The sequence below is a fragment of the Enterobacter sp. CP102 genome, assembly GCF_025152625.1.
Taxonomy (GTDB): domain Bacteria; phylum Pseudomonadota; class Gammaproteobacteria; order Enterobacterales; family Enterobacteriaceae; genus Enterobacter; species Enterobacter soli.
Window position 1 is genome coordinate 1723240 of the sequence record NZ_CP104014.1, and the last position, 230180, is coordinate 1953419.

At 53.0% G+C, this 230180-nt stretch carries 229 protein-coding genes, 2 tRNA genes, 3 other RNA genes, 1 pseudogene and 1 other annotated feature (2 of these 236 only partly in view); of the genes and pseudogenes, 135 read left to right on the forward strand and 100 right to left on the reverse strand.

The annotated features are described in order from the left end of the window. Nucleotides 1-234: the 3' end of a hypothetical protein gene (locus N1249_RS08000; protein WP_259836542.1), read on the forward strand. 912 nt of this gene lie to the left of the window's left edge; only the last 234 of its 1146 coding nucleotides appear in the window; its start codon lies off the left edge, out of view; its stop codon occupies nt 232-234. Between the two features lie 94 nt (nt 235-328). Beyond that, nucleotides 329-604 carry a hypothetical protein gene (locus N1249_RS08005; RefSeq protein ID WP_259836543.1) on the forward strand — a complete coding sequence of 92 codons (276 nt, stop codon included), beginning with the start codon at nt 329-331 and terminating at the stop codon, nt 602-604. A 523-nt stretch (nt 605-1127) separates the two neighbouring features. Here the strand turns inward: N1249_RS08005 and N1249_RS08010 are convergent. Beyond that, nucleotides 1128-4196 (reverse strand): DEAD/DEAH box helicase, encoded by a 3069-nt coding sequence (locus N1249_RS08010; protein ID WP_259836545.1) that lies wholly within the window; start codon nt 4194-4196, stop codon nt 1128-1130. Between the two features lie 496 nt (nt 4197-4692). Here N1249_RS08010 and rutR point away from each other — a divergent pair, with 496 nt between their 5' ends. Beyond that, nucleotides 4693-5331 (forward strand): HTH-type transcriptional regulator RutR, encoded by a 639-nt coding sequence (gene rutR, locus N1249_RS08015; protein ID WP_259836546.1) that lies wholly within the window; start codon nt 4693-4695, stop codon nt 5329-5331. Nucleotides 5332-5406: 75 nt separating this feature from the next. Here rutR and N1249_RS08020 read toward each other — a convergent pair whose 3' ends face one another. Together N1249_RS08020 and putA are read right to left on the reverse strand one after the other, a co-directional pair. After that, entirely contained in the window at nt 5407-5808 is a 402-nt protein-coding gene (locus N1249_RS08020; RefSeq protein WP_259838042.1) for a lysozyme inhibitor LprI family protein, read from the reverse strand. A 101-nt stretch (nt 5809-5909) separates the two neighbouring features. Next, nucleotides 5910-9872, reverse strand: coding sequence for a trifunctional transcriptional regulator/proline dehydrogenase/L-glutamate gamma-semialdehyde dehydrogenase (gene putA, locus N1249_RS08025; RefSeq protein WP_259836549.1), 3963 nt, complete (start codon nt 9870-9872; stop codon nt 5910-5912). Between the two features lie 421 nt (nt 9873-10293). Here putA and putP point away from each other — a divergent pair, with 421 nt between their 5' ends. Both putP and N1249_RS08035 read left to right on the forward strand, forming a co-directional pair. Next, nucleotides 10294-11802 (forward strand): sodium/proline symporter PutP, encoded by a 1509-nt coding sequence (gene putP / locus N1249_RS08030; protein ID WP_014069721.1) that lies wholly within the window; start codon nt 10294-10296, stop codon nt 11800-11802. A 115-nt stretch (nt 11803-11917) separates the two neighbouring features. Beyond that, on the forward strand, nt 11918-12337 hold the full coding sequence (locus N1249_RS08035; protein WP_014069722.1) for a DUF3574 domain-containing protein: 420 nt from the start codon (nt 11918-11920) through the stop codon (nt 12335-12337). 82 nt (nt 12338-12419) lie between these two features. On the opposite strand, the gene N1249_RS08040 is transcribed toward N1249_RS08035, so the two are convergent. After that, nucleotides 12420-13604, reverse strand: a complete 1185-nt coding sequence (locus tag N1249_RS08040) for a NupC/NupG family nucleoside CNT transporter (protein ID WP_166716983.1) — start codon at nt 13602-13604, stop codon at nt 12420-12422. A 251-nt stretch (nt 13605-13855) separates the two neighbouring features. Here N1249_RS08040 and efeU point away from each other — a divergent pair, with 251 nt between their 5' ends. From efeU to phoH, 4 genes are all read left to right on the forward strand, one after another. Then, the gene (gene efeU / locus N1249_RS08045) at nt 13856-14689 is read left to right on the forward strand and encodes an iron uptake transporter permease EfeU (RefSeq protein ID WP_259836553.1); all 834 of its coding nucleotides are present in this window, start codon (nt 13856-13858) and stop codon (nt 14687-14689) included. A gap of 43 nt (nt 14690-14732) precedes the next feature. Continuing rightward, on the forward strand, nt 14733-15860 hold the full coding sequence (gene efeO / locus N1249_RS08050) for an iron uptake system protein EfeO (protein WP_259836555.1): 1128 nt from the start codon (nt 14733-14735) through the stop codon (nt 15858-15860). 5 nt (nt 15861-15865) lie between these two features. Next, complete coding sequence (gene efeB / locus N1249_RS08055) at nt 15866-17149, forward strand: iron uptake transporter deferrochelatase/peroxidase subunit (protein ID WP_259836556.1); 1284 nt, start codon at nt 15866-15868, stop codon at nt 17147-17149. Nucleotides 17150-17648: 499 nt separating this feature from the next. Next, complete coding sequence (gene phoH / locus N1249_RS08060) at nt 17649-18437, forward strand: phosphate starvation-inducible protein PhoH (RefSeq protein ID WP_259836558.1); 789 nt, start codon at nt 17649-17651, stop codon at nt 18435-18437. Between the two features lie 221 nt (nt 18438-18658). Here the strand turns inward: phoH and N1249_RS08065 are convergent. The 4 genes from N1249_RS08065 to N1249_RS08080 all read right to left on the reverse strand — a co-directional run bounded on the left by N1249_RS08065 (nt 18659) and on the right by N1249_RS08080 (nt 20633). Further along, nucleotides 18659-18795: non-coding RNA, RtT sRNA (locus N1249_RS08065), on the reverse strand. A gap of 44 nt (nt 18796-18839) precedes the next feature. Further along, nucleotides 18840-18927: transfer RNA gene (locus tag N1249_RS08070), tRNA-Ser, on the reverse strand. A 147-nt stretch (nt 18928-19074) separates the two neighbouring features. Continuing rightward, on the reverse strand, nt 19075-19752 hold the full coding sequence (locus N1249_RS08075; RefSeq protein ID WP_014069728.1) for an isochorismatase family protein: 678 nt from the start codon (nt 19750-19752) through the stop codon (nt 19075-19077). Nucleotides 19753-19772: 20 nt separating this feature from the next. Continuing rightward, a complete protein-coding gene (locus N1249_RS08080) occupies nt 19773-20633 on the reverse strand; it encodes a pirin family protein (RefSeq protein WP_259836561.1) in 861 nt (286 codons plus the stop codon). A 110-nt stretch (nt 20634-20743) separates the two neighbouring features. Here N1249_RS08080 and N1249_RS08085 point away from each other — a divergent pair, with 110 nt between their 5' ends. Beyond that, nucleotides 20744-21649 carry a LysR family transcriptional regulator gene (locus N1249_RS08085; RefSeq protein WP_259836563.1) on the forward strand — a complete coding sequence of 302 codons (906 nt, stop codon included), beginning with the start codon at nt 20744-20746 and terminating at the stop codon, nt 21647-21649. Nucleotides 21650-21763: 114 nt separating this feature from the next. Here N1249_RS08085 and N1249_RS08090 read toward each other — a convergent pair. From N1249_RS08090 to N1249_RS08100, 3 genes are all read right to left on the reverse strand, one after another. Continuing rightward, nucleotides 21764-21898, reverse strand: a non-coding RNA gene (locus tag N1249_RS08090) — RtT sRNA. A 45-nt stretch (nt 21899-21943) separates the two neighbouring features. After that, a non-coding RNA gene (locus N1249_RS08095) (RtT sRNA) lies at nt 21944-22079 on the reverse strand. Between the two features lie 44 nt (nt 22080-22123). Further along, nucleotides 22124-22211 (reverse strand) — tRNA-Ser (locus N1249_RS08100). 231 nt (nt 22212-22442) lie between these two features. On the opposite strand from N1249_RS08100, the gene ghrA reads away from it, so the two are divergent. From ghrA to N1249_RS08120, 4 genes are all read left to right on the forward strand, one after another. Further along, entirely contained in the window at nt 22443-23381 is a 939-nt protein-coding gene (ghrA, locus tag N1249_RS08105) for a glyoxylate/hydroxypyruvate reductase GhrA (protein ID WP_259836569.1), read from the forward strand. A gap of 84 nt (nt 23382-23465) precedes the next feature. Next, nucleotides 23466-24203, forward strand: coding sequence for a phosphatase (locus N1249_RS08110; protein WP_259836571.1), 738 nt, complete (start codon nt 23466-23468; stop codon nt 24201-24203). Between the two features lie 20 nt (nt 24204-24223). Beyond that, complete coding sequence (locus N1249_RS08115; RefSeq protein ID WP_259836573.1) at nt 24224-24778, forward strand: molecular chaperone; 555 nt, start codon at nt 24224-24226, stop codon at nt 24776-24778. A gap of 96 nt (nt 24779-24874) precedes the next feature. Continuing rightward, nucleotides 24875-25357: a DUF1097 domain-containing protein gene (locus N1249_RS08120; RefSeq protein ID WP_259836578.1), complete on the forward strand. Its 483-nt coding sequence runs from the start codon at nt 24875-24877 to the stop codon at nt 25355-25357. Between the two features lie 43 nt (nt 25358-25400). On the opposite strand, the gene csgG is transcribed toward N1249_RS08120, so the two are convergent. The 4 genes from csgG to csgD are packed head-to-tail and all read right to left on the reverse strand — an operon-like array spanning nt 25401 to nt 27742. Further along, nucleotides 25401-26234 carry a curli production assembly/transport protein CsgG gene (csgG, locus tag N1249_RS08125; RefSeq protein ID WP_014069735.1) on the reverse strand — a complete coding sequence of 278 codons (834 nt, stop codon included), beginning with the start codon at nt 26232-26234 and terminating at the stop codon, nt 25401-25403. Between the two features lie 26 nt (nt 26235-26260). Next, the gene (csgF, locus tag N1249_RS08130; protein WP_259836580.1) at nt 26261-26674 is read right to left on the reverse strand and encodes a curli production assembly/transport protein CsgF; all 414 of its coding nucleotides are present in this window, start codon (nt 26672-26674) and stop codon (nt 26261-26263) included. Between the two features lie 23 nt (nt 26675-26697). Then, nucleotides 26698-27087, reverse strand: coding sequence for a curli production assembly/transport protein CsgE (gene csgE, locus N1249_RS08135; RefSeq protein ID WP_217187108.1), 390 nt, complete (start codon nt 27085-27087; stop codon nt 26698-26700). 4 nt (nt 27088-27091) lie between these two features. Then, nucleotides 27092-27742, reverse strand: a complete 651-nt coding sequence (gene csgD, locus N1249_RS08140) for a biofilm master transcriptional regulator CsgD (RefSeq protein ID WP_166716974.1) — start codon at nt 27740-27742, stop codon at nt 27092-27094. 756 nt (nt 27743-28498) lie between these two features. Here csgD and csgB point away from each other — a divergent pair. The 5 genes from csgB to ymdB all read left to right on the forward strand — a co-directional run bounded on the left by csgB (nt 28499) and on the right by ymdB (nt 30977). Beyond that, nucleotides 28499-28954 carry a curli minor subunit CsgB gene (gene csgB / locus N1249_RS08145; RefSeq protein ID WP_014069739.1) on the forward strand — a complete coding sequence of 152 codons (456 nt, stop codon included), beginning with the start codon at nt 28499-28501 and terminating at the stop codon, nt 28952-28954. A 42-nt stretch (nt 28955-28996) separates the two neighbouring features. Beyond that, nucleotides 28997-29449: a curli major subunit CsgA gene (csgA, locus tag N1249_RS08150; RefSeq protein WP_259836606.1), complete on the forward strand. Its 453-nt coding sequence runs from the start codon at nt 28997-28999 to the stop codon at nt 29447-29449. A gap of 61 nt (nt 29450-29510) precedes the next feature. Continuing rightward, complete coding sequence (csgC, locus tag N1249_RS08155; protein ID WP_014069741.1) at nt 29511-29843, forward strand: curli assembly chaperone CsgC; 333 nt, start codon at nt 29511-29513, stop codon at nt 29841-29843. A 164-nt stretch (nt 29844-30007) separates the two neighbouring features. Continuing rightward, on the forward strand, nt 30008-30328 hold the full coding sequence (locus N1249_RS08160) for a type 1 fimbrial protein (protein WP_259836609.1): 321 nt from the start codon (nt 30008-30010) through the stop codon (nt 30326-30328). 106 nt (nt 30329-30434) lie between these two features. Beyond that, nucleotides 30435-30977, forward strand: coding sequence for an O-acetyl-ADP-ribose deacetylase (gene ymdB, locus N1249_RS08165; RefSeq protein ID WP_259836610.1), 543 nt, complete (start codon nt 30435-30437; stop codon nt 30975-30977). 36 nt (nt 30978-31013) lie between these two features. On the opposite strand, the gene mdoC is transcribed toward ymdB, so the two are convergent. Beyond that, the gene (mdoC, locus tag N1249_RS08170) at nt 31014-32153 is read right to left on the reverse strand and encodes a glucans biosynthesis protein MdoC (RefSeq protein ID WP_259836612.1); all 1140 of its coding nucleotides are present in this window, start codon (nt 32151-32153) and stop codon (nt 31014-31016) included. A gap of 255 nt (nt 32154-32408) precedes the next feature. Between mdoC and mdoG the strand changes: the two genes are divergently transcribed. From mdoG to N1249_RS08185, 3 genes are all read left to right on the forward strand, one after another. After that, entirely contained in the window at nt 32409-33962 is a 1554-nt protein-coding gene (gene mdoG / locus N1249_RS08175) for a glucans biosynthesis protein MdoG (protein WP_041162035.1), read from the forward strand. Next, the gene (mdoH, locus tag N1249_RS08180; protein ID WP_259836615.1) at nt 33955-36483 is read left to right on the forward strand and encodes a glucans biosynthesis glucosyltransferase MdoH; all 2529 of its coding nucleotides are present in this window, start codon (nt 33955-33957) and stop codon (nt 36481-36483) included. Before mdoG ends, mdoH begins: the two co-directional genes overlap by 8 nt. Before the next feature lie 84 nt (nt 36484-36567). After that, nucleotides 36568-36795, forward strand: coding sequence for a YceK/YidQ family lipoprotein (locus N1249_RS08185; RefSeq protein ID WP_182060430.1), 228 nt, complete (start codon nt 36568-36570; stop codon nt 36793-36795). Between the two features lie 8 nt (nt 36796-36803). Here the strand turns inward: N1249_RS08185 and N1249_RS08190 are convergent, their stop codons facing one another. From N1249_RS08190 to N1249_RS08200, 3 genes are all read right to left on the reverse strand, one after another. Next, entirely contained in the window at nt 36804-37178 is a 375-nt protein-coding gene (locus tag N1249_RS08190; RefSeq protein ID WP_014069748.1) for a MysB family protein, read from the reverse strand. Nucleotides 37179-37276: 98 nt separating this feature from the next. Then, nucleotides 37277-38527: a multidrug efflux MFS transporter MdtG gene (gene mdtG / locus N1249_RS08195; RefSeq protein WP_259836629.1), complete on the reverse strand. Its 1251-nt coding sequence runs from the start codon at nt 38525-38527 to the stop codon at nt 37277-37279. A gap of 139 nt (nt 38528-38666) precedes the next feature. Then, a complete protein-coding gene (locus N1249_RS08200; RefSeq protein ID WP_259836631.1) occupies nt 38667-39593 on the reverse strand; it encodes a Kdo(2)-lipid IV(A) acyltransferase in 927 nt (308 codons plus the stop codon). Between the two features lie 222 nt (nt 39594-39815). Here N1249_RS08200 and N1249_RS08205 point away from each other — a divergent pair, with 222 nt between their 5' ends. Beyond that, nucleotides 39816-40865: a rhodanese-related sulfurtransferase gene (locus N1249_RS08205; RefSeq protein ID WP_259836633.1), complete on the forward strand. Its 1050-nt coding sequence runs from the start codon at nt 39816-39818 to the stop codon at nt 40863-40865. 42 nt (nt 40866-40907) lie between these two features. On the opposite strand, the gene N1249_RS08210 is transcribed toward N1249_RS08205, so the two are convergent. The 9 genes and pseudogenes from N1249_RS08210 to mdtH form a co-directional block, all read right to left on the reverse strand. After that, a complete protein-coding gene (locus N1249_RS08210; RefSeq protein WP_259836635.1) occupies nt 40908-41486 on the reverse strand; it encodes a YceI family protein in 579 nt (192 codons plus the stop codon). A 1-nt stretch (nt 41487) separates the two neighbouring features. Beyond that, entirely contained in the window at nt 41488-42054 is a 567-nt protein-coding gene (locus N1249_RS08215; protein WP_259836637.1) for a cytochrome b, read from the reverse strand. A 250-nt stretch (nt 42055-42304) separates the two neighbouring features. Beyond that, complete coding sequence (locus N1249_RS08220; protein ID WP_041162036.1) at nt 42305-42418, reverse strand: DUF2770 family protein; 114 nt, start codon at nt 42416-42418, stop codon at nt 42305-42307. Between the two features lie 61 nt (nt 42419-42479). After that, nucleotides 42480-43598: an N-methyl-L-tryptophan oxidase gene (gene solA, locus N1249_RS08225; RefSeq protein WP_259836640.1), complete on the reverse strand. Its 1119-nt coding sequence runs from the start codon at nt 43596-43598 to the stop codon at nt 42480-42482. A gap of 116 nt (nt 43599-43714) precedes the next feature. After that, nucleotides 43715-43969, reverse strand: coding sequence for a biofilm formation regulator BssS (bssS, locus tag N1249_RS08230; RefSeq protein WP_014069756.1), 255 nt, complete (start codon nt 43967-43969; stop codon nt 43715-43717). Between the two features lie 275 nt (nt 43970-44244). Beyond that, the gene (gene dinI / locus N1249_RS08235; RefSeq protein WP_166716959.1) at nt 44245-44490 is read right to left on the reverse strand and encodes a DNA damage-inducible protein I; all 246 of its coding nucleotides are present in this window, start codon (nt 44488-44490) and stop codon (nt 44245-44247) included. Between the two features lie 75 nt (nt 44491-44565). After that, nucleotides 44566-45612: a dihydroorotase gene (pyrC, locus tag N1249_RS08240; RefSeq protein ID WP_259836648.1), complete on the reverse strand. Its 1047-nt coding sequence runs from the start codon at nt 45610-45612 to the stop codon at nt 44566-44568. A gap of 128 nt (nt 45613-45740) precedes the next feature. Beyond that, nucleotides 45741-46301: a lipoprotein gene (locus tag N1249_RS08245; RefSeq protein WP_014069759.1), complete on the reverse strand. Its 561-nt coding sequence runs from the start codon at nt 46299-46301 to the stop codon at nt 45741-45743. A 125-nt stretch (nt 46302-46426) separates the two neighbouring features. After that, nucleotides 46427-47635 (reverse strand): annotated as a pseudogene (gene mdtH, locus N1249_RS08250) (multidrug efflux MFS transporter MdtH). Nucleotides 47636-47871: 236 nt separating this feature from the next. On the opposite strand from mdtH, the gene rimJ reads away from it, so the two are divergent. The 4 genes from rimJ to murJ all read left to right on the forward strand — a co-directional run bounded on the left by rimJ (nt 47872) and on the right by murJ (nt 51707). Further along, nucleotides 47872-48456 (forward strand): ribosomal protein S5-alanine N-acetyltransferase, encoded by a 585-nt coding sequence (gene rimJ / locus N1249_RS08255; protein ID WP_182060443.1) that lies wholly within the window; start codon nt 47872-47874, stop codon nt 48454-48456. Nucleotides 48457-48465: 9 nt separating this feature from the next. After that, on the forward strand, nt 48466-49116 hold the full coding sequence (locus N1249_RS08260) for a YceH family protein (RefSeq protein WP_259836651.1): 651 nt from the start codon (nt 48466-48468) through the stop codon (nt 49114-49116). 2 nt (nt 49117-49118) lie between these two features. Then, nucleotides 49119-50042, forward strand: a complete 924-nt coding sequence (locus N1249_RS08265; RefSeq protein ID WP_259836653.1) for a Gfo/Idh/MocA family protein — start codon at nt 49119-49121, stop codon at nt 50040-50042. 129 nt (nt 50043-50171) lie between these two features. Continuing rightward, nucleotides 50172-51707, forward strand: coding sequence for a murein biosynthesis integral membrane protein MurJ (murJ, locus tag N1249_RS08270; RefSeq protein WP_259836655.1), 1536 nt, complete (start codon nt 50172-50174; stop codon nt 51705-51707). 59 nt (nt 51708-51766) lie between these two features. Here murJ and flgN read toward each other — a convergent pair whose 3' ends face one another. The 3 genes from flgN to flgA form a co-directional block, all read right to left on the reverse strand. Continuing rightward, nucleotides 51767-52192, reverse strand: coding sequence for a flagella biosynthesis chaperone FlgN (gene flgN / locus N1249_RS08275; RefSeq protein WP_259836657.1), 426 nt, complete (start codon nt 52190-52192; stop codon nt 51767-51769). A 4-nt stretch (nt 52193-52196) separates the two neighbouring features. Beyond that, nucleotides 52197-52490 carry a flagellar biosynthesis anti-sigma factor FlgM gene (gene flgM / locus N1249_RS08280; RefSeq protein WP_259836659.1) on the reverse strand — a complete coding sequence of 98 codons (294 nt, stop codon included), beginning with the start codon at nt 52488-52490 and terminating at the stop codon, nt 52197-52199. A 93-nt stretch (nt 52491-52583) separates the two neighbouring features. Further along, nucleotides 52584-53258 (reverse strand): flagellar basal body P-ring formation chaperone FlgA, encoded by a 675-nt coding sequence (gene flgA / locus N1249_RS08285; protein ID WP_259836661.1) that lies wholly within the window; start codon nt 53256-53258, stop codon nt 52584-52586. Nucleotides 53259-53415: 157 nt separating this feature from the next. Between flgA and flgB the strand changes: the two genes are divergently transcribed. From flgB to flgL, 11 genes are all read left to right on the forward strand, one after another. Beyond that, the gene (gene flgB / locus N1249_RS08290) at nt 53416-53832 is read left to right on the forward strand and encodes a flagellar basal body rod protein FlgB (protein ID WP_014069768.1); all 417 of its coding nucleotides are present in this window, start codon (nt 53416-53418) and stop codon (nt 53830-53832) included. Nucleotides 53833-53835: 3 nt separating this feature from the next. Then, nucleotides 53836-54240 (forward strand): flagellar basal body rod protein FlgC, encoded by a 405-nt coding sequence (gene flgC / locus N1249_RS08295; RefSeq protein WP_014069769.1) that lies wholly within the window; start codon nt 53836-53838, stop codon nt 54238-54240. Nucleotides 54241-54251: 11 nt separating this feature from the next. After that, the gene (gene flgD / locus N1249_RS08300; RefSeq protein ID WP_014069770.1) at nt 54252-54959 is read left to right on the forward strand and encodes a flagellar hook assembly protein FlgD; all 708 of its coding nucleotides are present in this window, start codon (nt 54252-54254) and stop codon (nt 54957-54959) included. A gap of 26 nt (nt 54960-54985) precedes the next feature. Then, entirely contained in the window at nt 54986-56254 is a 1269-nt protein-coding gene (gene flgE, locus N1249_RS08305) for a flagellar hook protein FlgE (RefSeq protein WP_259836664.1), read from the forward strand. Between the two features lie 20 nt (nt 56255-56274). After that, entirely contained in the window at nt 56275-57030 is a 756-nt protein-coding gene (locus tag N1249_RS08310) for a flagellar basal body rod protein FlgF (RefSeq protein WP_014069772.1), read from the forward strand. 11 nt (nt 57031-57041) lie between these two features. Beyond that, nucleotides 57042-57824 (forward strand): flagellar basal-body rod protein FlgG, encoded by a 783-nt coding sequence (gene flgG, locus N1249_RS08315; RefSeq protein ID WP_014069773.1) that lies wholly within the window; start codon nt 57042-57044, stop codon nt 57822-57824. 57 nt (nt 57825-57881) lie between these two features. Then, nucleotides 57882-58580 carry a flagellar basal body L-ring protein FlgH gene (gene flgH / locus N1249_RS08320; protein ID WP_014069774.1) on the forward strand — a complete coding sequence of 233 codons (699 nt, stop codon included), beginning with the start codon at nt 57882-57884 and terminating at the stop codon, nt 58578-58580. A gap of 12 nt (nt 58581-58592) precedes the next feature. After that, entirely contained in the window at nt 58593-59690 is a 1098-nt protein-coding gene (locus tag N1249_RS08325; protein ID WP_014069775.1) for a flagellar basal body P-ring protein FlgI, read from the forward strand. Next, nucleotides 59690-60646, forward strand: a complete 957-nt coding sequence (flgJ, locus tag N1249_RS08330) for a flagellar assembly peptidoglycan hydrolase FlgJ (protein WP_259836669.1) — start codon at nt 59690-59692, stop codon at nt 60644-60646. The genes N1249_RS08325 and flgJ overlap by 1 nt, the downstream gene beginning before the upstream one ends. Before the next feature lie 75 nt (nt 60647-60721). Continuing rightward, entirely contained in the window at nt 60722-62362 is a 1641-nt protein-coding gene (gene flgK, locus N1249_RS08335; RefSeq protein ID WP_259836671.1) for a flagellar hook-associated protein FlgK, read from the forward strand. Nucleotides 62363-62376: 14 nt separating this feature from the next. Further along, nucleotides 62377-63330, forward strand: a complete 954-nt coding sequence (gene flgL, locus N1249_RS08340) for a flagellar hook-associated protein FlgL (RefSeq protein WP_259836673.1) — start codon at nt 62377-62379, stop codon at nt 63328-63330. Between the two features lie 78 nt (nt 63331-63408). Here flgL and N1249_RS08345 read toward each other — a convergent pair whose 3' ends face one another. Next, entirely contained in the window at nt 63409-64623 is a 1215-nt protein-coding gene (locus N1249_RS08345; protein WP_182060457.1) for an MFS transporter, read from the reverse strand. 109 nt (nt 64624-64732) lie between these two features. Here N1249_RS08345 and N1249_RS08350 point away from each other — a divergent pair, with 109 nt between their 5' ends. Further along, nucleotides 64733-65665: a LysR family transcriptional regulator gene (locus N1249_RS08350; RefSeq protein WP_259836676.1), complete on the forward strand. Its 933-nt coding sequence runs from the start codon at nt 64733-64735 to the stop codon at nt 65663-65665. A 48-nt stretch (nt 65666-65713) separates the two neighbouring features. Here N1249_RS08350 and rne read toward each other — a convergent pair whose 3' ends face one another. Then, nucleotides 65714-68830, reverse strand: coding sequence for a ribonuclease E (gene rne, locus N1249_RS08355; protein ID WP_259836677.1), 3117 nt, complete (start codon nt 68828-68830; stop codon nt 65714-65716). A gap of 571 nt (nt 68831-69401) precedes the next feature. Here rne and rluC point away from each other — a divergent pair. Beyond that, nucleotides 69402-70349: a 23S rRNA pseudouridine(955/2504/2580) synthase RluC gene (gene rluC / locus N1249_RS08360; protein ID WP_259836679.1), complete on the forward strand. Its 948-nt coding sequence runs from the start codon at nt 69402-69404 to the stop codon at nt 70347-70349. Nucleotides 70350-70436: 87 nt separating this feature from the next. Here the strand turns inward: rluC and N1249_RS08365 are convergent, their stop codons facing one another. Beyond that, the gene (locus tag N1249_RS08365) at nt 70437-71021 is read right to left on the reverse strand and encodes a nucleoside triphosphate pyrophosphatase (protein WP_259836681.1); all 585 of its coding nucleotides are present in this window, start codon (nt 71019-71021) and stop codon (nt 70437-70439) included. A 140-nt stretch (nt 71022-71161) separates the two neighbouring features. On the opposite strand from N1249_RS08365, the gene yceD reads away from it, so the two are divergent. The 15 genes from yceD to ptsG all read left to right on the forward strand — a co-directional run bounded on the left by yceD (nt 71162) and on the right by ptsG (nt 86539). Then, nucleotides 71162-71683, forward strand: coding sequence for a 23S rRNA accumulation protein YceD (yceD, locus tag N1249_RS08370; protein ID WP_126543712.1), 522 nt, complete (start codon nt 71162-71164; stop codon nt 71681-71683). 16 nt (nt 71684-71699) lie between these two features. Beyond that, nucleotides 71700-71873: a 50S ribosomal protein L32 gene (gene rpmF / locus N1249_RS08375; protein ID WP_003857964.1), complete on the forward strand. Its 174-nt coding sequence runs from the start codon at nt 71700-71702 to the stop codon at nt 71871-71873. A 79-nt stretch (nt 71874-71952) separates the two neighbouring features. Next, nucleotides 71953-72987: a phosphate acyltransferase PlsX gene (gene plsX, locus N1249_RS08380; protein WP_176408551.1), complete on the forward strand. Its 1035-nt coding sequence runs from the start codon at nt 71953-71955 to the stop codon at nt 72985-72987. A 6-nt stretch (nt 72988-72993) separates the two neighbouring features. After that, nucleotides 72994-73947, forward strand: coding sequence for a beta-ketoacyl-ACP synthase III (locus N1249_RS08385; protein ID WP_014069785.1), 954 nt, complete (start codon nt 72994-72996; stop codon nt 73945-73947). Nucleotides 73948-73963: 16 nt separating this feature from the next. Next, nucleotides 73964-74893: an ACP S-malonyltransferase gene (fabD, locus tag N1249_RS08390; RefSeq protein WP_259836683.1), complete on the forward strand. Its 930-nt coding sequence runs from the start codon at nt 73964-73966 to the stop codon at nt 74891-74893. Between the two features lie 12 nt (nt 74894-74905). Continuing rightward, nucleotides 74906-75640: a 3-oxoacyl-ACP reductase FabG gene (gene fabG, locus N1249_RS08395; protein WP_014069787.1), complete on the forward strand. Its 735-nt coding sequence runs from the start codon at nt 74906-74908 to the stop codon at nt 75638-75640. A gap of 154 nt (nt 75641-75794) precedes the next feature. Continuing rightward, entirely contained in the window at nt 75795-76031 is a 237-nt protein-coding gene (acpP, locus tag N1249_RS08400; protein ID WP_003857954.1) for an acyl carrier protein, read from the forward strand. Nucleotides 76032-76120: 89 nt separating this feature from the next. After that, nucleotides 76121-77362 (forward strand): beta-ketoacyl-ACP synthase II, encoded by a 1242-nt coding sequence (gene fabF, locus N1249_RS08405; RefSeq protein WP_259836686.1) that lies wholly within the window; start codon nt 76121-76123, stop codon nt 77360-77362. A 172-nt stretch (nt 77363-77534) separates the two neighbouring features. Next, entirely contained in the window at nt 77535-80399 is a 2865-nt protein-coding gene (locus N1249_RS08410) for an RHS repeat-associated core domain-containing protein (RefSeq protein WP_259836695.1), read from the forward strand. 137 nt (nt 80400-80536) lie between these two features. Then, the gene (gene pabC / locus N1249_RS08415) at nt 80537-81352 is read left to right on the forward strand and encodes an aminodeoxychorismate lyase (protein WP_259836697.1); all 816 of its coding nucleotides are present in this window, start codon (nt 80537-80539) and stop codon (nt 81350-81352) included. Further along, on the forward strand, nt 81349-82371 hold the full coding sequence (gene yceG / locus N1249_RS08420) for a cell division protein YceG (protein WP_259836699.1): 1023 nt from the start codon (nt 81349-81351) through the stop codon (nt 82369-82371). The genes pabC and yceG overlap by 4 nt, the downstream gene beginning before the upstream one ends. Beyond that, complete coding sequence (gene tmk / locus N1249_RS08425) at nt 82361-83002, forward strand: dTMP kinase (protein ID WP_014069791.1); 642 nt, start codon at nt 82361-82363, stop codon at nt 83000-83002. Before yceG ends, tmk begins: the two co-directional genes overlap by 11 nt. Then, nucleotides 82999-84003, forward strand: a complete 1005-nt coding sequence (gene holB, locus N1249_RS08430) for a DNA polymerase III subunit delta' (RefSeq protein ID WP_259836702.1) — start codon at nt 82999-83001, stop codon at nt 84001-84003. The genes tmk and holB overlap by 4 nt, the downstream gene beginning before the upstream one ends. Before the next feature lie 10 nt (nt 84004-84013). Then, on the forward strand, nt 84014-84808 hold the full coding sequence (locus N1249_RS08435; protein WP_259836703.1) for a metal-dependent hydrolase: 795 nt from the start codon (nt 84014-84016) through the stop codon (nt 84806-84808). 297 nt (nt 84809-85105) lie between these two features. Further along, the gene (gene ptsG / locus N1249_RS08440; protein ID WP_259836711.1) at nt 85106-86539 is read left to right on the forward strand and encodes a PTS glucose transporter subunit IIBC; all 1434 of its coding nucleotides are present in this window, start codon (nt 85106-85108) and stop codon (nt 86537-86539) included. Between the two features lie 127 nt (nt 86540-86666). On the opposite strand, the gene fhuE is transcribed toward ptsG, so the two are convergent. Then, complete coding sequence (fhuE, locus tag N1249_RS08445; RefSeq protein ID WP_259838044.1) at nt 86667-88859, reverse strand: ferric-rhodotorulic acid/ferric-coprogen receptor FhuE; 2193 nt, start codon at nt 88857-88859, stop codon at nt 86667-86669. Between the two features lie 354 nt (nt 88860-89213). Between fhuE and hinT the strand changes: the two genes are divergently transcribed. The 8 genes from hinT (at nt 89214) to N1249_RS08485 (ending at nt 95298) form a co-directional block, all read left to right on the forward strand. Then, nucleotides 89214-89573, forward strand: a complete 360-nt coding sequence (hinT, locus tag N1249_RS08450) for a purine nucleoside phosphoramidase (RefSeq protein WP_014069796.1) — start codon at nt 89214-89216, stop codon at nt 89571-89573. Between the two features lies 1 nt (nt 89574). Beyond that, a complete protein-coding gene (locus N1249_RS08455; protein ID WP_014069797.1) occupies nt 89575-89949 on the forward strand; it encodes a YcfL family protein in 375 nt (124 codons plus the stop codon). 13 nt (nt 89950-89962) lie between these two features. After that, the gene (gene lpoB, locus N1249_RS08460; protein WP_088201843.1) at nt 89963-90607 is read left to right on the forward strand and encodes a penicillin-binding protein activator LpoB; all 645 of its coding nucleotides are present in this window, start codon (nt 89963-89965) and stop codon (nt 90605-90607) included. Further along, on the forward strand, nt 90588-91412 hold the full coding sequence (thiK, locus tag N1249_RS08465; protein ID WP_259836715.1) for a thiamine kinase: 825 nt from the start codon (nt 90588-90590) through the stop codon (nt 91410-91412). The genes lpoB and thiK overlap by 20 nt, the downstream gene beginning before the upstream one ends. Before the next feature lie 11 nt (nt 91413-91423). Then, entirely contained in the window at nt 91424-92449 is a 1026-nt protein-coding gene (gene nagZ / locus N1249_RS08470) for a beta-N-acetylhexosaminidase (RefSeq protein ID WP_259836717.1), read from the forward strand. Nucleotides 92450-92483: 34 nt separating this feature from the next. Continuing rightward, nucleotides 92484-93026, forward strand: coding sequence for an alpha/beta hydrolase YcfP (ycfP, locus tag N1249_RS08475; protein WP_014069801.1), 543 nt, complete (start codon nt 92484-92486; stop codon nt 93024-93026). Between the two features lie 236 nt (nt 93027-93262). Further along, the gene (locus N1249_RS08480) at nt 93263-94567 is read left to right on the forward strand and encodes an NAD(P)/FAD-dependent oxidoreductase (RefSeq protein WP_014069802.1); all 1305 of its coding nucleotides are present in this window, start codon (nt 93263-93265) and stop codon (nt 94565-94567) included. A gap of 191 nt (nt 94568-94758) precedes the next feature. Beyond that, nucleotides 94759-95298, forward strand: coding sequence for a glycine zipper 2TM domain-containing protein (locus N1249_RS08485; RefSeq protein WP_014069803.1), 540 nt, complete (start codon nt 94759-94761; stop codon nt 95296-95298). A gap of 61 nt (nt 95299-95359) precedes the next feature. On the opposite strand, the gene N1249_RS08490 is transcribed toward N1249_RS08485, so the two are convergent. Next, nucleotides 95360-97558, reverse strand: a complete 2199-nt coding sequence (locus N1249_RS08490) for a TonB-dependent siderophore receptor (protein ID WP_259836719.1) — start codon at nt 97556-97558, stop codon at nt 95360-95362. Between the two features lie 199 nt (nt 97559-97757). Next, on the reverse strand, nt 97758-98393 hold the full coding sequence (locus N1249_RS08495) for a TetR/AcrR family transcriptional regulator (RefSeq protein WP_259836721.1): 636 nt from the start codon (nt 98391-98393) through the stop codon (nt 97758-97760). A gap of 245 nt (nt 98394-98638) precedes the next feature. Between N1249_RS08495 and bhsA the strand changes: the two genes are divergently transcribed. After that, on the forward strand, nt 98639-98896 hold the full coding sequence (gene bhsA, locus N1249_RS08500; RefSeq protein WP_014069806.1) for a multiple stress resistance protein BhsA: 258 nt from the start codon (nt 98639-98641) through the stop codon (nt 98894-98896). Nucleotides 98897-98971: 75 nt separating this feature from the next. Here the strand turns inward: bhsA and N1249_RS08505 are convergent, their stop codons facing one another. From N1249_RS08505 to N1249_RS08515, 3 genes are all read right to left on the reverse strand, one after another. Next, nucleotides 98972-99937, reverse strand: a complete 966-nt coding sequence (locus N1249_RS08505; protein WP_259836724.1) for a L,D-transpeptidase family protein — start codon at nt 99935-99937, stop codon at nt 98972-98974. A gap of 151 nt (nt 99938-100088) precedes the next feature. Next, nucleotides 100089-103535, reverse strand: coding sequence for a transcription-repair coupling factor (gene mfd, locus N1249_RS08510; protein ID WP_259836726.1), 3447 nt, complete (start codon nt 103533-103535; stop codon nt 100089-100091). A gap of 145 nt (nt 103536-103680) precedes the next feature. Further along, nucleotides 103681-104754, reverse strand: coding sequence for an acyltransferase family protein (locus N1249_RS08515; RefSeq protein WP_259838047.1), 1074 nt, complete (start codon nt 104752-104754; stop codon nt 103681-103683). Nucleotides 104755-105010: 256 nt separating this feature from the next. Here N1249_RS08515 and lolC point away from each other — a divergent pair, with 256 nt between their 5' ends. Genes lolC through cobB form a run of 5 tightly spaced genes read left to right on the forward strand, consistent with a single transcriptional unit; the run spans nt 105011 to nt 109950 of the window. Then, on the forward strand, nt 105011-106210 hold the full coding sequence (gene lolC, locus N1249_RS08520) for a lipoprotein-releasing ABC transporter permease subunit LolC (RefSeq protein ID WP_014069810.1): 1200 nt from the start codon (nt 105011-105013) through the stop codon (nt 106208-106210). Further along, nucleotides 106203-106904 (forward strand): lipoprotein-releasing ABC transporter ATP-binding protein LolD, encoded by a 702-nt coding sequence (lolD, locus tag N1249_RS08525; RefSeq protein WP_214597753.1) that lies wholly within the window; start codon nt 106203-106205, stop codon nt 106902-106904. Before lolC ends, lolD begins: the two co-directional genes overlap by 8 nt. Then, nucleotides 106904-108148: a lipoprotein-releasing ABC transporter permease subunit LolE gene (gene lolE, locus N1249_RS08530; RefSeq protein ID WP_166716935.1), complete on the forward strand. Its 1245-nt coding sequence runs from the start codon at nt 106904-106906 to the stop codon at nt 108146-108148. The genes lolD and lolE overlap by 1 nt, the downstream gene beginning before the upstream one ends. 54 nt (nt 108149-108202) lie before the next feature. Continuing rightward, nucleotides 108203-109114: an N-acetylglucosamine kinase gene (gene nagK / locus N1249_RS08535; RefSeq protein ID WP_259836730.1), complete on the forward strand. Its 912-nt coding sequence runs from the start codon at nt 108203-108205 to the stop codon at nt 109112-109114. Nucleotides 109115-109128: 14 nt separating this feature from the next. Further along, nucleotides 109129-109950 carry a Sir2 family NAD+-dependent deacetylase gene (gene cobB, locus N1249_RS08540; RefSeq protein ID WP_259836733.1) on the forward strand — a complete coding sequence of 274 codons (822 nt, stop codon included), beginning with the start codon at nt 109129-109131 and terminating at the stop codon, nt 109948-109950. A 58-nt stretch (nt 109951-110008) separates the two neighbouring features. Here cobB and N1249_RS08545 read toward each other — a convergent pair whose 3' ends face one another. After that, entirely contained in the window at nt 110009-111940 is a 1932-nt protein-coding gene (locus N1249_RS08545; RefSeq protein WP_259836735.1) for a methyl-accepting chemotaxis protein, read from the reverse strand. 237 nt (nt 111941-112177) lie between these two features. On the opposite strand from N1249_RS08545, the gene N1249_RS08550 reads away from it, so the two are divergent. Beyond that, nucleotides 112178-113407 carry an EAL and HDOD domain-containing protein gene (locus N1249_RS08550; protein ID WP_259836736.1) on the forward strand — a complete coding sequence of 410 codons (1230 nt, stop codon included), beginning with the start codon at nt 112178-112180 and terminating at the stop codon, nt 113405-113407. Between the two features lie 47 nt (nt 113408-113454). On the opposite strand, the gene potD is transcribed toward N1249_RS08550, so the two are convergent. The 4 genes from potD to potA are packed head-to-tail and all read right to left on the reverse strand — an operon-like array spanning nt 113455 to nt 117233. Further along, nucleotides 113455-114489 carry a spermidine/putrescine ABC transporter substrate-binding protein PotD gene (gene potD, locus N1249_RS08555; protein ID WP_259836738.1) on the reverse strand — a complete coding sequence of 345 codons (1035 nt, stop codon included), beginning with the start codon at nt 114487-114489 and terminating at the stop codon, nt 113455-113457. Next, nucleotides 114486-115277 (reverse strand): spermidine/putrescine ABC transporter permease PotC, encoded by a 792-nt coding sequence (potC, locus tag N1249_RS08560; RefSeq protein ID WP_259836747.1) that lies wholly within the window; start codon nt 115275-115277, stop codon nt 114486-114488. The genes potD and potC overlap by 4 nt, the downstream gene beginning before the upstream one ends. Then, on the reverse strand, nt 115274-116131 hold the full coding sequence (gene potB, locus N1249_RS08565) for a spermidine/putrescine ABC transporter permease PotB (protein ID WP_259836755.1): 858 nt from the start codon (nt 116129-116131) through the stop codon (nt 115274-115276). Before potB ends, potC begins: the two co-directional genes overlap by 4 nt. After that, nucleotides 116115-117233, reverse strand: coding sequence for a spermidine/putrescine ABC transporter ATP-binding protein PotA (potA, locus tag N1249_RS08570; protein WP_217187179.1), 1119 nt, complete (start codon nt 117231-117233; stop codon nt 116115-116117). Before potA ends, potB begins: the two co-directional genes overlap by 17 nt. 267 nt (nt 117234-117500) lie before the next feature. Here potA and pepT point away from each other — a divergent pair, with 267 nt between their 5' ends. Beyond that, nucleotides 117501-118724 (forward strand): peptidase T, encoded by a 1224-nt coding sequence (pepT, locus tag N1249_RS08575; protein WP_259836758.1) that lies wholly within the window; start codon nt 117501-117503, stop codon nt 118722-118724. A 66-nt stretch (nt 118725-118790) separates the two neighbouring features. Here the strand turns inward: pepT and N1249_RS08580 are convergent, their stop codons facing one another. The 8 genes from N1249_RS08580 to rluE form a co-directional block, all read right to left on the reverse strand. Continuing rightward, nucleotides 118791-119912: a cupin domain-containing protein gene (locus N1249_RS08580; RefSeq protein ID WP_259836759.1), complete on the reverse strand. Its 1122-nt coding sequence runs from the start codon at nt 119910-119912 to the stop codon at nt 118791-118793. 91 nt (nt 119913-120003) lie between these two features. Beyond that, the gene (gene phoQ, locus N1249_RS08585; protein ID WP_259836761.1) at nt 120004-121467 is read right to left on the reverse strand and encodes a two-component system sensor histidine kinase PhoQ; all 1464 of its coding nucleotides are present in this window, start codon (nt 121465-121467) and stop codon (nt 120004-120006) included. Then, on the reverse strand, nt 121468-122139 hold the full coding sequence (phoP, locus tag N1249_RS08590) for a two-component system response regulator PhoP (protein ID WP_041162042.1): 672 nt from the start codon (nt 122137-122139) through the stop codon (nt 121468-121470). A gap of 125 nt (nt 122140-122264) precedes the next feature. Beyond that, nucleotides 122265-123635 (reverse strand): adenylosuccinate lyase, encoded by a 1371-nt coding sequence (purB, locus tag N1249_RS08595; RefSeq protein WP_259836763.1) that lies wholly within the window; start codon nt 123633-123635, stop codon nt 122265-122267. Between the two features lie 19 nt (nt 123636-123654). Further along, entirely contained in the window at nt 123655-124284 is a 630-nt protein-coding gene (gene hflD / locus N1249_RS08600) for a high frequency lysogenization protein HflD (RefSeq protein ID WP_259836765.1), read from the reverse strand. Nucleotides 124285-124312: 28 nt separating this feature from the next. Beyond that, entirely contained in the window at nt 124313-125425 is a 1113-nt protein-coding gene (mnmA, locus tag N1249_RS08605) for a tRNA 2-thiouridine(34) synthase MnmA (RefSeq protein WP_041162214.1), read from the reverse strand. Between the two features lie 40 nt (nt 125426-125465). Beyond that, nucleotides 125466-125939: an NUDIX hydrolase gene (locus N1249_RS08610; protein ID WP_259836767.1), complete on the reverse strand. Its 474-nt coding sequence runs from the start codon at nt 125937-125939 to the stop codon at nt 125466-125468. Between the two features lie 10 nt (nt 125940-125949). Then, nucleotides 125950-126588, reverse strand: coding sequence for a 23S rRNA pseudouridine(2457) synthase RluE (rluE, locus tag N1249_RS08615; RefSeq protein ID WP_259836769.1), 639 nt, complete (start codon nt 126586-126588; stop codon nt 125950-125952). Between the two features lie 369 nt (nt 126589-126957). Between rluE and N1249_RS08620 the strand changes: the two genes are divergently transcribed. From N1249_RS08620 to N1249_RS08635, 4 genes are read left to right on the forward strand one after another with little or no spacing between them, the layout of a single operon-like run. After that, a complete protein-coding gene (locus N1249_RS08620; protein WP_259836771.1) occupies nt 126958-128253 on the forward strand; it encodes an MFS transporter in 1296 nt (431 codons plus the stop codon). Nucleotides 128254-128272: 19 nt separating this feature from the next. Then, a complete protein-coding gene (gene ttdA, locus N1249_RS08625) occupies nt 128273-129172 on the forward strand; it encodes a L(+)-tartrate dehydratase subunit alpha (RefSeq protein WP_259836774.1) in 900 nt (299 codons plus the stop codon). Next, nucleotides 129169-129777 carry a L(+)-tartrate dehydratase subunit beta gene (gene ttdB, locus N1249_RS08630; protein ID WP_259836775.1) on the forward strand — a complete coding sequence of 203 codons (609 nt, stop codon included), beginning with the start codon at nt 129169-129171 and terminating at the stop codon, nt 129775-129777. Before ttdA ends, ttdB begins: the two co-directional genes overlap by 4 nt. Before the next feature lie 27 nt (nt 129778-129804). Continuing rightward, nucleotides 129805-130665 carry a fumarylacetoacetate hydrolase family protein gene (locus tag N1249_RS08635; protein ID WP_259836776.1) on the forward strand — a complete coding sequence of 287 codons (861 nt, stop codon included), beginning with the start codon at nt 129805-129807 and terminating at the stop codon, nt 130663-130665. 29 nt (nt 130666-130694) lie between these two features. Here the strand turns inward: N1249_RS08635 and N1249_RS08640 are convergent, their stop codons facing one another. Beyond that, the gene (locus N1249_RS08640; RefSeq protein WP_259836778.1) at nt 130695-131609 is read right to left on the reverse strand and encodes a LysR family transcriptional regulator; all 915 of its coding nucleotides are present in this window, start codon (nt 131607-131609) and stop codon (nt 130695-130697) included. 544 nt (nt 131610-132153) lie between these two features. Here N1249_RS08640 and icd point away from each other — a divergent pair. Then, nucleotides 132154-133404: an NADP-dependent isocitrate dehydrogenase gene (gene icd / locus N1249_RS08645; protein ID WP_014069829.1), complete on the forward strand. Its 1251-nt coding sequence runs from the start codon at nt 132154-132156 to the stop codon at nt 133402-133404. A gap of 13 nt (nt 133405-133417) precedes the next feature. Here the strand turns inward: icd and N1249_RS08650 are convergent, their stop codons facing one another. Next, the gene (locus N1249_RS08650; RefSeq protein ID WP_259836779.1) at nt 133418-133789 is read right to left on the reverse strand and encodes a hypothetical protein; all 372 of its coding nucleotides are present in this window, start codon (nt 133787-133789) and stop codon (nt 133418-133420) included. 333 nt (nt 133790-134122) lie between these two features. On the opposite strand from N1249_RS08650, the gene N1249_RS08655 reads away from it, so the two are divergent. From N1249_RS08655 to N1249_RS08685, 7 genes are all read left to right on the forward strand, one after another. Continuing rightward, nucleotides 134123-134386 carry a hypothetical protein gene (locus N1249_RS08655; RefSeq protein WP_259836781.1) on the forward strand — a complete coding sequence of 88 codons (264 nt, stop codon included), beginning with the start codon at nt 134123-134125 and terminating at the stop codon, nt 134384-134386. A gap of 371 nt (nt 134387-134757) precedes the next feature. Then, nucleotides 134758-135252, forward strand: coding sequence for a hypothetical protein (locus tag N1249_RS08660; RefSeq protein ID WP_259836783.1), 495 nt, complete (start codon nt 134758-134760; stop codon nt 135250-135252). Between the two features lie 238 nt (nt 135253-135490). Next, entirely contained in the window at nt 135491-135919 is a 429-nt protein-coding gene (locus N1249_RS08665; RefSeq protein WP_259836785.1) for a hypothetical protein, read from the forward strand. A 92-nt stretch (nt 135920-136011) separates the two neighbouring features. Next, a complete protein-coding gene (locus tag N1249_RS08670; RefSeq protein ID WP_259836795.1) occupies nt 136012-136461 on the forward strand; it encodes a hypothetical protein in 450 nt (149 codons plus the stop codon). Between the two features lie 110 nt (nt 136462-136571). Then, nucleotides 136572-136709: a DUF2514 domain-containing protein gene (locus tag N1249_RS08675; RefSeq protein WP_259836796.1), complete on the forward strand. Its 138-nt coding sequence runs from the start codon at nt 136572-136574 to the stop codon at nt 136707-136709. Between the two features lie 399 nt (nt 136710-137108). Then, on the forward strand, nt 137109-137354 hold the full coding sequence (locus tag N1249_RS08680; RefSeq protein ID WP_259836798.1) for a YmjA family protein: 246 nt from the start codon (nt 137109-137111) through the stop codon (nt 137352-137354). A 259-nt stretch (nt 137355-137613) separates the two neighbouring features. Next, nucleotides 137614-138312, forward strand: a complete 699-nt coding sequence (locus N1249_RS08685; RefSeq protein WP_259836800.1) for a hypothetical protein — start codon at nt 137614-137616, stop codon at nt 138310-138312. Here the strand turns inward: N1249_RS08685 and N1249_RS08690 are convergent. Continuing rightward, complete coding sequence (locus N1249_RS08690; protein WP_259836801.1) at nt 138289-139800, reverse strand: cyclic diguanylate phosphodiesterase; 1512 nt, start codon at nt 139798-139800, stop codon at nt 138289-138291. The two genes, N1249_RS08685 and N1249_RS08690, sit on opposite strands and share 24 nt — an antisense overlap. 261 nt (nt 139801-140061) lie before the next feature. Between N1249_RS08690 and N1249_RS08695 the strand changes: the two genes are divergently transcribed. Continuing rightward, nucleotides 140062-141594 carry an EAL domain-containing protein gene (locus N1249_RS08695; RefSeq protein ID WP_259836803.1) on the forward strand — a complete coding sequence of 511 codons (1533 nt, stop codon included), beginning with the start codon at nt 140062-140064 and terminating at the stop codon, nt 141592-141594. Between the two features lie 35 nt (nt 141595-141629). Here N1249_RS08695 and yncL (N1249_RS08700) read toward each other — a convergent pair whose 3' ends face one another. Beyond that, nucleotides 141630-141722 carry a stress response membrane protein YncL gene (gene yncL, locus N1249_RS08700; RefSeq protein ID WP_071881227.1) on the reverse strand — a complete coding sequence of 31 codons (93 nt, stop codon included), beginning with the start codon at nt 141720-141722 and terminating at the stop codon, nt 141630-141632. Nucleotides 141723-142153: 431 nt separating this feature from the next. Between yncL (N1249_RS08700) and N1249_RS08705 the strand changes: the two genes are divergently transcribed. Beyond that, nucleotides 142154-142402 carry a GlsB/YeaQ/YmgE family stress response membrane protein gene (locus N1249_RS08705; RefSeq protein ID WP_259836807.1) on the forward strand — a complete coding sequence of 83 codons (249 nt, stop codon included), beginning with the start codon at nt 142154-142156 and terminating at the stop codon, nt 142400-142402. Nucleotides 142403-142456: 54 nt separating this feature from the next. Here N1249_RS08705 and yoaJ read toward each other — a convergent pair whose 3' ends face one another. From yoaJ to N1249_RS08715, 3 genes are read right to left on the reverse strand one after another with little or no spacing between them, the layout of a single operon-like run. Beyond that, a complete protein-coding gene (gene yoaJ / locus N1249_RS23255; RefSeq protein WP_409193171.1) occupies nt 142457-142531 on the reverse strand; it encodes a protein YoaJ in 75 nt (24 codons plus the stop codon). Further along, entirely contained in the window at nt 142532-142630 is a 99-nt protein-coding gene (locus N1249_RS08710) for a YoaK family small membrane protein (protein ID WP_014883431.1), read from the reverse strand. A 45-nt stretch (nt 142631-142675) separates the two neighbouring features. Continuing rightward, nucleotides 142676-143704: a sensor domain-containing diguanylate cyclase gene (locus tag N1249_RS08715; RefSeq protein WP_259838050.1), complete on the reverse strand. Its 1029-nt coding sequence runs from the start codon at nt 143702-143704 to the stop codon at nt 142676-142678. Between the two features lie 317 nt (nt 143705-144021). Between N1249_RS08715 and N1249_RS08720 the strand changes: the two genes are divergently transcribed. Together N1249_RS08720 and N1249_RS08725 are read left to right on the forward strand one after the other, a co-directional pair. Beyond that, entirely contained in the window at nt 144022-144270 is a 249-nt protein-coding gene (locus N1249_RS08720) for a DUF333 domain-containing protein (protein ID WP_259836809.1), read from the forward strand. Between the two features lie 73 nt (nt 144271-144343). Further along, the gene (locus N1249_RS08725) at nt 144344-144649 is read left to right on the forward strand and encodes a hypothetical protein (protein ID WP_014069837.1); all 306 of its coding nucleotides are present in this window, start codon (nt 144344-144346) and stop codon (nt 144647-144649) included. Here the strand turns inward: N1249_RS08725 and N1249_RS08730 are convergent. After that, entirely contained in the window at nt 144642-144995 is a 354-nt protein-coding gene (locus N1249_RS08730; RefSeq protein ID WP_259836811.1) for a DUF488 domain-containing protein, read from the reverse strand. The genes N1249_RS08725 and N1249_RS08730 overlap by 8 nt on opposite strands. Before the next feature lie 145 nt (nt 144996-145140). On the opposite strand from N1249_RS08730, the gene N1249_RS08735 reads away from it, so the two are divergent. Beyond that, nucleotides 145141-145848 (forward strand): CTP synthase, encoded by a 708-nt coding sequence (locus N1249_RS08735; protein ID WP_014069839.1) that lies wholly within the window; start codon nt 145141-145143, stop codon nt 145846-145848. 31 nt (nt 145849-145879) lie between these two features. On the opposite strand, the gene N1249_RS08740 is transcribed toward N1249_RS08735, so the two are convergent. Further along, nucleotides 145880-147070, reverse strand: coding sequence for a CynX/NimT family MFS transporter (locus N1249_RS08740; RefSeq protein ID WP_259836814.1), 1191 nt, complete (start codon nt 147068-147070; stop codon nt 145880-145882). A gap of 99 nt (nt 147071-147169) precedes the next feature. On the opposite strand from N1249_RS08740, the gene N1249_RS08745 reads away from it, so the two are divergent. After that, the gene (locus N1249_RS08745; protein WP_259836816.1) at nt 147170-147961 is read left to right on the forward strand and encodes a helix-turn-helix transcriptional regulator; all 792 of its coding nucleotides are present in this window, start codon (nt 147170-147172) and stop codon (nt 147959-147961) included. On the opposite strand, the gene N1249_RS08750 is transcribed toward N1249_RS08745, so the two are convergent. After that, nucleotides 147945-148391, reverse strand: a complete 447-nt coding sequence (locus N1249_RS08750) for a DUF441 domain-containing protein (RefSeq protein WP_014069842.1) — start codon at nt 148389-148391, stop codon at nt 147945-147947. The genes N1249_RS08745 and N1249_RS08750 overlap by 17 nt on opposite strands. 148 nt (nt 148392-148539) lie before the next feature. Between N1249_RS08750 and yoaI the strand changes: the two genes are divergently transcribed. Next, nucleotides 148540-148644: a small membrane protein YoaI gene (gene yoaI, locus N1249_RS08755; RefSeq protein ID WP_088201837.1), complete on the forward strand. Its 105-nt coding sequence runs from the start codon at nt 148540-148542 to the stop codon at nt 148642-148644. A 21-nt stretch (nt 148645-148665) separates the two neighbouring features. Here yoaI and N1249_RS08760 read toward each other — a convergent pair whose 3' ends face one another. Next, nucleotides 148666-149166, reverse strand: a complete 501-nt coding sequence (locus N1249_RS08760) for a YbaK/prolyl-tRNA synthetase associated domain-containing protein (RefSeq protein ID WP_014069844.1) — start codon at nt 149164-149166, stop codon at nt 148666-148668. Between the two features lie 161 nt (nt 149167-149327). Between N1249_RS08760 and N1249_RS08765 the strand changes: the two genes are divergently transcribed. Beyond that, nucleotides 149328-150224 carry a diguanylate cyclase gene (locus N1249_RS08765; RefSeq protein ID WP_259836818.1) on the forward strand — a complete coding sequence of 299 codons (897 nt, stop codon included), beginning with the start codon at nt 149328-149330 and terminating at the stop codon, nt 150222-150224. Nucleotides 150225-150257: 33 nt separating this feature from the next. Here the strand turns inward: N1249_RS08765 and N1249_RS08770 are convergent, their stop codons facing one another. Both N1249_RS08770 and yeaG read right to left on the reverse strand, forming a co-directional pair. After that, nucleotides 150258-151541: a YeaH/YhbH family protein gene (locus tag N1249_RS08770; RefSeq protein ID WP_166716914.1), complete on the reverse strand. Its 1284-nt coding sequence runs from the start codon at nt 151539-151541 to the stop codon at nt 150258-150260. 95 nt (nt 151542-151636) lie between these two features. Further along, nucleotides 151637-153571, reverse strand: a complete 1935-nt coding sequence (yeaG, locus tag N1249_RS08775; protein ID WP_014069847.1) for a protein kinase YeaG — start codon at nt 153569-153571, stop codon at nt 151637-151639. Nucleotides 153572-154003: 432 nt separating this feature from the next. Between yeaG and N1249_RS08780 the strand changes: the two genes are divergently transcribed. Both N1249_RS08780 and N1249_RS08785 read left to right on the forward strand, forming a co-directional pair. Further along, nucleotides 154004-154750, forward strand: coding sequence for a MipA/OmpV family protein (locus N1249_RS08780; RefSeq protein WP_259836821.1), 747 nt, complete (start codon nt 154004-154006; stop codon nt 154748-154750). Nucleotides 154751-154839: 89 nt separating this feature from the next. Beyond that, entirely contained in the window at nt 154840-155694 is an 855-nt protein-coding gene (locus N1249_RS08785) for an aldo/keto reductase (RefSeq protein WP_259836823.1), read from the forward strand. Nucleotides 155695-155745: 51 nt separating this feature from the next. On the opposite strand, the gene N1249_RS08790 is transcribed toward N1249_RS08785, so the two are convergent. Further along, nucleotides 155746-156630 carry a D-hexose-6-phosphate mutarotase gene (locus N1249_RS08790; RefSeq protein ID WP_259836825.1) on the reverse strand — a complete coding sequence of 295 codons (885 nt, stop codon included), beginning with the start codon at nt 156628-156630 and terminating at the stop codon, nt 155746-155748. Between the two features lie 75 nt (nt 156631-156705). Then, nucleotides 156706-157701: a glyceraldehyde-3-phosphate dehydrogenase gene (gene gapA, locus N1249_RS08795; protein ID WP_010430074.1), complete on the reverse strand. Its 996-nt coding sequence runs from the start codon at nt 157699-157701 to the stop codon at nt 156706-156708. A 341-nt stretch (nt 157702-158042) separates the two neighbouring features. Between gapA and msrB the strand changes: the two genes are divergently transcribed. Beyond that, nucleotides 158043-158456 carry a peptide-methionine (R)-S-oxide reductase MsrB gene (gene msrB / locus N1249_RS08800; protein WP_014069851.1) on the forward strand — a complete coding sequence of 138 codons (414 nt, stop codon included), beginning with the start codon at nt 158043-158045 and terminating at the stop codon, nt 158454-158456. Between the two features lie 41 nt (nt 158457-158497). Beyond that, nucleotides 158498-158773, forward strand: coding sequence for a YeaC family protein (locus tag N1249_RS08805; RefSeq protein ID WP_259836827.1), 276 nt, complete (start codon nt 158498-158500; stop codon nt 158771-158773). A 49-nt stretch (nt 158774-158822) separates the two neighbouring features. Here the strand turns inward: N1249_RS08805 and N1249_RS08810 are convergent, their stop codons facing one another. The 4 genes from N1249_RS08810 to sppA all read right to left on the reverse strand — a co-directional run bounded on the left by N1249_RS08810 (nt 158823) and on the right by sppA (nt 163883). Then, nucleotides 158823-160076 carry a glycoside hydrolase family 18 protein gene (locus N1249_RS08810; RefSeq protein WP_259836828.1) on the reverse strand — a complete coding sequence of 418 codons (1254 nt, stop codon included), beginning with the start codon at nt 160074-160076 and terminating at the stop codon, nt 158823-158825. Between the two features lie 222 nt (nt 160077-160298). Then, nucleotides 160299-160940, reverse strand: coding sequence for a bifunctional nicotinamidase/pyrazinamidase (gene pncA / locus N1249_RS08815; RefSeq protein WP_259836830.1), 642 nt, complete (start codon nt 160938-160940; stop codon nt 160299-160301). A gap of 9 nt (nt 160941-160949) precedes the next feature. Next, on the reverse strand, nt 160950-161966 hold the full coding sequence (ansA, locus tag N1249_RS08820) for an asparaginase (protein WP_182060617.1): 1017 nt from the start codon (nt 161964-161966) through the stop codon (nt 160950-160952). Nucleotides 161967-162026: 60 nt separating this feature from the next. Continuing rightward, nucleotides 162027-163883 carry a signal peptide peptidase SppA gene (gene sppA / locus N1249_RS08825; protein WP_259836834.1) on the reverse strand — a complete coding sequence of 619 codons (1857 nt, stop codon included), beginning with the start codon at nt 163881-163883 and terminating at the stop codon, nt 162027-162029. A gap of 167 nt (nt 163884-164050) precedes the next feature. On the opposite strand from sppA, the gene N1249_RS08830 reads away from it, so the two are divergent. The 3 genes from N1249_RS08830 (at nt 164051) to N1249_RS08840 (ending at nt 167680) form a co-directional block, all read left to right on the forward strand. Further along, nucleotides 164051-164602 carry an NAD(P)H nitroreductase gene (locus N1249_RS08830; protein WP_259836836.1) on the forward strand — a complete coding sequence of 184 codons (552 nt, stop codon included), beginning with the start codon at nt 164051-164053 and terminating at the stop codon, nt 164600-164602. Nucleotides 164603-164718: 116 nt separating this feature from the next. Continuing rightward, on the forward strand, nt 164719-165762 hold the full coding sequence (gene selD, locus N1249_RS08835) for a selenide, water dikinase SelD (protein ID WP_259836838.1): 1044 nt from the start codon (nt 164719-164721) through the stop codon (nt 165760-165762). A gap of 4 nt (nt 165763-165766) precedes the next feature. Beyond that, entirely contained in the window at nt 165767-167680 is a 1914-nt protein-coding gene (locus tag N1249_RS08840) for a DNA topoisomerase III (protein ID WP_259836840.1), read from the forward strand. 116 nt (nt 167681-167796) lie between these two features. Here the strand turns inward: N1249_RS08840 and gdhA are convergent, their stop codons facing one another. After that, a complete protein-coding gene (gdhA, locus tag N1249_RS08845; RefSeq protein ID WP_166716905.1) occupies nt 167797-169140 on the reverse strand; it encodes an NADP-specific glutamate dehydrogenase in 1344 nt (447 codons plus the stop codon). Between the two features lie 227 nt (nt 169141-169367). Here gdhA and N1249_RS08850 point away from each other — a divergent pair, with 227 nt between their 5' ends. Then, a complete protein-coding gene (locus tag N1249_RS08850; RefSeq protein ID WP_259836842.1) occupies nt 169368-169640 on the forward strand; it encodes a YnjH family protein in 273 nt (90 codons plus the stop codon). Here N1249_RS08850 and N1249_RS08855 read toward each other — a convergent pair. Next, a complete protein-coding gene (locus N1249_RS08855) occupies nt 169600-170016 on the reverse strand; it encodes a pyrimidine (deoxy)nucleoside triphosphate diphosphatase (protein ID WP_311202549.1) in 417 nt (138 codons plus the stop codon). The genes N1249_RS08850 and N1249_RS08855 overlap by 41 nt on opposite strands. A gap of 75 nt (nt 170017-170091) precedes the next feature. On the opposite strand from N1249_RS08855, the gene N1249_RS08860 reads away from it, so the two are divergent. Then, on the forward strand, nt 170092-170661 hold the full coding sequence (locus N1249_RS08860) for a carboxymuconolactone decarboxylase family protein (protein ID WP_259836844.1): 570 nt from the start codon (nt 170092-170094) through the stop codon (nt 170659-170661). Beyond that, nucleotides 170654-171271, forward strand: coding sequence for a CDP-alcohol phosphatidyltransferase family protein (locus N1249_RS08865; RefSeq protein ID WP_259836846.1), 618 nt, complete (start codon nt 170654-170656; stop codon nt 171269-171271). The genes N1249_RS08860 and N1249_RS08865 overlap by 8 nt, the downstream gene beginning before the upstream one ends. Here N1249_RS08865 and N1249_RS08870 read toward each other — a convergent pair. The 6 genes from N1249_RS08870 to xthA form a co-directional block, all read right to left on the reverse strand. Further along, nucleotides 171268-172575 (reverse strand): sulfurtransferase, encoded by a 1308-nt coding sequence (locus tag N1249_RS08870; RefSeq protein ID WP_259836848.1) that lies wholly within the window; start codon nt 172573-172575, stop codon nt 171268-171270. The genes N1249_RS08865 and N1249_RS08870 overlap by 4 nt on opposite strands. An 85-nt stretch (nt 172576-172660) precedes the next feature. Beyond that, nucleotides 172661-173281 (reverse strand): ATP-binding cassette domain-containing protein, encoded by a 621-nt coding sequence (locus N1249_RS08875; RefSeq protein ID WP_259836851.1) that lies wholly within the window; start codon nt 173279-173281, stop codon nt 172661-172663. Further along, complete coding sequence (locus N1249_RS08880; protein ID WP_259836853.1) at nt 173281-174816, reverse strand: thiamine ABC transporter permease; 1536 nt, start codon at nt 174814-174816, stop codon at nt 173281-173283. Before N1249_RS08880 ends, N1249_RS08875 begins: the two co-directional genes overlap by 1 nt. Then, nucleotides 174789-175952, reverse strand: coding sequence for an ABC transporter substrate-binding protein (locus N1249_RS08885; RefSeq protein ID WP_259838055.1), 1164 nt, complete (start codon nt 175950-175952; stop codon nt 174789-174791). Before N1249_RS08885 ends, N1249_RS08880 begins: the two co-directional genes overlap by 28 nt. Before the next feature lie 22 nt (nt 175953-175974). Next, nucleotides 175975-176655, reverse strand: a complete 681-nt coding sequence (locus tag N1249_RS08890) for a TVP38/TMEM64 family protein (RefSeq protein ID WP_259836855.1) — start codon at nt 176653-176655, stop codon at nt 175975-175977. Nucleotides 176656-176661: 6 nt separating this feature from the next. Further along, entirely contained in the window at nt 176662-177468 is an 807-nt protein-coding gene (xthA, locus tag N1249_RS08895; protein ID WP_259836857.1) for an exodeoxyribonuclease III, read from the reverse strand. A 433-nt stretch (nt 177469-177901) separates the two neighbouring features. Between xthA and N1249_RS08900 the strand changes: the two genes are divergently transcribed. From N1249_RS08900 to ves, 7 genes are all read left to right on the forward strand, one after another. Continuing rightward, nucleotides 177902-179122, forward strand: a complete 1221-nt coding sequence (locus N1249_RS08900) for an aspartate aminotransferase family protein (protein ID WP_259836859.1) — start codon at nt 177902-177904, stop codon at nt 179120-179122. Further along, on the forward strand, nt 179119-180153 hold the full coding sequence (gene astA, locus N1249_RS08905) for an arginine N-succinyltransferase (RefSeq protein ID WP_014069872.1): 1035 nt from the start codon (nt 179119-179121) through the stop codon (nt 180151-180153). Before N1249_RS08900 ends, astA begins: the two co-directional genes overlap by 4 nt. After that, the gene (gene astD / locus N1249_RS08910) at nt 180150-181637 is read left to right on the forward strand and encodes a succinylglutamate-semialdehyde dehydrogenase (protein ID WP_259836862.1); all 1488 of its coding nucleotides are present in this window, start codon (nt 180150-180152) and stop codon (nt 181635-181637) included. Before astA ends, astD begins: the two co-directional genes overlap by 4 nt. Beyond that, the gene (gene astB / locus N1249_RS08915) at nt 181624-182949 is read left to right on the forward strand and encodes an N-succinylarginine dihydrolase (protein ID WP_259836864.1); all 1326 of its coding nucleotides are present in this window, start codon (nt 181624-181626) and stop codon (nt 182947-182949) included. Before astD ends, astB begins: the two co-directional genes overlap by 14 nt. 10 nt (nt 182950-182959) lie before the next feature. Continuing rightward, nucleotides 182960-183925, forward strand: coding sequence for a succinylglutamate desuccinylase (gene astE / locus N1249_RS08920; protein WP_259836866.1), 966 nt, complete (start codon nt 182960-182962; stop codon nt 183923-183925). A 371-nt stretch (nt 183926-184296) separates the two neighbouring features. Then, on the forward strand, nt 184297-184791 hold the full coding sequence (gene spy / locus N1249_RS08925; protein WP_259836868.1) for an ATP-independent periplasmic protein-refolding chaperone Spy: 495 nt from the start codon (nt 184297-184299) through the stop codon (nt 184789-184791). A 298-nt stretch (nt 184792-185089) separates the two neighbouring features. Next, nucleotides 185090-185647, forward strand: coding sequence for an environmental stress-induced protein Ves (ves, locus tag N1249_RS08930; protein WP_259836870.1), 558 nt, complete (start codon nt 185090-185092; stop codon nt 185645-185647). On the opposite strand, the gene cho is transcribed toward ves, so the two are convergent. Both cho and nadE read right to left on the reverse strand, forming a co-directional pair. After that, nucleotides 185625-186503: an excinuclease Cho gene (cho, locus tag N1249_RS08935; RefSeq protein ID WP_259836872.1), complete on the reverse strand. Its 879-nt coding sequence runs from the start codon at nt 186501-186503 to the stop codon at nt 185625-185627. The genes ves and cho overlap by 23 nt on opposite strands. Nucleotides 186504-186619: 116 nt before the next feature. Next, complete coding sequence (gene nadE / locus N1249_RS08940; RefSeq protein ID WP_259836883.1) at nt 186620-187447, reverse strand: ammonia-dependent NAD(+) synthetase; 828 nt, start codon at nt 187445-187447, stop codon at nt 186620-186622. Nucleotides 187448-187678: 231 nt separating this feature from the next. On the opposite strand from nadE, the gene osmE reads away from it, so the two are divergent. The 7 genes from osmE (at nt 187679) to chbG (ending at nt 193540) form a co-directional block, all read left to right on the forward strand. Continuing rightward, nucleotides 187679-188023: an osmotically-inducible lipoprotein OsmE gene (gene osmE, locus N1249_RS08945; RefSeq protein WP_259836884.1), complete on the forward strand. Its 345-nt coding sequence runs from the start codon at nt 187679-187681 to the stop codon at nt 188021-188023. A gap of 280 nt (nt 188024-188303) precedes the next feature. After that, a complete protein-coding gene (chbB, locus tag N1249_RS08950) occupies nt 188304-188621 on the forward strand; it encodes a PTS N,N'-diacetylchitobiose transporter subunit IIB (RefSeq protein ID WP_014069882.1) in 318 nt (105 codons plus the stop codon). Between the two features lie 80 nt (nt 188622-188701). After that, nucleotides 188702-190060, forward strand: a complete 1359-nt coding sequence (gene chbC, locus N1249_RS08955; RefSeq protein WP_014069883.1) for a PTS N,N'-diacetylchitobiose transporter subunit IIC — start codon at nt 188702-188704, stop codon at nt 190058-190060. 47 nt (nt 190061-190107) lie between these two features. Then, nucleotides 190108-190455, forward strand: a complete 348-nt coding sequence (gene chbA, locus N1249_RS08960; protein ID WP_014069884.1) for a PTS N,N'-diacetylchitobiose transporter subunit IIA — start codon at nt 190108-190110, stop codon at nt 190453-190455. A gap of 29 nt (nt 190456-190484) precedes the next feature. Next, nucleotides 190485-191303 carry a transcriptional regulator ChbR gene (chbR, locus tag N1249_RS08965; protein WP_014069885.1) on the forward strand — a complete coding sequence of 273 codons (819 nt, stop codon included), beginning with the start codon at nt 190485-190487 and terminating at the stop codon, nt 191301-191303. A 111-nt stretch (nt 191304-191414) separates the two neighbouring features. After that, complete coding sequence (locus N1249_RS08970) at nt 191415-192770, forward strand: 6-phospho-beta-glucosidase (RefSeq protein WP_259836888.1); 1356 nt, start codon at nt 191415-191417, stop codon at nt 192768-192770. Nucleotides 192771-192781: 11 nt separating this feature from the next. Continuing rightward, complete coding sequence (gene chbG, locus N1249_RS08975) at nt 192782-193540, forward strand: chitin disaccharide deacetylase (protein WP_259836890.1); 759 nt, start codon at nt 192782-192784, stop codon at nt 193538-193540. A gap of 91 nt (nt 193541-193631) precedes the next feature. On the opposite strand, the gene katE is transcribed toward chbG, so the two are convergent. Further along, complete coding sequence (gene katE, locus N1249_RS08980) at nt 193632-195881, reverse strand: catalase HPII (RefSeq protein ID WP_259836892.1); 2250 nt, start codon at nt 195879-195881, stop codon at nt 193632-193634. Between the two features lie 203 nt (nt 195882-196084). Between katE and cedA the strand changes: the two genes are divergently transcribed. Beyond that, nucleotides 196085-196324, forward strand: a complete 240-nt coding sequence (gene cedA, locus N1249_RS08985; RefSeq protein ID WP_041162217.1) for a cell division activator CedA — start codon at nt 196085-196087, stop codon at nt 196322-196324. Nucleotides 196325-196372: 48 nt separating this feature from the next. On the opposite strand, the gene N1249_RS08990 is transcribed toward cedA, so the two are convergent. From N1249_RS08990 to hxpB, 4 genes are all read right to left on the reverse strand, one after another. Beyond that, nucleotides 196373-197764, reverse strand: coding sequence for an L-cystine transporter (locus N1249_RS08990; RefSeq protein WP_259836896.1), 1392 nt, complete (start codon nt 197762-197764; stop codon nt 196373-196375). A 126-nt stretch (nt 197765-197890) separates the two neighbouring features. After that, nucleotides 197891-198481, reverse strand: coding sequence for a metal-dependent hydrolase (locus N1249_RS08995; protein ID WP_259836899.1), 591 nt, complete (start codon nt 198479-198481; stop codon nt 197891-197893). A 94-nt stretch (nt 198482-198575) separates the two neighbouring features. Continuing rightward, nucleotides 198576-199337 (reverse strand): 2-dehydro-3-deoxy-D-gluconate 5-dehydrogenase KduD, encoded by a 762-nt coding sequence (gene kduD, locus N1249_RS09000; protein ID WP_259836921.1) that lies wholly within the window; start codon nt 199335-199337, stop codon nt 198576-198578. A gap of 137 nt (nt 199338-199474) precedes the next feature. Next, nucleotides 199475-200146, reverse strand: coding sequence for a hexitol phosphatase HxpB (hxpB, locus tag N1249_RS09005; protein WP_259836929.1), 672 nt, complete (start codon nt 200144-200146; stop codon nt 199475-199477). Nucleotides 200147-200294: 148 nt separating this feature from the next. Between hxpB and N1249_RS09010 the strand changes: the two genes are divergently transcribed. Further along, entirely contained in the window at nt 200295-200831 is a 537-nt protein-coding gene (locus N1249_RS09010) for a YniB family protein (protein ID WP_259836931.1), read from the forward strand. A 36-nt stretch (nt 200832-200867) separates the two neighbouring features. On the opposite strand, the gene N1249_RS09015 is transcribed toward N1249_RS09010, so the two are convergent. The 3 genes from N1249_RS09015 to pfkB all read right to left on the reverse strand — a co-directional run bounded on the left by N1249_RS09015 (nt 200868) and on the right by pfkB (nt 203160). Next, nucleotides 200868-201728 carry a fructosamine kinase family protein gene (locus N1249_RS09015; protein WP_259836932.1) on the reverse strand — a complete coding sequence of 287 codons (861 nt, stop codon included), beginning with the start codon at nt 201726-201728 and terminating at the stop codon, nt 200868-200870. Nucleotides 201729-201833: 105 nt separating this feature from the next. Next, nucleotides 201834-202124, reverse strand: a complete 291-nt coding sequence (gene ghoS, locus N1249_RS09020) for a type V toxin-antitoxin system endoribonuclease antitoxin GhoS (RefSeq protein WP_259836934.1) — start codon at nt 202122-202124, stop codon at nt 201834-201836. Nucleotides 202125-202227: 103 nt separating this feature from the next. Next, entirely contained in the window at nt 202228-203160 is a 933-nt protein-coding gene (gene pfkB / locus N1249_RS09025; RefSeq protein WP_259838058.1) for a 6-phosphofructokinase II, read from the reverse strand. Between the two features lie 295 nt (nt 203161-203455). Between pfkB and N1249_RS09030 the strand changes: the two genes are divergently transcribed. Continuing rightward, nucleotides 203456-204214 carry a YdiY family protein gene (locus tag N1249_RS09030; protein WP_014069898.1) on the forward strand — a complete coding sequence of 253 codons (759 nt, stop codon included), beginning with the start codon at nt 203456-203458 and terminating at the stop codon, nt 204212-204214. Nucleotides 204215-204479: 265 nt separating this feature from the next. Then, the gene (locus tag N1249_RS09035) at nt 204480-204713 is read left to right on the forward strand and encodes a hypothetical protein (RefSeq protein ID WP_259836937.1); all 234 of its coding nucleotides are present in this window, start codon (nt 204480-204482) and stop codon (nt 204711-204713) included. Between the two features lie 206 nt (nt 204714-204919). On the opposite strand, the gene yniD is transcribed toward N1249_RS09035, so the two are convergent. Further along, complete coding sequence (gene yniD / locus N1249_RS09040) at nt 204920-205027, reverse strand: small membrane protein YniD (protein ID WP_008500658.1); 108 nt, start codon at nt 205025-205027, stop codon at nt 204920-204922. 98 nt (nt 205028-205125) lie between these two features. Next, nucleotides 205126-205398 (reverse strand): stress response membrane protein YncL, encoded by a 273-nt coding sequence (gene yncL, locus N1249_RS23215; RefSeq protein ID WP_311202550.1) that lies wholly within the window; start codon nt 205396-205398, stop codon nt 205126-205128. Between the two features lie 142 nt (nt 205399-205540). Between yncL (N1249_RS23215) and thrS the strand changes: the two genes are divergently transcribed. The 14 genes from thrS to selO all read left to right on the forward strand — a co-directional run bounded on the left by thrS (nt 205541) and on the right by selO (nt 218312). Continuing rightward, a complete protein-coding gene (gene thrS, locus N1249_RS09050; RefSeq protein WP_259836939.1) occupies nt 205541-207469 on the forward strand; it encodes a threonine--tRNA ligase in 1929 nt (642 codons plus the stop codon). Between the two features lie 3 nt (nt 207470-207472). Next, complete coding sequence (gene infC, locus N1249_RS09055; protein WP_014069901.1) at nt 207473-208015, forward strand: translation initiation factor IF-3; 543 nt, start codon at nt 207473-207475, stop codon at nt 208013-208015. Between the two features lie 97 nt (nt 208016-208112). Continuing rightward, nucleotides 208113-208310, forward strand: a complete 198-nt coding sequence (rpmI, locus tag N1249_RS09060; protein ID WP_003030583.1) for a 50S ribosomal protein L35 — start codon at nt 208113-208115, stop codon at nt 208308-208310. A gap of 51 nt (nt 208311-208361) precedes the next feature. Further along, complete coding sequence (gene rplT, locus N1249_RS09065) at nt 208362-208718, forward strand: 50S ribosomal protein L20 (RefSeq protein ID WP_000124850.1); 357 nt, start codon at nt 208362-208364, stop codon at nt 208716-208718. A gap of 240 nt (nt 208719-208958) precedes the next feature. Further along, nucleotides 208959-209083: a sequence feature (Phe leader region), on the forward strand. Then, nucleotides 208964-209008 (forward strand): pheST operon leader peptide PheM, encoded by a 45-nt coding sequence (pheM, locus tag N1249_RS09070; protein WP_001386830.1) that lies wholly within the window; start codon nt 208964-208966, stop codon nt 209006-209008. It overlaps the preceding feature by 45 nt. A gap of 62 nt (nt 209084-209145) precedes the next feature. After that, the gene (pheS, locus tag N1249_RS09075) at nt 209146-210129 is read left to right on the forward strand and encodes a phenylalanine--tRNA ligase subunit alpha (protein WP_259836942.1); all 984 of its coding nucleotides are present in this window, start codon (nt 209146-209148) and stop codon (nt 210127-210129) included. A gap of 15 nt (nt 210130-210144) precedes the next feature. Continuing rightward, nucleotides 210145-212532: a phenylalanine--tRNA ligase subunit beta gene (gene pheT, locus N1249_RS09080; protein ID WP_259836944.1), complete on the forward strand. Its 2388-nt coding sequence runs from the start codon at nt 210145-210147 to the stop codon at nt 212530-212532. A gap of 4 nt (nt 212533-212536) precedes the next feature. After that, a complete protein-coding gene (gene ihfA / locus N1249_RS09085; protein ID WP_003857805.1) occupies nt 212537-212836 on the forward strand; it encodes an integration host factor subunit alpha in 300 nt (99 codons plus the stop codon). Nucleotides 212837-212937: 101 nt separating this feature from the next. Next, complete coding sequence (gene btuC / locus N1249_RS09090) at nt 212938-213918, forward strand: vitamin B12 ABC transporter permease BtuC (RefSeq protein WP_259838062.1); 981 nt, start codon at nt 212938-212940, stop codon at nt 213916-213918. 35 nt (nt 213919-213953) lie between these two features. Further along, on the forward strand, nt 213954-214505 hold the full coding sequence (locus N1249_RS09095; protein WP_259836946.1) for a glutathione peroxidase: 552 nt from the start codon (nt 213954-213956) through the stop codon (nt 214503-214505). Continuing rightward, nucleotides 214505-215260 (forward strand): vitamin B12 ABC transporter ATP-binding protein BtuD, encoded by a 756-nt coding sequence (btuD, locus tag N1249_RS09100; protein ID WP_259836948.1) that lies wholly within the window; start codon nt 214505-214507, stop codon nt 215258-215260. The genes N1249_RS09095 and btuD overlap by 1 nt, the downstream gene beginning before the upstream one ends. A 74-nt stretch (nt 215261-215334) precedes the next feature. Then, entirely contained in the window at nt 215335-215799 is a 465-nt protein-coding gene (locus N1249_RS09105; RefSeq protein WP_014069907.1) for a C40 family peptidase, read from the forward strand. A gap of 295 nt (nt 215800-216094) precedes the next feature. Beyond that, nucleotides 216095-216805: an EAL domain-containing protein gene (locus N1249_RS09110; protein WP_259836951.1), complete on the forward strand. Its 711-nt coding sequence runs from the start codon at nt 216095-216097 to the stop codon at nt 216803-216805. A 64-nt stretch (nt 216806-216869) separates the two neighbouring features. Further along, complete coding sequence (gene selO / locus N1249_RS09115) at nt 216870-218312, forward strand: protein adenylyltransferase SelO (RefSeq protein ID WP_259836953.1); 1443 nt, start codon at nt 216870-216872, stop codon at nt 218310-218312. Here selO and N1249_RS09120 read toward each other — a convergent pair. The 8 genes from N1249_RS09120 to N1249_RS09155 form a co-directional block, all read right to left on the reverse strand. Further along, the gene (locus N1249_RS09120; protein ID WP_259836955.1) at nt 218309-219088 is read right to left on the reverse strand and encodes a heme ABC transporter ATP-binding protein; all 780 of its coding nucleotides are present in this window, start codon (nt 219086-219088) and stop codon (nt 218309-218311) included. The genes selO and N1249_RS09120 overlap by 4 nt on opposite strands. Then, complete coding sequence (locus tag N1249_RS09125) at nt 219081-220073, reverse strand: iron ABC transporter permease (RefSeq protein ID WP_259836957.1); 993 nt, start codon at nt 220071-220073, stop codon at nt 219081-219083. The genes N1249_RS09120 and N1249_RS09125 overlap by 8 nt, the downstream gene beginning before the upstream one ends. Beyond that, nucleotides 220073-220894 (reverse strand): hemin ABC transporter substrate-binding protein, encoded by an 822-nt coding sequence (locus N1249_RS09130; RefSeq protein ID WP_259836960.1) that lies wholly within the window; start codon nt 220892-220894, stop codon nt 220073-220075. Before N1249_RS09130 ends, N1249_RS09125 begins: the two co-directional genes overlap by 1 nt. Beyond that, the gene (gene chuS / locus N1249_RS09135; RefSeq protein ID WP_259836970.1) at nt 220891-221919 is read right to left on the reverse strand and encodes a hematinate-forming heme oxygenase ChuS; all 1029 of its coding nucleotides are present in this window, start codon (nt 221917-221919) and stop codon (nt 220891-220893) included. Before chuS ends, N1249_RS09130 begins: the two co-directional genes overlap by 4 nt. Before the next feature lie 48 nt (nt 221920-221967). Then, on the reverse strand, nt 221968-223953 hold the full coding sequence (locus N1249_RS09140) for a TonB-dependent hemoglobin/transferrin/lactoferrin family receptor (protein WP_259836975.1): 1986 nt from the start codon (nt 223951-223953) through the stop codon (nt 221968-221970). Nucleotides 223954-224030: 77 nt separating this feature from the next. Further along, a complete protein-coding gene (gene hemP, locus N1249_RS09145; protein WP_259836977.1) occupies nt 224031-224219 on the reverse strand; it encodes a hemin uptake protein HemP in 189 nt (62 codons plus the stop codon). 197 nt (nt 224220-224416) lie between these two features. Then, nucleotides 224417-225463 (reverse strand): 3-deoxy-7-phosphoheptulonate synthase AroH, encoded by a 1047-nt coding sequence (gene aroH / locus N1249_RS09150; protein WP_259836978.1) that lies wholly within the window; start codon nt 225461-225463, stop codon nt 224417-224419. 152 nt (nt 225464-225615) lie between these two features. Beyond that, entirely contained in the window at nt 225616-226449 is an 834-nt protein-coding gene (locus N1249_RS09155) for a pyruvate, water dikinase regulatory protein (protein WP_014069917.1), read from the reverse strand. A gap of 337 nt (nt 226450-226786) precedes the next feature. Here N1249_RS09155 and ppsA point away from each other — a divergent pair, with 337 nt between their 5' ends. Then, nucleotides 226787-229165 carry a phosphoenolpyruvate synthase gene (gene ppsA / locus N1249_RS09160; protein ID WP_259836981.1) on the forward strand — a complete coding sequence of 793 codons (2379 nt, stop codon included), beginning with the start codon at nt 226787-226789 and terminating at the stop codon, nt 229163-229165. A 237-nt stretch (nt 229166-229402) separates the two neighbouring features. Beyond that, on the forward strand, nt 229403-230180 hold the 5' portion of the coding sequence (locus N1249_RS09165) for an MFS transporter (RefSeq protein WP_259836983.1). The gene runs 623 nt beyond the window's last position; the window shows 778 of its 1401 coding nt (coding positions 1-778); the start codon lies at nt 229403-229405; the stop codon falls past the right edge of the window.

Below are 230180 nucleotides of genomic sequence, written 5' to 3' on the forward strand. Positions count from 1 at the left end.
ACTACTAAAGGGGTAATGGTTTCACGTCTTCCGGGTGGGGCTATGAATTATGAAATTCCAAAGATTTTTAGATGGTTACACTCTGAAAGCGCTGATCTAATGGCGAAATATTATATCAAAAGCTTAAATAAATATTCGAATGATAAATATTGTTTCAACATGGAGGATAATGCCAGTACTACTTTGTTGAAGCTCAGGATGATGATGTATAGTTCCCAAGTGAGCAAAGATTAACATCTCTTCGTTAATAAATTTGTTTATTCTGTCATATGGTGGGCTGTCACTGCCATCGAGATTTGGAAGTTAATCATCCGAATGAGGGCGAGTAATGAGTGATTACGATGATTACGTAAAGTGGCAACGGCAACAGGCCAATGTAAAAGCGGGGCGTTCTGCTGGAAATGATGGAACCTTTCATGAGGCATTAAAACGTCCCCGTTACGGGGAACCAGACAGTGTGACCACGAAGGAGTTAGAGAATCAAATTGAAAACTCCTCGCAAATGTCAGAAGAGGGCTGTGTGCAGCAACCCACAATCTACACTGACCAGACCGGAAAAAAGTTCAGGTTTATTTTTGGGCAAAGGGTTTACTTTGACGAGTGATTTAAAAAGTGGGCAATAAGTCCTTTTTTTACGTCCGAAACTTCAAAAACGGGCCTGTAAGTGCTTCTCGAATCACAAGTGATGGATTCTTTAATTACAGAGAAAACGGCTTCTACATCGATTGGTCAAGGATTCTGTAAAGATGTGTCTATGGTGATCAGCGTAGGTCAGTAGTTTGTCTGAAAAATATCTGCTGTACAGGTGACTTAACATTGAACTTAACAGTAAGAACAGATGAATAAAGAGTAAAATGATTCCATTTTTTGACATTAGTTCACCTCAACACACTTTTGCATCACTGACACGTACAGGTTGATATAGCCTGAGCACGGCAGTCAGTCTGTGGGTATAATTTTTATCGTGTGTTTTATTCATACCTTTTCGCATCAAGTATCGGTAAGTTCGTGGAGTTGGTATTATGCTCGTCATCACTCAGTCCGGTTGGCAGTTGAAGGGTCTGCACAATCCGGGCTGAGTTTCCTTTAATAGATCTGTTTTTAAAAGCGGTTACTTCGACATCCATTTAATCCGAAACAAAAAATTTTACATCGATATCATAACTTGATGCCTGCAAAAGCCATGTATCAATAAGTTGATATGCTTGCAGTGATTCGGGAGATATTTTCCCAACCCCAGAAAATTGGCGTTCGAAATGTTTCTTCGAAAAAGCATTACCAATAACAATCCATATTTCTTTTCGAATTGATATCATGGAGCGACGCTGTTTAATTAAGTCGAGAACATCCTCTAATGAATGGTTATCATCAAATTTTTTATTATATAAGCGAATGCGGCTATTAAGCTTTACCCTGTTGTCATTTCCATTATCACTTGGCCAGCATTTTTTTAATCTTGAAAGGTTTGCATATTCAAGGGCTGAGTTTTGAGATATCAAGAAATGTATATTCTTTAATGCTTGACTTCCAACTTCCGTGATAGCCCCAGCAGAGGATTCTGGATTTGTAGTTTTACCGCATTTCACATGAACATATATTAATTTACTTTTCGAGGAAATTACAAAATCAGCAGGTTCAGTATCCATGTCCGTACATAAGATCATATCGACATCAGGAATATGTTCATAAAAATCCCCAAGCTCAGAGATTGTCGGGTTATAATTTCTCACATTTGATAGATTATCAATCAGACTAAATATTGAATTCACTCCGAATGCGGTTGGTGTTAAATGCGGAAGATCTTTTTCACTTAATGAAGGGTTAGACAGACATTTTAATGGATAAATCCTATCAAGCACAGCTTGACTTATTCCCCCATTTTCTGAAGGTAGTTGAAACTTGTAAAATATTCCATTCAAAAAGGTCACTCCTTTGTTAAATAATAATTTAACTGTATTGGCGTTAAAGATGTTTTCTGATGATACAATAGCGCCGTTTAAATATACGCTAACCCCATTGGTTTTAACTTCAAATTCATCATTTTTAAAATTAAAGGATATTTTATTATTTAAGCTTGATGCAATATACTGTCTATAATCAGATAATCTAAATGTAAATGGCGAAGGGATTTTTTTAATTATTCTCAAATTGATATCTTGAAGTTTAAAGAAAGAAATGCCTCTGTTATACATTTTAAATAAAAATGTGTTCTGAATAACAACTCTACAATTAGAGTGCTCCAACTCAAGGACGCCAGATATGGAACTAAAGTCAATGACACATGATATAGGTTCCTCATCTGGAGCCTCATCAATAGGTTGAGAGAAAGAATTCAAAAAATCACTATTCAGTTTATTATTACTATCGAATGTATATTTAATATCATCAATCCATGCACAAAAACCATCGTAGTCAAAATTTCTAAATTTTTGATCACTGATCCTTCCAGAACCTATGCCTAAATAATATGAAGATGCAATTTTATCATCTATGTTCAAATTAGAACCCTTCGCCGTCGTAACAGCATAACTTGAATTAGATTGTGGATGATTTGTACTTTCTAGGTTCTCACCAATGTAGGCAATCCCTTCAGCTTTTGATGAACTTCCTAATATTGCACGAGAGGTTGCTTGCGTAGTTCTGGATTTTTCTGTTTGAGCAAAAACCTTATAGAGAGTATCGGAATTTACTGCTCTACCTAGATTGAGGTCAGTCCTATGATTAAATCGACGACCACTGCTATCAAATATAGCAACTAACGTTCCAAGGTCTTTTACTATTACAATTTCTAAAGAAGGTTCAAAAAACAACCTGTCAATTAAAAACTTAGAGTTGTTAAAACAAACAGAAGTTATCACTCCAGTTTCTTTGTCATATTTTGATAAAGCTCCCTCTCTAGTAAACTCCCAATAAATCTTATCTATAAAATCAGCTAAATCAAAGTTAGGTAGTTTGTTTATAAAGCATACCGATGCTGAAGGGATAACTAAGGATCTTGCAGGTTCGAACTCAGAGAAATTGAATTTCTTTTTATACGAGGATTCAAAGTAACTATGTTCAGGAAAAGCATCCAAATAACTTTCTAGCAAAGAGGCAGTATTTAATGTATTTAAGAATTTTTCAGCAGAAGATTTCTCTGATATATAGCTATCGAACTCAATATAGTTATCCCAAAGCCTAATGTTCTTACTGTTTCCTAACTCAAATACAATTGGGTTATAATCACGAAATACCCTCACAACTCGACCAATTGTTTGAACTAACTCTTTGCCGCTGCCAACAGAATAGGTAAGGATTAGTATCTTTGCCTGCGGGAGATCTATTCCCTCGTCAAGCTTACGTTGATGGATGTAAACTTCATAATCAAGTTCATCAATTTTAGCTGGGACATAGTGTAAGTTATCATCTAGAGGTTCATCTTTGAACCGATCGTGAATTGCGAGTGTTTTAAATGTATCTTTAAGAAAAGAATAATATCTACAAATATCATCGAAATTTCGGCATTTTACAATGCAAACAGCATCTGGATTTTTTTCTCTAAAGTTTAGTATTTTATGTGTCAATTGTTCAGAAGTAATCTCCTCAAATGTTGGTTTAACTATAACTTTATCATTTATGGCCTTTTTATAAGTATATATAAAGGCGTGATTTACATCTATATCAAAACTAAATAGATCATTCCTATAAGGAGTCGCAGTTATAATTACTTTTTTTGATTCAAATTTCCGTATAACAGATCCCCATTGTGGTGATGGTTCAGCATGGCCTTCGTCTATAAGTATTAATTGAAAAGAGCTCTTTAGTCTATTTAAATCTTCTTCTTGTAAACTTGTAAGCTTTTGGAATGTGGTGCAATAGATACCATTAATAACATCTAATGAAATACCATTGATAACATCCTTTTTTACCAATGATGGTTCGTATTTATCTTGCAAGATTTTCTCAAAAAAACCTCCTCTTAGTTGTCTGTATAATTGATTACATACAGCACGTCTATGGCTTACGATTAAGATTTTATCAATTTTACTATAATGAGCAACACAGCATATAACCCCACTCTTACCTGAGCCAGTAGGTAAACTAATAAGGCAAGCACCTTCTGATGGTTCATCTAAATAATTTGATATGGTATTAATACTTTCGTTTTGACAATCTCGTAACATAGAGACTATTGATGCTGGAACTTCTACGTTCATTTACTTTCTCCATAGCTTTTGGATATGTGTAAGTCCGTTAAATCACTCTTAATAAAATACTGCGATAAATATTTGATATGCGTCACGTTTTCTGTTGTGAAATCTCTTATATCAATTTTTATATCACTTTCTAAGTATTCTTTCCAAAACAATATCTGAACCCTTCTGTAAAGTGTCATTCTTCTGAGTATTAACATTGTTATAGCCATGCTATAAGCGTCTTAGCGTGAAGTGTTAAACCTGTGGCGATTCACTATGACCTGCTCCCTTATGTTTAATTCAGGAAAATTAAGCAAAGCCCGCTTCTGCACGAAGCGGCCCGCCTAGAAAGATATAGAATCCGCTTATAACAACGTTTCACTCCCGCTTCCCCAAACAACCATCCCTCTACACTACGCGCCTCCCTTCTTTGCATTAGCACAACCCCCATCCCCCAAAATGTCGAGACACCCCCCCGCATTTGCTATGCTATGGCAAACCAATAAGGAGAGCGCAGATGACACAAGGTGCAGTGAAAACACCAGGTAAACGTTCGCAGGCGGTGAGTGCGAAAAAGCAGGCCATTCTGGGCGCGGCGCTGGATACGTTTTCGCAGTTTGGCATCCACGGCACGCGGCTGGAGCAGGTGGCAGAGCGGGCAGGGGTGTCAAAAACCAATCTGCTGTATTACTACCCGTCAAAAGAGGTGCTCTACGTTGCGGTGCTGCAACAGATCCTCGATATCTGGCTGGCGCCGCTCAAGGCGTTTCGCGAAGAGATCACCCCGCTGGTGGCGATTAAAGAGTACATCCGCCTCAAGCTTGAGGTATCCCGCGACTACCCGCAGGCGTCACGCCTGTTCTGCCTTGAGATGTTGCAGGGCGCGCCGTTGCTGAAAACTGAGCTGACCGGGGATTTAAAACAGCTGGTGGACGATAAATCGGCGATCATTGCCGGATGGGTCGCCAGCGGCAAGCTGGCACCGGTAGAGCCACATCATCTGATCTTTATGATTTGGGCCTCCACTCAGCACTATGCTGACTTTTCGGCCCAGGTCGAAGCGGTGACCGGCAAAACACTTCAGGATGAAACCTTCTTCCAGGACACGCTGGAAAACGTGCAGCGGATGATTATCGAAGGGATCCGCGTCCGCTAGTTCCCCTCACCCCAGCCCTCTCCCAAGGGGAGAGGGAGTTGTCCGTGCTCGTATTTTTGTGGGGATCCCTAACCCCTATTGGGAGAGGGCCGGGGGAAGAGGGCAGCTCAAATCGCCTTCTTCACACTGCATCATCGACGCCAGATACGCTTCGCGCTCGACGGTTTTCTCCGTCATACACTGGTTGATGATCATGGGCTGCACGCTGCCGCCCTCAGTACCCGACCCGACAAAAGCACAATCCGCATCACGCAGGGCGATCCACGCCAGCTGTGCCTTCTTTAACAGATCGCGCTGTGGCGCTGCCGCCCGTTTCATGGCGGCCTGGTAAGTCTGGTTGAGCTTCTTGTCTGCCGCCTGGTATTGCGATCCCGTGCAGGTGTTCAGCTCAAGCTGCGTGCTGGCGTTGCCGCACTCATCCGCCAGTGCGCTGGTGCTCAGCAGTAACGCGCCTGCGGCAATCAGTAATCGTTTCATCATTTGCTCCCTGTAAAAAAGCCGGATGCGCTGCGCTTATCCGGCCTGTGGTGACAGATGTCGCCCCGGTAAGCTTAGCGCCTCCGGGGGATTTTACACGATTAACCGATGGTCATCAGGCTGGCGTTACCGCCTGCGGCCGCGGTGTTGACGCTGAGTGAACGCTCAACGTACAGGCGCTCCAGCAGCAGGTTGGTTTCGCCACGGGCAAAGCCCTGCACCGACACAATCGGCCCACGACGCGATGCCACCTGCTCGCACAGTTCGCGCAGCTGGTCGGAATCACCGTGGTAGATAACCGCTTCGAAGTCCTGGCTGAGCAGTTCATCGGCTTTGGCAAAGTGGATACGCGCAGATACTGCTTTCGGCAACTGTTTCGCCAGGTCACGGTGCAGCCCATCTTCCGGCCACAGCACTTCACAACCCGTTGCCGCTGCGGCTGCCAGCTGTACCAGTGCATCCTGCTCGTTATCCGCCACGCACAGCACACGCTCACGCGGCATCAGCGTCCAGGTGTTGCGCTCGCCGGTTGGCCCCGGCAGCAGACGCTGCGTACCCGCCTGCGCCAGCTCGCCGTACTGCTGAGCAATAGCACGCAGTTCAGGACGTTTTTCCGCCCAGGTAATCAGGGCTTCCAGCGGCTGGGTCAGCACGGCTTTCAGCTGTGCATCCACAGGGCGTTCCGCATCCTGACGTGCCAGCGTCACGCCCAGCGCATTTTCGGGGCGGTTAGCCAGCAGGCGATACAGGTACAGCGGGCCACCGGCTTTCGGACCGGTACCGGATAACCCTTCGCCGCCGAACGGCTGCACGCCGACCACGGCACCTACCATGTTGCGGTTCACGTACAGGTTGCCGACTTTGGCGCTGCCGGTCACCTGGGCAATGGTTTCGTCGATACGGGTATGCACGCCAAGCGTCAGACCATAGCCGGAGGCGTTGATCTGCTCGATGAGCTGATCCAGGTTGTTACGGTTGTAACGCACCACGTGCAGCACCGGGCCAAAGACCTCTTTTTTCAGTTCATCGAAGCTTGCCAGTTCAATCAGTGTTGGCGGAACGAAGGTGCCGGTCTGCCACTCGCGCGCGTCTTCGCTGTTTTCACGCACGGCCTGGAACACCGGGCGGCCTTTGGCGCGCATCGTCTGAATGTGGTTTTCGATGTTGCCTTTGGCTTCTTCATCAATCACCGGGCCAATATCCGTGGTCAGGCGACCCGGGTTACCCATGCGGCATTCCGCCATGGCGCCACGCAGCATTTTCAGCGTGTGGTCTGCCACGTCATCCTGCAGACACAGCACGCGCAGCGCGGAGCAACGCTGGCCTGCACTGTCGAAAGCAGAGGCCAGCACGTCAACCACCACCTGCTCGGTCAGGGCGGAGGAGTCAACAATCATGGCGTTCATCCCGCCGGTTTCCGCAACCAGCGGCGTCGGGCGACCCTGTGCATCAAGGCGCGTGGCGATGTTGCGTTGCAGCAGCGTCGCCACTTCGGTCGAGCCGGTGAACATCACGCCGCGCACGCGGTTATCGGAGGTCAGTTGTGCGCCCACCGTTTCACCACGGCCAGGCAGCAACTGCACCACGCCCGCCGGAACACCGGCTTCGAGCAGGATGTTGATCCCCTGGGCTGCAATCAGTGGGGTCTGTTCCGCCGGTTTAGCCAGCACGCTGTTACCGGCGGCAAGCGCGGCCGCAATCTGGCCGGTGAAGATCGCCAGCGGGAAGTTCCACGGGCTGATACACACCACAGGGCCAAGCGGGCGGTGCGTTTCGTTGTCGAAATCATCGCGAACCTGGCCGGCGTAATAATGCAGGAAGTCCACCGCTTCACGCACTTCGGCAATGGCGTTGCTGAAGGTTTTACCTGCTTCACGCACCAGAATACCGATAAGCTGCTGCATCTGATCTTCCATCAGCACGGCGGCACGTTCGAGGATGGCGGCACGCTCCTGCGGCGGAGTGGCGAACCAGATTGGCGCGTTATTCACGGCGCTGTCGATAGCCTGGGACACTTCCTGCTCGCTGGCTTCACGCACGTAACCGACCACATCTTTCGGCTCTGCCGGGTTAACCACCGGCTGCATTTCGCCATCAGCCACCGGCTGCTCGAGAATAGGTTTGGCCTGCCATTTATGCAGCGCGCTGTTGAGCAGGGCAGAAGAGAGTGACGCCAGACGGTGTTCGTTCGCCAGATCCAGGCCAGACGAGTTCACGCGGCCCTGGCCATACAGCTCGCGCGGCAGGGCAATTTTCGGATGCGGCAGACCCAGCTGACCTTCCTGAGCGGCCATTTTCTCAACCGCCAGCACCGGATCGGCAACCAGCTCATCCAGCGGCAGCGTGGTGTCGGCAATACGGTTAACGAACGAGGTATTCGCGCCGTTTTCCAGCAGACGACGCACCAGGTACGCCAGCAGGGTTTCGTGGGTGCCCACCGGGGCATAAATACGGCACGGACGGTTCAGTTTGCCATCCGCCACTTTACCGGTGACCTGCTCGTACAGCGGTTCACCCATGCCGTGCAGGCACTGGAACTCGTACTGGCCCGGATAGTAGTTCTGCCCGGCCAGGCTGTAGATAGCCGCCAGCGTGTGGGCGTTGTGGGTGGCGAACTGCGGGTAAATCAGGTTCGGCACGCCAAGCAGTTTTTTGGCGCAGGCGAGGTAAGACACGTCGGTGTACACCTTACGGGTATAGACCGGATACCCTTCCAGGCCGTCCATCTGTGCGCGTTTGATTTCGCTGTCCCAGTACGCGCCTTTCACCAGACGGATCATCAGGCGACGACGGCTGCGGGTTGCGAGGTCAATCAGGTAATCAATAACGAACGGGCAGCGTTTCTGATAGGCCTGAATTACAAAGCCAATGCCGTTCCAGCCAGCCAGCTCTGGTTCGAAGCACAGTTTTTCCAGCAGATCGAGGGAGATCTCCAGGCGGTCGGCTTCTTCGGCGTCGATGTTAATCCCGATATCATACTGACGCGCCAGCAGGGTCAGGGACTTCAGGCGCGGGTAGAGTTCGTCCATCACGCGGTCGTACTGGGCACGGCTGTAACGCGGGTGCAGGGCAGACAGCTTAATCGAGATGCCCGGGCCTTCGTAAATTCCACGGCCGTTAGAGGCTTTACCGATAGCGTGGATCGCCTGCTGGTAAGACACCATATACGCCTGCGCATCGGCGGCGGTCAGGGCCGCTTCACCCAGCATGTCGTAAGAGTAGCGGAAACCTTTGTCTTCCAGCTTGCGGGCATTGGCCAGCGCTTCGGCAATGGTTTCCCCGGTCACGAACTGTTCGCCCATCAGGCGCATCGCCATGTCCACACCTTTGCGGATCAGCGGTTCGCCGCTCTTGCCGATGATGCGGTTCAGGGACAGAGAGAGGTTGGCTTCGTTATGGGTAGACACCAGCTTGCCGGTAAACAGCAGGCCCCAGGTGGCGGCGTTAACGAACAGCGACGGGCTGCGGCCAATGTGTGACTGCCAGTTACCGTTGCTGATTTTGTCGCGGATCAGCGCATCGCGGGTGGCTTTGTCAGGAATACGCAGCAGCGCTTCCGCCAGGCACATCAGCGCCACGCCTTCCTGTGAGGAGAGGGAAAACTCCTGGAGCAGGCTCTGGACCATGCCGGCGCGGCCGGAGGCGGTTTTCTGGTTACGCAGCTTTTCAGCAAGCTGATACGCCAGCTTGTGCGCCTGGGTGGCGATGGGCTCCGGCAGGCGGGCCTGCTCCAGCAGCATAGGGACGGCATCGGTTTCAGCGCGGCGGTAAGCCCCGGTGATCGCGGCGCGACTCACGGACTGCGGCAGGATCTGCTCGGCGAATTCGAGGAACGGCTGGTGATTCTCTTCTGCGGCGGTAGCCGCTTCTTCGCTTTCATTTGCCGCACCGCTCAGCAGGGCAGGCAGCTCTGGCAACCCGTCTTCGCTTTCCAGCCTTTCCAGATAATTAAAAATTGCCTGCTTAATTAACCAGTGCGGTGTGCGGTCAATGCGGGTCGCTGCGGTTTTAATCCGTTCGCGGGTTGCGTCATCCAGCTTAACCCCCATGGTGGTCATGCCCATGCCAAAACTCCTGTTGTTCTTTGGTCGTGTTCTGTTGATAGCGTGAAATATCCACCATGTTGCAACTTTGTGCAACCGTGTTAAATGTGACACGGTTTGCAAGCTGGAAAATGAATGGATTGTTAACGGACGGTTAGCTGGAAAAATAGCTGGCTTATGGTGCTAAAGCCTGTTTTTATGCGGCACTTAACACTTTTTAAAGGTGCAACCCGTAAAAGCGTGAGTGAGTGCAACCTATACGAAAGACGTATAAAACCAGGGATGAATTTGATGTAAATGCAGTGTTAAATCGTTTGTGTGCGAGCACTGCTTCCGGCAGGATACGCGCGGCCAACAGAAATACACATCATCATCACCCCGTTCCGGTGATGGAATAAAAGGCAGCCGGGAAGGTTGTCGATCAAATTATTGGAGTCTTTAAATGGCAATTAGCACACCGATGCTGGTGACATTTCTTATCTATATTTTTGGCATGATCCTGATAGGTTTTTTGGCCTGGCGATCAACAAAGAACTTTGACGACTATATTCTGGGCGGGCGCAGTTTAGGGCCAATGGTTACCGCACTCTCTGCGGGCGCATCGGACATGAGCGGCTGGCTGCTGATGGGCTTACCGGGCGCGATTTTCATCTCCGGCATTTCAGAAAGCTGGATCGCAATTGGCCTGACCGTGGGCGCATGGGTTAACTGGAAGCTGGTCGCAGGCCGCCTGCGTGTGCACACCGAAGCGAACAACAATGCCCTGACCCTGCCGGATTACTTCACCGGGCGCTTTGAAGATAACAGCCGCGTGCTGCGCATTATCTCGGCCCTGGTTATCCTGGTGTTCTTCACCATCTATTGTGCGTCCGGCATTGTGGCCGGTGCGCGCCTGTTCGAAAGCACCTTCGGCATGAGCTATGAAACGGCGCTGTGGGCCGGTGCGGCGGCGACGATCCTGTATACCTTCGTGGGCGGTTTCCTGGCGGTAAGCTGGACTGACACCGTGCAGGCAAGCCTGATGATCTTCGCGCTTATCCTGACGCCAGTGATTGTGATTTTCACCGTTGGCGGCTTTGGCGATTCGCTGGAAGTGATCAAACAGAAGAGCATCGAAAACGTCGATATGCTGAAAGGGCTGAACTTTGTCGCGATTGTATCGCTGATGGGTTGGGGCCTGGGCTACTTCGGTCAGCCGCATATTCTGGCGCGCTTTATGGCCGCTGACTCTCACCACACCATTGTTCATGCGCGTCGTATCAGTATGACCTGGATGATCCTCTGCCTGGCAGGGGCGTGTGCGGTAGGCTTCTTCGGTATCGCGTACTTCAGCAATAACCCGGCGCAGGCGGGGGCGGTGAATCAGAACGCCGAGCGCGTGTTTATCGAGCTGGCGCAAATTCTGTTTAACCCGTGGATTGCCGGTATTCTGCTGTCGGCGATCCTGGCGGCGGTGATGTCCACCCTGAGCTGCCAGCTGCTGGTGTGCTCCAGTGCCATTACGGAAGATCTGTACAAAGCGTTCCTGCGTAAAGGTGCGAGCCAGAAAGAGCTGGTGTGGGTAGGGCGCTTTATGGTGCTGGTGGTGGCGCTGGTGTCCATCGCGCTGGCGGCCAACCCGAACAACCGCGTTCTGGGCCTGGTAAGCTATGCGTGGGCGGGCTTTGGTGCCGCGTTTGGCCCGGTAGTGCTGTTCTCGGTTATGTGGTCACGCATGACCCGTAACGGCGCGCTGGCAGGCATGATTATTGGTGCGGTGACGGTTATCGTCTGGAAACAGTTCGCGTGGCTGGGTCTGTACGAAATCATCCCTGGCTTCATCTTCGGCAGCATCGGGATCGTGGTGTTCAGCCTGCTGGGTAAAGCACCGTCTGCGGCGATGCAGAAACGCTTTGCAGAAGCGGATGCGCATTACCACACGGCACCGCCATCTAAATTACAGCCAGAATAATTAGTACCTCCCTCCTGCAGGCCGGGTAAGCGCAAGCGCCACCCGGCTTTTTTCTTGCTAAATTCCGCAATTTACGCTGATATCGCTGTGCTTATAACAATGAGGATAGCGAAGTATGACAATCAAAACAGGGCTTATGGTAGCGGCACTTTTCATGCTGGCAGGCTGTAACGCACCGGCACACAACACCGCTGACACCACCTGCAAAGTGGATAACCAGATGCAGCAAACCACGCTCTATTTCGGGCTGAGCCGCCCGGCAGGGAAAGACATTACCGGCCAGGAGTGGCAGCAGTTTGTTGACCAGGACGTAACCCCGCGCTTTCGCGATGGCCTGACGGTATTTGATGCCCGCGGGCAGTGGCTGGGGAACGACGGGAAAGTGGCGCGTGAGCAGAGCAAGGCGCTGATGCTGATCCACGGTAAAGATGCCGCGAGTGAGCAGAATATCGAAGCGTTACGTGGGATCTACAAATCACGTTTTGCGCAGGAATCGGTGATGCGTGTCGATCAGCCGGTGTGCGTGCAGTTTTAATGAAAAACGGCGGGAAAACCCGCCGTTGTTGTTTCGTAGGCCCGTGCAAGCGAAGCGCCGCCGGGCACAAACGGCTCAAAAATTACAACACTAATCCCGCAAAGCTCGCCGACAGCAAACTCACCAGCGTCGCGCCGTACACCAGACGCAACCCGAAGCGGGATACGGTGTTCCCTTGCTGTTCGTTCAGGCCCTTAATGGCGCCCGCAACAATCCCGATAGACGCAAAGTTAGCGAACGAAACCAGGAACACCGACAAAATGCCCAGACCGCGTGGGGTCATCTGGTGCGCAATTTTTTGCAGCTCGATCATCGCCACAAATTCATTGGCAACCAGCTTCGTGGCCATAATACTGCCCGCATTTAAGGCATCGCTCAGCGGAATACCAATCAGCCACGCCAGGGGATAAAACACATAGCCCAGGATCTGCTGGAAGCTCATGCCAAATACGCTGGAGAACAGGGCGTTGACCGCGCTAATAAGGGCGATAAAGCCAATCAGCATAGCCAGAATAATCATCGCTACTTTAAAACCGGCCAGAATATACTCACCCAGCATTTCAAAGAAGCTCTGGGATTCGTGCATTTTTTCCAGTTTGATATCCGGCTCCGCTTCCGGGCGCGCCGGGTTGATGACGGAGAGAATAATAAAGGTGCTCAGCATATTAAGAATGAGCGCCGCGACGACAAATTTCGCATCCAGCATGGTCATGTACGCGCCGACAATCGACAACGACACGGTAGACATCGCGGTAGCGGCCATCGTAAACAGACGGCGGGAGGAGAGGTCGCCCAGGATACCTTTGTAAGCAATGAAGTTTTCAGACTGCCCGAGGATCAGTGAACTGACGGCGTTAAAGGATTCCAGTTTCCCCATCCCGTTCACTTTCGACAGCAACGTACCGATAATCCGAATAAACACCGGCAGAATTCGCCAGTGCTGGAGAATACCAATCAGTGCGGAAATAAAAATAATCGGGCAAAGAACGCCAAGGAAAATGAAGGCCAGCCCTTTTTCACCCATTCCACCAAAGACGAAATTCGTCCCTTCAGAGGCAAATTTAAGCAGCGATTCAAAGAATCCTGAGACATATTTAATCAGGAAAAGACCGCTTTCGGCATGAAGGAAAAAGAATGCCAGGGCAATTTCAATAATAATAAGCTGCAAAACGTAGCGAATACGAATTTTTCGGCGGTCAAAACTCACCAGCCAGGCGAGCGCAAGAATAATCACCAGCGCCAGCAGGAAGTGGATAATATTATACATGGTTAATTTTCGGTTGGTTTTCGAGTGGCATATTTAGCCACAGCTGTGTTTAACCGTAAATGGGCATTTACGTTATAAGTTATAAACACAACGATAACGACAGAAACTATTAACCGGCGAGCGATTTACATCTCGTCATCAAAACACCACACATTTCGCTTGTGTTTCTCATCTACGTAATGATAATCACTATCACAAGAATTTACCTTTCTTTGCATCAGTTGACCGCGATTAACAATTAAGGTGTCGGCATGTTTGTTCCATTTCTCATTATGTTACGTGAAGGCCTTGAAGCTGCCTTAATCGTGAGTCTTATCGCAAGTTACCTCAAACGAACCCAGCGCGGGCGCTGGATTGGCGTGATGTGGATTGGGGTTTTCCTTGCCGCGGCGCTCTGCCTTGGGCTTGGGATCCTCATCAACGAAACCACCGGTGAATTCCCGCAGAAAGAACAAGAGCTGTTCGAAGGCATCGTCGCCGTTATTGCGGTGGTGATCCTGACCTGGATGGTGTTCTGGATGCGTAAAGTCTCCCGTAACGTGAAAGTTCAGCTGGAGCAGGCGGTCGATAACGCCCTGCAAAAAGGCAACAACCACGGCTGGGCGCTGATCATGATGGTCTTTTTCGCCGTTGCGCGTGAAGGCCTGGAATCGGTCTTTTTCCTGCTGGCCGCGTTCCAGCAGGATGTGGGGATCTGGCCGCCGCTTGGCGCCATGCTGGGGCTGGCAACGGCGGTGGTGCTCGGTTTCCTGTTGTACTGGGGCGGTATTCGCCTGAACCTGGGCGTGTTCTTCAAGTGGACGAGCCTGTTTATTCTGCTGGTTGCCGCAGGACTGGCTGCGGGCGCGATCCGTGCGTTCCACGAAGCGGGGCTGTGGAACCACTTCCAGGATGTCGCGTTTGACCTGAGCAATGTGCTCTCTACGCACTCCCTGACCGGAACCCTGCTCGAAGGGATCTTCGGGTATCAGGAGACGCCGAGCGTCAGCGAAGTGGCGATGTACTTTATCTATCTGGTTCCGGCGCTGGTGCTGTTCGCGCTACCGCCGCGTGACCGCACCCAGACGTCGCATATCGCGCCGTAATGGGGTTGGTGTAGTTACAACATACTTTTAAAAGGGAAGAGTCATGGCAATTCAGTTCCGTCGTAGTGCGTTACGCGCAGGCATTGCCGCGCTGTTCGCTTCTGCATTCTCCGCGCAGGCAGCCGATATCCCGCAGGTGAAAATCACTGTAAATGACAAGCAGTGTGAGCCGATGAGCGTCACGGTGAACAGCGGTAAAACGCAGTTTATTATTCAGAACCACAGCCAGAAGGCGCTGGAATGGGAAATTCTCAAAGGCGTGATGGTGGTGGAAGAGCGTGAAAACATCGCCCCGGGCTTTAGCCAGAAAATGACGGCTAACCTGCAACCTGGCGAATACGATATGACCTGTGGCCTGCTGACCAACCCGAAAGGCAAGCTGATTGTTAAAGGCGAAGCCACGGCGGATGCTGCGAAAGGCGAAACCCTGCTGAGCCTGGGCGATGCGATTACCGCCTATAAAGCCTATGTCACCAAAGAGACGGCGGACCTGGTTGCCGGCACCAAAGCCTTTACCGATGCAGTGAAAGCGGGCGATCTCGAAAAAGCGAAATCCCTGTATGCGCCAACCCGTCAGCACTACGAGCGCATTGAACCTATTGCTGAACTGTTCTCAGACCTGGATGGCAGCATCGATGCCCGTGAAGATGACTACGAGCAGAAAGCCGCCGATCCTAAGTTCACTGGTTTCCACCGTCTGGAAAAAGCGCTGTTTGGCGATAACTCCACCAAAGGGATGGAGAAGTACGCTGAGCAGCTGAACACCGACGTGCTGGAGCTGCAAAAACGTATTAGCGAGCTGGCGTTCCCGCCATCTAAAGTGGTGGGCGGCGCGGCAGGCCTGATTGAAGAAGTGGCGGCGAGCAAAATCAGCGGTGAAGAAGACCGTTACAGCCACACTGACCTGTGGGACTTCCAGGCTAACGTCGATGGCGCGCAGAAAATTGTCTCCCTGCTGCGTCCGCAGTTGCAGAAAGAGAACAGCGAGCTGCTGGCGAAAGTGGATGCCAACTTCAAAAAAGTCGACACCATCCTGGCAAAATATCGCACCAAAGATGGCTTCGAAACCTATGACAAACTGACCGATGCTGACCGTAACGCGCTGAAAGGCCCAATTACGACTCTGGCAGAAGATCTGTCTCAGCTGCGTGGCGTACTGGGTCTGGACTAAGCACGATGAACAAGCAAGACGAATTCGACGTGGCTGAACCTTCGCGGCGTCGTTTACTGAAAGGGGTAGGGGCGCTGGGTGGCGCGCTTGCCCTGGCAGGCGGCTGCCCGGTGGCACATGCGGCTAAACCGCAAAGTGCTCCCGGCACGGTTTCCCCCGATGCGCGAATGGAAACGCAGCCTTTCTATGGTGCGCACCAGTCGGGTATTCTGACGCCGCAGCAGGCCTCTATGATGCTGGTGGCGTTTGATTCGCTGGCCAGCGATAAAGCCGACCTGGAGCGTCTGTTTCGCCTGCTGACGACGCGTATCGCGTTTCTTACCGCAGGCGGCCCGGCGCCGCAAACGCCTAATCCGCGTCTTCCGCCGATGGATTCCGGTATTCTTGGGCCGTTTATCGCCCCGGATAACCTGACCATTACCGTGTCGCTGGGTGAGTCGTTGTTTGATGAACGCTATGGCCTGACGAAGCACAAACCGAAATCGCTGCAAAAAATGACGCGCTTCCCGAATGATTCGCTTGATGCGGCGCTGTGCCACGGCGATCTGCTGCTGCAGATTTGTGCGAACACTCAGGACACGGTGATCCACGCCCTGCGCGATATCATCAAGCACACGCCGGATCTGCTGAGCGTGCGCTGGAAGCGGGAAGGATTTATCTCTGACCACGCTGCGCGCAGCAAAGGGAAGGAGACACCGGTCAACCTGCTTGGCTTTAAGGATGGGACTGCCAACCCGGACAGCAGCGATGCCGCGTTGATGAAAGACGTGGTCTGGGTGACGGCCGATCAGGGCGAGCCAGCGTGGGCCGTTGGCGGCAGCTATCAGGCGGTGCGTATTATTCAGTTCCACGTGGAGTTCTGGGATCGCACACCGCTCAAAGAGCAGCAGACCATTTTCGGCCGTGACAAGCAAAGCGGTGCACCGCTGGGCATGAAAAACGAGCACGATGTGCCGGATTACAGCGCCGACCCGAACGGTGACACCATCGCGCTGGACAGCCATATTCGTCTGGCGAACCCGCGCACCAAAGAGACGCAGTCCAGTCTGATGATGCGCCGTGGCTACAGCTATTCACTGGGGGTGACTAACTCGGGTCAGCTGGATATGGGGCTGCTGTTTGTCTGTTATCAGCATGACCTGGAAAAGGGCTTCCTGACCGTGCAGAAGCGGTTAAACGGCGAAGCGCTGGAAGAGTACATTAAGCCTGTCGGCGGCGGCTATTTCTTTGCCCTGCCTGGGCCACGCGATCAACACGCGTATCTTGCACAAGGGCTCCTCGAAGCCTGATAATTGTCCCTGCGATAGTTCGCGGGGACATTATTTTTTCATATGACTATCCTCCTGTTATATTTCTGTAATATTCCTGTATGAGACTGATTTCACCTGTAGGGACAGTCTTAAAGTTGCATCAAAGTAAAATAAATGTTGCATTTATGATAAACCTTGATGTACTTAATATAAGACAGCGGTAGTTCCCGGCAGTGATGCTGTATCACTATGGAGATCGCGAATGGTTGCGTCCTGTACTGGACATGGTAAACATAACAACCGCAGCACCCGGCGCGGAGGCTCAGACTCCGGCAGCGATTTCCTCACCACTAAATTCTCCTCATCTTCTCCAGAATCTCCTTCGACCGACGTGCAAAATGGTGCGCGTAGCCGTTCTGTATCGTCATCCGATAAAGCAAGCAATGGCTTACAAGGAAGCCAACCCTCTGATGTTCGTGCGCATAATCGTGCCGAAACTGGCGCGTGTGATGAATACCAACAACTCAAGGTGCTATCCATGGGAAGACAAAAAGCAGTGATCAAAGCTCGTCGCGAAGCAAAACGTGTGCTGAGACGGGATTCACGTAGCCATAAACAGCGTGAAGAAGAATCGGTCACCTCGCTTGTGCAGATGAGTGGCGTTGAAGCAATTGGCATGGCGCGGGACAGCCGTGATACTTCTCCAATTGTGGCGCGCAATGAAGCTCAGGCGCACTACCTGAATGCTATCGAGAGTAAACAGCTCATCTTTGCAACCGGTGAAGCCGGATGCGGGAAAACCTGGATTAGTGCAGCCAAAGCGGCGGAGGCTCTGATCCATAAGGACGTGGACAGGATTATTGTCACCCGTCCGGTACTGCAAGCTGATGAAGATCTCGGCTTCTTGCCCGGAGACATTTCGGAAAAGTTTGCCCCGTACTTCAGGCCCGTTTACGACGTGCTGGTGAAGCGACTGGGTGCATCTTTTATGCAGTACTGCCTGCGACCAGAGATTGGCAAGGTGGAAATCGCGCCGTTCGCCTATATGCGCGGACGTACATTTGAAAATGCGGTCGTGATTCTTGACGAGGCTCAGAATGTGACCGCTGCGCAAATGAAGATGTTTTTAACGCGCCTCGGGGAAAATGTGACGGTTATCGTTAACGGCGATATCACTCAGTGCGATCTGCCATCTGGCGTGAAATCAGGCCTGAGCGATGCGATGTCACGTTTTGAGGAAGATGAGATGATTGGGGTGGTTCGCTTTACCAAAGATGACTGCGTGCGGTCGGCACTTTGCCAGCGCACGCTGAAAGCGTACTACTGAGTTAGCTGTTGTGTTCAAGGCCCGGGAAACCGGGCTTTGTTTTTTGTGCGGTCTTCACGCCACCTGACATAAATACCACAGGCACGGTGCAATATCGTAGGTCGGGTAAGCGTAGCGCCACCCGAGATAAATACCGCAGAAGTCCTAAAGGTTCGCATCCCCCCTTCGGAGAATATAAAAGAAAAAAGCCCGTATTTTCGTACGAGCTCTTATCTCGAATATGGCGGTGAGGGGGGGATTGACTCGCTTCGCTCGCCCTTCGGGCAGCCTGTTCGCTGCGCTCTCAGTCTGTCCAACTGGCGCAGCCAGTTGTCGAACCCCGGTCGGGGATTCTCATCCCCCCCTGGGGTGCAATATGCAAAAAAAAAAGCCCGAATTTTCATGCGAGCTCTTCTTTAAATATGGCGGTGAGGGGGGGATTCGAACCCCCGATACGTTGCCGTATACACACTTTCCAGGCGTGCTCCTTCAGCCACTCGGACACCTCACCATATTGTATTGCTGCCGGACCGCTTGGGGGGCAACGGGGCGCTACTATAGGGAGTTGCGCTAAAACGGTCAAGCAGATTTTCTGCTTTAGTGCTTGTTCGGTTAAGCAATAATCAGCTCCACGGTGTTTATGCCGTGGAGCGTGTCATTACCGCTGCGAATCGAGCACTTCGCTGTGCTTCACCACGTCCTGCGCTTTGCTGTAACTTTCGATCAGCAGCTGATAAGCAGGGAAGATGTGCGTGTACACCTCAGCCCACTCGGCAGCATCTTCACGGTTCCATGTGCGCTGAATTTCAGACGCGACAGCCGCCGTGTCCATTGGCACAACACCCGCCTGCACCACACGGGCCAGAGTTATCTCCTGGGCCATTTTGCTGTAGGTGCCTGACGCATCAATCACCGCAAACACTTTATAGCCGTCGGCCACCGCGCTGATTGACGGAAACGCCATGCAGACGCTGGTGATGGTGCCTGCAATGATCAGGGTCTTGCGCCCGGTCGCCTTCACGGCAGCGACAAACTCCGGGTTGTCCCAGGCGTTGATCTCACCTTTACGCGCCACATATTGTGCATGAGGTGCGTTGGCATGGATCTCCGGGATCAGCGGGCCGTTCGGACCTTGCGGTACGGACGCGGTAGTGATCACCGGGATCTTCGCCAGGGTCGCGATTTTGGCCAGCGCTGCCGCACGGGCACGCAGTTCCGGCATCGGCATATCCCCAACGGTCTGGAATAGCCCGCTCTGATGATCAATGAGCAACATGACCGCATCGTTCACATCAATGACCGGGCGTGCTCCATTAAAATTCGCAGGTGTAGACATTTTCTTCTCCTTTATTACGATCAGATCTGGCCGAAGCGGCCTGAGTTAAAATCGCTAATGGCTTCAGCGATTTCGGTTTTACTGTTCATCACAAACGGGCCATAGCCCACAATCGGCTCTTTCAGCGGTTCCCCGGCCATCAGCAGCACTTTGGCATCACGGCTGGCTTCCAGATGCACTTTTTCTCCTTGCTGGCTCAGGACCACAAGCTGAGCTTCGCCCGCCTGCGCAGTGCCGTTTACCGTTACGTTGCCTTCAAGTACAACCAGTGCGGTGCTCCAGCCCTCGGGCAGATTGAGCGTAAGATGGCTCCCCTGACGCAACGTAATGTCCCATACGTTCAGCGGTGAGAAAGTATGTGCCGGGCCAGTCACGTCACCGTATCGCCCGGCGATAACCCGCAGGTCGCCGCCGTTATCAGGTAACGCCACCACCGGGATCGTGTCACGGGTGATGCTCTGATACCCCGGTGTCGCCATCTTGTCTTTAGCGGGCAGGTTGACCCACAACTGCATCATCTTGAGTTCACCACCTTTCTGCGCAAACCCACGGGAGTGGAACTCTTCATGCAGAATGCCGGAGCCGGCAGTCATCCACTGCACATCGCCGGGGCCAATCACGCCGCCTTTACCGGTTGAATCGCGGTGCTCTACTTCGCCGGAATAGACGATAGTGACGGTTTCAAACCCGCGATGGGGGTGTTCACCCACGCCGCGTTTTGCACCATCCGCCGGGAAGGTATATGGGCCTGCGTAATCCAGCAGCAGGAATGGGCTGAGCGGCTCGCCGTGAGTTTGATAAGAAAACATTGAACGAACCGGAAACCCATCACCAACCCAGTGCTGACGCGGTGCGGTATAAACGCCTGTAACATTTTTCATGGCTATCTCCTGATGTTCTGTTGATGTTTATTAGCTTATATTCAGGTTTAATATCCCGGTAGACAGTGAAAATGACATTCACTGTTCCTTAAATGGAACGATGAGGTTTTATGCAGGATCTCAATGACTTCGTGTGGTTTGTGAAGGTGGTCGAGCACGGTGGTTTCGCAGCTGCCGGGCGGGCGCTCGATCAGCCAAAATCAAAACTGAGCCGCCGAATTGCGCAGCTTGAAGAGCGGCTTGGGGTGCGGTTAATTCAGCGCACCACGCGCCAGTTTACCGTTACCGAAGTGGGTCAGACATTTTATCAGCATTGCAAAGCGATGCTGGTGGAAGCCGAGGCGGCGGAAGAAGCGGTTGCTGCGTTACAGGCTGAGCCACGCGGTATTGTCAGGATCACCTGCCCGGTGACGTTGCTGCATGTGCACGTGGGACCGATGCTGGCGCGCTTTATGGCGAAATACCCGGGAATTAACCTCCAGCTTGAAGCCACCAATCGACGGGTGGATCTGGTGGGCGAGGGGATCGATATCGCAATCCGCGTGCGTCCGCGTCCGTTTGATGACAGTGACCTGGTTTTACGGGTGCTTGCCGACAGGGGGCATTGTCTGGTGGCCGGGCCTGATCTGATTCAGCGTATGGGGAAACCGGTTATGCCCTCAGCGCTGAGCCAATGGCCGGGGTTGAGTATGGGGGAAGGGAGGCAGGTTCATAAATGGGATTTGACCGGCCCGCAGGGGGCAAAAGCGGAGATCCACTATGCCCCGCGTTTTATCACGACCGATATGCTGGCGCTGCGGGAAGCGGCAATGGCTGGAGTGGGTGTAGTGCAGTTACCCATTTTGATGGTTAAAGACCAGCTTGCCTCAGGGGAGTTGGTCCGGGTACTCGATGAATGGGAGCCTCGCCGGGAAGTCATTCATGCGGTGTACCCGTCCAGGCGTGGGCTATTGCCATCGGTGAGGACGCTGGTGGATTTTCTGACGGAAGAGTATGCGCGGATGGTGGAGGAATAGTGATTTCCTCTCCCCTGGGGTTGAGGAAACCCCACAAAAATACGAGCACGGACGGCTCCCTCTCCTTTTTGGGGAGAGGGCTGGGGTGAGGGGCTCAGACCGCACCGGGCCGCATATAGCTCCGGGGGGATTGACTCGCTTTGCTCGCCCTTCGGGCAGCCTGTTCGCTGCGCTCTCAGTCTGTCCAACTGGCTGCGCCAGTTGTCGAACCCCGGTCGGGGATTCTCATCCCCCCCTGGGGTGCAATATGCAAAATAAAAAGCCCGCATTTTCATGCGAGCTCTTCTTTAAATATGGCGGTGAGGGGGGGATTGACTCGCTTCGCTCGCCCTTCGGGCAGCCTGTTCGCTGCGCTCTCAGTCTGTCCAACTGGCTGCGCCAGTTGTCGAACCCCGGTCGGGGATTCTCATCCCCCCTTTCGGAGAATATAAAAGAAAAAAACCCGTACTTTCGTACGAGCTCTTATCCCGAATATGGCGGTGAGGGGGGGATTCGAACCCCCGATACGTTGCCGTATACACACTTTCCAGGCGTGCTCCTTCAGCCACTCGGACACCTCACCATATTGTCATCCCGTTGTTGCCGGGACGGGCGCTAATGTAAGGAAAACCCGAACTGCCGTCAATCAACTTTTTCAGTTAATTAGCGTGTTTAGACAAACTTCAAACAACCTGATTCCGAAATGTGCTGAAAGCGGTTTTTTTATCAACAACGCAATTGCCAGTAAATTTGTTATGCTGGCAATCCAGTTGAAAACGAAAATAAAATCGCGCAATAAAAGGCAGGAATCGCTATGGATATTATCTTTTATCACCCGACGTTTGATACGGCTTACTGGATTAACGCACTGTCGGCAGCATTGCCGGGCGCGCGCGTTCGCGAGTGGAAGCGGGGCGACCATGAACATGCCGACTACGCGCTGGTGTGGCATCCGCCGGTAGAGATGCTCCAGGGCCGTGAGCTGAACGCCGTTTTCGCACTTGGAGCGGGTGTGGATTCGATCCTCAGCAAGCTGAAAGCGCATCCAGAGATGTTGCCTGAACATATTCCGCTGTTCCGACTGGAAGATACCGGAATGGGCCAGCAAATGCAGGAGTATGCCGTGAGCCAGGTGCTACACTGGTTCCGTCGTTTTGATGATTATCAGGCCTTCAAACAGCAATCCCACTGGGAGCCGCTGCCGGATTATCACCGCGAAGAGTTTACCATCGGCATTCTGGGAGCTGGCGTGCTCGGCTCAAAAGTGGCAGAAGCACTTGCCCCGTGGGGATTCCCTTTGCGTTGCTGGAGCCGCAGCCGTAAAGATTATCCGGGTGTGGAAAGCTTTGCCGGAACAGACGAACTCCCGGCGTTCCTGAAAGGCACTCGCGTGCTGATAAACCTGCTGCCCAATACGGCGGAAACGGTGGGGATCATCAACAAAGCGCTTCTGAACCAACTGGCGGATCAGAGCTATTTAATGAATCTGGCACGCGGTGTTCACCTGGTCGAGCCTGATCTGCTGGCGGCGCTGGACAGCGGCAAACTCAAAGGCGCGATGCTGGATGTCTATAGCCGCGAACCGCTGCCAACAGAAAGCCCGCTGTGGGCGCATCCCCGCGTGGCCATGACGCCGCACGTTGCCGCAGTTACGCGTCCGGCGGAGGCCGTAGCCTATATCTCCCATACCATCAGTGAGATGGAGAAGGGCAACACCGTTACCGGGCAGGTCGACAGACAGCGCGGTTACTAAGAGAAACCCGGCGTTCGCCGGGTTTTTGCTAATATTCGCCGCTGATAACTGCTATCCTTGGGAAAAACAGCAGAGGAGAGAAAGATGTATCCCGTTGACCTGCATATGCACACCGTCGCCAGTACCCACGCCTATAGCACCCTCCATGACTACATCGCGCAAGCAAAGCTAAAAGGCATCAAGCTTTTTGCGATTACCGATCACGGTCCTGATATGGCGGATGCTCCGCACTACTGGCATTTTGTGAATATGCGCATCTGGCCACGGCTGGTTGAAGGTGTCGGGATCCTTCGCGGCATCGAAGCGAACATTAAGAACACCGACGGTGAAATCGACTGCACTGGCCCGATGCTGACCTCGCTGGATCTGATCATTGCGGGTTTCCATGAGCCGGTTTTCGCCCCACAGGATAAAGAAACCAATACTAAGGCGATGATCGCCACGATTGCCAGCGGCAACGTGCATATCATCAGCCACCCGGGCAATCCTAAGTTCCCGATTGATATTCAGGCTGTTGCTCAGGCGGCAGCAGAACACCGCGTTGCGCTGGAAATTAATAACTCCTCCTTTGTTCATTCGCGCAAAGGCAGCGAGGCCAACTGCCGTGAAGTGGCTGCGGCGGTGCGTGATGCCGGAGGTATGGTCGCGCTCGGGTCTGACTCGCACACCGCCTTTACGCTCGGCGATTTCGGCGAGTGCCTGAAAGTGCTTAATGATGTTGCTTTCCCGGAAGAGCGGATCCTGAACGTGACGCCACGCCGGATGCTCGATTTCCTTGAATCGCGCGGGATGCCGCGTATTGATGAATTTGCCGATCTTTAATTGTGTAATGGAATAAAAAAATGAATGAGTTCTCCATCCTTTGCCGCGTGCTGGGTACCCTGTTCTACCGTCAGCCGCAAGACCCGCTGCTGGTGCCGCTGTATACGATGATCCAGGAAGGTAAGCTGGCGCAAAACTGGCCGCTGGAACAGGATGAGCTGCTGGAGCGTCTGCAAAAAAGCTGCGACATGCAGCAGGTATCTGCGGATTACAACGCGTTGTTCGTGGGTGAAGAGTGCCGCGTGGCGCCGTATCGTTCAGCGTGGGAAGAAGGGGCAACCGAAGCAGACGTTCGCGCTTTTCTGACTGAGCGCGGGATGCCGCTGGCAGAGACGCCGGCTGACCACTTTGGCACGTTGCTTCTTGCGGCGTCCTGGATTGAAGATCAGTCTGGCGAAGATGAAAGTGAAGCGATCGAAACGCTGTTTGAAGAGTTCCTGCTGCCGTGGTGCGGCACGTTCCTCGGCAAAGTGGAAGCGCACGCCACATCACCATTCTGGAGAACGCTGGCTCCGTTGACCCGCGATGCCATTGCGGCCATGTGGGACGATCTTCAGGAAGAGAATGAAGAGTGATTTAGATCACATAATTCCTGCAACGATACATTTCAACTTGCACATAATGTGCTTCTGATCGCATTTCTATGGTGCGTATCTGCTAAGATGCGCGCCATGAACATATTACTCTGCATTGCAATTACAACGGGCATTCTCTCCGGCTTATGGGGATGGGTGGCGGTATCTCTCGGCCTGTTAAGCTGGGCCGGGTTCCTCGGCTGTACGGCTTACTTTGCCTGCCCTCAGGGCGGTGTTAAAGGGCTGTTTATCTCTGCCTGCACGTTGATGAGCGGTGTTATCTGGGCGCTGGTCATTATGAAAGGCAGTGCGCTGGCGCCGCACGTCGAGATCTTAGGCTACGTGATGACCGGCGTTGTGGCATTTCTGATGTGCATTCAGGCAAAGCAAATGCTGCTGTCGTTTGTGCCGGGCACCTTTATTGGTGCCTGTGCGACATTTGCGGGGCAGGGCGACTGGAAGCTGGTGGTGCCGTCGCTGGTTGTGGGCTTACTGTTTGGCTATGCCATGAAGAACAGCGGTCTATGGCTTGCAGCCCGACGCGAAAAAGCGCAAAACATCACGGCCGTGAGTGAATAAAAAAAGGCGAGATAATCATCTCGCCTTTTTTATGCGCTTCCTGTCAGGATTCCGGAGGAACCGACATATCGCGGTATTTCACCAGAACCGGGTTTTGTGCATCGGCTTTGTTTTGCAGATCCCACAGGCCACGGTCGATACCGTCATTAATCAGGAAGATAACGCCAGTTTCGATGGCTGACATCAGACACATCATGACCGGCTCGTTGGAGGTGTAACCAATTTCACCTTCCAGTAAGCGCTGATAGTCAATGAAGCGGAATACCCCAGCCTGCACTTCATACGAGAGAATGGTCTTGCTGGTGTTCACGGATGACAGCACTTCACCGGTGCTGACGTTCACCACGCGCAGGTTAACGGCTATCTGATCGAGCTGATATTGCGTATCTGCCCCGATACCGAAGTAACGTGCGCCCACGCCGCCGGATTTAACGTTACTTTCGTAGCCGATAATCGAACCTTCAATCATAACGTTGGCTGCGGCAAGCGATTGCAAAGGCATCCGGTTGTTATTCGCGACCGTACCATTTTCCTGAGCGGCGCGAATGATTTTGCGTTCATTCAACAGGTTCTGAAGTCCCTGACGTTCCAGCGGGATGAACCAGTGAGAATCCTTGAGCGCGGTGACCAGCATTGCGGTGGCACTCTGCGGTACGGCAGTCGAGAAGTTACTTGCAGGGTACGGTTTAAATTGTCCAGTTTCATCCTGGATGTTGTAAACCGAGACAAATATTTTGCCGGTTGGTGCTGGCAAATGGGTTAAATCACGATAACTCTGAGCCCGAGGCATTAATGTAGGTTTTGCAGCTTCTTTTGGTGGAGCAGTTAAACAACCGCTCAATAAGCACACTGCAACAAATATCAGGAAGCGCTGCATGATCGTTGTCCTTATTTTGATGTTGTTCAGAAGTCTGTCGAGTTACTTTGTAGGCCAGAAACCTGGATGGTCGATGTTTTTCCAGTTTTCCGGTCCGTCACATTTAACTGAAGCTGCCCATCCTTGTTGGCAATATCGACAATAAAGTCGTTAGTTACCATTCGGCCGGGCTTGCCGGTGTTGATGTTGGTTAACAAACCACCCAGGATCTGGGACTGGATAGCCTGGGTGAAGTTATCCAGCGCTGACGGCGTGTCAACGGTGTAGTCTTTAAAACTCGGATCTTTATAGGAGTTTTGGGCTTGCGCCTCATTCAACATGAAAGCCCCGTTGTTGGGGTTACCGCCAAAGTTAGGGTTACGGAACTGGAACGTCATATTTCCGGCCCAGCTTAATGGTGTAATTAGCATTAACGAAATAACTGCATGTGCAATACGCATGACAGCCTCCGGATATAGGGTCGCTAGAACTCGTCTTTTGCTAAATCGCGTGTGCTTAATAGCGCTTTGTCTATTTGCAGGCGATTTATAGCCTCTTCAGTTTGTGCCAGAGCTAAGGCTACGTTTTTATCGAAGTCTATTTTCGTTGGGAATAAAAACGTTTGATAAATAACGTCCTGATTAGCCGTTATCGTTATCCAACTTCCCCATCGTGCACTGGGCCGTTCGTTGATTGTTATGTTACCAGGGTAAGTACTTTCCCACTTGTCACTGAAGGCACGGTAAAAATTGTGGCCAACAGATGACACCGTATGGTCAGTTAACAATCCAGGAACCTCCACTTCAACGGCCTGAAGGTTCCCGGCAGCAAGCAGAAGGCCTGCTGCGGCAATCCAACTCAACGTGCGTTTCATGGTGTTAACGCCTGAGGTTATCGTTTGCCCATGAAACCGCCTGAGTTCGGTTTTTAACAGCTATCTTCTTGAAAAGATTATAAAGGTGCGTCTTAACCGTATTTTCGCTGATAAATAACGAACGGGCGATCTCAATATTTGAAGCACCAATGCGCAACTTGTTCAGGATCTCTTTCTCGCGATGTGTCAGCAGCGCGGACTCTGAACTGTTATAGCGGTAGTTACCAGAGTGCGTGATGAGGTAGCTGGCAAGTTTTTGCGAGAAATAACATTCACCTCGCAATATGCCCTGCAACCCTTCTACCACGCGATCTTCTTCTTCAGTGACGTAAAAAACGCCATTGATATGCGGCCAGCTTTCAATGTCTCTGAAAGGATACTCATCAGGAGTGTTCAATAATAGCAAACGGATATTATTGTTTTTCCTGCTTAAATTATCTTGCCAGTAATGAATAAGCTTTTTATCAGCTTCCATCATATCGAGAAGAATAATGCTGCCAGGCGCAATATCATCAAAAGAACGTTGAATATTATGCAATTTCCCGTTCAGTGATAATGATTGCTTTAGATGCTGTAATAAAGCTGTCGCTTGCAAAGAAGGTTTTGTGATCAACAGTAATGTATGACCATGTAAACTATGGACTTCATTATACATGATGAAACCCCACTTTTTTATGACACCTGACAGTTGCCCCTTTAATTAAAATTAAGGGGCACCAGAAGTACTGACAGATGCTGCACTGCTGTGTGTAGAATCAGACCATAACCTCCAGGGGGAGGTAAATATAAAACAAATTTCGTACATCTGATTTCAATCTAGCTTTTACAAACTTTAAATCAAGTGTTAAACATGTAACATAATGTAAAAATCAATATTAATTTGTGAAAATCACACATTTCAATTGTTCAGTTTTGATAGGAAAGTTGTACATGCTAATAACCCTGCACACATTTTAAAAATCATACAAATATTTATATCAATCTGATTTTAAAAAATATTAATTATTTAGTTAACACAGCGGCAAGGTATGAATTCTGGAAAAATCCTAAGCCTTCGAATGAGCGAGTTGTGTCCTTAAGAAAACATGCCTCGTGTCACGCACTGTGTAAATTATGATCCCGGTAGTGGGTGAAGCGTGCGGCTTGCAAAGGGTGGACAGGCCGTTACCGCGTTGTACAACCTTTACCCTGGAAATATTTTTACAAAAACTAAACTGCACTGATTGCAGCGGTTTTTGGCATTAATTAATACTTTGAGGTGAAACGAAGAATAAAAATAAGACTCGCGGGTGAGATATTTAAAATGTTTCGACAGACATACTCTTCACCGTAACGACGCGTTAACAAATAAGAAAAGCGTTAACACGAAGTCACATTACGATTTGTGTATAGCCAGGTCCAGGGTGACAACATGAAAAACATATCGTTATTTGTGATGTTTACATTTCTGGGTGTGCCTGGATTTGTAACTGCGGCGGGTTCAGATTTAGCCAATACTGAATATAACTTCGCGGTTAATGAATTAAGTCGTTCCTCGTTAAATCAGGCAGCCATTATTGGTCAGAAGGGCGCATATAATGACGCCCAGGTTCGCCAGGACGGTTCTAAATTACTGTCCATTGTTACTCAGGATGGAGTCGGCAACAGAGCGAGAGTTGATCAATCAGGGACTTATAATTATGCATATATCGCTCAGAGCGGCTACGCGAATGATGCTGATATTTCGCAGGATGGATACGGTAATACGGCAAAGATTATCCAGCAAGGGTCGGGTAATAGGGCGAGTATTACTCAGTACGGTACGCAGAAAACCGCAGTTGTAGTGCAGAAACAGTCGCAAATGGCCATTCGCGTTATTCAACGCTAGTTATTTAGCGGCGACTTTAATCAATCCGATGGGGGTTTTACCATGAAATTTATCAAAGTGGCAGCACTTGCAGCAATCGTAGTTTCTGGTAGTGCTATGGCGGGTCTTATTGATCAAGGCGGCTGGGGCCATGGTCATGGCCATGGCGGTTATGGTGGTCCAAATTCAACCCTGAATATCTACCAGAGCGGTGGCGGCAACTCAGCTGTTGCCTTGCAATCGGATGCAAGAAATTCAACTCTGTCTATTAGCCAGACCGGTGGCGGTAACGGTGCAGATGTTGGACAAGGCTCTGACGACAGTACTATCACCCTGACTCAGAACGGTTTTGGTAACAGTGCAACACTCGATCAGTGGAACAGCAGAGATTCCACTATGACTGTTAGCCAGTACGGTGGCCTTAACGGTGCATTGGTTGACCAGACCGCTTCTAACTCTTCTGTAAGTGTTACTCAGGTTGGTATTGGTAACCACGTGTCAGCTCATCAGTACTAATACTGAAATCTGTGCTACAAAAAAACAGGGCATATGCCCTGTTTTTTTTCGGGAGTCCATCATGCAAACCTTAATTCTCCTCGCTGCGCTCTCCAGTCAAATTACATTTAAAACCTCCCAGCAAGGCAATATGACGACCATTATTCCGCAGGTGATCCTGACTGAGCCGTGCGAATGCCAGGTCCAGGTGCTTTCTATGCGACAAGGACAGGGCGGTCAAAGTACGTCACAACAACAAAATACCGTCTCTATACCCGCTAATCAGACGATTGATTTAACGCGCCTGAGTTTAAATATCGATGCAGGGGACACAGTGAAGATCACCGTGACCGTTTCTGATGGGAAAGCGCTCCATTTATCGCAGCAGTGGTCGCCGCCAGGCAGTGTGCTCTAATTATTCAGTAAATCAATGAATTGAAAGGGCTGGCGGCAACGGATTCTTATTACTATGCTGTTATCAATGATGAGTTAATGTTGCAAATATGTTTCATTGTGCGTTGCCTGCCCCCATGGAGTGTTTTTACCCCTCAAGGACGACTTTCATTGAGGAGTATTTTCGTGACCAGATTTGCATTTCAATTCATCACAGGGCTGGGTCTGGCGATGTCTGCCGCGCTGAACCCCGCATTTTCAGCAACCCTCGTTAATGGCGGAGTCATCCATTTTCGTGGCGCAATAGTTTCCAACCCCTGCGAGATCTCTGCCAGGCATCAACAACTTTCTATGTCGTGCCCGGAGAATAACCGGATGCAGACGCGTGAGCTGAGCTATAACGATGCCCTGAACGGCCAGAGTGCTTACCCCAATCTGGCTTCTGTCAGCATGAAGTACCTCAACCCTGAAAAATCACTGGCCATTGTGCAGGTTGAATACCGCTGATCTCTTGCTCTCCTGCCCTCTGGCGGGAGAGCTTTTCCCGCAATAGTTTTTTCTCCCAACCCCAGTGCGATACACTTAATAAAAAGGCGGGTCGCAGAGGGTGTTTATGAAACCGCAAATAGAGGTTATCCACGGTGATATCACGACATTGCACGTTGACGTAATCGTCAATGCTGCTAATCCATCTCTCATGGGCGGGGGAGGCGTGGACGGTGCTATTCACCGTGCTGCCGGCCCGCAGTTACTTGAGGCGTGCAAAGTGGTGCGTCAGCAGCAAGGAGAGTGTCCTCCTGGCCACGCCGTCATCACCCTGGCGGGGGATCTGCCTGCCAAAGCGGTGATTCATACCGTAGGGCCGGTATGGCATGGAGGGGAACATCATGAGGCCAGGATCCTGGAAGATGCGTATCGCAACTGCCTGCGCCTGGCGGCCGATAACGGCTACAAGACCATGGCCTTCCCGGCAATCAGTACGGGCGTGTATGGCTATCCCAAAGCCGCGGCGGCGGCGATTGCGGTGGACACAGTCTATCGCTACCTTTCCCTGAAACCGATGCCCGAACAGGTGTTCTTTGTCTGTTTTGATGAAGATACCGCCCATCTGTACCAGCGGCTTCTGACCCAGCGCGGACAGGAGTTTGATGTCTGAATACAGCAGCGGCGCCCGAAAGGCGCCGCTGAGTGTTCAGGCTTTAGTTTGAGGTTTACCCGAGAACAGGAAGCGCAGCAGCGGGATCCGCAGATGAATTTCGTACATCACCAGTGCCAGCCCAATCACAAACACCAGCCCGGTGAAAAAGCCCAGCGTATTTGAGGCGATATGCGGGGTGATGTATGCCCCGAAGAACAGCGTCAGCGGATGATGCACCAGGTAAATGAACAATGAGGCATTGACGAAATAGGTCACCCGGGTGGATTTGAAATTCAGCAGGCGGTGGCCTAAGGCAAACACCACATTGACCATCCACAGGCCCAGCAGCATGGTGATCACGCTTTCCGTTTCATACATCCACGCATCGCCACTGCCGTAGCGCTGATTCAGCAGATAGGCGACAAAGGCCACTGCCGCGCCAATCGCGCACCACGGGGAAGGGGTGGTAAAGAGGGCTTTCAGCTTTGGATAAACAAATGCCAGCGCCCCAATCATAAAGAAGGGGATATAGAACAGGCTTTGCATGACCACAAAGTTGAACAGGCCGTCGCTGAGGATAGGCGGATAGACAATAAAGAGAGTACGCCTCACTGCGGCATACGCGATGCCCAGCAATAAGAAGAGCAGCGACAGTTTCCCAAGCGTAATGCTGGCGAAGAAGGTATCGGCTTTCGTGCTCAGGTGGTGACGCAAACGGCTAAAAATCAGCACGCTGATTGTCGTCAGCACCACCAGAACCAGCAGGAACCAGAGATGGGACACCAGCTCCCACACCAGCGTGTTGTACTTTTCATACAACGACAGATTTTGCCAGCCATCGGCCTTGCCTTTGACATACTGCAACATGATGAACTGCGGAAGCGTCAGCAGCGGAATGGCTGTGAGCATCGGAATACCCACGCGCTCGACGCGCACCTTCCACCAGCGTTTAATCGGATAACGCAAAAACAGCATGTAGGAAAAATAACCGGAAATGACAAAAAACACCTGCATCCGGAAGGCGTGAATAAAGTCATTAAACAGGGTGAGCCACCAGGAGGGTTCCAGACTGTTAACGTGCCAGGTGTGGCTAGAGTAAATTAGTGAAATGTGAAAAGGGATCCCCAATAGCATCAGCCATGCCCGGATCGAGTCGAGGAAATATTCACGTTGTACAGGTATAGTAGTGCTCATATAACTTTGTGCATTCTCAGACTTTTCGTCTTATCCCTAAGACTCATAATGGTTACATTCGAGGCCAACCCTACACCAAGACCGACACCCTGTCTCCAGGATAAGCACGCAAAGTGAAAAGTGGGTTCTTCCACTTGCTTAATCCCTGAGCCAGCGAGCTGAACAAAGCGGTGATTATGTTGTCGGATTGCCTGAGTTTCCATTAAAATGGATCGGATCGATATAAGCACACAAAGGGGGAAGTGCTTACTTATTATGAAACATAAACCACAAATGATGAAAATGCGTTGGTTAGGTGCAGCAGTCGTGTTGTCCCTGTATACCTCATCGGCCTGGTCCTTTAACATCGATGATGTCGCAAAACAGGCAAAATCGATGGCTGGCAAGAGCTATGAAGCGCCGAAAAGTAACCTGCCCTCCGTTTTCCGCGATATGAAATATGCGGACTATCAGCAGATCCAGTTCAATCACGACAAAGCGTACTGGAGCAATATCAAGACCCCGTTCAAGCTTGAGTTTTATCATCAGGGTATGTACTTCGATACGCCGGTTGCCATCAATGAAGTGACGGCGAGCTCGGTGCGTAAAATCAAGTACAACCCGGATTACTTCAATTTTGGCGATGTGCAGCATGACAAAGACACGGTGAAAGACCTTGGCTTTGCCGGCTTCAAAGTGCTTTACCCAATCAATAGCAAAGATAAAAACGACGAAATCGTCAGTATGCTTGGCGCCAGTTATTTCCGCGTCATTGGTGCGGGGCAGGTCTACGGGCTTTCTGCGCGTGGTCTGGCCATTGATACCGCGCTGCCATCAGGTGAAGAGTTTCCACGCTTCCGCGAATTCTGGATCGAGCGTCCAAAACCTGCGGATAAGCGTCTGACCATCTATGCACTTCTGGATTCCCCGCGTGCGACAGGTGCGTATCGCTTTGTCATTATGCCAGGGCGTGACACGGTTGTTGACGTGCAGTCTAAGGTCTATTTGCGCGATAAAGTGGGCAAACTGGGCGTTGCACCATTAACCAGCATGTTCCTGTTTGGGCCGAACCAGCCGTCTCCGGCGACCAACTTCCGCCCGGAACTGCACGACTCCAACGGTCTTTCTATTCATGCCGGTAACGGCGAGTGGATCTGGCGTCCGCTGAACAATCCGAAACATCTGGCAGTCAGTAGCTTTGCGATGGAAAACCCGCAGGGCTTTGGTCTGTTGCAGCGTGGCCGTCAGTTCTCACGCTTTGAAGACCTGGACGACCGTTACGATCTGCGTCCAAGCGCGTGGGTCACACCGAAAGGTGACTGGGGGAAAGGAAAGGTTGAGCTGGTTGAAATTCCAACCAACGATGAAACCAACGACAACATCGTCGCTTACTGGACGCCGGATCAACTCCCGGAATCTGGTAAAGAGATGAACTTCAAGTACACCATTACCTTCAGCCGTGACGAAGACAAACTGCACGCACCGGATAACGCCTATGTCATGCAGACCCGTCGCTCTACTGGTGATGTGAAGCAGTCGAACCTTATCCGTCAGCCTGACGGCACGCTCGCGTTTGTTGTGGACTTTGCTGGCCAGGATATGAAGAAACTGTCCCCTGACACGGCAGTGACGGCACAGGCAAGCATTGGTGATAACGGTGAAATTGTCGAAAATACCGTACGTTACAACCCAGTAACGAAAGGGTGGCGTTTAACCCTGCGCGTGAAAGTGAAAGATCCGAAACAGACGACTGAAATGCGCGCTGCGCTGGTCAGTGACGATCAGCCGCTGAGCGAAACCTGGAGCTATCAGCTACCTGCCAATGAATAATACAACTGAATATATTGATGCCATGCCGCTGAGCGATATTGAAAAAGCGGCACTGCCCAGGAGCGACATCCGCGCGGTACAAACCGCGCTGGATGGTGAACATCATCAGTTTACCCGTGATGATGATACGCCGCTGGGGTCAGTGAAGGCGCGTCTGGAGCAAGCATGGCCAGACTCGCTGGCAGAAGGGCAGCTGGTTAAAGACGACGAAGGCCGCGATCAGCTTCAGGCAATGCCGAAAGCAACGCGCTCTTCTATGTTCCCGGACCCGTGGCGCACCAACCCGGTGGGCCGCTTCTGGGATCGTCTGCGTGGGCGTGAAGTTGCCCCGCGCTATCTTTCTCGTCTGACGAAAGAGCAGCAAGCCGCCGAGCAAAAATGGCGTACCGTCGGGACGATTCGCCGTTACATTCTGCTGTTGCTGACGCTGGCACAGACGGTTGTGGCAACCTGGTATATGAAGACCATCCTGCCTTATCAGGGCTGGGCGCTGATCAACCCTGCGGATATGACAGGGCAGGATCTGTGGGTCTCCTTTATGCAGCTGCTACCGTATATCCTGCAAAGCGGCATCCTTCTTCTGTTTGCCGTGTTGTTCTGTTGGGTGTCCGCCGGTTTCTGGACGGCGCTGATGGGCTTCCTGCAACTGCTGATGGGACGGGACAAATACAGCATTTCTGCGTCGACGGTCGGGGATGAACCCCTAAATCCTGAGCACCGTACTGCGCTGATCATGCCTATCTGTAACGAAGACGTTGATCGCGTATTCGCGGGTCTGCGTGCCACCTGGGAATCCGTAAAGGCGACCGGTAACGCAGAGCATTTTGACGTGTATATCCTCAGCGACAGCTACAACCCGGATATCTGCGTGGCAGAACAAAAAGCCTGGATGGAGCTGATTGCAGAAGTGCAGGGCGAAGGTCAGATTTTCTATCGCCGCCGCCGCCGTCGCGTGAAGCGTAAAAGCGGAAACATCGATGACTTCTGCCGCCGCTGGGGTAATCAGTACAGCTACATGGTGGTTCTGGATGCTGACTCCGTGATGACGGGTGAGTGTCTGACCGGCCTGGTGCGTCTGATGGAAGCCAACCCGAACGCCGGTATTATTCAGTCTTCACCAAAAGCATCCGGTATGGATACGCTGTATGCGCGCTGCCAGCAGTTCGCAACGCGTGTTTACGGGCCGCTGTTTACGGCGGGTCTGCACTTCTGGCAGTTGGGTGAATCCCACTACTGGGGACATAACGCGATTATCCGCGTGAAGCCGTTCATTGAGCACTGTGCGCTTGCGCCACTGCCGGGTGAAGGCTCGTTCGCGGGATCTATCCTGTCGCACGACTTCGTGGAAGCCGCGCTGATGCGTCGTGCAGGGTGGGGCGTCTGGATTGCCTACGATCTGCCGGGCTCATACGAAGAACTGCCGCCGAACCTGCTGGATGAACTCAAGCGTGACCGTCGCTGGTGCCATGGTAACCTGATGAACTTCCGTCTGTTCCTGGTAAAAGGGATGCACCCGGTTCACCGTGCGGTATTCCTGACTGGCGTTATGTCGTATCTGTCAGCGCCGCTGTGGTTTATGTTCCTGGCGCTCTCTACCGCGTTGCAGGTGGTGCACGCCCTGACAGAACCGCAGTACTTCCTGCAACCGCGCCAGCTGTTCCCGGTTTGGCCGCAGTGGCGTCCTGAGCTGGCAATTATGCTGTTCGCCTCAACCATGGTTCTGCTGTTCCTGCCGAAGTTGCTCAGCATCATTCTGATCTGGTGCAAGGGCTCGAAAGAGTATGGCGGCTTCTTCCGCGTGACGGTGTCGTTGCTGCTTGAAGTGCTGTTCTCTGTGCTGCTGGCACCGGTTCGTATGCTGTTCCATACCGTATTTGTGGTCAGCGCGTTCCTGGGCTGGGAAGTGGTCTGGAACTCTCCACAGCGTGACGATGACTCGACTCCGTGGAGCGAAGCCTTTATGCGTCATGGTTCACAGCTGCTGTTAGGGCTGGTGTGGGCGGTGGGTATGGCATGGCTGGATCTGCGTTTCCTGTTCTGGCTGGCACCGATTGTCTTCTCGCTGATCCTGTCGCCATTTGTGTCCGTGGTATCCAGCCGTTCAACGGTGGGTCTGCGTACCAAACGCTGGAAACTGTTCCTGATCCCGGAAGAGTATTCACCGCCGCAGGTGCTGGTGGACACTGACCGCTTCCTGGAGATGAACCGTAATCGCTCGCTGGATGATGGCTTTATGCACGCGGTGTTTAACCCGTCATTCAACGCCCTGGCAACCGCAATGGCAACGGCCCGTCACCGTGCAAGTAAGGTGCTGGAAATTGCCCGCGATCGCCACGTTGAGCAGGCGCTCAACGAGACGCCGGAAAAACTGCACCGTGACCGTCGTCTGGTCCTGTTGAGCGATCCGGTCACCATGGCGCGGCTTCACTATCGTGTGTGGTCTGCTCCGGAGAAATATTCCTCCTGGGTCAACTACTATAAAACGCTGAAGCTTAACCCGCTGGCGCTGAAAGCGAAGTAAGTTTTAATCAGGCCGGGAACGCTGCACGCTACCCGGCAAATAAAATACCGGCTGAGAAGCCGGTATTTTTTTATGAGGTAATGAATGAAAATAGTCATTGTGGCCATGATGGCGATGCTGCTTAGCGGTTGCGGCAGTATTATCAGTCGCACCATTCCAGGGCAAGGCCACGGGAATCAGTATTACCCGGGCGTGAAATGGGATGTTCGCGATTCAGCCTGGCGATACCTGACCGTGCTCGATTTACCGTTTTCACTGGTCTTTGATACGCTGTTGCTACCGATAGACGCGCACCACGGCCCTTACGAATAAAACGACGCTTAACGCTCGTCCCACTCATCTGCTGCGGTTTGCCCCTCTTCGGTATCCAGCGGAGGTTCGAGCTGAAACTCGCCCTCATCCCACTCGTGCAGGGTGTTTTCTTCAAGCCATTCCTGACGCAGTTCTATTTCGTCATAGTCACCATCGAAGACTGCCTGCGCAGCTTCACCACTCAATACCGGCAAGCACTCTCCTTCGTCACCGTCATCAACGAAGAATTCGGCCTGCCACATAATATCCCCGTCCTGAAGGACATATTTTTGAATATTGAGTTGTTGCACGTCAGCGTCTTCTTCCTCAATGCCGGGATTATCGGCGAGGAACTCTTCGCGAGCGGCATCAATAGCTTCTTCCAGTGTGGCGTACATGGTCATCAGTTTCTCCCTGTTTTCGAGAAGGTATTCAGGGAAAGAATAGCTGATTATCAGATCCTGCAAGTATGAATACGAAAATATGCCGTCACGCCTTCGTCTTATTCGCGGGCAGGGCTATTTTGTTCAACCTGCTCGTCGGTGGCAGGGCGTAATGCTCTCGATAAACTGAACCAGGAATAGATGGCGTTAAACAGGACCACACTTGCCGTCACGATAAAAACGGCACGAAAACCAAAACTGGCAGAAACGCCTGCGCCGACCAGCGGCCCGGTGACATTGCCGATATCGCGGAACGACTGGTTATAGCTAAAGATACGCCCGGCAATCTGGTTGGTGGAGTTATAAACCAGCAGAGTCTGTACCGCGGGAAGCAGCGCGCCATCTGCGGCGCCCAGCAGGAAACGCAGCACGCCGAGTTGCCACGGGGATTGCACCATCGACATCGGAATGAGCAACAATACCGAGATAACCAGCGCGCAAATCAGGATCTTCTCCGGGCCAATCTTATCCCCCAGCCTTCCCAGACGTGGCGCACTCAGCAGCGCGGCAACCCCCGGGACAGACGCAATAAGCCCACTGATAAAGGCAATATTATTCACATTACCCGCCAGGTCACGCACGTAGAGCGTCAGAATCGGGGCAATAGAGCCCGTGGCGACCTGGATTATCATGGTAGTGACAAACAGGCTCAACACCAGTTTCGGGTTTTTCAGTGAAGCCAGAACATCCCTGGCATGGAGCATCTCTTTTTTGGCCACCGGGGTGAAGTTTTCCCGAATACAGAGCAAGGTGACGATAAAACAGAGGAACAACACGCTGGCAGTGATGAAAAAGACCGGCCGCAGGCCGTAGCTATCTGCCAGTAAGCCACCGGCAAGGGGTCCCAGTAGCGCGCCGCTCACCGCCCCCGTTGACAGCGTCCCCAGTGCCCAGCCGCTTTTATGGCGGGGAATTTGCGTGGCGATAAGGGCATTTGCGTTGGGCACAAATCCACCCAGCAAACCCAGCAGCGCGCGTAAAATCAGGAACTGCCAGACGTTCTGCGCCATCCCCATCAGCACCATAATAATGGACATGCCAAGCGCGGAACGCAGCAGCATGATTTTTCGCCCTTTACGGTCGGCAAGCCCACCCCAGAACGGTGAGGCAATCGCCGAGAACAGGAAGGTGATACTGAACACAAGGCCTGACCACATGTTCAGCGCGCTATGGCCTGTCACACCAAGCTGTTCGACGTAGAGGGGAAGGAAAGGCATCACCAGGCTGAATGCTGCACCGGTGAGAAAACAGCCAAGCCAGGCAACCGTGAGGTTACGTTTCCAGTTTATGGGGGCATCTGAGGGTGACATAACAATCCGCATAACGAGGTGCAGCGCACGATAAGGTAGAGGTAATAAGCCTGCTAATTATGCGCCTGGGTTATGATTGCTGCAATGTCGGGGAGCTTTTAAAGCTAAAACAGAATGCGGCCACGGCGGCCGCACAGGATCAATAGCGCGAGGGGACACCTTGCGGGCGGGTTTTGAAGCGGCGATGCAGCCACATGTATTGCTCGGGGGCGAGCATAATGCACTGTTCAACAACGCCGTTCATCCATTTGGCCGTGGTTTCGGCGTCGTCCAGCGGCGGCGTTATTTCCGGTTCCAGCATGATTAACTGATAGCCGGAGCCGTCGGGTTTACGGCGCGGAACAAAGGGAACGATAGCGGCTTTGGACATCCGCGCCAGCATCCAGGTGCCGGTTGTTGTCGCGGCTTCATCGACCGCAAAGAAAGGGACAAATACGCTGGCCTGCGGGCCGTAATCATGGTCCGGGGCGTACCAGACAACTTCGCCGGACTTGAGCGCACGGATCATCCCTTTCAGATCCTTACGGTCGATCATGCTTTTGTTTGAACGCATCCGGCCATTAGTCTGCACTAAATCGATCACCGGGTTGTCATTCGGGCGGTAAACGCCAATGCCCGGCGCCTGCATTCCGAACATGCGCGCGCCGATTTCCAGCGTCAGAAAGTGCACACCAATTAACAGTACACCTGTCTGGTTCTCCTGAAGCGAATGCACTGGCTCCATGCCGGTTCCGGCTACTTCGGTCCAGCGCGCCATGCGCTTGTCGGGCCAGAACCATGCCATACCGGTTTCCATCAGCCCCATGCCCACAGATTCGAAATTTCTGGCAACCATATCATGGCGCTCTGACTCGCTCATTTGCGGGAAGCAGAGCTCCAGGTTGCGGTAAGCGATTCTGGCGCGACGTTTCATGAACATTTGCGCGAAACGACCCAAACCTTTACCCAGACGGAAAATGACCGGATAAGGAAGTTGGACAAGCAGCCACAAGAAGCCTATACCAAGCCAGGTTAACCAATAACGGGGATGCAAAAGGGCGGCAGTAAATTTCGGTAGCTGGGTCATGTCTGTCCTGTTTTCTTACGTCCTGAAGGTCTTATTGTCTCATTTTTTAAAGCTTAGCCAAAATATCTGTCATCGAATCGAGCGTTAATGCAGCAAATGTTACGTGCAATAATTCTGGCTGAATGAAATGTAGCGTAAATTGTATGGATGTAAATTGTCTTTGTTTGCTATATGATGCCGACCGATTTTTCTTACTCTTAACGATTGCAGGACTTGTACACCATGCCAGTGTTACACAACCGCGTATCGAATGAGATGTTAAAAGAGCGTATGTTGGCTGAAACCGAACCGCGCACGACAATCTCATTCTACAAATATTTCACCATCAACGATCCACAAGCGACCCGCGATACACTTTACCAGGCATTTACTGCGCTGAATGTGTTCGGACGAGTCTATTTGGCACGTGAAGGTATTAATGCGCAGATCAGCATCCCTGAAAGCAAAGTAGATGCGTTTCGCGATTTCCTTTATGCATTTGACCCCGCGCTGAACGACCTGCGTCTGAATATTGCCCTGGACGACGACGGTAAATCGTTCTGGGTACTGCGCATGAAAGTCCGTGAGCGCATTGTTGCGGACGGTATCGACGACCCGAGTTTTAATGCGGGTGATGTAGGGGAATACCTCAAAGCGGCCGAAGTGAATGCGATGCTCGATGACCCGGATGCGGTGTTCATCGATATGCGTAACCATTACGAATACGAAGTGGGTCATTTCGAAAACGCAATGGAAATCCCCGCGGACACTTTCCGTGAACAGCTGCCGAAAGCTGTTGAAATGATGCAGGAACATAAAGATAAAAAAATCGTTATGTACTGCACCGGCGGTATTCGCTGCGAAAAAGCCAGCGCCTGGATGAAACACAACGGGTTTAATAAAGTCTGGCACATTGAGGGTGGCATCATTGAGTATGCCCGTCGTGCTCGTGAGCAAGGGCTGCCGGTACGCTTTATCGGCAAGAACTTCGTGTTCGATGAGCGCATGGGCGAGCGGATTTCAGATGATGTGATTTCACACTGCCACCAGTGCGGCACGCCGTGCGACACACATACGAACTGCAAAAACGATGGCTGCCATCTGCTGTTTATCCAGTGTCCGGCCTGTGCTGAGAAGTACCACAACTGTTGTAGCGAGTTGTGCAGCGAAGAGAGCATGTTGCCTGAAGAAGAGCAACGTCGCCGTCGCGCGGGCCGTGAAAACGGCAACAAGATCTTTAATAAATCCCGCGGTCGCCTGAATACCAAACTGGGTATTCCTGACCCGAAATAAAGAAATAAGCCCGGTGGTGTGTTGATTCACCGGGCTGCATTATTACGACTTCTGCTGAACACCTTCCACAGAAATAATCAATTCGACATCCTTGGACGCCGGGCCTAAATCCGTGGTGATATTAAAGTCTTTCAGGTGAATTTTACCGGTGGCCTCGAAACCTGCACGCTTACCGCCCCATGGATCATCACCCTGGCCGATTAACGTTGCCTGAAGCGTGACCGGTTTTGTGACGCCGTTAAGGGTGAGATTACCGGTAATATCCAGTTTCTCTCCGGCTTTCTTCACCTCTGTTGAGGTGAATGTGGCCTGTGGGAATTTTGTTACGTTAAGGAAATCGGCACTGCGCAGATGCTTATCGCGTTCAGCATGGTTAGTATTCACACTGTTGGTATTAATGGTGACATTAACGTTATCCGCGGCGGGATTTTTGTCATCAAAACGAAATGTACCATCAAAATCGTTAAAGCTGCCATATAACCAGCTGTAACCAAGATGCTGAATACGGAAATTGACGAAGGCATGTTGGCCCTCTTTATCAATTTTATAATCAGCGGCCACCGCAGAACCGGCGGTAAATAACAGTGAACCTAACGCGATACCCAACAGGTGTTTTTTCATTTTATGCTCCAGAGTCAACTGACGAACGGCCGAGCATCCGCTTCAGCGTATCGTCTTTATCAATAAAGTGGTGTTTGAGCGCAGCAAGCCCGTGAAGGACTGAAAAGATAACGATGCTCCAGGCAAGCCACAGATGAACAACGCCCGCGATGTCGGCCTGTGAACCGGCATCCGTCAGTGTGGCGGGAACGTCGAAAAGGCCAAAGACGCTGACCGGCTTGCCATCCGCCGTGGAGATAAGATATCCACTCACTAAAATGGCGATGAGCAGGGCATAGAGGGCAATATGTGCCCCTTTTGCGCTAAGACGCGTGAATTTACCGTGGCTTTGCGGCGCAGGTGGTGGCGGAGAGATATGCCGCCACAACACGCGGAAAACGAGTCCCATCATCAGCAAAATGCCAATGCTTTTATGCAACTCAGGTGCCTGATGATACCAGCCATCATAATAGCTGAGCGTCACCATCCAGAGTCCAAGACCGAACATGGCATAAATAGCCAGTGCAAATACCCAGTGTAAGGACATGGATATAATGCCGTAGCGCGAAGACGAATTTCGCAGTTGCATAAATATTACCATTCGTAATAAACAGAACGGTAAAAATGGACTGTGTAAAAAGATATTGCAACTTAAATTACTGAATAAGGATATTTATTTAATTTATTTCAGTGATTTTGAAAATGATGAGGTGATGTAATTCAGTGTGTTCGTGCAATTAACGGTGGGGTTATCATAGGGCCAGAAATGCATATATTAATCAAAAATCCGCGTAATTAAATTAATATAAAGTAGTGTCAGTTATTGTCAGTGTTTCTTTTCAATAAAATACAATATAAACAAAATCGATGATTGCCAGCAGCGACCACAATAAAATATAGAGCATTAAATGTTCGCGAATATTATTGATAAGGTAGCCAACGATTTTGCGCATAATACCCCGCGAAGTGTAGTGATAAAACACAGGCTCCGAACCTTCGGAGCCTGTGGGCGTATTATCCGTTAAAACGCGAGAGCGAGAAGGGCGTCAGATCAAACTGTGGCGCGATCCCCTGCGCAAATTGTGCCGCGATTTCGCCCAGTACAGAGGCAAACTTAAAGCCGTGGCCGCTGAGCCCGGTGATAAGCAGCGTGTTGTCATGGCCGGGCAGGGTGTCGATGATGAAATCTTCATCCGGGGTGTTGTCATAGGTGCAGGCTGCGCCGTAGAGAAGGCCGCCAATGCCGGGCAGGATATTTCGCAGGAACGTAAAAGCCTCAGAACCGTCGGTCGGGTAAGCGCCAAAAGGTTTACGCTCATCAGGTTCAGAGATAACCTGCCCGCCGTTGTGTTTGCCAATCTTGAGCGCGTCTTTTTCTGACGGGAAGCCGTAGAACTGATCGCCATTGGGCAACTCGCCGGTGAAGGCCGGGAATTTATTCTGACTGCTGTAACGGCCATCTGCCTGGAACCAGGAGAACACTTTACGCACTGGCTGTACGGGCAGGTCAGGCAGCAATTTTGTTACCCAGGTGCCAGCGCTGATCAGCAGGCGAGAGGCAGAATAGTCGCCATCCTGGGTGCTAACGGTAACACCATCTTCATGATGGGTAATGGCAGTCACCGGACAGTTGAATAGCTGGGCGCATCCTGCTTTTTCGGCAAGCGAAATCCAGGTTTTGATGGCCGTCTCGCAATGCAATACGCCGGAGTTGGCTTCAAACAGCCCAATATAATCATCAGGAACGCGGATCTCCGGCCAGCGTTTCATGATGGCGTCAGCGTCCAGACTCTCAACATCAAGATTAAACTCACGCGCGCTGTGCTCCACGGTGGCCAGAAACGCAGAATGAGCAGGCCCGATGTTAATAATGCCTGTACGGTCAAAGACGCGCTCTTCGGTGAGGGTGGCCAGTTCATCCCAAAGCGTCTGGGCACGCAGCACCAGTGGCACATAGCGTTCACCTTCGCCATAAGCGTGACGAATCAGACGGGTATCACCGTGATGGCTGCCTTCAGAATGCGGAGGAAGATGGGCGTCTATCATCAGAACGTTGAGGCCAGCCTGCGTGGCATAATAACCAGCCGCTGAACCAACGGAGCCACTGCCTATAATGATTAAGTCGTATTTCATAGGTATCTCTTAAACCAACACTTTGTTAGCAGAGTAATTAACATCGGAGGGTTATACAAGGGAGAAATAAATAAGGCACCACGAAGGTGCCTGTTGAGTGAAAAGTGGGCATAAGGTTAATGCCGTTTATACTCATTTTCCTGGTAGTCGCCAGATTCTATTTTTGCAATACCTGCTTCTAAAATAGAAATAAACTGACGTGCGACGGCAGTGGTAAGCCACAGCGTCTGTCCAATTTCCGCTTCTTCACGGTTTGGCTGATTCGGGGTCTGGTAGTGCAAACGCAGCATCAAGGCATCGTAGCTATCTACGGTACTGATATCCCAGCCAACGAGAGGATGGGTCTGGATGACTTCACTATTCTTTTCCATGATAACCCCCTTAATACGTGTTAGAAGACAACGACTTTGAGGTTCAATACATGTTTATCTGAAGCAATTTCAGTATATCAATAAATAAGGGTTATGACGGGAAAAATAAAGAGCTGGCAACACATTTTTCTGTGTTTTAGGATTGTTCGAACAATAAAACACCATCTTGTTCACGTTTTTTTAAGAAGACACCCAATTATTTTGAACTATTCCGGATGGCAGATAAAAAAAAGCCGGGGCGACCCGGCAAAAAAAACACAATGAGGGAGCAAGATTTAATCGGTGATGAACCAGTCGTCGGCACTTTCCCACGTTTCTTGCAGGATTTCGCTGATGCGATCTTTATCTTCTTTTGCAGCACCAATGACGGACAGGTTGTTCGCGGCAGCATAACGTACCGTTACAGCACCTTCGTTTTCCGGGAAACTGTTGTGAATACGGCGGGATAATTCACCGGCAAGCGCATCAAGCGCACCTGCAGGCAGAACGGTTGTTTTGGCGATGGTAACTTCAATACGCATAAATGCCCCCTGTGTAATATACTGTTTATTTATACAGGTGTATTATCGATTTGACAACAAGGGGCATTGATATTTTTAGCGCTTAACGGTCCAGTGCACGGTTTCACCCGCCAGGAATGGGATCAACGTGTCGTCAGTCAGCGGAATGGCCTCTTCAACCTGGTACGCGGTGCGCTCCAGTTCAATAAAGGTTTCATTGACCGGCAGGCCATAGAAACGCGGGCCGTTCAGGGAGCAGAAGGCTTCAAAATGCGCCAGCGCATTCATCTCTTCAAACACGGTGGCGTAGCTGGCCAGTGCGGTTGGTGCGTTGAAGCAGCCTGCACAGCCGCAGCTCGCTTCTTTGCGATGACGCGCGTGTGGTGCGGAATCGGTGCCCAGGAATGCCCGGTTGAAACCGCTTGCGACCAGCTCTCGCAGTGCCTGCTGGTGGATATTGCGCTTGAGGATCGGCAGGCAGTACAGATGCGGACGAACACCGCCTACCAGCATGTGGTTACGGTTAAACATCAGATGCTGTGGGGTGATGGTGGCGGCGATAAGCTCATTGCCGTCGCGAACATATTCGGCAGCATCTTTAGTGGTGATGTGCTCAAACACCACTTTCAGTGCAGGCAGACGCTGACGCAGCGGCTCCATCACTGTTTCAATAAAACGGGCTTCACGGTCGAAGATATCAATATCGGCGTGGGTAACTTCACCGTGGATCAGCAGCGGCATCCCCAGTTTCTGCATTCTTTCCAGTACCGGCATAATGGCGTCGATACTGGTCACACCGTGGCTGGAGTTGGTGGTCGCATTGGCCGGGTAGAGCTTCGCGGCAGTGAACACCCCTTCGTTAAACCCACGCTCCACTTCGTTCGGGTCGAGTGAGTCCGTCAGATAGCAGGTCATCAGTGGGGTAAAGTCATGACCCGCAGGAACGGCATCAAGAATACGCTGGCGATACGCGATGGCGGCATCGACGGTGGTGACTGGCGGAACCAGGTTAGGCATAACAATCGCGCGGCCATAAATTTCACTGGTATAAGGCACGACGGTTTTCAGCATATCGCCATCACGCAGATGGATATGCCAGTCGTCAGGGCGGCGGATTTTAAGAACCTGGGGTTGTGCAGTCATGGATGAGCTCCGGCTTGTCAGGAATCAGTCATTGGGATGGCTGTTTTTGCCGGACACAAATCATAAGCGGAAACGTTTTCGTTTGCACACATTTCCGTAAAAAAAAGGGCGCCTGAGCGCCCCTGGGGTTAATCGGTGAATGGAATGATAATTTCTCCCGGTTTCACCTCTATCCCTTTTGCATATTTTTTGGCAAGCGATTCGCCCTTGCTCTTATCTTCACTCAGAACATAGGCCGGCTGCTGGTTGAAATAGCTGCGCAGCGACTGGTTCAGATAGGGGATCAGGGTCTGGATCACCGGTTTCATTTTATCGGGTGAAACCACCGCATCCACCACTTCCATCTCTTGCAGATAGATGGCGCCTTTCTCTTTATTAAAGACCGGCAGCGCTTTGAGCTTGAGTTTGATATTCGCTTTCTGGCTGCCGAAGAGGGAATTCATGTCCAGGTCTGCATCACCGGAAAGGGTGACTTTGTTCGGCTCTTCGCGCCCAATCTGACTGGTGAGCTTGCTCAGCACGATATGCGCGTCGGCAAGGCCCGGCACGCCAATGTCTTTTGAAAAGTTGTTATGCTTTTCCAGCGCCTGATTAATCTCCTGCTCACTGACGGTATATTGCGTAAGCTGGTTACAACCCACCAGCAGGCCGCTAACGACGAATGCTGCGGCAATGACGATCTTCTTCATGGAGTTCCTCAAAAAAATATCGGCGCTTCTGTCCTGATGCGTCAGTATGTCAGCGAGATATAGCAGAAACCAGCAGAAAAAACTGATAAAGAAGGGCGGGAGTGCGCTCCCGCCGGACAGAGAGGTTATGCGCCAGGCTCGAGCATCCCGCTCGCGCTGCGTTTCTGGCTGAACTGCCACCACAATGCAAGAAGTGTAATAAAGCCCACCACGCCCAGCATCATCCACGGAAGCTCCGGTTGATTCAGCGCTTTGCCCGCATCAAACAGCCAGCCGCCGCCGGCATAGCCCAGCGCGCCGCCAAAGGCCAGCCCAAGACGGCTGAATCCCATATAGCTGCCGCGGGCGCGGGCGTCTGCCAGTGAGGCGCTCAGCGTTTCACGCGCCGGTTCGGCGATAATCGAACCGATGTAGAAGGTGCATATCAGCATAAAGAGTTGCTGCAAAGTACTTACCAGCCCAATCGGCATCATGCTCAGGGTCATCAGCAGCAGCCCGGCCATCAGCCGATGCTCAAGACGGAACCGGCGTTCGCTCCAGCGGGCAATCGGATAAAGCAGCGTCAGGGAGAGGCAGGCTTCAATGGCGTACATCCATTTGACCGCCGCGGGTGAGCCGGCAATATCGTTAACCATGATGGGCAGCATCAGCATGACCTGAACGGCAAGCATGTAGTAGCCCGTCAGAGTCAGTACATAAGTGACGAAGCGTTTGTCACGCAGCACGCGGCCCAGCCCTTCACGCACCGGGGCTTTTACCGTCGATAATTTCCACGCAGGCAGCAGCCAGGCGTTGAAGGCTGCACACAGAATAAAGAGCACGGCGCCGGTGGCACATACCAGACGAAAATCATATTGCAGCAACCAGCTACCCAACAGCGCGCCAACCACCGCACCGGCGCTATCCTGCATCATCAGAATAGAGAAGAAGCGACCACGCTGGTGCGGGCGGATCAGCTTGACCACCAGTGCCGTTCGTGGGGGATCGAAAAGGGTGCCGCCGATACCAGAAAGGAAGCAGGAGAACCACAGCAGTCAGGGTTCATGCGCAATGCCCATCGTGGCGAAACCTGCCGCGCGTAACAACATCCCGGTGACAATCATTGGTTTGGCACCAAAACGGTCAGCGATAGCCCCACCAAATACGCCCAGCCCCTGCTGGACAAACTGGCGCAAACCCAGCGCGATACCGACCATTAATGCCGCCCAGCCCATTTGATCGACAAAGCGAATCGAAATAAGTGGAAAAACGACAAAAAAGCCGAGCACGACCAGCATGTTATCGACTAGCAGGAAATATTTACCCAGGTTCCTGGCCTGTGATACGCGGGACATTTCCCCTCCAGGGAAAAGAAGATGGTGAGCACGCTAATATTCTGCGGTGTTGCCAGGCGTTTTCCCACCCCGCCAGCAACAATATTTTTTTATCAAAAGGGTGCTTTGATAGAGACTTCTCATCGAAAAATGTGAAAAGAGGTCAAAATGGTATGTCACTGTTTTCACAGACGGCAAAGGCGCAGGTATAGTAAAGCTAATGGGTAGAGCAGAAGCGACGGGAAGGAGTGGTATCGATGTTTGGCTATCGCAGTAATGTGCCAAAAGTGCGCCTGACGACGGACAGGCTTGTCGTCCGTCTGGTGCATGAGCGTGATGCCTGGCGTCTGGCGGATTATTACGCCGAGAATCGCCAGTTTTTAAAGCCCTGGGAACCCGTTCGGGATGAGAGCCATTGCTACCCTTCAGGCTGGCAGGCGCGGCTCAGTATGATTACGGAGTTTCACAAGCAAGGTAGTGCGTTCTATTTTGCACTGCTGGATCCGGAAGAAAAAGAGATCGTTGGTATCGCTAACTTTTCCAACGTCGTGCGTGGGTCATTTCACGCCTGCTATCTCGGGTATTCCATCGGACAGAAGTGGCAAGGTCAGGGGTTGATGTTTGAAGCGCTGACCACGGCAATTCGTTACATGCAACGCACTCAACACATCCATCGCATCATGGCGAACTATATGCCGCATAACCAGCGCAGCGGAAATTTGCTGGCACGTTTAGGGTTCGAGAAAGAAGGTTATGCCAAAGACTATCTGCTTATTGATGGTGAATGGCGTGACCATGTGCTGACGGCGTTAACCACCCCGGACTGGACAGCAGGTCGTTAAGGAGAAAAGATGAAATATCAGTTAACCGCCACCGAAGCACGGATCATTGGCTGTCTGCTTGAAAAGCAGGTGACCACGCCAGAGCAATATCCGCTGTCTGTGAATGCAGTGACCATGGCCTGTAATCAAAAGACCAACCGCGAGCCGGTGATGAACCTCGGTGAGCACGACGTGCAGGATGTACTGGACGCGCTGGTCAAACGGCATTATCTGCGCACGGTGAGCGGGTTTGGCAACCGGGTGACGAAGTACGAACAACGTTTTTGTAATTCTGAATTTGGCGATCTCAAACTCAGCAGCGCAGAAGTGGCGTTGATCACCACGCTGCTGCTGCGCGGCGCGCAAACCCCAGGCGAACTGCGTTCACGCGCCTCCCGAATGCATGAGTTCAGCGATATGCAGGAAGTCGAACAAACTTTGGAAGGGCTGGCGACACGCGAAGATGGCCCGTACGTGCAACGCCTGGCGCGTGAGCCGGGCAAGCGCGAAAGCCGCTTTATGCACCTGTTCAGTGGCGATGTGGAAACGCTTGAGAGTTTTACTGAAACCGATGCACCAGAGGGCAATGACAGCCTGACGGCGCGTGTGGACGCGCTTGAAGAGGAAGTCGCCGGGCTTAAACAGCGTCTGGATGCCTTGCTTGCTCATTTGGGAGATTAACGGTGACAAAATTACGTGTGGGAGTGGTCGGGCTTGGCGGTATTGCTCAAAAAGCCTGGTTACCGGTATTAGGCGCAGCGACGGACTGGACGCTGCAAGGGGCGTGGTCGCCCACTCGCGAAAAAGCCCAGCGCATCTGTGATACCTGGCGCATCCCGTATGCCAGCTCGCTGCTGGATTTAGCCCGCGACTGTGATGCGGTGTTTGTGCATACCTCAACCTCAACGCATTATCAGGTAGTCAGCGAATTACTGAACGCCGGTGTCCACGTCTGCGTGGATAAGCCACTGGCGGAAAACGTGCAGGATGCCGAGCGCCTGATTGACCTTGCGGCCAGCAAAAACCTGCAACTGATGGTCGGTTTCAACCGCCGCTTTGCACCGCTCTATCAGCAGCTCAAAGCCCAGTCTGGCAACCTGGCCTCGCTGCGCATGGACAAGCACCGGACTGACAGCATTGGGCCGAACGATCTGCGCTTTACGTTGCTCGATGATTATCTGCATGTTGTGGACACCGCGTTGTGGCTCACCAACGGCAACGCGCAGCTGAAAAGCGGAACGCTGTTAACCAGCGAGCAGGGCGAAATGGTGTATGCCGAACACCACTTCTCGGTGGATCATCTCCAGGTGACAACCAGTATGCACCGCCGGGCGGGCAGCCAGCGGGAATTCGTGCAGGCCGTTACCGATGGCGCACTGTATGACATCACCGATATGCGCGAGTGGCGGGAAGAGAAGGGCAACGGTGTGGTGATGCAGCCTGTTCCTGGCTGGCAGAGCACGCTTGAACAACGTGGCTTTGTCGGGTGTGCGCGTCACTTTATCACCTGCGTGCAAAATCAGACGGTTCCGGAAACCTCGGGCGAGCAGGCAATCCTGGCGCAGCGTATTGTGGAAAGGCTCTGGCGAGATGCCATGAGTGAATAACTCGCTGTAACATCTGCGGATAGTAATTCGTTGAAATCGGGTTAGACTAAGCGCCGCTTGTTGGCTTTGCCGGGTGGCGCTTTCGTTTACCCGGCCTACAAATCCGTATGGTTCTGGAAATTCACGTTAATGAACTTATTAAAATCGCTGGCGGCAGTCAGCTCGATGACCATGTTTTCCCGCGTGCTTGGCTTTGCGCGCGATGCCATTGTGGCGAGGGTTTTCGGCGCAGGGATGGCCACTGACGCCTTTTTCGTCGCGTTCAAGCTACCCAATTTGCTGCGCCGTATTTTTGCCGAAGGGGCATTTTCACAGGCGTTTGTTCCCATCCTTGCGGAATATAAAAGCAAGCAGGGCGAAGATGCCACCCGCGTTTTTGTCTCCTATGTCTCTGGCCTGTTAACGCTGGCGCTGGCGGTAGTGACCGTTATCGGGATGCTGGCAGCCCCCTGGGTGATCATGGTCACGGCGCCGGGTTTTGCTGATACGGCCGATAAATTTGCCCTCACCAGCCAGCTCCTGCGTATTACCTTTCCTTATATTCTGCTGATCTCACTGGCCTCACTGGTCGGCGCCATTCTGAACACCTGGAACCGTTTCTCCGTTCCGGCGTTTGCGCCCACGTTCCTTAACGTCAGCATGATCGGCTTTGCGCTGTTTGCGGCCCCGCATTTCAATCCACCAGTTCTGGCGCTGGCCTGGGCTGTTACCGTGGGCGGTGTATTACAGCTGGCCTATCAGCTGCCGCATCTGAAAAAGATAGGGATGCTGGTGCTGCCGCGCGTTAACTTCCGTGATGCCGGGGCGATGCGCGTGATTAAGCAGATGGGCCCGGCGATCCTCGGCGTATCCGTCAGCCAGATCTCGCTGATTATCAACACCATCTTTGCCTCTTTCCTGGTGTCCGGCTCTGTTTCCTGGATGTATTACGCTGACCGTCTGATGGAGTTCCCGTCAGGGGTGCTGGGCGTTGCGCTGGGGACAATTCTGCTGCCATCGCTGTCGAAAAGCTTCGCCAGCGGTAATCATGATGAATACTGCCGTTTGATGGACTGGGGGCTTCGTTTGTGCTTCCTGCTGGCATTACCGAGCGCGGTGGCGCTGGGCATTCTGGCGAAACCACTTACGGTGTCGTTGTTCCAGTACGGTAAATTTACCGCTTTTGACGCCGCCATGACCCAGCGCGCGCTGGTGGCCTATTCGGTGGGGCTGATGGGGCTGATTGTCGTTAAAGTGCTTGCTCCGGGCTTCTACTCCCGTCAGGACATTAAAACTCCGGTGAAGATTGCCATCGTGACCCTGGTCATGACGCAGCTCATGAACCTTGCGTTTATTGGCCCGCTGAAACATGCCGGTCTGTCACTGTCGATTGGTCTGGCGGCCTGTCTGAACGCCGGGCTGTTGTACTGGCAGCTGCGTAAACAGGATATCTTTACCCCGCAGCCTGGCTGGGCGAGTTTCCTGGTGCGTTTGCTGATTGCGGTGCTGGTGATGTCGGCGGCGTTACTCGGCATGATGTACGTGATGCCAGACTGGGCGCAGGGTACGATGCCTTATCGCCTGATGCGTCTGATGGCCGTGGTGGTGGTCGGTATTGTGGCTTACTTCGCAACGCTTGCAGTACTTGGGTTTAAAGTGAAAGAGTTTGCCCGCCGTACGGCATAAACGCCAAAAGGGGAGTTCACCAGATGGTGCTCCCCGTTCACTGATTCGCCGTTAAAACGTCAAATCGAAATCTTTTTCCCGCCCGTAATTCTCGCACTGGATGTTTGACCATCCGCGCCGTAAAGCCCCGTTTCTTTATGGGGTTTTAACACTTCAAGCGCCTGCTGATTACGTACGATCTGTCCTTCTAACAGCCAGCCGTTATGCTGATTGAGGTCGCGAAGATGCAGGGTCTTTTCTGTAATCGTCTGCCAGCGTTCGACAATCTCATCGTTTGCACTGCGTCGCGGATCTTGTTCCGCGCGTCGCTGCTGCTCCAGGTAATCCAGCGTCGCCAGGAGCGAGCTTTTATCTTCGGTAATACGTTGCAACGCGCTGCCGTTGATCTGACCGGAAGACAGGTGTTGTTGTTCTGCATCCATTACCGTTTTCAGGTCGTTCAGGACAACCGTCATTTGATCCAGTATTTCTGGCAGTCGACTCATACGGTTAGTTACTCTGTAAGAAACTCTGCGCTTCCTGAATCAGTGCATCAGCGATTTTGCTGGTGTCCATTTTCAGCTCGCCGTTACGAATAGCGGTTTTCAGTGATTCAACACGGTCCATGTTGATATCGCTGCTGCCTGGCTGCATCAGTTTTGCCTGCGCATCGCTCAGGGTGACGCTGGTGCTGTTTGCAGTTGACTGTTTTTCCAGACGCGTTTTTTGCGGCGTAGCGTCATTCGTTTCGCGAGGTTGTACAGTGCTAACCGGTTTTAGGGCTGATGTACGATCAATGCTCATTGTGTTGTCCTCATCGAGGGTTCGCGGCGTTTGCGCCTGACATCATCATTAGTTGATTATTTATCGGCAGTCGCAGCGATTTCTTTAAAAAGATTATAGGTTAATCAGAATATTCCCATCAGTATCGACAGTTCCGCTAACCACCTGGCCTGAGGACATCCTCACACGGGCATTTTGCGCAACGGCAGCGTTGTTTAACGCCTGTCCTTCACTGTTAACGCTAAACCCATCTCCGTTGGCAACGACCATCACCCGCTGACCGGCTTTTACCCGCCACGCCTGGCGCAGCATTGACAGCTGAATGGCCTGACCTGGGGCAACATCGCGAAGGCTTACCGCGTCCTGCGCCTGATTAATGTCGAGCATGGTGCGAGGCGGAAGTTGATCCAGGCGGCCACGTTTTAGCGTCACGCTGCCTGTCTGCAACACGCTTCCCCGGGCGATAGGCTGGGCGGCGACAACATAATTGCCCGTCGCCTGAACTACAACCTGTAAATAACGTTTTTCATTGGCGCAGCGCGCCAGCACGTTCACGTTGCCCCACAGTTTCGCACTGCCGGTCACGCTGAAAGAGGGCTGGTCGCAAGAGGGATACAGATTGGGCGGTGTGCGCACGATAACCGTGACGTCATCGCTAAAGCCTGCCAACTGCTGGGCAAAGAAGCTCGTCAGCTGGTCGCTAAGGCCAGTTGTCTGAGGATTTTCTGCCTGAACAAAGGGGCTTAAAAGCAATATGGTTGCCGCAAGGCCATGTCTCAATGTCCGCATCGCACGTTCCACCGTTTTCAGAATTGAGAGGATTCTACCTTCAGTGGTTTTGCATCAACGCAATAAATAGCGACGCATTTTGCGCTTATTCCGTCGATAAGGCAGACGGGTTGAGATTTAAGCTGTGAACTGAAATTTTGCCATCAGCGGAGGAGACATGCTCGATAAACTCGACGCTGCCTTACGTTTTCAGCAGGAAGCGCTCAATTTACGCGCCCAGCGGCAGGAAATTTTAGCCGCCAATATCGCTAACGCGGATACCCCCGGGTTTCAGGCGCGCGATATTGATTTTTCCAGTGAGCTTAAAAAAGTGATGGAGCGGGGACGTACCGAAGGGACTGGGGTTGCGCTTGCACTGACATCCTCACGCCATATTCCCGCTCAGGCGATGACTGCGCCAACCACTGACTTACTTTATCGCGTCCCCGATCAGCCTTCCCTCGACGGTAACACCGTAGACATGGACCGGGAGCGTACACAGTTTGCCGATAACAGCCTTCAGTATCAGACAGGCCTGACCGTGCTCGGCGGACAAATCAAAAGCATGATGAGCGTCCTCCAGGGGGGCAACTAATTCATGGCCTTGCTGAATATTTTTGATATCGCGGGTTCGGCGCTGACAGCGCAGTCCAAACGCCTGAACGTGGCGGCCAGTAACCTGGCAAACGCCGACAGCGTGACCGGCCCGGACGGGCAGCCTTATCGCGCAAAACAGGTTGTCTTTCAGGTCGATGCTGCGCCAGGCGCGGCGACGGGCGGCGTGAAAGTCTCTGACGTGGTAGAGAGCCAGGCACCGGACAAACTGGTCTACGAGCCGGGTAATCCGCTCGCCGACGCCAGTGGTTACGTGAAAATGCCAAACGTGGATGTGGTTGGCGAAATGGTCAACTCCATGTCGGCTTCGCGTAGCTATCAGGCCAACGTCGAAGTGCTTAATACCGTGAAGAGCATGATGCTCAAAACACTCACTCTCGGCCAGTAAAGGAGACACGCATGTCCATCGCCGTCAATGTGAATGACACCACTAACTCGGGCGTTACCAGTACCAGCTCGACCAGCTCCAGCTCCCTGACGGGAAGCAGTGCTTCCGATCTGCAAAGCAGCTTCCTGACGCTACTGGTGGCACAGCTGAAGAACCAGGATCCAACCAACCCGATGCAGAACAACGAACTGACCACGCAGCTTGCGCAGATCAGTACCGTTAGCGGCATTGAAAAGCTCAACACCACGCTCGGCTCAGTATCCGGCCAAATCGACAACAGCCAGTCACTCCAGGCGGCGAACCTGATTGGTCACGGTGTCATGATCCCTGGCACCACGGTGCTTGCTGGCAGCACTACCACCGATGGCACAACGTCCACGTCTACCACTCCGTTTGGCGTGGAGCTGCAACAGGCTGCTGACAAAGTTACCGCCACGATTAAAGACTCCACCGGAGCCGTGGTTCGTACCATCGATATTGGCGCGCTGTCGGCCGGTGTTCACACCTTTACCTGGGACGGCAGTGTGACCGATGGCTCTACGGCGCCGAACGGTTCTTACACCGTGTCTATCGCGGCCAGCAACGGGACGACTCAGCTGGTTGCACAGCCACTTCAGTTTGGGCTGGTGCAGGGCGTGATTAAAGGCAGCGACGGCAACAAACTGGATTTGGGTACCACAGGTACCACCACACTCGACGAAGTTCGGCAGATTATCTAAGCCTTAACACTTATCAGGAGTAAGTCATGGCCTTTTCTCAAGCGGTCAGCGGCCTGAATGCTGCGGCCACCAACCTGGATGTCATTGGCAACAACATCGCCAACTCCGCGACCTACGGTTTTAAATCCGGCTCTGCTTCTTTTGCAGATATGTTTGCTGGTTCCAAAGTAGGCCTGGGCGTTAAAGTTGCAGGCATCACTCAGGACTTCACCGACGGTACTACCACCAACACTGGTCGTGGCCTGGATGTGGCTATCAGCCAGAACGGTTTCTTCCGTATGGTTGATGCGAACGGTTCCGTGTTCTACAGCCGTAACGGCCAGTTCAAACTGGACGAAAACCGTAACCTGGTGAACATGCAGGGTCTGCAACTGACCGGTTACCCTGTTGCGGGTACGCCACCATCGGTACAAACCGGTGCGAACCCACAGCCTATTTCGATCCCGAATACCCTGATGGCCGCGAAATCGACCACCACGGCAACGCAGCAGATCAACCTGAACTCCACGGACGACATTCCGACAGTGGCATTTGATCCGACCAACGCGGACAGCTACAACAAGAAGGGTTCGGTCACGGTATATGACAGCCAGGGTAACGAGCATAATATGAGCGTTTACTATGTCAAAACTGCGGACAATACCTGGGATCTGTATACCCAGGATGCAAGCGTTGCTAACTCAGCCGTGAACAAAGCGGCGCAGATGAGTTTTGACAACAACGGTAACCTGGCAGGCGTTTACAACTACACCGCGCTTGGTACCACGCCGGAGACCTGGTCACTGGCTACTACCGCCAACACCACCCCGTCTATCAATATCGTTACCGATTCAGTCAGTGGCGCAACCCCTGCATCGTTCAACCTGAGCTTCCTGAACTCCATGCAGCAGAACACCGGTTCCAACAACGTTGTGGCGACCACTCAGAACGGCTACAAGCCTGGCGACCTGGTGAGCTACCAGATCAACGATGACGGTACCGTTGTGGGTAACTACTCCAACGAACAGACTCAGGTTCTGGGTCAGATCGTGATGGCAAACTTCGCTAACAACGAAGGTTTGCAGTCAGAAGGCGATAACGTCTGGTCTGCAACCCAGTCATCCGGCGTTGCGCTGCTGGGTACAGCAGGAACCGGTAACTTCGGTACGCTGACCAACGGTGCCCTGGAAGCCTCCAACGTTGACCTGAGTAAAGAGCTGGTGAACATGATTGTTGCTCAACGTAACTATCAGTCGAACGCACAGACGATCAAAACTCAGGATCAGATCCTCAACACGCTGGTTAACCTGCGTTAAGCGGCTAACAGGAAAGCGCAATGGATCACGCAATATATACAGCGATGGGCGCCGCAAGCCAGACGCTCAATCAGCAGGCCGTCACCGCCAGCAACCTGGCGAACGCCTCTACACCGGGTTTTCGTGCGCAGCTTAATGCGCTGCGCGCCGTGCCGGTAGAAGGGCTGTCGTTACCTACGCGTACGCTGGTAACGGCTTCTACACCAGGTGCGGATATGACGCCGGGTCAGATGGATTACACCTCGCGTCCACTGGACGTTGCGCTTCAGCAGGACGGCTGGCTGGCCGTGCAAACTGCTGATGGCAGCGAGGGGTATACCCGCAACGGTAATATCCAGGTGAGCGCCACCGGGCAACTGACGATCCAGGGACACCCTGTTATGGGTGAAGCTGGCCCGCTTACCGTACCGGAAGGCTCAGAGCTGACCATCGCTGCTGACGGGACCATCTCGGCATTAAACCCAGGTGACCCGGCAAACACCGTTGCGCCTGTCGGTCGTCTGAAGCTGGTTAAAGCGGAAGGCAAAGAAGTGCAGCGTGGTGATGACGGGATGTTCCGTCTGACCCAGGCGACGCAAGCCACGCGTGGTGCCACATTACAGGCCGATCCGAGTATTCGTGTGATGTCTGGTGTGCTGGAAGGCAGTAACGTCAAACCGGTTGAAGCCATGACCGATATGATCGCCAGTGCCCGTCGTTTTGAAATGCAGATGAAAATTATCAGCAGCGTTGATGAAAACGCGAGCAAAGCTAACCAACTTCTGGCTATGAGTTAACAGGACTTCCTATGATCAGTTCTTTATGGATCGCGAAAACGGGCCTGGATGCACAACAAACCAATATGGACGTTATTGCCAACAACCTGGCAAACGTCAGTACCAATGGTTTCAAGCGTCAGCGCGCCGTTTTCGAAGATTTGCTTTATCAAACTATTCGTCAGCCAGGTGCTCAGTCTTCTGAACAAACCACGCTGCCGTCCGGTTTGCAGATCGGTACCGGTGTTCGTCCGGTGGCGACCGAGCGTCTGCATAGCCAGGGCAACCTGTCTCAGACAAACAACAGTAAAGACGTGGCGATCAAAGGCCAGGGTTTCTTCCAGGTGCAGCTGCCTGACGGAACCTCAGCTTATACCCGCGATGGCTCTTTCCAGGTTGATCAGAACGGCCAGCTGGTAACCGCGGGCGGTTTCCAGGTTCAGCCTGCGATCACTATCCCGGCGAACGCCCTGAGCATCACCATCGGTCGTGATGGTGTGGTCAGCGTAACGCAGCAGGGGCAGACCAACCCGGTGCAGGTAGGGCAACTCAACCTGACCACCTTCATGAACGATACCGGTCTGGAAAGCATTGGTGAGAACCTCTACACCGAAACGCAATCCTCCGGTACGCCAAATGAAAGCACGCCTGGCCTTAACGGCGCAGGTTTGCTGTATCAGGGTTATGTCGAAACCTCGAACGTTAACGTTGCGGAAGAACTGGTGAATATGATCCAGGTTCAGCGCGCGTATGAAATTAACAGTAAAGCAGTGTCGACGACCGACCAGATGCTGCAAAAACTGACGCAACTCTAAGGTGTAGTCCGGTGCGGTAACTGCCGCACCGGCTCCCTGTTTTCGAAGATGAAGGCAATGCAAAAACACGCGGCGTTTCGTTATCCGATTATGACTGTCCTGGCCGTCACACTCAGCGGCTGTGCCTGGATCCCGTCTAAACCACTGGTTGAGGGTGCGACTACCGCCCAACCCGTTCCTGGCCCTGCGCCAGTTGTGAACGGCTCCATTTTCCAGACTGCGCAGCCGATTAACTATGGTTATCAGCCGCTGTTTGAAGACCGTCGCCCGCGTAACGTCGGCGATACCCTGACCATTGTGTTGCAGGAAAACGTCAGTGCGAGCAAGAGCTCGTCGGCGAATGCCAGCCGCGATGGCAAAACCAATTTTGGCTTCGACACCGTACCACGCTACCTACAGGGCCTGTTTGGCAATGCGCGTGCCGATGTTGATGCATCTGGCGGCAACACCTTTAACGGTAAGGGTGGCGCAAACGCAAGTAACACTTTCAGCGGTACGCTGACGGTGACGGTTGACCAGGTTCTGGTTAACGGCAACTTACACGTTGTGGGTGAAAAACAGATTGCCATCAACCAGGGCACTGAGTTCATCCGCTTCTCTGGTGTGGTTAACCCTCGCACCATTAGCGGCACCAATACCGTACCGTCCACCCAGGTGGCGGATGCGCGCATCGAGTACGTCGGCAACGGCTACATCAACGAAGCGCAAAATATGGGCTGGCTGCAACGCTTCTTCCTTAACTTATCGCCGATGTAAGCGAGGTGACTCATGTTTAAATTCCTCTTCGCAGCGGTGCTGACTCTGGTGGCTACCTTTGCTCAGGCCGATCGTATTCGTGACCTGACCAGCGTCCAGGGCGTACGTGAAAACTCCCTGATTGGTTATGGCCTGGTGGTGGGGCTGGACGGCACGGGTGACCAGACCACCCAGACGCCATTCACCACCCAGAGCTTAAACAACATGCTCTCCCAGCTTGGTATTACCGTACCGACGGGCACCAACATGCAGCTGAAAAACGTGGCTGCGGTGATGGTCACCGCGTCCTACCCGGCGTTTGCGCGCCAGGGGCAAACCATCGATGTGGTCGTTTCCTCTATGGGTAACGCCAAAAGCCTGCGCGGCGGTACGCTGCTGATGACGCCATTAAAAGGTGTTGATAGCCAGGTGTATGCGCTGGCGCAGGGTAACATCCTGGTCGGCGGGGCGGGTGCATCTGCGGGCGGCAGCAGCGTGCAGGTGAACCAGCTCAACGGCGGACGTATTACCGGCGGGGCGATTATCGAACGTGAACTGCCAACCCAGTTCGGTTCCGGTAACACCATTAACCTGCAACTGAATAATGAAGACTTCACGATGGCGCAGCAAATTGCCGACACCATCAACCGCAGCCGTGGCTATGGCAGCGCAACCGCGCTGGACGCACGTACCGTGCAGATCCGTACCTCAACGGGCAGCAGCAACCAGGTGCGGATGCTGGCGGATATCCAGAATATGGAAGTCAACGTTCCGCTTCAGGATGCCAAAGTCATTATCAACTCGCGTACGGGCTCTGTGGTGATGAACCGCGAAGTGATGCTCGACAGCTGTGCCGTGGCGCAGGGTAATCTCTCGGTGACGGTGAACCGTTCCGCGAACGTCAGCCAGCCGAATACACCATTTGGTGGTGGCCAGACGGTGGTAACGCCACAAACGCAGATTGATATGCGCCAGAGCGGCGGTTCGCTGCAAAGCGTGCGCTCCAGTGCCAACCTGAACAGCGTGGTACGTGCGCTGAACGCATTGGGTGCAACGCCGATAGATCTGATGTCCATTCTGCAATCAATGCAAAGCGCAGGCTGTCTGCGTGCCAAAGTGGAAATCATCTAATGCTGACCGATAGCAAACTGCTGACCAGTGCCGCCTGGGATGCCCAGTCGCTCAACGAACTGAAAACCAAAGCGGGTAAAGATCCGTCGGCGAATATTCGCCCGGTCGCCCGCCAGGTGGAAGGGATGTTTGTACAGATGATGCTGAAAAGTATGCGTGAAACCCTGCCGAAAGACGGGATTTTCAGCAGCGACTCAACGCGACTCTATACCAGCATGTATGACCAGCAGATTGCGCAGCAGATGACGGCCGGGAAGGGCCTGGGTCTGGCTGACATGATTGTGAAACAGACCGAGGCCGCACAGGGTGTGCAGGCGCAGGAAGAGCAGCCGCAGCAGGTGCCGATGAAGTTCGACCTGGAAACGGTGACCAGTTATCAGAACCAGGCGCTGACGCAGATGGTGCGTAAAGCGATGCCGAAGGCGACCGATAACAGCGACGAGCCGCTTTCCGGTGACAGCAAGGACTTCCTGGCGCAGCTTTCCCTGCCTGCGCGGCTTGCCAGTGAGCAGAGCGGCGTACCGCATCACCTGATTCTGGCGCAGGCTGCGCTGGAGTCGGGCTGGGGGCAACGTCAGATCCGTAAAGAAAACGGTGAGCCAAGCTTTAACATCTTTGGCGTTAAGGCTAACGCCAGCTGGAAAGGGCCAACCACCGAGATCACCACCACGGAATACGAAAACGGCTCCGCCGTGAAAGTGAAAGCGAAATTCCGTGTGTACAGCTCCTATCTGGAAGCTCTGTCGGATTACGTGAACGTGCTGAGCCGCAACCCGCGTTATAACGCTGTGACCCAGGCGGCAACGCCGGAGCAGGGCGCGCAGGCATTGCAAAACGCGGGCTACGCCACCGATCCAAACTATGCGCGTAAGCTTACCAGCATGATCCAGCAGCTGAAATCGATGGGCGAGAAAGTCAGCAAAGCCTATAGCACAGATCTCGAAAATCTGTTCTGAAAGTTCTCAAGTCCCGGTGGAGGCTGCCGATAACCTTCATCAGGACTCGTGTCTGAAAGTATAAAAGGAACCCCCATGTCCAGTTTGATTAACAGCGCCATGAGTGGCCTCAGTGCTGCACAGGCGGCACTCAATACCGTCAGTAATAATATTTCAAGCTACAACGTGGCCGGTTACACTCGCCAGAACACCATTCTGGGAGCCTCTAACAGCACGCTGACAGGCGGTGGCTGGGTTGGCAACGGGGTTTATGTCTCCGGTGTACAGCGTGAGTATGATGCATTCATTACTAACCAGCTGCGTGCGGCAGATACCCAGAACAGCGGGCTTACAACGCGTTATCAGCAGATGTCGAAAATTGACGACGTGCTGTCTGATACCACGAACTCACTGTCCACGACGTTGCAGGACTTCTTTACCAGCCTGCAAACGCTGGTCAGTAACGCAGAAGACCCGGCTGCACGCCAGACGGTACTCGGCAAAGCTGATGGCCTGGTGAACCAGTTCAAGGTTAACGACCAGTATCTGCGCGACCAGGATAAGCAGGTTAATACCTCTATCTCCAGCAGCGTCGACCAGATCAACGCCTACGCGAAACAAATCGCGAACCTTAACGATCAGATTTCACGTCTGACCGGTGTGGGTGCAGGTTCATCTCCGAACGAACTGCTCGATCAGCGTGACCAGCTGGTGAATAACCTGAACCAGATCGTGGGTGTTGAAGTGGCCGTGCAGGACAGCGGTACCTACAACATCTCCTTCGCGAACGGTTACACCCTGGTTCAGGGCAGCACCGCGAATCAGCTGGCGGCGGTTCAGTCCAGCGCTGATCCTTCACGTATCACGGTTGCGTATGTGGATGCGGCTTCTGGCAACGTTGAGATCCCGGAAAAACAGATCACCACCGGTTCCCTGGGCGGATTGTTAACCTTCCGTTCTCAGGATCTGGATAAAGCACGTAACTCGCTGAACCAGATGGCGCTGGCGTTTGCCGATGCCATGAATAAACAGCATGAAGCCGGGTTTGATGCCAATGGCTATGCGGGCGGCAAACTGTTTGATTATGGTTCTCCGTCAGTGCTGAGCAACAGCAAAAATACCGGCAGTGCGTCCGTGACGGCGAGCGTAACTGACAGCTCTGCGGTACAGGCGACTAACTATAAAGTCGAATACAACGGCACCAACTGGACGGTAACCCGTCTGGCGGACAAAACCAGCTTCACCGCAACGGCTGATGCCAGCGGCAACCTGTCGTTTGACGGCCTGAACGTCAGCATCAGCGGTTCTGCGAACACCAAAGACAGTTTCGTTGTGAAGCCGGTCAACGACGTCATCATCAATATGGACCTGGCGATTAGCGACGAATCCAAACTGGCAATGGCGTCAGCCAGCGGCAGTGGCGATAGCGATAACACCAACGGTCAAAAACTGCTGGATCTGCAAAGCGCCAAAGTGGTTGGTGGCAATAAGACCTTCAACGATGCCTACGCTGCACTGGTCAGTACGGTAGGTAGCACCACCGCATCGCTGAAAACCAGTAGCGAAACGCAGACCAACGTTGTGACGCAGCTGACCAAGCAGCAGCAGTCTATCTCCGGGGTTAACCTGGACGAAGAGTACGGCAACCTGCAACGTTATCAGCAGTATTACCTGGCGAATGCGCAGGTACTTCAGACTGCCAGCACGCTCTTTGATGCGTTAATCAATATTCGCTAAGACCGGGGTCAAAAATGCGTATTAGTACTCAAATGATGTATGAGCAGAGTATGCGTGGGGTGACAAACTCCCAGAGTCTCTGGCTCGGTTATGGCGAACAGATGTCTACCGGTAAGCGTGTAAACCGCCCATCCGATGACCCGATTGCCGCGTCTCAGGCTGTTGTGCTGTCTCAGGCGCAAACTCAGAACAGCCAGTATACGCTGGCGCGTAGCTTTGCAACGACCAAAGTCTCTCTGGAAGAGAACGTGTTGACGCAGGTGACATCGGCTATCCAGAGCGCGCAGGAAAAGATCGTTTATGCGGGCAACGGCACGCTGAGTGATACCGACCGCGCTTCGCTGGCGACTGACCTCCAGGGTATCCGCGATCAGCTGATGAACCTTGCGAACAGCACCGATGGTAATGGCCGCTATATCTTTGCCGGTTACAAAACCGAAGCGGCGGCTTTTGATTCAACGACCGGTGATTACGCTGGCGGCACGACGCCAATCAGCCAGCAGGTTGATTCGGCGCGTACCATGCAAATCAGCCATACCGGCACTGAAGTTTTCGATAACTTCACCAGCAGCGCAAAACCAGAGCCAGATGGCAGTGCCCCGGAAACGAACCTGTTCAAAATCCTGGACTCGGCGATTGCCGCGCTGAATACGCCGATTGCCGACGATCAGACCGCTGCTGACGCCCTGACCGCTTCGGTTGATAAAGCCAACCGTGGCCTGAGTAATTCGCTGGATAACGTTCTGACAGTACGTGCTGATTTGGGTACGAAGCTGAATGAGCTGGATAAACTGGATGCACTGGGCGATGACCGTGCGCTGGGACAAACTCAGCAGATGAGCGATCTGGTTGACGTTGACTGGAACTCGGTGATTTCGTCTTACACCATGCAGCAGGCGGCATTGCAGGCGTCTTATAAAGCGTTCAGCGATATGCAGGGCATGTCTCTGTTCCAGTTGAACAAGTAACATCTTGACCTCTTAGAACATGTCTCGAAACTGGGCATGTTTTGACTGCCCAATCCATATCTGGATTGGGCATTTTTTTTATAACGCCTCAGCCTGAGCAGACATCACACGGGCGCTTTCAATCAAGCGGATCACCAGTGCAATGGCGCCGCACAGGGTTGCCAGCGCTACCACGCCAGACCAGCCCGCCAGGGAATAGATATTCGTGCCCGCCACTGAACCCAGCGCCATTCCGATAAAGACTACCGTAAACAGCAGGGCGTTCAGACGACCGCGTGCCTGCGGCTCAAGGCTGTAGACCAGGTTCTGATGCGCCACCAGGCTCGATTGCAGACCCAGGTCGAAACCGACGGCGGAAAGCGCGATCAGGAACAATTGCCCGTGTGTGCCAAGGGCAGGCATCAGGAACATCAGGGCAAAAGAGACGGTCACCAGTACTGCCCCAAGCTGGGTGACTTTCCCCGCGCCCAGTTTATCTGCCAGGCCACCCGCCAGCGGTGCAGCAAGCGCACCCGCCGCACCGGCAATACCAAACCCACCGGCAACCGCGCTGCCCAGGTGATAACGCTCAAACAGCATTACAGCAAGCGTTGACCAGAACGCACTGAACGCAACCGAAAGGAAACCCTGAGCCAGTGCCGCACGGCGCAGGGCCGGATAACGACGCCACAGGTGCTCCATTGAGCGCATCAGTGCCGGATAGCTGAGCGTGGAGTGGGTCGCAAAACGCGGCAGTACCGCCCACATCACCGCGCCGATAATGGCAATACTGACGGCGGCCAGCTGATACATAACGCGCCAGCCAAAGGCTTCACCCACCACGCCGCTAACGGTACGCGACAGTAAAATACCCAGTAACAAACCGGTCATGACCGTGCCCACGGTTTTACCCTGTTTGCCTTCCGGCGCAAGAATGGCTGCCGCAGGGACGATATCCTGCGCCATGGTTGCGGCCATCCCGATTAACAGGCTTGCCAGCAGCAGGGAATGTAACTGCCCGGTCAGGCTGCAGCCCAGTAAGAAGAGGGCCAGGGCGGCACTTTTTATCAGGATTAATGTTCTGCGGTCATGGCGATCGCCGAGCGGCAACAGGAAGAGAATGCCCAGCGCATAGCCTGCCTGGGTCAGAGTGGGGACCAGGCCCATGCCTTCGATGCTCAGATGCAGGTCTGAACCCATCAGGGGCAACAGAGGCTGGGCATAGTAAATTGATGCCACGCTAAATCCGGCACCCATCGCCAGCATAAAAATAACCCAGCGGCTTACGGCATGGGTGGCAGTTGTTGTGTTCATAAGACGTTCCTCAGTCATAGTGTGAGGATATTTTTTCGCAGTCAGCCTTGTGGTGGTAGACGGCCTGGTGGTAAAACGCTTATACGTTAAACGTATCACCAGTAAAATCATGAAGCGAAATGAGCGTATAGACAGGGTTGAGCTGATGCGGACGTTTGTGCGCATTGTAGAGTCGGGTTCGTTGTCGGCGGCAGCAAGGCAGCTTGGCACAACGCAGGCGACAGTCAGCCGGCGTCTGCAATCTCTGGAAACCGTGCTGGGTGTACGGTTGTTGCTACGTACTACCCATGCAACCAAATTAACGGATGATGGCGAGCGCTGTTATCAACATGCCCGACGGGTGATTGATAGCTGGCTGGCACTGGAAGATGAAGTCGGGCAGACCGAAGACGAACCGGTTGGCGTGCTGCGGGTCCGTGCACCCCATGCTTTTGGGCAGGATCAGCTTCTTAAACCGCTCACGCAATTTTTGCAGCGTTACCCGCAGTTATCCGTGGAGTGGATGCTGAATGATAAGTCGGTCGACTTCCTGAGCGATAATCTCGACTGTGCCATCCGCGTGGGGGCGGAAATCGATCCGGCGACCGTTTCCGTGCTGCTGGCTGAAGTCCCGCGTTGTGTGGTGGCATCGCCGGAGCTGCTGGCTCAGTTTGCGCCTGTGAAAACCCCGGAAGATCTCTCTGCGCTGCCATGGATTGCGATCAACACCTTTTATCAACGTCATGTCGAGTTATTCGATGGCGTTTCTGAGTTGCCCGCGCGTATTGCCATCACCCCAAGACTGAGTACCGACAGCCTGCATGTGGCGCGTAATACCGTGCTGAGCGGGCTGGGTGTGGCAGTTGTTTCAAGCTGGACGGTCAAACAGGATATTCAGGAAGGGCGGTTAGTGCATTTGCTTCCCGGCTGGCAACCGGCGGCGTTACCTGTGCATCTGGTGTATCCGTGGTCACGCTATTATCCGGCGCGTCTGAGGCGTTTTCTGGAGCTGATGCGCCAGGTGATGCCGGACATCGCCGGCATGAGAAAACCCGAGCAGTAGCAATAAAAAAGCCGACCCGAAGGTCGGCTTTTCTTATTTTACGCAGACTTACTCAACAGACTGTGGGCGGGTAGCCGGTGCAGTCGCCTGGTGCGTTGCACTGTGACCACCGGCAGAGCCTTTGCCGTCGAAGTTAAAGTTTGGACGAACCCAGTCGCTCTGGCGAGGTGCTTCTGGCACGTACTCTGGCGCTGGCGCACGCGTCATTGGCGCAGTGGCAACGTGAGCACGGGTAGCCACTTCGACAACCGGTTCAGGCTTCACTTCCGGCACGATGGCTTCGGCAACAACAGGTGCAGGTTCAGCCTTAACCTCAACGGTAACGGGTGCTTCGGCCACTACCTCTTCAGCGACCGCTTCAACGATCTCTTCAACCGGTGCGGCAGGTTCAACTTCTTCTGCTACCTGCTCTGCAACCACAGTGTCTTCTTCCGCGATGATGTGTACAGCGTCATCAACCGGCGCAGCAATCACTTCCGGATGGGTGGTTTCCACGGTAACGGCATGAGGAGCGCTCTCAACAGCCTGAGGCTCAACAACGGTTGCGGCTTCTGTTACCACTTCCTGTACGGCTTCAACTGGAGCCACGATCTCTTCAGCCACAACCGCTTCTTCAACCAGCTGCTCTGGACGTGCTACCGGATAGCGGATCCAGACTTTACCAGAGGCCATTTCCGGGGAAGCACAGGCTACGGCCAACGGCATTGGTGACTGGCCTGGGTAACGCTCGTCACGATAACGACGACGACGCTGGCCGCTTACGCGCAGGTGACGCGGAGAACGACGGGAGCGACGTGGCATCCCTGCGTTATCACGGGCTTCACCGTTTTCATCCTGTTCTGCGCTGTTGTCGACCACGGCTGGCAGGTCTACTTTAGCCAGCTGGGTGTTCGGCGCGATTTCAGCAACGGTTTCAGTCGCGACGATTGCGGTCTCTTCCGTTTGCTCTGACGCGAAACGAACTTTCTGAGCCAGCTGACGCTGTTTACGGCGCGGCATAACCTGAGTACGTTCTTCCTGCTCGGTCTCCTGCTGTTCAACAGGGGCTTCGCGGTTCAGGTTTTTAACTTCCTGCTGAGCCTGACGCTTGTCGTCGTTACGGCGACGATTACGCTCACGGCGAGGCTGTTGCTCGTCGCGCTGTTTGCTCTTCTCAGACTCATCGCCCGCCTGCTGGCGAATTTCGCGATCTTCAACGTTTTGCTGTTGTTTCTCACGACGGTTGCGGCGGTTGTCTTCGCGTTGCTCACGGCCTTCGTTGCTGTCGGAACGGTTATCACGGCGCTCGTTACGGTCGCTACGATCGTTACGGTCATTGCGATCGCGACGGTTGTTCTGACGCTTACGACGATCCTGCTGACGCTCTGGCTTCGCTTCTTTCGGTGCTTCCTGCGGCTGTTCTGGCTGTGCTTCTTCGCCTGCGAACATCTTTTTCAGTGCACCGAAGAAACGACCCAGCAGACCTGGCTGAGCAGGCTGTGCTTTCGCCGCTTCTGGCGCAGGTTTTTGAACAGCAGGTTTCACAGCTGGTTTTTCCAGTGCGGCTTCCGGTGGTGCTTCCGGCATGATGAAGGTAGCTAATGCAGGCTGCTCAGGCAGTTTACGCTCGGCAGGCTCTTCATCAGATGGCAGGGCCATCTCTTCTTCATGCAGCTTAGGCAGCAGGTAGCTCAGGGTCGTGGTTTCTTCGCCTTTGCGGACGCGCAGCACGTGGTAGTGCGGGGTCTGCATCTGGTCGTTTGGCACGATGATGCAGCGTACGCCGCCCTGACGCGCTTCGATTGCACTGACTGCGGCACGTTTTTCGTTCAGCAGGTAAGAGGCAATCGGCACCGGAACAATGGCGTGGACTTCTTTGGTGTTCTCTTTCAGCGCTTCTTCTTCAATCAGGCGCAGAATCGACAGGGACAGTGATTCGTTGTCACGAACGGTACCTGTACCAGAACAGCGTGGGCAGACGTGATGGCTGGACTCACCCAGTGACGGGCTCAGACGCTGACGGGACATCTCCAGCAGGCCAAAACGAGAGATATGGCTAATCTGGATACGCGCACGGTCCTGACGTACCGCTTCACGCAGACGGTTTTCAACCGCGCGCTGGTGGCGTACAGGGGTCATGTCGATGAAGTCGATAACAATCAGGCCACCCAGGTCGCGCAGGCGCAACTGGCGGGCGATTTCATCGGCCGCTTCAAGGTTGGTGTTGAAGGCGGTTTCTTCGATATCGCCACCGCGCGTTGCACGTGCGGAGTTGATGTCGATTGCGGTCAGCGCTTCAGTGGTATCGATAACGATAGAACCGCCGGATGGCAGGCGCACTTCACGCTGGAAGGCGGACTCAATCTGGGATTCAATCTGATAGTGGCTGAACAGCGGGATTTCACCGGTGTACAGTTTGATTTTGCTGGTGAAATCCGGGCGACCCAGTGCGGCGATGTGCTGGCGAGCCAGCTCAAGCACTTTCGGATTATCAATCAGAATTTCGCCGATGTCCTGACGCAGATAGTCACGGAAAGCACGCACGATGACGTTACTTTCCTGGTGGATCAGGAATGGAGCAGGGCGGCTTTCAGCTGCTTTCTGGATAGCTTCCCAGTGCTTCAGGCGGAAGCTTAAGTCCCACTGCAAAGCTTCGGCAGATTTGCCCACGCCTGCGGTACGAACGATAAGTCCCATGCCATCCGGCAGCTCAAGGCTTGCCAGCGCTTCTTTCAGCTCGGTACGGTCGTCGCCTTCGATACGGCGAGAGATACCACCCGCACGCGGGTTGTTTGGCATCAGTACCAAATAGCTTCCTGCCAGGCTGATAAAGGTGGTCAGCGCAGCGCCTTTATTGCCGCGTTCTTCTTTATCAATCTGAACAATAACTTCCTGACCTTCGCGCAGTACATCTTTAATGTTCGGGCGACCGTGGGAGTTATAGTTGGCAGGGAAGTATTCGCGAGCAATTTCTTTAAGAGGAAGGAAACCGTGACGCTCAGCGCCGTAATCGACGAATGCAGCTTCAAGGCTTGGTTCAATGCGGGTGATTTTGCCTTTGTAAATGTTCGCTTTTTTCTGTTCGTGTCCAGGACTTTCGATATCCAGATCGTACAGGCGCTGCCCATCCACAAGGGCGACACGCAACTCTTCTTGCTGAGTTGCGTTGATTAACATTCTTTTCATCGTAACTTACTCATTATTCTTACATTGACGACAAAGCTGCGGGCAAGGTGACGCTTTCCGGGGTATGAACCGATGGCCTCGTGACTATTCACGTCGCCAACCTCACGGTTGTCGCTCGCTTAAGAGGCGCAGAGTGTCGGTTGCCTGTATTTCATACGGAAACACAGCGCAATTATCAGGGGAATTGCCTGGGTAAAACTCTCCAGAGAACAATCCTTATACCGGGAAGTACTGCAACCCGCAGCCCGCTAACTGCCTGAAAGATCAATACGTCTTACGCCATTGCTGCGTGGATGATCGGTCAGACAAAATTGGTCATTCCGTCAGTATCCTTACTTAACCAGGATTTAACACGGAAAACGGCCTCATTATTCCACTGCTCGCCGGGTTATAGCAAGATGACTTTTACCAATTATCACCCGGTTACTCACAGTTTCTCCACTTCAGCGAAGCGATTGGTCTAATATCCACCAAATCGATTGCGCACGAAGAAAGCGTGCCGGATAAAAGTAAATATAAGCATAGAAAAATGAGTGGCGCTAATGCGTGACGATATTTAGAATCGCCAACCATGAAAACAGAGACTCCAGCCGTAAAAATGGTTGCCATCGCCGATGATGAAGCGGGGCAACGTATCGATAACTTTTTGCGTACTCAACTGAAAGGCGTACCAAAGAGTATGATTTATCGCATCTTGCGTAAGGGCGAGGTGCGGGTGAACAAAAAACGCGTGAAACCTGAATATAAACTCGAAGCGGGCGATGAAGTCCGTATTCCGCCGGTACGTGTTGCCGAGCGTGAAGAAGAGGCGGTTTCACCAAAATTGCAGAAAGTCGCGGCTCTTAGCGATGTGATTTTATATGAAGACGATCACATCCTGGTGCTGAACAAGCCATCGGGCACGGCGGTACATGGTGGCAGTGGTCTGAGTTTTGGCGTAATTGAAGGCCTGCGCGCCTTGCGACCGGAAGCGCGTTTCCTTGAGCTGGTGCATCGCCTCGACCGTGATACCTCTGGCGTGTTGCTGGTAGCGAAAAAGCGGTCTGCGTTACGTTCCCTGCACGAGCAGTTGCGTGATAAAGGAATGCAGAAGGATTACCTGGCGCTGGTGCGTGGTCAGTGGCAGTCTCATATGAAAGTGGTTCAGGCACCGTTGCTGAAAAATATCCTGCAAAGCGGCGAACGCATTGTTCGCGTTAACCAGGAAGGCAAACCGTCAGAGACGCGTTTTAAAGTCGAAGAGCGTTTTGAGTTTGCCACGCTGGTGCGCTGTAGCCCGGTCACGGGCCGTACGCACCAGATCCGCGTGCATACGCAATACGCGGGGCATCCTATCGCATTTGATGACCGTTACGGCGACAGGGAGTTCGATAAACAGCTGGCAGGCACCGGGTTATCGCGTCTGTTCCTTCATGCGGCTGCGCTGAAATTTACCCATCCGGGGACGGGTGAGGTGATGCGTGTTGAAGCGCCGCTGGACGATCAGCTGAAACGCTGCCTGAAAGTCCTGCGCGGCTAAGGTAAAAGTAAAACGGCAACGAAGTTGTCGTTTTTAATGTGTGCACCCTCTCCCACAGGGAGAGGGCATCAGGCCGCAACGGTTAAATCAAGCACTGAGCGGATTTAACGCCTCACGTCTTAACATCTGGCAAAGCGCAATCAACGGCAAACCGACCAGCGTGTTAGGGTCGCGGCCTTCCAGTCTTTCGAACAACGCAATCCCCAACCCTTCACTTTTAAAACTGCCTGCACAGTTCAGCGGCCGTTCTTTACGCACGTAATCCACAATCTCTTGCTCGCTGAGATGGCGGAAGTGCACATCGAAAGGCTCGCATTCGGTTTGCAGATGACCAGAGGCCGAGTTATATAGCGCCAGGCCAGTATAAAAGGTCACGATATTGCCGCGTGCGCTCATCAACTGCTGGATGGCATTCTCTTCGGTATGCGGTTTTCCGGTGATGACACCATCAAGTACGCAAACCTGATCGGAGCCTATAATCAAATGCGCAGGATAACGAGCAGCCAGAGATTGTGCTTTTTCCTGCGCCAGACGTGTGACCAGATGCCGTGGTGACTCACCTGATTGTGGGGCTTCGTCAACGGCCGGTGCGGCACACTCAAACGGGATCCCGAGTTTTTCCAGCAACATTCGACGGTAGGGTGAAGTGGAGGCGAGAACGAGATTTGGCATATTTTTATCACCAGATATAGCGTATCGATGCCAGCCATTTTAAACTACAGGCCGCAATGTGTGCGAATAATTGGCAAAAGGCAGCCCTGGTTGCCTTTTTCTTTGACTATATGACGTTACAAAGTTAATATGCGCGCCCTATGCAAAAGGTAAAATTACCCCTGACTCTTGATCCGGTTCGTACGGCTCAGAAACGCCTCGATTACGAAGGAATCTATTCTTCCGATCAGGCAGAGCGTATTGCCGAATCCGTAGTCAGTGTGGACAGTGATGTAGAATGCTCCATGTCGTTCGCTATCGATAACCAGCGCCTTGCCGTTTTAACCGGTGATGCAAAGGTGACGGTAACGCTCGAATGTCAGCGTTGCGGGAAACCGTTTGTACAGCATGTTCACACAACGTATTGTTTTAGTCCGGTTCGTTCTGACGAACAGGCTGAAGCACTCCCGGAAGCGTATGAGCCGATTGAGGTTAACGAATTCGGTGAAATCGATCTTCTGGCTCTGGTTGAAGATGAAATCATCCTCTCCTTGCCAGTTGTTCCGGTGCATGATTCTGAACACTGTGAAGTGTCCGAGGCGGACATGGTCTTTGGGGAACTGCCTGATGAAGCGCAAAAACCAAACCCATTTGCCGTATTAGCCAGCTTAAAGCGTAAGTAATTGAGGAGTAAGGTCCATGGCCGTACAACAGAATAAACCAACCCGTTCCAAACGTGGCATGCGTCGTTCCCATGACGCGCTGACCGCAGTTACCAGCCTGTCTGTAGACAAGACTTCTGGTGAGAAACACCTGCGTCACCACATCACTGCTGACGGTTTCTACCGTGGCCGCAAGGTAATCACTAAGTAATTACGCGCAAGCGTGATGAAGCTTAGTGAGGATTTCCCCAGGCAACTGGGGAAACACCAAACCAGGCAGTGACGACACCTTGACACGTCTAACCCTGGCGTTAGATGTCATGGGGGGCGATTTTGGCCCTTCTGTGACAGTGCCTGCAGCATTGCAGGCACTGAATTCTAATTCGCAACTCACACTTCTTTTAGTCGGTAATCCCGACACAATCACGCCATTACTTGCAAAAGCTGACTTCGAACAACGTTCGCGTCTGCAGATTATTCCTGCGCAGTCAGTTATTGCCAGTGATGCCCGGCCATCGCAGGCTATTCGCAATAGCCGTGGCAGTTCTATGCGAATGGCGCTGGAGCTGGTAAAAGAAGGGCGAGCTCAGGCTTGCGTCAGTGCCGGGAATACCGGTGCGCTGATGGGGCTGTCGAAATTATTGCTCAAGCCGATAGAGGGCATTGAGCGTCCGGCGCTGGTGACGGTGTTGCCGCATCAGCAAAAGGGCAAAACGGTAGTGCTGGATCTGGGCGCTAACGTTGATTGTGATAGTACAATGCTGGCTCAGTTTGCCGTCATGGGTTCGGTGCTGGCAGAAGAGGTTGTCGGGATCAACAATCCCCGCGTTGCGTTACTGAATATTGGTGAAGAAGAGACAAAAGGTCTGGATAACATTCGCGAAGCCGCGGAATTGTTAAAACAGGTCCCTTCTATCAACTATATTGGTTATCTCGAAGCCAATGAGTTGCTCACCGGTAAAACCGATGTGCTGGTGTGCGATGGGTTCACCGGTAACGTAACGTTAAAAACCATGGAAGGGGTCGTTCGAATGTTCCTTTCGCTGCTCAAATCGCAGGGCGAAGGGAAAAAAAGGTCCTGGTGGCTGATTTTATTGAAGCGTTGGTTACAAAAAAGCCTGACGCGGCGATTCAGTCACCTCAACCCCGACCAGTATAATGGCGCCTGTCTGTTAGGATTGCGCGGTATTGTGATTAAGAGTCACGGTGCGGCCAATCAGCGAGCTTTTTCCGTCGCGATTGAACAGGCAGTGCAGGCGGTGCAGCGACAAGTCCCACAGCGGATTGCCGCTCGCCTGGAATCTGTATTAGCTAAAAGTGACTGAGCGTACATGTATACGAAGATTATAGGTACCGGCAGCTACCTGCCAAAACAAGTGCGAACCAACGCCGATCTGGAAAAAATGGTAGATACGTCTGACGAGTGGATTGTCACGCGCACAGGTATCCGTGAACGTCGTATTGCCGCGCCAGACGAAACCGTTGCCACTATGGGCTATGAAGCTGCACAACGTGCGCTTGAAATGGCTGGCATTGATAAAGAACAGATTGGTTTGATCGTGGTAGCAACAACGTCCGCGACGCACGCCTTCCCAAGTGCCGCATGTCAGATTCAAAACATGCTGGGCATTAAAGGTTGCCCGGCGTTTGATGTTGCCGCAGCCTGTGCAGGTTTTACTTATGCACTGAGCATTGCCGATCAATATGTTAAATCCGGTGCTGTGAAGCACGCGCTGGTTATCGGCGCTGACGTGCTGGCACGCACCTGCAACCCGGAAGATCGCGGGACCATTATTATTTTCGGCGATGGCGCTGGCGCGGTACTGCTTGGGCAGTCCGAAGAGCCGGGTATCATCTCCACGCATTTACATGCTGACGGTAGCTACGGCGAGCTGTTAACCCTGCCTAACGCGGATCGCGTTAACCCGGACAACTCCATCTACCTGACCATGGCGGGTAATGAAGTGTTCAAAGTGGCAGTGACCGAACTGGCTCACATTGTCGATGAAACGCTGGAAGCGAACAATCTTGAACGCTCCGCGCTCGACTGGCTGGTTCCGCATCAGGCGAACCTGCGCATTATCAGCGCAACAGCGAAAAAGCTGGGCATGTCGATGGATAACGTTGTGGTGACCCTGGATCGTCACGGCAACACCTCTGCGGCGTCGGTACCTTGCGCATTTGATGAAGCGGTACGCGATGGACGAATCAAACGGGGCCAGCTGGTCTTGCTTGAAGCCTTTGGTGGTGGGTTCACCTGGGGTTCCGCACTGGTTCGTTTCTAGTATAAGGATTAAAAAGATGACGCAATTTGCTTTTGTGTTCCCGGGACAGGGTTCTCAAACCGTTGGGATGTTGTCTGAAATGGCAGCAAACTATCCGGTAATCGAAGAGACTTTCCGTGAAGCTTCTGATGCACTGGGTTATGATCTGTGGGCGTTGACTCAGCAGGGGCCTGCTGAAGAGCTGAACAAAACCTGGCAGACGCAGCCAGCACTGCTGACCGCATCTGTTGCGCTGTGGCGTGTCTGGCAGCAGCAGGGCGGTAAAGCGCCAGCGCTGCTCGCAGGTCACAGTCTGGGCGAATACTCTGCGCTGGTCTGCGCAGGCGTGATCGCATTTGCTGATGCCGTACGTCTGGTTGAACTGCGCGGTAAGTTCATGCAGGAAGCTGTACCAGAAGGCACCGGCGGCATGTCTGCGATTATCGGTCTTGATGATGCGTCTATCGCTAAAGCATGTGAAGAGTCAGCTGAAGGCCAGGTTGTTTCTCCGGTCAACTTCAACTCGCCAGGCCAGGTGGTTATCGCGGGTCATAAAGAAGCGGTTGAACGTGCGGGTGCTGCCTGTAAAGCTGCGGGCGCGAAACGTGCTCTGCCACTGCCAGTTAGCGTGCCGTCTCACTGTGCGCTGATGAAGCCAGCTGCCGACAAACTGGCGGTTGAGCTGGAAAAAATTACCTTTAACGCACCGACGATTGCCGTTGTGAACAACGTCGATGTGAAGTGCGAAACGGCGCCGGACGCTATCCGTAATGCGCTGGTTCGTCAGCTCTATAGCCCAGTTCAGTGGACCAAAACCGTTGAGTTTATGGCGTCACAGGGCGTTGAGCATCTGTATGAAGTCGGTCCTGGTAAGGTCCTCACCGGTCTGACAAAACGTATTGTTGACACCCTGACTGCCTCGGCGATTAACGAGCCGGAAGCGATGTCAGCGGCACTCTCGCAATAAAAGAGGAATACCATGAGTTTTGAAGGAAAAATCGCACTGGTCACCGGCGCAAGCCGCGGTATCGGGCGCGCAATTGCTGAAACACTGGTTGCGCGTGGCGCGAAAGTGATTGGTACAGCAACCAGCGAGAATGGCGCTAAAGCCATCAGCGAATATCTGGGTGAAAACGGTAAAGGTCTGGTACTGAATGTGACCGAACCGGCATCTATCGAATCTGTTCTGGAAAATATTCGCGCAGAGTTTGGCGAAGTGGATATTCTGGTAAATAATGCCGGGATCACTCGCGACAACCTGCTGATGCGAATGAAAGATGATGAGTGGAACGATATTATCGAAACCAACCTGTCATCTGTATTCCGTCTGTCAAAAGCGGTAATGCGCGCTATGATGAAAAAGCGTCATGGTCGTATTATCACTGTTGGTTCTGTGGTTGGTACCATGGGAAATGCTGGTCAGGCTAACTACGCTGCGGCGAAAGCAGGCCTGATCGGTTTCAGTAAGTCGCTGGCACGTGAAGTTGCGTCCCGCGGTATTACTGTAAACGTTGTTGCTCCGGGTTTTATTGAAACGGACATGACGCGTGCGCTGACCGATGATCAGCGTGCGGGTACACTGGCAGCAGTTCCTGCGGGCCGTCTTGGCGACCCTAAAGAAATTGCCAGTGCGGTTGCATTTTTAGCCTCTGACGAAGCGGGTTACATCACTGGTGAGACCCTCCACGTCAACGGCGGGATGTATATGGTTTAATCACGATCGAAAATATTTGCGTTATTAGGGCAAATGGCCTCAAAATAACGTAAAATCGTGGTAAGACCTGCCGGGATTTAGTTGCAAATTTTTCAACATTTTATACACTACGAAAACCATCGCGAAAGCGAGTTTTGATAGGAAATTTAAGAGTATGAGCACTATCGAAGAACGCGTTAAGAAAATTATCGGCGAACAGCTGGGCGTTAAGCAGGAAGAAGTTGTGAACTCCGCTTCCTTCGTTGAAGACCTGGGCGCAGATTCTCTTGACACCGTTGAGCTGGTAATGGCTCTGGAAGAAGAGTTTGATACTGAGATTCCGGACGAAGAAGCTGAGAAAATCACCACCGTTCAGGCTGCCATTGATTACATCAACGGTCACCAGGCGTAAGTGAACATCTCCAGGCGGTCATTCGACCGCCTGAGTTTTATCTTTTTTAGTCCCACGAATCCCTTTTTATCCCTCCCTGGAGGACAAACGTGTCTAAGCGTCGTGTAGTTGTGACCGGACTTGGCATGTTGTCTCCTGTCGGCAATACCGTAGAGTCCACCTGGAAAGCTCTCCTTGCCGGTCAGAGCGGCATCAGCCTAATCGACCATTTCGATACTAGCGCCTATGCAACGAAATTTGCTGGCTTAGTAAAGGATTTTAACTGTGAAGAGATCATCTCGCGCAAAGAACAGCGCAAGATGGATGCCTTCATTCAATATGGAATTGTCGCTGGCGTTCAGGCCATGCAGGATTCTGGCCTTGTCATTACGGAAGAGAACGCAACCCGTATTGGTGCCGCTATTGGCTCCGGGATTGGCGGTCTTGGCCTAATCGAGGAAAACCACACATCTCTGATGAACGGTGGCCCGCGTAAGATTAGCCCATTCTTCGTTCCGTCAACGATTGTTAACATGGTGGCAGGTCACCTGACCATTATGTTCGGGCTCCGTGGCCCAAGCATTTCCATCGCTACCGCCTGTACCTCTGGTGTGCATAACATCGGTCAGGCTGCGCGCATTATCGCCTATGGCGATGCCGATGCGATGGTAGCGGGCGGTGCTGAAAAAGCCAGCACCCCACTGGGTGTTGGTGGTTTTGGTGCAGCGCGTGCGCTGTCTACCCGTAACGATAATCCTCAGGCGGCGAGCCGTCCATGGGATAAAGACCGTGATGGTTTCGTGCTGGGTGATGGTGCCGGTATGATCGTGCTGGAAGAGTACGAACACGCGAAAAAACGTGGCGCCAAAATCTATGCTGAAATCGTTGGCTTTGGTATGAGCAGCGATGCTTATCACATGACGTCACCACCGGAAGATGGTGCTGGTGCAGCGCTGGCGATGGCTAACGCCATCCGCGATGCGGGTATCACTCCAGCTCAGATTGGCTACGTCAATGCCCACGGTACGTCTACCCCAGCTGGCGATAAAGCAGAAGCACAGGCTGTTAAGTCTATCTTCGGTGAATCCGCCAGCCGCGTAATGGTGAGCTCGACGAAATCCATGACCGGTCACCTGTTGGGTGCGGCGGGTGCAGTAGAATCTATCTACTCTATCCTTGCGCTGCGCGATCAGGCTGTTCCGCCAACCATCAACCTGGATAACCCGGATGAAGGTTGCGATCTGGACTTCGTTCCACACGAAGCGCGTCAGGTTAGCGGCATGGAGTACACCCTGTGTAACTCCTTTGGCTTCGGCGGCACGAATGGTTCTCTGATCTTCAAAAAGATCTGATCCTGAAGGCACGTTAGCGCTTAAAAAAGGTCCGCTTGCGGGCCTTTTTTTATAGTCCTGTCTGCGCAGAAACTGCCTCAATATGTTCGTTTAAGAGATCTTGCAGGCCTTATCACGTGTTTAACATCAAATGTAAACATGGCGGTATCGTCGATATAAGGAGATCTCAGATATGTGCTACAGAAAAACCCCCACTCTTACCGTACTGGATAATCATCAAAACGCGATCCGGGAAATTGCATGGTGTTGTATGCCCGATACCCCTGATGAAGCCGATATTCGAATAACCCGGTATTCTTTTGATGAGAGAGGGACTGGACAAAAGTCTGCCGATCCGCGTTTGTATCTGGCGAATGATAGCAACGAATACAGAATGAAGGATCTTATTGGTACTCTCATTCTGCAACACAATGTTGATTCGGGTTTAACTGTCGCCATTAATGATGCTGCTAGCCGCCCTGTAGTCTCGATAAGCGGAATCACAATCAATAATGAAAATGAGAAAGTATTTGGCCAGGCCACTGTCCGACAAAACCATTACGAAGAGGTTGGCTCTTCTGGCCGTCTGTGCTGCATTGTTGAGGGGGCCGATGCCGGACCGTACGCTACCGTGGAACGTCTGATTTGGGCCGAAAATGATGACGCTCACAAAGGGTTTAATCTTAATGGGCAGTGTATTAGCCATTATGATCCCGCAGGCTTACTGCAAACAAGCAGCATTGCGCTTTGTGGCGTACCCCTGGTGGTGTCGCGTCGGGTGCTTAAAGAGACGGGGGAGAGCGGTTTTCAGCTCGACTGGGAGGGAACAAGTGCGGAAAAATGGGATGCCGCACTAGAAACAGAATCCCGGGTCACCCAGATGACAGCGAATAGCCATGGGTTGAGCTTGACGGTTATCGATGCCGCAGGCAATACCCAGCGGATGAAATATGACGTGGTACAGCAGCTGAAGCAAAGCTGGCTGACGCTCTTAAACAGTGAAGAACAGATCATTTTGAACAATTTGATGTACTCAGCAAGTGGAAAGCCCTTGCAGGAAGTACACGGCAATGGTGTAGCGATTACCTATACCTGGGAAGACGAAACGTTAAACCTGAAGGAGATGAAAACGGAACGCCCGGCAGGGCATAGCGCAGGAGCTAAGGTACTGCAGTATTTGCGTTATGAGTATGATCCAGTAGGAAACGTTTTAAAAATCGGTAATGATGCCGAAGAGACCCGCTTTTGGCGCAATCAAAAAGTCGCGGCCGACAGTGTTTATACCTACGATAGCCTCTATCAGCTTCTTAGCGCCAGCGGGCGTGAGATGGCGGATATTGGACAGCAATCTGAAAAAATGCCTTCCAGTTCCTCTTTTGATGACACAACGCTCACGGGATACACCCGCTATTACACCTATGATGCTGGCGGAAATCTGACGCGAATCCGCCATTCTGCCCCTGCAACTGAAAATAATTACACCACAACCATGACGGTGAGCGATCGAAGTAATCGTGCGGTGCTGAATTCACTGGCGCAAATGCCTGAAGATGTTGATGCGTTATTTACCCCACAGGGCCAACAGCGCGTGATGCAATCGGGACAAATTTTGCACTGGGGGTTGAGCGGCGGCTTGCAAAAAGTGGTCGTGGTGGAACGGGAGTCGGGCATTAATGATGAAGAATATTATCGCTATGGATCGGATAACCAGCGAGTGACGAAGGTGACTGCCCAGCAGGTGGGAGCAAACCCGCAGAAGCAAACGGTAACCTGGCTGCCTGGTCTCGAACTCAGAACAACGACAATCCACGGCACGGTAAAAGAGTCGCTTCAGGTTATCACGGTAGGTAAACCGGAACAGGTCCGGATTCTGCATTGGGATACAGGGAAACCGTCGGGTGTCGAAAATAATGCACTGCGATTTGTCTACTGTAATGGATTCGGTAGCCATACTCTGGAGATCGATGGTGAGGGTAAAGTCATCACCAAAGAAGAATTCTATCCTTATGGAGGCACGGCAGTCTGGTCAAGTCGTTCCAGTGTGGAGGCAAGTTATAAAACGATCCGCTATTCTGGAAAAGAGAGGGATGCGACAGGATTATATTACTACGGCTCCCGATACTTTCAGCCGTTTTCTGGGCGATGGCTAAATGCCGACCCTGCCGGAACGGTTGACGGTCAGAATTTATATCGGATGGTACGCAATAATCCCCTACGCTATTTCGATCCCGATGGCCAGGAACCGAAACTCTTTAATAACCCTCAGGACATGTTTGCTGACTTCGAAGTCACAGTCTCAAAATTACTCACCCAGGCGGCGAAGTCGAAAGCGGTTAAAGAAAACCCGTCAATGGTTGGCAACAGGGTAATCAGCATGGCGCAGATCTTTTATCGGGATGGGACGTCTAAATTTACCTACAGCATCAATTTATATGAGGGACTGGAAATAAAAAATGCCAGCAATGAATTTAAGCAGTGGGCGAAAGATGAGCTGGGATATCTGCCGAGTGAACATGACGAAACGAAGAGCGTGGAGGAACGGCGCTATCTTAATCATGCTGAAGCTATTATGTTCCGCAATCTGACGACCGCAACGAATGCGGATCGAAATGTGAAAAGCATCAGTCTGATGCAGAAGCAGTCGATGTGCGAACGATGCCTGGTGGGGCTTTACGCTTACAGAAGTACGCTCCCCAAAAATCGCTATGTCACAATGAATTTAGATGCCGCTCATCTTCCTGGTGAAGTTGTTAGCCGCGGATTAAAGAATGAACGCTTTGGCGGCTATAAGTATAACAATATTGATTTTACCCAGAAGCTGTCGGAATTCTGGTCGAGTATCGATCAGAAGATGGTAAGTCGATACTACCGAGAGTTTGAACGTATTTTTGGCATGCGGCCTTCAGGGCGGGGGTTAGGCGCTACGTCCGACTTAGCTGGTGCTTCTACAAGCGGTATGTCTGCGCGGGGGACGGCAGCAAGAGGCGCCCCGAGAGGGCGTGCCCGGGGGAGTATGAGAGGTAAAGGTGCCTCGTCACGTGGTGCCAGCGCGTACTGATTCTTCCTCCCATCTCCAGCCCGAACTTCCGGGCTGGAGATGACGCCAGATGGAATGCGCACCGCGGATTCAGTCATCTTCCCTTGTTCACCATGCTGCATCCTGCCAAACTAGCCGACCACGCAAAAGGAGCCGCTATGTTCTTAATCAATGGTCAGCGAAAGACAATGCTTCCCGCAAGCGACAGGGCGACGCAGTTTGGTGATGGCTGCTTTACCACCGCGCGGATCCTGAATGGAAAGGTCTGTTTTCACGCCACGCACATTCTGCGCCTGCAGGCTAATTGCGAAAAACTATTTATCCCCTTTACGTCGTGGGAAGTGCTAAGTGAGGAGATGACACAACTGGCGGCCGGGGAGCGTGACGGTGTATTGAAGGTCATCATTAGCAGAGGCAGTGGAGGGCGCGGCTACAGTGGTTCTGCTTGCCACGTGCCCACACGCATACTCTCGGTTTCCGCGTATCCTGCCCATTATCACCGCTGGCGAGAAGAGGGTGTTACGCTGACGTTGAGCCCGATCCGTCTGGGACGAAACCCCATGCTGGCTGGCATTAAGCATCTCAATCGGCTGGAGCAGGTGCTCATTCGTACTCATCTTGAACAGACGGACGCCGATGAGGCGTTGGTTCTTGACAGCGAAGGGTTCATTACTGAATGCTGTGCGGCTAATTTATTCTGGCGGCAGGGCAGTGATGTCTTCACGCCGAAGCTTGATCAGGCTGGCGTAAATGGCATTATGCGCCAGTTTTGTATGCAGCAGCTGGCACACTCTGGTTTTCGCGTTGTCGAAGTTAACGCAACTGAGGATGCGCTGTTAGCGGCAGATGAAGTCGTTGTCTGTAACGCACTGATGCCAGTTGTACCTGTTCGCGCCTGCGGCCAGCAACGCTGGGCATCGCGCGAACTGTATCATTATTTAGCCCCGTTATGTGAGCAAACCAGAACGTCATGAAGAAAATGTTGCGCTTTATCCTGCTCCTGGTTGTTGTGCTGGCAGTTGCTGGCGGAGCCGGAGTGTGGAAGGTTCGCCAGCTGGCGGACAGTAAGATCCTGATTAAAGAAGAGACAATATTTACCCTTAAAGCAGGAACCGGACGTCTGGCGCTCGGCGAACAGCTTTACGGTGATAAAGTGATTAACCGTCCGCGGGTTTTCCAGTGGCTGCTGCGCGTGGAGCCAGACCTGTCACATTTTAAAGCCGGCACGTATCGCCTGATGCCAGGCATGACGGTCAGAGAAATGCTGCAATTACTGGAAAGCGGTAAAGAGGCACAATTCCCGCTGCGCTTTGTTGAGGGGATGCGCCTGAGCGACTACCTCAAACAGCTGCGCGATGCGCCTTACATCAAACATACTCTGAAAGATGATAGTTACCAGACGGTGGCTGAGGTGCTGAAACTCGAACATCCTGAATGGGTTGAAGGCTGGTTTTGGCCGGATACCTGGATGTATACCGCCGGGACCACCGATGTTGCCATCCTGAAGCGTGCGCACAAAAAAATGGTTGCCGCCGTTGATGCCGCCTGGGAAGGGCGCATCGACGGGCTGCCGTATAAAGATCAGAACCAGTTCGTGACCATGGCCTCTATCATCGAAAAAGAGACCGCGGTTGCAGCGGAACGTGACCAGGTGGCATCGGTATTTATCAACCGACTGCGCATCGGAATGCGGCTGCAAACCGATCCTACGGTGATTTACGGCATGGGTGAGAATTACACCGGTAAGATATCAAGAAAAGACCTGGAAACGCCGACCGCGTATAATACCTACGTGATTAGCGGATTACCGCCAGGCCCGATTGCCACCCCGAGCGAAGCCTCGCTTAACGCGGCGGCTCATCCGGCAAAAACACCTTATCTCTATTTTGTGGCTGATGGAAAAGGCGGGCATACCTTTAATACCAACCTTGCCAGCCACAATCGCTCTGTTCAGGACTATCTGAAGGCACTTAAGGAAAAAAATGCGCAGTAAATACATTGTTATTGAGGGGCTGGAAGGCGCAGGTAAAACAACCGCGCGCAATCTGGTGGTGGATACACTCAAAACGCTGGGTATCGGGGAGATGGTGTTCACCCGCGAGCCGGGCGGCACGCAGCTGGCAGAAAAACTGCGAAGCCTGGTGCTGGATATCAAATCCGTGGGTGACGAAATCATCACTGATAAAGCCGAAGTTCTGATGTTTTATGCCGCGCGCGTTCAGCTGGTTGAAACCGTTATCAAACCCGCACTGGCCGAAGGCAAATGGGTGATTGGCGATCGCCACGATCTCTCGACTCAGGCTTATCAGGGCGGCGGCCGGGGTATCGATCAGACGATGTTAGCCACGCTGCGTGATGCGGTGTTGGGTAACTTCCGCCCGGACCTGACGCTCTATCTGGATGTCACCCCTGAAGTGGGTCTGAAACGCGCCCGTGCGCGTGGCGAGCTGGATCGTATTGAACAAGAGTCGCTGGATTTCTTCAACCGTACTCGCGCGCGTTATCTTGAGCTTGCCGGGCAGGACAGTTCCATCCGCACCATTGATGCTACCCAGTCACTCGATGACGTGGCGCGCTCTATTCGTGAAACAGTGACCCAGTGGGTACAGGAGCAGCAGGCATGAAATGGTATCCATGGTTGCGCCCACATTTTGAGCAGCTGATTAACAGCTATCAGGCCGGTCGGGGGCATCATGCGTTACTGATTCAGGCGTTGCCGGGTATGGGTGATGACGCGCTGATTTACGCGATCACCCGTTTTTTGATGTGCCAGCAGCCAGAAGGGCACAAAAGCTGCGGGAAATGCCGGGGCTGCCAGCTGATGCAGGCAGGCACCCATCCTGACTACTACACCCTTGAGCCAGAAAAAGGCAAAACCACCCTCGGTATTGATGCCGTGCGTGAGGTCAGTGAAAAACTGTACGAACACGCGCGACTGGGTGGGGCAAAAGTAGTCTGGCTGAAAGATGCGGCGTTACTCACAGAGCCGGCGGCGAACGCACTGCTGAAAACGCTTGAAGAACCCCCGGAGAAGACCTGGTTCTTTATGTCATGCCGTGAACCGGGGCGATTGCTGGCGACATTGCGTAGCCGCTGCCGTCTTCATCACCTCTCTGTACCGCAAGAAACCTGGGCGTTAAGCTGGCTTGAGCGTGAAGTGACCGTGTCACAAGAGGCGGCGCTCACCGCATTGCGCTTATGCAGCGGTGCGCCAGCGGCAGCGCTGGCATTGCTGCAACCCGAAAGCTGGTCGCAGCGTGAGGCGCTTTGCCGTGCCGTGGCGTCAGCGCTGGATAGCCGCGACTGGCTGAGTTTACTGGCTGTCCTTAACCATGACCAGGCTGCTGAGCGCTTGCACTGGCTGGCGTCAATGCTGCTGGATGCGCTGAAGTGTCAGCAGGGCGCAACACTGCTGTCCAACGTGGATGTCTGGGGGCTTATCAATACGCTGGCCAACCGTCTGTCGGGCAATATGCTGCGTGCTATTCTTCATGATGTCTGCCAGAGCCGTGAACAACTCTTAACGGTAACCGGTCTTAATCGCGAGCTTTTACTAACGGACCAGTTACTGCGTATCGAACATTACCTGCAACCAGGCACACCGCTGCCTGTTTCCCATCTCTGAGAGAGACATTATGTTTTTAGTCGACTCACACTGCCATCTTGATGGCCTGGATTACCAATCCCTGCATAAAAACGTGGACGATGTGCTGGCGAAAGCCGCCGCCCGCGATGTGAAATTCTGCCTGGCAGTGGCAACCACGCTGCCGGGCTATCGCACCATGCGCGAGCTGGTGGGCGTTCGCGATAACGTTGTATTTTCCTGTGGCGTGCACCCGCTGAATCAGGATGAAGAATATGACGTTGAGGACTTACGTCGTCTGGCGGCGGAAGAGGGGGTTGTCGCGATGGGTGAGACGGGGCTGGATTATTTCTACACCCCTGAAACGAAACCCCGCCAGCAGGAATCTTTCCGTCACCACATCCGCATTGGCCGTGAGCTGAACAAGCCGGTTATCGTGCATACGCGTGATGCGCGGGCCGATACGCTGGCGATCCTCCGGGAAGAAAACGTGACGGATTGTGGTGGCGTACTACACTGTTTCACAGAAGACAGAGAAACGGCGGGTAAGCTGCTTGATTTAGGTTTTTATATCTCGTTTTCTGGGATCGTGACGTTTCGTAACGCAGAGCAGCTCCGTGATGCTGCGCGTTATGTCCCTCTCGATCGGATTCTGGTGGAAACAGACTCCCCTTATCTGGCACCGGTGCCGCATCGCGGCAAAGAGAATCAACCTGCCATGACGAGAGATGTGGCTGAGTATATGGCCGTTCTGAAGGGCGTCAGCATCGACGAGCTGGCTCGCGTCACGACGGAAAACTTCGCAAATCTGTTCCACATCGACCCCGCCCGCCTGCAATCTGTTTGATACACCTGTTTTTTTTAGGCTCGTAATTAATAAATAAAGCGAGTAAAGTTCACCGCCTCATTTGGGGCGGTGACGGTGTATTTAGACACATCCAGACATGCTTTTTGTAAAAAACTGAAAGTTTTTGGTCCGCCTTGAGCTGAAACGTGATAGCCGTCAAACAAACTCACAGGGATTTATTTTACTCTGTGTAATAAATAAAGGGCGCTTAGATGTCCTGTCCACGGCGCGGTACTCCCCCCGGGCCAATGCGTGAAAGCGTAAAAAAAGCACAAATACTCAGGAGCACTCTCAATTATGTTTAAGAATGCATTTGCTAACCTGCAAAAGGTCGGTAAATCGCTGATGCTGCCAGTATCCGTACTGCCTATCGCAGGTATCCTGCTGGGTGTCGGTTCTGCTAACTTCAGCTGGCTGCCAGCCGTAGTTTCCCACGTGATGGCCGAAGCAGGCGGTTCTGTTTTTGCTAACATGCCGCTGATCTTCGCTATCGGTGTTGCTCTGGGCTTCACCAATAACGACGGTGTATCTGCGCTGGCCGCAGTTGTTGCCTACGGCATCATGGTGAAAACCATGGCTGTGGTTGCACCACTGGTTCTGCATTTACCTGCCGAAGAGATCGCAGCGAAACACCTGGCTGATACCGGTGTTCTCGGCGGGATCATCTCCGGTGCGATTGCAGCGTACATGTTCAACCGCTTCTATCGCATCAAGCTGCCTGAGTATTTGGGCTTCTTCGCGGGTAAGCGCTTCGTTCCGATCATTTCTGGTCTGGCAGCGATTTTCACTGGCGTGATCCTGTCCTTCATCTGGCCACCGATCGGCTCTGCAATCCAGACCTTCTCTCAGTGGGCTGCTTACCAGAACCCGGTTGTGGCATTCGGTATCTACGGCTTCATCGAGCGCTGCCTGGTACCATTTGGTCTGCACCACATCTGGAACGTTCCATTCCAGATGCAGATTGGTGAATTCACCAACGCAGCAGGTCAGGTGTTCCACGGTGATATCCCACGTTACATGGCAGGTGACCCAACCGCAGGTAAACTGTCTGGTGGTTTCCTGTTCAAAATGTACGGCCTGCCGGCTGCTGCGATTGCAATCTGGCACTCTGCTAAACCAGAGAACCGTGCAAAAGTGGGCGGTATCATGATCTCCGCAGCGTTGACCTCGTTCCTGACCGGTATCACCGAGCCGATCGAGTTCTCCTTCATGTTCGTTGCGCCGATTCTGTACATCATTCACGCGGTACTGGCTGGTCTGGCGTTCCCTATCTGTATCCTGCTGGGTATGCGTGACGGTACGTCCTTCTCTCACGGCCTGATCGACTTTATCGTTCTGTCTGGTAACAGCAGCAAACTGTGGCTGTTCCCAATCGTTGGTGCGTGCTACGCGGTTGTTTACTACACCATCTTCCGTGTGCTGATCAAAGCACTGGACCTGAAAACTCCAGGTCGTGAAGATGCGTCTGAAGACAGCAAAGTAGCAGCGACCAGCGAAATGGCTCCGGCTCTGGTTGCAGCGTTCGGCGGCAAAGAAAACATCACTAACCTGGACGCGTGTATCACTCGTCTGCGTGTGAGCGTTGCTGACGTAGCGAAAGTAGACCAGCCTGGTCTGAAAAAACTTGGCGCAGCGGGCGTTGTTGTTGCAGGTTCCGGTGTTCAGGCAATCTTCGGTACTAAATCCGATAACCTGAAAACCGAAATGGATGAATACATCCGCAGCAACTAAGTTGTGACTGGGGAGACTAAGGCAGCCGACTGGCTGCCTTTTTTATTGGTGCGGTTTATGGTGCCGGGTGGACCGGCCTGCGTGATGGGTAGGCCCGGTAAGCGTAGCGCCACCGGGCTTCTGTCACTTAGAAATCGTAGCTCGCGCTCACCGAGAAGTTAAGCGGTGCACCGTACACGAGATAAGATCCAACATAGTCGTAGTAATCTTTATCGAACAGGTTGTTCACGTTCGCCTGTACGGCAAAGTCTTTGGTCACCTGATAGCGGCTGAACAGATTCACCAGCGCGTAGCTGCCCTGTTCAGCGCGGGAGCGCCCGGCAGGACCACCATCAACATCCGTCCAGACCTTGTTTTGCCAGTTAACACCGCCACCCACAGCCAGCTCTGGCAGCATCGGCAGTTGATAACGGGTAAAGAGCTTCATGGTGGTTCGCGGCTGGTCAGAGCTTACGGCATTCCCGTTCTTATCTTCGGCGATAAAGCGGGTCGCACCGAAGGTCAGCTGCCAGTTATCGGTCAGGGCACCGTTCAGCTCAAACTCAATCCCTTTACTCACCACGCCATCCAGTGATTCATAAATCGACTCACCGCTTGGCATATAGGTGTAGGTATTGTTGGCAACGTTATCCTGCTCAATACGGAAGATGGCCAGAGAGGTGGTCAGGCGGGTGTTAAACCAGTCAGCCTTCACGCCCGCCTCGTAACTTTTTCCCGTTGTAGGATCAAGGTAGCGGCCATTCGCGTCACGCTTGTCCTGCGGCTGGAAGATAGAGGTATAGCTGATGTACGTTGACCAGTCTTCGTTGATGTCATAGACCAGACCCGCGTACGGCGTCACGTCGTCTTTGGTGCTTTCCAGGCGGGTGTCCGGGGAGCCTGCCGGGTTATAGCGAATATTGTAGTTGGTGTAACGTGCGCCCAGGATCAGGTGCAGCGGATCGGCCAGCGAGAAGCGGGCAGAGGTGTACGCTGAGGACTGACGAATATCGTCCTGGCTGTAGAGCTTCCACGGCGTCCACTGTGGGTCGGCAATATTACCGTTCCAGTTTTTGAAATCACCCACATCAACCATACCGTACAGGGCATCCGGCATTGAGTTGTCGTAGTGGTTACGCTGACGGCTGAAACTGCCGCCAAACATCATTTCGTGCTGGCGACCGAAGAGATTGAAATCACCGCGCAGGAAGGCATCCACGGCATCCTGTTTACGCTCGCCCCGGTTCCAGCCGCCGTAACCCACCATCCCTGCACCTGTGTCTTTGTCCGGGTAACCGGACATGTACATCAGCTTGGTATCGAAGTTGGTTTCCGCGTGCATCCCGTTGATGTGCGCTTCCCAACCGTTGTCGAAACGCTGGGTCAGGTTGGCAAAAATACGGGTGTTGTCTTTGTCTGAATACGCCCAGTCTGGCGCAACGGTCTGGCTATGGTTGTAATGCGTTTTGCTGCCGTCGCTGTACCAGGTTGGCAGGCCGCCCCAGGTAGGATCTTCAGTCTTGCTCTCCTGGTATTCATACCCCAGGGAAAGGGTGGTGCTGTCGGTAACATCGGCATCCACCACACCGTACAGGAATTTCTTACGGTAGTGATAGTTATCGACAAAGCTGTCGTTGTCCTGATAACCGGTGATCAACCGCCCACGGACTTTACCGGACTCAACCAGCGGAGCCTGTAAATCGAGCACGTAGCGCTGTTTATCCCAGCTGCCATAGCTGGCCGATACGTTGCCTTTGAATTCATTGCTGTCAGCATGTTTACGCACCATGTTGACGTAAGCGGCCGGGTTACCCGTGCCGGACATTAGACCCGTTGCACCACGCACCACTTCAATACGATCGTAAATGGCGGTGTCGGCCGCCGTATCGCCAAAGTTCCACACTTCACTGATGGAGGTTGGCAGGTCATCGTAGGCATAGTTACTCACGAAGAAACCGCGGGAGTAAAATACAGAGCGGTCACTGTCCTGAACCTGCGCGGTTACCCCGGTGGTGTTGGTCAATACCTGCCCGATGGATTGCAGATTCTGGTCAGCCATACGCTGCTGGCTGATCACACTGACGGATTGCGGAATATCACGCGGTACGAGCAGCAGCTTTGTGCCGGTGGTGGTGGTTTTAACGCTGTAATCCTGCTCCTGGCCGGCAGACGGATCCTGTGCGTTATCAAAGCCACCATCAACAACAACGGTGTCTTCAGTCGACGTGGTAGCGGCGAAACTTACGTTTGGCATCAATGCCATAGCAATACAGGCAGCCAGCAACGAAGGTGTTGTGGCAGGCTGACGTTGCCCATCCCTGGTGTGATTAATGAAAGACATCATCAAACCCTTAATGAATGGTGAAAGTTGTGTGCGTCAGTCCCGTGGATCCGGGCTGAAGTCGTTTTCTATGTTTTAAATGCGCATGAAAATGCAAATGCGAAATATACGCATTGTGATTAATGCTGTAAACAGATGTTTCGAACGGAAGTGAAATATTGTTTCAGGATATCAACACACAAGAGCGCTCACTCTTCAGGCAGCTATCGTGCAATCAAGGAAAGAAATCGCGAGAGAAGGTTGAAAGGACAGGAGAAACTCGCTCATACTCTTGAGTTGTGTCACACAGTAATGCAGACAATGTGTGTTATTGGCAGACCCACCACGCCAGATTAAACAAAAAAGGAAAAGGTCATGGCTGAAGAAACGATTTTCAGTAAAATTATCCGCCGCGAAATTCCGTCGGATATCGTGTATCAGGATGAGCTGGTGACAGCCTTCCGGGACATTTCACCTCAGGCGCCGACACACATCCTTATCATTCCCAATATTCTGATTCCTACCGTGAACGATGTGAAAACCGAGCACGAAGTGGCATTAGGCCGTATGCTGACGGTGGCGGCAAAAATTGCTGAGCAGGAAGGCATTGCGCAGGATGGCTATCGCCTGATCATGAACTGCAATCGCCATGGCGGGCAGGAAGTTTATCACATTCACATGCATCTGCTGGGTGGCCGCCCGCTGGGGCCGATGCTGGCACATAAAGGTCTTTGACATGCTAAGAGGGCGTTTTGCAGCGCTGGTTATGACGCTGGTGATGGTCGGGTGCAGTGCGCGTCCCGCGATCCCGGTGAGTGATGAACAGACGCTGGTCATGGAGTCCTCTGTTCTGGCTGCGGGTATCACGGCAGAACAACCTTCGCTGACCATCAGCGAAATTCAGGCTTCGGCGTCCTCTTCGCTTTATAACGAAAGACACGAACCAGTCACGGTGCATTACCGTTTCTACTGGTATGACGTACGAGGTCTTGAAATGCACCCACTGGAAGCGACGCGCACGGTAGTCATTCCGGCGATGTCATCGGTCACGCTGTATGGCAGCGCGAACTACCTGGGTGCACATAAGGTGAGACTTTATCTTTATTTGTAAGGGGTGAACCTTGATTAAAAATATGAGCCGTTTTGCGCTCGTTACCGCATTTGCACTCTTCCTTTCAGGGTGTATGACGCGCATGGAACAACCTGCTCCTGTGGAAGAGGCGAAACCGGGCACGGCACAGCCTGTAGAGCCAACGCAGCCGGTGCCAACTGTGCCTTCTGTTCCGACCATCCCGGCGCAGCCTGGTCCAATCGAACATCCTGATGCAACGGCACAGCCAGCACCGCGCGTGCGTCATTACGACTGGAACGGCGCAATGCAGCCAATGGTCGGTAAAATGTTGCAGGCGCAGGGCGTTACCCCTGGCAGCGTGCTGCTGGTGGATAGCGTGAACAACCGTACCAACGGTTCCCTGAATGCAGGTGAAGCGACCGAAACGCTGCGCAATGCGCTGGCGAATAACGGTAAATTTACGCTGGTTTCTGCACAGCAGCTCGCGGTGGCAAAACAGCAGTTAGGGCTGTCTGCACAGGACAGTCTTGGTTCACGTAGCAAGGCGATTGGTATCGCCCGTAACGTTGGTGCGCAGTATGTGCTTTACTCTAACGCCAGCGGTAACGTGAATACGCCAGCGTTGCAGATGCAACTGATGCTGGTTCAGACAGGCGAAATTATCTGGTCAGGTAAAGGTGCCGTTACGCAACAATAACTGCACGCGTGATGACGTACTGACACGTTATTTTCCGCAGTATCGCCTTATCGCGCCGCAGGCCCATTCCGGGCTTGGCGGCGCGAGTTGCATTATCGCCCGGGGCGAACATCGACTGGTGTTACGCCAGCATCATGATGGCTCCGCTCCGGCTTCCCATTTTCGTCGTCAGTACCGCGCTTTAACGCGACTTCCCGCAGAGCTGGTGCCGAAACCGCAGTTTTTTATGCAGGGATGGATGGCGGTGGAATATCTTGCGGGCGAGATCAAAACCGGATTACCGGATACTCCCACGCTCGCCGCCATGCTGTATCATCTTCACCGCCAGCGGCGTCTGGGCTGGCGCATCACGCTTTTACCCTTGCTTGAACAGTACTGGCAGCAGGCATCGCCCGCCAGACGCACGCCTTTTTGGCTGGCGCAGCTCAAGCGGTTGCGTAAAGCGGGTGAGCCGCAGCCGCTGCGGCTTGCGCCTTTGCATATGGATGTTCACGCCGGAAACATCGTCCACACGCCAGCGGGTGACAGACTGATCGACTGGGAATACGCAGGTGACGGAGACGTTGCGCTGGAGCTGGCGGCAGTCTGGACACCGGATGATGCCGCGCGCAGGCAGTTAATTAAGGCCTACGCCAGGGCCGCGCATATAGACCCCGAGACGCTTGCGCGCCAGGTCTGGCGCTGGCGGCCCTGGGTACTGATGCTGATGGCTGGCTGGTTTGAGGTACGCTTGCAGCACTCGGCAGACAAACAATTTATCGCGCTGGCAGATGACGTCTGGCGCCAGTTACAAACTAAAGGATAAGAGAGGTTCGTGTGGGTCCAGTCATGTTGGATGTCGAAGGCTTTGAGCTGGATGCGGAGGAGCGCGAAATTCTGGCGCACCCGCTGGTCGGTGGCCTGATTCTGTTTACCCGCAACTATCACGACCCGGAGCAGTTGCGGGAACTGGTTCGACAAATTCGCGCGGCGTCACGCAATCAGCTGGTGGTGGCGGTTGACCAGGAGGGCGGGCGTGTGCAGCGTTTTCGCGAGGGCTTTACCCGCCTGCCAGCAGCGCAGTCTTTCGCCGCGCTGCTGGGCACCGAAGAGGGCGGCAAGCTGGCGCAGGACGCCGGCTGGCTGATGGCAAGCGAAATGATTGCGATGGATATTGATATCAGCTTTGCCCCCGTGCTGGATGTCGGGCATATCAGCGCCGCTATCGGTGAGCGTTCGTATCATGAAGATCCGCGCATCGCACTGGCTATGGCCACACGTTTTATCGACGGAATGCACGATGCCGGGATGAAAACCACCGGTAAACACTTCCCGGGCCACGGGGCCGTCACGGCGGATTCTCACAAAGAAACCCCACGCGACCCACGCCCTGAAGGTGAGATCCGCGCCAAAGATATGTCGGTGTTCCGCTCGCTTATCACCGATAACAAGCTGGATGCCATTATGCCGGCACATGTTATCTACAGCGATGTCGACCCACGTCCGGCGAGCGGCTCTGCCCACTGGCTGAAAACCGTGCTACGTCAGGAATTAGGTTTTAACGGCGTGATCTTCTCAGACGATTTGTCGATGGAAGGGGCTGCCATTATGGGCAGTTATGCTGAACGTGGGCAGGCATCGCTGGATGCAGGTTGCGATATGATCCTGGTCTGCAATAATCGTAAAGGCGCAGTGAGTGTGTTGGATAACCTGTCGCCGATCAATGCTGAGCGTGTTACACAATTGTATCATAAAGGTTCATTTAGCCGTCAGGAGCTGATGGGCTCGGCGCGCTGGAAGACGGTCAATGCCCAGCTTGAGGCGCTGAATGAGCGCTGGCTGGCGCATAAAGCAGGCCTTTAATCCCTCCTGGAAGGCGTAGCGTGGTGAGAAGACGATGATCATCTATTTACACGGTTTTGACTCAAACAGTCCTGGTAATCATGAGAAAGTGCTGCAATTGCAGTTTATCGATCCGGATGTACGGCTGATTAGCTACAGCACGCGCCATCCGAAACATGATATGCAGCATTTGCTCAAAGAAGTGGACAAAATGTTGCAGCTTAATGTCGACGATCGCCCGCTGATTTGTGGGGTGGGTCTGGGCGGATACTGGGCTGAGCGGATCGGATTCCTGTGCGATATCCGTCAGGTGGTGTTCAATCCAAACCTGTTCCCGCACGAGAATATGGAAGGGAAGATTGACCGCCCGGAAGAGTATGCCGATATCGGGACTAAGTGTGTCAGCAACTTCCGTGAAAAGAATCGCGATCGTTGTCTGGTGATCCTGTCGCGTAATGATGAAGCTCTCAGCAGTACCCGTGCCGCCGAGCTGCTTCACCATTACTATGAAATTGTCTGGGACGAAGAGCAGACCCACAAATTCAAAAATATCTCCCCGCATCTGCAACGCATCAAAGCCTTTAAAACCCTGGGTTAAAGGTATCTGACGTGCTCTCTGGCCCGGCGGCGTAAGCTTGCCGGGCTTTCTTTTTGCTAAAATTGTACAAATATCAGCCATCAAAACTTGATGCATATCAATTTTGGTATGACCAATGCGCCTGGCGTGTTATTCTCAATGCACCTGAATGGTTTCAGTGCTGTAACCTGTTGTTAATTAAGGGTTATTTTTATAACTTTTAATTAACAATTGGTTAATAATTTGAGGGGGTCACGTTGACTACGCCATTGAAAAAGATAGTGATTGTAGGCGGTGGAGCTGGCGGGCTGGAGCTGGCTACACAGCTGGGCAAAAAGCTGGGTCGCGGTAAAAAAGCCAAAATTACGCTGGTCGATCGTAACCACAGTCACCTGTGGAAACCACTGTTGCACGAAGTTGCAACCGGTTCTCTGGATGAGGGTGTTGATGCGCTGAGCTATCTGGCACATGCGCGTAATCACCACTTCCAGTTCCAGCTGGGTTCCGTGGTGGACATCAACCGTGAAAGCAAAACCATCACGCTTGCCGAACTGCGTGATGAAAAAGGCGAGTTGCTGGTTCCTGAGCGCAAACTGCCTTATGACACGCTGGTGATGGCGCTGGGCAGTACCTCAAACGATTTCAACACGCCAGGTGTGAAAGAACACTGCATCTTCCTGGATAACCCGCATCAGGCGCGCCGTTTCCATCAGGAAATGCTTAACCTGTTCCTGAAGTACACCAATAACATGGGTGCCAACGGCAAGGTTAACATCGCGATTGTCGGCGGTGGTGCGACCGGCGTTGAGCTGTCTGCAGAGCTGCACAATGCGGTAAAACAGCTGCACAGCTATGGTTACAAAGGGCTGACCAACGAAGCGCTGAACGTGACGCTGGTTGAAGCGGGCGAACGTATTCTACCTGCGCTGCCGCCGCGTATTTCCGGTGCGGCGCACAGCGAGTTAACCAAACTGGGCGTTCGCGTACTGACCCAGACGATGGTAACCAGCGCGGATGAAGGTGGCTTGCATACCAAAGATGGCGAATACATCGAAGCGGATCTGATGGTCTGGGCGGCGGGTATTAAAGCGCCAGATTTCATGAAAGATATCGGTGGCCTGGAAACAAACCGTATTAACCAGCTGGTGACTGAACCCACGTTGCAAACTACCCGCGACCCGGAAATCTACGCGATTGGCGACTGTGCATCCTGTGCGCGTCCTGAAGGTGGTTTCGTGCCGCCGCGTGCTCAGGCAGCTCACCAGATGGCAAGCCTTGTGCTGCACAATATTCTGGCGCAGACCAAAGGCAAGCCAATGAAATCGTATGTTTATAAAGACCACGGTTCCCTGGTATCGCTCTCTAACTTCTCGACCGTAGGCAGCCTGATGGGTAACCTGATGCGCGGCTCAATGATGGTAGAAGGGCGCATCGCTCGCTTTGTGTACATCTCGCTGTACCGTATGCACCAGATTGCGCTGCACGGTTACTTCAAAACTGGCCTGATGATGCTGGTGGGCAGAATCAACCGCGTGATCCGTCCTCGCCTTAAACTGCACTAATTCTTCTCTCCCTCCGGTCACCCGGGGGGATTTTTAGCATATCATGCTGTTCACTCCCCGTTAGCCTCTTAGGAGTTCTCCTAAACAGGGCTATTCTGCTTACATCCCCACATTTTTAATCCTTTTTCTGATTGGCTAAGTCTGGCGTTAATTGCAGAATTGTTACCAATAGCAACAAAGGAGGAAGTCCCGTGAATAAATCAATGTTGGCGGGTATCGGGATTGGTGTTGCTGCTGCGTTAGGTGTGGCAGCGGTTGCCAGTCTCAACGTGCTTGATCGCGGCCCGCAGTATGCTCAGGTCGTTTCTGCTACCCCTATTAAAGAATCGGTAAAAACGCCGCGTCAGGAGTGCCGCAACGTAGCCGTTACGCATCGCCGCCCGGTTCAGGATGAAAACCGTATCGCTGGCTCTGTGCTGGGTGCGGTGGCCGGTGGGGTGATTGGTCATCAGTTTGGCGGCGGTCGTGGTAAAGATGTGGCGACAGTGGTCGGTGCGCTGGGCGGCGGTTACGCAGGTAACCAGGTTCAGGGCGCAATGCAGGATAACGATACCTACACCACGACTCAGCAGCGCTGTAAAACCGTCTATGACAAGTCAGAAAAAATGCTGGGTTATGACGTGACGTACAAAATTGGCGATCAGCAGGGCAAAATCCGGATGGATAAAGACCCTGGCAGCCAAATTCCGCTGGACGGAAATGGTCAGCTGGTCCTGAATAACAAAGTGTAAAAAAGACGTTCTCTGAATTTAGCTCCTCAAGCGCTCAGGCTGAGGAGCTTTTTTTTGGCAATCAGAAGGTCAGAGCATAGTTAAGACCAAAGGTACGACCGCGCCCTTTGTATTCGTACAATGCGGCATTGCCGTACGTTGGGCTGTAGAGCAACGGTGCACGCTGGCCCCAGACGGTGGTGTACTGTTTATCCAGCAGGTTTTCGATGCTGAACGACAGTTTACCCAGCGGCAGCTGATAACTGCTGAGGAAATCGACGGTGTTATAACCTTCTATTTCATTGCCTGCGGCGTCCGTCAGGTCAAAGGTTTGCTGAGTCTGAACACGCAGCGACCAGGGCTCAGGCGCCCAGCCTACATAGGCCGTAGCTTTAGAAGGCGAAGCCTGAGTCACATCCCACTTCTCCCATGAACCGTTGGTTTTTATCTCTGATTTCAGGATGTTGAAATTACCACCCACGCTCCAGACGCTGTCAGGGATTACGTAATCCACCGCACCTTCCACACCATAGATACGGCGCTCCTGCGGGTTGACGTCAATGGTCATGTCGCTACGGTTGATGTCGATGGATTTGTCCGAGAGAGAGTAGTAGGCCGCAATTTGCGTGCGCAGGTTATCTCCGGTGTAGCGCCAGCCCAGCTCATAGGAGTCAACTTTGATCCCTTCAAGCTTTGCATCATTCGGGTTAACGCTTTTAAGCAGCGCCAGGTGGCCCTGCGCATCGGCTTTTGCGTACGCGCCGTTCCCGTAATACTTGCCTGGATCCGGCAGCTCAACACCCTGAGAGAAGTTAAACCAGAGCTGCTGGCGTTCCGTAATGTGTGCAAGAATGCCGGCGTTAAACAGCAGGTTATCGTAATCCGTTTTACCGCCCGGGATCGCATCTGCTGAGGTGGCCTTACCATTCGCAATCGCCTGCTGCTGCGAATAACCGATAAAGTCATCAACGCGGTTTTCAGTCCATTGATAGCGAACCCCACCGCTCAGGGTGAAGATCTCATTGATGTCATAGCTGTTTTGCAGGAAGGGTGCAAAGTTGGTGATGCTGTAACCCGGATAACGCCCGGTGGTGTAGGCAGAGTGGTTATTCATCCCGCCTGATGGCACTGACTTCGCCAGGTCGAAGAACATCTGGTTGGAATCGAATGTTTCATGGTCGGCATCGATACCCCAGGTCATCTGCCAGCCGTCTAGCGGCTTGCTGTTCAGGGTCAGTTTTGCGCCGTACTGATCGGTGTTTTGCTCAGACGCCGCAAAGCTGGTGATGGTTTTGGTTTTTTGATCTACGGTCGGGAAGGGGTAGAAACGCAAGGATTCATCACGGTAGTAAATTTGCCCTACCAGCTCTTGCCCCCAGAAATCGGTGTCGGAATATTGCAGGCTGATGAGATGGCGCTCTGTCCCCGGAATGCGGTCGGAACTGAACCCGCTACGGGTCCGGGCGGTACCATTTCCGGTCACGGCACTCATGTTTTTATCGAGATAAAGCCCGTAATCATCGTCGCCCTGGCTTTTGTAATACTGCGTCACCACCTGCAACTGGCGGGTATCGCTGATGTCGATTGTGCCTGTACCCATCACATCCAGACGATCGGAATGTTGTAATCCTGTCTGGGTGTTATCGAAGGTGAGGGCGTCGCCGTTGCCATCATACCAGCCGCCAAAACGCTGATAAGCCACGGAGAGACGGCCTGATGCATGGTCATTCCCCCCGCTGACGGCGGTTGCCACGCGCTCGTCATGGTCATTGCTGTTGTTAAAGCCTGTCTTGCTGCCAAGCTCCAGATCAACCTGCGTTTCTGGCTGACCTTTTTTGGTCACGATGTTAATCAGACCGCCGGTACTGCCGCCACCGTACAGGGCCGTAGAGCCGGAAATAACTTCTATATGTTCGATGTTAAAAGGATCAATCGAATCAAGCTGGCGGCTGTCGGTACGCGAGGAGTTCAGACGCACGCCATCGATTAACACCACAATGGCGCGGCCGCGCATGTTCATGCCGTAGTTGGTTCGCCCCTGGCTGCTGACATCCATACCGGGGATCAACTGCCCGAGAATATCCTTGAACTCCTTGCCACCCTGGACTTGCTGTTCAATTTCATGTCCTTCGATAATCCATGTGGTTTGCGCCATTTCTGCCACGGTACGATGGCTGCGGTTGGCACTGACAATCAGGTTTTCTTCATTGGTTTGTTCGGCGTAAAGCGGCATCGCGATGGCCAGCAATACAGGATTTAGCACCCAGAGGCTTTTCTTCATCATCATTCCTTGTTGAGCGGTCGCTCTTTTTTATAGGCAGGTCAACATCACAATTTTGCATTGTGTAACAAATGTGAAAAATGCAAATGCGAATACTGCCGATAAAGAATCTTATTATCAACCCATCAAATAAGAGGATAAGCGCGGTGAGGAACAAAAATGGGGAAAGAGAGGGCGGCAAGGGAAGCCGCCCGGGGTATCAGATTTTAAGCAGTTCAGGCCACAGACGTAGCGTGGTGTGGGTAATGCTTTGCAGTTTTTCCAGGCTTGCGCCTTCACGGGCGCTTATCGACATACCCTGCAAAATACAGCTCAGGTATTGCGACAGCTCCTGCGGATGGCAATGGGCAGGAAGCTCACCTCGGCGCTGGCGTTCGGTAAGAAACGTACACAATGTCTCCTCCTGCATCGCGTGGCGCGATTTCACCGTGTTGGCAATCTCTTTAGAAGAGGCCGCAAGGGTGGCGGAGGTGTTGATCATAAAGCAGCCTGCTGGTGTATCTTTGCTGGTAAAGCAGGTGGCGACGGCGGTGAAATAGTCCCGCAGTGCTTGCTCAACTGTTTTTTCTTCGCAGAAAAGCTGCGCTTCGTGTTTCGCCGCAAAGCGCGAAATGTATCTGTCCAGAACCGCCCTGAACAGCCCCTCTTTATTCGTAAATTCTGCATACAGCGTGGGGGCTTTGGCGCCTGTGGCTTCCACAAGATCGGAGAGCGAGGTGGCTTCATACCCGTGCTGCCAGAAGAGTGTCATGGCCTTATCGAGCGCCGCTTCCCTGTCGAACACTTTTGGTCGGCCACGGCTTTTCTTTGCGCAACTCGTTACATCAGTTGTCATTTGCCGCGGATCCTCTGTTGGTTTGTTGAATGACCATTATAAAAATATTCGCCGCCCGCGACCAGCGCTGATTCAGCAAAAATATATTATTCATATGGGTATGAAAAATAACGAAATTAAAATTAATATAACGATCGTTATAAAAACATGTTGACGCGTGATGCGGATCACATTTATGATTTACCTATCGATCGTTAAGTAAATGACTAACGACCTCCAAATTCATCTGCCTAAAGGTAAAAATCATGAAAAACGTAAAAACCCTGATCGCCGCCGCTGTACTGAGTTCTCTGTCATTCGCAAGCTTTGCAGCTGTTGAAGTGCAATCTACCCCAGCTGACCAGCATAAAGTCGGTACTATCTCTGCAACAGCAGGTACTAACCTGGGTTCTCTGGAAGACCAGCTGGCACAGAAAGCAGAGGCGATGGGTGCGAAATCCTTCCGTATCACCTCTGTGACGGGTCCTAACACCCTTCACGGTACTGCGGTGATTTACAAATAAGTTTTGCAGAACCCTCATACTTGCCACTGCAAAAAAACGCCCTACATATGCAGGGCGTTTTGTTTTATTGCACTTTTACATCGTCTGCTGGGGAATATCCTGATGACGTGTAACGTCAACCGGCATCCCCGCGCGCGCCTCCATTGCCCGGCCTATCACCGCATCGTCAGTATCCTGGCTGGTTTTGAAGCGATACATCTCTGCATTGAGTGGGATCGGCAGCGTTTGCGGATCGTCACCGATATTTTTCGATAATGGCTGATGGATCTCCACCAGGCGTTTACCGCCAGGCTCTTCAGACACCTTGATCGGCGTATTGATAATGTTCACTTTTGTTCCTGGCGCTATCACTTTGTACAGGGTCTTGATGTCGTCATCACGCAGGCGAATACAGCCGGAACTGACGCGCATTCCAATACCAAAATCAGCATTGGTTCCGTGCAGAAGATAAACACCACCGTAAGCGGCAAGGCGGATGGCATGGTGGCCCATCGGGTTATCCGGGCCAGCCGGAACCACCGCCGGTAAATCTATCCCCTGAGCCTTATAGCGTGCGCGAATATTGGCGGTCGGTGTCCAGGTAGGATTGGCGCGTTTATCCGACACGGTGGTCACCATGGTTGGCGTGAGCGTATCGCCGCCCAGCTGGCCAATGCCAATAGGGTAGACGGTCACTTCGTTCCTGCCCGGCGGGTAGTAATAGAGTCGTAATTCGGCGAGGTTAATCACAATCCCTTCGCGCGGCGCATCAGGCAGCAACGTTTGCAGAGGAATGGTTAACACGCTACCGGCGCGAGGCACATACGGGTCAACGCCCGGGTTAGCCTGTAACAGCGCCAGGAAGCCCACGTTATATTTTTTTGCAATCGCCTCAAGTGAACCGCCATTGTTTTCAACTACATGAAAGCGGTTTTCACCCACCACACGGCTACCGGCAGGGGGAAGAGGCCAGGTGTTAGCCCGGGCTGGAAGCGCTATTGCCACGGTCGCAGCCAGCGCAAACAAGGTTATCCAGCGAGTCATACGCGAAGAGGTCATCATCACCATAATCCATATCAATGATAAGGTTATTGTTATTTAAAGAGTTAACGATAATTATGGCGAATGGATGTGTCGGGAAATCCAGGAGGTTTGCAAAGAGTTTGTAAATTGTCTCCCCGGCAGCGTGTATTCCACCGGGGAGAAAGGCTGGTCAGGCGATCGCGTTTTCTTCCAGCTGGCGCATAAAGTTACGCACCCAGTCCATGCGGGTTTTACGTTCAGCCAGCTCCTGGGTGAACTTCAGGCGCGTTGGCCCGTCCAGGCGGAAATGCTGCGGCTGTTTTTGCAGTAAACCAATCAGCCACATCGGATTGACGTGATTCTTCTCGGCAAACTCAATCACGCCACCTTTTTCATTACCTTCCAGCTTACGAATGCCCAGTTTCTGTGCCTGCTGGCGCAGCCGGGCAATATCCAGCAGGTTTCGCGCGGCATCCGGCAGCAGGCCAAAGCGGTCAATAAGCTCCACTTTGATCTCCTCCAGCTCGTTTTCGCTTTTCGCACTGGCAATGCGTTTATAGAACGACAGGCGGGTGTTCACATCCGGGATAAAATCGTCCGGCAGCAGGGACGGCATTCGCAGCTCGACATCCGTTTGCTGGCTGGTCAAATCTTCCAGTGACGGCTCACGCCCGGCTTTGAGCGCATCAACGGCATTTTCCAGCAGCTCCATGTACAGCGAGAAGCCTATGGTTTCCATCGAGCCACTCTGGTCTTCACCCAGCAGTTCACCGGCACCGCGGATCTCCAGGTCGTGGGTTGCCAGGGCAAAGCCTGCACCCAGATCTTCCAGCGAGGCGATGGCTTCCAGACGCTTTTGTGCGTCAGTGGTCATTGCTTTTGGATGTGGCGTCAGCAGCCAGGCGTAGGCCTGGTGATGCGAACGCCCAACGCGGCCACGCAGCTGGTGCAGCTGCGCCAGACCAAAGTGATCCGCGCGTTCAATGATGATGGTGTTGGCCGTTGGGATGTCGATACCGGTTTCAATAATGGTGGTACAGACCAGCACGTTAAAACGCTGGTGGTGGAAATCGTTCATCACCCGTTCCAGCTCGCGTTCACGCATCTGCCCGTGCCCGATGGCGATACGAGCTTCTGGAACCAGCTCGGCCAGTTTATCTGCCGCTTTCTGGATGTTTTCGACATCGTTAAAGAGATAGTAAACCTGCCCGCCGCGCAGTACTTCACGCAGAATGGCTTCGCGTACCACCAGGCTGTCGTACTCGCGTACGAAGGTTTTTACCGCCAGGCGGCGCGCCGGTGGTGTGGCAATAATTGACAGATCGCGCATTCCACTCATTGCCATATTCAGGGTTCGCGGGATTGGCGTGGCGGTTAAGGTCAGGATATCGACATCGGAACGCATCGCTTTGATACGCTCTTTATGACGCACGCCAAATCGGTGCTCTTCATCGACAATCAGCAGCCCTAAATCTTTCCACTTCACGTCGCTTTGCAGCAGTTTGTGGGTACCGATCAGAATATCGATCTTGCCTTCGCCTGCCTGCTCCAGAATTTGCGTCTGCTCTTTGGCGCTGCGGAAACGGGAAAGCATTTCGACACGTACCGGCCAGTTGGCGAAGCGATCGCGGAAGTTGTCATAATGCTGCTGGGCGAGAAGGGTGGTCGGCACCAGCACGGCGACCTGCTTGTTGTTCTCCACGGCCAGAAACGCCGCGCGCATCGCCACTTCGGTTTTACCAAAGCCCACGTCGCCGCACACCAGCCGGTCCATCGCCAGTGGCTGGCACATATCGCTCAACACCGCATTGATGGCCTGAGCCTGATCCGGCGTGGTTTCGAACGGGAAGCTGTCGCAGAACAGCTGATACTGCTCTTTATCGTGCTTAAAGGCGTAACCTTCTTTGGCTGCGCGTTGGGCGTAAATGTCCAGCAGCTCGGCGGCCACATCACGTACTTTCTCGGCGGCTTTCTGGCGTGCGCGGGCCCAGGCATCACCACCCAGTTTATGCAGCGGCGCATTTTCTTCGGCCCCCCCGGCATAACGGCTAATCAGATGCAGTGACGAAACCGGCACGTAAAGTTTGGCGTCGTTGGCGTAAGTCAGCATCAGGTATTCGCCCTTAATGCCACCCGCTTCAAGGGTGGTCATTCCCTGATAACGGCCGACACCGTGCTCAAGGTGAACAATGGGCTGCCCCGGGTGCAATTCCGCCAGGTTGCGGATAAGTGTGTCCGGGTTAATGGTGCGGCGGCTATCCTGGCGGCGACGTGCCACACGTTCGCCCAGCAGGTCGCTTTCGCAAATCAAGGCCAGATTATTGAGCGTATCGATAAAACCGTGCTCGGCGGCGCCGATCATCAGGTAACGCCCGTTGGCGGTGGCTTCATCAAGGCGGAAAATACGCTTAGGGGCGACTTTAATGCGCCCGAGCAGCTCGCCTAATGCTTCGCGACGGCCTTCACTTTCTACCGAGAAAATCACTGGCCCGGTAAAGGACTCAAGGAATTTTCGCAGGCTATCCAGAGGCGATTTTTGCTGTGCCTGTACGGCTAAATCAGGCAGCTTCTGGAAGGCGAGGTTAGTGTTCGCGGCTTTATCGGCAAGGGTGTCCGTTTTGAGCTGCACACGCGGCCAGCGCTTAAGTTCTGCATTTAACTCATCGCTACGCAGCCACAGTTGTTCGGGCGGCAGCAACGGGCGCATCGGGTCAACACCACGGCTCTCATAGCGGGCCCGGGTTTCACCTTCAAAACGGCTGGCGCTGGCGTCGATATCCCCGGTGTTCACAATCAGCGTATTGGCCGGGAAATAGCTGAACAGCGCAGGCAATGGCTCGTTAAAGAACAGGGGCTGCCAGTATTCGATCCCGGTAGGCAGCGTGCCTTTGCTGACCTGCTGATAGATATGTTCCGCATCGCGTTTCACGTCGAACTTGTCGCGCCACTGGCTGCGGAACAGCTCGATGGCGGTTTTGTCGGTCGGGAATTCGTGCGCAGGCAGCAGGTTGATGGATTCAACTTCTTCCAGCGTACGTTGCGTGTCGGCATCAAAGACGCGCAGGCTGTCGATTTCGTCGTCGAAAAAGTCCAGACGGTAAGGCTGGTCACTGCCCATCGGGTAGAGATCCAGCAGGGCGCCGCGCGTGGCGTATTCGCCGTGCTCCATCACCTGATCAACATGACGGTATCCGGCACTTTCAAGCTGTGCACGCAGTGCATCGCGCGACAAACGCTGGCCTTTTTTCATCACCAGCGCATGACCATGTAAATAGCTGTGCGGGCAGACGCGCTGCATCAGGGTGTTTACCGGAACAATCAGCACGCCGCGCTGCATGGACGGCAACTGATAGAGCGTGGACAGGCGTGAGGAGATGATCTCCTGGTGCGGGGAGAAGCTGTCATACGGCAGCGTTTCCCAGTCAGCCAGGCTGAAGACCAGGTTATCGGTGAACTGACGGATTTCGTCATGCAGGCGTAATGCATTTTGCATATCCGGGGCAACAAGAACCACCGGGCCGGGATGCCGCTCTGCGATTTCTGCCACCAGTGTGGCGCACGCCGCGCCCGTGAGTTCACCCAGCTGGCGTTGGTCGCCCGCTTTGCCGGGCAAGGAATAACGGTAGTGTTCAGGCATGGCTATGTCAGAGTCTCTTATAGGTATACTCAGTATTGGGGCATATCACTGATACGCAATGCCTTTATTATCCTCGATCGTTTTACATAAGCAAACCGGAACCGCACAGGCGGTAAACTCGCCCTGAATCAGGGCGAGGTGGGCGTTAGCGGGCGGTTTGCGCCAGAGAAAGGCGGGCAGGTGGGGAAAAGAACAGATCGCCAAACAGCGCAGTAGAAAGCTTGCGTGCACCAAGACCGAAAAGTGTACAGATTAAGAGGCTGGCAAACGGATAGACGAGGATCAGCGCCAGCTCTGCCCAGACAGGCCAGGATGCGCCATTCATTTCGCCAATCAGGAACAGGCTAAATGCCTCGATTAAAATGCGATGCGTGGTGTAAATGGCAATGGTGTTTGAGCCAATCACATTGAGCAGATTATTGGGATGCACGGCGTAGCGTTGTTCGACGCTGTAGAAGAGCTTCATGATAAGCAGGACTGACAGCAGAGAGAGCAGTAGTGGGACATTGGCAAACCACAGCACGACGGATACCGCAGCAAACGCGGCAACGGGCAGCCAGGCGCGGCGCAGTGACAGCCCTTTCATCCAGGCCATGAGCTCTGCACCGTACCACGCACCCATACTGTAGTAGACCATATTGCGCACCACGCTGTTCATTCCCCACCACGGCAGCGGCAGGAAGTTTATTGCGATACTCGCCAGCGCCAGAAGCCCCAGCACCGGCAGTTTCCAGCGGCTTAACAGCTTACACAGCGTGAAGTAGACCACCAGGGCGTACAGATACCACAGGCTGGTGCTGGCGGTGAGCATCGCCAGAATAAACTCCGGGACGGAATCTGCGTAGGCGGCGTTTGATGAGGTGGCTAACTCGCGCTCCGGGGCCAGCCAGGCATTCAGGTGGCTCAGCGCCTGCCATTGCAGGACACCCCACAGGGCCAGCACCCAGACAATGCTCCAGATGCGCTTATCGAGGCTGGTTCGCCAGCCAACTTCATCGATATACCGGCGGATCAAATAGCCTGAAATAAAGAAAAACACCGGCATCCGAAACGGCGCGAGGTAGAGGTTAAAATAGACCCAGCATTTGGCGAGGAGGCCGGACAGAGGATATTGTAGCCCGCTGAGATGCGGATAAAAGGTGATAACCGAGTGATAAATGACCACCAGGCAGATGCACAGCCCTTTTATCTGGTTAATCCATAATGCTTTTTGTTTCATCGCGAAACGTACCTGTATTGCCATAAACGAACCGTTTATCCTGGGTGAAGGGGCAGGGGATGTAATCAGTAACAGTCTGTATCAGTACGTTTTTCGGAAAAGGTGGAGGGCGCAGGATCTACGTTAAGAGAGTAGCACTATGATTTATCTGATTTTTTCGGAAAAATGATTACCAAAGCTTACGGTTTCAGTCATTTACGCTTAACGGATTCGCTTATATACTCGTGGGTCTGCTATCAGCAAACAGACGGATTTCATGTACCAACCTGTCGCACTCTTCATAGGCTTACGTTACATGCGTGGGCGCGCCGCGGACCGATTCGGTCGCTTTGTCTCCTGGCTTTCCACTATTGGTATCACGCTTGGCGTGATGGCACTGGTGACGGTTCTCTCCGTGATGAACGGCTTCGAGCGCGAGCTGCAAAACAACATCCTGGGGCTGATGCCACAGGCCGTACTCTCTTCTTCAAACGGTTCCGTTAACCCGCAACAGCTGCCTGAAAGTGCCGCGAAATTGCAGGGCGTGACGCGCGTTGCGCCGCTTACCACCGGTGACGTGGTGCTGCAAAGCGCCCGCAGCGTGGCGGTTGGGGTGATGCTGGGGATCGACCCGGCCCAGAACGATCCGCTCACGCCGTACCTGGTTAACGTGAAGCAAACCGATCTCGTGGCGGGGCAATACAACGTGATCCTCGGCGAGCAGCTTGCCGGGCAGCTTGGCGTTAACCGTGGCGACCAGCTGCGTGTGATGGTGCCGTCTGCCAGCCAGTTTACGCCGATGGGGCGTCTGCCAAGCCAGCGTCTGTTCAACATTATTGGTACCTTTGCTGCCAACAGCGAAGTCGACGGCTATCAGATGCTGGTCAACATTCAGGATGCATCGCGCCTGATGCGCTATCCGGCGGGCAATATCACCGGCTGGCGTCTGTGGCTTGATGCACCGTTGAAAGTGGATGTTCTTAGTCAGCAAAAACTGCCGGAAGGGACAAAATGGCAGGACTGGCGTGACCGCAAAGGCGAGCTGTTCCAGGCCGTGCGCATGGAAAAGAACATGATGGGGCTGCTGCTGAGCCTGATCGTGGCGGTGGCCGCGTTTAACATCATCACCTCGCTTGGGCTGATGGTGATGGAAAAACAGGGCGAAGTCGCCATTCTGCAAACCCAGGGGCTAACGCCGCGCCAGATCATGGCCGTATTTATGGTTCAGGGTGCCAGCGCCGGGATTATCGGCGCGCTGTTGGGCGCCGTGCTGGGCGCATTGCTGGCCAGTCAGCTCAATAATTTAATGCCAATTATCGGTGCACTTCTCGATGGCGCGGCGCTGCCCGTCGCGATTGAGCCGTTGCAGGTGATTGGCATTGCGCTGGCCGCGATGGCCATTGCGTTGCTTTCCACGCTTTATCCTTCATGGCGCGCTGCCGCCACTCAACCCGCTGAGGCTTTACGTTATGAATAAGATCCTGTTGCAATGCGACAACCTGTCCAAACGCTATCAGGAAGGCACTGTACAGACTGATGTCCTGCACAATGTGAGCTTTAGCGTGGGTGAAGGCGAGATGATGGCGATTGTGGGCAGCTCCGGCTCCGGTAAAAGTACCTTGCTGCACCTGTTGGGCGGCCTGGATACGCCGACTGAGGGCGACGTGATTTTCTCCGGCCAGCCGATGAGCAAAATGTCGTCTGCGGCGAAAGCCGAATTGCGCAACCGCGAGCTGGGCTTTATCTACCAGTTCCACCACCTGCTGCCGGATTTCACGGCGCTGGAAAACGTGGCGATGCCGCTGCTGATTGGCAAAAAGAAACCGGCAGAAATTAACGCCCGTGCCAGCGAAATGCTGAAAGCGGTGGGGCTTGGGCATCGTGGTAACCACCGTCCGTCTGAGCTGTCTGGCGGTGAGCGTCAGCGTGTGGCGATTGCCCGTGCGCTGGTGAACAACCCGCGCCTGGTGCTGGCAGATGAACCGACCGGTAACCTGGACGCGCGTAATGCCGACAGCATTTTCCAGCTTCTGGGCGAGCTTAACGCGTCGCAGGGAACGGCATTCCTGGTGGTGACCCACGATCTGCAACTGGCTAAACGCATGGGCCGTCAGCTTGAGATGCGCGATGGTCACCTGAATGCAGAACTGACCCTGATGGGAGCGGAGTAATGGCGTCACCGTTATCGTTACTCATCGGTTTACGCTTTAGCCGCGGTCGCCGTCGCGGCGGCATGGTGTCGCTGATCTCGGTGATTTCCACCGTGGGAATTGCGCTGGGTGTCGCCGTGCTGATTGTGGGGCTGAGCGCCATGAACGGCTTTGAGCGTGAGCTCAACAACCGCATTCTGGCCGTGGTGCCCCACGGCGAAATCGAGCCGGTTAACCAGCCCTGGACAAACTGGAGCGATGCGCTCAATAAAGTGGAAAAAGTGCCGGGTATTGCCGCCGCAGCGCCGTATATCAACTTCACCGGACTGGTGGAAAGCGGGGTAAACCTGCGTGCCATCCAGGTTAAAGGGGTAAACCCGCAGCAGGAAGAGCGTTTAAGCGCCTTGCCGAAATACGTGCAGAACGGCGCGTGGGCAAACTTTAAGCCCGGCGAGCAGCAAATCATTATGGGTAAAGGCGTGGCTGACGCGCTGAAAGTGAAGCAGGGTGACTGGGTTTCTATCATGATCCCCAACGCCAGCGCGGACCATAAATTACAGCAGCCAAAACGCGTGCGTCTGCACGTAACGGGTATTCTCCAGCTGAGCGGCCAGCTCGATCACAGCTTTGCTATGGTGCCGATGGAAGATGCGCGTCAGTATCTGGACATGGGCGACAGCGTGACGGGCATTGCCATTAAGGTTAATGACGTCTTTAACGCCAATAAGCTGGTCCGTGATGCGGGTGGAGTCACCAATAACTACGTCTACATCAAGAGCTGGATTGGCACGTACGGCTATATGTACCGTGATATTCAGATGATCCGCGCCATTATGTACCTGGCCATGGTGCTGGTGATTGGCGTGGCCTGCTTTAACATCGTCTCGACCCTCGTAATGGCGGTTAAAGACAAGAGCGGTGACATTGCCGTGCTGCGCACCCTGGGGGCGAAGGACGGTCTTATTCGCGCCATTTTCGTCTGGTATGGTTTACTGGCGGGGTTGTTTGGCAGCCTCTGTGGTGTGGTGATCGGCGTGGTGGTTTCGCTTCAGCTGACGCCGATTATCAATCTGATTGAAAAGCTAATCGGCCACCAGTTCCTGTCGGGTGATATCTATTTTATTGACTTCCTGCCGTCTGAATTGCACTGGCTGGACGTTATTTATGTGCTGGTTACAGCACTTTTACTGAGTCTGCTGGCAAGCTGGTATCCGGCGCGTCGCGCAAGCCGAATTGATCCGGCGAGGGTATTAAGTGGCCAGTAATTTCGTCATGATTTAGCGGCTTGCGGGCCGCCAAATCAGAAAGAGGAATGCGTTATGTATTATGGATTTGATATTGGCGGCACCAAAATTGCGCTGGGCGTATTTGATGAAAATCTCAAACTACAATGGGAAACCCGTGTTCCCACCCCGCGCGAAAGCTACGATGAATTCTTAACCGCCATTGCCACGCTGGTGGCGCAAGCCGACGCGCGCTTTGGCGTGAAAGGCTCAGTGGGGATTGGTATTCCGGGGATGCCCGAAACCGACGACGGCACGCTGTATGCTGCCAACGTACCTGCTGCCAGCGGCAAACCGCTGCGTGCCGACCTTTCCGCTCTCCTTGAGCGCGACGTGCGATTAGACAACGATGCCAACTGTTTTGCCCTTTCCGAAGCCTGGGATGACGAGTTCCGGGAATATCCGCTGGTGATGGGGCTGATCCTCGGCACGGGCGTTGGCGGGGGAATTGTTGTCAACGGTAAGCCCATTACCGGGCGCAGCTATATCACCGGTGAGTTTGGTCATATTCGCCTGCCAGTCGACGCCCTCGAGGTCGTTGGGCGTGATTTTCCGCTTACGCGATGCGGGTGTGGCCAGCATGGCTGCATCGAGAACTATCTCTCCGGAGGTGGGTTTGCATGGCTATACGAACACTTCTATCATCAGAAAATTGCTGCCCCGCAGATCATTACGCTGTGGGAGCAGGGCGATGAACAGGCGCGTGAACACGTTGAACGCTACCTGGATTTGCTGGCGGTGTGTCTGGGGAATATCCTGACCATCGTCGACCCCGATCTGCTGGTGATTGGCGGCGGGTTATCAAACTTTACCGCGATAACGGAACAGTTGTCCGGGCGTTTGCCCCGACATTTATTACCCGTTGCCCGCGTGCCGCGTATTGAGCGTGCGCGCCACGGGGATGCAGGAGGAATGCGCGGAGCCGCCTTCCTTCATCTCACCGATTAGTCTACGAGGTTACTATGCTGTCGCGTCGCCAGGGTCGACTCAGCCGTTTTCGTAAAAATAAACGCCGTTTGCGTGAGCGCTTGCGCCAGCGGATCTTTTTCAGAGACAGGATGATGCCAGAAGCGATGGATAAACCCAGAGTTGTGGTACTGACCGGTGCGGGGATCTCTGCCGAGTCCGGTATTCGCACGTTTCGTGCGGCTGACGGGTTGTGGGAAGAGCACCGCGTAGAGGATGTGGCTACCCCGGAAGGCTTTGCCAGGGATCCCGATTTAGTGCAGGGGTTCTATAACGCGCGCCGTCGGCAGCTTCAGCAACCCGAGGTGGCGCCGAACGCGGCTCATCTGGCGCTGGCCCGGCTGGAAGAGGAGCTGGGTGACCGTTTTCTGCTGGTCACCCAGAACATCGACAACCTGCACGAGCGTGCCGGTAACCGCAATATCATCCATATGCACGGCGAACTGCTGAAGGTGCGCTGCGCCTGGAGCGGCCAGGTGCTCGACTGGACGGACGATGTGCAACCTGATGACCGTTGCCATTGCTGCCAGTTCCCGTCACGCCTGCGCCCGCACGTGGTCTGGTTCGGTGAAATGCCGCTGGGAATGGATGAAATTTATAGCGCGCTGGCGATGGCGGATGTGTTTATCGCCATCGGCACTTCGGGCCATGTCTATCCGGCGGCAGGGTTTGTTCATGAAGCCCGGTTGCAGGGGGCGCACACCGTTGAGCTTAATCTGGAACCGAGCCAGGTCGGCAGCGAGTTTGAAGAGAAGCACTACGGGCTGGCAAGTCAGGTTGTACCGGAGTTTGTCGATAAGCTGCTGAAAGGGCTGTAACTGTGCAGGTTGTCCTGTCGAGGCCGGGTAAGCGAGCGCTACCCGGCCTTGTTTTTGGTTATGAATTAAAGAATGCCAGCGTCTTCTCCAGTGATTTGGCCTGTTCGTCCAGCGACATGGCCGCCGCGGAGATCTGCTGAACCAGCGATGCATTCTGCTGGGTCGTGCTGTCCATCTGATTGACCGCCGTGCTGACCTGGCTTATGCCGCGGTTCTGCTCGTCCAGCGCCTGGACAATCTCGTTAATCACCAGATGAACATGTGAAACGGCCTCAATGATCTGTTTCATCATCCCACCGGTTTCATTAACCAGCTCAACCCCTTTACTGACGCGACCCGAAGACTCGGCAATCAGCTGTGAGATCTCTTTGGCGGCACTGGCGCTGCGCTGGGCAAGGTTACGTACTTCACCCGCCACCACCGCAAAACCGCGTCCCTGTTCACCTGCCCGGGCCGCTTCCACGGCGGCATTCAGCGCCAGGATATTGGTCTGGAAGGCGATACCGTCCACGATGCTGTTGATCTCACCAATCTTACGTGCGCTTTCGTCGATTTCGCCGATGACGTCTACCACTTCATTCACCAGCATTTCACCATGACCAGCAATGGTGGCCGCCTGGTCCGTCAGGCGCGTCGCTTTGTGGGCGTTGTCGGCGTTGTTTTTCACCGTGACGGAAATTTCCTCCATGCTGGCCGCGGTTTCCACAATGGCCGCCGCCTGTTCCTCGGTGCGGGATGCCAGATCAAGATTGCCTGCGGCAATTTCGCTAGTGCCGCCATGAACGGAATGGCTGGCTTCGTTGATGTTATCGACGATGCGTTTAAGCTGCATCTGCATGGTGTGCAGCGCGTAAAAAATGCTGCTGGTATCGCCCGCTCGCACGGGAATAGCGTTGTTCAAATCGCCTCTGGCGACCGCCAGGGCGATCCCCGCGGCCGCAGAAGGCTCTCCGCCAACCGGGCGATCCACCTTGCGGGTAAAGATCTGCGCCATCACCAGGCTCACCACCACGATGCTTAATACCATCAGAATAATGGCTTTCAGCAAAAACTGGTGCGCTTCGGCCATCACTTCACTGACCGGCGTGACGATGGCCAGCTTCCACGGCGTCTGGCTGTTGCCGATGTTAATCGTCTGCCATGTAATGAACGCCTCTTCTTTCAGCAGCGGGTCGTCGGCGCGCGAAACTTCGCTGCCGGTCACTTTACCGGAATACGGTTTACCCACTGCGCCCTTGTCAGGGCTGGAAACCACGTTATTACCCGCCGAAAGGAGCAGAGCGTAGCCGGTGCCGTTCCAGGGTTTAATAGCCCCAATCATTTTTTGCAGTGTGGCGAGAGAGAAATCGGACGTTACCGACCCAAGAAACTGCCCATCGCGCATAACAGGCGCGGCAATTGAGGTGAGCATTACATCGACGCCGTTATAGGGGTAGATATAGGGCTCAATGATGACATCTTTCTGGCGCTGTTTGGGCAGCAGATAATAGTCGCCGCTGCCCGGCGTTTCGAAGTCGGTCAGCAGGTGTAACGCCGGTTTACCTGCGGCATCACGGTCGACGTAACGGGCGTAGCGGCCTGCCGGGTCTTCGCCACTCTGACCGGCAAAGCTGGCATCTTTGCCGTCAAAAGCGTTGGGCTCAAAAGCCATCGACATGGACAGAAAATTGGGGTGAGCCGCGAGATAATGAACCAGCAACTGGTTCAGCCCCTGGCGATCGGGGATCCCCGCGTCACGTAGTGCCAGCGCGCTGTTGCCAATATCATGGGCGGCAGCCAGCGCGGAATCCATCTGCTTGCTGACCTGTAACGACTGAACCTGGGCAATTTGCTGGACATGTTTTTTAGCCAGCTGTTCCTGCTGAGCCATCCATTGCCACATCATAAAACCAATCGTTGCTGTAAAACCCACCGTCACGGTGATGAAAATGGATAACAGCATCAACGTCTTGACTCTTATTCTTTGCTTCTGGACCATGGCGTTTTTCATTCTCTTCTCCCGTAAAGTTGTGCCTGGCGGGCAGACACAAAGTATTTATCGGATATATCGCCATTTTTCTGTATAGCGGAGGCTTTATTTAATTTAAATTTTACAAACTTTAAATCCTGTTAATTAGTGTGGTTACCATTAATTTGTGCCATAAATCAAAATAGCGCTCGATAATGGTCGATATACTCGTGTAGAAAGAGGATGCTTATAACAATAAGGCCGAAAGGAGGGCGGTATATGTACGCATTTATCGCAAGACAACCCATTTTTAATACGGACATGAATACCATTGCGTATGAATTGTTGTTCAGGGATGGGATGAATAACCGTTTCCCGGATGTGTCGGCGGAATATGCCACATCCCGGATGATTTCTGACCAATTTTTATGTGTTCCGTCCCAGCGGATCGCAGGGGCACTGACGTCGTTTATTAATTTCCCCTCACACATGGTCATCAACCGTAGCGGGGAAGCGCTGGATAAAGATAACGTGGTCATTGAGATCCTTGAAGACGCCGTGCCCGGAGAGGAGTTGCTTCAGGCCGTCAAAGAGATGAATGCTAATGGTTATCGTTTTGCGCTGGATGATTTTACCCTTGCGGCGGAATGGGATGCTTTTTTACCCTATATTTCGATACTGAAATTTGATGTAAGGAATAATACCTTAGCGCAAATTGAAAATTATTTGCAATCACGTAAAAACCTGACCGGACATATTAAGTATCTCGCTGAAAAAGTTGAGACTAAAGAGGAATTCGAAAAATATCGTGAGGCAGGATTTACCCTGTTTCAGGGATACTTTTTTTGCCGCCCGGAGATTATTAAATATAAACGCTTATCGCAAAACCAGCTGGCGATTTTCCGGCTTCAGGTGGAAGTGGGGCGCAATAAACCCGATTTCAGGATAATTGAGTCGCTGATTAAAACTGACCTCACGTTGTCCTATAAGATCATGCGGTATATGAAACACACCGCATTTAAATATGCGGGAGCCTGTAATTTCAGCAAGTTAACCCTGAGCGAAGTGCTCATGTACCTTGGTGAAAACCAGCTCAGACGGTTTGTGGCGGTTGTGGTGCTGGCCAGCGCAGGCAATGATACCGTTAACGAACTTTACCCTCTGAGCATGATGCGGGGGAAATTCTGCGAGCTGGTGGCAGAGAAAATGGACGAGCCGCTGCTGGCTGAAAACGCGTTTATCTGCGGCCTGTTCTCGTTACTCGATACCATCCTTGAGCTGCCCATGGCGGAGCTGATGAAGCAAATTGCGGTGCCGCAAAGTGTGAGCAATGCGCTGTGTCATCAGGAAGGTATGCTGGCCGAAATGGTGTCGCTGTGTCGTTTGTATGAGCAGCAGAAGTGGAACGAGGCAGCAAAAAAATGCCATGCGCTGGGGCTGTCAGAGGAGGAAGTTATCGAGGCCATGCGCATAGCCACGCTCTGGGCCGGAGAGAATGCCGTTAATTAATTCTTCCTCACTCCGTGCAGACGGAGTGAGGAAGAGCGTGACGCCGGTTAGCGGCCAGCTTTTAACTTCTGGTAATAGTCTTCGTAAATGCGGCTCGCGTCGCCAACATCATTCTGCCATTCGCCTTTACTGATGGTGTCGGCATCCGGATACAGAGACTTGTCGTTGGCGACTTCCGGGCTCAGCAGTTTACGCGCGGCCAGGTTTGGCGTGGGATAACCGATGGTCTCGGCAACCTGTTTTGCCACGTCCGGGTGCAGCAGGAAGTTGATAAGCTTAAGGGCACCCTCAACGTTTTTGGCGTTAGACGGAATAGAAAGGCTGTCCATCCAGAAGATCCCGCCTTCTTTCGGCCAGACCACCGTCAGTGGCGTACCGGCCTGGCGCGCAACCCAGGCGGAGCCATTCCAGACCATCCCCAGGTTCACTTCGCCTTCCATATACGGGTTAGCCGGGTTATCGGAGTTGAATGCCGCCACGTTTGGCATCAGTTTTTTCAGCTCGTTATAGGCAGCTTGAATCTCTTTCGGATCGGTGGTGTTACCAGAATACCCGAGCTTACGCAGCGCCATCTGGAACACTTCACGCGCATCGTCGGTCAACAGCAGACTGCCTTTATACTCAGGCTTCCACAGGTCAGCCCAACTGGTGACGGTTTTCGGGTCAATGGCATCACTGTTGATCCCAATGGCCGTTGCACCCCAGATATACGGAATGGAGTAGTCGTTATTCGGGTCGAACGGTTTGTTGAGCATCTGCGGATCGAGGTTATTGAAGTGGGACAACTTCGTTTTATCGATCTTCTGGATCATGCCCTCTTTGCGCATTTTGTCGACGAAATAGGTCGATGGAACCACCAGGTCATACGCGCCGTCTTTGTACGTTTTGAGCTTGGCGTACATGGTTTCATTCGACTCATAGGTGGAATAGATAACCTTTATACCGGTCTCTTTGGTGAACTGTTCCAGCAGGCCCGGCGGCACATACTCGGTCCAGTTGTAGAAATAGAGTATCTTGCTGTCATCAGCGTGCGCCGCGCTCATACCCAGCACCAGCGCCGCAGCGGCAAACATTTTTTTCATTTCGATGTCCCCAGAGATTTTGTTTTATCACGCGCAACAAGCTGGCTGGCAACAACCAGAACCAGCGATAACACCAACAGAATAGTCGCCAGCGCGTTCACCTCAGGTGAAACGCCGACCTTCACCATCGAGTAAATCTTCAATGGCAGAATTTCATAGCCAGGCCCGGTCACGAAAGAGGAGACCACAACGTCATCCATCGACAGGGTAAAGCTCAGCAGCCACCCGGCAGCAACGGCAGGCATCGCCAGCGGCAGAATGATCTTGCGCAGGATAGTCATCTCGCTGGCGCCCAGATCTTTCGCTGCTTCAAGCATCCTGACGTCAAACCCTTTCAGACGCGAGTATACAGTGACCACCACGAACGGCAGGCAGAAGGTGATATGGGAAAACAGCAGCGACCAGAACCCCAGCTGTACGCCCAGCAGCATAAACAGCACCAGCAGTGAAATCGCCATCACGATATCCGGCGACATCATCACCACAAACAGCATCCCACTGACGAACGGTTTGCCGCGAAAACGGTAGCGATAGAGCGCCACCGCGGTCAGGGAGCCTATCAGCGTGGCCAAGGTTGCAGAGACGATAGCCATCGTCAGCGAGTGCTGAGCCGCCTGCAACAGGCTGTCGTTGTTCATCAACAGGCTATACCAGTTGGTCGTGAAACCTTGCCAGTTGATCCCGAAACGCGAGCTGTTAAACGAGTTCACGATCAAAATGATAATCGGGATGTATAAATAGGCATAAATGGCGGTCATAAAACCGCCGCGAAGCAGTCGACCGATCATTCGAGTTCCACCTTCTTATTCAGTAAACGTGCAGCGCGCCAGTACACCAGCAGCATCAGGCCCATTATCAGCGTCAGGGTAATGCTGGTGGCAGAGCCGAACGGCCAGTCACGGATATTCAGGAACTGGCTCTTAATGACGTTACCAATGAGCAGGTTTTTCGCACCGCCCATCAGGTCGGAAACGTAGAACAGCCCCATGGCTGGCAGCATCACCAGCAGACACCCGGCAATAATGCCCGGCATGGTCAGCGGAATGATAATTCGGATAAAGGTTTGCAGCTTACCTGCACCCAGATCCTTCGCGGCTTCCAGCAGCGGTTTGTCGAGCTTCTCAATGCTGGAGTAAAGCGGCATCACCATAAACGGCAGCAATATGTACACCAGACCAATGATTACTGCGCCCGGCGTAAACATGATACGCACAGGCGTATCGATCACCCCAAGCCACAGCAGAAATTCATTCATATACCCTTTGGTACTGAGGAATAACTTCAGCCCGTAAATACGGATTAATGAGTTGGTCCAGAAGGGAACAATCAGTAAAAACAGCAGCAGGGGGCGTACTTTCTGCGGCAGGCGCGCCAGAAACCACGCAAAGGGATAGCCCAACACCAGACAGGCGACGGTCGCGATCAGCGCCATATTGAGCGAGTGCAGCAGCACCTCAAAATAGAGCGGGTCGAGCAGGCGCGAGTAGTTGTCCAGCGTGAAGACCAGCGACACGAAAGTGGCATCGTCACGGGTTAAGAAGCTGGTCGCGATGATCATCAGGTTGGGTAAAAAGACAAACAACACAAGCCAACCGACGATAGTGGCAATCACCACATTCTGGAATTTACTTGTGTTCTTCATCAGCCAGTACAACCTCCCAGCTTTCTACCCAGTTAATAACCATTTTCTGATCGAGGGAGTGGTCAAAGTCAGGGTCATCTTCGTTAAAGAATTCGCTGACCATCACCATTTTGCCATTTTCCAGCTCAACCACGGACTCCAGGGTCATCCCTTTGTAGTTCCGTTCGCGGATGTAGCCAATAAGGCCTTCGGCATCTGCCTGGTGGTGGATCTCATCGACGCGCAAGTCTTCCGGGCGCAGCAGGACATTCAGTTTCTGCCCCGGCTGAACATCAAAGTTCACGTAGATATTACATTCACGGCCTTCAACGTTTGCCCGCACCCGCTGTTCGTCCAGACGCTCAATTACTGTTGCGTTGAAGATATTGATCTCACCAATGAAGCTTGCCACAAACAGATTTTTCGGCTCTTCGTAGATTTCGCGCGGCGTGCCGTCTTGCTCAATTTTGCCGTCCCGCATCACCACAATGCGGTCTGACATGGTGAGTGCCTCTTCCTGGTCGTGAGTCACGAAAACAAAGGTGATGCCAAGCTTACGTTGCAGCGCTTTCAGCTCGTTTTGCATCTGTTTGCGCAGTTTATAATCCAGCGCCGAGAGGGATTCATCCAGCAGCAGCAGGCGCGGCTTGTTGACCACGGCGCGCGCAATGGCGACACGCTGCTGCTGACCACCGGAAAGCTGATGCGGTTTACGCTGGGCAAACTCTTCCAGTTGCACCATTTTCAGCGCATCGGTCACGCGGGGTGGGATCTCGTTTGCTGGCGTTTTTTGCATCCGCAGGCCAAAGGCCACGTTCTCAAACACGGTCATGTGCGGGAACAGGGCATAGCTCTGAAAGACGGTATTGACGTGACGTTCTTCGGCAGGAACCTGCGTGATATCGAGGTTCTCAAGGTGGATGTGGCCGTTATCGACATTTTCCAGACCGGCGATAAGCCGCAGTACGGTTGTCTTGCCGCAGCCTGAAGGGCCAAGCAGCGTAAGAAACTCACCGTCATTGATGGTCAGATTGAGATCGGAAATCACGTCTTTACCATCAAAGCTTTTACGAATTCGTTCCAGTTGCACCAGTGGTGAAAGGGAACGGGGTTGTGTATTCAATTTTTGCGCTGTCCCATATAGACGCTCCGGGTGGCATTCCGAAGCGGGGTTTGTGTGTAACCACCTTGGTGACTCGTAATGAGGGCGGACATTCTACGGCAAAGCACTGTAATCGCCAATCCTTGTCACTGATTCATAAGCTACATTTATTATCGCACCTCAGCATAAACGGAAAAAATTCTCGTTTGCGGGATAAAAGTGACCTGACGCAATATTTGCGTTTTGATGCTTATTGATAATGTTGTCACAAAAAGTGAGGGTGACTGCATGGATAAATTACTTGAGCGTTTTTTACAGTACGTTTCGCTGGATACCCAATCTAAACCGGGCGTCCGGCAGGTGCCGAGCACCGAAGGCCAGTGGAAGTTATTAAACCTGCTGAAAGGGCAACTCGAGGAGTTGGGGCTGGTCAACGTCACACTCAGCGATAAAGGCACTGTGATGGGAACGCTGCCTGCGAATGTCGACGCAGAGATCCCGGCCATCGGCTTTATCTCCCATGTCGATACCTCACCGGATTTTAGCGGTAAGCATGTTAATCCGCAGATTGTCGAAAACTACCGTGGCGGTGATATTGCGCTGGGTATTGGTGACGAGGTGCTCTCTCCGGTGATGTTCCCGGTATTGCATCAGCTGCTGGGGCAAACGCTGATCACCACCGACGGTAAAACCCTGCTGGGTGCGGATGATAAAGCCGGTGTCGCCGAGATCATGACCGCGCTCGCGGTACTGAAAGGTAAAAATATCCCGCACGGCGATATCCGCGTGGCGTTCACGCCTGATGAAGAGGTCGGTAAAGGCGCGAAGCATTTTGACGTTGAAGCCTTTAACGCGCAGTGGGCCTATACCGTTGACGGCGGTGGCGTTGGCGAACTGGAGTTTGAAAACTTCAATGCGGCGTCGGTCACCATTAAAATTGTGGGCAACAACGTGCACCCGGGCTCGGCAAAAGGGGTGATGGTGAATGCTCTGTCTCTGGCCTCCCGCATTCATGCAGAGGTTCCGGCAGAAGAGAGCCCGGAGCTGACCGATGGGTACGAAGGTTTCTATCACCTGACCAGCATCAAAGGCACCGTGGACAGCGCGCAGATGCACTACATCGTCCGCGATTTTGACCGTAAAGCCTTTGAAGCCCGCAAGCGCAAGATGATGGAGATCGCCAAAAAGGTGGGCAAGGGCCTGCACCCTGATTGCTATATTGAGCTGATCATCGAAGACAGCTATTACAATATGCGCGAGAAGGTGATGGAGCATCCGCATATCCTCGATATCGCCCAGCAGGCGATGCGGGACTGCGACATTGAGCCTCTGCTGAAACCGATTCGCGGCGGCACCGACGGCTCACAGCTTTCGTTCATGGGGTTGCCATGCCCGAACCTGTTTACCGGTGGGTATAACTACCACGGCAAACACGAATTCGTGACGCTGGAAGGCATGGAGAAAGCGGTGAAAGTGATCGTGCGGATCGCGGAGTTAACGGCGAAACGGTAGCCATAAGGCAGTGTGAGTTTTTGTAGGCCGGGTAAGGCGAAGCCGCCACCCGGCAAATATCAGAACTCAGTCCTCAAAGAACCAATAACCGCTGTTTACCAGCGCGGCCAGCATTGCGAGGAAGGACGGGTCTTCAAGCGCATCGCCAAAGGTCTCCGCAGTCAGCACCATGTGGCTGGCAATGGATTCCAGCGCCGGGCGGTGCGGAGAATCCAGCTTCTCGCCGTTAACGAAAACATCTTCGCCAATGCGCAGCACGCGTAATCCTCCAAGGCGTACCAGCTTATCGCCCTGTTGCAACGCATCATAAATCTCGTCGGCCTGATACGGTGGCTCCGGCGGCGCTACGTCCAGCTCGTGACGGGACTGGCTGACAAACTCCCCAAACCACTGTCTGAAATGTTCAGGTTCGTTAATCAAATCCAGCATCATCCCACGCAGCTTATCCAGCTCTTGTGGCAGAATATCGGCAGGATGCTCACGTGCCGGTACATCCGGGTCGCTGTAACGATAGCTGCCCAGCTCACGCTGCAATACGTAATCGGCAAAACCGCTGATCATCTCCCGGCCGCTTGGCGCACGGAAACCAACGGAATAGTTCAGGGAATTTTCCAGGGAGTAACCTTCATGCGGGAATCCAGGCGGAATATAGAGAATGTCGCCAGGCTCCAGCTCCTCGTCGATAATCCCTTCAAACGGATCTACCTGAAGCAGGTCAGGATGTGGGCAGTGCTGTTTCATCGGCACTTTCTCACCCACGCGCCAGCGGCGGCGACCGGTACCCTGAATGATAAACACGTCGTACTGATCCAGATGTGGGCCAACGCCACCGCCGGGAACGGAGAAGGAGATCATCAGATCGTCCATTCGCCAGTCGGGCAGGGCGCGGAACGGACGCATTAACGCTGCGGTAGGTTCATGCCAGTTGTTGACCGCCTGAACCAGTAAAGACCAGTTGTTTTCACCCAGGTGATCGTAGCTTTCGAATGGACCGTGGCTGACTTGCCATTTCCCGTCCTGGTGGCTTACCAGGCGGCTGTCCACTTCGTTTTCCATTGCCAGGCCGGCCAGCTCATCAGGGGAGATGGGGTCGATGAAATTGCTGATCCCGCGTTTCAGAACGACCGGGCGTTTTTGCCAGTAGCGTTCAATAAATTCGGGCCAGTTAAGTGTTAAGTGATATTCCATATTTTTTTATTCCGCAGGCTCTTACTGAAACGGATTATAACGGAAGCAGCAGAGCCTGGGGGCGAGATCCTCGCATTTTTCACATAACGGATTAACTATCGTTCGATGTGGGTTGTTGACGACCAAAAATAGCTTCCATTCGCGCGCCACCCAACAAGCTTTCGCCGGTTTCAATTTTGCCATCGTATTGATCAACAATCTCCAGCGCGACGGATAAGCCAACGCCCTGGCCCGGGCGCAGCGTGTCGGCACGTTGCCCGCGGTCAAAAACGACATCGCGTTTATTGCGCGGAATGCCCGGACCGTCATCCTCAACAATAATATGCAGTTCGTTTTCTGTCTGCCGGGCAGAGACCTCAACGAACTCCAGGCAATATTTGCACGCGTTGTCGAGCAGGTTCCCCATCACTTCCATAAAATCATTTTTCTCACCCACAAAGCTGATTTCCGGGGAAATATCGAGGCTGATATTTACCCCTTTGCGTTGATAAACCTTATTCAGCGCGGAGGTGAGGTTATCCAGCAGCGGGGCAACCGGATGCAGTTCACGGCTTAACAATGCACTGCCTGAACGCATACTGGCACGATGCAGGTAATAGCCGATTTGCTGTGAAATACGGCTGATCTGCTCAAGCATCACCGGCTCGGCGTCATCGACGCTCAGCTTTGAGCTGCGCATTGAGCGCAACGTGCTTTGCATCACGGCGAGCGGCGTTTTCAGGCTGTGCGTAAGGTCGGTGAGGGTGGTACGGTATTTATCGTAGCGTTCGCGCTCGCTTTTCAGCAGGCGGTTAAGGTTGCGCACCAGGCTTGTCAGTTCACGGGTGGTGTCCGGGTTGAGTTTCTCACGGTGATGCTCTTCCAGTTCACGCACCTCTTTCGCCAGCGACTCGATAGGGCGCAAGCTCCACCAGGCGGCTAGCCAAAGCAGCGGGATGACCAGCAACAGGTTGGCAGCCAGAACGTAAATGAACCAGCTCCACACCATATAGGAACGTTTTAGCTCAACCGGAATGGTGTCGATCACCACGATAGTCAACTGCGGCATTTGGGTTGTCGCAGGATACAGGTTAATGGCGACGGAGTGGGTCATCTCCGTTTCGTTATCATCTGCACGGATCTCATCGAGTTTCTGCTGAAGGGAGAGATCGTTACGGATCAAGGTACTGGAGGCGTTGAGATCGGCTTCTATTTCATGAAAGCCGTTGGTTTTGAGCCACTCAGGGCGGATGCGCTGGACAAGCCAGGGAACATCACGCTGTGCCCACAGTAACTTACCCTTTTCGTTGTAAATCAGCGCCATGGTGGGGCTTTGCTGGTTCAGGTTTTCTGGCATGTCCACGCTGATGTGGTTATCTTCCCACTTCGCCAGGGTGTAAAACAGATTACTTTCACCGCGCAGCAGGCGAAACGTGGTTTTATCAAAACTTACGCTATACCCGACCAGGGCCACCATGCCATAAGACAAGGAGAGCACCAGCACAACGGCGGCGGTTGCCAGCAGAAAACGAACCCGCAGCGAGAGGGGTAAAATGTGGCGGAGTATCCTTTTCATTTAGCGTAATTCGAACAGATAACCCTGACCACGAACGGTGGTTATCACATCCTGTGGATACTGAGCCTGGATTTTCTTACGTAAACGGCCCATCAGCACATCAATGGTGTGGCTCTCGCGCAGCTCGGCATCCGGATAAAGCTGGAGCATCAGCGAATCTTTGCTCACCACTTTACCGCTATTGCGGATCAGCGTTTCCATGATGGTGTATTCAAACGCGGTGAGTTTGATAACCTCATCGTGAATAGAGAATTCGCGGCGGGAGAGATCAACCTGGAAGGGAGGAATAGAGATAACCTGCGATGCGAGCCCGCTATTACGACGCAACAGCGCCTGCATCCGCGCGGCCACTTCTTCAATATGGAACGGCTTGGTCACGTAGTCATCTGCGCCCGCACTGAGCACTTCGACTTTATCCTGCCAGCCTTCGCGGGCGGTTAAAACCAGAACCGGCAGTGACACGTCATGACTGCGCCAGCGGCGGATCAGCGACAGACCATCTTCATCCGGCAATCCTAAATCGACGATGGCAATATCCGGCAGGTGTTCATTGAGATAATAATCGGCTTCTTTTGCATCTTCGGCATCGTCCACCTGATGTCCCATCTCCTGAAGTTGTACTTTCAGGTGATGGCGTAGCAATGCATTATCCTCAACAACCAATACGCGCATCATCTCTTCTCCCTAAATTAATGGTATGAATAGTTTAACGCCGATTATGTTGTTGTGGGGATAAACATTTATTAAACCGGGGAAAAGCAACCCTCTTTCCGGGCGGAAAGAGGGTAGAGGGAGGATTACTTCAGTTCATCAACCATAGTGATGGCGCGACCGATGTAATTCGCTGGAGTCATCTCTTTCAGGCGAGTTTTCTCTTCTTCCGGCAGTGCCAGGCTGTCGATAAACTGTTTCATACCTTCGGCATCAACGCGCTTACCGCGGGTCAGCTCTTTCAGTTTTTCGTATGGCTTTTCAATACCGTAACGACGCATAACGGTCTGAATTGGCTCAGCCAGAACTTCCCAGTTGTGATCCAGTTCGTCCAGCAGACGATCGCGGTTCACTTCCAGTTTGCTCACGCCTTTCAGGGTGGACTGGTAAGCGATCAGCGCATAGCCAATACCCACGCCCAGGTTACGCAGAACGGTGGAGTCGGTCAGGTCACGCTGCCAGCGAGAAACCGGCAGTTTGCTCGCCATATGTTGCAGTACGGCGTTTGCCAGGCCCAGGTTGCCTTCGGAGTTTTCGAAGTCAATCGGGTTCACTTTATGCGGCATGGTGGAAGAGCCGATTTCACCGGCGATGGTTTTCTGCTTGAAGTGGTTCAGCGCAATGTAACCCCACACGTCACGATCGAAGTCGATCAGAATGGTGTTGAAACGGGCGATGCAATCAAACAGCTCAGCGATGTAATCGTGCGGCTCGATCTGGGTGGTGTACGGGTTCCACTGGATCCCAAGAGAGGTCACGAACTCTTCGCTGAACTGGTGCCAGTCAACTTCAGGGTAAGCGGCGATGTGGGCGTTGTAGTTACCGACTGCACCGTTGATTTTACCCAGAATTTCAACCTGCTCCAGCTGGCGGTACTGGCGCTCCATACGGTACGCCACGTTTGCCATCTCTTTACCCATGGTGGATGGGGTGGCTGGCTGGCCGTGGGTACGGGAAAGCAGTGGAATATCACGATATTCCACTGTCAGGGCTTTCACCGCATCGATGATTTTGCGCCAGTAAGGCAGAACCACGTCTTTGCGCGCGGTAGAGAGCATCAGCGCGTGAGACAGGTTGTTGATATCTTCTGATGTACAGGCGAAGTGAATGAATTCAGACACCGCGTGCAGAGCAGGCACGGCAGCCACTTTCTCTTTCAGGAAATACTCAACTGCTTTCACGTCATGGTTGGTGGTGCGCTCGATGGTTTTAATGCGCGCGGCATCTTCTTCGTTAAAGTCAGCAACGATTTTATCAAGGTAATCGTTTGCCTGGACGTCAAAAGCAGGAACTTCCTTGATTGCTGCCTGGGCGGCCAGCTTTTGCAGCCAGCGTACTTCAACCTGTACACGGAACTTCAGCAGACCATATTCGCTGAAGATCCCGCGCAGCGCGCTGACTTTATCGCCGTAGCGTCCGTCGACAGGGGAAACGGCGGTCAGTGAGGATAATTCCATAATTCGCAACTCCGGGAGGTTAACAATGAGCAAGAATTTGTTTTGCCTGAGTTGTCAGGCGATTACGAGAAAACATTAATTGCAGGCGGCCACCGCCGACCTGATGCCACAGAACGGCAGCACGAATGCCAGCCAGCAGCGAGGCGCGAACCTTCGCCTGCACCTGTGGACTTTGCAGCACGGCAGGGGAGCCGGTGACCTGGATGCGCGGCCCCAGTGGGCTTACCACATCAACATAGATGCCTGCCATGGCGCTCAGCAGGGTTTCAGATTGCAGATCGAAGTGATCGAGCTGACGCTGTAACCCGCTAATGCGGTCGCCGAGGGTATCCAGAGCCCCTTTGGCTGCGTTTAATTTTCGTTCCAGCACCATCAGGCTTAACGTGTAACGGGTCAGTTCCGCGTTTAAACCCTGACGGTTGCTGGCGTTAAGTACGCCGAGCAGCGTCTCAAGACCGAGGCGAAGATTGGTTTCACTGCCACCGAAAACACCGAGCGTAGAACCAGGGTTAAGGTCGATAACGCTGTTCAGTGAAACGTGCAGGGCGTCAGCGTCACAATGACCCTGATGCGCAAGCTGTTGCACCAGACGGGCTGACTGGCAAATTCCCGCCAGTGCCAGGGTGATGTCGTAATAATTCTTCGCCACACGTTCTCCTTTATGTGTGCAATCGCTGTTAAACAGCGGGCAGCGGCAGGCGCTGTTCGATGATCCCACCACCCAGGCAAATTTCACCGCTATAGAAAACGGCAGACTGACCCGGGGTGACGGCAGCAACAGGTTCGTCGAAACGCACTTCGATGCGATCGTCATCCAGTGCGGTAACAGTGCAAGGAATATCGGTCTGACGGTAGCGTGTTTTCACCGTGCAACGCAGCGTGCCTGTTACCGGCTCACGATCTACCCAGTGCAATTGCTGGGCGATAAGGCCAACGGACATCAGACGCGGGTGATCATGGCCCTGAGCCACGATCAGGATATTGTTTTCAACATCTTTGTCGACGACGTACCACGGATCTTCGCTACCTTCTTTGGTACCGCCGATGCCCAGACCTTTACGCTGGCCGAGAGTGTGGTACATCAGGCCCTGATGCTGGCCAATCTCTTCACCGTCAACGGTGACAATTTTACCCGGCTGGGCTGGCAGGTAGCGACCGAGGAACTCACGGAATTTGCGCTCGCCGATAAAACAGATGCCGGTGGAATCTTTTTTCTTCGCGGTGATGAGATCAAGCTCTTCGGCAATTTTACGCACTTCTGGTTTTTCCAGCTCGCCGACCGGGAACAGGCTCTGGGCAATCTGCTCGTGGCTGAGTGTATAAAGGAAGTAGCTCTGATCTTTGTTGCCATCCAGGCCACGCAGCAGCTGGCTTTTGCCATTCACATCTGCGCGACGCACGTAGTGCCCGGTCGCAATGTAATCTGCGCCCAGATCTTCTGCGGCGAATTCCAGGAAGGCTTTAAATTTGATCTCTTTGTTGCACAGAATATCCGGGTTTGGGGTACGGCCGGCTTTGTACTCTTCCAGGAAGAGTTCAAACACGTTGTCCCAGTATTCTGCGGCAAAGTTAACGGTATGCAGTTCGATGCCGAGCTTATCGCAAACGGCCTGCGCATCGGCGAGATCCGCTGCGGCCGTACAGTATTCCTCGCCATCGTCTTCCTCCCAGTTCTTCATGAACAGGCCCTCCACCTTATAGCCCTGTTGTTGCAACAGGTAGGCGGAAACGGAGGAATCGACACCGCCGGACATGCCGACGATCACTTTTTTCTGGCTGTTATCTGACATGGAATACTCACGACATTGAACTTCAAGGCGGCGTATTCTATCACGCGCCCCCACCATTGGCACCCTCTGTAAACGGCCAGTTAAATTCTGCAACGATCTCAAGCGGTAGCCGGTTTCCGTTCTGATAACAACGAATGCTCTCAGCAACCAGCGGTGAACGCAGGTTTGGCGCGTTCAGGATCTCGTCGGCAGTGACCCACAGGCAGCGATCGATATCGTCATCATGCGGTTCAGTGGCGCACGTTTCGCTAAGCTCAATGGCAAATAAGAAGCGCAGGAACGGCGTGCGATCGGGGGCAATCCACTGATGCAGACGAATGAAATGCTGCGGATCTGCATGAATGCCTGTCTCTTCCCACAACTCGCGGCGTGCAGCCTCAACCAGCGTTTCGTCTGCTTCAAGATGGCCGGCAGGCTGGTTCCAGAGCGCCTTCCCGTTAATGGTTTCTTCAACGACCAGGAATTTACCCTGGGCGTGCACTACACAGGCAACGGTGACATGAGGTTTAAACATGTTTTCTCCTTTAAGGGGCAACGTCGCGCCATTCGCCGTTCGCGAGGGTATCCAGAGTGTAGTCGCCCATTGCGTAACGAATGAGGCGCAGAGTCGGGAAACCCACGTGGGCCGTCATGCGGCGGACCTGGCGGTTACGCCCCTCATACAGGGTGATTTTCAGCCAGCTGGTAGGAATGGCTTTACGTTCACGAATGGGCGGATTGCGTGGCCAGAGCCACTCCGGCTCGCTCACAAGCTCAACACCCGCGGGCAGGGTGGGGCCATCATTTAAGGTCACGCCCGTGCGTAATCTGGCCAGCGTTTCTTCGTCGGGTTCACCTTCAACCTGGACAAAGTAGATTTTACCGGTGCGTTTGCCCGGCTGCGTCAGGCGCGCCTGAAGCCCGCCGTCGTTGGTTAACACCAGTAACCCTTCGCTGTCACGGTCCAGACGCCCGGCGGCGTAAACGCCCTGCACGGGAATGTAGTCTTTCAACGTGCTGCGCCCGGCTTCATCGGTAAACTGCGGCAAAACATCGTAGGGTTTATTGAACAGAATCACCCGCTTTGGCCCGTTTTGTTGCGGCTTTTTGCTGGCTTGTTTCGCGCTGGAGCGATCAGGACGTCGATTTTTGAAGGTGGTTTTGGTGTTGGTTGCGTATTTCATGGGGATTTTGTCAGCACGGTAATGCCACAGAGGATAGCACACTGCTGGAAGAGGCTGGTCGGGTAATTTTGACGCGTCATATTTTTGATACTTGTCACAGATAGGGTTTTTTGAGTCATCCCCACCCCTGTTCTATTAATGTAAAAAAACGCACGTATTTCGGTATGAAAAGAGGGAAAGGGGCTGGCTAAATTGATTAAGGTCAATTTATTTCCCCAGAAATAGCAATAAACACATTATTTGCATTTTTTATATAATCTCCACGGAATGACCCTGCTTTTATTTCCTGACATAGTTTTAGCGTCAGTCAGTTACACATTACCTCGTAACCTTGCCTGTCATTATTATATTAACTGATGGAAATATGATATGAACTCTGCAATAGAACAGATTACCCTTCGTAAAATATCGTGGCGAATAGTCCCTTTCGTCATGTTCGCTTATTTTATTGCTTTTTTTGACAGAATAAACATTGGTTTTGCCGCTCTGACCATGAACCAGGACCTCGGTTTTTCGTCCACGGTTTTCGGCCTGGGGGCTGGGATGTTTTTTATCGGTTATTTTATAACGGACATCCCATCTAATGTAATTTTGCAAAAAGTCGGCCCGCGCATCTGGCTCGCCCGCATTATGGTGAGCTGGGGAATTATCGCTGCCTGTATGGTATTCGTAAAAACGGCAATGGGTTTTTATATCCTGCGCTTTTTACTCGGTGTTGCTGAAGCCGGTTTTTTCTCAGGTATTATTCTGTATTTAAGTACCTGGTTCCCGATTAAGCGCCGGGCTCAAGTTATCGCCTTCTTTATGGCGGCGGCACCGATCTCGTCCATGCTGGGCTCACCGCTTGCAGGCTCGATTTTAAGCCTGAATGGTGCGTTAGGGCTAAAAGGCTGGCAGCTGATGTTTATGCTGGATGCGATAGCTGCAATTCTGCTGGGTATTTTCACCTTCTTTTATCTCAACGACAGTCCTGAAAAAAACCGTTGGTTAAATAAAGATGAGACGCAGTGGCTGATTAAAACGCTGGCGGATGAAAACCAAAATAAAGGACAGAAGGCGAAAACCAGTATCTGGAAAGGGATCACTGATATTCGTGTTCTGACCCTGGCAATTGTCTATTTTGGTACATCTTCAGGGCTCTATTCGCTGAATATCTGGTCGCCGCAGTTTATTAAATCTTTCGGTCTGACGACGTTCCAGATTGGCATGATTAATGCGATCCCGGCCGCTGCCGCTATTGTGGCCATGATCCTGTGGGCAAAACACTCAGATAAAACAAAAGAGCGTACCTGGCATGTGGTGGGCGCTTGCCTGTTTGCCTGCCTGGGCTTTGTGCTGGCCGGGTCAGTGAATAGCCTGCCGCTGGCCATCCTGGCGCTGGTGATTGCCAACGTAGGTATCTCTTCGTGCAAACCACCGCTGTGGAGTATTCCGTCACTGTTCCTCAACGGCCCGGCGGCCGCGGCAGGCCTCGCGGCCATTAACTCTATCGGCAACCTTGGCGGATTTGCCGGCCCTGCACTGATTGGCTGGCTTAAAGAAACGACCGGTGACTTCTCGCTCGCGCTGTACTGCGTGGCCGGAATGTTGGTGCTTTCTGCCGTCCTTACCCTCGCTATCGACATTATTCGTAAACGCAATGCGGACAAACCCGCGTTAGCCTGAGAAACAGCTGGAGCATATTGTGAATACATCTGAAGCAATTTCGACTTTAACAGACGTCATGACCCGTTTTACCGGCTATGTCGGCAAACGCCTGCCAACGGACGTGATGAAAAAACTGGATGAACTGCGTGCCGAAGAGGACGCGCCGCTGGCGAAAGCGGTGTATGACTCCATGTTTGAAAACCAAAAAAAGGCGGATGAACTTGACCGCCCCTGCTGCCAGGACACGGGTGTTATTCAGTATTTCATTACCTGCGGAGCGAAATTCCCGTATCTGAGCGGGCTGGAGTCCATCCTGAGAGAGGCAACATTAGAAGCCACGATCAAAGCACCGCTGCGCCACAATGCCGTGGAAACCTTTATTGAGAAAAATACCGGCACCAACATTGGCTCCCGCGTTCCGTGGATGGACTGGGACATCATTCCTGATGACGACAGTTGCACCATTGAGGTGTATATGGCGGGAGGCGGCTGTTCATTACCGGGTGCGGCGAAAGTCCTGATGCCAGGCCAGGGCTATGAAGGTGTGAACGAGTTCGTCTTTGACGTGATCACTTCCTATGGCATCAATGCATGCCCGCCGCTGCTGGTGGGGGTTGGGGTATCGACTTCGGTCGAAACCGCTGCGCGTCTTTCCAAGAAAGCGATCCTCCGCCCGGTTGATTCGTCACATCCCAACCCGGACGCTGCAAAAATGGAAGAACTCCTGAAAGAGGGGCTGAATAGCGTAGGCCTGGGTCCGCAGGGTGTGGGAGGGAAAGCATCGGTGATGGGGGTCAATATTGAATCCTCTGCGCGCCATCCGTCGACCATTGGGGTGGCGGTATCAACCGGTTGCTGGGCGCACCGCCGTGGCGCTATTCGTTTTAATTCAGATCTCTCTTACGACATTATTTCCCACCAGGGGGCTGTATTATGAAAAAAGTACTTACCACGCCAATTAAAGACGAAGATTTATTATCCCTGAAACCTGGTGATGTGGTGTACCTGACCGGGACGCTGGTGACGTGTCGTGACGTGGCACACCGTCGTTTAATTGAGCTGAAGCGTGAACTACCTGTTGATCTTAAAGGGCTGGCCATTTTTCACGCCGGACCAATTGTGGTGGAAAAGGGGGAAAACGAATTCGAAATGATCTCCATTGGGCCAACCACCAGTATGCGCATGGAGAAATTCGAAAAAGAGTTCATCGAGCAAACGGGTGTGAAGCTGATTGTCGGCAAAGGCGGCATGGGCCCGAATACGGAGGAGGGATGCCGTACCCACAAAGCGGTTCACGCGGTCTTCCCGGGGAGCTGTGCGGTGCTGGCCGCAACCTGCGTGGAAAAAATCGAAGCCGCACACTGGCGTGACCTGGGGATGCCCGAAACGCTGTGGGTTAACCGGGTAAAAGAGTTTGGCCCACTGATTATTTCCATTGATTGCGAAGGAAATAATCTGTTTGAGGAAAACAAGAAAATCTATAACGCGCGGAAATTACCGGCAATTGAAGAAATAAACCAGCACATCAAATTTATCAAATAACGCGTAGCCCAGATTCAGAGGTTTATCATGAAATTATTGAGTTTTATTAATCCGCTCAGCGGTGAAAAAACGTGGGGCTGCATCGACGGCGAACGTGTATTTGATATGGGGCAGCGCCTGACGGATTATTTCCCGGATCTAAAATCAGCTATCGCCGGAAATGTGTTGAGCGAGCTACCTGCCTTTATTTCAGGCAAAGCCGATTTCCACGCGGACGATATCCGTTTTTTACCGGTTATCGAAAACCCCGGTAAAATCTTCTGTGTTGGCATGAACTATATGGATAAGCGTATTGAGTTTGACCAGACCATCGATGCGCCAACGCTGTTTGTTCGCTTCCCGGACACCTTGTCCGCGCACGGCGAGGTCGTGTGCAAGCCGGACAGTACCAACGAATTTGACTATGAGGGTGAGCTGGCCGTTGTCATCGGTAAAACCACGGATAATGTGCACCGGGATGATGCCTTAAGCCATGTGGCAGGCTACAGCTGCTTTATGGATGGTTCTGTGCGGGATATGCAGTACACCTGGTTCACTTCTGGTAAGAACTGGCGTAAGACGGGGGCGTTTGGTCCCTGGCTGGTGACCAGCGACGAAATCCGCGACCCGCAGGATCTGGCGATCAGCACCTGGCTGAACGGTAATCGTGTGCAAAATGATTCTACACACAATATGATCAACTCGGTTGCCATTCTGGTTGAATATATCTCCCGCTTTAGCCCGTTGCAGGCGGGTGATGTCATTATTACCGGCTCACCTGGCGGCGTGGGTAAAAAGCGCACGCCGCCTCTGTTTATGAAAGAAGGGGACGTCATCGAGGTGGAGATTGGCAAGATCGGCCGCCTGGTTAACCAGGTTACCGCGTTGTCTAACGCCATGGCTTGCTGACAAAAAAGCGCCGCAATTGCGGCGCTTTTTTAATACTGGCTGGCGATAAACGGCAACTCATCGGTAACAACCTGCATCATATTATCTCTTACGTCATCGCGTACCCCTTTCACCCAGACGGCAGAGACAGGAAGTTTGTGGCGAATGTTGTCATAGCCTTCGCCGATCTCAATGAATCGGGTATTCGTCGACGCCATGCGGCTCACCCAGCGAGGCATAATGGCGGCCCCAAGTTCGGCCGCGACCATGTTAATGATGGTCTGTTTTTCATCAGCAATCTGAATAAGTTTGGGTTTGAAATCCATATTATCGAACAGGCTAAGCGTCAGGTTATAGCTGTGGGGCCGGACATGCTTTTCAGGCACAATTAAGGGAATATCGCGTAAATCACGAACATCTATCGTTGTACGGTTCGCGAACGCATGTTTTTCAGAAATCGCGAGGATAACGTTCTCATGGAATAATAACCGTGACTCCAGTGCATTATTATCCGTCTCGGGTGAGCGAATAAAAACAAGATCCAGAATGCCGGACTTCAGCTTTGGTAAAAGACGGGATGATTTATCTTCCACAAAGCTGATGTCGACGTCCGGCCAGAGCTCGCGAAAACGGTGCAGTACATGAGGGACCAGTCGAACTGCAGCGCTGTCTATCGCGCCAATTCGCAACTTCCTTGCCTGATAGCGCGATAATTTCTGGAAACGTTTTTCAATTTCATCGGCGCGAGAAATCAGATCTCTTGCTTCCGGTAAAAGCAGTACACCATGTGAGGTCAGGGATACACTGCGTGTCGAACGCGTCAGCAACCGGGTGCCCAGTCCTTCTTCAAGGAGCTTAATACAGCGTCCCAGTGCAGAAGGTAACATATTCATTTTTTGCGCCGCGTGCCCGAAATGTAATTCTTCGGCGACAACAATAAAACATCGTAGATGATGGAGATCCACACGTGCTCTCTGAGAATATCTCGGGTTGGAGAAAAACCAGAAAAGATAATAACCATTTTATTAATCTGGTTATAGGTGTGTGGCATTAAATAGAGAGATGCATCACTGATAAATGATACCGAAGCCGCATTTTGCTCCTGCATATTGTCTGTGAATGCATTTATTCACAGGGTTTTATCACGCAGTTGCGTAAATTCCTGGTACAGATGGGAGGGGAATGGGATGGGCAGTCTGTTTCTTACGCATAAAAAAGCAAAAATCCTGCTTATCTCACATAACGGGTTGGGCTGAATCGGTTCATAAGTTCCTCAAATCACGGAGTAATGATATGGTCATTAGCCCAGACTCCAGAGAGCAGCGCCCTTGCGGGAAGCCTTCTGTGAGCCATTCGTTTTAGGGGATTTTCAGACGGTGCAAATTGCCGCATTATAGACTAATAACGAAGACCTTTCATGGCGGCAGACAATCAGGTACTATCGAAAGGCTCATTACAATTTATTAACATAAGATCAGTAACAACCAGAAGCGCTCGAAGGAGAGGTTAATGGAAAGCAAAGTAGTTGTTCCGGCGGAAGGTAAAAAGATCACCCTGCAAAACGGCAAAATTAACGTTCCAAACAACCCGGTAATCCCGTTCATCGAAGGTGACGGTATCGGTGTAGACGTTACTCCTGCAATGCTGAAAGTGGTTGATGCCGCTGTTGAGAAAGCCTACAAAGGCGAGCGTAAAATTTCCTGGATGGAAATTTACACCGGTGAAAAATCTACTCAAGTTTATGGCCAGGACGTTTGGCTGCCAGCAGAAACGCTGGACCTGATCCGCGATTACCGTGTTGCTATCAAAGGCCCACTGACTACCCCAGTCGGCGGCGGTATCCGTTCCCTGAACGTGGCTCTGCGTCAGGAACTGGATCTGTATGTGTGTCTGCGTCCTGTGCGTTACTACCAGGGCACCCCAAGCCCGGTGAAACACCCGGAACTGACCGACATGGTTATCTTCCGTGAAAACTCAGAAGACATCTACGCAGGTATCGAATGGAAAGCTGACTCTGCTGACGCAGAAAAAGTGATTAAATTCCTGCGCGAAGAGATGGGCGTGAAGAAAATTCGCTTCCCTGAACATTGCGGTATCGGCATCAAGCCGTGCTCCGAAGAAGGGACCAAGCGTCTGGTGCGTGCAGCAATCGAATACGCAATCACCAACGACCGTGACTCTGTGACCCTGGTTCACAAGGGCAACATCATGAAGTTCACCGAAGGCGCGTTCAAAGACTGGGGCTACCAGTTGGCGACCGAAGAGTTCGGCGGCGAGCTGATCGACGGCGGCCCATGGCAGAAGATTAAGAACCCGAACACCGGCAAAGAGATCATCATTAAAGATGTGATCGCCGATGCGTTCCTGCAACAGATCCTGCTGCGTCCTGCTGAGTACGACGTGATCGCCTGTATGAACCTGAACGGTGACTACATCTCTGACGCCCTGGCGGCGCAGGTTGGCGGTATCGGTATTGCCCCGGGTGCGAACATTGGCGACGAGTGCGCGCTGTTCGAAGCGACCCACGGTACTGCGCCTAAATATGCAGGCCAGGACAAAGTAAACCCAGGCTCTATCATCCTGTCCGCAGAAATGATGCTGCGTCACATGGAATGGTTCGAAGCCGCAGACCTGATCGTTAAAGGTATGGAAGGCGCGATTAACGCGAAAACCGTCACCTATGACTTCGAGCGTCTGATGGAAGGCGCTAAGCTGCTGAAATGTTCAGAGTTTGGCGACGCGATTATCGCGAACATGTAACCCAGACTCTGGGTTAAACGAGAACGGGAGCCGATTGGTTCCCGTTTTTATTCTTAGTTTTCGAACGGATATCAAAAATTACAGGCGAGCATTCAACATCACTCATTTGAATATGTGGCCCTTGCTGCGGCTTGGATTCAGGTTCTGGCAAGGTAAGAGGTTTGACAAACATCACCTTCAAATCATCCCAGACGTGTTTCCTGCACTCCTGATTATCCTTAATTGTTGTCCCCAGTTGCTCCTGTAAAACCCCATAGTAACCCTTATTTGAGATATCCCCCTTAACAGAGCCACCAATGTCGGCGACTTGTTTTAGAAGATTATTAACTTTAACAGTTGCTTCGGCAGAGAGTGCGCTGGATTTCGTATAACCGGTATAGTCCATGTCTCCACATATCGTAACGGCCATGTCCTTAATGATTGCCGTTGCATTGGCTACATTATCAGGTTCGATATCCGCCGATACGGGGCTAATGAACATACTTGAGGAAAGCAAAGAAAAAAGAACAGAGTAACGATAATTCAGAGGAACCACTTTTTATGTATGATGTGCTGATTTACTGTGGAAATAAATTACAGCTGTCAGCTAGAATAAATACTGTTATTAAAGCAGTTGTGATTTCTTCTGTTATTTAGTAGTTTGCAATGGAATTTTTCTGTAAAATTCTACGAAAATCATGCAGCCATGACTTTCATTCCTGGTCATAGGGAATCCGTTATGCCAATTTCTATTAAAGCCACGAAAAACACCAGTACAGGCATCAGGGGAGTACAGCGATATGGAGAAATGTATCGCTGGCGTGTTGATGCTGTCAGGTTCAGAAGCCTAACAGGACAAGATCCAACGCCGCCATTCGTCGCCCGTCTTAATGAGCGTGAATCCGGGTGTGTAGACTCTGCTAGTTTTCATACGATTGAGGATGCAGGGGATGACCTGTGTAAGTTCTTAAAAGCAATGACTGGAGTTTCATTTGAGTACTAATGCCCTTACTCGAACTTCCTCATTACTCTTTTTATAGAGTCCGCTTCTGGCTGTGAGTTCAACCGATGGATGCAACACATTGGTTAAAACGCTCTGCGGGTGATTCATAGTCTGGCGTTTTTCTTGGCCTTTCGTTGAGCGCGAGATGGGCACACGTTTTCTCGCACCAAACCCACGGCCTGGGACCCTAAGGTTTCAGAAGCAACATTGTGGTACGACCCGATATTATCCATTTTTACTGATTTTTTCTCATAAGTACTAAACATTTCCATTCCTGTTCCGATAATACTTCTGGTGCTATCGGGTTTGGATATGTGCTTTTTGCATCCTCGCTTGATGGATGAGTTTCACCCGTATTCTTTGGGATGCATATGGATAGAAATCTTTCTGGTTCGCAAATAAAAATACAAAATTCTGTAAACATTAAATCCTGGATTTTTGGTGCTATTTCCGCATTTGTGATTAGCTTTATAGCGATTAGTTTTCTTCCCAACGACTCATTTCTACGGATTTCCAGTTTGATAGCTTTTACAGGTGTTGCGTTGGTTCCTGCAAGAAAAATCATCTATCACTTTCTGTCAGCAGACTCTCGTTGTAAGTCCTGCAATACTGAGTTCGCTGTGCAACGGGTGGATTCAAAGAAGGAATTTATTTCAGCGATACCGCGTAAAAATATAAAAAATATGGGTAATGTGGGTGGTCACGGCCCTGATGTAGGTAAGCAGATAATACTTCATGAATCTTGGACTGAAGAGCGTTATAACATTACTGACACTTTTGCTTGCGTTGAATGTGGCGACACCCACACATCCTCCCGCGTAACAACTCAACGATCTGGTTATACAAGCACAAAAGTACGCAAGTAATAATTTATCTTTGTTAATCAATCTGTGGAGGCTGCTTTGAGCAGCCTTTTTCATTTTCAGGCCCCGGGAACCATCATCGACATGCCTACCGGTCAAATCTCCCTGAGGGCCTGATCTCTTACACACAGCTCCCGCCAATACGCGAGGAGGTAGAGATGATCCGATATATGCCAGACAAAGGCATACGAGAAGGCCCTGAAGAAGGGCTACATTTCCGCGCCACCACAGGATAATTAACATGGCATCGACAAGAGCAAAACTCAGCGCAGCCATGCTTTCACTGATCGCCGCTGGCGCTTCAGCCCCTGTGCTGTTCGACCAGTTCATCAGCGAGAAAGAAGGCAATGCGCTCGTTGCTGTGATGGATCCTGGTGGCGTACGGTCGCTTTGCCATGGTGTGACAGTTATCGACGGCAAACGTGTCGTAAAAGGCATGACTGCTACCGAGGAGCAATGCAAGAAAGTGAACGCCACTCAGATTTTCAACTGTAATCGGTTCAACCCGGTTGCTGAATATGCCAACAGACTTAACTCCCTGATCGACTACAGCACCAATGAAACCGTAAAGGGCAATAACAACTTTGCTGGAATTTGTGACATAGAGAAACAGCAGCAAACATCAACTGAGGAAAACCATGAGCGAAGCCAAACCACAGGACGGATTTAGCACCGCTAAAAGTAGTAGGATTAATCTTAGGTTGTTGTTGTTTTTAGCACAATATGAATAATAAATTTTACTAAACACAACGTTAAATACCGATGAAAATTCAATCTATTACAATCGCATTTTTGGTGGCGATATCGTCACCCTCATACTCAGCCTTTCAGGAAAGGGAATACAATACCTGGTATGAGAAAGATGCTGTGCTTTACGACATTACGCAGACTTCAGAGGGATTGCCCGTCATGATAAGCATCTCTCAAGCAGGACGGGGATCAGCCAATATGCTGGTATCTTTTATATCCGATGGCGACTGTGGAGAAAAAAAAGGCCTGCTTAATGTGAACGGAAAGGATGTCCCGGCTACTTATAGATGCTCATCAGTCGGGAAGAGCAGGATTGAACACTTTGCAGTGAATGATGCAGACAAGGTCAATGAGATGGTTAACCACCTCAAGTCGGATTTCACTTTGCTGCTTCAGAACGATATCAAAGTCTGGGCTGCTAACGTAAAGATACCGAAGTACGGAATAACGCCAAGATTTTAAAACAGCAGTCAGAACTGCTTATGAACGGTTTATTGCAGCCATCACCAGGTTAACTCCATTGTGATGGCAACAAATGCCGCAACAGGCACAGCAAAGTCGAGACCGCCCGAGTGCTAGGTCAGCTGCTTAGCGAATCTGACAAAAGAGCGGGTATCTATGCAGCAGAAGCTGACCGGGCTTACATCGCAGGACAAACCTGCGAACAAATTTATGGAAAAATAATAAGACAGGAGAAAACGAGCAGATAAAAAGACGGGCATCCTTTTGATTCACAGCTCCAGGAATGCCCGTAAAAACAGATTAGAGATTTTATTTTTCTTCAAACACAACACCTTTCTAGGGCGAAGAGATGATAACCATAGTGTGAGTAATGTCATTGCTGTGAAGTGTAATATTTTGCTTTAAATTACGTGTGTATGTAGCTGGTGGTAAATAATTATTTTTTTTAGGATTATTCAAGTGCAGCAAGTAACTATACAGAAAAATAAAAGGAATACGTACTAATTACTGCTGTGGGTGAAGTGGTGGACTTTATTGTTGTTGCATAGGGTTTCCCGTTTTTTTTCGTGTCGTATATCTGTAAGAAGCAGGCGTTTACCCTTAAGATGCGCAGTGTAGAACCCGCTAATCGTCAGATGAGAGACAAGATGAATAACGACATCCCCCTGAAATACTACGACATCGTAGATGAGTATTCGACTGAAGCCGCGCAAACGGTGAGCGAGGCAGAGCGTGACTCGCTTGCGAACTATTTCCAGCTGCTGCTGACCCGTTTAATGAACAACGAAGAAATCAGCGAAGAAGCGCAGCAAGAGATGGCCAGTGAAGCTGGCATTAATGCATTGCGCATTGATGATATCGCCAACTTCCTGAATCAATGGGGTAACGAGTAACGGCAAAAGTGCCGTGCCGTACGCTTAAAACGCTTTGCCCTGATGTTTTGCTATGCAGCTCAGCATGACGCTATCGGACCACAGGCATTTTTTTCGTACAACGTGCGAAGAGGGCTTTTCGACGAACAGGGCGAACATCAGCGTCAGGAAAAAGAGTATCAGGGGAACCGCTAAAGATAGTTTCACGTTTTTACCAAATGAGTGATTTTGCCAGCTAATCTACAGCCTGAATATGACGGCTTTATTGTTGGAATATGAAATGCAAATGCCTGAGTTAGACCACCTCTACAGCTCAACCAACCAGAAAACGCGGGCGATTTGGCGTGAGAGTATCGATCCTGGCAACCCGATACAAGCGTATTATGCACCGCAGAAGTTTGCGCTGGCGACCGGTTTTCAGCCGCAGATGTCCGGCCCCATTAAAGTGCTGTTCAGTGAACTTCAGTCTCTGACCCGAAACGACAGGCAGGTCTATCTGCAACCGGTAAGTGGTTTTCATTTCACGTTTGTGCCGCTGACGCTGCCGTTATATGAAGAAAATGAACCTCTACCCGCGAAGATAGATCGCCTGATCGGGGCCTGGTCACCTTTTGAGGGGCGAACTGTCACTATCCGCGACTTACGGCTGGTGGCGTTACCCGGGCAGTTACTTCTCGCCGGAGTACCCGAAAAACCCGCGGCAGCACTTCGGCAGGCGTTTTGCGAGCAGATCCTGAATTCCCCCTGGAAAGACGAGTTGCTGCTGCGCCACGCGAAAACACCATTACCCGCGCCATTCTGGCATACGACCCTGCTGCGCTATGGGGCGGAACGCTTACCCGCGTCTCTGAGGGCGTTCTTCCTCGAGCGTGAATCACAGCGGTACGGGGAGGTTGCAGGAAAACTCAAACTGGTGCGCATCAATTACAACTGGACGCGCTGTTACCCCGTTACGCTAGCGGTTGGGGGAGTCGACTGAGCCTGTGAGGATTTTCGCCAGTTCGTTTCGGCTGAGTGATTTTGAAAAATACCAACCCTGGATCAGCGAGTCGCGGTAACGTGAAGAGATAAACGCATATTGTGTTTCATTCTCCACCCCTTCAAAAACGAGGGTTTTGTTCAACTTTAACAGTGCATCGCAAAAGATAACGAAGATATCTTTTTTATAGCTTTCACTGATGCCATCTACGAGAGATTTGTCTATTTTAATTTCGTCATATTCGAGGTTGGCCAACCGTGCAATATTCGAGTTTTGTACGCCGAAATCATCGATAGAGATTTTAACCCCCATCGATTTTAACTCTTTGCAAAAATCAATAAGAATGCCGTGATGGGCAACCGCCTTTTCAGAAAGCTCGATTTTTATCAGCGACAACGGGATGTTGTTGAGCAGACACTCGCGGCGTAAAATTTTACTGAACATCCCGTCTTCAATTTCGATACGCCCGACGTTCAGTGAAATTAATAGCTGGTGTTCATTCGCGAGGCTGGATATCTCGGCGAAGGATTTCTTAATGATATTGGTGTAATAATTATCATAAAGTCCGAACTTCTCAACGAGAGGTATAAAGAGTTCGGGTGATACATCCATAGCATTACTGTCTTGCCAGCGGGAAAGTACCTCAACGCCGACGATTTTTTTATCACCCGGACGGACGATGGGCTGGTAGTGCACGCCGATGGTATTCGCTTTCACGGCTTTGACCAGCGTCTTTTCCAGCGAGAAACGGTCCTCGTAAAGTCTGAACGAATAGAGCGAAATGGATATCCAGATAAAGTACAAGACGACCGTCAGCAGGATAAATATGGCTATGGATAACGACGCCAGACCCGCATCATGATGCTTTACTATCACACATAAATCCCACCGCGAGCTGCACTGGGTAATCGTCAGGGTAAAGAAACGGGAGGGCAGCCAGCTGCTTTTTTCGATAACCGGGTTGACGGTGAAAAATGTTCTGCCAAAGTCTTTGGTGGTTGAGCTTAATGAGTAGCTTGCGGTGACAGGGGTAAATTTATCGTAGGCAAAGCGTGAGGTGAATATAATAATGTTGTTGTAAATCGCCGCATTGCCGGTAAAGAAATCTTTTTGCGAGAACTGCGCCAGGATAAAACCTTTGGGTGTTTTATGTAATTCAGAAGGAAGGCTAACGGGCGTAGTCAGTTTTCCCCAAAAAGCGGTACAGGCAATTTTACCGTTCTCAATAAAACCAATATCACCAAAGTAAAGGCTATCAAGTTTTAACTTTCGGTAATTATCCAGACTTGCTTTATCACATCCCTGTGCAGTTACGCTTTTTAGTGCGGTTGCTACGCTTTGGGATAAACCTTCGGAGTATTGCAGGAGGGTATCTGAAATCTCAAGCTGCTTGTTTTTCTGTTGCTCCAGAATAATGGCATTCACAGCATAAAACGAGAGCAGGACCAGAAAGGTTGAAATGAGCGAAACCGCAATGATCTTCTTCATTTTTTTCTGCGTCCTTTCTGCCTCCTGATTTTCCGAATCTTAACACAGGCAGTAAAAGGCACAAGCCTGGTAATAACGGTAGGTTACTTTACGCGATGGTGTTTTGTTTCGCGATGGCGCTACCAGTTTTCCTGTTGCCCCGAGGCTTGTGGGTCAGATTTCAGCTATGCTGTATTTATCTTCATAAGCGGCGCTGAGTTAGCCTAACCCTCTAATTCAACATAACTAAATGCTTGTTTTTTCTTTTTTTAAGGAAAAATCGTGCGCAACGCTTTTATCCCAATCCTGAGTGCAGTCTTCCTCTTTCTGGCGGGGATGCTGACAATCAACTGGCAGCTCTGGCACATGGCGACGTTAAACTCCGCCGGGGCTGCTAAATCCAGCACCCTTAAAATAGAGGCCATCCTTAATGAAGCGGTGAGTGCAGCTGATACTGCGCAACGTGTTGCAGCGCAGGGCTGTACCAGCGGTGGGCAACTGGAATTAGGTACAGAGGCTGCGCTTAAACCCCATCTGCGCGCAATTATGATCGAGCAGGGCGGTACTATCATGTGTACCTCTTTGCCGGGAAATGGGGTGTTAATTATTCATCCCGAAACCTTACCGGACGAAAAATTAATGCTGTTGCCCGGGAACCGATTAATTAATGGGGTCCCGGTGCTGGTTTTCCAGCGTCCGATATCGGGTGGGCGAGTCATCATTAGCGTCAGCGATGCGCATTTGCGTGACGCGATCGCGGGGACATCTGAAAACCTGGCGTTGTTGGTGAATAAACAGCAGCTTGCGCGTGCGGGGGATGTTAGCCCACTGCCAACGCTGCAACCATCGACAACGCTTGCGTCATCAGCGCTCTTTCCTTTCAGCATGGCCTGGCAGAACCCTGCGTTCTTCGATATGACGCGGCTGCTCCAGCAGGGATGGAGCCTGATGCTGTTGGTCTTTATCCTCTCCGTCGCGGTGGGCATTTTGTGGCGCCGGTATGCAGGTAAAAGCACCACCTTTGAAGAGGACCTGCGTAAAGCCATCATCAAAGGCGACATTGTGCCGTTCTATCAACCGATTATGAATGGCAAGACCGGTGGGCTATACGGTGTCGAGGTACTGGCCAGGTGGAAACACCCGAAATCAGGTTTTATTCCCCCTGACGTGTTTATCCCTATTGCTGAGCGCAGTGGTTTAATCATCCCGCTGACGAAAGGGCTGATGGGAAAAGTGGTCAGCCAGCTAAAACCGTTGCTTCCGAAACTACCGGATGGATTTCACATTGGGGTGAATATCAGCGCCCGGCATATTAATTCCCCGACATTTATCGGGGACTGCAACACCTTTGGCCAGGGATTCAAGGGGAAAAAGATCAAGCTGGTTCTGGAAGTGACCGAGCGGGAGCCCCTGCTCGATAACCCTGAACTTATCGAAAATCTTAATACGCTGCATAATTCGGGGTTTGTGATTGCTCTGGATGATTTTGGTACCGGTTATTCAGGGCTGTCATGCCTCGATGCGCTGGCCATTGACTACATCAAAATCGATAAAAGTTTTGTCAGCCGGGTATCGGAACAGAAAGATTCGACCATTCTTCTGGACTGCGTCATCGAGATTGCGAAGAAAATGTCGTTAAGCATTGTGGCGGAAGGCGTTGAAACAAAAGAACAGTTAGAATATCTGAACCGCAATCAAATCAACCTGTTGCAAGGGTACTATTTCGGTAAACCCGTTTCGTACGTTGAGTTCATTAAATTCCTGCTCTCGAAACCTAAAGAAGAGATCAGGGTGTATGAGGAAGAAAAGGTCTGAACGCCGGGCCGGGGAACAGCCCGGGCGTTGGCGGCTCAGAACCACTCAAACCTGGCAGACAGCAACAACAGCAGCGTGCTGGCAGAAACAAGGTTAAGGCAAATCACAAACTTGCTTGATACGTTCATGTTATCAAAGACATTCCTTTGTGCACAGGCTGGTAAGAATAGCGCCAAACTCCGCAGGAATAAACGGTAAATCACATCGGTTTTGCGCTGGCCTGCCAGATAAGGGGGGCTGAAAGAAAAAAAAGCCCACTAGAAAGTGGGCAAGAAATACTGGAAGCAATGTGAGCAATGTCGTACTGAATACCTGAGTGTTTTGCTCAACTACTCAGTGTTGAGAAAGATAATCTTTCTCAATAAAAGATGCAACCCCGCGTTTATTGTGTGTTTGCAAAAGAGATGTTTTCCCGTGTTTTGTGGCTGGCATGTGAAGAATGCTTTACCCACCAAAATGGCATTCGTGATGCTTATCACAAATTTCCTTTTGTGCATCCTGTGCTATCCTTTTTTGTGTCGTTGATTTAATGACAAAAAACCATACAGAGAGGAAAGTTATGGGAATTATATCCTGGATTATCTTTGGGCTGATTGCGGGGATCCTGGCGAAGTGGATTATGCCAGGCAAAGATGGTGGTGGTTTTATCGTAACCATAGTGCTGGGGATAGTGGGCGCGGTTGTTGGGGGCTGGATCAGCACCTTCTTCGGTTTTGGTAAAGTTGACGGTTTCAATTTTGGCAGCTTTGCCGTTGCGGTGATTGGCGCGCTGGTTGTTCTGTTTATCTACAGAAAAATCAAAAGCTAAGCCTGACAGGCGTTAAAAAAGGCTGCCTGATGGCGGCCTTTTTACTGGGCAGCATTACCACCAGCCAAACTGTGTTCCGGCGACGGCCACGATGGCGATGATCAACATAATGATGGTTGTTTTTCTCATTTACGCCCCTGGCGCGGCATAACCGCCGACGAAAAACCATGCTAAAAAAACCACTGCCGTTATAAAAATAACGACCGGGAAGAGTATTCCAATTCTCATACCATCACCTGTCTCGGTTTACATAACGCCGTAGAGTGTACGGGCTTAATCCAGAGTGAGAAAGCGTGTTTTGCTTTTTCCTTTTTTATCCTGATACATCTCGACGTCTGCGGCGCGCAGTGCGCTGTCGGCATCCGTGCTGCTGGGGTCAACTTCCACCACACCAAGACTGGCGCCAGGATAGACAATATGGACGTCTCCAAGCCAGTATTCCCCGGCTATCCGGGCGCTGATACGGGTTTTGAGCACGTTTATCTGCGTGTTATCGCTTTCGTTTTCACCCTTGCTCAGGCAGGCTACCAGAAACTCATCGCCACCCAGTCGACCGATGATTTCGTCCTCAGTCTGTTCCTGCGTCAGCCTTTTTCCCACCTCAACCAAAAATTGATCGCCCGTTTCATGGCCGTAACGGTCGTTAATGAGTTTGAAATTGTCCAGGTCGATAAAGGCGATGATGGCAGTGCGATTAAGGTGGCGCGCCAGCGAAAACAGGGTAGTGAGGTTTTCAAAAATCGCACGACGGTTAGGCAGGCCGGTGAGGGCGTCCGTATACGAGTGGGCAATCAGGGCTGCATTGGCTTCACGCAGCTGAGCGACCAGGGACTCTTTCTGGATATACTGGGCAATCAGCCCGGCAAACAGTCTCAGCACCTGCTCGCCGCGATCGCTGAGCTGTTTTTTCTGGGTGCTGGTTGCACACAATGTACCGTAAAGCGAACCATCAGCCAGGTGAATGGGAATACTCATGTAAGTGGTGATGCCAAGGGCTTTTGCGGCATCACAGTCCGCCCAGCGTTCGGCCACGTCGTTACTGAAAATCGTATCGCTATCAATCGCGCGCTTGCACAGCGTGTCTCCCCAGGGAACGCTCAGCCCTTCCGGGATCTGCATCTGCTTGCTGTTACGGGCATACAAAATATGCTGCAATCGCGCACTGATATCGACCTTCGTCAGATAGGTCGACTCCATTTCAGTCACAATCTCCAGCATCTCCAGTAACTGACGTACCAGACTTTCCAGGGATTGTTCCGTGGCGAGAGTTTCTGAAACACGGGCAAGGATAATATCCGACATGACGTAGGTAGACTCCCATACAGAAGACGTCTGCATCTGCATGTTATGCTGAAATTTTCGGCTCTGGCCATAGTAAAACACGAATATACGAAATTTAATATATATCTGATGGGGGACGGTGACGGGAAAAAGGGCGAAAAAAAAGCCCCGTTGTTGAGACCGGGGCAAAGACATCTTGATTACGGAATGATGTTCTCTGGTCATATCGAGAACCAGCACACTATAAAGTTGAAAAGTGCAGGTTTAATGGAGAAATCATGGAGAAAGTAGCGTCAGTTGATTAGGCTAAGGTTTCGTAAATAAAAAAAGGATAAAGAATGAGATATCTGTTACTTGCGCTGATACTGCCGCTTGCGGCCTGTTCAACAGCAACGCCACCAGACGCCCCAAAACCACCGCAGGTAGGGATGGCTAATCCTGCCTCGGTTTACTGCCTGCAAAAAGGGGGCGTTCAGGTTCCGGTGCAAAGCCCGCAAGGGGTGCGCACGGAGTGCAAATTACCGGGCGGCGAAGTGATGGATGAATGGGAGCTGTATCGTCGCGACCACCCGCAACCTGCCAGGTGACAGCAGTATCAGGACTGCGATACACTTCTCTTTAGGATTATTCTTACCTAACAATACTCACTGCGAGAGAAGTATGTTTCAGTTAAAACCGGGCAGCCTGGCCATGATCATTGGCGCGCGTACCACTGCTGGTCGTCGTAATATCGGTAAATCTGTCGAGCTGTTTGGTCTGTGTCAGCCGGGTTTACGTTTTGTGAATCCGGTAAACGGCGTCATGACTCAGCTGCCAGCGACAGCCGACCGCGCGCTTTGGCTGGTAACGGGTGATGTCTATGCCTTCGATAATCAGCATGGTTTTGCGTTTGTGCGCCCCGAACACCTGATGCCACTTCAGCCTGACGAAGCGCCGCAAACCCATAATGAGCTGGCAATCAGCTGATTTTAAGATGGCGCAGCCAGTCGGCTAACACCAGCGCGTGATTCTGCTGCGTATTCTTAGCGCCATACAGCAGCGTGACGGTCTGTTTTTTTGCCCGTTCGGCAAGGCGTAGCCCTTCATCCTGATGCTGCGCCAGCTCTTCCCGATACGCCTGACTGAAAGCGTCAAAATCAATCGTCTCGCTGTGAAACGCTTTGCGCAGCTCGTTCGACGGCGTTAGCGTTTTACACCATTCATCGCAGGCGAGGTCTGTTTTTTTGATCCCGCGCGGCCATAATCTGTCTACCAGAACCCGATAACCGTCCTCTGAGCTCGCCCCGGCGTAAACACGTTTGCATTGAATCATCGTCTCTCTCCATGATGTGTCGGCCTACACACTATAGCACTACGGTTTTTACCAACTAATTTTAAGGTATTGTGATTATTGCAAAAGATCGGTAGTCTGAGGTTCCTTATGTTATCTGATAATACTCTGGCATAAGGAACCTCTCATGGAACTCTCCCCGGTTAAAACCACGCTGCGTATTGCCCTGGTTGGCGATTACAATCCTGACGTGATTGCGCATCAGGCGATCCCGCTGGCAATTGATGACGCTGCCGCTGTACTTGAACTCACCGCCGATTATGACTGGCTTGCCACAACGGAATTAACCAGCCCGGAAGACCTGGTGGGCTACGATGCCATCTGGCTGGTTCCTGCAAGCCCGTATAAAAATGCCGAAGCCGCTTTTATTGCCGCGCGTTATGCACGTGAAAACAGCGTGCCATTCCTTGGGACATGCGGTGGATTCCAGCACGCGCTGATTGAGTATGCCCGCAACGTGCTGGGCTGGGATGACGCCGGACATGCGGAAACCGACACCGAAGGGACAATGGTGATTGCACCATTAACCTGCTCGCTGGTGGAAAAAACCGACGCCATCGAACTGCGCAACAATACGCTTATCGCAAAAGCCTACGGTAAACCTGAGATTGAAGAAGGGTATCACTGCAACTACGGCGTCTCGCCAGAATTCGCCCAGGAGCTTGAAAGTGGCGATATGCGCGTCACGGGCTGGGACGAGCAGGGCGAGATCCGCGCGGCAGAGCTGGTCACGCATCCGTTCTTTGTGATCACCCTGTTCCAGCACGAACGCGCGGCGCTGGACGGCCGTCCTGTGGTGCTGGCGCAGGCCATGCTGCGCGCAGCGCGTGGATAACTAAAGGCAGGCTTCCCGGTCTGCCCTGTGTTTAGCGGGGTGTGATTTCCCGATCGCGCCCGGCAAGCACGCCGCATCCGGCCATCACAATGGAAGCGAGCGCACAGGCCATCAACGGAATTCGCCAGTCGCCCGCCGAATCGTGAATTTTCCCCATCAGCGGCGGGCCGCACGCTGCAAGCAGATAACCAATCGACTGCGCCATCCCCGACAATGCCGCTGCCTGGTGCGCCGAGCTGGCGCGCAGGCCGATAAACGTCAGGCCGAGGATCATCGTGGCCCCTGAGCCAAAGCCAAATACCACCGTCCAGACGAGGGCAAGTCCGGGTGCAAACCAGAAACCTGCCGCGCTGACAGCGCACATCAGCGCCACGCATCCTGCGATCCCTCGCTGATCTTTCAGGCGATGGAGGATCAGCGGCACGGCCAGCCCCGGTACTGCGGTGGCAAGCTGTAACACGCCATGCATGGAACCTGCCTGCGTTTCGCTATAGCCGTGGCTTTGCAAAATGGCCGGCAGCCAGCCAATAATCACATAATAAATCAGTGAGTTGATGCCAAGGAATAAGGTCACCTGCCAGGCGAGGGCAGAGCGCCAGATGGCGCGGTTATGCAGCGCCCCGGCGCCGGTCACCGTGGCAACAGGAGTGCGCCGCCACTGCGGCAACCAGAGCAGCAAGGCTACCAGCGGGAAGGCAATCAGCATGAGTAATGCTCCGTGCCAGCCTGCGTCACCCAGTGACAGCGGAACAACCAGCGCGGAGCCAAGCGCTGCTGCTGCGCCCATGGTCAGCGAGTAAGCGCCGGTTACTCTGGCGACCTGGCCTGGGAAATCACGTTTGATAAGCCCTGGCAGCAACACGTTGCCAAGCGCAATCCCGCAACCAATAATCGCGGTGCCGGTAAACAGCAGCGCAGCAGAAGGCAAAGAGCGAATGCCAATACCGGCACAAATCAGCATCAGGGCGACAAAAAGGCTTCGTTCCATGCCAATACGCCGGGCCAGACCCGCCGCCAGCGGGGAGATTAACGCAAACGCCAGCAACGGAAGCGTGGTGAGCAAGCCGGTTTGCGCTGTGCTCAGCCCGTAATCATGGCGAATAGTGTCAAGCAAGGGGGCCGCGCCGGTAAAGGTCACGCGCAGCGTGGTGGCAATCATCAGGATGCCTGCGATCAGCAGTGCTCCCTGTTTCCCTGAAGGTCGAATATCAGCAGTGGTCATTATTTTCTCTGGCGTTGAGGCGAGGGCACACGATACCGATTTTTATGCGTGTTGAAATCAAGCTAAAATGACAGTTTATCGCTAATATCGGACAACTTTATGATCGGCCTGGGACTTGATGGTTACGACCCCGACAGCCAGCATGATGCTGCGGTGGCGTTTCGAATTCGTGTTGTCGCTGAAGAGCAACACATACCGCAACACCAGCACCGCAAAGGGCAGTTGATTCTGGCGCTGGGCGGCGCAATTACCTGTGAAGTTGAAAACGCCATGCTGATGGTGCCACCGCAATATGCCGTGTGGATCCCGGGCCAGGTTCCGCACAGTAATAAAGCCACGCCAAGCGCCCAGCTCTGTTTTTTGTTTATCGAACCTGGTGCGGTCAGCCTGCCGGATCGCTGCTGTACGCTCAAGATATCGCCGCTGGTGCGGGAGCTAATCCTGTCCCTTGCGTCCAGAACCCGCGAAGAACTTCATCTGCCGGCCACCTTAAGGCTCGTCGATGTGCTGTTTGACGAACTATTGCAACAGCCGCAGGAACATTTGCAACTGCCGGTTTCGCCGCATCCTAAAATCCGCTTTATGAGTGAACGAATGGCCGAGGAACCCGCCGAATGGCAGACCCTGGCGCAATGGGCGAACCACTTTGCGATGAGCGAACGCAACCTGGCACGGCTGGTGGTGAAAGAAACCGGGCTGAGCTTTCGACGCTGGCGGCATCAGCTACAGCTTATTGTGGCGCTACAGCTGCTGATTAGCGGGCGCTCCGTGCAGCAGGTGGCGCAGTCGCTTGGCTATGACTCCACCACCGCGTTTATCACGATGTTCAGAAAAGGGTTAGGGCAAACACCTGCCCGCTATGTGGCGGGACTTTCTAGGACTTCCCAATAAACAGTGACACCAGGCCTGCGGCAATCAGCGGGCCAACCGGCACGCCGCGGAACAGAGCCACGCCCAGGACGGTGCCCACCAGAAGCCCGGCGACAAGCGATGGCTGGGAACTCATCAGCGTTACCCCGCGCCCGCCAAGCCATGAGACAAAAATACCGACGGCAATGGCAACCAGCGATTTCCAGTTTACAAACGAATGCAGCAGCGTCGACGCCGGAAGCGTACCGCTGGCAATCGGCGCCATCACCCCAATCGTCAGGATGATAATCCCGACCGTCAGGCCCTGTTTTTCAATCCAGGGGAAAAAAGTATTTAGCGGGGTGACGCGCACGATAATAAGCACCAGTATTGATACGGCAACTGTGGTGTTATGGCTAATAAAGCCCAGTGCAGCGAGTCCCATAAGAATTAACAGGGTAGGGTCAAACATGTGTCATCCTTGCCAAAAAAAGTAAGCCTGCTTACTTTACGCGTAAAAATTCCGGCAAACAGCTTTTATAAAAAGATCTTATCGCTGTCATGTGACTGTCATTTGCGGAGGATAAAAAAGAACCAGTCACAGCAAAAGGGTATACATGATGAACGATCAAATGTTTGTCGAAACGCTGATTATCTCGTCTTCGTTTTTTACCATTGCAATCATTCTGGTGGCGTCAGTTATTTTTCTGGAAAAACATGGCTGACTGATTCGCCAGCCGCAGTCGTTATATTTTCCGAAAAGCAACCAGCTCAGGCCGCGCAATGCGCAGGTAATCCTGGGTATCCATAATCACGGATTTCTCCAGTAAACCCGCGTTGAAGGCGATTTCGTCAAAACGCTCGAACAGCAGCGGGTCGGCGACCAGCGTAAGGTCCGGGTGGAAGCTAAAAGGCGGTATAGCGCCAAAAACGCAGGCTGTCAGGTTATCCACTTCCGCTGGGCTGGCGAGTGATGCTTTAAGCCCACCAAAATGGCTGGCAAGCTGGCTGAGGTCTGCCTGTTGGTCGGCGGCCAGGATCGCCAGCACGTGCTTTTTAACGCCATTTCCCTTCACTTTACAGACCAGCGCTTTTGCGCCCTGCCCAAGATCGGTGCCGCGGATCTCGCTTACCGCTTCGCATTTTCCCACCGCGTCATGTTCCACCACGCGAAACTGCGCCTGTTGCTGGGTTAATAAAGCGATAAGTTGCTGGTGGGTATCAGTACCTTTTACTTCATCAGACATCGCGTTTTACCTGTTTTATGCCAATCGCAGCGTTGTACATTAACACAGATTTTTTCGCTGGTGCGCACCTCAGAATTGGCGGTTATATACGCAGAGTGACAAAAGTTGAAATTCAGTTTGTTATTATCAAACTCCGGTATTATCACAGGAGTGGTGAAGTAATGAACAGGAAATACAAGGAGATAGACGCGATTGTTCGGGGGCTGAATCGCGCGACCGATGCCCACTTTAAATGGCTGGTGAAGGTGCTGCGTTTTGTGGCCAGCCGTGATGTTGACCTGCCAGAAATCACCTGCGGTGAGGCACATAATCACTGCGAATTCGGAGGCTGGCTGAATGAACAACTCGCAGCGAAAGGCGTGGACAGAAATTACCTTCTCGATATTAATAAAAAACATATCGCGGTGCATCAGGCCTGTCGTCAGCTTATTACGGATCTGGAATGTGCGTTGCAGCGGCAGCGTAATTTCGATCGGTTTGAGACCGCGCTGCTGGAATTCACCGATTCGCTGACACGGTATAAAGTGCATTTACTGCAATTGCGAACCAGCTATGACGCGCTGACAGGCCAACCCTTGCGCCGTATTCTCGACGAGTCTTTTGACAGCATGAATGCCCAGTACAGTGAGAATGGGTTATATCTGCTGCTGCTCGATGTCGATCATTTTAAAAAGATTAACGATACCTACGGTCACTTAGCGGGTGACACGGTGTTGCGATCGCTGGCGATTAATCTGGAAGACAATATTCGCCGCGATGAGTCCGTTTATCGTTATGGTGGCGAAGAGTTTATTATTCTGCTTCTGGCCGAGAGCGATCGTGCGGCGACCCTCGCGGCAGAACGGCTTCGACGGGCGATTGCCGCAGGGGAAACCGAGGCGGGTGAGCACCGTATTCGCATTACATTCTCGGCGGGTTTAACGCATGTTCATCGGGATGAATCGCTGCGTGAAGTGCTGGAGCGTGCAGATATGGCCCTGTATAAGGGCAAAAAAAACGGCCGCAACTGCACCATTCTGATTAACCGGCGGCTGGATTGTCTGAATGTGAGCGATTAAAGAAAACAGCCAGCGGGGTCGCTGGCTGTTGGATTATGCGTTGCTGGTCGTGGATTGTTTATGGAACAGTTCCCTGAATACCGGGTAGATATCATCCTGATCGCGGATGTGCTGCATGGCAAAATTGTCAAACATCGACTGCAAGTGCTCATATTCACGCCACAGTGTCTGGTGGGCGCGCCGGGTAATTTCGATATAGCTATAGTACCGCACCACAGGCAGAATTTTCTTCGCCAGAATTTCATGACACAGCGGTGAGTCATCTGCCCAGTTATCGCCATCGGACGCCTGCGCTGCATAGATGTTCCACTGCGCCGGGTCATAGCGTTCTTTCACGACTTCATCCATCAGTTTAAGGGCGCTTGATACGATAGTGCCCCCGGTTTCCTGCGAGTAGAAGAACTCGTGCTCATCCACCTCTTTTGCCTGCGTATGGTGGCGAATATAAACCACTTCCACGTTCTTATAGGTTCTGCTCAGGAACAGATAGAGCAGGATATAAAAACGTTTAGCCATGTCCTTCGTGGCTTGATCCATTGAGCCTGAAACGTCCATCAGACAGAACATCACCGCCTGGCTGGACGGCTCCGGGCGCTTCTCGTAGTTCTTATAACGCAGGTCAAAGGTGTCGATAAACGGCACCCGGTCGATCTTCGCACGTAACTCGGCAATCTCTTTACGCAGGCGTTCCTCTTCAAGAAGTTGCGCGGGCTCGGTGTTCTCAACCACTTTCAGGCTGGTTTCCAGTTCGCGCAGTTCACGACGTTTCCCTGCCGTCATCGCCGTACGTCGCGCCAGTGAGTTCTGTAATGAACGTACGACGCTGATGTTGGCAGGCACACCGTTGGCGGTGTAACCCGCACGATGGGTTTTGTACTCGTTCAGTTGACGATGCTGGTTCTTTTTCAGATTCGGCAACGCCAAATCTTCAAAGAGCAGATCGAGATACTCATCTTTCGAAATCTGGAAAACAAATTCATCCTGACCTTCACCGTCCTGGCTGGCCTGTCCCTGACCGCTTCCTGAACCACCGCCGCCACCTTGCGGGCGTTCGATTCTGTCGTTCTGAACGAAGTGGTCATTACCTGGATGGACGCGATGACGCAGGCCGCCGCGTCCCTGATGGAACATCGGTTCGCTAATGTCATCCGTCGGGATAGAAACGGATTCACCGCTATCGACGTCAGTCACCGAACGCTTGTTGATGGCTTCGGAGATCGACTGTTTAATTTGCGCTTTATAACGGCGCAAGAACCGCTGGCGATTCACCGTGCTCTTGTTTTTGCCGTTAAGACGCCGGTCAATAAACCAGGTCATATACCCCCCGTACTGCATTTGCCAACTTGCAGTGTCCTGAAATGCCGGACATTTTTTGTAGGCCCGGTAAGCGCAGGCGCTACCGGGCACTTGTGTTAAGACGATTTGCGTACGCGCAGATACCATTCGCACAGCAGGCGAACCTGTTTGCGGGTATAGCCTTTCTCCATCATACGGTCGACAAAATCGTCGTGCTTTTTCTGCTCATCGGTTGAAGTTTTGGCGTTAAACGAAATGACCGGCAACAGCTCTTCGGTATTAGAGAACATTTTCTTCTCGATAACCGTGCGCAGTTTTTCATAGCTGGTCCAGTTCGGATTCCGCCCGCTGTTGTGCGCTCTTGCACGCAGTACGAAGTTGACTATCTCATTACGGAAATCTTTCGGATTGCTGATCCCCGCCGGCTTCTCAATTTTTTCCAGTTCAGCGTTCAGGGATTCACGGTCAAACAGCTGGCCGGTATCCGGGTCGCGATACTCCTGATCCTGGATCCAGAAGTCAGCATAGGTCACATAGCGGTCGAAAATGTTCTGACCGTATTCCGAATAAGATTCCAGATAAGCCGTCTGGATCTCTTTGCCTATGAACTCGGCATATTTCGGGATCAGATAGCCTTTAAGGAACTCAAGGTAACGTTCAGCTTGCTCTTGCGGGAACTGTTCACGTTCAATCTGCTGCTCCAGCACATAGAACAGATGAACCGGGTTCGCAGCCACTTCTGCATGGTCGAAGTTAAACACGCGGGAGAGGATCTTAAACGCGAAACGCGTGGACAGACCGTTCATCCCTTCGTCGACCCCGGCGTAGTCCCGGTATTCCTGGTAGGACTTCGCTTTTGGATCGGTGTCTTTCAGGCTTTCGCCATCATAGACACGCATTTTCGAGTAAATGCTGGAGTTTTCCGGTTCTTTCAGGCGCGACAGGATAGAGAAGCGCGACAGCGTTTCCAGCGTCCCCGGGGCGCAAGGCGCATGAACCAGCTCACTGTGATTGAGCAGTTTTTCGTAAATTTTGATCTCTTCAGAGATCCGCAGGCAATAAGGCACTTTGACGATGTACACACGGTCAAGGAACGCCTCATTGTTTTTGTTATTACGGAAAGTGACCCATTCGGATTCGTTCGAGTGAGCCAGGATAATCCCGTTGAACGGCAGGGCGGAAATACCTTCCGTCCCGTTGTAGTTCCCTTCCTGGGTGGCGGTCAGCAGGGGATGCAGCACTTTAATCGGTGCTTTAAACATCTCGACGAATTCCATAATACCCTGGTTGGAACGGCACAGAGCGCCCGAGTAGCCGTAGGCATCCGGGTCGTTTTGCGCGTAATTTTCCAGTTTACGGATATCGACTTTACCGACCAGAGCAGAGATGTCCTGGTTGTTCTCATCACCCGGTTCCGTTTTGGCGATGGCAATCTGTTCCAGAATAGAAGGCCACACCTTCACGACGCGGAATTTGGTGATATCGCCACCAAACTCGTGCAGACGTTTCGCTGCCCACGGCGACATGATGGTGCCGAGATAGCGGTGCGGGATGCCAAACTCTTTATCCAGAATCTGCGCATCTTCCTGCGGGTTGAACAGGCACAGCGGATGGTCGTTAACCGGGCTGCGTTCACCGTTGGCGCTCAGCACATAAATAGGCACGCGCTGCATCAGCGCTTTCAGTCGTTCGGCCAGCGACGATTTACCGCCACCCACAGGGCCTAATAAATAGAGGATCTGTTTCTTCTCTTCCAGACCCTGAGCGGCATGTTTCAGATAGGAGACGATTTGTTCAATGGCATCTTCCATACCATAGAACTCTTCAAACGCCGGATATCGGGCGACCACCCGATTCGAAAATAGACGGGAAAGCCGTGGCTCCAGGGCAGTATCAACCATGTTTGGCTCACCAATAGCCATCAATAGCCGTTCTGCCGCATTGGCATAGGCACTGCGATCTTGCCGACAGATGGTAAGAAACTCCTGCAGTGTGAACTCTTCGTCCTTGGCAGCTTCATAGCGCTGGCGATAGTGATCGAATATATTCATGGCATGCCGTCCTTTCGTTTTTTAGCACAGGATAAGAGCCGTTCGTATGAGTAGTGGAGGCTCCCGGAAGAGAATTTCTCGCACCGTAATGCCAGAGCAGCAACCTGTGTGCCAGGTCGGTCGCCAGGAATCACAAGGCGCTCAGGAATTTCTCCTCTTAAATTAAAGCGTAGATGGCATTTGCAAAACTTGCATGTCGGCAAAATCCAATTTCAATGACATATCAATAACTCATCCAAAAATTTCCGCCTTTGTTATAAGGCGTTTTTGCGCTTTTCATCCTGTCGTCACATAAATGAAAGCGGGCGGTCATCTGAAAAATGGAAAATACCGGGTTTATCAAACTCATTAGCAGGCAAAAAATTTTGGGTTGTAGGGGAAGGGCGGTTACACTGCACCCGCTGATTATTTGACTACAGGAAAGAATGGATTGTGACCAAACTCAAACTTCTGGCATTAGGCTTATTGGCCGCCACCTCAGTTAGCACCGCGCAGGCGGAGGATCAGTGGACTGTTGGCGCGGGCGTAGGCGTGATTAACAGCCCGTACAAACAGTATGACCGCGATATTTATCCGGTTCCGGTCGTGACCTATGAAGGCGATAACTTCTGGTTCCACGGCCTGGGCGGCGGCTACTATCTGTGGAACGATAACGCCGACAAACTCTCTGTCATGGCGTACTACGATCCAATGCACTTCAAACCAGGCGATAGCGATAACAACCAGTTGCGCCGCCTCGACAAACGTAAAAGCTCCATGATGGCCGGGCTTTCTTACGTGCATAACACTCAGTATGGTTTCCTGCGTACCGCGCTGGCAGGCGATACGCTGGATAACAGCAACGGCTTTATCTGGGATCTGGCCTGGCTGTACCGCTACACCAACGGTGGGCTGACCCTGACGCCAGGTATCGGTGTGCAGTACAGCAGTGAGAACTACAACGACTACTATTATGGCGTGTCCAAAAACGAGTCTCGTCGTAGCGGCCTGAAAACCTATGGCGCTGATGACGGCTGGGATCCGTACCTGGAACTCACCGCAAGCTATAACTTCCTCGGCGACTGGAACGTGTACGGCACTGGCCGCTATGTGCGTCTGAGCGATGAAGTGAAAGATAGCCCGATGGTCGACAAATCCTGGTCCGGTATCTTCTCAGTGGGTGTGACCTACAAATTCTGATTGTGCATTTTCACAGTGCAATCTATGCATCAAAACGGGGCGCTTGCGCCCCGTTTGCTTTACGGTGGTGCAGATAACAGGAGAGTGATATGAGCGCAAAAACGGTGACATTTTCCGGTGCACGTACCCTTCCGGCAATCGGGCAGGGCACCTGGTATATGGGCGAAAAAGCAAGCCTGCGTAAAACCGAAGCGGATGCACTGCGTGCGGGCATCGACCTGGGGTTCACGCTGATTGATACCGCAGAGATGTATGCTGAAGGCGGAGCTGAAGAGGTTGTCGGTGAGGCAATCAAAGGTCTGCGTGATAACGTGTATCTGGTGTCGAAAGTCTATCCGTGGAATGCCGGAGGGCAGAAGGGGATGGCGGCATGTGAAGCCAGCCTGCGACGGCTTGGCACCGAACACATCGACCTGTATCTGCTGCACTGGCGCGGCGGTTTTGACCTGGAAGACACGGTTGAGTTGATGGAGAAACTCCAGCATCAGGGGAAAATTGGCCGCTGGGGGGTGTCGAATCTGGATTACGACGACATGCAGGAATTATGGGGCGTAGAGGGCGGCGCAGCCTGTGCCACTAATCAGGTGCTGTATCACCTTGCTTCACGCGGAATTGAATACGATTTACTGCCCTGGTGTCAGCAACAGGCAATGCCGGTGATGGCTTACTGCCCGTTAGCCCAGGCCGGACGCTTACGCAGCGGGTTAATGAATCACCCGGTGGTTAATGAGATTGCCCGCGACCATCACGCCACCGCCGCACAAATTCTGCTGGCATGGGTGATCAGCCATCAGGGGGTGATTGCGATCCCGAAAGCGGCATCAGTGGAGCATGTAAAAGAAAATGCAGGGGCGTTAGATATTACGCTTACCGCGCAGGACCTGCTCAAACTGGATCGCGCGTTCCCGGCACCGGCTCATAAAACGCCATTAGATGTGGTTTAACGGTGTGGAGTTTCCTCTCCCCCCAACGGGGAGAGAGGCTGCTCGAAACTATTAGCCTTTAACAATGCTAATAGTCTGCGCCAGACGAGAAGGTTTCTCGGCGCTGGCTTTTTGCAGAGGTGACACGCAGGCGGTTTCGACACAGACAAAGGTTTTATAGCCGTCATCCGGCACGTCAGCCATGCTCACAGATAGCGCAGGGCCCGGGTTCCAGCCCACAACGTTGCTGTTATGGTGATGAATAACGTCAATCCGGCGATTGAGGTTCGCATCGTGGATCACGCTGCACGCTTCCGGGTGCAGATAAACGCGGTCTGTACGATCCGGGAACGTCTGCACGCCATCGCTCAGTTTCCCTTCTTTCGCGTTATCGACTTTATCGATAAAGGTATCGCCAAGGCCGCTGACTTTTACTGTGCTGATATCACCTACGTTGAAATAGGTGTGCAGGGCAGAAGACGTTTCGAATTCCCCGTGGGCTTCCAGCTCAATTTCACAGGTCTTACCCAGTTTGAAACGCGCATACAGCGTGAAGTCGTGTGGCCAGAGTTTACGGGTCTCTTCGTTGCTGTGCAGCTCAAAGGTCAACACCGCACCGTTGTCATCTTCATTGTGCGCTTTCAGCGTCCACTGTTGATTGCGGGCAAAACCGTGCGCAGGCAAGCCTTGTTCTGCCGCCGGGCCAAACCACGGCCAGCAGATCGGTACGCCACCGCGGATCGCAGCGCCTTTTTTGAACGAGGTAATATCGCTCAGCCACAGACCTTCTGCTTCACCTTCTGGTTTCCAGGAGAGCAGGTGCGCACCGTTGAGCGCAACTGACGCTTTAACGCGTGGGTGATCAACAACGATAATATCGGCATCATCGATTTTGCGGTGGGAGAGCACAGGGGTAAGTTGTTCGACTACCGGAAGTGCAAAAATTTTATTAATCATTACGCAATCCTCTGTCTTTAAAGCAATAAAAAAGGCGACCGAAGTCGCCTTTTTGGATCAGTTTCTCATCTCAACTTATTTGGAGATGTGAGCGATCAGGTCCAGTACTTTGTTAGAGTAGCCGGTTTCATTGTCGTACCAGGATACCAGTTTAACGAAGTTGTCGTTCAGTGCGATACCAGCTTTAGCATCGAACACAGAGGTGCAAACTTCGCCGTTGAAATCGGTAGAAACAACGTCGTCTTCGGTGTAACCCAGAACGCCTTTCATTGCGCCTTCGGAAGCAGCTTTGATTGCTTTCTTAATTTCTTCATAAGAAGCAGCTTTTTCCAGACGAACGGTCAGGTCAACTACGGAAACGTTAGGAGTTGGAACGCGGAACGCCATACCAGTCAGTTTACCGTTCAGCTCTGGCAGTACAACGCCTACAGCTTTAGCAGCACCGGTAGAAGATGGGATGATGTTCTGAGCTGCGCCACGGCCGCCGCGCCAGTCTTTGTGAGACGGGCCATCAACGGTTTTCTGAGTAGCGGTAGTTGCGTGAACAGTGGTCATCAGGCCTTCAACGATACCGAAGTTGTCGTTGATAACTTTAGCCAGTGGAGCCAGGCAGTTGGTGGTGCAGGATGCGTTGGAAACGATGTCCTGGCCAGCATATTTTTCGAAGTTAGCACCACGTACGAACATTGGGGTGTTGTCTTTGGATGGACCAGTCAGAACAACTTTTTTCGCACCAGCGGTGATGTGTTTACGCGCGGTTTCGTCGGTCAGGAAGATACCGGTAGCTTCAGCTACAACGTCAACACCGATTTCGTTCCATTTCAGGTTAGCTGGGTCTTTCTCAGCAGTAACGCGGATGGTTTTGCCGTTAACAACCAGGTGGCCGTCTTTCACTTCAACGGTGCCGTCGAAACGACCGTGAGTTGAGTCGTACTTCAGCATGTACGCCATGTATTCAGCGTCCAGGAGATCGTTGATACCAACGATTTCGATGTCAGAACGTTTCTGAGCAGCACGGAAAACAATACGGCCGATACGGCCAAAACCGTTGATACCTACTTTGATAGTCATATATTCCACCAGCTATTTGTTAGTGAATAAAAGGTTGCGTGTAAAATTACAAAAACCTTACGCAGCGTCAAGCGGAATCGTGTCAATCATTGCGACAAATCAATCCTGTGACTAACGTTTGTGCGACTGACTCGCCTCACTTTCCCTTTGAGCTAGCAACCACATGGGGGCTGCGCCCGGAATTTTAAAGGCCTGCCAGTATAAAAATGTGAAATGCATCACATTTGGCTGACCGCCTTTTCGCGACACATAAGTTTAGAACAAAAGTGCACGCGTGGGTGTTAATGTTTTGTTAGAATCCGGGTTATAAGATGCCTGTTTCTACAGCGAGATGTAAGCATATGTCGAACCAACGTAACCCTGATGACCTGAAAAATAACCTCACAGAAATGCAGTTCTACGTGACCCAGAATCACGGGACTGAGCCCCCATTTACCGGGCGCTTGCTGCACAATAAGCGAGACGGTGTTTATCACTGCCTGGTGTGCGATGCGCCCCTGTTCAACTCCCAGACTAAGTACGATTCTGGCTGCGGTTGGCCGAGCTTTTACGAGCCGGTGAGCGATGACGCGATCCGCTACCTGGATGACTCGTCGCACGGGATGCAACGTATTGAAATTCGTTGTGGCAAATGTGATGCCCACCTGGGGCATGTTTTCCCGGACGGTCCTCAGCCAACAGGCGAACGTTTCTGCGTCAACTCAGCGTCATTAAGCTTCACTGATGACGAGAATGGCGACCAGACCAAAGGTTGAAAAAACGATTCAGCAAATTATTCCTTTGAAAGGGAGACATCATGAATATTGATGACATGATTAGTGGCATGACACCGGAAGTTTATCAGCGTCTGGTGACGGCGGTTGAACTGGGAAAATGGCCTGATGGTGTTGCCCTGACTCCGGATCAAAAAGAGAACAGTTTGCAGCTGGTGATGTTGTGGCAGGCACGTAACAACACCGACGCCCAGCACATGACTATCGACACCCAGGGTCAGATGGTGATGAAGAGCAAGCGCGAGCTGAAAGAAGATTTTGGCATTACGCCAAAACCGATTGCGACCTTCAAGTCGTAATCCCGTCTTGTAGGCCGGGTAAGCGTTAGCGCCACCCGGCACAAAACACCTAGTGCTTAATCCCCAGCGACTCCGCCAGCTGCTTCGCTAACTGGTTGTTGTCGTCCGCGCCATATTCCCAGAACATCGCCCCGGCAAGACCTTTCTCTTTGATATAGTCCGCTTTGATGGCAACTGAACGCGGGTTCTCGTAAGAGATGGCGAAAAGCGCTTTACCGTCGGCAGAGTTCACTGAAAGCCATGGTACTTTCGCCTGATCGTCCCAGTGTTCGGTAAAGCGTTTCTGCGGGTCGTTCAGCAGTTTTTTCACGATGTCGTTGTACTTCACGTAAGTGTCTTTGGTCAGGTCGTAACCCAGTGCCTTGAACAAATCTATCTCCTGAGGACCGAAGTAGGGCTGCGTTACCGGATTTTTTTGCGCATCCGGTTTCGTCCAGTCGATGCCTGGCTCAACTGCACGTTTCGGTACGCGCCCGTAGAAACCGATCCCGAGGTTCATCTGTTTGGGTTTTAACCCTGCCGCAAGATAGTTGTTCACCACGAAATCCACGCTGTATTTATCGGCGGCGGCAACGGTTGGCCAGGCGCTGGAGTCATACAGGTTGGCGTTGAAGTACTGCGTGCCGTACGCCATGTCATAAGTCATCAGGTTGATGTAATCGAGCAGCGGGGCAATGGCTTTCACATCCACCCAGCTTTTCGGACTTTCCGCATTAGCGCCTACTGCAATGGTGACCAGCTTCTTATGCCCGAATGCCGCGCGCATCTCTTTTAGCAGCGCAGTGAAATTATCCCGGTCGGCGGGCGTGCTTGCGACCAGTCCCCACGCGCCGTTCACCGGATACTCCCAGTCGAGGTCGATGCCGTCCAGACCGTATTTATCAACAATCTCCTGTGCAGAGCGGATAAACACAGCGCGAGTCTCTTTAGTGGCCGCCGCGCCAGAAAAACCGCGAGCCCCCCAGCCGCCAACGGAAAGCAGCACTTTCAGATTGGGGTTCTGTTTACGCAGGACAGGGAGCAACGCCAGATCGGAGGCCACTTTTGGCGATAACCAGATTTGATGGAGTTTTGCCGGATCGTTGAGTGCGGCGTTGGTTTCATCTTTCTCGTCGTTATAGATCAGACCAAACGAGTAGTTCAGGTGTGTTATCTGACGAACGTCGAGTTTATGGATATCCCCGCCCGGGCCGGCGGTAACATCGCCACCTCCGTTAAAGTAGCCCACGGAAATCAGGGTATTGGCGGAGGCAACTGACGCGCAAAGCAAGGGTAATGCTGCCAGCAATGGCAAACGTTTCATATAAGTTCCTCTTTGACATAACAAAAGTAACCACGCCACGGGAAAGGCGTGGCGAAAAAACAACCTGAAGAGAATAGCATTGCCGCTTCGCTTGTGATGCGAGGGAGTTCACTTTATGGGAGATCGGAGAGGGGGGGGGCCGGGTGGCGCTGCGCTTACCCGGCCTGTAAAACCAGACAAAGTAGGCCGGGTAAGGCGAAGCCGCCACCCGGCTAAAAAGGCTTACGCCTGCGTCTCGAGCCAGTCTTCCAGCGTATACAGCGTTGCACCGGCGGTGGACATCTCCATAAACGCCAGCGCGCTGTCATGTGGTTGAATGTTCACGCCGCGACACCCGTCGGTGATCACGTTAACGGTGTAACCCAGCGCCAGCGCATCCAGCACGGTGAATTTCACGCAATAATCGGTCGCCAGCCCCAGCACAATCAGTTCGGCGATATCGTGATGGCGCAACCACTCATCCAGCGCTGTTTTCTGACGATGACCATTGTCAAAAAACGCGCTGTAACTGTCGATGGACGGGTTTTCCCCTTTGTGGAAAACGGCATCAATGGCCTTCTGATTCAGTAACGGATGCAGTTCCGCGCCTTCAGCCTGCTGAACGCAGTGATCGGGCCAGAAGGTTTGCGCCAGCCCGTCGAGTTGGCCCTGGCTGTAGGGCGCAACGTTATGCTGGCTGGCAAAGCTACCGTGGTTGGCAGGATGCCAGTCCTGGCTTGCCACAACGGCGTCACCACGTGCTTTACACCATGCGATCAGCGAATTAGCCACATCAATGGTGCTATCGCCTTCCGCCACGGCCAGTGCGCCACCTGCACAGAAATCATTTTGTAGATCAACCAGTAACAGAGCACGTTGGGCCATATTCACTCCTTATTCGTCTGGCGTCAGTTCGCCGCGCAGGTTTTGTGTCATCGCGGTACGAATGGCCTGAACATCCAGATCCTGACTCAGTAAATAGTGAAGTTTAGTCAGCGTGGCCTCGACGGTCATGTCGGCACCGCTGATAACCCCGGCATGAGCCAGGGCATTACCGGTGGCATACCCCCCCATATTGACCTTACCGGACATACACTGGGTCAGGTTAACCACCACAATTCCACGCTCGCTTGCTTCCTGTAGTTCTTTAAGGAACTCACCGTTCTGAGGGGCATTGCCCACACCGTAGGAGCGCAGGATCAGCGCTTTAACGGGCTGGCGCAGGAAGTTACGCACCACATCCGCGGAGATCCCCGGATAAATCGTGACCACGCCAATCGGCTGTGGAGTGATCGGGTGAACAACCAGTTCCCCCGCCGTATGCGGTGCAGGTGGGGTTCCCAGACGACGGATATGGATACCGGCTTCCAGCAACGGTTGCAGGTTGGGTGAAGCAAAAGCATCAAAGCCATCTGCGTGGGCTTTGGTTGTACGGTTGCCACGGTACAGACGGTTGTTGAAGAACAACGAAACTTCGTTGATCGGGTAATTGGCCGCCACGTACAGAGAGTTCAGCAGGTTGATTTGCCCGTCAGAGCGCAGTTCCGCCAGCGGGATCTGCGAGCCGGTCACGATAACCGGTTTGCTGAGGTTTTCCAGCATGAAGGAGAGCGCCGATGCGGTAAACGCCATGGTGTCGGTGCCATGCAGGATCACGAAGCCATCGTATTCGTCGTAATGCGCTTTGATATCGTCTGCAATATGCTGCCAGTCTTCCGGCGTCATATCAGAGGAGTCCATCAGCGGCTCATACTCGTGGATGGTGAAGTCTGGCATTTCGGGGCGATGGAATTCTGGCATTAATGCCAGCTGGCGTTGCAGGTGACCGGACACTGGGATATAGCCATTTTCAGAGCGCTGCATCCCGATGGTACCGCCGGTGTAGGCGACATAAATTGATTTCTTCTGCATGATAGTGAGTTCTTTTGCTTCAAAGAAAAATCCCCTCTTCGCGAGAAGAGGGGACAGGTTTTAACGGACGTTAGCGCAGGTCAGGCAAAATGCGTAACGGCTTTGTGGATCGTTAAAGGCGGCAAGCTTATCGCCCTCTGCTTTCATCGCTTTAGCAGCGGTGGCCACTGGAGCAGGCAGGTACGCCTGAATGGCTTCTGGCAGCATGGCGCGAACTGAGCCGGACATGCTATCCATCACCAAATCAAGGAACGATGGCTCGTCCTGGTAATACTCAACGTGCCATTGCTTGAGTTTTGCCAGTTCAGCCGCTTTCGCGATGGCGTCATCAAAATCACCCAGGCTGTCTACCAGACCGTTGTTTTTGGCATCTTGTCCGGTCCAGACGTGGCCCTGAGCAATCTGGTCAATCTGCTCTGGCGTCTTCTTACGGGAGTCGGCAACCAGGGTGATAAAGCGCTTATAACCGCTCTCGATGCTGAGCTGCATCATCTCTGACACTTCCGGCGGCAGGGATTTGGTCACGGACACATCCGCCAGCGGTGATGTCGATACCCCATCGGTATGAACGCCCAGATAATCAAGGCTGTTTTCAACGGTGTTGATGACCCCGAAAATACCAATTGAACCTGTCAGCGTGCTTGGGTTGGCAACGATGTAGTTAGCCGGCGTTGAAATCCAGTAACCACCGGATGCCGCCATCCCGCCCATCGACACAACCACAGGTTTACCCGCTGCACGTGCTGCAACCAGTTCCGCGCGGATCACTTCCGATGCGCTGACGCTGCCGCCAGGGCTGTTGACGCGCAGAACAATGGCTTTCACTTTCGGATCAAGACGCGCATCGCGGATCTGCGAAGCCGTGGTATCACCGCCCACGTTCCCCGGCGTTTCCTGACCGTCCATGATCGCACCGTTAGCAAAAACCACCGCCACGCTATCACCGTTTTCACTCGGTTTTTTCGTCGTGTAGTCATACATGCTAATAGCGCTGTAGTTTTTGTCTTCTTTGCTCCAGCCGAACTGTTTGGTCAGGGCTTTTTCGATATCTGCACTGCTGCCCAGCGAATCAACCAGTTTGTTCTCAAGCGCATATTTGGCGGTGTCGCCGTCAACCTTGCGCAGGCCGTCGAGCATTCCCTGAGCGCCAGGGAACACTTGTTCAGCCGTAATCTGTCGGTTGGCCGCAATCGTGCCCAGATAATTTTGCCACAGCTCGCCAATCCAGCGGCTGTCTGCTTCCCGGGCTGCCGGGGACATATCGTCACGGATAAATGGCTCAACGGCGGATTTATACGTGCCCACGCGGAAAACGTGGGTGGTGACTTTCAGCTTGTCGAGCAGAGACTTGTAGTACAGCCCATTGGTTGCAAAGCCGTGTAAATCCACCGTGCCCTGCGGCGAGAGCCAGATTTTATTGGCAAAGCTCGCCAGGTAGTACTGACCCTGGGTATAGCTGTCGCCCACGGCAATAACCGGCTTGCCGCTGTCGCGGAATTCGCGCAGGGCTTTACCAATGTATTGCATGGAAGGCTGGTCGCCACCGGCAAAATTTTTCAGATCAAGTACGATCCCGGTAATGTTGCGATCGTCTTTTGCCTGGCGGATGGTTTCAACGATATCAAACAGGGAATTTTCCTGAAGGCGATCGGATGTCGCGCCGAACAGCTGGCGGCCAATCACGCCCAGACGATTGCTGGTGGAGGGCTTATCGACGACAACCCCGGTGATATCCAGCAACAATGCGCCGCGCGTGGAATGCTGCGCCTGGCTTGTGCTGCTGATGTGCATCCAGATGCCCGCGCAGACCAGGATCAGGAAGATGAAGAACACATTCATCACCAGTTCGCGGACAAAGTTGAGCAGTCGCCACGTCCATTTAAAGAAACCGGCAAAGATTCGCCAAAGGGTTCGCATGTATACTCCCTAACCAGAAAATGACTGTATCCGTCGCCAGTGGACGGCAATGTGGGGTTATCGTAATGACCCGACCGCCACTTGTCAGCAGGAATCGCCCGTCACGCTGTAACAAAATCTGCCGCCGTGTTAATTTTGTTAGGAAAATTCAAGACAGGAGTTAACCAATGGACGCACTTGAACTGCTTGTTAACCGTCGTAGTGCCTCGCGCCTGGCCGAACCGGCGCCAGCGGGTGAGCAGCTGGAAAACATTCTGCGTGCCGGGATGCGCGCACCGGATCATGGCACATTACAGCCGTGGCACTTCTTTATTATTGAAGGCGAAGGCCGCGATCGCTTCAGCGCGCTGCTGGAGCAGGGTGCGGTAGCCGCGGGACAGGACGAGAAAGGCATCGAAAAAGCGCGCACCGGCCCGTTCCGCGCACCGATGATCATCGCGGTGGTCGCAAAATGCCAGGCTGAGCATAAAGTGCCGGTCTGGGAGCAGGAAATGTCTGCGGGCTGCGCCGTCATGGCGATGCAAATGGCGGCGGTCGCCCAGGGCTTTAACGGCATCTGGCGTACCGGCGCACTCACCGAAAGCCCGGTCGTGCGCGAAGGTTTGTCCTGCGGCGAGCACGACAAAATTGTTGGCTTCCTCTATCTCGGTACCCCGCAGCTTAAAGCATCCAGCACGATAAACGTGCCGGACACCACGCCTTTCGTCAGCCGTTTCTGATAACGCGCGCTAAACTGTCTGGATTCTGAGCATCTGCTGCAGAATTCAGACAGTCATACTTACCTCTTTATGGAATGAGCGCTACCATAGCGCGATTGCAATGACAGGAGATGTCCATGAGCGAGCAAACCATTCGTTTAACGCAATACAGCCACGGAGCCGGTTGCGGTTGTAAAATTTCCCCAAAAGTGCTGGAAACCATCCTGCACAGTGAACAGGCGAAGTTTGTCGACCCGAACCTGCTTGTCGGTAATGAAACGCGTGACGATGCAGCGGTTTATGACTTAGGTAACGGCACCAGCATTATCAGCACCACCGACTTCTTTATGCCGATTGTCGACAATCCGTTTGACTTCGGGCGTATTGCGGCCACCAACGCCATCAGCGATATCTTCGCGATGGGCGGTAAGCCGATTATGGCGATTGCCATTCTGGGCTGGCCAATCAACACTCTTGCCCCGGAAATCGCCCGTGAAGTGATTGAAGGCGGGCGTTTTGCCTGCCAGCAGGCGGGGATTGCGCTGGCCGGCGGTCACTCTATCGATGCGCCGGAGCCGATCTTCGGCCTGGCCGTCACGGGCGTGGTGCCAACCGAGCGCGTTAAACGCAACAGCACCGCGCAGGCGGGCTGCAAACTGTTCCTCACCAAGCCGCTGGGCATTGGCGTACTCACCACCGCCGAGAAAAAATCCCTGCTTAAACCAGAACACGTGGGTCTGGCAACGGACGTGATGTGCCAGATGAACCTCGCCGGTGCGGCGTTTGCCAATATCGACGGCGTGAAGGCGATGACCGACGTCACCGGCTTTGGTCTGCTTGGCCATCTGAGCGAAGTGTGTCAGGGCGCGGGCGTGCAGGCGCAGGTCTGGTATCAGGACGTGCCGAAGTTGCCGGGCGTGGAAGACTACATTGCCCAGGGCGCCGTGCCGGGCGGTACTCAGCGTAACTTTGCCAGCTATGGGCATCTGATGGGCGACATGCCAGAAGCGTGGCGCGACCTACTGTGCGATCCGCAAACCTCTGGCGGTCTGCTGCTGGCCGTAACGCCGGAATCGGAAGCAGAAGTACAGGCAACGGCCGCGGAGTTTGGTATCACTCTGACGGCCATCGGCGAACTGGTGGACGCCCGAGGTGGCCGCCCGATGATCGAGATCCGTTAATTCGATGCGGTTGTTTATTGCCGAAAAGCCAAGTCTGGCCCGTGCCATCGCCGATGTGCTGCCTAAGCCGCACCGCAAAGGCGATGGTTTTATCGAGTGCGGTAACGGGCAGGTGGTCACCTGGTGTATTGGACACTTGCTCGAGCAGGCGCAGCCGGATGTCTACGACAGCCGCTACGCCCGCTGGAATCTGAACGACCTGCCTATCGTGCCGGAAAAATGGCGCCTGCAGCCTCGTCCGTCCGTCACCAAACAGCTCAACGTCATTAAGCGCTTCCTGCATGAGGCCTCTGAAGTCGTCCACGCGGGTGACCCGGACAGGGAAGGGCAACTGCTGGTGGACGAGGTGCTGGACTACCTGGAGCTGGCCCCGGAAAAGCGCCAGCAGGTCCAGCGCTGCCTGATTAACGACCTAAACCCGCAGGCCGTGGAGCGTGCGATTTCGCGCCTGCGCGCCAACAGCGAGTTTATCCCACTGTGCGTTTCGGCACTGGCGCGCGCCCGTGCCGACTGGCTGTACGGGATCAACATGACCCGCGCCTATACCATTCTGGGGCGTAACGCGGGGTATCAGGGTGTGCTCTCCGTCGGGCGCGTGCAAACCCCGGTACTGGGGCTGGTGGTGCGTCGCGATGAAGAGATCGAAAACTTTGTCGCCAAAGACTTCTTTGAAGTCAAAGCGCATATCGTGACGCCAAAAGAGGAACGTTTTACGGCAACCTGGCAGCCAAGCGATGCCTGTGAGTCGTATCAGGATGAAGAAGGGCGGTTGTTGCATCGCCCGCTGGCGGACCACGTGGTCAACCGCATTACCGGCCAGCCCGCCATCGTCACCAGCTATAACGATAAACGGGAATCAGAACCTGCACCGCTGCCGTTCTCGCTTTCGGCATTGCAGATTGAAGCGGCTAAACGCTTTGGTCTGAGTGCGCAAAACGTGCTCGATATCTGCCAGAAGCTTTACGAAACCCATAAGCTGATCACTTATCCGCGTTCGGATAGCCGCTATCTGCCGGAAGAACATTATGCCGGACGGCATTCGGTGATGAACGCGATCGGCGTTCACGCGCCGGATCTGCTACCTCAGCCCGCCGTCAACCCGGACACGCGTAACCGCTGCTGGGACGATAAAAAAGTGGACGCCCACCACGCCATCATCCCCACGGCACGTACCAGCAATGTGAACCTGACGGAAAACGAATCGAAGGTGTATAACCTGATTGCCCGTCAGTATCTGATGCAGTTCTGCCCGGATGCGGTATTCCGCAAATGTGTCATCGAGCTGGAGATTGCCAAAGGTAAGTTCGTCGCCAAAGCCCGTTTCCTGGCGGAAGCCGGCTGGCGGACACTGCTTGGCAGTAAAGAGCGCGATGAAGAGAACGACGGCACGCCGCTGCCGGTGGTGGCTAAAGATGATGAACTGTTGTGTGAAAAGGGCGAAGTGGTTGAACGTCAGACTCAGCCACCACGCCATTTCACCGATGCAACGCTGCTCTCCGCCATGACGGGTATCGCCCGGTTTGTGCAGGATAAAGATCTGAAGAAGATCCTCCGTGCAACCGACGGGCTGGGTACGGAAGCGACCCGCGCAGGGATCATCGAACTGCTGTTTAAGCGTGGTTTCCTCGAGAAGAAAGGGCGTTATATCCATTCGACGGAGCCAGGACGGGCGCTGATCCACTCGCTGCCAGAGCTGGCGGCAAGGCCGGACATGACGGCGCACTGGGAATCCATCCTGACGCAAATCAGCGAGAAGCAGTGCCGCTATCAGGACTTTATGCAGCCGCTGGTGGGGACGCTTTATCAGCTGATAGATCAGGCGCGCAGTACGCCGGTGAAGACGTTCAGAGGAATGGTTGCACCGGGCGGAGGTGCGAAGAAGCCGTTCAAAAAGAAAAAGAGTGCGGCCGCCTCTTAACCCGTAGGCCGGGTAAGGCGAAGCCGCCACCCGGCGAAAAACGGCTCTGCGGCCTGAAAAAAGCCCGGTGGCGCTAACGCTTACCGGGCCTACATGGGCGAGAACGCCGCGACAGCTTAAATCACACCTTGCCCAATCATCGCATCCGCCACTTTCACGAACCCGGCGATATTCGCGCCACGCACGTAGTTGGTTTGTGATGCTTCTCCACCGAATTCCACGCAGGAGTGGTGAATATCCAGCATGATGTGGTGCAGACGCGCATCCACTTTTTCCGCCTTCCAGCCCAGACGCGCGGCGTTTTGCGCCATCTCCAGACCCGAGGTTGCCACGCCGCCTGCATTCGCGGCTTTGCCTGGTGCAAACAGCACGCCAGCTTCCAGGAACAGGTCGGTTGCGGCGATGGTTGTTGGCATGTTTGCCCCTTCGGCAACGGCTTTCACACCGTTGGCGATAAGGGTACGCGCGGCGTCCACGTCCAGTTCGTTCTGGGTCGCGCACGGCAGGGCGATATCCACCGGCACTGCCCATGGCTGCTTGCCTTCGAGGTAGGTCAGGCCAAACTCACGGGCATAATCCGCCACGCGACCGTCGCGGCTGGCTTTAATTTCGCAGAGACGCGCCAGCTTTTCAGCCGTAAAGCCTGCTTCGTCGACCACAGTCCCGCTGGAATCGGAGGCAGTAACAACCCGCGCGCCAAACTGCATCGCTTTTTCGATAGCGTACTGCGCCACGTTACCGGAACCAGAGACCGCAACACGCATCCCTTCAAACCCCAGGCCATGACGTTTCAGCATGGCTTCGGTGAAATAGACCAGCCCGTAACCGGTGGCTTCCGGGCGGATCAGGCTGCCGCCGAAAGAGAGGCCTTTACCGGTAAACACGCAGGCGCTGTTATTGGAGAGTTTCTTCATCATCCCGGCCATAAAGCCCACTTCACGGCCACCCACGCCGATATCACCTGCCGGAACATCGGTGTCCGGGCCCAGATGACGATACAGCTCGGTCATTAATGCCTGGCAAAAACGCATCACTTCGCCTTCGCTTTTGCCTTTAGGATCGAAATCGCTGCCGCCTTTGCCGCCACCCATAGGCAGCGTGGTCAGGGCGTTCTTAAAGGTCTGTTCGAAGCCGAGGAATTTCAGAATGGATAAGTTAACGGACGGGTGGAAGCGCATCCCGCCCTTAAACGGACCAATTGCCGAGTTAAACTGCACGCGCCACGCGCGGTTAACCTGCACCTGATTGCGATCGTCAACCCAGGTCACGCGGAACTGAATCACACGCTCCGGCTCGACCAGGCGCTCAAGCAGAGACATCTGGCGATAACGCGGGTTTTCTTCAAGGAATGGCCACAGGGTGGTCATGACTTCACGAACGGCCTGAGCAAACTCGCTCTGGTGCGGATCGCGCTGTTGAACGTGGGCAAGAAAAGTTTCCAGAGAGCGTGTCTGATCCATAGATATAAGAACCTCTTATTTTAATTTATGTGTGTTGCGTAGACGTTTTATGACGTTTTTTTGACTATATCACCCGCACCGCTTTGTGAGGCAAGCAGAAATTTCCCCCTAAAGGGAAATTCATCATCGCGTCCGGGTCATAACAAAAAACGATGACGAGAGAAATTAAAGGTTCTGCCGGGTTTACCGTTATAGTCATTATCAGGAGACAACAGGAAGAGACTTCTATGAACCGTTATGTGATGACCGCTTTGTTTGCCCTTTTATCCGCAGGCGCACAGGCCGACCGAATTCGCCCGGATGTGCAGGTGAATGTCCCGCCGGAGGTATTCAGCTCCAGCGGCCAAAGTACGCAGCCCTGCAACCAGTGTTGTATCTATCAGGATCAGAACTATTCAGAAGGGGCAGTGGTGAAGGCCGACGGTGTGCTGTTGCAGTGTCAGCGTGATGAACGGGCCGTCAGCACAAATCCGCTGGTCTGGCGTCGCGTAAAAGGATAAAGGCGTTAAGCAGTGGGATATCCGCAGGCGCTAAGGCATAGGCTAGCGCCTCCTGCGGCGTACACCACACCAGCGCACTGTGGTAATGTGCCGTCAGCTCACCGCTGAATGAAGGGACATGCCAGGCATGAAGGTGAATAAGCCGGCCGGAGACTTCTCGCTGGTGGCTTGCCACATAACGTGCAGGCTCAGCGTTAATGCCTAACTCTTCGCGTAATTCGCGGACAAGCGCCTCAGGCTGCGTTTCTCCGGCTTCCACTTTCCCGCCGGCAAATTCCCACATACCGGGCTGATCGGCATGGGGTGGGCGCTGCGCAAGTAAAATTTTGCCCTCTTTTTCAAGAATGGCTGCCACTACATCGATGGTTTTCAGCATGGTCGTCAATAATTGATAACGAAAAACGACATATTATCGTGCCCTTTCAAAGAGTCCAGCCATCAGGAGAGTCAGGTGAAAGAGACACCCGCCTGGGTAGCCCCCTTAAAAAACCTTCCCGTCAGTTTAAAACCGATCGCAGCGATGCAGAAAAAACACTACGGCGCGGTGCTGAACCCCACCCGCTGGTGGGGACGAATGCCGCGACTATTCTGGCTGGTAGCCCTGTTTGTGGGGTTTCTGGAGCGTCGTGATGCGCGCCTGAGCCCTGTGCTGCGCTCCCTGCTGATGACGCGAGTCTCTCAGATTTGCCATTGTGATTTCTGCATTGATGCCAATAGTCTGCGTCTGGCCGAGCGCTGCGGGGCGATGGATAAAGTGCAGGCGGTGAGTAACTGGCATGAAGCCGACATGTTCAGTGAAGAGGAGCGCGTGGCGCTTGCCTATGCCGAAGCAGTCACTGCCACGCCGCCGCAGGTGGATGAGGCCATAAAAATGCAGCTCAAATGCCATTACACCGATGAGGCGATCGCTGAGATGACGGCGTTAATTGCGTTTCAGAACTTATCCGCACGTTTTAATGCCGCGCTGGATATCCCGGCGCAGGGGCTTTGCGCCACGTTCAAAGGGAAACCTGATGCTTGATCGACACCTGCATCCGCGCGTGAAACCGGCGCTGAACCAGCTTGCAGCGTTGCTCGACAGACCATTTATCTCCCCGGACGGGTTAACGCTGGCGGGGTTTGCCATTGGGGTGCTGGCGCTGCCTTTTCTGGCGCTGAACAGCTACCTGGCGGCGCTGGTCGCCATTGCGCTCAATCGCCTGCTGGACGGGCTTGACGGCGCACTGGCGCGACGCCGCGAGTTGAGTGACGCAGGCGGGTTTCTGGATATCGCGCTCGATTTTCTTTTCTACGCGCTGGTGCCGTTTGGCTTTGCGCTGGCAGCACCTGCGGAAAATGCGCTGGCGGCGGCCTGGCTGTTGTTTGCTTTTATGGGCACGGGCAGCAGTTTTCTGGCGTTTGCGGCACTGGCTGCAAAACACAATATTGATAACCCTGGCTATGCACACAAGTCGTTTTACTACATTGGTGGCTTAACGGAAGGGACGGAGACAATTGCACTGTTCGTGTTGTGCTGTCTGTTTCCGGCGCATTTTTCACTTTTCGCCTGGGTATTTGGCGCGTTGTGCTGGCTTACCACTACAACGCGCATCTGGAGCGGTTACGTGACGTTAAAATCGCTCACCCGTTAACGCGAACTTTCCGGCCCGCGCTCCCCGGTGGAAACCGGGTTTTGCGGGTGGCTGCTCCATTCATACCAGCCGCCATCGTAAACGGAGACGTTTTTCCAGCCCATTGCCCGTGCGTACATAAAGGCCTCGGACGCCCGCCAGCCGGTACCACAGTAGAATGCAACCTGCTGTTCTGGCAGGATATTCCACGTTTTCCACATCGCGGTAATATCGTCGGCGCTACGCATGGTGCCGTCCGGGTTATGGAAGTCTTCCATGTGTGTGGCATCACTGCCGGCATGGCCCCAGCGCGCACCGGCGATTTCACCTTTTGGCTTAATGTAGCTGTAGCCGCTGGTGACACCGGTGAACTCAGGCCAGGAACGGATACTGACCAGCGAAGCATCCTGACGATGCAACATTCCGCGGGCTTGTTCCATATCGACCATCAACTGCGGCTGGCCGGGTACCGGTGCGCCAAAGTCGGGGGCGGGTTTCACGTCGGCTGGCGTACCTCGTTCAACAGGCAGCCCGGCGTCTGACCAGGTTTTCCAGCCGCCGTCCAGAATGCGCACATCCTTCACCCCCGCGTAGAGCATGATCTGCGCAACGCGTGCGGCGGCATAGACGTCACGGCCGTAGAGGATCACCGTGGTGTCGTGGCGGATCCCGTGTTTGGCCAGCATCGCTTTGAGTTTGTCATCAGAGACTTTATTCCACAGCGGCTCGCTTTCAACCTCATTGGTATCAATGTAGCCTGCACCCGGAATATGGCTCAGCAGGTAGTATTTTGGTGCTCCCCAGCCCGCTTCAAGCACTTTCCAGTCTCCCGAAGGGGCGGCAACAACCGACTTTTTCTGCTGTAACTGATGCAACCACTGCGGGTAAACCAGTTGCCCGAAGTGCGGTAAACGTTGCAGGCGATCAGCGGTTTGCAGCGCATCGCTTAACAGTGAGATACGGCGATATCCGGCTTTTTCCAGGCGCGCCTGTATTGCCTTGTTGTCGGCATCGCTGCCGTACAGCGCGATTGCCGTTTCAGGCGTGAGCTGGTGCTGCTTCGCCCAGCTGGCAAGTTGCTCGTCGCTCATTGCGACAAGCCAGGAGGCAGAGAGGTTAAGCGCCGCAGGTTCATGCCCGGATGTGCCGGTCAGGGTTTGCGGCCAGCCGTTGTAGAACGCACTGGCGCGGGTATCGATCACCGCGCCATGCTGTTGCTGGATCTGTGCCAGAGTAAGGGAGTGGGGCATCTCAGCCGCCAGAGAGGACATTGAAGCGAGGCCGCAAAGCAGGGCCAGCGCAGTCAGTTGAGAAACACGTTTCATCGAAAAGCCTGACGTCAGTAAAAGAGGGGCTCATTGTTATCTCACCTGAAACAGAAAACATTGCGTTAGCACAGGGCCGGGGCGTTTATTGCCAGCGAGAAAGCTGGATAACGTCACCCCCGGGCGGGATATCCTCTTCATCATGCGTGACCAGCACTACCGGAATATTGCGCGCACGAACGGCATCGAAAACCCAGGCCCGAAACGATGCGCGTAGCGTTTTATCAAGACGACTGAAGGGTTCGTCCAGCAGCAGCGCCTGCGGTTGCGCGAGCAAAGCGCGCAGCAGGCTCACCCTGGCGCGCTCTCCACCAGAAAGCGTTGCCGGATCGCTGGCGTAGTGTCCGGCCAGCCCCGCAGAGTGCAGCGCATGTTGTACGTCGTCATTGCGCCGTTGTCCGGTAATTTGCGCAGGCAGGGCCAGCATCAGGTTTTGTCCCACGCTAAAGCTGTCAAACAGCAGGGCATCCTGAAATAAAATCCCCAGCCCGCGCTTTTCGACCGGAAGCGTGTCGCAGCGTTTTTCATCCAGCCACAGCTCGCCCTGAGCGTTAAAATCCGCAGACAGTGCGCCGATCATCCAGGAAAATAGCGTGGATTTACCGCTGCCGGATGGCCCCATCAGCGTCACGATCTCTCCGCGCGGCACGCTGAAGTTAACCTTGCGAAAAAGCGGCTCGATGGTGAGATTGTTCACGCTCAGCATTAACGTAGTCCTTGTCGGTAGCGGCCCGCAAGCCGGGATAAGAGTGCGGCAATACCAAAGAGTGTGCCCGTCAGTAAAAGCAGACCAAGCGCGCGGTTAGCGAGAATGGCTGGGCTGCCACCGCTGCTGAGCGCTACAGCCTCTGTCGTGAGCGTGGCAAAGCGTCCGGTACCCACCCACAGGGTAGGCATGTACTGCGCCATGCTGACGGAAAACCCCGTCGCGATGGCAAGTAACGCCGGGCGAGCCAGCAGCGGGCATTTGACTAACCAGAAAATTTTAGCGCGCGACCAGCCCAGCGTTCTGGCAATCAGTATGAGTCGCGGGTCAATTCTGCGCCAGGCGGGCTGAAGCACCAGCAACATCCAGGGCACGACCCAGAGCAAATGACTCCACAGGACGGCGGCATACTGCCCGTCGATCCCGAGTTGCAACGCAACAAGGTATTGCCCGAACACCAGCGGTAATGCCGGAAGCGCCAGCGGGAGCCAGATCCAAAAGGCTCCACGTTGCGGCCGCCATTCCAGCCACAGCACGAGAACGATCAGCGCCAGCAGGCTGGATGCCATGCCCAGAGATAAACTCGTGGCGTAAGGCGCGAGGGCGGTATCACTGCCCCTGGCAACTAAAACCAGCACCAGCGTACAAAACAGCCCGCAGCCGGGCACTAACCAGCCGAGCGTTTTGACCGGCACAGCATGGTGGCTGCTATGACGAACGCCGCTGACATCCGGCAACGTTCGACGCCACAGTTTCCAGATGCCCAGCCCGGCCGCGGCCAGGATCGCCAGCAGCAACAGTAACAGCAGGCATAATAACGTCCCTCTGATTTGCTGTTCAGCGTCACCCTGGTTCAGCCACTGCCAGGCCAGCACCGCAAGCGTCGGGGGATTCCCGGGCCCGAGCACGATGGCCACATCAACAACCGATAGTGACCATGCCAGCACGGCAAGCATCACGGCACCCAGCGCGGGAGCAATGACCGGAAGAACAAGCCAGTACAGGCGCTGAATACGCCCGTAGCCAAAGCTCTGTAAGACCACATTTTGCTGCGCCAGCTGTTTTTCCGGCAACACGGCGTAAATGGCCCACAGGACGAACGCACTCTCTTTGATCGCGAGCGTCAGCCCTAATCCGATACCTGCGCTGTCCTGCTGGGGTGATAAAAAAGTAACGTACTGATAAAACAGCCCACCTTCTGCAAAAACCAGCAGGGCGCTGGTGGCGAAGGCAACGTGAGGTATAGCCAGCATCCACGGCAGGCGTGTGCTTAACTGATGCCAGCGCTTGCCAGGCCAGAGGGCGGCAACCAGGCCCAGGGCGATAAACAGTGAGCCTGCCGTGGCAATCAGGGTCGATACCAGCGTGGCGATAAATGCCTGGGGCAACTGAGGGTCATTCAGCAGGGATTGCCAGTTGGCGACAGAAAACGCTGGCGTTATCAGCATCACGCCAGCCGGGAACAGCGGCACATAAATGACCGCCATTGCCAGCCAGACACAGCCGCTCAGCGCGTGCCGTAGCGGCGCAGCCATTCCTGCTCCAGCGCATTAACCCAGGCGGCGTGCGGCTCAGCCAGCATATTTGGTAGCCCGGCGATGGTGTGGGCGTTCAGCTGTGCTGCTTCGGCCGCCGGTAATTTCCGGGCATCCAGTACGCTCGGGTCGCCCCAGATGGCGGGATCGGCTTTACGCGTCTGTGCGGCGGGGGAAAGCAGGAAGTTAGCCACCACTTTCGCGCCCGCACTGGCCGAGGAGTTTGCCGGGATAGCAACAAAATGGACGTTGCCAATCATCCCGCTCTCAAAGCCAAAGCTGTAGCTGTCGGCAGGCAGCTCACCGCTGGCCACTTTTTGCCGGGCGTGAGCGGGGTTAAACGTCAGCGACAGATTCAGGTTACCGCTGGCGAGCAGCGCATCCATACGTGCCGGTGAGGGCGGAAAATCCTTCCCTTCACGCCACAGCAGTGGATGCAGTGTATCGAGATAGCGCCACAGCGGGGCGGTCACTTCGGCAAAAGTGCGTTTATCCGGCGCGGTTTTTAGCGCATCCGGCTGGGTGGTAAGCGTCAGCAGAAGCTGTTCAAGAAAGGCGGTGCCGGTAAAATCGGGCGGGCGCGGATAGGTGACTTTGCCGGGATGACTTTTGGCATATTCCAGCAACGCCTGCGGATCGCGCAGCGACGCCGGGGTGCTTGTATGACGAGCGATAAAGGTCAGCTGTGCGCCGCCCCAGGGGGATTCTGCGCCGTCTGTGGCAATGGAAAAGTCTTCCGTTACCGGCTTGCGGGTATCCACAAATCGCCACGCAGGGAGCGTTTGCGCCCACTGGGTTTGCAGTAAACCGGCCTCTTTTAAGGTGCGGAAATTTTCACCGTTCACCCACAGAAGATCGACCGACCCGTTGGTTTCCCGCCCGGCGGCATGTTCGGTCTGGATACGTTTAACCGCATCGGCCGCATCCGCCTGGTGGACGATTTTCAGGTCGATGGCGTAGTGCGATTTCATCTCGCCGCTTACCCAGTCGAGGTAGCGGTTCACCGCCGGGTCGCCGCCCCAGGCATTAAACCAGACGGTTTGCCCGCGGGCCTGGTGTTGGATGTCTTGCCAGCTATCCGCGGCAAAGGATGAGCTTGCCAGCAGCAGGCCTGTCAGAAACGCGCAAAAACGCACACGGCGCATAATGCCTCCCTGTTTAATGCAAAGAGTGAAAGTAGCGAGAAAACAGCCAGCGAGTGACCAGCGGTAATAACCCCAGTAGTGTAAAGGCGATTATCATTCCCGGCGACAGAATATCGCGCAGGGAGGTCAGTTTTCCCAGCTCGCGTCCGGCATTAAGAAAGATAGCCGTGGCGGGCAGCATGGCAAGCTGGCTTACCCACCAGTAACGCCACACGCCAAGACGGGTCAACCCGGCGAGCAAGTTGACCACGAAAAAGGGGAACAGCGGCATCAGGCGAAGCGCAAAAAGGTAATAAGCACCATCGCGGTTCATCCCAGTATTAACGGTATTCATCTGTTGAGAAAAGCGCTGCTGCACCCAGTCGCGAAGCAGATAACGGCTTACCAGCATTGCCAGTGTGGCGCCAAGCGTGGACGCAAACGAAACCAGCACAATCCCTTGCCATAGGCTGAACAGCGCACCACCCAGTAACGTCAGAATGGCCGCCCCGGGAATAGACAGAGCAGATACCACCACATACACCGCGAAATAGAGTGCCGCGCTTTGCCACGGGGAGTGTGCAACCGTGGCCTGCAACGCCTGGTGATGGGTTCGTACTGAATCGAGGGAAAGCATTTCCGGCGGCAGAAAGGAAAATGCCAAAACAAAGGCGCCCAGAAGGGCGCACAGGAAGAGGATTTTTCGAATGTTCACATGCAGTTACAGTTTGAATTTAGCCCACACCGGCGCGTGGTCAGACGGTTTTTCCATACTGCGGATGTCATAATCGATACCGGTTTCAACGCAGCGATCGGCCAGCGGAGAGCTTGCCAGCAGCAGGTCTATACGCAGACCACGGTTGTCATCAAAACCTTTGGAGCGGTAGTCAAACCATGAGAAGCGATCCTGTGCTTCCGGGTTAGCCGCACGGAAGGTATCTACCAGGCCCCAGTCCATCAGACGCTGCATCCACTCGCGCTCTTCCGGCAGGAAAGAACATTTCCCGGTGCGCAGCCAGCGTTTACGGCTGTCTTCGCCGATCCCGATATCCAGATCCGTAGGGCTGATGTTCACATCACCCATAATCAACACCGGGTTGGTCTTGTTTAACTCGGTGTTCAGATAATCCTGTAAGTCCTGATAAAACTTCGCTTTAGCCGGGAACTTGGTTGGGTGGTCACGGCTTTCTCCCTGCGGGAAATAGCCATTGATCACCGTGATATTTCCCAGCGGAGAGGGGATCTCCGCCATGATGATCCGGCGCTGGGCTTCTTCATCATCACCCGGGAAGCCGCGACGTACGGAAACCGGCGTTTCTTTGGTCAGCAGCGCGACGCCATAATGGCCTTTTTGCCCGTGATAGAAGACGTTGTAACCCAGTTTTGCTACCTCTTCGAGAGGGAACATATCGTCGTGAACTTTTGTCTCCTGTAGGCCAATCACATCCGGTTGATGTTGCTCAACGATGGCTTCCAGTTGGTGAGGGCGGGCACGCAGGCCGTTGATATTAAAAGAGACAAATTTCATAGTCGCTGCCAATGCAAGGTGAATAGTGCATGGATGGTAGCAGAATTTGGCGCATCTGTTACCGGGTATGACCAATAACTGCGACAGATAATGCCAACGGTGCAAAATTTGCACCATTCCAACGCGTCACGCCCTCAAACGGTGCGTAAATGGCAAATAAATTTCGCTGGCGATCACAATTCCAGAATTATATTTGGCCTGTGAATAGTCTTTCACGTTTTCGTTCGGCAAACCGCCGCTTATCGTAAAAATATTCACTTTTTATGCAATAACAGTGAATAACTCCATATCGTAACTTGTTGATATTCTGTCATCTCATCCCTTTTATGCACTTTTATCGCTGGCTGGCACGAACTCTGCAATCTACATTCACAGTGCAAACACTCAATTATTTAACATTTAAACAACCTTTTATTTACCGGATGAGGTCGCTATGTCTCTGTCAATTACGCGTGAAAATTTCGATGAATGGATGATGCCGGTTTACGCTCCGGCGGCTTTTATTCCGGTTCGTGGGGAAGGCTCGCGCCTGTGGGATCAGCAGGGCAAAGAGTATATCGACTTTGCGGGCGGGATTGCGGTAAACGCGCTGGGCCATGCGCACCCGGCGCTGCGTCAGGCGCTGAACGATCAGGCGGCGAAGTTCTGGCACACCGGTAACGGCTATACCAACGAGCCTGCGCTGCGTCTGGCGAAAAAATTGATTGATGCCACCTTTGCAGAAAAAGTCTTTTTCTGTAACTCCGGGGCAGAAGCCAACGAAGCGGCGCTGAAGCTGGCGCGTAAATATGCCCATGATAAATTCGGCGCGCATAAGAGCGGTATTGTCGCCTTTAAGAACGCCTTCCACGGCCGCACGCTCTTTACGGTGAGCGCGGGCGGTCAGCCGTCCTATTCGCAGGATTTTGCGCCACTGCCGCCGGATATCCGCCACGCCATTTACAACGATCTGCAATCCGCCGCAGAGCTGATTGACGATACCACCTGTGCGGTGATTGTTGAGCCGATGCAGGGCGAAGGCGGCGTGCTTCCGGCGCAAAAAGCCTTCCTGCAAGGGCTGCGTGAGCTGTGCGATCGTCATAACGCCGTGCTGATTTTCGATGAAGTGCAGACCGGGGTTGGCCGTACCGGCGAGCTGTATGCCTATATGCACTACGGCGTGACGCCGGACGTACTCTCTACCGCTAAAGCGCTGGGCGGTGGCTTCCCTGTCGGGGCGATGCTGACTACCGATAAATTCGCCAGCGTGATGACAGTGGGCACCCACGGGACCACCTACGGCGGTAACCCGCTGGCCTCTGCTGTGGCCGGTCAGGTACTGGATATCATCAATACGCCAGAAGTGCTCAATGGCGTGAAGCAGCGCCATGACTGGTTTGTTGAGCGTCTGAATGCCATCAACAGCAAGACGGGTTTGTTTAAAGAGATCCGCGGTCTGGGGCTGTTAATTGGCTGCGAACTCACGCCGGAATTTGCCGGAAAAGCTAAACTTATTTCACAGGAAGCAGCAAAAATGGGCGTGATGGTGCTGATTGCCGGTGCCAACGTGGTGCGGTTTGCCCCTGCGCTTATCGTCAGCGAAGAAGAGGTTAAAACCGGTTTAGACCGTTTTGCGCTGGCCTGTGAACATGTGAAGTCCGGGGTGTCATCATGATGGTCATCCGTCCCGTTGAGCGTGGCGATCTCGCCGGGCTCATGCTGCTTGCCGGAAAGACGGGAGGCGGGTTGACCTCGCTTCCTGCTGATGAAAAAACGCTGTCGGCGCGCATTGAGCGCGCCCTGCATACCTGGCAGGGGACGTTGCCAAAAAGCGAACAGGGCTATGTGTTCGTGCTGGAAGATACTGAAACGGGAACCGTTGCCGGGATTTGTGCCATCGAGGTAGCCGTCGGGCTCAACGATCCGTGGTACAACTACCGCGTTGGTACCATGGTTCATGCATCGAAAGAGCTGAACGTCTATAACGCGCTGCCAACGCTCTTTCTCTGTAATGACCACACCGGCGCCAGCGAGCTTTGCACTCTGTTCCTGGATCCGGCCTGGCGCAAAGAGGGTAACGGGTATCTGCTGTCGAAATCGCGCTTTATGTTTATGGCCGCGTTTCGCGATCGTTTTAATGAAAAAGTGGTTGCCGAGATGCGCGGCGTTATCGATGACAAAGGGTATTCCCCGTTCTGGGAAAGCCTGGGCGAGCGCTTTTTCTCAATGGAGTTCAGCCGTGCGGATTATCTGTGCGGCACCGGGCAGAAAGCCTTTATTGCCGAACTGATGCCTAAACATCCTATTTATACCCATTTCCTGAGCCCCGAAGCGCAGGCGGTGATCGGCGAAGTGCATCCGCAAACTGCGCCTGCCCGCGCGGTGCTTGAGAAAGAAGGTTTCCGCTACCGCAACTATGTGGACATCTTCGACGGTGGGCCAACGCTTGAGTGCGATATCGATCGGGTTCGTGCGATCCGTAAAAGCCGTCTCGTGGGCGTTTCTGAAGGCCAGCCCGCACCGGGTGAGTGGCCAGCCTGCCTGGTAGCCAATGAGCACTATGACAATTTCCGCGCCATGCTGGTCCACACTAACCCGAAATGTGAACGTCTGGTGCTGACACCAGCTCAGCTGGATGCCCTGAAATGTAATGCCGGCGACACGGTTCGCCTGGTGAGACTCTGCCCTGAGGAGAAAACAGCATGAGTTTATGGATTAATGGTGACTGGGTAACGGGCGAAGGCGAACAACGCGTTAAAACCAATCCGGTGGGCAAAGAGGTGCTATGGCAGGGGAACGATGCCAGCACCGCACAGGTGGAACAGGCCTGTAAAGCGGCCAGACGCGCGTTCCCGGCCTGGGCCAGGCAGCCCTTTACCGTGCGCCAGGCGATAGTTGAGAAATTTGCCACGCTGCTCGACGCCAACAAAGCTGAGCTGACCCGCATTATTGCATCGGAAACCAGTAAACCACGCTGGGAAGCCGCCACTGAAGTCACGGCGATGATCAATAAAATTGCCATTTCAGTGAAGGCTTACCATACCCGTACCGGTGAGCAACAGACAGAGATGCCGGATGGTGCGGCCACCCTGCGCCACCGTCCGCACGGTGTGCTGGCGGTGTTTGGACCGTACAACTTCCCGGGCCATCTGCCGAATGGACACATTGTGCCTGCGCTGCTGGCGGGCAATAGCGTGATTTTTAAACCCAGCGAGTTAACGCCGCTGACCGGTGAAGCCGTGGTCAAACTCTGGGAGCAGGCTGGCCTGCCGCCAGGTGTGCTGAACCTGGTGCAGGGCGGACGTGAAACGGGCCAGGCGCTGAGCGCACTTAGCGATATCGACGGCTTGCTGTTTACCGGCAGCGCCGGAACCGGGTATCAGCTGCATCGCCAGCTGGCGGGGCAGCCGGAGAAAATCCTTGCGCTGGAAATGGGCGGTAACAACCCGCTGATTGTTGAAGATCCCGATGATATTGATGCCGCAGTGCATCTCACCATTCAGTCCGCCTTTATTACCGCCGGGCAGCGCTGCACCTGTGCGCGTCGTCTGCTGGTAAAACGTGGTGCGCAGGGTGATGCATTCCTGAAACGTCTGGTTGAAGTCACGGCACGTCTGGTGCCCGCAAAATGGGATGCCGATCCGCAGCCGTTTATTGGCGGATTGATCTCCGAGCAGGCGGCGCTGAACGTGCTGAAAGCCTGGCAGGATCACGTGGCGCGTGGGGCGAAAACGCTGCTGGAGCCGAAGCAGGTGCAGGCGGGTGCTTCGCTGTTAACGCCGGGCATTATTGAGATGAGTGGCGCGAGCAACGTACCGGATGAAGAGGTCTTTGGCCCGCTGCTGTGCGTCTGGCGTTATGACAATTTTGACAGCGCCATTGTGATGGCGAATAACACCCGTTATGGCCTGTCGAGCGGATTGATTTCCCCGCAGCGGGAAAAATTTGACCAGTTGCTGCTGGAAGCGCGAGCCGGGATTGTGAACTGGAATAAACCGCTTACCGGCGCGGCAAGTACCGCACCGTTTGGTGGCGTGGGTGCATCGGGTAACCATCGTGCGAGCGCGTGGTATGCCGCAGATTATTGCGCGTGGCCGATGGCTAGCCTTGAAACACCCGCGCTGACGCTGCCGGAAACGTTGAACCCGGGTCTGGATTTTACGCAGGGGAATGGCCATGAAAGCGCGTGAAGTTAACTTTGACGGGCTGGTGGGGCTTACGCACCACTACGCCGGGCTGTCGTTTGGCAATGAGGCCTCGACAAAGCACCGTTTTCAGGTTTCTAACCCGAAGCTGGCGGCAAAGCAGGGGCTTCTGAAAATGAAAGCGCTGGCGGATGCCGGGTTCCCGCAGGCGGTGATCCCGCCGCAGGAGCGCCCGAACGTGCCGGTATTGCGTCAGCTGGGGTTCAGCGGCAGTGATGAACAGGTTATCGAGAAGGCCGGGACGCAGGTGCCTTATCTGCTCTCCGCCGCCAGTTCTGCATCTTCGATGTGGGTGGCGAATGCCGCAACCGTTGCGCCTTCAGCGGATACACTGGATGGTAAAGTGCATCTGACCGTTGCAAACCTGAATAACAAATTCCATCGCGCCACTGAAGCGGAAACCACCGAGCGTGTCCTGCGCGCCATTTTTAGCCATGATGCGCATTTTAGTGTGCACCCGGCGCTGCCGCAGGTGGCGATGTTTGGTGATGAAGGCGCCGCTAACCACAATCGCCTGGGCGGGGATTACGGTGAGCCGGGTCTGCAACTCTTTATCTACGGGCGTGAAGAGGGCGGCGGTACGGCGCCGTCTCGCTATCCGGCGCGTCAGACGCTGGCCGCAAGCCAGGCGGTAGCACGGCTGAACCAGGTTAACCCGCAGCAGGTGATTTTTGCCCAGCAAAACCCGCATGTTATCGATCAGGGCGTGTTCCATAACGACGTGATTGCCGTCTCTAACCGCCAGGTATTGTTCTGCCATGAACAGGCGTTTGCGCATCAGGACAAACTCCTGGCCACGCTGCATGAACGCGTGCCCGGCTTTATGCCGGTGCAGGTGCCAACGGACGCGGTAAGTGTGCAGGATGCTGTCGAAACCTACCTCTTTAATAGCCAGCTGTTGAGCCGGGATGACGGCAGTATGGTGCTGGTGCTGCCGCAAGAGTCGCGCAATCACGCCGGCGTGTGGCGTTATCTGAGCGAACTGGTGAAGGCGGATAACCCTATCGATGAATTGCGGGTCTTTGACCTGCGTGAAAGCATGGCAAATGGCGGTGGGCCGGCATGTCTGCGTCTGCGGGTGGTATTGACCCCGCAGGAGATGCAGGCGGTTAACCCTGCGGTAGTGATGAATGAAACGCTGTTTAACACCCTGAATAACTGGGTGGACAGATACTACCGCGACAGGTTAACGCAGGCTGATCTGGTCGACCCACAACTGTTGCGTGAAGGGCGTGAGGCGCTGGATGACCTCACCACGATTCTGCACCTGGGCTCTGTTTACCCGTTCCAGCGTTAAAGGAGCTGTTATGGAGAATTTACTGGCGCTGACGCTGGCGGACGAAACACCCGATCAGCATGAAGGTGACGGCCCCTCGTTCCACTGGCGGTGGCTGGGGCGGGGTGTTCTTGAACTGACACCGCAGGAGGTAAGCGAGCGGTCACTGGTGCTCTCCTGCGGAATTCATGGCAACGAAACTGCGCCGGTTGAGATTGTCGATTTGTTGTTACACGCGCTGTATCGCGGTGATGTCGCCCTGCATTGTCGGCTACTGGTGGTATTAGGAAACCCCCAGGCGCTGGCGCAAAACAAACGTTATGTCGTGAGCGACATTAACCGGATGTTTGGTGGCCGCTGGTCGCAGTTCCCGCAAAGTGATGAAACCGACCGTGCGCAGTGGCTGGAAAATGTGGTGACAGACTTTTTCGCCACTGCCGGGGAAAACCGCTGGCATCTCGATCTGCATACGGCGATCCGCGCTTCATACCATGTGCGATTTGGCGTTTTACCGCAGCGTAATCAGCCGTGGGATGAAGAATTCCTGACCTGGCTGGGCGATGCGGGCCTGGAGGCGCTGGTATTCCATCAGTCGCCTGGCGGGACCTTTACCCACTTCACCTGTGATAATTTTGGCGCGCTGTCCTGTACGCTGGAGCTGGGCAAAGCGCTGCCGTTTGGCCAGAACGATCTCTCACGTTTTGCCCCTACGCATCTGGCGCTGCGGGCGTTGCTGGGAGGAACGTCGCCAGAACATTGCCAGGAACATGTTGAGCGCTATCGGGTGGTGCAGCAGATCACGCGGCGCAGCGATGCGTTTCAGCTGCACATGGCCGCGCACACGCTAAACTTCACGCCGTTTCGTCAGGGGGTTTTACTGGCAGAGGATGGCGATGAGCGTTATGAAGTACATGAGAAAACAGAGTATGTGCTGTTTCCAAACCCGTCCGTGGCATTTGGCCTGCGGGCAGGGTTGATGCTGGAGAAAATGCGTTAATACCGTTGCGGCCCATAGCAGCAGGCTGCGGGCCGCAGTCCTGATGAGTTATTTTCACTGCCACTAACAAACTTATTTTCTTAGCTATTATTGCGGAGTGCCGTTTTTTGCAGATTATTCCTGGTTAATTGCTTTTAAAATAATCATCGATTGTATATACTCCTTCATAATCCCTTTAAAATCACTGTGTTGTATATTTTCGTTTCAACTCTCCATGCTTTATCCTTAATTTCTCCACATTTGGCGATAATTTGTTTTTTACACTTTCATTGTTTTACCGTTGCTCTGACTTATTGACGATAAACCCCGTAAAGTTAATCTCGTCAACACGGCATAGCGCCGAAGAATAACTGAAAGTAAGGAAATAAATTATGCGTAAGTTAACTGCACTGTTTGTTGCTTCTACCCTGGCTCTGGGCGCTACCAGCATGGCGTTCGCCGCAGATACCGCGACCACCACGACTGCCGCACCAACCGAAGGCAAAATGATGATGCATCATAAAGGCAAGCCGGGGATGCACCACGACATGATGTTTAAAGACCTGAACCTGACCGATGCACAGAAACAGCAGGTTCGCGACATCATGAAAAGCCAGCGTGACCAGATGAAACGTCCGCCGCTGGAAGAACGCCGCGCGATGCATGACATCATCGCCAGCGACAGCTTCGATAAAGCGAAAGCCGAAGCGCAAATCGACAAAATGGCTGAGCAGCACAAAGCCGGAATGCTGGCTCGCATGGAAACTCAGAACAAGATCTACAACATTCTGACGCCGGAACAGAAAAAACAATTTAATGCCAATTTTGAGAAGCATCTGACAGAACGCCCGGCGCCGGAAGGTAAAATGCCAGCACCAACCGAATAATCGGTTCAACATCTTAAGACCGCCGGGATCCTGTCCACAAAAGCGCAAACGCTGTGGACAGGACCGGCGGTTTTTTCTTTTACAGCCTCTTGTCTGCCGCCAGAAGCGCGGTATCCTCCTGTAGTCGCTCCAGAGAATGTTCAGCAGAGTCATGGCGTTATTTTTTTCTTTACGCCCGTCTAAGGCCTGCGCGTTCTGCTGCCGATAATACGTCTGTGAGTTCCCAACGATAACAACCAAGAATGCAGCGATAGTGATATTGCTGCCCTGGCACATGTTGTGCCTTTCAGGAGTGGTGATGGAGTTCTTTGATATCCGTAAAATGCCGGTCAGTCTCTGGCGCAATGGTGCCGGCGAGACACGTGAAATTTGCTGTTTTCCTCCCGCGACGCGCGATTTTTCCTGGCGCGCCAGTATTGCAACTATCGCCAGCAACGGCGAATTCTCATCTTTCCCGGGGGTCGACCGGGTCATTACCCTGCTGGAAGGCGGGGAAGTGACGCTGGATGCCGGTCAGGCATTTTGCCATACCCTGAAGCACCACCAGCCCTTTAGCTTCGCGGGCGATCTGCCGGTGAAGGCTCTGCTCAGTGATGGCCAGATGTCGATGGACTTCAACGTCATGACCCGTCGGGATCGCTGTAAGGCGAAAGTGCGTGTGGCCGACCGTACCTTCACCACTTTTGCTTCACGTGGCGGCGTGGCGTTTGTGCTCAGCGGCGCCTGGCAGCTTGGCGATAAACTGCTGACGGCGGATCAGGGCGCCAGCTGGGATGACGGCACGCATACCCTGCGGCTGCTTGAATCCGAAGGCACGCTGCTGTTTGGTGAGATTATCTGGCTGGCAGGTCACTGAGTGAAATAACCTCATACTCGCCGGTGAATAATGGCTTACAGAGAATTTTGTAGCCATCGTGATCGAATCCGGCGGGTATGCGCAGTAATGTTGTCGCGTCGTCTAAACTATCGACCGCCCCCAACCATAGCCAGTTGTGGATGATGTGATATTGCGTCATTCCATCCCCGGTTTCTTTTAGCGCAATGGCGCCTTCCCACGGCCAGCAGGTGATGCTGATGGCCTCCAGCCCGGCAAGAAATCGTGCCTGGTGATCCGCAATACTCTCTTTTCCACAGCAGGCTCCGGCACAGCGCTTCAGCGCGGAGCGGAAACAGGCGCGGCCTCTGGTTGTGGCTTCAAGCCCCAGCAGGCTGTAACAGAGCTGGAGATCGTCAGCCAGCGTCTGCAACGTTTGCTGCGCGGCGCGTTTACTGGCAAACAGACCGTACAGGTTGGGCGTGTGCGCGAAATCGACGTCGCGTGCGTAAACCACCTGCGGCTTGTCGTTGATTACCTGTAAAGAGCAGAGCTGGCGATTGCGGCGCAGGCGTTTATTGAAAAGCGGTTGTTGTTCTTTAATCAGGCGGGCTTCAAGCAGCAGTGCGCCCAGCTCGCCAGCCGTCCGGATAAAGGTGACTCGCCGGGACTGGCGAAGCATTGCTGCCTCATCCGGCGTGCGGAAATGGGACATAACCCGGCTGCGAATATTAACGCTTTTGCCGATATACAGCGGCAGGGTGTCGCTTTCACCGTGAAAGAGATACACGCCTGGCTGTTTCGGTAATGCCTCAAGCCAGGGGCGAAGATGTTCGGGATATTCATAAATTGCCGCCGCTTCAAACTCAAGACGCGGGGCCGATTGACGCCTGCTCACATAGCACTCCGGATACTGTTTATGTATACAGTCTAGCAGGTGTGGGGTGGTTAAAAAAGAGGCTGTGGTTCAGGGGGATTACCGGGTGGCGTTTTTACTCACCCGGCAAAAGGTGACTATTTCTTCCAGAAATCGTCGAACACCGTAATCGGCGTGTGGCGCTTGTGCTCGGTTTTCAGGTACCAGCCTTCGATAATTTTCGCGATACCTGCATCCAGCGTTTTACCTTCCAGGTAATCGTCGATATTTTCGTAAGTTACACCCAGCGCGGCTTCATCCGGCAGGGAAGGGCGATCGTCTTCCAGGTCGGCCGTAGGGGCTTTCTTATATAAATGTTCCGGGCAACCGAGCGCGGCAAGTAACTGCTTACCCTGACGCTTGTTGAGGCGGAAGATAGGGTTAATGTCGGTACCACCGTCACCGTATTTGGTGAAGAAGCCGGTAACGGCCTCTGCGGCATGGTCAGTCCCGACCACCACCCCTTTGGTCATACCCGCAATGCTGTATTGCGCTTTCATACGCTCACGCGCTTTCTCGTTACCACGGACAAAATCGCTCAGCTCAATACCGGCCTCGCGCAGCGCTTGTTCACTCGCCAGCACTGATCCTTTGATGTTTACGGTAAGCACGCGGTCGGGCTGAATAAAGGTAATGGCGTCCTGGCAATCCTGTTCATCGGCCTGCACACCATACGGAAGGCGCACCGCAATAAATTGCAGCGCAACGTCTCCGGTTTCTTCACGCAGTTCTGAAATGGCCTGCTGGCACAGTTTGCCGGTCAGCGTGGAATCCTGACCACCACTGATGCCCAGTACTAGTGACTTCAGGAAAGGGTTCGTTTTTAAATAAGATTTTAAAAAATCGACGCTACGGCGGATCTCTTCCTGTGCATCGACCGCTGGCTTGACGCCAAGCGCCTGAATAATCTCTTGTTGCAGAGCCATTACGCCCTCCATATGCAGAACTAAACAGAATGTATGATCTGTTAAAACTAACCCTTTGGGCGTAAAACGACAAGGATCACAGTTTTGAGTGCGGGAATTTACGGCGATTTAGCAGGTTATCTTTGTTTTAGCGGAATCCTCCGAAATTCCTCTGGCGAAACTCGCAAAGTTGAACAATAGTACTTTTTATCCCATGCTTAGATAACACGCTGAAAAACAAGAGGACGGAATATGAACAAGAATGTAGCAGGAATTCTAAGTGCAGCGGCAGTTCTGACTATGCTGGCAGGGTGTACGGCTTACGATCGCACCAAAGATCAGTTCACTCAGCCTGTAGTGAAAGATGTTAAAAAAGGCATGACGCGTTCGCAGGTGGCTGCGATTGCCGGTACGCCTTCTTCTGAAATTACGATGATTCATGCAAAAGGTACCTGCCAGACCTATATCCTGGGTCAACGTGATGGTAAGGCTGAAACCTATTTTGTTGCTTTGGATGACACGGGACACGTGATCAATTCCGGCTATCAGACCTGTGCCGAATACGATACCGATCCGCAGGCACCTAAGGCGCAGTAACCCTGCTTGCCTGAGTATGTTAACAAACCGGCCAGATGGCCGGTTTTTTTATGTATAGGGAAATCTTATTTCTTTGCGCGAATTATTTGCCCGAAATGTGAAGGTAGTCAACAAGCCAGGTCAATGAGAGACAATTTGAGTCTGTTCAGAATTATCCCCTCTCTGTACCATTGCGTATACTCACTCCAACGACAAACAATGGTAAGCAAACCATCCGTCAGCCGGGATAGCGAGTCGAGTGAGAACGCGACGTCGGGTGGTTAAAAAGAGGGAAGTTACTATGGAAAAGAAACATATCTACCTGTTCTGCTCTGCGGGCATGTCAACCTCACTGCTGGTTTCTAAGATGCGTGCGCAGGCTGAAAAATATGAAGTCCCTGTGGTGATTGAAGCGTTTCCTGAAACGCTGGCGGGTGAAAAGGGCCAGAGTGCCGATGTTGTCCTGTTAGGGCCGCAAATCGCCTACATGTTGCCAGAAATTCAACGTCTGTTACCGAATAAACCGGTCGAAGTTATCGACTCGGGGCTGTACGGCAAGATCGATGGTTTAGGTGTATTGAAAGCTGCTGTTGCAGCAATTAAAAAAGCTGCTAATTAATCTTTTATTTTTCCCGTCAAAGAGTTATTTCACACACAATACGCCGTAACATGAGTTGCGGCATTTAAGGGTATTTTCCTATGAGTAAAGTCATCGCTTCACTTGAAAAGGTACTCCTTCCTTTTGCTGTTAAAATAGGAAAGCAGCCTCACGTTAATGCCATCAAAAACGGTTTTATTAAATTAATGCCGTTGACGCTGGCCGGGGCAATGTTCGTTTTAATTAACAACGTTTTTCTGAGCTTTGGTGAAGGTTCCTTCTTTTATTCATTAGGAATTCGGTTAGACGCTTCTACAATTGAAACCCTTAATGGTTTTAAAGCCATCGGCGGCAATGTATACAACGGTACGTTGGGTATTATGTCGCTGATGGCGCCATTCTTTATCGGGATGGCGCTGGCAGAAGAGCGTAAAGTTGATCCGCTGGCAGCGGGCTTATTATCCGTTGCTGCCTTTATGACTGTTACCCCTTACAGCGTGGGCGAAGCGTATGCTGTAGGCGCTAACTGGTTAGGTGGTGCAAACATTATTTCCGGTATTGTGATCGGTCTGGTGGTTGCAGAGATGTTCACCTTTATTGTCCGCCGCAACTGGGTTATTCGCCTGCCGGACAGTGTTCCTGAATCTGTTTCCCGTTCATTTTCCGCGTTGATTCCAGGCTTCATTATTCTCTCCATCATGGGGATTATTGCCTGGGCGCTTTCTCACTGGGGTACAAACTTCCACCAGATCATCATGGACTCTATCTCTACGCCACTGGCGTCAATGGGTGGCGTGGTCGGTTGGGCGTACGTGATTTTCACTTCTCTGCTGTGGTTCTTCGGCGTGCATGGTTCACTGGCATTGGCGGCGCTGGACAGCGGCATCATGACCCCGTGGGCACTGGAAAACGTAGCGCTTTACCAGCAGTACGGTTCCGTTGATGCGGCACTGGCAGCCGGTAAAACCTTCCATGTGTGGGCGAAGCCGATGCTTGACTCCTATATCTTCCTGGGTGGTACAGGGGCAACACTGGGTCTTATCATCGCGGTCTTTATTGTCTCTCGTCGCGCTGACTACCGTCAGGTTGCGAAGCTGGCGCTGCCATCAGGCATCTTCCAGATTAACGAGCCGATTCTGTTTGGTCTGCCAATCATCATGAACCCGGTAATGTTCATTCCATTCATCCTGATTCAGCCACTGCTGGCTGCCATTACCCTGACGGCGTATTACCTGGGCATTATCCCGCCAATCACCAACATTGCACCGTGGACAATGCCGGCAGGTCTGGGTGCGTTCTTCAACACCAACGGTAGCATCGCGGCTTTCCTGCTGGCGATATTCAACCTCGGGATTGCAACACTGCTTTACATGCCGTTTGTGGCGATTGCGAACAAAGCTGCAACCATCATCGATGAAGAAGAGAGCGAAGAGGATATTGCCCTCTCACTGAAATTCTAAGTTTGACCGGCGCGGGGTAACCCGCGCCAGCGAAAAGGAGCTAAAAGATGTTAGATTTGGATAGTATCGTTGCTGAAGAAACCGAAGAGAACGATCTGGAAGAAGTGGTGATGGGCCTTATCATCAATTCCGGACAAGCACGCAGCCTGGCGTATGCCGCACTCAAGCAGGCTAAGCAGGGCGATTTCGCCGCAGCGAAAACCATGATGGATCAGTCCCGTACCGCACTGAATGAAGCGCATCTGGTACAGACGAAGCTCATCGAAGGCGACCAGGGCGAAGGGAAAATGAAAGTGAGTCTGGTGCTGGTTCATGCCCAGGATCACCTGATGACCTCGATGCTGGCACGCGAGCTGGTGGCAGAGTTAATCGAGCTTCACGAAAAAATGCACTAAGTCAGAGTCGTAAGCAGGAGGTCAGCACGATGGAAATTAAAACCGCACTTGAGCAGCAACTGTTTAATGGCAAGAATTTTCACGTGGTTATTTACAACAAGACGGAGAGCGCCAGTGGCCTGCACCAGCATGACTACTACGAGTTCACGATTGTTCTGACCGGACGTTACTACCAGGAGATCAACGGTAAGCGTGTTCTGCTGGAGCGTGGTGATTTTGTCTTCCTGCCGATGGGCTCTTACCACCAGAGCTTTTACGAATTTGGCGCAACGCGGATCCTCAATGTCGGCGTCAGCAAACGCTTCTTTGAGAAACACTATCTGCCGCTGGTGCCGTTCTGCTTTGTGGCGTCGCAGGTGTATCGCGTTAAAAACGAGTTTATGACCTGGATAGAAACGGTCATTGCTTCGCTTAACTTCCGCGACAATGAGTTCGACGAATTTATTGAAACGGTAACCTTCTACGTGATGAACCGCCTGCGCCACCATCGTGAAGAGCAGCAGGTGATTGACGATATCCCGCAGTGGTTACGTGGCACCGTTGAGCTTATGCACGATAAAGGCCAGTTCAGCGACAATGCGCTGGAGAATATGGTGACGCTGTCAGGTAAATCTCAGGAATATTTAACCCGGGCAACTCAGCGTTATTATCGTAAGACGCCGGTGCAAATTATTAATGAGATCCGCATTAATTTTGCCAAAAAACAGCTGGAAATTACCAACTACTCTGTAACCGACATTGCTTATGAGTCCGGCTACAGTAGCCCCAGCCTGTTTATTAAAACATTTAAAAAATTCACCTCATTCACGCCTAACAGTTACCGGAAAAGCTTGACGGTAATTAATTGACTATCGGCGGTATTATCCGCCAGAAATATTGACGTAATTGCTTGCCCAAAATAGCGGGACGAGAGCGCTATACTTTGCAGGCGGTTAACCTGATACGTTAAGGGAGATATTATGCAACAGAAATTAAAAGTCGTGACCATTGGCGGCGGCAGCAGTTATACCCCGGAATTACTCGAAGGTTTTCTGAAACGTTATCATGAATTGCCGGTCAGCGAATTATGGCTGGTGGACGTAGAAGAAGGGCAAGAGAAGCTGAATATTATTTTCGAACTATGCAAGCGCATGGTCGAAAAAGCGGGCGTACCGTTAACCGTGCATAAAACACTGGATCGCCGTCTTGCACTGAAAGATGCCGATTTCGTGACGACACAGCTGCGAGTAGGCCAGCTGAAAGCCCGTGAGCTGGATGAGCGCATCCCACTGAGCCACGGTTATCTGGGCCAGGAAACCAACGGCGCGGGCGGTCTGTTCAAAGGTCTGCGTACCATTCCGGTGATTTTCGACATCATCAAAGATGTAGAAGAAATTTGTCCGAAGGCGTGGGTGATTAACTTCACCAACCCGGCAGGCATGGTGACTGAAGCCGTCTATCGTCACACCGGTTTTAAACGCTTTATCGGCGTGTGTAACATTCCGATCGGTATGAAAATGTTTATCCGCGACGTGCTGGAACTGCGCGACAGCGACGATCTCTCCATCGATCTGTTCGGCCTGAACCACATGGTCTTTATCAAGGATGTGATTGTTAACGGTAAATCGCGCTTTGCTGAACTGCTCGACGGCGTGGCTTCCGGTCGCCTGACCGCGGCATCGGTTAAAAATATCTTCGATCTGCCGTTCAGCGAAGGGCTGATCCGTTCCCTTAACCTGCTGCCATGTTCGTATCTGCTTTACTACTTCAAGCAGAAAGAGATGCTGGCCATCGAAATGGGCGAGTACTATAAAGGCGGTGCACGCGCGCAGGTAGTGCAGAAAGTTGAAAAACAACTGTTTGATTTGTACAAAGATCCAAACCTGAATGTGAAACCAAAAGAGCTGGAACAGCGCGGCGGGGCGTACTATTCAGATGCGGCCTGTGAAGTGATCAACGCTATTTACAACGACAAACAGGCCGAGCACTACGTCAACGTGCCGCACCACGGACACATCGACAATATCCCGGCTGACTGGGCGGTTGAGATGACCTGTATCCTCGGTCGCGACGGCGCGAAACCGCATCCGCGTATCACTCACTTCGATGACAAAGTGATGGGACTCATCCATACCATTAAAGGGTTTGAAGTGGCGGCAAGCAATGCGGCGCTGAGCGGCGAGCTGAATGACGTCCTGCTGGCGCTGAACCTGAGCCCGCTGGTGCATTCCGATCGTGACGCAGAACAGCTGGCGAGTGAGATGATCCTGGCGCATGAAAAATGGCTGCCAAACTTTGCTGCAACGGTTGAGAAGCTGAAGTTCAACCACCGTTAAGAGGGAGAACGATGGAAAACCTGCTGATCGTAAATGCCGACGATTTTGGCCTGTCGAAAGGGCAGAACTACGGCATCATTGAAGCCTGTCGTCGGGGTGTAGTGACCTCGACCACGACGCTTGTCAACGGCGAGGCGGTTGACCATGCGGCAGCGCTGAGCCGTGAAGTTCCGGAGCTGGGCGTGGGGATGCATTTTGTCCTCACGCTCGGGATGCCGATTTCACCGATGCCGGGGCTGACACGCGACGGACAGTTGGGGAAATGGATTTGGGAAATGGCTGAGCAGAATGCCTTGCCACTCGAGGAAATTACCCGTGAACTGGACTGTCAGTTCAACCGTTTTGTCGATCTCTTCGGTCGTGAACCGACGCACATTGATAGCCATCATCACGTGCATATGATCCCGGCGATTTTCCCGATTGTTGCGGATTTTGCCCAACGTAAAGGGGTGGCGATGCGCGTGGATCGTGACGTCCAGGCACTGCACGGGCTGTTGTTATCTTCTGCGGTGACGACCGACGGTTTCAGCAGCGCGTTTTATGGAGATGAAATTAGCGAAGCACTGTTTCTGAAAGTGCTGGATGATTCCGCCGCACGCGGTGAACGCTCGGTGGAGGTGATGGCGCATCCTGCGTTTGTCGACAACACCGTGCGCAAAAGCGCCTACTGCTGGCCACGCCTGGCGGAGCTGGATGTGCTGACGTCGGCGTCGCTGAAATATGCGATTGCCGAGCGCGGGTATCGTCTGGGGACGTTCGGGGATTTGTGAGTAAAAAAGCCCGGTGGCGGCTTCGCCTTACCGGGCCGACAAAACCAGTCGAAATGTAGGCCGGGTAAGCGCAAGAGCCACCCGGCTTTTTTTACGCCGGTATCTGGTCAATCTTACTGCTGCGCGACCACACGCGGTGCGCGGCAAGTAATTCAAACAGCTTCGTCGTAAATGCATCGTCGACGTTATCGCCTTCGACAATCCCTTCTTCGCCCTGAGCGGCCACCTTTAACAACGCTTTAAACTGGCGCGCTTCGCCTGCCAGCGCGATGGGTTTCAGGTGCTTATAAGCCTCCAGCAGATAATAAACGGCATCACCATTGTTGAGCAGGCTATCGATATCGCCACAAGGCACAATTACCGCATCCACGGTCAGGGAAGGCGCACCGGCAAAGGTTGCGGCAATCGGCAGTACTGAACCGTCATCGGCGGTCACTTCCCCCATACGGGAATAAAGCAGTTTAGCGTGTACGCCCTTCGTTTTGAGCGCCTGCATTATGCCCAGCACGTCGCTGGCCCGTGTTTTGTCGTTCAGCAAGATAGCCACCACGCGCCCCTTAATCGTGCCGCCCGGCACCGCATACAGGCTGAGGGACGGATCCTTCTTCAGCCCGTTGACGTCTTTTGGCGGTACGGCATTACGCTGCTCGTCGCTCAGGGTAATGCCGAGCTTATCGGCAACGCTCTGAGCCAGCTGAATATCGATATGTGCCAGCTGGTCGACAACGCGCTCGCGGATGTACGTTCGCACGACTTTGCTCAGTTCAAAGCTAAAGGCACCGATAATATGTTGCTGCTCAATCGGGGTCTGGCTGTTCCAGAACAGGCGAGGGTGCGCATAATATTCGCCAAACGATGGGCTTCGCTCACGGATTTTTGTCCCTTCAACACGCTCCGAATAAGACTCAAAACCGCCGCGTTGCGGGCCCGGTGGGGTTTCACGCGGCCAGTTATCGTTGATTGAATTTGGCTCATAGTTCGCCGGATTGGTATCGATATCCTGGCGATGCATCCCGTCACGCTGGAAATTATGATACGGGCAGGTAGGCCGGTTAATCGGGATCTCGTGGAAATTTGGCCCGCCAAGACGGCTGATTTGCGTATCGGTATAAGAGAACAGACGCCCCTGTAGCAGAGGGTCATTGGTGAAATCGAGTCCGGGAACGATATGTCCCGGGTGGAATGCCGCCTGTTCGTTCTCGGCAAAGAAATTGTCCGGGTTGCGATTGAGCACCATTTTGCCGACCAGTTGCACCGGAACCAGCTCCTCGGGAATAAGCTTGGTCGGATCCAGCAGATCGAAATCGAATTTGAATTCGTCCTCTTCCGGGATCAACTGAAGCCCAAGCTCGTATTCCGGGTAATCTCCCGCTTCGATGGATTCCCACAGTTCACGGCGGTGGAAATCCGGATCACGCCCGGTCAACTTTTGGGCTTCATCCCACACCAGCGAGGCTTTACCCGCAACAGGCTTCCAGTGAAAGCGCACAAAGGTGGCTTTACCTTCGGCGTTAATCAGGCGGAAGGTGTGAATACCAAATCCTTCCATCGTGCGTAAGCTTCGCGGAATGCCTCTGTCCGACATTGCCCACATGACGTTGTGCAGCGTTTCGGGTTGCAGTGAGACATAATCCCAGAACGTATCGTGCGCACTTTGTCCCTGCGGTATGGCCCAGTGGGGCTCCGGTTTTACCGCATGGACAAAGTCAGGAAATTTATGCGCATCCTGAATGAAGAATATCGGGGTGTTATTGCCAACCAGATCGAAAATGCCCTCGTCGGTATAAAACTTGGTCGCGAACCCGCGGATATCGCGCACCGTGTCTGCTGAACCTGCGCCACCCTGAACGGTGGAGAAACGGACAAAAACTGGCGTGATTTTTTCCGGGTCGGAAAGAAAGCCCGCTTTGGTGATCGCTTTCAGGCTTTTATAGGGCTGGAAATAACCATGCGCGGCTGAACCACGAGCGTGAACAATCCGCTCCGGGATCCGCTCGTGGTCGAAATGAGTTATTTTCTCCCGCAGGATAAAGTCCTCCAGCAGGGTTGGCCCGCGTGTCCCTGCGCGCAGGGAGTTCTGGTCATCGGCGATACGCACCCCCTGGTTGGTGGTGAGGGCAAAGTCTTCGCCGTTTTTGCGCTGAGCGTTCAGTGATTTCAGCTTCTCATTCCCCGTATCCGGGGATTTCAGGCTTCCTGATGCTGTAGGTTGTTCGCCTGGGGCTGACAGGCCGGGTGAGGGTTTATGCGATCCATCCGCAGGTGCGAGAGAGTCCATGCCCGGTTGAGATTCTTCAGTGCCATGAATGGGTGATTGATGTGTTTTATCTTTGTTCGACATTGCACGCGTCTCCTTTATTCATTGCTAAAAACCTTATTAAGGGTAGTACAATGTGATGACGTGGCTGGCGAACTCAGAGTTTTCAGATGCCATTGTTAACGAAAGAAGCTGTGTACAGCATGGAAGGCGCGACGCGTGGGGGAAGGATCGGCTATCATAGAATTTTCCTGTTTCCAGAATTTGCTTTAGTGAACCAGTCTCTTATGAAACCTCTTCGTCAACAAAACCGCCAGGTTATTAGCTATGTGCCCCGCGTTGAACCCGCTCCGCCTGACCATGCTCTGAAAGTGGATGGTTTTCGCGATGTCTGGCAGTTACGGGGTAAATACGTGGCCTTTGTGCTGATCGGCGAACATTTCCGTCGTTCCCCTGCGTTTACGGTGCCGGAATCGGCGCAGCGCTGGGCGGTACAGACCCGCCAGGATGAAGAGGTTGAAGAATAACAGCCATAAAAAAACCGCCATCAGGCGGTTTTTTTAATTCAGCAATGATTAACGGTGCGCCAGTTCGACGTCGTCTTCACTTTCCAGAATCGCCTTGTCAGTCTGCTTCAGCCACTGGCTGGTTAGCGTACCCGCGGTCATTGAGCCGCTTACGTTCAGTGCGGTACGGCCCATATCAATTAACGGCTCTACGGAAATCAGCAGCGCAACCAGAGTGACCGGCAGACCCAGTGCAGGCAGTACGATCAGCGCGGCGAAGGTTGCACCACCGCCCACACCAGCAACACCGGCGGAGCTCACGGTGACAATACCTACAAGCGTTGCAATCCACACCGGGTCGAGCGGGTTAATACCCACAGTCGGGGCAACCATCACTGCCAGCATTGCCGGGTACAGACCTGCACAACCGTTCTGACCGATGGTGGCACCAAAGGACGCAGAGAAGCTGGCGATAGATTCAGGCACACCCAGACGACGGGTTTGCGCTTCAACGTTCAGCGGGATGGATGCTGCGCTGGAACGGCTGGTGAAGGCAAATGTCAGTACCGGCCATACTTTGCGGAAGTATTTCAGTGGGCTAACGCCGTTCACACCCAGCAGGATGCCATGCACCACGAACATGATACCCAGACCCAGGTAAGAGGCAACCACAAAGCTACCCAGCTTAATGATGTCCTGTAAGTTAGAGCCAGCAACGACTTTGGTCATCAGAGCCAGAACACCATAAGGCGTTAACTGCATCACCAGACGCACCAGCTTCATTACCCAGCTTTGCAGGGTATCGATAGCTGTCAGAACGCGTTCACCTTTCGGGGCATCGTCTTTCAGCAGTTTCAGCGCTGCCACACCCAGGAAGGCCGCGAAGATAACCACGCTGATAATGGAGGTTGGATTCGCACCGGTCAGGTCAGCAAACGGGTTCTTCGGAATGAAGGAGAGCACCATTTGCGGAACGGTCAGGTCGGCGACTTTGCCCACGTAGTTAGACTGAATGGCAGCCAGACGCGCGGTTTCAGCAGAGCCTTGCACCAGACCTTCTGCGGTCAAACCAAACAGGTTGGTCACCAGAACACCCACCAGCGCGGCAATTAGCGTAGTGAACAGCAGCGTACCGATGGTCAGGAAGCTGATTTTACCTAACTGAGTGGCGTTATGCAGACGTGCAACCGCACTCAGAATGGAAGCAAACACCAGCGGCATCACGATCATCTGTAGCAGCTGTACGTAGCCGTTACCCACGATGTTGAACCACTGAATAGAGTCTTTCAGTACCGGATTATCTGAGCCATAAATTGCCTGTAACACCAGACCAAATACGACACCCATACCCAGACCGATCAGTACTTTCTTCGCCAGGCTCCACTGTTTGTGGCGCGCCTGAGCAAGAAGCACTAGCAAAATAGCGAACACAACGACGTTCGCGATGAGTGGAAAGTTCATCCCCGTTCTCCTGATTTATTATGTGGTCGGTTTTACCGAACCTGTTGGCGCAAGGTTAGCAGAAGTGTGATGTAGCGCTTATATCCAAATGGAATGGGTTATGACAAATGTGTTTAATTTGCGGGTTTAATGTTCAATTTGGTTATTAATAAATCGATTGAACTGAAGTTGCAGCGAATTGATCATCTGGGAAGACCAGCGAACTGCACCATTTTCGGGCAAGGTTTGCGGCATCCACACGGCATAGGCGAAGAGCGCCATGCACAAAACGCGCTCCAGCTGGTTACCTTTCTGTGGCGCCAGGATCGGCAGGCGGAACCGCCAGCGACACGGCCACAGCAACGGCACACCCGCAGGGGTCAGCATATCGGCGAGAATATGGCTCAGATAGCCGAGTACCATGCCCTGAATGGCATCTGCGGGCACTATCCAGCTTTCAGGAACCTTTAAATAGAAGAGGGTCAACAGACCGAACACGGCCAGCAGGCTATGAGTGAATCCCCGGTGACCAAACGCCCGGGCGATGGGTTTGGAAACCCACTTCAACCGCTGTCCGAGAAATGATTTAGGGTGATCGATATCGGGTAACAGGCAGGTCAGCACTGCTGAAGGTACAATATGCCACCAGTCACCCTGGGCAAGCACGGGCGTTAGCTCAGCGTTTTTGGCAAACACTGCGCAAGCAATAGAAAAAAGCAGGTGGCCTTCCGCCGTCATGATAAAACCCAGAAAACTGTCAATTCATACAGTATAGGGTTTTTATACAGTGGGCGGAAGAGGTGACGGTGTAACTCTTTGTCACAAAACGACGTTAACGCGCGAGCCAGCCACCATCAACGGCTAAGGTGTGACCATTAATGTAGTCTGATGCCGATGACGCCAGGAATACCACCGGGCCTTGCAGATCGTCGGGCAATCCCCATCGCCCCGCAGGAATACGGTCCAGGATCGCCTGGCTGCGTTGCTCATCATCACGTAACTGCTGCGTATTGTTGGTGGCCATATAACCTGGCGCAATGGCATTGACGTTAATCCCCTGAGCCGCCCATTCGTTTGCCAGTAGGCGTGTGATGCCAAGCACGCCGCTTTTCGAGGCCGTATAAGAGGGAACGCGGATACCGCCCTGGAACGAGAGCATGGAGGCTATGTTGATGATTTTACCGCCCTGGCCCTGGGCAATAAACTGCCGGGCGACCGCCTGAGAAAGGAAGAAGACTGATTTCAGATTCAGGTCAACGACCTCATCCCAGTCTTTTTCACTGAAGGAAAGAGCGTCTTCACGGCGGATGGTGCCCGCATTGTTCACCAGAATATCGACGCGCCCCATCTCTGCAACTGCTTTCGTGACGACGGCATGGATACTTTCCTGCTGGCCGAGGTCGGCCCGGATCGCCAGAAAACGTCTGCCGAGGGCGGTGACCCGGGCGGCCGTTTCTTCAGGAATTTTTCGGTTTACCCCCACGATATCGCACCCGGCCTGAGCCAGGGCAACGGCCATTCCTTGTCCAAGCCCGGTATCGCACCCGGTAACGATGGCCACTTTTCCAGAAAGAGTGAAGGTATCCAGTATCATACGCGCCTCAGAAGTAGGGTTATTGTCGTTCTGACCCAAGAATAGGAGGCAATAAGCAGAAAAGCAAATAAAATGAAACGATGTTTTATTTTTGTGATTTGCAGATTCAGGCAGCGAGTGCTGCCTGAGATAATGCGTTATTCACCGCGCAGGTGTTGCACAGTAAGGTCGGTCAGCGAGGCAAGTTTAACGTCAGCAAGGGCAAAGCGCGGGTCATGCTGGCCTTCTTCGGCAGGGACGACAATTGAGCGCATCCGCGCAGCCTTCGATGCCACCATGCCGTTAACGGAATCTTCCAGCGCAACGCAGGTGAGAGGATCAAGCCCAAGCTTCGCGGCGCAGTCCATGTAGACCTGCGGATGCGGCTTGCTGTAAGGGAGCTTTTCTGCCGATGCCAGCGCATCAAAGCTGTCACGCAGTTCGAACATCGTCAGCACTTTTTCCAGCATATGCAGCGGAGAAGCCGAAGCCAGCCCAACCTTAAGGCCTTGTGCTTTGCACAGGGCGATGGCTTCACGCACACCGGGTAACAACGGGCGGTTCTCTTCAACCAGGGTAATAGCGCGATTGATGATGCGCGCCGTCACTTCGTCGCGGTCGGGCCCAACCCACGGCTGGTGGGCGTACCAGAGTTCAACCACCATGTCGATGCGTAACCCCAGCGTATCGGGAAGTTCGTTACGGCGACGAATGTCCACGCCAAGGCTGGCCATGACATCCAGTTCTGCACGATCCCACAGCGGCTCGGAATCAATAAGTAATCCATCCATGTCAAAAATAGCGGCAAGAATTTGGCGCGGTGTCGACATCACAACTTCTCCTTAATTCAGGGTGTACGACAGACGATAAGTGCTAAGTGCAGTCTGCAATTTAGCATATTGCCTTTAAAGAGCGGGCGAAAATGATGGGCAGCAGGTAGACTTAGGCACAAATAACGCGTCTTTTGAAGGGGAACTGATGACGTATCAACAAGCTGGACGCATTGCTGTCTTAAAACGTATTGCCGGGTGGGTGATCTTTATTCCGGCCGTGATTTCCACGCTGATTTCTGTGCTTAAGTTTATGTACGATCACAGCGAAAAACAGCCGGGTATCAATGCGGTAATGCTTGATTTTGCGCATGTCATGATTGAGATGATGCGTTTTAATACACCTTTTTTAAACTTCTTCTGGTTCAACTCGCCAACACCTGATTTTCACCAGAAGCTCAATGTCGGATTCTGGATAATCTATGCGCTGATCTTTGTCGCGATGGCGCTCCAGGCGTCGGGTGCCAGAATGAGTCGCCAGACGCGTTTTTTGCGTGAAGGGGTGGAAGACCAGCTGATCCTGGAGCAGGCGAAAGGGGCGGAAGGAATGAGCCGCGAGCAAATTGAGTCCCGCATCGTGGTTCCGCGTAACACCATTTTCCTGCAGATTTTTCCGCTCTACGTCCTGCCGGTGATAATTATCGTGGCCGGATATTTTTTCTTCTCGTTACTCGGTTTCTTATAAGAACAAACGGGTGGCATCTGGCCACCCGTTCCTCTCTTATGCCGCCAGTACGCGCTCCAGCGCGCGCTGGGCGTTCAGCAGGTGCTCGCCACCAAACAAAATCGCACGGTTAATCAGGGTATAAAGCTGGTAAACCGGCTGGCGCTGAAGAAAGTCTGCCGGGAGTGGCGACACTGACTGATATCCGTCATAGATTTGCGCAGGCTGCTCAGGATGGAGAGGTAGCATGGCAAGATCGCACTCTCTGTCGCCCCAGTAGCAGGCCGGGTCGAAAATATACGGACCATCTGGCCCCAGCGCGCAGTTTCCTGACCATAAATCGCCATGCAGAAGCGAAGGCTGCGGTTGATGCGAAGCAAGACGTTGCTGAACATGTTCGACAATGGCGTCGATATTGCCAAACTCCAGCCCTTTTTCCGCAGCCAGCTCAAGCTGCCAGCCGATGCGTTGTTCGGCAAAGAAGGTTGACCAGCGGCGTTGCCAGGCATTGGGTTGCGGAGTGGTGGAGAGATCGTTATCAAAATCGAGCCCAAACTGGGGCTGGTCGCTCCACTGATGCAGACGCGCCAGCTGCTGCCCAAGGATAAAGGCGTTATGGGCATCTAACGGACGGGCAGGGAGATAATCCATCACCAGGAAGCTGTAGTCACGATCGCTGCCTAAGGCCCAGACCTGAGGAACCGTAACGGTCCTGCTGCGGGATAACAGCTCTAACTGGTCGGCTTCGGCAGTGAAGATAGGGAGAAGCTCCCGTTCATCACACTTGACGAAGAAATCACGCCCTGCGTAGCGTAAATGCCATGCGGCGTGGATCTCTCCGCCTGGCAGTTCGTTACGCAGTTCAATCTCACCTTCACCCAGTTGCTCACTTAAAAGATGACTGATAGCCTGCCACATGATGTCTCTCCCATGTTGTCTGCCAGATCATAAAGTTAGCGCAAAACCGCTGTAAAAAAATACGAACTAACGCACACCTGAGCCGTTTGGATCAACGCAGGGCACTTATTGTTCTTTTTTTTGCCAGTTTTCCCAGGTGTCTACGTCAATGTCGGCTGTTTTGTGGGTGGCACTTTCAATCAGGCTGCTTGCCAGCGCGCTTACTTCATCGCTGGATAGCGCGCTTATCAGCCCAAACGTCAGCGTGCCGAGTTCATGAATATTGCCTTCTTCATCGGTCAGCGTGAGTAAAAAGTTCGCTCGCGTAAAGGCATTGTTGATTTCATTGAGTTCGGTCAGTGATGCTTCATGAAAATTGACGGTTATGACGTAGCGAGTGATGTCCCCACTGCTCATATTTCACCCCATTGTTATCATGAAAGTTTTCTTAGCATAGTCGATAGTACGCGTTTGGCGAACCCGGGGAGCATTTCCCCTCCATAACGAAGGGGAGAATGTCTTAACTTCTGGAAAGGTAATCCACAATTTTTTGCGTATCGGCAAGAGAACACAACCGCGTACCCTGGTTGATGGTTGCCGCGCTACCTGCCGCCACACCGTAGCGCGTCATCTCCAGCAGCGAGGCCCCTTGTGCCAGTTTTAGCGCCATTGCACCCACCATGCTGTCGCCTGCACCTACGGTGCTCTGGCTTTTCATTGGCGGCGGAACCACCTGTACAAAACCGGAGCCATCAACGGCTAATGCCCCTTGTGGGCCAAGAGACACCACCACACGCAGGGCTTTGCCGCTATGAACCAGCTCTTGTGCCGCTGTACGCACATCGTCAGGCTGGGTGAGCTCACGATTGACCAGCGCACTTAGCTCTTTCTGGTTGGGTTTGACCAGCTCAAGTTGACCTGGCTCTAAAGCGGCCTGAAGTGCTTCACCGGAGCTGTCAACAATGCAGCGGATCCCCTTCTGCTGGACTGCCCGGATCAGCTGCGTCAGCCTTTCCGTTTTGACGCCAGGCGGCAGGCTACCGCTAATGACCAGCAAGGCGCCACTCTCGATGGCCAGAACTTTTTCTTCAAGCTGGCGAAATTCATCTTCGCTCAGTTTCGCGCCGGGCATAACGAAACGGTACTGTTCGCCGCTGGATGTCACGTGCACGTGCAGGTTCTGCCGCGTCCAGTCCTGGGCGTTAACAGTTGAAACCGCGACCTTTTCATCTGCCAGTAATGCGACCAGATGTTCTCCGGTAGCGCCGCCGGCGGGGAATATTGCCGTCGCCTTTCCGCCGAGGTGCGTAATGGCGCGCGCCACGTTGATCCCACCCCCGCCTGGTTCAAACACAGGGGCGCTACAGCGCAGTTTACCTTCCGGGTAAATCTGCGGCGTCAGGGTGGCGGAGTCGAGGGAAGGGGAGAGCGTGAGTGTATAAATAGAAACCATCATTACCTCCTTTTAGTATGGGTATCAGTAATCCTGGCACCAATTCACCAGAAGGCAAAGTAATTAACATCATGATTTTCAATATGAATAATGAGAAAAGTAACCAAATTGGTTTATAAAATAAAACTCGTTTTGGGAGCGTTCTTATTCAAAAAATGAAATAAGAAAACATTGCTATGTTATTTGGGCCTTTTTATAATTTCTTACCTTTCTCTGGACGCCTTGTCATTGATCCTCAAGAAAGTTTCCGGGACCGTAATGGTCTCTTTTTTTGTTGTACGGACTCCTTAATAAAATGAAGCTTTTGAAGACAGTACCCGCTGCACTGATGCTGGCGGGTGGCGTGTTTGCATCAATGAATGCGACCGCCGATGATACCGTTTTTACTGTCATGGACGATCCCACCACGGCGCAAAAGCCCTTTGAAGGTAACCTGAACGCCGGATATTTGGCGCAATCCGGTAACACGAAAAGTTCTTCGCTGACAGCGGACAGCACGCTGACCTGGTATGGTAGCAACACGGCCTGGTCCTTGTGGGGTAACGCCAGCAACACCTCCGCTAACGACGAACGCTCTTCCGAAAAATACGCAGTAGGTGGACGTAGTCGTTACAATATGACCGATTACGACTACCTGTTCGGTCAGGCCAGTTGGTTAACCGACCGTTACAACGGCTATCGCCAGCGTGATGTCTTCACCGCAGGTTATGGTCGCCAGTTCCTGAACGGGCCTGTTCACAGCTTCCGTTTTGAATTCGGTCCTGGTGTACGTTATGACGAGTACACCGACGGCGATACCAAAACCCAACCGTTAGGCTATGCGTCTGGTACTTATGCCTGGCAGATGACCGACAACACCAAATTTACTCAGGGTGTTTCTGTATTCGGTGCCGATGATACAACGTTAAACTCTGAAACGGCGCTGAATGTAGCAATCAATGAACACTTTGGTTTAAAAGTGGCTTACAACGTGACCTGGAACTCTTCGCCTCCAGATACTGCACCGGATCACACTGACCGCAGAACCACGATTTCACTGGGCTACAAAATGTAATTTCCGCGGGCCGAAATATTATCGGCCCGTTTTTTTATTTTTACGAACTGTGCTATTTTATATTGAACAGCGTTTTAAAATATTTATTCGGCAGATATCTCCATATTTTCTCCATAATGACTCCCTTCGTATTACATTCAGTTTATTTGACACGAATTGATAAATAAATTGACTAGGCAAAAGTGTGATCCAGATCTACACTCATAACACAGGCAAAATTTCGCCTTAAGTCGTTCTGCATTAATTCAGTAAGAGAACCATTATTATGAAAAAAATCAAAACTGCCGCAGCAGCAATGGTGCTTTCTGCACTCTCCTTTGGCGTATTCGCTGCTGATGAAGTTACTCCACCTGCCAGTAACAGCAATACCCAGGTCGGCATTGCGAAAGCGTCTGACGTTGAAGCAGGCTCTAACATTGCCCCAGGTTCCCAATCTACCGGTCAATCAATGAATGACGCATTTGATGTGCATAAACTGGTTGCAGGTGAGTGGTCCTGATACGTTCCTTGTCGCGTTGTTATTGAAATTAAACCAATAACTCAACCCGTCAAAAACCGGATTGTGATGTACCGGTTTTTTGCGGTTTAAAATGATGTAAAGATAATTAAAGTTTATTCATTACCTGTATTTCGTATTCGCAAAAAAACCTTCACCGAAATGTATTATTCGGTAAAGGCATTTCGCCTGTCTAATTCCATGACGTTCTAACCCCAGATCATTGCCGCCCAGCGTAACAGTAACATCGCTCCGCAGATAGCAATTAACACCAGCACCATTTTCCAGTGCTTTACGGCAAATCGTTTTGTTGGCATAACCTAATCCTTGTCTGTTGATAATGCCAGTGTACCAAAGAGAGCGGTGAAATGCGCATTATCCGGGATTAGGTTATGCCACATCATAGTGGTGCGGTTCAGAACCAGTGGAATCTTTCTGCGAGAATCAACAATAAACCGGTGGCTGAAAGTATATTCAATATCACTACGGTTCTACTGGATACATTCATGTTTTGCCCCTTAAGGTTTAAGGACCTGTTCAAGAATAGCTCAGCACGACTGGAATGCGAGCGCCAGGAAGCGAACCCCTGCAAACTCATGCGAAAGTACCAGGTACTTCTGTCTGCCACAGAGGGTGCATTCTCCCTTTTGTTAGTGTTAACATTGCAAGGCCTGGCGTAAATCCGCATTTGTCTGAATTCGTCGGGTGCATGATAACGAACCAATTTGACGATTGTTGGTCAGATGGCCTCGTAATCTACTGTTAAATCACGATTATTTTCTTTGTATATGCTCTTATGTGTGGGGCATCACTGCAAATAAGGATATAAAATGCCTGTAATTACTCTTCCTGATGGCAGCCAACGCCAATACGACCACGCTGTTAGCCCAATGGATGTGGCCCTGGACATCGGTCCTGGACTCGCAAAAGCGACTATTGCCGGCCGTGTAAATGGTGAGCTGGTTGATGCGTCCGATCTGATTGAAAACGATGCGAAACTGTCAATCATCACAGCGAAAGATGAAGAAGGTCTGGAGATCATTCGTCACTCCTGTGCGCACCTGTTAGGTCATGCAATCAAGCAGCTGTGGCCAAACACCAAAATGGCGATTGGCCCGGTTATTGACAACGGCTTCTATTATGACGTTGACCTTGACCACACCCTGACCCAGGAAGATATCGACGCGCTCGAAAAACGTATGCACGAGCTCGCTGAATCCAACTACGACGTCATTAAGAAGAAAGTCAGCTGGCACGAAGCGCGTGAAACCTTCGTGAAGCGTGGCGAGAGCTATAAAGTCTCTATTCTTGATGAGAACATCTCTCATGATGACAAGCCAGGCTTGTACCATCACGAAGAATACATCGACATGTGCCGTGGGCCGCACGTGCCGAACATGCGTTTCTGTCATCACTTCAAACTGATGAAGATTGCGGGCGCTTACTGGCGTGGCGACAGCAACAACAAGATGTTGCAGCGCATTTATGGTACCGCATGGGCAGATAAGAAAGCCCTGAGTGCGTACCTGCAACGCCTGGAAGAAGCCGCAAAACGCGACCACCGTAAAATCGGTAAGCAGCTTGACCTGTACCATATGCAGGAAGAAGCGCCGGGTATGGTGTTCTGGCATAACGATGGCTGGACTATCTTCCGTGAACTGGAAACTTTCGTGCGCTCCAAGCTGAAAGAGTACCAGTATCAGGAAGTGAAAGGCCCGTTCATGATGGACCGTGTGCTGTGGGAAAAAACCGGCCACTGGGACAACTACAAAGATGCGATGTTCACCACCTCTTCTGAGAACCGTGAATACTGCATCAAGCCAATGAACTGCCCGGGTCACGTTCAGATCTTCAACCAGGGTCTGAAATCCTACCGCGACCTGCCGCTGCGTATGGCGGAGTTTGGTAGCTGCCACCGTAACGAGCCATCAGGTGCGTTGCACGGTCTGATGCGTGTTCGTGGCTTTACTCAGGATGATGCGCATATCTTCTGTACTGAAGATCAGGTACGTGACGAAGTTAACGCCTGTATTCGTATGGTCTACGATATGTATAGCACTTTTGGCTTCGAGAAGATCGTGGTCAAACTCTCAACTCGCCCTGAAAAACGTATCGGCAGCGACGAGACCTGGGATCGTGCTGAAGCGGATCTGGCCGTGGCGCTGGAAGAGAACGGTATTCCGTTCGAATACCAGCTTGGCGAAGGTGCCTTCTACGGCCCGAAAATTGAATTTACCCTGTATGACTGCCTCGACAGAGCTTGGCAGTGCGGTACTGTACAGCTGGACTTCTCCCTGCCGCAGCGTTTAAGCGCCTCTTATGTTGGCGAAGACAACGAGCGTCAGGTACCGGTAATGATTCACCGTGCAATTCTCGGTTCTCTGGAGCGCTTCATCGGCATCCTGACCGAAGAGTTCGCGGGCTTCTTCCCAACCTGGCTGGCGCCAGTGCAGGTAGTCGTGATGAACATTACCGATTCTCAGGCAGATTACGTTAAAGAATTGACGCAGAAACTACAAAATGCGGGCATTCGCGTAAAAGCAGACTTGAGAAATGAGAAGATTGGCTTTAAAATCCGCGAGCACACTTTACGTCGTGTCCCGTATATGTTGGTCTGTGGTGATAAAGAGGTGGAAGCAGGCAAAGTTGCCGTTCGCACCCGCCGTGGTAAAGACCTGGGGAGCCTGGACGTAAGTGAAGTGATTGAGAAGCTGCAACAAGAGATTCGCAGCCGCAGTCTTCAACAACTGGAGGAATAAGGTATTAAAGGCGGAAAACGAGTTCAAACGGCACGTCCGAATCGTATCAATGGCGAGATTCGCGCCCAGGAAGTTCGCTTAACAGATCTGGAAGGTGAGCCACTGGGAATTGTGAGTCTGAGAGAAGCGATCGAAAAGGCTGAAGAAGCTGGAGTAGATTTAGTTGAAATCAGCCCTAACGCCGAACCGCCAGTTTGTCGTATCATGGACTACGGCAAGTTCCTTTATGAAAAGAGTAAGTCTTCTAAGGAACAGAAGAAGAAGCAAAAAGTTATCCAGGTTAAGGAAATTAAATTCCGTCCTGGTACCGACGATGGCGATTATCAGGTAAAACTCCGCAGCCTGATTCGCTTTCTGGAAGATGGCGATAAGGCCAAGATCACACTGCGTTTCCGCGGTCGTGAGATGGCCCACCAACAGATTGGTATGGAAGTGCTTAACCGCGTCCGTGACGATCTGAGTGAACTGGCAGTAGTCGAATCCTTCCCTACGAAGATCGAAGGCCGCCAGATGATCATGGTGCTCGCTCCTAAGAAGAAACAGTAAGGCCTTCAAGCAGCAAAATCTGTGGAGCCTTCGGGCCTCATAGGTTTTGCTCGCCTATGTTTCGTTTATTTAACAATGCGAAGTGGAAGTTATTAAGATGCCTAAAATTAAGACCGTACGCGGTGCTGCTAAGCGCTTCAAAAAAACCGGTGGTGGTGGATTTAAGCGTAAGCACGCAAACCTGCGTCATATTCTGACCAAAAAATCTACTAAACGTAAACGTCACCTGCGTCCAAAAGGCCTCGTGTCTAAAGGCGATCTGGGTCTGGTTATCGCGTGCCTGCCGTACGCATAAGCCGTTAACGTTTAATTTTTTTACTAAGAATATAGATACAGGAGAGCTCACATGGCTCGCGTAAAACGTGGTGTAATTGCTCGTGCACGTCACAAAAAAATTCTGAAACAAGCTAAAGGCTACTACGGTGCGCGTTCACGCGTATACCGCGTTGCCTTCCAGGCTGTTATCAAGGCTGGTCAGTATGCTTACCGTGACCGTCGTCAACGTAAGCGTCAGTTCCGTCAACTGTGGATTGCACGTATCAACGCAGCAGCACGTCAGAACGGTATTTCTTACAGCAAATTCATCAACGGCCTGAAAAAAGCCTCTGTTGAAATCGACCGTAAGATCCTGGCTGACATCGCAGTATTCGACAAAGTAGCGTTCACCGCTCTGGTCGAAAAAGCGAAAGCAGCACTGGCGTAAGCCAGTTGGAAGAGGGGGCTTTGCTCCCTCTTTTCATATACCCGTCATACTTCAAGTTGTACCCGCGTTGGCTGCGTTCGTTCACCTCAGTCACTTACTGATGTAAGCTCCTGAGGATTCACTCTCTTGCCGCCTTGTTAAAACTTGAATTATTTAGGGTATATGTTTATCTGATGATTGACTTTTACCCGTTCAGGCTTTCCAATAAGGCCTTAACGGCTCGAAACCTATAAGGTAACGCAAGCATGAATGCTGCTATTTTCCGCTTCTTCTTTTACTTTAGCACCTGATATCAGGAGGCTAGCGCGTGAAAGATGAAACGAAAAACAGCGCCGAATAAGCCTCCTGATGGAGGCTTTTTTTGTGTCTAAATTCGAGAGATTAAGTCCACCAAATCGGTGTCTGCACCGACATAATGAGGAAAACCATGTCACATCTCGCAGAGCTGGTTGCCAGTGCAACGGCCGCCATTAACCAGGCCTCAGATGTTGCCGCGTTAGACAACGTCCGCGTCGAATATCTGGGTAAGAAAGGGCACCTGACCCTTCAAATGACTACCCTGCGTGAGTTGCCAGCAGAAGATCGTCCGGCAGCGGGTGCGGTGATTAACGAAGCCAAAGAGCAGGTACAGCAGGCGCTGAATGCGCGTAAATCCGCGCTGGAAAATGCGGCACTGAACGCGCGTCTGGCTGAAGAAACTATCGATGTTTCCCTGCCTGGTCGTCGTATTGAGAACGGCGGTCTGCACCCGGTTACCCGTACTATTGACCGTATTGAAAGTTTCTTCGGTGAGCTCGGCTTTACCGTAGCGACTGGCCCGGAAATTGAAGATGACTATCATAACTTCGATGCCCTGAACATTCCTGGCCATCATCCGGCACGCGCTGACCACGACACTTTCTGGTTTGATGCTACGCGTCTGCTGCGTACCCAGACTTCTGGCGTGCAGATCCGCACCATGAAAGATCAAGAGCCGCCAATTCGCATCATCGCGCCAGGCCGTGTTTATCGTAACGATTACGACCAGACGCACACCCCAATGTTCCACCAGATGGAAGGTCTGATCGTTGATAAAAACATCAGCTTTACCAACCTGAAAGGAACACTGCACGACTTCCTGAATAACTTCTTTGAAGAAGATTTGCAGGTTCGTTTCCGTCCTTCCTACTTCCCGTTCACCGAACCGTCCGCGGAAGTTGACGTGATGGGTAAAAACGGCAAATGGCTGGAAGTGCTGGGCTGCGGCATGGTGCACCCAAATGTTCTGCGTAATGTCGGCATTGATCCTGAAGTCTACTCTGGCTTTGCCTTCGGTATGGGCATGGAGCGTTTGACCATGCTGCGCTACGGCGTAACCGATTTGCGCGCATTCTTCGAAAACGATCTGCGTTTCCTCAAACAGTTTAAATAAGGGCAGGACAGAACAATGAAATTCAGTGAACTGTGGTTACGCGAATGGGTGAACACCTCTCTCGATAGCGAAGCGCTTTCCAACCAAATCACCATGGCAGGCCTGGAAGTTGACGGCGTTGAGCCAGTTTCAGGTGCCTTTAACGGTGTAGTTGTGGGTGAAGTGGTTGAATGCGGCCAGCATCCTAATGCAGACAAACTGCGCGTAACAAAAGTGAACGTGGGCGGCGAACGCCTGCTGGATATCGTCTGTGGCGCGCCAAACTGCCGTCAGGGGCTGAAAGTTGCTGTGGCAACCGTCGGTGCGGTACTGCCGGGTGATTTCAAAATTAAAGCCGCAAAACTGCGCGGTGAGCCGTCTGAAGGGATGCTGTGCTCTTTCTCTGAGCTGGGTATTTCCGACGACCACAACGGCATCATTGAGCTGCCGCTGGATGCGCCAATCGGTACGGATATTCGCGAATACCTGAAACTCGACGACAACACCATCGAGATCAGCGTGACCCCAAACCGTGCCGACTGCTTAGGCATTATCGGTGTGGCGCGTGATGTTGCCGTGCTGAACCAGGTTGAACTGAACGTGCCAGATATCACGCCAGTGGCTGCCACCATCGCCGACACTCTGCCGATTCAGGTTGAAGCGGCCGATGCGTGTCCACGTTACCTGGGCCGTGTCGTGAAAGGCATTAACGTTAAAGCGCCAACCCCACTGTGGATGAAAGAGAAGCTGCGTCGTTGCGGCATCCGCTCTATTGATGCGGTAGTAGACGTGACTAACTACGTCCTGCTGGAGCTGGGCCAGCCGATGCACGCATTTGATAAAGATCGTATCGAAGGCGGTATTGTTGTGCGTATGGCGAAAGAGGGCGAAACCCTGGTTCTGCTGGACGGCAGCGAAGCAAAACTTAACGCTGACACCCTGGTCATTGCGGATCATGGTAAAGCGCTGGCGATGGGCGGTATCTTCGGTGGTGAGCATTCCGGTGTGAATGACGAAACGCAGAATGTACTGCTGGAATGCGCCTTCTTCAGCCCGCTGTCTATCACGGGCCGTGCGCGCCGTCATGGCCTGCATACCGATGCCTCTCACCGTTACGAGCGTGGCGTTGACCCGGCACTGCAATACAAAGCAATGGAGCGTGCAACGCGCCTGCTGATCGATATCTGCGGCGGCGAAGCGGGCCCGGTTATTGATGTGACAAACGAAGCCACTTTGCCGAAGCGCGCAACCATCACCCTGCGCCGTAGCAAGCTGGATCGTCTGATTGGCCACCACGTTGCGGATGCGCAGGTCAGCGACATTCTGCGCCGTCTGGGCTGTGAAGTCACCGAAGGTCAGGACGAGTGGAAAGCTGTCGCGCCATCATGGCGTTTCGATATGGAAATCGAAGAAGACCTGGTGGAAGAAGTGGCGCGTGTTTACGGCTACAACAACATTCCAGACGCGCCGGTACAGGCAGGCCTGGTCATGGGCTCTCACCGTGAAGCCGATCTGTCCCTGAAGCGTGTGAAAACCATGCTCAACGACAAAGGCTATCAGGAAGTGATCACCTATAGCTTCGTTGATCCGAAGGTACAGCAGTGGATCCACCCGGCTGAGGAAGCGCTGATCCTGCCAAGCCCAATCTCAAGCGAAATGTCAGCAATGCGTCTGTCCCTGTGGACGGGTCTGCTCGGGACTATCGTTTACAACCAGAATCGTCAGCAAAACCGTGTGCGCATTTTCGAAAGTGGATTGCGCTTTGTGCCAGATAATCAGGCAAATTTAGGCATCCGTCAGGATCTCATGCTGGCTGGCGCCATCAGCGGCAACCGCTATGAAGAACACTGGGACCTGGCAAAAGGGACGGTTGATTTCTACGATATGAAAGGCGATCTGGAAGCGATTCTCGATCTGACCGGTAAATTATCTGAAATTGAATTCCGCGCGGAATCCATCCCGGCCCTGCATCCAGGCCAGAGCGCTGCCATTTATTTAGATGGCAAACGCGTTGGTTTCATTGGGGTTGTTCACCCTGAGCTGGAGCGCAAACTGGACCTGAACGGCCGTACCATCGTGTTCGAGCTGGAGTGGAATCCGGTTGCAGACCGCGTCATTCCTCAGGCGCAGGATGTTTCACGCTTCCCGGCGAACCGTCGTGATATCGCGGTTGTGGTCGCTGAAAACGTGCCTGCAGCAGATATTTTGGCCGAATGTAAGAAAGTTGGCGTAAATCAGGTAGTTGGCGTAAACTTATTTGACGTGTACCGCGGCAAGGGCGTAGCAGAAGGTTTCAAGAGCCTCGCTATCAGCCTTATCCTTCAGGATACCAGCCGTACACTCGAAGAAGAGGAGATTGCCGCTACCGTCGCCAAATGTGTAGAGGCATTAAAAGAGCGATTCCAGGCATCATTGAGGGATTGAACCTATGGCGCTTACAAAAGCTGAAATGTCAGAATATCTGTTTGATAAGCTTGGGCTTAGCAAACGGGATGCCAAAGAGCTGGTAGAGCTGTTTTTCGAAGAGATCCGTCGTGCTCTGGAAAACGGCGAGCAGGTAAAACTCTCCGGTTTTGGCAATTTTGATTTGCGAGACAAAAACCAACGTCCGGGCCGCAACCCGAAGACGGGGGAAGATATTCCCATTACAGCCCGCCGCGTGGTGACCTTCAGACCCGGCCAGAAGTTAAAAAGCCGTGTCGAAAACGCAACGCCCAAAGCAGAGTAATATGAACTAACTAAAAAGGTCGCATTCGCGGCCTTTTTTCTTTGCTCTCCTGTGAACCCACCGTAAAATCAATTACATCTCATCCTGATAAAACCATGTCTATGCCTGATTTCGCTCACCGCCAGCGCCAATCCGACCTGCGTCGCCTGCTTGTACTTGTGCTGCTGCTCTTTGTTGCCGCAGCCGTCAGTCTGTGCGCGGGCGACCGGTGGCTGGGGCCGGAAAGCTGGTTTGGCGCAGACGGGCAGCTTTTTGTCTGGCAAATCCGTCTGCCGCGTACCCTGGCGGTGATCCTCGTTGGCGCGGCGCTGGCGCTCTGCGGCACCATGATGCAGGCGCTGTTTGAAAACCCGCTGGCGGAGCCGGGCCTGCTGGGAGTGTCGAATGGGGCAGGCGTAGGGCTGATTGCGGCGGTCATGCTGGGAGGCGGAGAGCTTTCAGCCTGGAGCATTAGTCTGAGCGCCATTGTCGGTGCGCTTGTGATTACCGTGATACTCCTGCGCTTCGCAAGACGTCATTTATCGACCAGCCGGTTGCTGCTGGCCGGGGTTGCGCTGGGGATCATTTGCAGTGCGCTCATGACCTGGGCGGTCTATTTTTCTACCTCATTTGATTTACGCCAGTTGATGTACTGGATGATGGGCGGGTTTGGCGGCGTTGACTGGCGCCAGGGGTGGCTGATGGTGTTGCTTATCCCGGTGATAATCTGGGCGTGCTGCCAGGCGCAGCCGCTGAACATCCTTGCGCTGGGGGAAACCTCCGCCCGCCAGCTCGGCATGTCGATGAATTTATGGCGCAATGTGCTGGTCATTGCCATTGGCTGGATGGTGGGGGTGAGCGTAGCGCTGGCCGGTGCCATTGGTTTTATTGGCCTTGTTATCCCGCACATGCTACGACTTTGTGGCGTCACGGATCACCGCACGTTACTCCCGAGCGCGGCCATAGCCGGTGCGGCAACGCTGCTGATGGCTGATATTATCGCCAGGCTTGCACTGACTGCCGCTGAATTGCCGATTGGCGTGGTCACCGCCACGCTAGGCGCGCCAGTATTTATCTGGCTACTATTAAAAGCCGGACGTTAAACCTACCCAACCACGGAATAAACTGAGGGGATGCTATGCAGTACGATATTCTGAATACCGAAGTGACCACCATTGACGGCGAGAAAACCACGCTGGAAGGCTACAAGGGCAACGTGTTGCTCATCGTCAACGTGGCATCTAAATGTGGCCTGACGCCGCAGTACGAACAGCTGGAGAACATTCAGAAAGCCTGGGAGAAAGACGGTTTCGCCGTACTGGGCTTCCCGTGCAACCAATTCCTGGGTCAGGAGCCGGGCAGCGAAGAGGAGATTAAAACCTTCTGCAGCACCACCTATGGCGTGACGTTCCCGCTATTCAGCAAGATCGACGTCAACGGTGAAGACCGCCACCCGCTCTATGCGAAGCTGGTTGCCGCAGCGCCGACCGCCGTGGCGCCAGAGGGCAGCGGTTTCTATGAACGTATGGCAAGCAAAGGGCGTGCGCCGCTCTATCCTGACGATATCCTGTGGAATTTTGAAAAATTCCTGATCGGTCGCGACGGCCAGGTTGTCCAGCGTTTCTCACCGGATATGACCCCTGAAGATCCGATCGTCATGGAGTCTATCAAGCTGGCGCTGGCGAAATAATGACGTTGCTGATGCAGCTCACGGACGTCGCCGATAAGGGACGTCTGGAGCCGGTAACCGGTGCTATCAATGCCGGAGAAATCCTGCATCTTGTTGGGCCAAATGGGGCCGGTAAAAGCACGCTGCTGGCACGCATGGCGGGCTTGACCTATGGTCCGGGCGAGATCGAGCTGCAGGGGCACGCCCTTGCCGACTGGTCACCGGTATCGCTGGCACACCGGCGTAGCTATTTAGTTCAGCAGCAGGTGCCACCGTTTGCGATGCCGGTATGGCACTATCTGATGCTGCATCTGCATGATAAAAACAGCGCCACGCTGCTCTCGGATGTCGCGACGGCGTTAGGGTTAGACGACAAACTCGCCCGTCACGCCAGCCAGCTCTCGGGTGGGGAGTGGCAGCGCGTGCGTCTGGCCGCGGTTATCCTGCAGATCCATCCGGCAGGAAATCCTCACGGACGCTTGCTGCTCCTGGACGAGCCGATGAGCGGTCTGGATGTCGCCCAGCAGGCGGCGCTGGATACCCTGCTAAGCGGGTTGTCCCGTCAGGGGATAGCCGTCGTCATGAGCAGTCATGACCTGAACCACACGCTGCGTCATGCCCACAGGGTCTGGCTGCTGTCGCGAGGCAAAATGATTGCCAGCGGCGCGCGTGACCAGGTTCTTACGCCCCCAAATCTTGCCCGCGCGTACAATATGTCGTTTCGCAGGCTGGACATAGAAGGGCATAAGATGCTGATTTCTACGGCACCGGAGTAACCGTTTCTTGCGCGGTTGCACAATTGCACGCTAAATTACGAAAAGAACAATAAAAGCAGAGGATTCGTCTGAAAATGCGATTCTGGTTTCTTCTTGCAGCGGCGTTATTTCTTGCGGGATGCAGTAGCCATCGTGCGCCACCACCTAATGCGCGACTGTCTGATTCCATTACGGTCATTGCCAGTCTTAACGATCAGCTGAGCAACTGGCGCGGCACGCCGTATCGTTACGGTGGGATGAGCCGTGGCGGTGTGGATTGCTCTGGGTTTGTGCTCATGACGTTTCGCGATAAGTTTGATTTACAGCTACCGCGTGAAACGCGTAAACAGGCTGAAATCGGCACTGAAATTGATAAGGACGATTTACTGCCTGGCGACCTGGTATTTTTCAAAACAGGCTCAGGCGAAAGCGGCCTTCATGTTGGCATTTATGATACGGATAACCAGTTCATTCATGCCTCAACCAGTCGTGGGGTGATGCGTTCATCACTCGATAATGTTTACTGGCGTAAAAACTTCTGGCAAGCCAGGCGTATTTAGCAACGCTTAACATGTCAGTTTCCTGGCGCGTACTGGCTAAAAAAACGCGCCTGAGTTTCAGATATATGTTGATTAAAGTTAAATTTACGCCGAATTAATTATGTCTGTATGTGTCTGTTTTATCTAAAACTGGCTATTAATGAGTAACCAGGATAAGATTATTTTTAGATTCAGGGATAAATCTGAAAACTAATACGGAACTAATGAAATTAATCTTATTAAAATCAATACAGTGGAATTGTGTCAGCAATTGCTCCAGGATGTCCTCTATCATCTTTAAAGCGGGGCGAGCGCAATGATAATCACGCTAGATAATGCTTACCAGTCTGAGTTTTTACTTTGCCCTGCACGTAATAGTGCCGGGGAGCTTAAAGCTTTAGAAATTATGGTTAACTTTGTTGGCGTGGAAACAAACGTACGAATCCCCACTGAACTGGTTATCCCACATCTTTCACCTGCGGAAGAGCTCGCGCTGTTTCAGGAAAAACTGCAACTGCTCGAGACATGCAAACTGTTCTTTATTCAGCATCAGCTTATTGCATGGATTAATATTACACCTGCAATTGTTGAGTTTTTATTAACAAATGAAAACGCTGTTTCAATAATCGAACGCTTCCCGTTTCTGGAGTTTACTGTTAATGAGAACTATCCAGGTTTAAATAACGGGAAGGACGATCTGACGATGGCAAGGATGGCGATCCGTTATCCGCTGGTGCTGGCCAATTTTGGTGCCGGGGCCGCTTCTCTGAAGCCTGTGTATGACGGTTTGTTTAAACGTGTGATCATCGACAGAAACTTTATTCAGCAACGCGTCACCGAGCTGTCATTTGAGCCATTTATGCGAGCGATCCTCTGGCAAATAACACCGCACTGCCAGTCGGTGATTGTCGCTGGTATCGACGACCACGGAACATTGCAGCGCGTGATGCCATTTGAATTCGGCGCGATGCAGGGTGCGCTCTGGCCTGCCGTCACGGCGGAACAAGTCACCCAGCTTGTGCAGTGATAACCCTTGTTTTCGCCCGTGTTTAAGTCCAGGTAAACCCTCTACACTAAAGGCAGGAGGACTTATGACCCTGTCTTTTACTGCACACTGGCATGACGAGTTGCCCGGCTTTTACACCGCGCTCAAACCAACCCCATTAAACAATGCCCGACTGATCTGGCATAACGACCAGCTTGCCGATACGTTGGGCGTTCCGCCTGCGTTATTCCAGTCCTCTGAAGGCGCTGGCATCTGGGGCGGCGAAACGCTGCTCCCTGGCATGAAACCCCTGGCCCAGGTCTACAGCGGACACCAGTTTGGCGTCTGGGCGGGACAGTTGGGTGATGGGAGAGGCATTTTGTTGGGTGAACAACAACTCCCCGACGGACAATCATTCGACTGGCATCTGAAAGGTGCGGGTCTTACCCCGTATTCCCGCATGGGCGATGGCCGCGCAGTGCTGCGCTCAACCATCCGTGAATGTCTGGCGTCGGAAGCAATGCACGCTCTGGGTATTCCCACCACGCGGGCGTTATCCATCGTGACCAGCGATACGCCCGTCGCGCGAGAAACGATGGAGCAGGGGGCGATGCTGATGCGCGTTGCGCAAAGCCACCTGCGTTTTGGCCATTTCGAACATTTCTATTATCGTCGTGAGCCGGACAAGGTCCGCCAGCTTGCCGATTACGCCATTCGCCGCCACTGGCCCGCATTGCAGGACGAAGCGGATAAATACCGACTCTGGTTCCTTGATGTGGTGGCGCGTACCGCGTCAATGATTGCCCGCTGGCAAAGCGTGGGCTTTGCGCACGGCGTGATGAACACCGATAACATGTCCATCCTGGGGCTGACCTTTGACTATGGCCCGTACGGCTTCCTGGATGATTATCAGCCGGGCTATATCTGTAACCACTCCGATTACCAGGGTCGTTACAGCTTCGACAACCAGCCGGCGGTCGGGCTGTGGAATTTGCAGCGCCTGGCGCAATCTTTATCGCCGTTTATCGATGTTGATGCCCTCAACGATGCGCTCGACACCTATCAGGACGTTCTGCTGAGCGAGTACGGGAAATTAATGCGCGGGAAACTGGGGCTGATAACCCAGGAGAAGGGCGATAACGACATCCTGAACGGGCTTTTCGCGCTGATGGCGCGCGAGGGCAGTGATTACACCCGCACCTTCCGGATGCTGGGCCAGACAGAGCAGCACAGCAGCGCTTCTGTGCTGCGCGATGAGTTCATCGACCGCCAGGCCTTTGATAACTGGTACCAGCAGTATCGTGAGCGTTTGCAGCGCGATAATGTGGATGATGCAACCCGTCAGGCGCAAATGAATGCGGCTAATCCGGCGATGGTCTTGCGCAACTGGCTGGCGCAGCGGGCAATTGAACAGGCAGAGCAGGGTGAATACGCGGAGCTGCACCGGTTGCACCTGGCGTTACGCACGCCTTTTGCCGACAGGGATGATGATTATGTCAGCCGCCCGCCGGACTGGGGCAAGCGGCTGGAAGTCAGCTGCTCAAGCTAAGGGGCGAGAAAAACCTGCGGCGCGTGGTGAGCCGGATGCCTGCCGACGTGAACCTGCGCGCCATACCAGTGTGCCAGGGTGTCGGCCTGCAAGACCTGTTCGGGCGTACCGTGGGAAACTATCTGCCCGTTATGTAATAACACAACCCGATCAGCCCACAGTGCGGCAAGATTCAGGTCGTGAAGAACAATACAGACGTGTAATTTTCCCCGGCCGGTTAAGGTTTTCAACAGGCGCAGTAGGTGCTGCTGGTGGTAAAGATCCAGCGCCGAGGTTGGCTCATCCAGAAACAGCCAGCCGCCTGGTTCGCCGTCACACCACAACTGCGCCAGCGCGCGGGCAAGCTGCACGCGCTGCTGCTCTCCTCCGGACAACGCCGCGAACTGCCGCCCGGCCAGCGGTAAACAGCCGGTTATCTCCATCACTTCACGTACAACCGCTGCTTCAGGATGGTGTGTCCAGGGCGCGCGGCCCATTCCTACTACGGCTTCTACCGGCCAGTCAAAGCCCAGCTGTGTCTGCTGTCGCATCACTGCCCGACGACGGGATAATTTTTCCGGGTGCCAGTCGTGAAGGGGGGGCCCCGCCAGTAAGCATTGTCCGCTCGCCGGTTTGAGATAACCCGTGAGCAGGCGCAATAACGTCGATTTCCCGGCACCGTTAGGGCCAATCAGCGCCACCAGCTCGCCCTGGGATAACGAAAGGGATACGTCATTAATCAGGGTGCGGTGTGGCACGCTGAAGGTGAGATTTTCTGCGCTAAAACAATCAGCCATGCTGGCCTCCCCGACGGAAAATAAGCCACAGGAACCAGGGGGCGCCAAGAATGCTGGTCAGTAACCCAACCGGCATTTCCGCCGGAGCAACCAGAGTTCGAGCAACCGTATCGGCAATCAACAGTAAAAATGCGCCAGCCAGTACGGAGCCGGGGATCACCGCCCGGTGATCGGCCCCGAGCCACATTCGCATCAGATGCGGAACCACCAGCCCGACAAAGCCGATAACGCCACTGACGGCAACGGCAGCCGCCACCAGCAATGCGCTGCACAGCAGTAACACACGCTGAACAACCTTCACATCGACCCCGAGATAGTGCGCCTCTTCTTCGCCCAGTTGCAGCAGATTGAGCGCAGTCGCAAGCCGCCAGATGATCCACACCGTAGGCACCATCAGCGAGGTCACGGCCAGAAGCGTTGACCACTGGGCCTGTCCAAGGCTACCCATTCCCCACAACGAGAGCTGGCGAAGCTGAGCATCGTTACTGATCCAGGAAAGTACCCCCACCGCCGCACCGCACAGCGCGTTGATGGCAATGCCCACCAGCAGCAGCCGCGAGAGCGAGCTTTCCCGCTGCTGGCTGAGCAGAAAAATCACCACGGTTGCCGCCAGCGCGCCGAGAAATGCCGCCAGCATCGGCGCATATAACATCACCAGAGCTGGCAGCGAAAGCGGAATAACCACCCACAGCGCAACGGCCAGCGCAGCGCCGCTGCTGATCCCAAGCAGGCCCGGATCGGCAAGGGGGTTGCGAAACAGCCCCTGCATCACACAGCCCGCCAGCGCCAGCGAACCACCAATCACCAGCGCCAGCAGCACGCGGGGCAGGCGGATGGTCAGCCAGATCTGACGAAGTGCGTCATCGCTGTTATTCCACAGCAGGCTCACCGGCAGGCGCAACGCGCCAAAACCGGTTGCCACAAGCGTCATCCCCAGTAGCGCCACGGCCAGCATACACAGTGAGAATGTGATACGCCGGGTCATCAGGGCAACTGCTCGGCTTTCGTGCGCAACTGTTGAATGGCCTGCGGCGTGCGTACGCTGAAGCCCAGCAGTGCCATATCATCAATGGCCAGTACCTGTTTATGACGCCCTGCCGGTGTTTGCGCCAGACCTGGCAGCTTCCACAGATTATCTTCACCGCCGAGCGCTTTCACGCCGTCCTGAGAAATCACAACCAAATCGGGCTGGCTTGCGATAACCCCTTCCTGCGAGAGTGGCTGATAGCGGGTGAAGCCCTGCATGGCATTCTGCAACCCCGCAGCGCGAATAGCGGCATCGGCCCCGGTCTGTTGTCCTGCCGCCATTGCGGTCATGCCGCCATGGTTGAGGATAAACAGCACACGCTTGTTAAGCGGTGTCGTGGGCAGTGCTGCGAGCTCCTGACGCAGCTTGCCGCGCAGGATCTCGCCCAGTGCCTGCTGGTGAGTGGCTTGGGCAATCACACGGACTTTTTCGTCAATCACGCTCAGGTCATTGCTGCCGGGCACGGTGACGACTTTCACATGGCTTTGTTCGACCTGCTTTAGGGCAAGAGAAGGCTGTGCCTGCGCACTTGCCAGCACCAGCGTCGGGCGCATTGATAAAATCCCTTCGGCATTAAGCTGGCGCAAATACCCCACATCCGGGAGATTGTTTGCCGCCTGCGGCCACTGGCTGGTACTGTCGCGTGCGACCAGGGACGACTGCGCGCCAAGCGCATAGACAATCTCAGTGACATCGCCGCCAAGCGTGACCACTTTCTCAGGCGTGGCGGCAAACGCGACCAGCGGTAAGGCGCTGAGCAGGGCGAACCATTTTTTCATGCGGCCAGCCCTTTTGGTGTCAGGGCATCAATCTGGCTGCGCCACTGGCTTTGCTCTGGTTCACCTTCGGTACGCTGACCGTACAGCTGTGCGATTTGCGTGCCGTCGGCGGCAAACAGCTCCAGGCTGGTCACATGACCGTCAGCGGTAGGTTTGCGGGTCACCCAGGTTTCGGCAATGGTTTCTTCCAGCAGATGCAGGGTAAAGGCCGGATTAAAGATGTTCAGCCAGCCTTTCATCGGCACCAGTTTTCCTACGACGCCGGTGAAGATCTGCACGCACCCGCGGTTGCCGACAAACACCATAATTTCGTTACCGTCCTGACGGGCGGTATCCAGCAGTTGCGCCAGCGCGCGGTTATCGATCTTGCACGCCAGATCGTCACCCACCAGGCGGAAGGCCTGCTGGCGGGACAGATTGTGGCGTTTCAGCAGGGCAAAGAACTGATGGACGTCGGTCATGGCACGCCACTCTTTATCCACCAGAGCACCGTCGGCGTTTTCAGCATGAAGAGGCAGTTCCGCGGCTTTCAGCTCAAGTGGTGGGTTATCGGCAAAGATAAAGCGCGTCAGCAGATCGCCCCAGGCAGAAACGTCAGTGTTGTCGGTGGTGTACACCTTCAGCAACGCATCGCCCTGATGGTCGAAGAACTGGATGCTCTGACGTTCACCACGGGCGGTGGTTTCGCTGATATGGAACACGCTCGCCCACTGGTTCAGGAACAGACGTAAATCCAGCGCACGCGGATTTAGCACCAGCCCGGCGTGGCCGTTGAGATGCTGGTTGGTGAAGGCGCCAACCTGCTCGTGAACGGCATATTCGTTGCGGCAGATACACTTGGTTTCACCCACGGTTTCCAGTGCACCTAAGATCTCGCGAATTTCTCCGCGCAGCCGCCATGCGTCATGCCCTACGCGTGCAAAGGTCAGCTCGGCTTCACTGACATTCATCAGGCCTGCGATGTCACGCGCGTACTTACCCGGGTTTTCTTCTTTTAGCTCAAGCCAGCGTGTGTAGTGATTCATTGTCTCTTCCTTTCTTTATGTTTGCCCCGGCGAGCCGGGGCGAGGGGATTACCACTGATAGCTCACGAAAATCTTACCGTTACGGCCATCCTGCGGGATGCCCTGCGGTGACCAGTACTCTTTATCGAAGGCGTTACCCAGCACCAGCGTGGTGGTTACCCCTTTCAGCTGCTCCTGGCCTTTATAGCTCACGTAGAAATCGTTGACCGCGTAGCCGGGTTGTTTGCTGTAGCTGCTGCTGATATGCGTTGAACGATCAACAAATGTGCCGATCCAGCCCACTGAGAAACCGCTTTGCGCCACCGGGATGTCCAGCTTGCTGGTGACGGTGTCCGGATTAATGCTGGAGATGTACTCGCCGGTGTCGGTGTCTTTACCGCGTGTACGGTTATAGGCCATATCCAGGCTGAACAGATCGGCGGAGTATTTTGCCATCACGTCCCAGCCCCAGATTTTGGCGTTTGGCACGTTATAGGACATGGTCGTCGCGGCAGCAAAATCGACGGTGGTTGAGATGTAATCTTTCGCTTTGGTGTCGAAGTAACTGGCTTTGAACTCCAGCGCATCGCTGGCCAGCATCAGGTTGTCAAAGCGCAGACCAAAACCGTACTCCTGGGTTTCGTTGGTTTCCGGGCGCAGGTTCGGGTTTGGCACCCAGTAGTTAGTGTAGAAACTGCCGATGGAGAAGTGCTTCGCATCGTTGTACATCTCACCCATTGTCGGGGCACGGAAGGCCTGGGCGTAAGAGCCGAACAGCATCAGCCAGTCGGTTGGGCTGACGGTTAACCCCGCGCGGGATGACCACTGGTCGGCATCCACATCGTCATAGCCATCGCTGCTGCCGCGATAGTTGTCATAACGCGTACCGCCGAGGATCGTCACAGGCAGGTCACGCAGGGTGATTTCGTCCTGTAACCAGCCGGAGCTGAAGTCAATTTTCGCGTCCGGGAAACCGGTAGTTACGCCACCCGGGTTCTGCTCCTGGCGGTAGTATTCGCCGCCGTAGGTGAGCAGGTGCGATGCGAACGTATCAGAGAACAGACGGGTGCGGTTTTCAACCTTGCCGCCCCTGGTGGTTTGCTTGCGGAATTCGCCTGAGCCATCGATGTTCTGGGCATTAATACGCGCTTCCGACCAGTAGACTTTTGCATCGGCATTGAGCCAGTCGTTGCCTTCCGGGGCAATGTTGTAGCCAAGCTGGGCGTCCCGCTGGATGGTGGAACGGTCAGTCATTGGATTGCTGGTATCGCTGGCTTCAGAGGTTTGCGGGTTTTTGGGCTCCTGCGCCGCATTATTGTAGTAGCGCAGCGAGCCGCTCAGCGTCTGGGCGGTGTCGATTTTCCAGCTGCCTTTCGCCAGCATATTGTTGATGGACTCATCGTTTGGTGCAGTCGTACCGTTGCTCTGGCGAATATCCCCGCGATCGCGGCTTGACCAGGCGACTAAGCCATCCAGGGTATCGGTACGGCCATAGGCGCTCGCCCCCAACCCGATACTGTGATCGCCTGTAGCCCCTGTCGCGAATACGCGATAACCGCTGTTTTTGCCCGGCTCCAGCAGGTCTTTGGCATCGGCGGTGTCATAGGAGATCACGCCACCCAGCGCACCACTGCCGTACAGCAGGGCAGACGGGCCGCGAACCACTTCAATGCGCTTGATCAGCGCCGGATCCAGGAAGGTGCTGTTGAGGTGCCCGGTGTCAGTGCCCTGGCGTACACCATCAACCAGCACTAACACACCGCGACGATCGTAACCGCGCAGGTTGATATCCTGGCCGTTAGTACGTCCGGTACCGTCCAGCGTCAGGCCCGGGACTTTGCGCAGCAGGTCTGCGGCGGAGCTGGTGGTCTGGTTTTCCGGGGCGGTAGCGTCAATCACGCTCACCATCATCGGGGCTTCAAAGGCACTGCGGGCATTACCGGTCGCGGTAACGGTAATATCATCTGCGGCAGCAAACGCGGCGCCCGGCAAGGTGCTGACAATGGCCAGCGCCAGAAGTGATGGACGCAAAGACGCGGAATGCGGGTGTGGCATAGCAACTCTCCATTAAGAATCGAAAGCGCTGGCTGCCTGGGGATCACCTGGGTGGCTGGCGTATTTTTTTGAGTAATTTATTTAGTCAGGATCAGTTTTCCGGCATGGGTCTGGCGCAGCAGGTAGTGCTGGCCGTCATGCTCGATGATGACCCGCCCCTCCTCACCCAGCAGACTTTTGCTGTCGATACGACGGTCGTCAGGAGAACGGGAAGGTGCTGTGTGTGTTTTTATAGGTGTTGCCGCGGCGTTATCCATACGTGACATAATATTTACAAATAACAATCAATGTAACAATGATAATCATTATCAACAAAGTCAAAATTCACAGCAAGCCTTTTTGTGAAAAATTTGTGACGGGATCAAATTTGAGGGTGAGGTGCGGTCTGATGCCCTCAGCCCGGTGGGAGAGGGAGAAGGGCACGTACCTTAGGCCGGGTAAGCGCAGCGCCACCCGGCAGGATTTAAAAGCGCGAGTCCACGGCTGAGGCCAGTTTCTCCAGCAGCAGCTCGCTGTCTTCCCAGCTCAGACACGGATCGGTAATCGACTGACCGTAAACGATAGGCTGGCCAGCCACCACTTTCTGCGTCCCTTCTTTCAGGAAGCTTTCAGCCATGATCCCGGCCACGGCCGTTGAGCCGCTGCGGATCTGCTGACAAACCTCATCGCAGACATCCAGCTGGCGGCGATGCTGTTTCTGGCAATTGCCGTGGCTGAAGTCCACCACCAGGTGTTCTGGCAGATCAAACTCGGCCAGCGTTTCACAGGCGGCAGCGATATCTTCTGCGTGGTAATTCGGCTTTTTGCCACCGCGCATAATGATATGGCCGTATGGATTCCCGCTGGTCTGGTAAATGGTCATGTGGCCATTTTTATCCGGCGAGAGGAACATATGGCTGGCACGGGCCGCGCGGATCGCATCAACCGCGATGCGGGTATTGCCGTCGGTACCGTTTTTAAACCCAACCGGGCAGGAGAGGGCAGACGCCATCTCGCGGTGGATTTGGCTTTCGGTGGTCCGCGCGCCAATCGCGCCCCAGCTGATCAGATCGGCGATAAATTGCCCGGTCACCATATCGAGGAATTCGGTCGCGGTAGGCACACCCAGTTCATTGACCTGTAACAGCAGCTTACGCGCCAGCTCAATACCGTGATTCACGCGATAACTGCCGTTCAGGTCAGGGTCAGAAATCAGCCCTTTCCAGCCGACAACGGTGCGGGGTTTTTCAAAGTAGGTACGCATCACGATTTCCAGGCGATGCTGGTGCTTTTCACGCAGCGCCTGGAGTCGTTTGGCGTAATCCATCGCGGCATCCAGGTCGTGAATGGAACAAGGGCCGATGATCACCAGAAGACGGCGGTCTTCACCATTCAGGATTTTTTCAATACGACGGCGCGAGGCCGTGACATGTTCCGCAACGCCTGCGGAAACAGGATGTCGCACCGCCAGTTCAGCCGGGGTAATCAGGCTATCAATACGCGCAGTGCGGAGTTCGTCGGTTTTGTTCATGGAATATCTCAGAAAATTTTTGCTTCATCGGCAGACTACCGGGAAGTGATGGGCATCACCTTAAACCAATCCCTGCTGATTTCAAGTTCGGGGCGAAGCCGCCCCGATGATGTGCAGGATGATACCTTAATTTGGATTAATGTACTAGCATATTAGTACATGCGGCGATTCAGCCCCATGATATCGAGGATTTTGGTAGCGATTTCTTCTACCGAATAGTTGGTACTGTTAAGCCACGGGATTTGGTTTTTCCGGTACAGGGCTTCAACTTCTGAGACTTCCATGCGGCACTGGCGCATCGAGGCATAGCGGCTGTTTTCACGGCGTTCTTCACGAATGGCGGCCAGGCGTTCCGGGTTTATCGTCAGGCCAAACAGCTTATGTTGCAGTGGCTTAAGCGCAGCGGGTAATACCAGGTTATCCATATCGTCTGCAATAAAGGGGTAGTTCGCCGCGCGGATGCCGAACTGCATGGCCAGGTAGAGGCTGGTCGGGGTTTTGCCGCAGCGGGATACGCCAAGCAGGATCACCTGTGCCTGATCGAGATTACGCAGGGAGATGCCGTCATCGTGAGCCAGGGTGTAATCAATGGCCGCGATACGGGCATCGTACTTGATCAGGTTTCCGGGGTTAAGACCATGGGTGCGGTGGGCAATCGGCGTGGGATCAAGCTTCAGTTCACCTTGCAGCGGGGCCACCAGGGCCTGCACGATGTCCTGACAAAAGCCTTCACTTTGCAAAATAATCTGGCGAATTTCCGGGATCACGATGGAATAGAAAACCAGCGGACGCACGCCTGATTGCTGGTAGATGGCGTCAATCTGGTCTTTCACGGCTTTCGCGCGACTTTCATTTTCCACAAACGGCAGCGTGATGCTGTTGATGGAAACCGGGAACTGCGACATGACCGCATGTCCCAGAACTTCGGCGGTAATCGCCGTACCATCAGAAATATAAAAAACGTGGCGATCGACAGCATTATCCATTTTTCTCACCCTGAATATCGGACCTAATTGACTGAAAGCATAAATTAAAAAAGTAAAATACAACAGAGAGGGAATCGTCTTAATTATAAATGAAACGGTATTTTTAATTTTAATGAAAAGTGGATTTCATTTTTTGAAAAACCGATATAAACCGAACATTTTTGTGGGAATCCATTGTAATCATTGGGTTAGCGATTGATGGGGAAGTGTCCGAAAAAATAAAAAATAAAGTTGCTTACACGATTCACCGTTTTTTTCACGAGAACAAATATGCCAGGATAAATACGCATTAAGGTGTTTCTTAATCCCGTTCAAATATCACAAAAGGATTGTTTCGATGTCCAACAATGGCTCGTCACCGCTGGTGCTTTGGTATAACCAACTCGGCATGAATGATGTAGACAGAGTTGGGGGCAAAAATGCCTCCCTGGGTGAAATGATTACCAACCTGTCCGGCATGGGTGTCTCCGTACCGAATGGGTTTGCCACTACCGCCGAAGCGTTTGACCTGTTTCTTGACCAAAGCGGTGTAAACCAGCGCATTTACGAACTGCTGGATAAAACGGATATCGATGATGTTGCTGAGCTTGCCAAAGCCGGCGCACAAATCCGCCAGTGGGTCATCGACACACCTTTCCAGCCGGAGCTGGAAAAAGCGATTCACGACGCGTATGACCAGCTTTCCTCTGACGATGCGCAGGCCTCGTTTGCGGTACGCTCTTCTGCCACCGCAGAAGATATGCCGGATGCCTCCTTCGCCGGTCAGCAGGAAACCTTCCTCAACGTGCAGGGCTACGATGCCGTGCTGGTGGCGGTGAAGCACGTGTTTGCTTCCCTGTTCAACGACCGCGCCATTTCGTATCGCGTGCATCAGGGCTATGACCACCGTGGCGTAGCGCTCTCGGCGGGCATTCAGCGCATGGTACGCTCTGATGTCGGCTCATCCGGCGTGATGTTCTCCATTGATACCGAATCCGGCTTCGACCAGGTGGTGTTTATCACCTCTGCGTGGGGTCTGGGTGAAATGGTGGTGCAGGGTGCGGTTAACCCGGACGAATTCTACGTGCACAAACCAACGCTTGCGGCAAACCGTCCGTCTATCGTGCGCCGTACCATGGGGTCGAAAAAGATCCGCATGATTTACGCCCCGACTCAGGAGCACGGCAAGCAGGTTAAAATTGAAGACGTGCCGCAGGAACAGCGCGACCGCTTCTCCCTGACCGATGCCGAAGTGCAGGAACTGGCAAAACAGGCTGTGCAGATTGAGAAACACTATGGCCGCCCGATGGATATCGAGTGGGCCAAAGACGGTAACACCGGCAAGCTGTTTATCGTGCAGGCGCGCCCTGAAACCGTTCGTTCTCGCGGTCAGGTAATGGAGCGTTACACGCTTCATGCGCAGGGCAAAGTGATTGCGGAAGGTCGTGCCATCGGTCACCGCATTGGTGCGGGCCCGGTGAAAGTTATCCAGGACATCAGCGAGATGAACCGCATTCAGCCGGGCGACGTGCTCGTCACCGACATGACCGACCCGGACTGGGAACCGATCATGAAGAAGGCTGCGGCGATTGTTACCAACCGTGGTGGCCGTACCTGCCATGCGGCGATCATCGCCCGTGAACTGGGTATCCCGGCGGTGGTTGGCTGTGGAGATGCGACCGAACGCATGAAGGATGACGAAAACGTGACCGTCTCCTGTGCGGAAGGCGATACCGGTTATGTCTACGCCGAACTACTGGACTTCAGCGTGAAAAGCTCCAGCGTGGATACCATGCCGGATCTGCCGCTGAAGATCATGATGAACGTGGGTAACCCGGACAGGGCGTTTGACTTCGCCTGCCTGCCAAACGAAGGGGTTGGCCTGGCGCGTCTGGAATTTATCATCAACCGTATGATTGGCGTGCACCCGCGTGCACTGCTGGAGTTCGACGATCAGGACGCGAAACTGCAAAACGAAATTCGCGAAATGATGAAAGGCTACGACTCGCCGAAAGAGTTTTACGTCGGCCGTCTGACCGAAGGGATCGCGACGCTGGGTGCGGCGTTCTACCCGAAACGCGTTATCGTGCGTTTGTCTGACTTCAAATCTAACGAATACGCCAACCTGGTGGGGGGCGAACGTTACGAGCCAGAAGAAGAGAACCCGATGCTGGGCTTCCGTGGCGCCGGACGTTATGTGTCTGACAGCTTCCGTGACTGCTTCGCGCTGGAGTGTGATGCGGTGAAACGCGTGCGCAACGACATGGGGCTGACCAACGTTGAAATCATGATCCCGTTTGTTCGTACCGTGGCGCAGGCCAAAGCGGTAGTTGAGGAACTGGCGCGTCAGGGTCTGAAGCGTGGTGAAAACGGCCTGAAGCTCATCATGATGTGCGAAATTCCGTCCAACGCCCTGCTGGCAGAGCAGTTCCTGGAATACTTCGACGGCTTCTCTATCGGTTCAAACGACATGACACAGCTGACGCTGGGTCTGGATCGCGATTCTGGCGTGGTTTCCGAGCTGTTCGATGAGCGTAATGACGCGGTAAAAGCGCTGCTGTCAATGTCCATCAAAGCGGCGAAGAAACAGGGTAAATACGTCGGGATTTGTGGTCAGGGTCCATCCGACCACGAAGACTTTGCCGCCTGGCTGATGGAAGAGGGGATCGATAGCCTCTCCCTGAACCCTGACACCGTGGTGCAAACCTGGCTGAGCCTGGCAGAACTGAAAAAGTAATGCCGTAATAGCTGTACACTGAAAAGGTGAGGATATTTATCCTCGCCTTTTTTATTTTCCCGTTGACATGCTCCCCGTCACAAATAAAGCAAAAAACCAAATATCATAATTTGTCTGTTAATTTAGACAATTGTTAGCGCGCAAAGCGTTGCTAATACTTGAGCCTTAACTGCGCATTACCCTACATGATGCGCAACTGGTTGAAATACGTTTTAACCTGATAAAAGGCCCATAAAAATGAACATCTCTCCTGTCTTACGTACGAAAGATAAAATAGGTTACGGTTTAGGTGATATGGCCAGCGCGCTGGTCTGGCAAACCGCTACCTTATTTCTTGCCTATTTTTATACGGATGTATTTGGTCTGCCGGCAGCAATAATGGGAACCATGTTTTTAGTGGTGCGCGTGGTTGATGCCTTTGTCGATCCCTGTATTGGCGCGCTGGTGGATCGCACGCAAACCCGGCATGGCCGCTTTCGCCCGTGGCTGTTATGGTTCGCTATTCCTTTTGGCGTGAGTTGCCTGATTACGTTCTATGTTCCTGATGTCGGGCCAACGGCGAAAATCATTTACGCCTGCGTGACTTACACCATCCTGAGCCTTATCTATTCGGCCATTAATGTTCCCTACTGCGCGATGCCAGGGGCGCTCACCCTTGACCCGCGTGAACGCCATTCGCTGCAATCCTGGCGCTTTGGGTTGTCCTTTATCGGCGGCCTGATTGTCACGGTAATTGCCCTGCCGCTGGTGGCAAAACTGGGTGATGGCAATGTGCAAAAAGGCTATTTCTACGCCATGAGTTTAATGGGGGTATTGGGCATCGTTTTATTCTTCTGCTGTTTCATGATGACCCGGGAGCGTTATTCTCCGCACAGCGATACTTCCGGCTCGATGCTTACCGATTTAAAACGCCTGGCGGGAAATAGCCAGTGGCGGATAGTGTTTGTGTTTAATATTTTATTACTAACCGCAGTGGTTACGCGTGGTTCGGCAACCCTGTATTACGTGAACTACG

Coding starts and splice junctions, on each gene's coding strand:
- N1249_RS08200 (WP_259836631.1), bottom strand. CDS start 39,593: ATGACCCAGCTACCGAAATTTACTGCCGCCCTTTTGCATCCCCGTTAT.
- rpmI (WP_003030583.1), top strand. CDS start 208,113: ATGCCTAAAATTAAGACCGTACGCGGTGCTGCTAAGCGCTTCAAAAAA.
- N1249_RS08220 (WP_041162036.1), bottom strand. CDS start 42,418: ATGCGCAAAATCGTTGGCTACCTTATCAATAATATTCGCGAACATTTA.
- N1249_RS09125 (WP_259836957.1), bottom strand. CDS start 220,073: ATGACCCGGCGTATCACATTCTCACTGTGTATGCTGGCCGTGGCGCTA.
- N1249_RS08310 (WP_014069772.1), top strand. CDS start 56,275: ATGGATCACGCAATATATACAGCGATGGGCGCCGCAAGCCAGACGCTC.
- astE (WP_259836866.1), top strand. CDS start 182,960: ATGGAGAATTTACTGGCGCTGACGCTGGCGGACGAAACACCCGATCAG.
- N1249_RS08790 (WP_259836825.1), bottom strand. CDS start 156,630: ATGATTAATAAAATTTTTGCACTTCCGGTAGTCGAACAACTTACCCCT.
- flgN (WP_259836657.1), bottom strand. CDS start 52,192: ATGAGTCGACTGCCAGAAATACTGGATCAAATGACGGTTGTCCTGAAC.
- N1249_RS08995 (WP_259836899.1), bottom strand. CDS start 198,481: ATGACGGCGGAAGGCCACCTGCTTTTTTCTATTGCTTGCGCAGTGTTT.
- N1249_RS08010 (WP_259836545.1), bottom strand. CDS start 4,196: ATGAACGTAGAAGTTCCAGCATCAATAGTCTCTATGTTACGAGATTGT.
- csgF (WP_259836580.1), bottom strand. CDS start 26,674: ATGCGTATTGCACATGCAGTTATTTCGTTAATGCTAATTACACCATTA.
- solA (WP_259836640.1), bottom strand. CDS start 43,598: ATGAAATACGACTTAATCATTATAGGCAGTGGCTCCGTTGGTTCAGCG.
- N1249_RS09140 (WP_259836975.1), bottom strand. CDS start 223,953: ATGCCACACCCGCATTCCGCGTCTTTGCGTCCATCACTTCTGGCGCTG.
- pyrC (WP_259836648.1), bottom strand. CDS start 45,612: ATGACTGCACAACCCCAGGTTCTTAAAATCCGCCGCCCTGACGACTGG.
- N1249_RS08005 (WP_259836543.1), top strand. CDS start 329: ATGAGTGATTACGATGATTACGTAAAGTGGCAACGGCAACAGGCCAAT.
- N1249_RS08850 (WP_259836842.1), top strand. CDS start 169,368: ATGAACCGTTATGTGATGACCGCTTTGTTTGCCCTTTTATCCGCAGGC.
- N1249_RS08350 (WP_259836676.1), top strand. CDS start 64,733: ATGAAGCGAAATGAGCGTATAGACAGGGTTGAGCTGATGCGGACGTTT.
- rimJ (WP_182060443.1), top strand. CDS start 47,872: ATGTTTGGCTATCGCAGTAATGTGCCAAAAGTGCGCCTGACGACGGAC.
- csgG (WP_014069735.1), bottom strand. CDS start 26,234: ATGCAGCGCTTCCTGATATTTGTTGCAGTGTGCTTATTGAGCGGTTGT.
- putP (WP_014069721.1), top strand. CDS start 10,294: ATGGCAATTAGCACACCGATGCTGGTGACATTTCTTATCTATATTTTT.
- tmk (WP_014069791.1), top strand. CDS start 82,361: ATGCGCAGTAAATACATTGTTATTGAGGGGCTGGAAGGCGCAGGTAAA.
- N1249_RS08115 (WP_259836573.1), top strand. CDS start 24,224: ATGAATGAGTTCTCCATCCTTTGCCGCGTGCTGGGTACCCTGTTCTAC.
- aroH (WP_259836978.1), bottom strand. CDS start 225,463: ATGAACAAAACCGACGAACTCCGCACTGCGCGTATTGATAGCCTGATT.
- thrS (WP_259836939.1), top strand. CDS start 205,541: ATGCCTGTAATTACTCTTCCTGATGGCAGCCAACGCCAATACGACCAC.
- N1249_RS08410 (WP_259836695.1), top strand. CDS start 77,535: ATGTGCTACAGAAAAACCCCCACTCTTACCGTACTGGATAATCATCAA.
- N1249_RS09035 (WP_259836937.1), top strand. CDS start 204,480: ATGAAAAAAATCAAAACTGCCGCAGCAGCAATGGTGCTTTCTGCACTC.
- N1249_RS08730 (WP_259836811.1), bottom strand. CDS start 144,995: ATGATTCAATGCAAACGTGTTTACGCCGGGGCGAGCTCAGAGGACGGT.
- murJ (WP_259836655.1), top strand. CDS start 50,172: ATGAACTTATTAAAATCGCTGGCGGCAGTCAGCTCGATGACCATGTTT.
- yncL (WP_071881227.1), bottom strand. CDS start 141,722: ATGAACGTATCAAGCAAGTTTGTGATTTGCCTTAACCTTGTTTCTGCC.
- lolC (WP_014069810.1), top strand. CDS start 105,011: ATGTACCAACCTGTCGCACTCTTCATAGGCTTACGTTACATGCGTGGG.
- mdtG (WP_259836629.1), bottom strand. CDS start 38,527: ATGTCACCCTCAGATGCCCCCATAAACTGGAAACGTAACCTCACGGTT.
- N1249_RS08435 (WP_259836703.1), top strand. CDS start 84,014: ATGTTTTTAGTCGACTCACACTGCCATCTTGATGGCCTGGATTACCAA.
- N1249_RS09010 (WP_259836931.1), top strand. CDS start 200,295: ATGACGTATCAACAAGCTGGACGCATTGCTGTCTTAAAACGTATTGCC.
- gdhA (WP_166716905.1), bottom strand. CDS start 169,140: ATGGATCAGACACGCTCTCTGGAAACTTTTCTTGCCCACGTTCAACAG.
- N1249_RS08855 (WP_311202549.1), bottom strand. CDS start 170,016: ATGCTGAAAACCATCGATGTAGTGGCAGCCATTCTTGAAAAAGAGGGC.
- potD (WP_259836738.1), bottom strand. CDS start 114,489: ATGAAAAAAATGTTTGCCGCTGCGGCGCTGGTGCTGGGTATGAGCGCG.
- phoH (WP_259836558.1), top strand. CDS start 17,649: ATGGGAAGACAAAAAGCAGTGATCAAAGCTCGTCGCGAAGCAAAACGT.
- N1249_RS08715 (WP_259838050.1), bottom strand. CDS start 143,704: ATGTCGGATATTATCCTTGCCCGTGTTTCAGAAACTCTCGCCACGGAA.
- N1249_RS08765 (WP_259836818.1), top strand. CDS start 149,328: ATGAACAGGAAATACAAGGAGATAGACGCGATTGTTCGGGGGCTGAAT.
- N1249_RS08660 (WP_259836783.1), top strand. CDS start 134,758: ATGGATAGAAATCTTTCTGGTTCGCAAATAAAAATACAAAATTCTGTA.
- N1249_RS08990 (WP_259836896.1), bottom strand. CDS start 197,764: ATGAACTTTCCACTCATCGCGAACGTCGTTGTGTTCGCTATTTTGCTA.
- fabG (WP_014069787.1), top strand. CDS start 74,906: ATGAGTTTTGAAGGAAAAATCGCACTGGTCACCGGCGCAAGCCGCGGT.
- N1249_RS08745 (WP_259836816.1), top strand. CDS start 147,170: ATGATCGGCCTGGGACTTGATGGTTACGACCCCGACAGCCAGCATGAT.
- N1249_RS08870 (WP_259836848.1), bottom strand. CDS start 172,575: ATGAAACGTGTTTCTCAACTGACTGCGCTGGCCCTGCTTTGCGGCCTC.
- mfd (WP_259836726.1), bottom strand. CDS start 103,535: ATGCCTGAACACTACCGTTATTCCTTGCCCGGCAAAGCGGGCGACCAA.
- ves (WP_259836870.1), top strand. CDS start 185,090: ATGGAGTTCTTTGATATCCGTAAAATGCCGGTCAGTCTCTGGCGCAAT.
- N1249_RS09110 (WP_259836951.1), top strand. CDS start 216,095: ATGATAATCACGCTAGATAATGCTTACCAGTCTGAGTTTTTACTTTGC.
- N1249_RS08505 (WP_259836724.1), bottom strand. CDS start 99,937: ATGATGACCTCTTCGCGTATGACTCGCTGGATAACCTTGTTTGCGCTG.
- N1249_RS09095 (WP_259836946.1), top strand. CDS start 213,954: ATGCAGTACGATATTCTGAATACCGAAGTGACCACCATTGACGGCGAG.
- pepT (WP_259836758.1), top strand. CDS start 117,501: ATGGATAAATTACTTGAGCGTTTTTTACAGTACGTTTCGCTGGATACC.
- N1249_RS08650 (WP_259836779.1), bottom strand. CDS start 133,789: ATGGACTATACCGGTTATACGAAATCCAGCGCACTCTCTGCCGAAGCA.
- N1249_RS08110 (WP_259836571.1), top strand. CDS start 23,466: ATGTATCCCGTTGACCTGCATATGCACACCGTCGCCAGTACCCACGCC.
- chuS (WP_259836970.1), bottom strand. CDS start 221,919: ATGAATCACTACACACGCTGGCTTGAGCTAAAAGAAGAAAACCCGGGT.
- gapA (WP_010430074.1), bottom strand. CDS start 157,701: ATGACTATCAAAGTAGGTATCAACGGTTTTGGCCGTATCGGCCGTATT.
- N1249_RS08245 (WP_014069759.1), bottom strand. CDS start 46,301: ATGAAGAAGATCGTCATTGCCGCAGCATTCGTCGTTAGCGGCCTGCTG.
- N1249_RS08680 (WP_259836798.1), top strand. CDS start 137,109: ATGAATAACGACATCCCCCTGAAATACTACGACATCGTAGATGAGTAT.
- hxpB (WP_259836929.1), bottom strand. CDS start 200,146: ATGTCGACACCGCGCCAAATTCTTGCCGCTATTTTTGACATGGATGGA.
- efeU (WP_259836553.1), top strand. CDS start 13,856: ATGTTTGTTCCATTTCTCATTATGTTACGTGAAGGCCTTGAAGCTGCC.
- mdoC (WP_259836612.1), bottom strand. CDS start 32,153: ATGAGCACTACTATACCTGTACAACGTGAATATTTCCTCGACTCGATC.
- N1249_RS08550 (WP_259836736.1), top strand. CDS start 112,178: ATGTACGCATTTATCGCAAGACAACCCATTTTTAATACGGACATGAAT.
- selO (WP_259836953.1), top strand. CDS start 216,870: ATGACCCTGTCTTTTACTGCACACTGGCATGACGAGTTGCCCGGCTTT.
- N1249_RS08865 (WP_259836846.1), top strand. CDS start 170,654: ATGCTTGATCGACACCTGCATCCGCGCGTGAAACCGGCGCTGAACCAG.
- N1249_RS08710 (WP_014883431.1), bottom strand. CDS start 142,630: ATGAGAATTGGAATACTCTTCCCGGTCGTTATTTTTATAACGGCAGTG.
- hemP (WP_259836977.1), bottom strand. CDS start 224,219: ATGTCACGTATGGATAACGCCGCGGCAACACCTATAAAAACACACACA.
- N1249_RS08210 (WP_259836635.1), bottom strand. CDS start 41,486: ATGAAAAAACACCTGTTGGGTATCGCGTTAGGTTCACTGTTATTTACC.
- nadE (WP_259836883.1), bottom strand. CDS start 187,447: ATGGCTCTGCAACAAGAGATTATTCAGGCGCTTGGCGTCAAGCCAGCG.
- flgC (WP_014069769.1), top strand. CDS start 53,836: ATGGCCTTGCTGAATATTTTTGATATCGCGGGTTCGGCGCTGACAGCG.
- kduD (WP_259836921.1), bottom strand. CDS start 199,337: ATGATACTGGATACCTTCACTCTTTCTGGAAAAGTGGCCATCGTTACC.
- katE (WP_259836892.1), bottom strand. CDS start 195,881: ATGTCGAACAAAGATAAAACACATCAATCACCCATTCATGGCACTGAA.
- astA (WP_014069872.1), top strand. CDS start 179,119: ATGATGGTCATCCGTCCCGTTGAGCGTGGCGATCTCGCCGGGCTCATG.
- rpmF (WP_003857964.1), top strand. CDS start 71,700: ATGGCCGTACAACAGAATAAACCAACCCGTTCCAAACGTGGCATGCGT.
- N1249_RS08725 (WP_014069837.1), top strand. CDS start 144,344: ATGTTTCAGTTAAAACCGGGCAGCCTGGCCATGATCATTGGCGCGCGT.
- ppsA (WP_259836981.1), top strand. CDS start 226,787: ATGTCCAACAATGGCTCGTCACCGCTGGTGCTTTGGTATAACCAACTC.
- flgL (WP_259836673.1), top strand. CDS start 62,377: ATGCGTATTAGTACTCAAATGATGTATGAGCAGAGTATGCGTGGGGTG.
- cobB (WP_259836733.1), top strand. CDS start 109,129: ATGCTGTCGCGTCGCCAGGGTCGACTCAGCCGTTTTCGTAAAAATAAA.
- N1249_RS08770 (WP_166716914.1), bottom strand. CDS start 151,541: ATGACCTGGTTTATTGACCGGCGTCTTAACGGCAAAAACAAGAGCACG.
- csgB (WP_014069739.1), top strand. CDS start 28,499: ATGAAAAACATATCGTTATTTGTGATGTTTACATTTCTGGGTGTGCCT.
- N1249_RS08665 (WP_259836785.1), top strand. CDS start 135,491: ATGGCATCGACAAGAGCAAAACTCAGCGCAGCCATGCTTTCACTGATC.
- hinT (WP_014069796.1), top strand. CDS start 89,214: ATGGCTGAAGAAACGATTTTCAGTAAAATTATCCGCCGCGAAATTCCG.
- N1249_RS08810 (WP_259836828.1), bottom strand. CDS start 160,076: ATGAAACGTTTGCCATTGCTGGCAGCATTACCCTTGCTTTGCGCGTCA.
- N1249_RS09155 (WP_014069917.1), bottom strand. CDS start 226,449: ATGGATAATGCTGTCGATCGCCACGTTTTTTATATTTCTGATGGTACG.
- efeB (WP_259836556.1), top strand. CDS start 15,866: ATGAACAAGCAAGACGAATTCGACGTGGCTGAACCTTCGCGGCGTCGT.
- holB (WP_259836702.1), top strand. CDS start 82,999: ATGAAATGGTATCCATGGTTGCGCCCACATTTTGAGCAGCTGATTAAC.
- phoP (WP_041162042.1), bottom strand. CDS start 122,139: ATGCGCGTATTGGTTGTTGAGGATAATGCATTGCTACGCCATCACCTG.
- N1249_RS09105 (WP_014069907.1), top strand. CDS start 215,335: ATGCGATTCTGGTTTCTTCTTGCAGCGGCGTTATTTCTTGCGGGATGC.
- ihfA (WP_003857805.1), top strand. CDS start 212,537: ATGGCGCTTACAAAAGCTGAAATGTCAGAATATCTGTTTGATAAGCTT.
- N1249_RS08735 (WP_014069839.1), top strand. CDS start 145,141: ATGGAACTCTCCCCGGTTAAAACCACGCTGCGTATTGCCCTGGTTGGC.
- rluC (WP_259836679.1), top strand. CDS start 69,402: ATGAAAACAGAGACTCCAGCCGTAAAAATGGTTGCCATCGCCGATGAT.
- N1249_RS08385 (WP_014069785.1), top strand. CDS start 72,994: ATGTATACGAAGATTATAGGTACCGGCAGCTACCTGCCAAAACAAGTG.
- N1249_RS08840 (WP_259836840.1), top strand. CDS start 165,767: ATGCGGTTGTTTATTGCCGAAAAGCCAAGTCTGGCCCGTGCCATCGCC.
- N1249_RS08750 (WP_014069842.1), bottom strand. CDS start 148,391: ATGTTTGACCCTACCCTGTTAATTCTTATGGGACTCGCTGCACTGGGC.
- lolE (WP_166716935.1), top strand. CDS start 106,904: ATGGCGTCACCGTTATCGTTACTCATCGGTTTACGCTTTAGCCGCGGT.
- N1249_RS09030 (WP_014069898.1), top strand. CDS start 203,456: ATGAAGCTTTTGAAGACAGTACCCGCTGCACTGATGCTGGCGGGTGGC.
- pncA (WP_259836830.1), bottom strand. CDS start 160,940: ATGGCCCAACGTGCTCTGTTACTGGTTGATCTACAAAATGATTTCTGT.
- N1249_RS09015 (WP_259836932.1), bottom strand. CDS start 201,728: ATGTGGCAGGCTATCAGTCATCTTTTAAGTGAGCAACTGGGTGAAGGT.
- N1249_RS08720 (WP_259836809.1), top strand. CDS start 144,022: ATGAGATATCTGTTACTTGCGCTGATACTGCCGCTTGCGGCCTGTTCA.
- pheT (WP_259836944.1), top strand. CDS start 210,145: ATGAAATTCAGTGAACTGTGGTTACGCGAATGGGTGAACACCTCTCTC.
- acpP (WP_003857954.1), top strand. CDS start 75,795: ATGAGCACTATCGAAGAACGCGTTAAGAAAATTATCGGCGAACAGCTG.
- icd (WP_014069829.1), top strand. CDS start 132,154: ATGGAAAGCAAAGTAGTTGTTCCGGCGGAAGGTAAAAAGATCACCCTG.
- selD (WP_259836838.1), top strand. CDS start 164,719: ATGAGCGAGCAAACCATTCGTTTAACGCAATACAGCCACGGAGCCGGT.
- chbC (WP_014069883.1), top strand. CDS start 188,702: ATGAGTAAAGTCATCGCTTCACTTGAAAAGGTACTCCTTCCTTTTGCT.
- mdoH (WP_259836615.1), top strand. CDS start 33,955: ATGAATAATACAACTGAATATATTGATGCCATGCCGCTGAGCGATATT.
- putA (WP_259836549.1), bottom strand. CDS start 9,872: ATGGGCATGACCACCATGGGGGTTAAGCTGGATGACGCAACCCGCGAA.
- phoQ (WP_259836761.1), bottom strand. CDS start 121,467: ATGAAAAGGATACTCCGCCACATTTTACCCCTCTCGCTGCGGGTTCGT.
- rluE (WP_259836769.1), bottom strand. CDS start 126,588: ATGAAATACGCAACCAACACCAAAACCACCTTCAAAAATCGACGTCCT.
- fabD (WP_259836683.1), top strand. CDS start 73,964: ATGACGCAATTTGCTTTTGTGTTCCCGGGACAGGGTTCTCAAACCGTT.
- yceD (WP_126543712.1), top strand. CDS start 71,162: ATGCAAAAGGTAAAATTACCCCTGACTCTTGATCCGGTTCGTACGGCT.
- csgA (WP_259836606.1), top strand. CDS start 28,997: ATGAAATTTATCAAAGTGGCAGCACTTGCAGCAATCGTAGTTTCTGGT.
- N1249_RS08620 (WP_259836771.1), top strand. CDS start 126,958: ATGAACTCTGCAATAGAACAGATTACCCTTCGTAAAATATCGTGGCGA.
- dinI (WP_166716959.1), bottom strand. CDS start 44,490: ATGCGTATTGAAGTTACCATCGCCAAAACAACCGTTCTGCCTGCAGGT.
- bhsA (WP_014069806.1), top strand. CDS start 98,639: ATGAAAAACGTAAAAACCCTGATCGCCGCCGCTGTACTGAGTTCTCTG.
- ghoS (WP_259836934.1), bottom strand. CDS start 202,124: ATGAGCAGTGGGGACATCACTCGCTACGTCATAACCGTCAATTTTCAT.
- spy (WP_259836868.1), top strand. CDS start 184,297: ATGCGTAAGTTAACTGCACTGTTTGTTGCTTCTACCCTGGCTCTGGGC.
- pfkB (WP_259838058.1), bottom strand. CDS start 203,160: ATGGTTTCTATTTATACACTCACGCTCTCCCCTTCCCTCGACTCCGCC.
- flgB (WP_014069768.1), top strand. CDS start 53,416: ATGCTCGATAAACTCGACGCTGCCTTACGTTTTCAGCAGGAAGCGCTC.
- rutR (WP_259836546.1), top strand. CDS start 4,693: ATGACACAAGGTGCAGTGAAAACACCAGGTAAACGTTCGCAGGCGGTG.
- N1249_RS09130 (WP_259836960.1), bottom strand. CDS start 220,894: ATGAAAAAATGGTTCGCCCTGCTCAGCGCCTTACCGCTGGTCGCGTTT.
- ycfP (WP_014069801.1), top strand. CDS start 92,484: ATGATCATCTATTTACACGGTTTTGACTCAAACAGTCCTGGTAATCAT.
- csgE (WP_217187108.1), bottom strand. CDS start 27,087: ATGAAACGCACGTTGAGTTGGATTGCCGCAGCAGGCCTTCTGCTTGCT.
- flgA (WP_259836661.1), bottom strand. CDS start 53,258: ATGCGGACATTGAGACATGGCCTTGCGGCAACCATATTGCTTTTAAGC.
- chbB (WP_014069882.1), top strand. CDS start 188,304: ATGGAAAAGAAACATATCTACCTGTTCTGCTCTGCGGGCATGTCAACC.
- N1249_RS08345 (WP_182060457.1), bottom strand. CDS start 64,623: ATGAACACAACAACTGCCACCCATGCCGTAAGCCGCTGGGTTATTTTT.
- N1249_RS08040 (WP_166716983.1), bottom strand. CDS start 13,604: ATGTATAATATTATCCACTTCCTGCTGGCGCTGGTGATTATTCTTGCG.
- rplT (WP_000124850.1), top strand. CDS start 208,362: ATGGCTCGCGTAAAACGTGGTGTAATTGCTCGTGCACGTCACAAAAAA.
- N1249_RS08880 (WP_259836853.1), bottom strand. CDS start 174,816: ATGGCTGCGCCGCTACGGCACGCGCTGAGCGGCTGTGTCTGGCTGGCA.
- N1249_RS08655 (WP_259836781.1), top strand. CDS start 134,123: ATGCCAATTTCTATTAAAGCCACGAAAAACACCAGTACAGGCATCAGG.
- N1249_RS08970 (WP_259836888.1), top strand. CDS start 191,415: ATGCAACAGAAATTAAAAGTCGTGACCATTGGCGGCGGCAGCAGTTAT.
- N1249_RS08495 (WP_259836721.1), bottom strand. CDS start 98,393: ATGACAACTGATGTAACGAGTTGCGCAAAGAAAAGCCGTGGCCGACCA.
- btuC (WP_259838062.1), top strand. CDS start 212,938: ATGCCTGATTTCGCTCACCGCCAGCGCCAATCCGACCTGCGTCGCCTG.
- N1249_RS08120 (WP_259836578.1), top strand. CDS start 24,875: ATGAACATATTACTCTGCATTGCAATTACAACGGGCATTCTCTCCGGC.
- nagK (WP_259836730.1), top strand. CDS start 108,203: ATGTATTATGGATTTGATATTGGCGGCACCAAAATTGCGCTGGGCGTA.
- flgH (WP_014069774.1), top strand. CDS start 57,882: ATGCAAAAACACGCGGCGTTTCGTTATCCGATTATGACTGTCCTGGCC.
- pabC (WP_259836697.1), top strand. CDS start 80,537: ATGTTCTTAATCAATGGTCAGCGAAAGACAATGCTTCCCGCAAGCGAC.
- N1249_RS08075 (WP_014069728.1), bottom strand. CDS start 19,752: ATGTCTACACCTGCGAATTTTAATGGAGCACGCCCGGTCATTGATGTG.
- csgD (WP_166716974.1), bottom strand. CDS start 27,742: ATGTATAATGAAGTCCATAGTTTACATGGTCATACATTACTGTTGATC.
- astD (WP_259836862.1), top strand. CDS start 180,150: ATGAGTTTATGGATTAATGGTGACTGGGTAACGGGCGAAGGCGAACAA.
- flgG (WP_014069773.1), top strand. CDS start 57,042: ATGATCAGTTCTTTATGGATCGCGAAAACGGGCCTGGATGCACAACAA.
- ansA (WP_182060617.1), bottom strand. CDS start 161,966: ATGCAGAAGAAATCAATTTATGTCGCCTACACCGGCGGTACCATCGGG.
- N1249_RS08085 (WP_259836563.1), top strand. CDS start 20,744: ATGCAGGATCTCAATGACTTCGTGTGGTTTGTGAAGGTGGTCGAGCAC.
- N1249_RS08580 (WP_259836759.1), bottom strand. CDS start 119,912: ATGGAATATCACTTAACACTTAACTGGCCCGAATTTATTGAACGCTAC.
- yceG (WP_259836699.1), top strand. CDS start 81,349: ATGAAGAAAATGTTGCGCTTTATCCTGCTCCTGGTTGTTGTGCTGGCA.
- N1249_RS08900 (WP_259836859.1), top strand. CDS start 177,902: ATGTCTCTGTCAATTACGCGTGAAAATTTCGATGAATGGATGATGCCG.
- chbG (WP_259836890.1), top strand. CDS start 192,782: ATGGAAAACCTGCTGATCGTAAATGCCGACGATTTTGGCCTGTCGAAA.
- N1249_RS08740 (WP_259836814.1), bottom strand. CDS start 147,070: ATGACCACTGCTGATATTCGACCTTCAGGGAAACAGGGAGCACTGCTG.
- N1249_RS08260 (WP_259836651.1), top strand. CDS start 48,466: ATGAAATATCAGTTAACCGCCACCGAAGCACGGATCATTGGCTGTCTG.
- N1249_RS08080 (WP_259836561.1), bottom strand. CDS start 20,633: ATGAAAAATGTTACAGGCGTTTATACCGCACCGCGTCAGCACTGGGTT.
- flgD (WP_014069770.1), top strand. CDS start 54,252: ATGTCCATCGCCGTCAATGTGAATGACACCACTAACTCGGGCGTTACC.
- flgJ (WP_259836669.1), top strand. CDS start 59,690: ATGCTGACCGATAGCAAACTGCTGACCAGTGCCGCCTGGGATGCCCAG.
- chbA (WP_014069884.1), top strand. CDS start 190,108: ATGTTAGATTTGGATAGTATCGTTGCTGAAGAAACCGAAGAGAACGAT.
- yeaG (WP_014069847.1), bottom strand. CDS start 153,571: ATGAATATATTCGATCACTATCGCCAGCGCTATGAAGCTGCCAAGGAC.
- N1249_RS08515 (WP_259838047.1), bottom strand. CDS start 104,754: ATGAAACAAAAAGCATTATGGATTAACCAGATAAAAGGGCTGTGCATC.
- bssS (WP_014069756.1), bottom strand. CDS start 43,969: ATGGAAAAGAATAGTGAAGTCATCCAGACCCATCCTCTCGTTGGCTGG.
- mdoG (WP_041162035.1), top strand. CDS start 32,409: ATGAAACATAAACCACAAATGATGAAAATGCGTTGGTTAGGTGCAGCA.
- ttdB (WP_259836775.1), top strand. CDS start 129,169: ATGAAAAAAGTACTTACCACGCCAATTAAAGACGAAGATTTATTATCC.
- N1249_RS08670 (WP_259836795.1), top strand. CDS start 136,012: ATGAAAATTCAATCTATTACAATCGCATTTTTGGTGGCGATATCGTCA.
- chbR (WP_014069885.1), top strand. CDS start 190,485: ATGGAAATTAAAACCGCACTTGAGCAGCAACTGTTTAATGGCAAGAAT.
- N1249_RS08490 (WP_259836719.1), bottom strand. CDS start 97,558: ATGAAGAAAAGCCTCTGGGTGCTAAATCCTGTATTGCTGGCCATCGCG.
- N1249_RS08805 (WP_259836827.1), top strand. CDS start 158,498: ATGAATATTGATGACATGATTAGTGGCATGACACCGGAAGTTTATCAG.
- N1249_RS08035 (WP_014069722.1), top strand. CDS start 11,918: ATGACAATCAAAACAGGGCTTATGGTAGCGGCACTTTTCATGCTGGCA.
- N1249_RS08205 (WP_259836633.1), top strand. CDS start 39,816: ATGCCAGTGTTACACAACCGCGTATCGAATGAGATGTTAAAAGAGCGT.
- sppA (WP_259836834.1), bottom strand. CDS start 163,883: ATGCGAACCCTTTGGCGAATCTTTGCCGGTTTCTTTAAATGGACGTGG.
- flgM (WP_259836659.1), bottom strand. CDS start 52,490: ATGAGCATTGATCGTACATCAGCCCTAAAACCGGTTAGCACTGTACAA.
- N1249_RS08215 (WP_259836637.1), bottom strand. CDS start 42,054: ATGCAACTGCGAAATTCGTCTTCGCGCTACGGCATTATATCCATGTCC.
- N1249_RS08705 (WP_259836807.1), top strand. CDS start 142,154: ATGGGAATTATATCCTGGATTATCTTTGGGCTGATTGCGGGGATCCTG.
- pheS (WP_259836942.1), top strand. CDS start 209,146: ATGTCACATCTCGCAGAGCTGGTTGCCAGTGCAACGGCCGCCATTAAC.
- flgK (WP_259836671.1), top strand. CDS start 60,722: ATGTCCAGTTTGATTAACAGCGCCATGAGTGGCCTCAGTGCTGCACAG.
- N1249_RS09120 (WP_259836955.1), bottom strand. CDS start 219,088: ATGGCTGATTGTTTTAGCGCAGAAAATCTCACCTTCAGCGTGCCACAC.
- csgC (WP_014069741.1), top strand. CDS start 29,511: ATGCAAACCTTAATTCTCCTCGCTGCGCTCTCCAGTCAAATTACATTT.
- purB (WP_259836763.1), bottom strand. CDS start 123,635: ATGGAATTATCCTCACTGACCGCCGTTTCCCCTGTCGACGGACGCTAC.
- potB (WP_259836755.1), bottom strand. CDS start 116,131: ATGAAGAACACAAGTAAATTCCAGAATGTGGTGATTGCCACTATCGTC.
- rne (WP_259836677.1), bottom strand. CDS start 68,830: ATGAAAAGAATGTTAATCAACGCAACTCAGCAAGAAGAGTTGCGTGTC.
- astB (WP_259836864.1), top strand. CDS start 181,624: ATGAAAGCGCGTGAAGTTAACTTTGACGGGCTGGTGGGGCTTACGCAC.
- flgE (WP_259836664.1), top strand. CDS start 54,986: ATGGCCTTTTCTCAAGCGGTCAGCGGCCTGAATGCTGCGGCCACCAAC.
- ymdB (WP_259836610.1), top strand. CDS start 30,435: ATGAAACCGCAAATAGAGGTTATCCACGGTGATATCACGACATTGCAC.
- N1249_RS08685 (WP_259836800.1), top strand. CDS start 137,614: ATGCAAATGCCTGAGTTAGACCACCTCTACAGCTCAACCAACCAGAAA.
- N1249_RS08020 (WP_259838042.1), bottom strand. CDS start 5,808: ATGAAACGATTACTGATTGCCGCAGGCGCGTTACTGCTGAGCACCAGC.
- cedA (WP_041162217.1), top strand. CDS start 196,085: ATGAAACCTCTTCGTCAACAAAACCGCCAGGTTATTAGCTATGTGCCC.
- efeO (WP_259836555.1), top strand. CDS start 14,733: ATGGCAATTCAGTTCCGTCGTAGTGCGTTACGCGCAGGCATTGCCGCG.
- N1249_RS08365 (WP_259836681.1), bottom strand. CDS start 71,021: ATGCCAAATCTCGTTCTCGCCTCCACTTCACCCTACCGTCGAATGTTG.
- yoaI (WP_088201837.1), top strand. CDS start 148,540: ATGAACGATCAAATGTTTGTCGAAACGCTGATTATCTCGTCTTCGTTT.
- N1249_RS08455 (WP_014069797.1), top strand. CDS start 89,575: ATGCTAAGAGGGCGTTTTGCAGCGCTGGTTATGACGCTGGTGATGGTC.
- btuD (WP_259836948.1), top strand. CDS start 214,505: ATGACGTTGCTGATGCAGCTCACGGACGTCGCCGATAAGGGACGTCTG.
- N1249_RS08875 (WP_259836851.1), bottom strand. CDS start 173,281: ATGCTGAGCGTGAACAATCTCACCATCGAGCCGCTTTTTCGCAAGGTT.
- lolD (WP_214597753.1), top strand. CDS start 106,203: ATGAATAAGATCCTGTTGCAATGCGACAACCTGTCCAAACGCTATCAG.
- osmE (WP_259836884.1), top strand. CDS start 187,679: ATGAACAAGAATGTAGCAGGAATTCTAAGTGCAGCGGCAGTTCTGACT.
- potC (WP_259836747.1), bottom strand. CDS start 115,277: ATGATCGGTCGACTGCTTCGCGGCGGTTTTATGACCGCCATTTATGCC.
- msrB (WP_014069851.1), top strand. CDS start 158,043: ATGTCGAACCAACGTAACCCTGATGACCTGAAAAATAACCTCACAGAA.
- mnmA (WP_041162214.1), bottom strand. CDS start 125,425: ATGTCAGATAACAGCCAGAAAAAAGTGATCGTCGGCATGTCCGGCGGT.
- ghrA (WP_259836569.1), top strand. CDS start 22,443: ATGGATATTATCTTTTATCACCCGACGTTTGATACGGCTTACTGGATT.
- xthA (WP_259836857.1), bottom strand. CDS start 177,468: ATGAAATTTGTCTCTTTTAATATCAACGGCCTGCGTGCCCGCCCTCAC.
- N1249_RS08545 (WP_259836735.1), bottom strand. CDS start 111,940: ATGAAAAACGCCATGGTCCAGAAGCAAAGAATAAGAGTCAAGACGTTG.
- ptsG (WP_259836711.1), top strand. CDS start 85,106: ATGTTTAAGAATGCATTTGCTAACCTGCAAAAGGTCGGTAAATCGCTG.
- N1249_RS08190 (WP_014069748.1), bottom strand. CDS start 37,178: ATGACCATGTACGCCACACTGGAAGAAGCTATTGATGCCGCTCGCGAA.
- N1249_RS08635 (WP_259836776.1), top strand. CDS start 129,805: ATGAAATTATTGAGTTTTATTAATCCGCTCAGCGGTGAAAAAACGTGG.
- yncL (WP_311202550.1), bottom strand. CDS start 205,398: ATGCGGATTTACGCCAGGCCTTGCAATGTTAACACTAACAAAAGGGAG.
- N1249_RS08830 (WP_259836836.1), top strand. CDS start 164,051: ATGGACGCACTTGAACTGCTTGTTAACCGTCGTAGTGCCTCGCGCCTG.
- N1249_RS08325 (WP_014069775.1), top strand. CDS start 58,593: ATGTTTAAATTCCTCTTCGCAGCGGTGCTGACTCTGGTGGCTACCTTT.
- fhuE (WP_259838044.1), bottom strand. CDS start 88,859: ATGTCTTTCATTAATCACACCAGGGATGGGCAACGTCAGCCTGCCACA.
- N1249_RS08690 (WP_259836801.1), bottom strand. CDS start 139,800: ATGAAGAAGATCATTGCGGTTTCGCTCATTTCAACCTTTCTGGTCCTG.
- yniD (WP_008500658.1), bottom strand. CDS start 205,027: ATGCCAACAAAACGATTTGCCGTAAAGCACTGGAAAATGGTGCTGGTG.
- N1249_RS08185 (WP_182060430.1), top strand. CDS start 36,568: ATGAAAATAGTCATTGTGGCCATGATGGCGATGCTGCTTAGCGGTTGC.
- N1249_RS08610 (WP_259836767.1), bottom strand. CDS start 125,939: ATGTTTAAACCTCATGTCACCGTTGCCTGTGTAGTGCACGCCCAGGGT.
- N1249_RS08760 (WP_014069844.1), bottom strand. CDS start 149,166: ATGTCTGATGAAGTAAAAGGTACTGATACCCACCAGCAACTTATCGCT.
- N1249_RS08785 (WP_259836823.1), top strand. CDS start 154,840: ATGAGCGCAAAAACGGTGACATTTTCCGGTGCACGTACCCTTCCGGCA.